General features: G+C 72.7%; 200 protein-coding genes, 3 tRNA genes and 2 pseudogenes (2 of these 205 only partly in view). 84 read left to right on the forward strand and 121 right to left on the reverse strand.

Features of this window, described 5'->3' with window-relative positions:
* Together recG and ACSNN8_RS06720 are read right to left on the reverse strand one after the other, a co-directional pair.
* Window positions 1-698 carry the 5' portion of an ATP-dependent DNA helicase RecG gene (gene recG, locus ACSNN8_RS06715; RefSeq protein ID WP_436647615.1) on the reverse strand. The gene continues 1492 nt to the left of window position 1, outside the view, so only the first 698 of its 2190 coding nucleotides appear in the window; its start codon is at window positions 696-698; its stop codon lies beyond the left edge, outside the window.
* Window positions 695-2581 (reverse strand): DAK2 domain-containing protein, encoded by a 1887-nt coding sequence (locus ACSNN8_RS06720; RefSeq protein ID WP_436647616.1) that lies wholly within the window; start codon window positions 2579-2581, stop codon window positions 695-697. Before ACSNN8_RS06720 ends, recG begins: the two co-directional genes overlap by 4 nt.
* A gap of 482 nt (window positions 2582-3063) precedes the next feature.
* Between ACSNN8_RS06720 and rpmB the strand changes: the two genes are divergently transcribed.
* Window positions 3064-3255, forward strand: a complete 192-nt coding sequence (gene rpmB, locus ACSNN8_RS06725) for a 50S ribosomal protein L28 (protein WP_026207002.1) — start codon at window positions 3064-3066, stop codon at window positions 3253-3255.
* A 64-nt stretch (window positions 3256-3319) separates the two neighbouring features.
* On the opposite strand, the gene ACSNN8_RS06730 is transcribed toward rpmB, so the two are convergent.
* On the reverse strand, window positions 3320-3778 hold the full coding sequence (locus ACSNN8_RS06730) for a GNAT family N-acetyltransferase (protein ID WP_436647617.1): 459 nt from the start codon (window positions 3776-3778) through the stop codon (window positions 3320-3322).
* 14 nt (window positions 3779-3792) lie between these two features.
* Window positions 3793-4731 carry a thiamine-phosphate kinase gene (locus ACSNN8_RS06735; protein WP_436647618.1) on the reverse strand — a complete coding sequence of 313 codons (939 nt, stop codon included), beginning with the start codon at window positions 4729-4731 and terminating at the stop codon, window positions 3793-3795.
* A gap of 87 nt (window positions 4732-4818) precedes the next feature.
* On the opposite strand from ACSNN8_RS06735, the gene ACSNN8_RS06740 reads away from it, so the two are divergent.
* Together ACSNN8_RS06740 and ACSNN8_RS06745 are read left to right on the forward strand one after the other, a co-directional pair.
* A complete protein-coding gene (locus ACSNN8_RS06740) occupies window positions 4819-5052 on the forward strand; it encodes an Lrp/AsnC ligand binding domain-containing protein (RefSeq protein WP_436647620.1) in 234 nt (77 codons plus the stop codon).
* A gap of 2 nt (window positions 5053-5054) precedes the next feature.
* Window positions 5055-5699 carry a DUF3515 family protein gene (locus tag ACSNN8_RS06745; RefSeq protein WP_436647621.1) on the forward strand — a complete coding sequence of 215 codons (645 nt, stop codon included), beginning with the start codon at window positions 5055-5057 and terminating at the stop codon, window positions 5697-5699.
* Here the strand turns inward: ACSNN8_RS06745 and ACSNN8_RS06750 are convergent.
* On the reverse strand, window positions 5696-6790 hold the full coding sequence (locus ACSNN8_RS06750; RefSeq protein ID WP_436647622.1) for a D-alanine--D-alanine ligase family protein: 1095 nt from the start codon (window positions 6788-6790) through the stop codon (window positions 5696-5698). The two genes, ACSNN8_RS06745 and ACSNN8_RS06750, sit on opposite strands and share 4 nt — an antisense overlap.
* A 108-nt stretch (window positions 6791-6898) precedes the next feature.
* Here ACSNN8_RS06750 and ACSNN8_RS06755 point away from each other — a divergent pair, with 108 nt between their 5' ends.
* The 4 genes from ACSNN8_RS06755 to ACSNN8_RS06770 all read left to right on the forward strand — a co-directional run bounded on the left by ACSNN8_RS06755 (window position 6899) and on the right by ACSNN8_RS06770 (window position 9389).
* Complete coding sequence (locus ACSNN8_RS06755; protein WP_436647623.1) at window positions 6899-7402, forward strand: protein-tyrosine phosphatase family protein; 504 nt, start codon at window positions 6899-6901, stop codon at window positions 7400-7402.
* A gap of 81 nt (window positions 7403-7483) precedes the next feature.
* Window positions 7484-7837, forward strand: a complete 354-nt coding sequence (locus ACSNN8_RS06760; protein ID WP_436647624.1) for a GntR family transcriptional regulator — start codon at window positions 7484-7486, stop codon at window positions 7835-7837.
* Window positions 7834-8709, forward strand: a complete 876-nt coding sequence (locus tag ACSNN8_RS06765; protein ID WP_436647625.1) for an ABC transporter ATP-binding protein — start codon at window positions 7834-7836, stop codon at window positions 8707-8709. Before ACSNN8_RS06760 ends, ACSNN8_RS06765 begins: the two co-directional genes overlap by 4 nt.
* The gene (locus ACSNN8_RS06770; protein WP_436647627.1) at window positions 8706-9389 is read left to right on the forward strand and encodes a hypothetical protein; all 684 of its coding nucleotides are present in this window, start codon (window positions 8706-8708) and stop codon (window positions 9387-9389) included. Before ACSNN8_RS06765 ends, ACSNN8_RS06770 begins: the two co-directional genes overlap by 4 nt.
* Window positions 9390-9392: 3 nt before the next feature.
* On the opposite strand, the gene ACSNN8_RS06775 is transcribed toward ACSNN8_RS06770, so the two are convergent.
* The 4 genes from ACSNN8_RS06775 to ACSNN8_RS06790 are packed head-to-tail and all read right to left on the reverse strand — an operon-like array spanning window position 9393 to window position 12594.
* The gene (locus ACSNN8_RS06775) at window positions 9393-9749 is read right to left on the reverse strand and encodes a hypothetical protein (protein WP_436647629.1); all 357 of its coding nucleotides are present in this window, start codon (window positions 9747-9749) and stop codon (window positions 9393-9395) included.
* Window positions 9750-9773: 24 nt separating this feature from the next.
* Entirely contained in the window at window positions 9774-10874 is a 1101-nt protein-coding gene (locus ACSNN8_RS06780) for a cystathionine gamma-lyase (RefSeq protein ID WP_436647630.1), read from the reverse strand.
* On the reverse strand, window positions 10871-11866 hold the full coding sequence (locus ACSNN8_RS06785; protein ID WP_436647631.1) for an NAD(P)H-dependent glycerol-3-phosphate dehydrogenase: 996 nt from the start codon (window positions 11864-11866) through the stop codon (window positions 10871-10873). The genes ACSNN8_RS06780 and ACSNN8_RS06785 overlap by 4 nt, the downstream gene beginning before the upstream one ends.
* Window positions 11863-12594, reverse strand: coding sequence for a lysophospholipid acyltransferase family protein (locus tag ACSNN8_RS06790; RefSeq protein ID WP_436647633.1), 732 nt, complete (start codon window positions 12592-12594; stop codon window positions 11863-11865). Before ACSNN8_RS06790 ends, ACSNN8_RS06785 begins: the two co-directional genes overlap by 4 nt.
* Before the next feature lie 132 nt (window positions 12595-12726).
* Between ACSNN8_RS06790 and cofC the strand changes: the two genes are divergently transcribed.
* Genes cofC through ACSNN8_RS06810 form a run of 4 tightly spaced genes read left to right on the forward strand, consistent with a single transcriptional unit; the run spans window position 12727 to window position 16784 of the window.
* Window positions 12727-13386, forward strand: coding sequence for a 2-phospho-L-lactate guanylyltransferase (cofC, locus tag ACSNN8_RS06795; protein ID WP_436647634.1), 660 nt, complete (start codon window positions 12727-12729; stop codon window positions 13384-13386).
* 17 nt (window positions 13387-13403) lie between these two features.
* Complete coding sequence (locus ACSNN8_RS06800; protein ID WP_436647636.1) at window positions 13404-13601, forward strand: cold-shock protein; 198 nt, start codon at window positions 13404-13406, stop codon at window positions 13599-13601.
* A gap of 55 nt (window positions 13602-13656) precedes the next feature.
* Window positions 13657-15918: an RNA degradosome polyphosphate kinase gene (locus ACSNN8_RS06805; protein ID WP_436647638.1), complete on the forward strand. Its 2262-nt coding sequence runs from the start codon at window positions 13657-13659 to the stop codon at window positions 15916-15918.
* A complete protein-coding gene (locus tag ACSNN8_RS06810; protein WP_436647640.1) occupies window positions 15915-16784 on the forward strand; it encodes an NUDIX hydrolase in 870 nt (289 codons plus the stop codon). Before ACSNN8_RS06805 ends, ACSNN8_RS06810 begins: the two co-directional genes overlap by 4 nt.
* On the opposite strand, the gene ACSNN8_RS06815 is transcribed toward ACSNN8_RS06810, so the two are convergent.
* The 4 genes from ACSNN8_RS06815 to leuC form a co-directional block, all read right to left on the reverse strand.
* Window positions 16741-17178 (reverse strand): hypothetical protein, encoded by a 438-nt coding sequence (locus ACSNN8_RS06815; RefSeq protein ID WP_436647641.1) that lies wholly within the window; start codon window positions 17176-17178, stop codon window positions 16741-16743. The two genes, ACSNN8_RS06810 and ACSNN8_RS06815, sit on opposite strands and share 44 nt — an antisense overlap.
* A gap of 106 nt (window positions 17179-17284) precedes the next feature.
* Window positions 17285-18085, reverse strand: a complete 801-nt coding sequence (locus ACSNN8_RS06820) for an HU family DNA-binding protein (RefSeq protein WP_436647642.1) — start codon at window positions 18083-18085, stop codon at window positions 17285-17287.
* 236 nt (window positions 18086-18321) lie between these two features.
* On the reverse strand, window positions 18322-18909 hold the full coding sequence (gene leuD / locus ACSNN8_RS06825) for a 3-isopropylmalate dehydratase small subunit (RefSeq protein WP_436647643.1): 588 nt from the start codon (window positions 18907-18909) through the stop codon (window positions 18322-18324).
* Between the two features lie 15 nt (window positions 18910-18924).
* On the reverse strand, window positions 18925-20364 hold the full coding sequence (leuC, locus tag ACSNN8_RS06830; RefSeq protein WP_436647645.1) for a 3-isopropylmalate dehydratase large subunit: 1440 nt from the start codon (window positions 20362-20364) through the stop codon (window positions 18925-18927).
* Window positions 20365-20413: 49 nt separating this feature from the next.
* Here leuC and ACSNN8_RS06835 point away from each other — a divergent pair, with 49 nt between their 5' ends.
* The 5 genes from ACSNN8_RS06835 to ACSNN8_RS06855 are packed head-to-tail and all read left to right on the forward strand — an operon-like array spanning window position 20414 to window position 25435.
* Window positions 20414-21100 carry an IclR family transcriptional regulator gene (locus ACSNN8_RS06835; protein WP_127497394.1) on the forward strand — a complete coding sequence of 229 codons (687 nt, stop codon included), beginning with the start codon at window positions 20414-20416 and terminating at the stop codon, window positions 21098-21100.
* 31 nt (window positions 21101-21131) lie between these two features.
* The gene (locus tag ACSNN8_RS06840) at window positions 21132-23852 is read left to right on the forward strand and encodes an AAA family ATPase (protein WP_436647646.1); all 2721 of its coding nucleotides are present in this window, start codon (window positions 21132-21134) and stop codon (window positions 23850-23852) included.
* A 52-nt stretch (window positions 23853-23904) separates the two neighbouring features.
* Complete coding sequence (locus ACSNN8_RS06845; protein ID WP_436647648.1) at window positions 23905-24318, forward strand: alpha/beta hydrolase; 414 nt, start codon at window positions 23905-23907, stop codon at window positions 24316-24318.
* Window positions 24309-24692 (forward strand): hypothetical protein, encoded by a 384-nt coding sequence (locus ACSNN8_RS06850; protein WP_436647649.1) that lies wholly within the window; start codon window positions 24309-24311, stop codon window positions 24690-24692. Before ACSNN8_RS06845 ends, ACSNN8_RS06850 begins: the two co-directional genes overlap by 10 nt.
* Window positions 24689-25435 (forward strand): MBL fold metallo-hydrolase, encoded by a 747-nt coding sequence (locus ACSNN8_RS06855; protein WP_436647651.1) that lies wholly within the window; start codon window positions 24689-24691, stop codon window positions 25433-25435. The genes ACSNN8_RS06850 and ACSNN8_RS06855 overlap by 4 nt, the downstream gene beginning before the upstream one ends.
* Here ACSNN8_RS06855 and ACSNN8_RS06860 read toward each other — a convergent pair.
* The 4 genes from ACSNN8_RS06860 to ACSNN8_RS06875 form a co-directional block, all read right to left on the reverse strand.
* Complete coding sequence (locus ACSNN8_RS06860; protein WP_436647653.1) at window positions 25384-26181, reverse strand: N-acyl homoserine lactonase family protein; 798 nt, start codon at window positions 26179-26181, stop codon at window positions 25384-25386. The genes ACSNN8_RS06855 and ACSNN8_RS06860 overlap by 52 nt on opposite strands.
* A gap of 772 nt (window positions 26182-26953) precedes the next feature.
* Window positions 26954-27026: transfer RNA gene (locus tag ACSNN8_RS06865), tRNA-Glu, on the reverse strand.
* 87 nt (window positions 27027-27113) lie between these two features.
* Window positions 27114-27185: transfer RNA gene (locus ACSNN8_RS06870), tRNA-Gln, on the reverse strand.
* Window positions 27186-27264: 79 nt separating this feature from the next.
* Window positions 27265-28068 (reverse strand): NAD(P)H-binding protein, encoded by an 804-nt coding sequence (locus ACSNN8_RS06875; RefSeq protein WP_436647654.1) that lies wholly within the window; start codon window positions 28066-28068, stop codon window positions 27265-27267.
* A 21-nt stretch (window positions 28069-28089) separates the two neighbouring features.
* Here ACSNN8_RS06875 and ACSNN8_RS06880 point away from each other — a divergent pair, with 21 nt between their 5' ends.
* A complete protein-coding gene (locus ACSNN8_RS06880; RefSeq protein ID WP_436647656.1) occupies window positions 28090-28848 on the forward strand; it encodes a TetR/AcrR family transcriptional regulator in 759 nt (252 codons plus the stop codon).
* Here the strand turns inward: ACSNN8_RS06880 and ACSNN8_RS06885 are convergent.
* From ACSNN8_RS06885 to ACSNN8_RS06900, 4 genes are read right to left on the reverse strand one after another with little or no spacing between them, the layout of a single operon-like run.
* Window positions 28819-29610, reverse strand: a complete 792-nt coding sequence (locus ACSNN8_RS06885) for a fumarylacetoacetate hydrolase family protein (RefSeq protein ID WP_436647658.1) — start codon at window positions 29608-29610, stop codon at window positions 28819-28821. The two genes, ACSNN8_RS06880 and ACSNN8_RS06885, sit on opposite strands and share 30 nt — an antisense overlap.
* Before the next feature lie 40 nt (window positions 29611-29650).
* On the reverse strand, window positions 29651-29866 hold the full coding sequence (locus tag ACSNN8_RS06890) for a helix-turn-helix transcriptional regulator (protein ID WP_436649443.1): 216 nt from the start codon (window positions 29864-29866) through the stop codon (window positions 29651-29653).
* Between the two features lie 50 nt (window positions 29867-29916).
* Window positions 29917-30759 carry an ABC transporter permease gene (locus ACSNN8_RS06895; RefSeq protein ID WP_436647660.1) on the reverse strand — a complete coding sequence of 281 codons (843 nt, stop codon included), beginning with the start codon at window positions 30757-30759 and terminating at the stop codon, window positions 29917-29919.
* Window positions 30756-31604: an ABC transporter ATP-binding protein gene (locus tag ACSNN8_RS06900; RefSeq protein WP_436649444.1), complete on the reverse strand. Its 849-nt coding sequence runs from the start codon at window positions 31602-31604 to the stop codon at window positions 30756-30758. Before ACSNN8_RS06900 ends, ACSNN8_RS06895 begins: the two co-directional genes overlap by 4 nt.
* Before the next feature lie 234 nt (window positions 31605-31838).
* Here ACSNN8_RS06900 and ACSNN8_RS06905 point away from each other — a divergent pair, with 234 nt between their 5' ends.
* Entirely contained in the window at window positions 31839-32780 is a 942-nt protein-coding gene (locus ACSNN8_RS06905) for a 3-methyladenine DNA glycosylase (RefSeq protein ID WP_436647661.1), read from the forward strand.
* A gap of 11 nt (window positions 32781-32791) precedes the next feature.
* On the opposite strand, the gene ACSNN8_RS06910 is transcribed toward ACSNN8_RS06905, so the two are convergent.
* Window positions 32792-33556, reverse strand: a complete 765-nt coding sequence (locus tag ACSNN8_RS06910) for an alpha/beta fold hydrolase (RefSeq protein WP_436647662.1) — start codon at window positions 33554-33556, stop codon at window positions 32792-32794.
* 29 nt (window positions 33557-33585) lie between these two features.
* Entirely contained in the window at window positions 33586-34026 is a 441-nt protein-coding gene (arfB, locus tag ACSNN8_RS06915) for an alternative ribosome rescue aminoacyl-tRNA hydrolase ArfB (RefSeq protein WP_436647664.1), read from the reverse strand.
* 27 nt (window positions 34027-34053) lie between these two features.
* Between arfB and ACSNN8_RS06920 the strand changes: the two genes are divergently transcribed.
* Genes ACSNN8_RS06920 through ACSNN8_RS06940 form a run of 5 tightly spaced genes read left to right on the forward strand, consistent with a single transcriptional unit; the run spans window position 34054 to window position 39339 of the window.
* Window positions 34054-35373 (forward strand): M16 family metallopeptidase, encoded by a 1320-nt coding sequence (locus ACSNN8_RS06920; protein WP_436647665.1) that lies wholly within the window; start codon window positions 34054-34056, stop codon window positions 35371-35373.
* Window positions 35370-36716 carry a M16 family metallopeptidase gene (locus ACSNN8_RS06925; RefSeq protein ID WP_436647666.1) on the forward strand — a complete coding sequence of 449 codons (1347 nt, stop codon included), beginning with the start codon at window positions 35370-35372 and terminating at the stop codon, window positions 36714-36716. Before ACSNN8_RS06920 ends, ACSNN8_RS06925 begins: the two co-directional genes overlap by 4 nt.
* 53 nt (window positions 36717-36769) lie before the next feature.
* The gene (locus tag ACSNN8_RS06930) at window positions 36770-37780 is read left to right on the forward strand and encodes an endonuclease/exonuclease/phosphatase family protein (protein ID WP_436647667.1); all 1011 of its coding nucleotides are present in this window, start codon (window positions 36770-36772) and stop codon (window positions 37778-37780) included.
* 33 nt (window positions 37781-37813) lie between these two features.
* On the forward strand, window positions 37814-38824 hold the full coding sequence (locus ACSNN8_RS06935; protein ID WP_436647669.1) for an endonuclease/exonuclease/phosphatase family protein: 1011 nt from the start codon (window positions 37814-37816) through the stop codon (window positions 38822-38824).
* On the forward strand, window positions 38821-39339 hold the full coding sequence (locus tag ACSNN8_RS06940; RefSeq protein ID WP_436647671.1) for a GNAT family N-acetyltransferase: 519 nt from the start codon (window positions 38821-38823) through the stop codon (window positions 39337-39339). The genes ACSNN8_RS06935 and ACSNN8_RS06940 overlap by 4 nt, the downstream gene beginning before the upstream one ends.
* Before the next feature lie 26 nt (window positions 39340-39365).
* On the opposite strand, the gene ACSNN8_RS06945 is transcribed toward ACSNN8_RS06940, so the two are convergent.
* Entirely contained in the window at window positions 39366-39824 is a 459-nt protein-coding gene (locus ACSNN8_RS06945; protein WP_436647672.1) for a MarR family winged helix-turn-helix transcriptional regulator, read from the reverse strand.
* A gap of 62 nt (window positions 39825-39886) precedes the next feature.
* Here ACSNN8_RS06945 and ACSNN8_RS06950 point away from each other — a divergent pair, with 62 nt between their 5' ends.
* Entirely contained in the window at window positions 39887-40255 is a 369-nt protein-coding gene (locus ACSNN8_RS06950) for a VOC family protein (RefSeq protein ID WP_436647673.1), read from the forward strand.
* 210 nt (window positions 40256-40465) lie between these two features.
* Entirely contained in the window at window positions 40466-41662 is a 1197-nt protein-coding gene (gene thrS, locus ACSNN8_RS06955) for a threonine--tRNA ligase (protein WP_436647675.1), read from the forward strand.
* On the opposite strand, the gene ACSNN8_RS06960 is transcribed toward thrS, so the two are convergent.
* The gene (locus tag ACSNN8_RS06960) at window positions 41640-42023 is read right to left on the reverse strand and encodes a RidA family protein (protein ID WP_436647677.1); all 384 of its coding nucleotides are present in this window, start codon (window positions 42021-42023) and stop codon (window positions 41640-41642) included. The two genes, thrS and ACSNN8_RS06960, sit on opposite strands and share 23 nt — an antisense overlap.
* Window positions 42020-43591 (reverse strand): citramalate synthase, encoded by a 1572-nt coding sequence (gene cimA, locus ACSNN8_RS06965; RefSeq protein WP_436647679.1) that lies wholly within the window; start codon window positions 43589-43591, stop codon window positions 42020-42022. The genes ACSNN8_RS06960 and cimA overlap by 4 nt, the downstream gene beginning before the upstream one ends.
* A gap of 218 nt (window positions 43592-43809) precedes the next feature.
* On the opposite strand from cimA, the gene ACSNN8_RS06970 reads away from it, so the two are divergent.
* Window positions 43810-44073, forward strand: a complete 264-nt coding sequence (locus ACSNN8_RS06970; RefSeq protein ID WP_436647681.1) for a hypothetical protein — start codon at window positions 43810-43812, stop codon at window positions 44071-44073.
* A gap of 8 nt (window positions 44074-44081) precedes the next feature.
* Window positions 44082-44825 carry a tyrosine-protein phosphatase gene (locus ACSNN8_RS06975; protein WP_436647683.1) on the forward strand — a complete coding sequence of 248 codons (744 nt, stop codon included), beginning with the start codon at window positions 44082-44084 and terminating at the stop codon, window positions 44823-44825.
* On the opposite strand, the gene ACSNN8_RS06980 is transcribed toward ACSNN8_RS06975, so the two are convergent.
* From ACSNN8_RS06980 to ACSNN8_RS07020, 9 genes are all read right to left on the reverse strand, one after another.
* Window positions 44822-46714 (reverse strand): caspase, EACC1-associated type, encoded by a 1893-nt coding sequence (locus tag ACSNN8_RS06980; protein ID WP_436647685.1) that lies wholly within the window; start codon window positions 46712-46714, stop codon window positions 44822-44824. The two genes, ACSNN8_RS06975 and ACSNN8_RS06980, sit on opposite strands and share 4 nt — an antisense overlap.
* A 164-nt stretch (window positions 46715-46878) precedes the next feature.
* The gene (locus tag ACSNN8_RS06985) at window positions 46879-47976 is read right to left on the reverse strand and encodes a branched-chain amino acid aminotransferase (protein WP_436647687.1); all 1098 of its coding nucleotides are present in this window, start codon (window positions 47974-47976) and stop codon (window positions 46879-46881) included.
* 130 nt (window positions 47977-48106) lie between these two features.
* On the reverse strand, window positions 48107-49138 hold the full coding sequence (locus ACSNN8_RS06990) for a 3-isopropylmalate dehydrogenase (protein WP_436647689.1): 1032 nt from the start codon (window positions 49136-49138) through the stop codon (window positions 48107-48109).
* Between the two features lie 100 nt (window positions 49139-49238).
* Complete coding sequence (locus ACSNN8_RS06995; RefSeq protein ID WP_436647691.1) at window positions 49239-49499, reverse strand: hypothetical protein; 261 nt, start codon at window positions 49497-49499, stop codon at window positions 49239-49241.
* A complete protein-coding gene (locus tag ACSNN8_RS07000) occupies window positions 49496-53629 on the reverse strand; it encodes a polymorphic toxin-type HINT domain-containing protein (RefSeq protein ID WP_436647693.1) in 4134 nt (1377 codons plus the stop codon). The genes ACSNN8_RS06995 and ACSNN8_RS07000 overlap by 4 nt, the downstream gene beginning before the upstream one ends.
* A gap of 423 nt (window positions 53630-54052) precedes the next feature.
* Window positions 54053-54448, reverse strand: coding sequence for an Imm50 family immunity protein (locus ACSNN8_RS07005; protein WP_436647695.1), 396 nt, complete (start codon window positions 54446-54448; stop codon window positions 54053-54055).
* Window positions 54449-54457: 9 nt separating this feature from the next.
* Entirely contained in the window at window positions 54458-58249 is a 3792-nt protein-coding gene (locus tag ACSNN8_RS07010; protein ID WP_436647697.1) for an HNH/endonuclease VII fold putative polymorphic toxin, read from the reverse strand.
* Between the two features lie 244 nt (window positions 58250-58493).
* The gene (locus ACSNN8_RS07015; protein ID WP_436647699.1) at window positions 58494-59315 is read right to left on the reverse strand and encodes a hypothetical protein; all 822 of its coding nucleotides are present in this window, start codon (window positions 59313-59315) and stop codon (window positions 58494-58496) included.
* Complete coding sequence (locus ACSNN8_RS07020; protein ID WP_436647701.1) at window positions 59312-63052, reverse strand: toxin C-terminal domain-containing protein; 3741 nt, start codon at window positions 63050-63052, stop codon at window positions 59312-59314. Before ACSNN8_RS07020 ends, ACSNN8_RS07015 begins: the two co-directional genes overlap by 4 nt.
* Window positions 63053-63609: 557 nt before the next feature.
* Here ACSNN8_RS07020 and ACSNN8_RS07025 point away from each other — a divergent pair.
* Window positions 63610-63972: a hypothetical protein gene (locus tag ACSNN8_RS07025; RefSeq protein WP_436647703.1), complete on the forward strand. Its 363-nt coding sequence runs from the start codon at window positions 63610-63612 to the stop codon at window positions 63970-63972.
* Here the strand turns inward: ACSNN8_RS07025 and serA are convergent.
* The 7 genes from serA to ACSNN8_RS07060 form a co-directional block, all read right to left on the reverse strand.
* The gene (serA, locus tag ACSNN8_RS07030; protein ID WP_436647705.1) at window positions 63956-65563 is read right to left on the reverse strand and encodes a phosphoglycerate dehydrogenase; all 1608 of its coding nucleotides are present in this window, start codon (window positions 65561-65563) and stop codon (window positions 63956-63958) included. The genes ACSNN8_RS07025 and serA overlap by 17 nt on opposite strands.
* A gap of 96 nt (window positions 65564-65659) precedes the next feature.
* A complete protein-coding gene (locus tag ACSNN8_RS07035) occupies window positions 65660-66034 on the reverse strand; it encodes a hypothetical protein (RefSeq protein ID WP_436647707.1) in 375 nt (124 codons plus the stop codon).
* The gene (locus tag ACSNN8_RS07040; protein WP_436647709.1) at window positions 66034-69651 is read right to left on the reverse strand and encodes a hypothetical protein; all 3618 of its coding nucleotides are present in this window, start codon (window positions 69649-69651) and stop codon (window positions 66034-66036) included. Before ACSNN8_RS07040 ends, ACSNN8_RS07035 begins: the two co-directional genes overlap by 1 nt.
* A gap of 227 nt (window positions 69652-69878) precedes the next feature.
* Window positions 69879-70892: a ketol-acid reductoisomerase gene (gene ilvC, locus ACSNN8_RS07045; RefSeq protein ID WP_436647711.1), complete on the reverse strand. Its 1014-nt coding sequence runs from the start codon at window positions 70890-70892 to the stop codon at window positions 69879-69881.
* A gap of 20 nt (window positions 70893-70912) precedes the next feature.
* Window positions 70913-71428 carry an acetolactate synthase small subunit gene (gene ilvN / locus ACSNN8_RS07050; RefSeq protein WP_097318253.1) on the reverse strand — a complete coding sequence of 172 codons (516 nt, stop codon included), beginning with the start codon at window positions 71426-71428 and terminating at the stop codon, window positions 70913-70915.
* A complete protein-coding gene (locus tag ACSNN8_RS07055; RefSeq protein WP_436647713.1) occupies window positions 71428-73257 on the reverse strand; it encodes an acetolactate synthase large subunit in 1830 nt (609 codons plus the stop codon). Before ACSNN8_RS07055 ends, ilvN begins: the two co-directional genes overlap by 1 nt.
* Window positions 73258-73470: 213 nt before the next feature.
* Complete coding sequence (locus ACSNN8_RS07060; RefSeq protein ID WP_436647715.1) at window positions 73471-75801, reverse strand: putative bifunctional diguanylate cyclase/phosphodiesterase; 2331 nt, start codon at window positions 75799-75801, stop codon at window positions 73471-73473.
* 101 nt (window positions 75802-75902) lie between these two features.
* Between ACSNN8_RS07060 and ilvD the strand changes: the two genes are divergently transcribed.
* Together ilvD and ACSNN8_RS07070 are read left to right on the forward strand one after the other, a co-directional pair.
* The gene (gene ilvD, locus ACSNN8_RS07065; RefSeq protein WP_436647717.1) at window positions 75903-77750 is read left to right on the forward strand and encodes a dihydroxy-acid dehydratase; all 1848 of its coding nucleotides are present in this window, start codon (window positions 75903-75905) and stop codon (window positions 77748-77750) included.
* Window positions 77751-77955: 205 nt separating this feature from the next.
* Window positions 77956-78774: an MSCRAMM family protein gene (locus tag ACSNN8_RS07070; RefSeq protein WP_436647719.1), complete on the forward strand. Its 819-nt coding sequence runs from the start codon at window positions 77956-77958 to the stop codon at window positions 78772-78774.
* Between the two features lie 215 nt (window positions 78775-78989).
* Here ACSNN8_RS07070 and ACSNN8_RS07075 read toward each other — a convergent pair whose 3' ends face one another.
* A complete protein-coding gene (locus ACSNN8_RS07075) occupies window positions 78990-79451 on the reverse strand; it encodes a hypothetical protein (RefSeq protein WP_436647721.1) in 462 nt (153 codons plus the stop codon).
* Between the two features lie 188 nt (window positions 79452-79639).
* Here ACSNN8_RS07075 and ACSNN8_RS07080 point away from each other — a divergent pair, with 188 nt between their 5' ends.
* Complete coding sequence (locus tag ACSNN8_RS07080; RefSeq protein ID WP_436647723.1) at window positions 79640-79939, forward strand: MerR family transcriptional regulator; 300 nt, start codon at window positions 79640-79642, stop codon at window positions 79937-79939.
* Window positions 79940-79993: 54 nt separating this feature from the next.
* Here the strand turns inward: ACSNN8_RS07080 and ACSNN8_RS07085 are convergent, their stop codons facing one another.
* From ACSNN8_RS07085 to ACSNN8_RS07100, 4 genes are read right to left on the reverse strand one after another with little or no spacing between them, the layout of a single operon-like run.
* Window positions 79994-82495: a glycosyl hydrolase 2 galactose-binding domain-containing protein gene (locus ACSNN8_RS07085; RefSeq protein WP_436647724.1), complete on the reverse strand. Its 2502-nt coding sequence runs from the start codon at window positions 82493-82495 to the stop codon at window positions 79994-79996.
* A gap of 58 nt (window positions 82496-82553) precedes the next feature.
* Window positions 82554-83411: a carbohydrate ABC transporter permease gene (locus tag ACSNN8_RS07090; RefSeq protein WP_436647726.1), complete on the reverse strand. Its 858-nt coding sequence runs from the start codon at window positions 83409-83411 to the stop codon at window positions 82554-82556.
* Window positions 83408-84391, reverse strand: a complete 984-nt coding sequence (locus ACSNN8_RS07095; RefSeq protein ID WP_436647728.1) for a carbohydrate ABC transporter permease — start codon at window positions 84389-84391, stop codon at window positions 83408-83410. The genes ACSNN8_RS07090 and ACSNN8_RS07095 overlap by 4 nt, the downstream gene beginning before the upstream one ends.
* A 60-nt stretch (window positions 84392-84451) precedes the next feature.
* Window positions 84452-85747, reverse strand: coding sequence for an ABC transporter substrate-binding protein (locus ACSNN8_RS07100; protein ID WP_436647729.1), 1296 nt, complete (start codon window positions 85745-85747; stop codon window positions 84452-84454).
* 309 nt (window positions 85748-86056) lie between these two features.
* On the opposite strand from ACSNN8_RS07100, the gene ACSNN8_RS07105 reads away from it, so the two are divergent.
* Window positions 86057-87070, forward strand: coding sequence for a LacI family DNA-binding transcriptional regulator (locus ACSNN8_RS07105; RefSeq protein WP_436647731.1), 1014 nt, complete (start codon window positions 86057-86059; stop codon window positions 87068-87070).
* On the opposite strand, the gene ACSNN8_RS07110 is transcribed toward ACSNN8_RS07105, so the two are convergent.
* The gene (locus ACSNN8_RS07110) at window positions 87067-89682 is read right to left on the reverse strand and encodes a putative bifunctional diguanylate cyclase/phosphodiesterase (RefSeq protein ID WP_436649446.1); all 2616 of its coding nucleotides are present in this window, start codon (window positions 89680-89682) and stop codon (window positions 87067-87069) included. The genes ACSNN8_RS07105 and ACSNN8_RS07110 overlap by 4 nt on opposite strands.
* A gap of 248 nt (window positions 89683-89930) precedes the next feature.
* On the opposite strand from ACSNN8_RS07110, the gene ACSNN8_RS07115 reads away from it, so the two are divergent.
* The 3 genes from ACSNN8_RS07115 to ACSNN8_RS07125 all read left to right on the forward strand — a co-directional run bounded on the left by ACSNN8_RS07115 (window position 89931) and on the right by ACSNN8_RS07125 (window position 93150).
* Entirely contained in the window at window positions 89931-90260 is a 330-nt protein-coding gene (locus tag ACSNN8_RS07115; protein WP_436649448.1) for a PH domain-containing protein, read from the forward strand.
* Window positions 90261-90323: 63 nt separating this feature from the next.
* Window positions 90324-91499, forward strand: a complete 1176-nt coding sequence (locus ACSNN8_RS07120; RefSeq protein ID WP_436647732.1) for a PQQ-dependent sugar dehydrogenase — start codon at window positions 90324-90326, stop codon at window positions 91497-91499.
* A gap of 64 nt (window positions 91500-91563) precedes the next feature.
* Window positions 91564-93150, forward strand: coding sequence for a metallophosphoesterase family protein (locus tag ACSNN8_RS07125; RefSeq protein ID WP_436647733.1), 1587 nt, complete (start codon window positions 91564-91566; stop codon window positions 93148-93150).
* Window positions 93151-93419: 269 nt separating this feature from the next.
* Here ACSNN8_RS07125 and gatB read toward each other — a convergent pair whose 3' ends face one another.
* Complete coding sequence (gene gatB / locus ACSNN8_RS07130) at window positions 93420-94919, reverse strand: Asp-tRNA(Asn)/Glu-tRNA(Gln) amidotransferase subunit GatB (protein WP_436647734.1); 1500 nt, start codon at window positions 94917-94919, stop codon at window positions 93420-93422.
* 108 nt (window positions 94920-95027) lie between these two features.
* On the opposite strand from gatB, the gene ACSNN8_RS07135 reads away from it, so the two are divergent.
* Entirely contained in the window at window positions 95028-96470 is a 1443-nt protein-coding gene (locus tag ACSNN8_RS07135) for a M1 family metallopeptidase (RefSeq protein ID WP_436647736.1), read from the forward strand.
* 1 nt (window position 96471) lies between these two features.
* Here the strand turns inward: ACSNN8_RS07135 and gatA are convergent, their stop codons facing one another.
* The 9 genes and pseudogenes from gatA to ACSNN8_RS07180 all read right to left on the reverse strand — a co-directional run bounded on the left by gatA (window position 96472) and on the right by ACSNN8_RS07180 (window position 108961).
* Window positions 96472-97935: an Asp-tRNA(Asn)/Glu-tRNA(Gln) amidotransferase subunit GatA gene (gene gatA / locus ACSNN8_RS07140; RefSeq protein WP_436647737.1), complete on the reverse strand. Its 1464-nt coding sequence runs from the start codon at window positions 97933-97935 to the stop codon at window positions 96472-96474.
* Between the two features lie 4 nt (window positions 97936-97939).
* Entirely contained in the window at window positions 97940-98239 is a 300-nt protein-coding gene (gene gatC, locus ACSNN8_RS07145; protein WP_436647738.1) for an Asp-tRNA(Asn)/Glu-tRNA(Gln) amidotransferase subunit GatC, read from the reverse strand.
* A gap of 81 nt (window positions 98240-98320) precedes the next feature.
* Window positions 98321-100345 carry a putative bifunctional diguanylate cyclase/phosphodiesterase gene (locus ACSNN8_RS07150; RefSeq protein WP_436647739.1) on the reverse strand — a complete coding sequence of 675 codons (2025 nt, stop codon included), beginning with the start codon at window positions 100343-100345 and terminating at the stop codon, window positions 98321-98323.
* Window positions 100346-101221: 876 nt separating this feature from the next.
* A pseudogene (gene ligA / locus ACSNN8_RS07155) lies at window positions 101222-103537 on the reverse strand (NAD-dependent DNA ligase LigA); the annotation flags it as partial.
* 271 nt (window positions 103538-103808) lie between these two features.
* Entirely contained in the window at window positions 103809-104885 is a 1077-nt protein-coding gene (locus tag ACSNN8_RS07160) for a methionine synthase (protein ID WP_436647740.1), read from the reverse strand.
* Entirely contained in the window at window positions 104878-105969 is a 1092-nt protein-coding gene (gene mnmA / locus ACSNN8_RS07165) for a tRNA 2-thiouridine(34) synthase MnmA (protein WP_436647742.1), read from the reverse strand. Before mnmA ends, ACSNN8_RS07160 begins: the two co-directional genes overlap by 8 nt.
* 10 nt (window positions 105970-105979) lie before the next feature.
* Complete coding sequence (locus ACSNN8_RS07170; protein ID WP_436647744.1) at window positions 105980-107155, reverse strand: cysteine desulfurase family protein; 1176 nt, start codon at window positions 107153-107155, stop codon at window positions 105980-105982.
* Between the two features lie 82 nt (window positions 107156-107237).
* On the reverse strand, window positions 107238-108170 hold the full coding sequence (locus ACSNN8_RS07175) for an electron transfer flavoprotein subunit alpha/FixB family protein (protein WP_436647745.1): 933 nt from the start codon (window positions 108168-108170) through the stop codon (window positions 107238-107240).
* A gap of 11 nt (window positions 108171-108181) precedes the next feature.
* Window positions 108182-108961 carry an electron transfer flavoprotein subunit beta/FixA family protein gene (locus ACSNN8_RS07180; RefSeq protein ID WP_436647747.1) on the reverse strand — a complete coding sequence of 260 codons (780 nt, stop codon included), beginning with the start codon at window positions 108959-108961 and terminating at the stop codon, window positions 108182-108184.
* A gap of 375 nt (window positions 108962-109336) precedes the next feature.
* Here ACSNN8_RS07180 and ACSNN8_RS07185 point away from each other — a divergent pair, with 375 nt between their 5' ends.
* Genes ACSNN8_RS07185 through ACSNN8_RS07195 form a run of 3 tightly spaced genes read left to right on the forward strand, consistent with a single transcriptional unit; the run spans window position 109337 to window position 110426 of the window.
* Window positions 109337-109723, forward strand: coding sequence for a YidH family protein (locus ACSNN8_RS07185; RefSeq protein ID WP_436647748.1), 387 nt, complete (start codon window positions 109337-109339; stop codon window positions 109721-109723).
* Complete coding sequence (locus ACSNN8_RS07190; protein WP_436647749.1) at window positions 109720-110040, forward strand: DUF202 domain-containing protein; 321 nt, start codon at window positions 109720-109722, stop codon at window positions 110038-110040. The genes ACSNN8_RS07185 and ACSNN8_RS07190 overlap by 4 nt, the downstream gene beginning before the upstream one ends.
* A 38-nt stretch (window positions 110041-110078) precedes the next feature.
* Window positions 110079-110426 (forward strand): PLD nuclease N-terminal domain-containing protein, encoded by a 348-nt coding sequence (locus ACSNN8_RS07195; RefSeq protein WP_436647750.1) that lies wholly within the window; start codon window positions 110079-110081, stop codon window positions 110424-110426.
* On the opposite strand, the gene ACSNN8_RS07200 is transcribed toward ACSNN8_RS07195, so the two are convergent.
* The 4 genes from ACSNN8_RS07200 to ACSNN8_RS07215 are packed head-to-tail and all read right to left on the reverse strand — an operon-like array spanning window position 110427 to window position 115246.
* Window positions 110427-112049 (reverse strand): acetolactate synthase, encoded by a 1623-nt coding sequence (locus ACSNN8_RS07200; protein ID WP_436647751.1) that lies wholly within the window; start codon window positions 112047-112049, stop codon window positions 110427-110429.
* 47 nt (window positions 112050-112096) lie between these two features.
* Window positions 112097-113731, reverse strand: coding sequence for an Hsp70 family protein (locus ACSNN8_RS07205; RefSeq protein ID WP_436647753.1), 1635 nt, complete (start codon window positions 113729-113731; stop codon window positions 112097-112099).
* Window positions 113732-113757: 26 nt separating this feature from the next.
* Entirely contained in the window at window positions 113758-114432 is a 675-nt protein-coding gene (locus tag ACSNN8_RS07210) for a hypothetical protein (RefSeq protein WP_436647755.1), read from the reverse strand.
* Between the two features lie 40 nt (window positions 114433-114472).
* Window positions 114473-115246, reverse strand: coding sequence for an enoyl-CoA hydratase/isomerase family protein (locus ACSNN8_RS07215; protein ID WP_436647757.1), 774 nt, complete (start codon window positions 115244-115246; stop codon window positions 114473-114475).
* 55 nt (window positions 115247-115301) lie between these two features.
* Here ACSNN8_RS07215 and ACSNN8_RS07220 point away from each other — a divergent pair, with 55 nt between their 5' ends.
* From ACSNN8_RS07220 to ACSNN8_RS07235, 4 genes are read left to right on the forward strand one after another with little or no spacing between them, the layout of a single operon-like run.
* Entirely contained in the window at window positions 115302-115763 is a 462-nt protein-coding gene (locus ACSNN8_RS07220; RefSeq protein WP_436647759.1) for a DUF6232 family protein, read from the forward strand.
* A 10-nt stretch (window positions 115764-115773) separates the two neighbouring features.
* The gene (locus ACSNN8_RS07225) at window positions 115774-116136 is read left to right on the forward strand and encodes a DoxX family protein (protein ID WP_436647760.1); all 363 of its coding nucleotides are present in this window, start codon (window positions 115774-115776) and stop codon (window positions 116134-116136) included.
* A gap of 60 nt (window positions 116137-116196) precedes the next feature.
* A complete protein-coding gene (locus ACSNN8_RS07230; protein ID WP_436647762.1) occupies window positions 116197-116730 on the forward strand; it encodes a PAS domain-containing protein in 534 nt (177 codons plus the stop codon).
* Complete coding sequence (locus ACSNN8_RS07235) at window positions 116730-117617, forward strand: methyl-accepting chemotaxis protein (protein WP_436647764.1); 888 nt, start codon at window positions 116730-116732, stop codon at window positions 117615-117617. The genes ACSNN8_RS07230 and ACSNN8_RS07235 overlap by 1 nt, the downstream gene beginning before the upstream one ends.
* A 100-nt stretch (window positions 117618-117717) precedes the next feature.
* Here the strand turns inward: ACSNN8_RS07235 and ACSNN8_RS07240 are convergent, their stop codons facing one another.
* Genes ACSNN8_RS07240 through ACSNN8_RS07250 form a run of 3 tightly spaced genes read right to left on the reverse strand, consistent with a single transcriptional unit; the run spans window position 117718 to window position 120657 of the window.
* Window positions 117718-118611 (reverse strand): ribokinase, encoded by an 894-nt coding sequence (locus ACSNN8_RS07240; RefSeq protein ID WP_436647766.1) that lies wholly within the window; start codon window positions 118609-118611, stop codon window positions 117718-117720.
* 5 nt (window positions 118612-118616) lie between these two features.
* A complete protein-coding gene (locus ACSNN8_RS07245) occupies window positions 118617-119495 on the reverse strand; it encodes an ABC transporter ATP-binding protein (protein ID WP_436647768.1) in 879 nt (292 codons plus the stop codon).
* Window positions 119467-120657, reverse strand: coding sequence for an ROK family transcriptional regulator (locus ACSNN8_RS07250; protein WP_436647770.1), 1191 nt, complete (start codon window positions 120655-120657; stop codon window positions 119467-119469). Before ACSNN8_RS07250 ends, ACSNN8_RS07245 begins: the two co-directional genes overlap by 29 nt.
* Before the next feature lie 127 nt (window positions 120658-120784).
* Here ACSNN8_RS07250 and ACSNN8_RS07255 point away from each other — a divergent pair, with 127 nt between their 5' ends.
* From ACSNN8_RS07255 to ACSNN8_RS07270, 4 genes are all read left to right on the forward strand, one after another.
* Complete coding sequence (locus ACSNN8_RS07255; RefSeq protein ID WP_436647772.1) at window positions 120785-122236, forward strand: glycoside hydrolase family 3 N-terminal domain-containing protein; 1452 nt, start codon at window positions 120785-120787, stop codon at window positions 122234-122236.
* A gap of 81 nt (window positions 122237-122317) precedes the next feature.
* Complete coding sequence (locus ACSNN8_RS07260) at window positions 122318-122740, forward strand: hypothetical protein (RefSeq protein WP_436647773.1); 423 nt, start codon at window positions 122318-122320, stop codon at window positions 122738-122740.
* Between the two features lie 59 nt (window positions 122741-122799).
* Window positions 122800-123174 carry a thiol-disulfide oxidoreductase DCC family protein gene (locus tag ACSNN8_RS07265; RefSeq protein ID WP_436647775.1) on the forward strand — a complete coding sequence of 125 codons (375 nt, stop codon included), beginning with the start codon at window positions 122800-122802 and terminating at the stop codon, window positions 123172-123174.
* The gene (locus tag ACSNN8_RS07270) at window positions 123155-123889 is read left to right on the forward strand and encodes a TetR/AcrR family transcriptional regulator (RefSeq protein ID WP_436647777.1); all 735 of its coding nucleotides are present in this window, start codon (window positions 123155-123157) and stop codon (window positions 123887-123889) included. The genes ACSNN8_RS07265 and ACSNN8_RS07270 overlap by 20 nt, the downstream gene beginning before the upstream one ends.
* Window positions 123890-124180: 291 nt before the next feature.
* On the opposite strand, the gene ACSNN8_RS07275 is transcribed toward ACSNN8_RS07270, so the two are convergent.
* Together ACSNN8_RS07275 and ACSNN8_RS07280 are read right to left on the reverse strand one after the other, a co-directional pair.
* Window positions 124181-126337 (reverse strand): heavy metal translocating P-type ATPase, encoded by a 2157-nt coding sequence (locus tag ACSNN8_RS07275; protein WP_436647778.1) that lies wholly within the window; start codon window positions 126335-126337, stop codon window positions 124181-124183.
* A gap of 87 nt (window positions 126338-126424) precedes the next feature.
* Complete coding sequence (locus ACSNN8_RS07280; RefSeq protein ID WP_436647780.1) at window positions 126425-131356, reverse strand: NAD-glutamate dehydrogenase; 4932 nt, start codon at window positions 131354-131356, stop codon at window positions 126425-126427.
* A 210-nt stretch (window positions 131357-131566) separates the two neighbouring features.
* On the opposite strand from ACSNN8_RS07280, the gene ACSNN8_RS07285 reads away from it, so the two are divergent.
* Window positions 131567-133495 (forward strand): penicillin-binding transpeptidase domain-containing protein, encoded by a 1929-nt coding sequence (locus ACSNN8_RS07285; RefSeq protein ID WP_436647781.1) that lies wholly within the window; start codon window positions 131567-131569, stop codon window positions 133493-133495.
* Here ACSNN8_RS07285 and ACSNN8_RS07290 read toward each other — a convergent pair.
* The 5 genes from ACSNN8_RS07290 to ACSNN8_RS07310 form a co-directional block, all read right to left on the reverse strand.
* Window positions 133492-135486: an arginase family protein gene (locus tag ACSNN8_RS07290; protein ID WP_436647783.1), complete on the reverse strand. Its 1995-nt coding sequence runs from the start codon at window positions 135484-135486 to the stop codon at window positions 133492-133494. The two genes, ACSNN8_RS07285 and ACSNN8_RS07290, sit on opposite strands and share 4 nt — an antisense overlap.
* A 15-nt stretch (window positions 135487-135501) precedes the next feature.
* Entirely contained in the window at window positions 135502-136449 is a 948-nt protein-coding gene (locus tag ACSNN8_RS07295; protein ID WP_436647785.1) for a tetratricopeptide repeat protein, read from the reverse strand.
* Between the two features lie 95 nt (window positions 136450-136544).
* A complete protein-coding gene (locus tag ACSNN8_RS07300) occupies window positions 136545-138218 on the reverse strand; it encodes an acyl-CoA mutase large subunit family protein (RefSeq protein ID WP_436647787.1) in 1674 nt (557 codons plus the stop codon).
* A 101-nt stretch (window positions 138219-138319) separates the two neighbouring features.
* Complete coding sequence (locus tag ACSNN8_RS07305; protein WP_436647789.1) at window positions 138320-138808, reverse strand: hypothetical protein; 489 nt, start codon at window positions 138806-138808, stop codon at window positions 138320-138322.
* 141 nt (window positions 138809-138949) lie between these two features.
* Complete coding sequence (locus ACSNN8_RS07310) at window positions 138950-140149, reverse strand: FAD-dependent oxidoreductase (protein ID WP_436647790.1); 1200 nt, start codon at window positions 140147-140149, stop codon at window positions 138950-138952.
* Between the two features lie 54 nt (window positions 140150-140203).
* Here ACSNN8_RS07310 and ACSNN8_RS07315 point away from each other — a divergent pair, with 54 nt between their 5' ends.
* Window positions 140204-140803: a PadR family transcriptional regulator gene (locus tag ACSNN8_RS07315; protein ID WP_436647792.1), complete on the forward strand. Its 600-nt coding sequence runs from the start codon at window positions 140204-140206 to the stop codon at window positions 140801-140803.
* Between the two features lie 39 nt (window positions 140804-140842).
* Here ACSNN8_RS07315 and meaB read toward each other — a convergent pair whose 3' ends face one another.
* Entirely contained in the window at window positions 140843-141796 is a 954-nt protein-coding gene (meaB, locus tag ACSNN8_RS07320) for a methylmalonyl Co-A mutase-associated GTPase MeaB (RefSeq protein ID WP_436647794.1), read from the reverse strand.
* On the reverse strand, window positions 141793-142977 hold the full coding sequence (locus tag ACSNN8_RS07325; protein ID WP_436647796.1) for an acetyl-CoA C-acetyltransferase: 1185 nt from the start codon (window positions 142975-142977) through the stop codon (window positions 141793-141795). Before ACSNN8_RS07325 ends, meaB begins: the two co-directional genes overlap by 4 nt.
* Before the next feature lie 78 nt (window positions 142978-143055).
* On the opposite strand from ACSNN8_RS07325, the gene mce reads away from it, so the two are divergent.
* The 4 genes from mce (at window position 143056) to ACSNN8_RS07345 (ending at window position 148113) form a co-directional block, all read left to right on the forward strand.
* The gene (mce, locus tag ACSNN8_RS07330; RefSeq protein WP_436647797.1) at window positions 143056-143523 is read left to right on the forward strand and encodes a methylmalonyl-CoA epimerase; all 468 of its coding nucleotides are present in this window, start codon (window positions 143056-143058) and stop codon (window positions 143521-143523) included.
* A 282-nt stretch (window positions 143524-143805) separates the two neighbouring features.
* Complete coding sequence (locus ACSNN8_RS07335; protein ID WP_436647799.1) at window positions 143806-145116, forward strand: DivIVA domain-containing protein; 1311 nt, start codon at window positions 143806-143808, stop codon at window positions 145114-145116.
* A 245-nt stretch (window positions 145117-145361) separates the two neighbouring features.
* Complete coding sequence (locus tag ACSNN8_RS07340) at window positions 145362-146834, forward strand: Laminin subunit beta-1 (RefSeq protein ID WP_436647800.1); 1473 nt, start codon at window positions 145362-145364, stop codon at window positions 146832-146834.
* Between the two features lie 166 nt (window positions 146835-147000).
* On the forward strand, window positions 147001-148113 hold the full coding sequence (locus tag ACSNN8_RS07345) for an AI-2E family transporter (protein ID WP_436649450.1): 1113 nt from the start codon (window positions 147001-147003) through the stop codon (window positions 148111-148113).
* 2 nt (window positions 148114-148115) lie between these two features.
* Here ACSNN8_RS07345 and ACSNN8_RS07350 read toward each other — a convergent pair whose 3' ends face one another.
* Window positions 148116-148865 (reverse strand): alpha/beta hydrolase, encoded by a 750-nt coding sequence (locus ACSNN8_RS07350; RefSeq protein WP_436647801.1) that lies wholly within the window; start codon window positions 148863-148865, stop codon window positions 148116-148118.
* 13 nt (window positions 148866-148878) lie between these two features.
* Window positions 148879-149220: a hypothetical protein gene (locus ACSNN8_RS07355; RefSeq protein WP_436647803.1), complete on the reverse strand. Its 342-nt coding sequence runs from the start codon at window positions 149218-149220 to the stop codon at window positions 148879-148881.
* Window positions 149221-149322: 102 nt separating this feature from the next.
* Between ACSNN8_RS07355 and ACSNN8_RS07360 the strand changes: the two genes are divergently transcribed.
* The 3 genes from ACSNN8_RS07360 (at window position 149323) to ACSNN8_RS07370 (ending at window position 152988) form a co-directional block, all read left to right on the forward strand.
* The gene (locus ACSNN8_RS07360; protein ID WP_436647805.1) at window positions 149323-150813 is read left to right on the forward strand and encodes an aldehyde dehydrogenase family protein; all 1491 of its coding nucleotides are present in this window, start codon (window positions 149323-149325) and stop codon (window positions 150811-150813) included.
* Between the two features lie 85 nt (window positions 150814-150898).
* Window positions 150899-151492, forward strand: a complete 594-nt coding sequence (locus ACSNN8_RS07365; RefSeq protein WP_436649452.1) for an ABC transporter ATP-binding protein — start codon at window positions 150899-150901, stop codon at window positions 151490-151492.
* A complete protein-coding gene (locus ACSNN8_RS07370) occupies window positions 151489-152988 on the forward strand; it encodes a DUF6297 family protein (protein ID WP_436647807.1) in 1500 nt (499 codons plus the stop codon). Before ACSNN8_RS07365 ends, ACSNN8_RS07370 begins: the two co-directional genes overlap by 4 nt.
* A gap of 424 nt (window positions 152989-153412) precedes the next feature.
* Here ACSNN8_RS07370 and nucS read toward each other — a convergent pair whose 3' ends face one another.
* Window positions 153413-154072 (reverse strand): endonuclease NucS, encoded by a 660-nt coding sequence (nucS, locus tag ACSNN8_RS07375; protein WP_436647809.1) that lies wholly within the window; start codon window positions 154070-154072, stop codon window positions 153413-153415.
* 70 nt (window positions 154073-154142) lie between these two features.
* On the opposite strand from nucS, the gene ACSNN8_RS07380 reads away from it, so the two are divergent.
* From ACSNN8_RS07380 to ACSNN8_RS07400, 5 genes are all read left to right on the forward strand, one after another.
* On the forward strand, window positions 154143-154733 hold the full coding sequence (locus ACSNN8_RS07380) for a DUF4126 domain-containing protein (RefSeq protein WP_436647811.1): 591 nt from the start codon (window positions 154143-154145) through the stop codon (window positions 154731-154733).
* Complete coding sequence (locus tag ACSNN8_RS07385; protein ID WP_436647812.1) at window positions 154730-156052, forward strand: hypothetical protein; 1323 nt, start codon at window positions 154730-154732, stop codon at window positions 156050-156052. Before ACSNN8_RS07380 ends, ACSNN8_RS07385 begins: the two co-directional genes overlap by 4 nt.
* Before the next feature lie 57 nt (window positions 156053-156109).
* Complete coding sequence (locus tag ACSNN8_RS07390) at window positions 156110-158713, forward strand: FtsK/SpoIIIE domain-containing protein (RefSeq protein WP_436647814.1); 2604 nt, start codon at window positions 156110-156112, stop codon at window positions 158711-158713.
* Window positions 158700-159449, forward strand: a complete 750-nt coding sequence (locus ACSNN8_RS07395) for a hypothetical protein (protein ID WP_436647816.1) — start codon at window positions 158700-158702, stop codon at window positions 159447-159449. The genes ACSNN8_RS07390 and ACSNN8_RS07395 overlap by 14 nt, the downstream gene beginning before the upstream one ends.
* A 77-nt stretch (window positions 159450-159526) precedes the next feature.
* The gene (locus ACSNN8_RS07400) at window positions 159527-160816 is read left to right on the forward strand and encodes a hemolysin family protein (RefSeq protein WP_436647818.1); all 1290 of its coding nucleotides are present in this window, start codon (window positions 159527-159529) and stop codon (window positions 160814-160816) included.
* Here ACSNN8_RS07400 and ACSNN8_RS07405 read toward each other — a convergent pair.
* Together ACSNN8_RS07405 and ACSNN8_RS07410 are read right to left on the reverse strand one after the other, a co-directional pair.
* Window positions 160813-161133 carry a hypothetical protein gene (locus ACSNN8_RS07405; RefSeq protein WP_436647820.1) on the reverse strand — a complete coding sequence of 107 codons (321 nt, stop codon included), beginning with the start codon at window positions 161131-161133 and terminating at the stop codon, window positions 160813-160815. The genes ACSNN8_RS07400 and ACSNN8_RS07405 overlap by 4 nt on opposite strands.
* Window positions 161134-161181: 48 nt before the next feature.
* On the reverse strand, window positions 161182-162030 hold the full coding sequence (locus ACSNN8_RS07410; protein ID WP_436647822.1) for a 3-hydroxyacyl-CoA dehydrogenase family protein: 849 nt from the start codon (window positions 162028-162030) through the stop codon (window positions 161182-161184).
* A gap of 139 nt (window positions 162031-162169) precedes the next feature.
* Here ACSNN8_RS07410 and ACSNN8_RS07415 point away from each other — a divergent pair, with 139 nt between their 5' ends.
* A complete protein-coding gene (locus ACSNN8_RS07415) occupies window positions 162170-162532 on the forward strand; it encodes a hypothetical protein (protein ID WP_436647824.1) in 363 nt (120 codons plus the stop codon).
* Here the strand turns inward: ACSNN8_RS07415 and murA are convergent.
* Window positions 162529-163815, reverse strand: coding sequence for a UDP-N-acetylglucosamine 1-carboxyvinyltransferase (gene murA / locus ACSNN8_RS07420; protein ID WP_436649454.1), 1287 nt, complete (start codon window positions 163813-163815; stop codon window positions 162529-162531). The genes ACSNN8_RS07415 and murA overlap by 4 nt on opposite strands.
* Window positions 163816-163857: 42 nt before the next feature.
* Between murA and ACSNN8_RS07425 the strand changes: the two genes are divergently transcribed.
* The 3 genes from ACSNN8_RS07425 (at window position 163858) to ACSNN8_RS07435 (ending at window position 166724) form a co-directional block, all read left to right on the forward strand.
* Entirely contained in the window at window positions 163858-164433 is a 576-nt protein-coding gene (locus tag ACSNN8_RS07425; RefSeq protein ID WP_436647825.1) for a cob(I)yrinic acid a,c-diamide adenosyltransferase, read from the forward strand.
* Window positions 164433-164822, forward strand: a complete 390-nt coding sequence (locus ACSNN8_RS07430; protein WP_436647827.1) for a VOC family protein — start codon at window positions 164433-164435, stop codon at window positions 164820-164822. Before ACSNN8_RS07425 ends, ACSNN8_RS07430 begins: the two co-directional genes overlap by 1 nt.
* Window positions 164823-164990: 168 nt before the next feature.
* On the forward strand, window positions 164991-166724 hold the full coding sequence (locus ACSNN8_RS07435; RefSeq protein WP_436647828.1) for a hypothetical protein: 1734 nt from the start codon (window positions 164991-164993) through the stop codon (window positions 166722-166724).
* A gap of 380 nt (window positions 166725-167104) precedes the next feature.
* On the opposite strand, the gene ACSNN8_RS07440 is transcribed toward ACSNN8_RS07435, so the two are convergent.
* From ACSNN8_RS07440 to glyA, 14 genes are all read right to left on the reverse strand, one after another.
* The gene (locus ACSNN8_RS07440; protein WP_436647829.1) at window positions 167105-167911 is read right to left on the reverse strand and encodes a PhzF family phenazine biosynthesis protein; all 807 of its coding nucleotides are present in this window, start codon (window positions 167909-167911) and stop codon (window positions 167105-167107) included.
* Window positions 167912-168422: 511 nt separating this feature from the next.
* A complete protein-coding gene (locus ACSNN8_RS07445; RefSeq protein WP_436647831.1) occupies window positions 168423-168890 on the reverse strand; it encodes a DUF2550 domain-containing protein in 468 nt (155 codons plus the stop codon).
* 8 nt (window positions 168891-168898) lie between these two features.
* The gene (locus tag ACSNN8_RS07450; RefSeq protein WP_436647833.1) at window positions 168899-169180 is read right to left on the reverse strand and encodes a F0F1 ATP synthase subunit epsilon; all 282 of its coding nucleotides are present in this window, start codon (window positions 169178-169180) and stop codon (window positions 168899-168901) included.
* 91 nt (window positions 169181-169271) lie between these two features.
* Window positions 169272-170426 carry an LCP family protein gene (locus tag ACSNN8_RS07455; RefSeq protein WP_436647835.1) on the reverse strand — a complete coding sequence of 385 codons (1155 nt, stop codon included), beginning with the start codon at window positions 170424-170426 and terminating at the stop codon, window positions 169272-169274.
* 143 nt (window positions 170427-170569) lie between these two features.
* On the reverse strand, window positions 170570-172012 hold the full coding sequence (gene atpD, locus ACSNN8_RS07460) for a F0F1 ATP synthase subunit beta (RefSeq protein WP_436647837.1): 1443 nt from the start codon (window positions 172010-172012) through the stop codon (window positions 170570-170572).
* The gene (locus ACSNN8_RS07465) at window positions 172012-172941 is read right to left on the reverse strand and encodes a F0F1 ATP synthase subunit gamma (protein ID WP_436647838.1); all 930 of its coding nucleotides are present in this window, start codon (window positions 172939-172941) and stop codon (window positions 172012-172014) included. Before ACSNN8_RS07465 ends, atpD begins: the two co-directional genes overlap by 1 nt.
* 2 nt (window positions 172942-172943) lie before the next feature.
* Window positions 172944-174593 (reverse strand): F0F1 ATP synthase subunit alpha, encoded by a 1650-nt coding sequence (gene atpA, locus ACSNN8_RS07470; RefSeq protein WP_436647839.1) that lies wholly within the window; start codon window positions 174591-174593, stop codon window positions 172944-172946.
* An 86-nt stretch (window positions 174594-174679) separates the two neighbouring features.
* The gene (locus tag ACSNN8_RS07475) at window positions 174680-175501 is read right to left on the reverse strand and encodes a F0F1 ATP synthase subunit delta (RefSeq protein ID WP_436647841.1); all 822 of its coding nucleotides are present in this window, start codon (window positions 175499-175501) and stop codon (window positions 174680-174682) included.
* Window positions 175501-176064, reverse strand: a complete 564-nt coding sequence (locus ACSNN8_RS07480) for a F0F1 ATP synthase subunit B (RefSeq protein WP_436647842.1) — start codon at window positions 176062-176064, stop codon at window positions 175501-175503. The genes ACSNN8_RS07475 and ACSNN8_RS07480 overlap by 1 nt, the downstream gene beginning before the upstream one ends.
* 25 nt (window positions 176065-176089) lie before the next feature.
* Window positions 176090-176320, reverse strand: coding sequence for a F0F1 ATP synthase subunit C (locus ACSNN8_RS07485; protein ID WP_436647843.1), 231 nt, complete (start codon window positions 176318-176320; stop codon window positions 176090-176092).
* Between the two features lie 80 nt (window positions 176321-176400).
* On the reverse strand, window positions 176401-177195 hold the full coding sequence (gene atpB / locus ACSNN8_RS07490; protein ID WP_436647844.1) for a F0F1 ATP synthase subunit A: 795 nt from the start codon (window positions 177193-177195) through the stop codon (window positions 176401-176403).
* 16 nt (window positions 177196-177211) lie between these two features.
* Window positions 177212-177445 (reverse strand): AtpZ/AtpI family protein, encoded by a 234-nt coding sequence (locus tag ACSNN8_RS07495; RefSeq protein ID WP_436647845.1) that lies wholly within the window; start codon window positions 177443-177445, stop codon window positions 177212-177214.
* A gap of 209 nt (window positions 177446-177654) precedes the next feature.
* Window positions 177655-178161 (reverse strand): hypothetical protein, encoded by a 507-nt coding sequence (locus ACSNN8_RS07500; RefSeq protein WP_436647846.1) that lies wholly within the window; start codon window positions 178159-178161, stop codon window positions 177655-177657.
* Window positions 178158-179447, reverse strand: a complete 1290-nt coding sequence (gene glyA, locus ACSNN8_RS07505) for a serine hydroxymethyltransferase (protein WP_436647847.1) — start codon at window positions 179445-179447, stop codon at window positions 178158-178160. The genes ACSNN8_RS07500 and glyA overlap by 4 nt, the downstream gene beginning before the upstream one ends.
* Before the next feature lie 81 nt (window positions 179448-179528).
* On the opposite strand from glyA, the gene ACSNN8_RS07510 reads away from it, so the two are divergent.
* Window positions 179529-180995 (forward strand): SDR family oxidoreductase, encoded by a 1467-nt coding sequence (locus ACSNN8_RS07510; protein WP_436647849.1) that lies wholly within the window; start codon window positions 179529-179531, stop codon window positions 180993-180995.
* On the opposite strand, the gene ACSNN8_RS07515 is transcribed toward ACSNN8_RS07510, so the two are convergent.
* The 4 genes from ACSNN8_RS07515 to prmC are packed head-to-tail and all read right to left on the reverse strand — an operon-like array spanning window position 180973 to window position 184100.
* Complete coding sequence (locus ACSNN8_RS07515) at window positions 180973-181917, reverse strand: L-threonylcarbamoyladenylate synthase (RefSeq protein ID WP_436647851.1); 945 nt, start codon at window positions 181915-181917, stop codon at window positions 180973-180975. The two genes, ACSNN8_RS07510 and ACSNN8_RS07515, sit on opposite strands and share 23 nt — an antisense overlap.
* The gene (locus tag ACSNN8_RS07520) at window positions 181914-182507 is read right to left on the reverse strand and encodes a phosphotyrosine protein phosphatase (RefSeq protein WP_436647853.1); all 594 of its coding nucleotides are present in this window, start codon (window positions 182505-182507) and stop codon (window positions 181914-181916) included. The genes ACSNN8_RS07515 and ACSNN8_RS07520 overlap by 4 nt, the downstream gene beginning before the upstream one ends.
* Entirely contained in the window at window positions 182507-183199 is a 693-nt protein-coding gene (locus tag ACSNN8_RS07525) for an L-threonylcarbamoyladenylate synthase (RefSeq protein WP_436649456.1), read from the reverse strand. The genes ACSNN8_RS07520 and ACSNN8_RS07525 overlap by 1 nt, the downstream gene beginning before the upstream one ends.
* 37 nt (window positions 183200-183236) lie before the next feature.
* Entirely contained in the window at window positions 183237-184100 is an 864-nt protein-coding gene (prmC, locus tag ACSNN8_RS07530) for a peptide chain release factor N(5)-glutamine methyltransferase (RefSeq protein ID WP_436647855.1), read from the reverse strand.
* Window positions 184101-184180: 80 nt separating this feature from the next.
* On the opposite strand from prmC, the gene ACSNN8_RS07535 reads away from it, so the two are divergent.
* Window positions 184181-185704, forward strand: a complete 1524-nt coding sequence (locus tag ACSNN8_RS07535) for a diguanylate cyclase domain-containing protein (protein ID WP_436647857.1) — start codon at window positions 184181-184183, stop codon at window positions 185702-185704.
* 8 nt (window positions 185705-185712) lie between these two features.
* Window positions 185713-187053: an outer membrane protein assembly factor BamB family protein gene (locus tag ACSNN8_RS07540; protein ID WP_436647859.1), complete on the forward strand. Its 1341-nt coding sequence runs from the start codon at window positions 185713-185715 to the stop codon at window positions 187051-187053.
* Window position 187054: 1 nt separating this feature from the next.
* Here the strand turns inward: ACSNN8_RS07540 and prfA are convergent, their stop codons facing one another.
* Together prfA and rpmE are read right to left on the reverse strand one after the other, a co-directional pair.
* The gene (gene prfA, locus ACSNN8_RS07545; protein WP_436647861.1) at window positions 187055-188146 is read right to left on the reverse strand and encodes a peptide chain release factor 1; all 1092 of its coding nucleotides are present in this window, start codon (window positions 188144-188146) and stop codon (window positions 187055-187057) included.
* 79 nt (window positions 188147-188225) lie between these two features.
* Window positions 188226-188447, reverse strand: a complete 222-nt coding sequence (gene rpmE, locus ACSNN8_RS07550) for a 50S ribosomal protein L31 (protein WP_436647863.1) — start codon at window positions 188445-188447, stop codon at window positions 188226-188228.
* Between the two features lie 189 nt (window positions 188448-188636).
* Between rpmE and ACSNN8_RS07555 the strand changes: the two genes are divergently transcribed.
* Window positions 188637-189533 carry an AAA family ATPase gene (locus tag ACSNN8_RS07555; RefSeq protein ID WP_436647865.1) on the forward strand — a complete coding sequence of 299 codons (897 nt, stop codon included), beginning with the start codon at window positions 188637-188639 and terminating at the stop codon, window positions 189531-189533.
* Between the two features lie 3 nt (window positions 189534-189536).
* A complete protein-coding gene (locus ACSNN8_RS07560) occupies window positions 189537-190154 on the forward strand; it encodes an RNA ligase family protein (protein WP_436647867.1) in 618 nt (205 codons plus the stop codon).
* Here ACSNN8_RS07560 and ACSNN8_RS07565 read toward each other — a convergent pair.
* The 5 genes and pseudogenes from ACSNN8_RS07565 to ACSNN8_RS07585 form a co-directional block, all read right to left on the reverse strand.
* Entirely contained in the window at window positions 190138-191304 is a 1167-nt protein-coding gene (locus ACSNN8_RS07565) for a nitric oxide synthase oxygenase (protein WP_436647869.1), read from the reverse strand. The genes ACSNN8_RS07560 and ACSNN8_RS07565 overlap by 17 nt on opposite strands.
* 144 nt (window positions 191305-191448) lie before the next feature.
* Window positions 191449-193581: a transcription termination factor Rho gene (gene rho, locus ACSNN8_RS07570; RefSeq protein WP_436647871.1), complete on the reverse strand. Its 2133-nt coding sequence runs from the start codon at window positions 193579-193581 to the stop codon at window positions 191449-191451.
* A gap of 331 nt (window positions 193582-193912) precedes the next feature.
* Window positions 193913-194824, reverse strand: a complete 912-nt coding sequence (gene thrB / locus ACSNN8_RS07575; protein ID WP_436647872.1) for a homoserine kinase — start codon at window positions 194822-194824, stop codon at window positions 193913-193915.
* Window positions 194825-194950: 126 nt separating this feature from the next.
* Window positions 194951-196196 (reverse strand): annotated as a pseudogene (locus tag ACSNN8_RS07580) (MFS transporter).
* A gap of 358 nt (window positions 196197-196554) precedes the next feature.
* Window positions 196555-199764 (reverse strand): efflux RND transporter permease subunit, encoded by a 3210-nt coding sequence (locus ACSNN8_RS07585; protein ID WP_436647874.1) that lies wholly within the window; start codon window positions 199762-199764, stop codon window positions 196555-196557.
* A gap of 154 nt (window positions 199765-199918) precedes the next feature.
* On the opposite strand from ACSNN8_RS07585, the gene ACSNN8_RS07590 reads away from it, so the two are divergent.
* Window positions 199919-200362: a MarR family winged helix-turn-helix transcriptional regulator gene (locus ACSNN8_RS07590; RefSeq protein WP_436647875.1), complete on the forward strand. Its 444-nt coding sequence runs from the start codon at window positions 199919-199921 to the stop codon at window positions 200360-200362.
* On the opposite strand, the gene thrC is transcribed toward ACSNN8_RS07590, so the two are convergent.
* The 4 genes from thrC to argS all read right to left on the reverse strand — a co-directional run bounded on the left by thrC (window position 200348) and on the right by argS (window position 205843).
* Window positions 200348-201397, reverse strand: coding sequence for a threonine synthase (thrC, locus tag ACSNN8_RS07595; RefSeq protein WP_436647876.1), 1050 nt, complete (start codon window positions 201395-201397; stop codon window positions 200348-200350). The two genes, ACSNN8_RS07590 and thrC, sit on opposite strands and share 15 nt — an antisense overlap.
* 86 nt (window positions 201398-201483) lie before the next feature.
* The gene (locus tag ACSNN8_RS07600; protein WP_436649458.1) at window positions 201484-202776 is read right to left on the reverse strand and encodes a homoserine dehydrogenase; all 1293 of its coding nucleotides are present in this window, start codon (window positions 202774-202776) and stop codon (window positions 201484-201486) included.
* Between the two features lie 11 nt (window positions 202777-202787).
* Window positions 202788-204173 carry a diaminopimelate decarboxylase gene (lysA, locus tag ACSNN8_RS07605; protein ID WP_436647877.1) on the reverse strand — a complete coding sequence of 462 codons (1386 nt, stop codon included), beginning with the start codon at window positions 204171-204173 and terminating at the stop codon, window positions 202788-202790.
* A gap of 2 nt (window positions 204174-204175) precedes the next feature.
* On the reverse strand, window positions 204176-205843 hold the full coding sequence (argS, locus tag ACSNN8_RS07610; RefSeq protein WP_436647879.1) for an arginine--tRNA ligase: 1668 nt from the start codon (window positions 205841-205843) through the stop codon (window positions 204176-204178).
* A gap of 85 nt (window positions 205844-205928) precedes the next feature.
* Between argS and ACSNN8_RS07615 the strand changes: the two genes are divergently transcribed.
* The 3 genes from ACSNN8_RS07615 to ACSNN8_RS07625 all read left to right on the forward strand — a co-directional run bounded on the left by ACSNN8_RS07615 (window position 205929) and on the right by ACSNN8_RS07625 (window position 207537).
* Window positions 205929-206738 carry a DUF3105 domain-containing protein gene (locus ACSNN8_RS07615; protein ID WP_436647881.1) on the forward strand — a complete coding sequence of 270 codons (810 nt, stop codon included), beginning with the start codon at window positions 205929-205931 and terminating at the stop codon, window positions 206736-206738.
* A 3-nt stretch (window positions 206739-206741) separates the two neighbouring features.
* Window positions 206742-207410: a DUF305 domain-containing protein gene (locus ACSNN8_RS07620; protein WP_436647882.1), complete on the forward strand. Its 669-nt coding sequence runs from the start codon at window positions 206742-206744 to the stop codon at window positions 207408-207410.
* Between the two features lie 55 nt (window positions 207411-207465).
* A tRNA-Arg gene (locus tag ACSNN8_RS07625) sits at window positions 207466-207537 on the forward strand.
* A 991-nt stretch (window positions 207538-208528) separates the two neighbouring features.
* Here ACSNN8_RS07625 and ACSNN8_RS07630 read toward each other — a convergent pair.
* Both ACSNN8_RS07630 and ACSNN8_RS07635 read right to left on the reverse strand, forming a co-directional pair.
* Window positions 208529-208939 (reverse strand): SDR family NAD(P)-dependent oxidoreductase, encoded by a 411-nt coding sequence (locus ACSNN8_RS07630; protein WP_436647883.1) that lies wholly within the window; start codon window positions 208937-208939, stop codon window positions 208529-208531.
* Entirely contained in the window at window positions 208873-209259 is a 387-nt protein-coding gene (locus ACSNN8_RS07635; RefSeq protein ID WP_436647884.1) for an SDR family NAD(P)-dependent oxidoreductase, read from the reverse strand. The genes ACSNN8_RS07630 and ACSNN8_RS07635 overlap by 67 nt, the downstream gene beginning before the upstream one ends.
* 101 nt (window positions 209260-209360) lie before the next feature.
* On the opposite strand from ACSNN8_RS07635, the gene ACSNN8_RS07640 reads away from it, so the two are divergent.
* Window positions 209361-210200, forward strand: a complete 840-nt coding sequence (locus ACSNN8_RS07640; RefSeq protein ID WP_436647886.1) for a helix-turn-helix domain-containing protein — start codon at window positions 209361-209363, stop codon at window positions 210198-210200.
* Between the two features lie 24 nt (window positions 210201-210224).
* Here ACSNN8_RS07640 and ACSNN8_RS07645 read toward each other — a convergent pair whose 3' ends face one another.
* Window positions 210225-210794 carry a dienelactone hydrolase family protein gene (locus ACSNN8_RS07645; protein WP_436647888.1) on the reverse strand — a complete coding sequence of 190 codons (570 nt, stop codon included), beginning with the start codon at window positions 210792-210794 and terminating at the stop codon, window positions 210225-210227.
* 20 nt (window positions 210795-210814) lie between these two features.
* Entirely contained in the window at window positions 210815-211618 is an 804-nt protein-coding gene (locus ACSNN8_RS07650) for an alpha/beta hydrolase (RefSeq protein ID WP_436647889.1), read from the reverse strand.
* Between the two features lie 73 nt (window positions 211619-211691).
* Here ACSNN8_RS07650 and ACSNN8_RS07655 point away from each other — a divergent pair, with 73 nt between their 5' ends.
* Entirely contained in the window at window positions 211692-212051 is a 360-nt protein-coding gene (locus ACSNN8_RS07655) for a winged helix-turn-helix transcriptional regulator (protein ID WP_436647890.1), read from the forward strand.
* Here ACSNN8_RS07655 and ACSNN8_RS07660 read toward each other — a convergent pair.
* Together ACSNN8_RS07660 and ACSNN8_RS07665 are read right to left on the reverse strand one after the other, a co-directional pair.
* Complete coding sequence (locus tag ACSNN8_RS07660) at window positions 212023-212397, reverse strand: VOC family protein (RefSeq protein ID WP_436647891.1); 375 nt, start codon at window positions 212395-212397, stop codon at window positions 212023-212025. The genes ACSNN8_RS07655 and ACSNN8_RS07660 overlap by 29 nt on opposite strands.
* A gap of 57 nt (window positions 212398-212454) precedes the next feature.
* A complete protein-coding gene (locus ACSNN8_RS07665) occupies window positions 212455-212925 on the reverse strand; it encodes a hypothetical protein (protein ID WP_436647892.1) in 471 nt (156 codons plus the stop codon).
* 49 nt (window positions 212926-212974) lie between these two features.
* Here ACSNN8_RS07665 and ACSNN8_RS07670 point away from each other — a divergent pair, with 49 nt between their 5' ends.
* From ACSNN8_RS07670 to ACSNN8_RS07680, 3 genes are all read left to right on the forward strand, one after another.
* Window positions 212975-214162, forward strand: coding sequence for a serine hydrolase domain-containing protein (locus ACSNN8_RS07670; RefSeq protein ID WP_436647894.1), 1188 nt, complete (start codon window positions 212975-212977; stop codon window positions 214160-214162).
* Entirely contained in the window at window positions 214159-214518 is a 360-nt protein-coding gene (locus ACSNN8_RS07675) for a nuclear transport factor 2 family protein (protein ID WP_436647895.1), read from the forward strand. The genes ACSNN8_RS07670 and ACSNN8_RS07675 overlap by 4 nt, the downstream gene beginning before the upstream one ends.
* Window positions 214519-214600: 82 nt before the next feature.
* Window positions 214601-216103 (forward strand): protein kinase domain-containing protein, encoded by a 1503-nt coding sequence (locus tag ACSNN8_RS07680; RefSeq protein ID WP_436647897.1) that lies wholly within the window; start codon window positions 214601-214603, stop codon window positions 216101-216103.
* Between the two features lies 1 nt (window position 216104).
* Here the strand turns inward: ACSNN8_RS07680 and ACSNN8_RS07685 are convergent, their stop codons facing one another.
* Entirely contained in the window at window positions 216105-217076 is a 972-nt protein-coding gene (locus tag ACSNN8_RS07685) for an AraC family transcriptional regulator (protein ID WP_436647899.1), read from the reverse strand.
* Window positions 217077-217212: 136 nt separating this feature from the next.
* On the opposite strand from ACSNN8_RS07685, the gene ACSNN8_RS07690 reads away from it, so the two are divergent.
* The 3 genes from ACSNN8_RS07690 (at window position 217213) to ACSNN8_RS07700 (ending at window position 219913) form a co-directional block, all read left to right on the forward strand.
* Complete coding sequence (locus tag ACSNN8_RS07690) at window positions 217213-217524, forward strand: hypothetical protein (protein ID WP_436647900.1); 312 nt, start codon at window positions 217213-217215, stop codon at window positions 217522-217524.
* Window positions 217525-217610: 86 nt separating this feature from the next.
* Window positions 217611-218252, forward strand: a complete 642-nt coding sequence (locus ACSNN8_RS07695; RefSeq protein WP_436647902.1) for a TetR family transcriptional regulator — start codon at window positions 217611-217613, stop codon at window positions 218250-218252.
* A 125-nt stretch (window positions 218253-218377) separates the two neighbouring features.
* Entirely contained in the window at window positions 218378-219913 is a 1536-nt protein-coding gene (locus ACSNN8_RS07700) for an MFS transporter (RefSeq protein WP_436649459.1), read from the forward strand.
* 835 nt (window positions 219914-220748) lie between these two features.
* On the opposite strand, the gene ACSNN8_RS07705 is transcribed toward ACSNN8_RS07700, so the two are convergent.
* Window positions 220749-221084, reverse strand: coding sequence for a YnfA family protein (locus tag ACSNN8_RS07705; RefSeq protein WP_436647904.1), 336 nt, complete (start codon window positions 221082-221084; stop codon window positions 220749-220751).
* A gap of 44 nt (window positions 221085-221128) precedes the next feature.
* Window positions 221129-221485 (reverse strand): STAS domain-containing protein, encoded by a 357-nt coding sequence (locus ACSNN8_RS07710; protein ID WP_436647905.1) that lies wholly within the window; start codon window positions 221483-221485, stop codon window positions 221129-221131.
* A 298-nt stretch (window positions 221486-221783) separates the two neighbouring features.
* On the opposite strand from ACSNN8_RS07710, the gene ACSNN8_RS07715 reads away from it, so the two are divergent.
* A complete protein-coding gene (locus ACSNN8_RS07715; RefSeq protein ID WP_436647907.1) occupies window positions 221784-222788 on the forward strand; it encodes an AraC family transcriptional regulator in 1005 nt (334 codons plus the stop codon).
* A 418-nt stretch (window positions 222789-223206) separates the two neighbouring features.
* Here ACSNN8_RS07715 and ACSNN8_RS07720 read toward each other — a convergent pair whose 3' ends face one another.
* On the reverse strand, window positions 223207-223572 hold the full coding sequence (locus ACSNN8_RS07720) for a hypothetical protein (RefSeq protein WP_436647909.1): 366 nt from the start codon (window positions 223570-223572) through the stop codon (window positions 223207-223209).
* Between the two features lie 259 nt (window positions 223573-223831).
* Between ACSNN8_RS07720 and ACSNN8_RS07725 the strand changes: the two genes are divergently transcribed.
* Window positions 223832-224146 carry a hypothetical protein gene (locus tag ACSNN8_RS07725; protein WP_436647910.1) on the forward strand — a complete coding sequence of 105 codons (315 nt, stop codon included), beginning with the start codon at window positions 223832-223834 and terminating at the stop codon, window positions 224144-224146.
* Here ACSNN8_RS07725 and ACSNN8_RS07730 read toward each other — a convergent pair.
* Entirely contained in the window at window positions 224143-225618 is a 1476-nt protein-coding gene (locus ACSNN8_RS07730) for a molybdopterin-dependent oxidoreductase (protein ID WP_436647912.1), read from the reverse strand. The two genes, ACSNN8_RS07725 and ACSNN8_RS07730, sit on opposite strands and share 4 nt — an antisense overlap.
* A protein-coding gene (locus ACSNN8_RS07735) for a fasciclin domain-containing protein (protein WP_436647913.1) crosses the window boundary here: on the reverse strand, window positions 225618-225646 show its 3' end. 613 nt of this gene lie beyond the right edge of the window; 29 of the gene's 642 nt are visible here — the last part of the coding sequence; its start codon lies beyond the right edge, outside the window — the gene reads right to left on this strand; its stop codon occupies window positions 225618-225620. The genes ACSNN8_RS07730 and ACSNN8_RS07735 overlap by 1 nt, the downstream gene beginning before the upstream one ends.

Genomic DNA, 225646 nt, shown 5'->3' on the forward strand with positions numbered 1-225646 from the left:
GCGAAGGCCTCGTCCCACTTGAGGCGGTACTTCGCGGCGTACAGCGCCTCCTTGGAGCTCGGCCGGTGGATCTCGCGCAGCGCGGTGCCGATGCCCACCAGGTTGCGGTTGGCGCGCACGGCGGCGGGCAGCGGATCCTCGGGCGGCTGGAAGTTCTCGAGCACCGTACGCACGTGCCGGGCGATCACCCAGGTGGGCACGGCCTGCGTCGCGGGATAGACCGGGATCAGCGCGCCGGCGAACTCCTCGATCTCCTCGGCGGCCTCGTCCTTGGTGGCGTCGACGCTGAGCAACTGGTAGGCCGGGCTGTTGAGCTGGCGCCGGCCGCGGAAGTCGGTGACCTTGCCGGCGAACAGCCCCCAGCGGCCGCGCTTGAGCTCGCGCTCGCGCCACGCCTGGTTGAAGAACGTGCACGACAGCGTGGCGCCCGAGCCGTCCCCGATGGTGATCTCGAGCATCGAGCCGCGGCGCTGCCGCATCGGCTTCACGGTCACCGACTGCACCTGGGCCAGCACGGTGACCTGCTCGTCGATCCGCAGGCCCTGCATGTCGGTCTGCTCGCCGCGCTCGTCGTGGCGGCGCGGGAAGTGGTAGATCAGGTCGCGTACGGTGTGCAGCTCGAGGTGGGTGGCGAGGGCCTTGGCGGCGGCCGGTTTCAGCACCTCGCCCAGCGGCGTGTCGACGGTGAACGCGCTCATTCCACTCCTATCAGCAAGTGGTAGCGAGGCTGCCCACCCGCGTAGCACTGCAGCTCGGCGAACGGCCAGACCCGGCCGACGTGCCCGCGCAACGCCTCCTCGAGCGCGGCCGGGGCGTCGGCGCCGAGCACGAGCGTGACCAGCTCGCCCCCGCCGCCCAGCATGCGGTCGAGCAGCCGCGCGCTGACCTCGGCCAGGTCGGCGCCGATCACGTGCACCTCGCCGTCGACGAGCCCCAGCAAATCACCGGCGCGGCACTGTCCCGCCACCGTCAGCGAGTCGCGCTGAGCCGTGCACACCTCGCCGTAGCGGCAGGCGCCCGCGGCCTCGGCCATGGCGATGACGTCGTCGGCGAAGGGACGCTGCGGATCCCGTACGGCCAGGGCGGCGAGCGCCTGCACCGGCGATCGCGTGGGGACGACGCTGACCCGTACGCCCGCCGCCTCCGCCTCCCGCGCCGCCGACACGGCAACCGCGTGCGTGTTGGCGTCGTTGGGCAGCAGCACCACGCGGCGCGCCCGCGAGTCGTGGATCGCCTCGAGCATCTCCTTGGTGGACGGGTTGCGGCCGACCACGGTGGCGCCCTCCGCCTCGAACAGCGACGTGAGCCCGTCGCCGGCCGCCACGACCACCGCCCCGCGGTCGGGCCGCTGCTCCCCGTCGGGGTCTGCGTCGTCCCGCTCGGGGTGTGCCTGCCAGTCGTGGTCCTGGTTGTGCTCGGGCGGTGGGGCTTGGTGCTCCCGCTGGGCCGTCGTGTCGTGGCGGTGCCCGTTGTCGCGCTCCCTGCCCACCAACCTGCCGCCGCGGGGTTCGTACTCGTGCTCCCGGCCCGGATCAGCGCGGGTTCCCTGGCCGTGGTGCTCGTGGTCGCCGTGGGTTGCGGGACCGTGGTGGTGCTCGTGGCTGTCGAGCGGCGTGACCGTGATGCGATGGGGCCGGCCCGCTCCGATGCCCGCCTCGACCGCCGGGCCGATGGCCGCCACCGCGACGTGAACATGGACGTTCCACGTGGCGACGCCCGGATCGCCGCTGCCCACCACGACCAGCGAGTCGCCGAGCGCGGCCAGCTCCCCCCGGAGCCTCTCGACCGCGCCGGCCTCGGCGTCGAGCAGGTATTGCACCTCGTAGCCGTACACGCCCTCGCCCGTGGGATGCGGGGCCTCGCGCTGCTCCACCTGGTCGTCGACGCCGAGCTCGGCGCTGCCGGGGTCGGATGGAGTCAGCGCCTCGACCAGGGCCTCGAGCAGCACCACCAAGCCGCGGCCCCCGGCGTCGACCACGCCGGCGCGCGCGAGCGCGGGAAGCTGCTGCGGCGTGCGGGCCAGGGCCTCGGCGGCAGCTTTGGCGGCGGCCCGGGCCACGGCCACCAGGTCGTCGGACTTGATGCGGCCCGCAGCCTCGGCCGCGGCCCGCGCCACCGTGAGCACGGTGCCCTCGACCGGCCGGGCGACAGCGGCGTACGCAGCCTCGGAAGCCGACCGCAGCGCCCGCGCCAGATCAGCCCCGCGCACCGCCGCCGAGGCCGCCAGGCTGTCAGCCATGCCACGCAGGATCTGCGACACGATCACGCCCGAGTTGCCGCGGGCGCCGAGCAGCGCTCCCCTGGCCATGCGGCGCAGCGCACTCGCCGGCGCCGCGGCCGGTATGGCGTCGGCCACCTCTGCGCTGGTCAGGACCTCGCCGTCCAGCGGCGGGTCGAGCTCCTCGAGCGCCTCGAGCGCTTCCTGCGCCGACGCCAGCGTCAGCACGAGGTTGGTGCCGGTGTCCCCGTCGGGCACGGGATAGACGTTCAGCTCGTCGATCTCGCGCTGATGTGCCCGCAGCGCCCGCAGACCGCCGCCGCACCAGCGGCGGACAGCAGCGGCGTCCAACGTCTCGAGCACGCGAAAAGCGTACTAACGACCACCGACAGTTTCTCGCCAGCGCACCAGCGTACGAGTGACAGCTTTGCCACCGCCTGTGGACAACTCCGCCCGCGCCCAGGCACCGCAAGTAGGGTGGTGGCCCCCAGGTCGGGCGGGTTCTGGCTGGTGGCGACCGGCGAGCCGCCTCCGGGCGACGGCCGGCAGGCCGCTCCCGGGCTGCCGGCGTGCCGGATGGGCACTCGGATCGCGAGATGCGGCCGCTGCGGCGGAGTCGCCTGCGCCGCGTCCCACGGAGCATCGGCGCGGCATGGCCGAAGCCGCCGACACGGGCCGAATGCAGACCGCGGCCGCCCCGGGGACCAGTCCGGGAGGCGGGCCGCGGAGCGCGGCGCGGGGGCGATTGGCTGATCGGGGCGGCCATCGGGTAACCTTGCCGGGTTGCCTGCGCGGCCGTGTTCGCTGGGCGCCTTTTAGTTTCGTTTCGACCCAGGAGTTATCCCGTGGCTAGCGTGTGCGACGTCTGTGGCAAGGGACCGGGCTTCGGCCACAACGTGTCCCACTCGCACCGGCGGACCAACCGCCGCTGGAACCCGAACATCCAGTCGGTGCGCACCCCGGCCGGTGGCGGCACGACCAAGAAGCTCAAGGTCTGCACCTCGTGCATCAAGGCCGGCAAGGTCGTCCGCGCCTGATTCAGGCTTACCTTCCAGCCCCCCGGCCTCAGGCCGAGGGGCTGGTTGTGTCTGCAGCACAGTTCTACAGCACCTTGCCGTACGACAGCACGCCGCTGTGGCCCCGGTAGTAGCCGAAGTCCGGGATGCGGGTGTACCCGGCCGACTCGTACAGGCCCACCGCCTCGGGCTGCTTGTCGCCGGTCTCGAGGATCACGCGGCGGCAGCCGGACTCGCGGGCTGACCGCTCGACCGTGGCGAGCAGGCGGCGGCCCACCCCCTGACCGCGTACGGCCTTGGCCGTGAACATGCGCTTGAGCTCGGCGTCGTCGCCGTGGCGGCGCCAACCGGCGCAGCCGACCAGACGCTCGCCGTCGTCGGCCACGAAGAACGCGCCGCCGGGCGGGGTGAAGTCGGTGTCGCCGATGGGGGTGTCGTCGCCGGTGCCGCCGTAACGCTCGGACAGCTCGCCGAGCACGTCGACGAGCAGGGCCCGTACGGCCGGCTCGGTGGGATCCGCCTGCCTGATCTTTGGTTCTTGCACACCGGGAAGCGTAGTTACCGGAAGTGGTCCCAGCCCACCGGTCCGCTCCACGGCTTGCGGTCGACGGTCACGCCGCGGGTCTCGTGGACGCGGCCGATCGGGCGCCAGCCGTCCGGCAGCGCGACCTCGGGCGGGAACGTGGCGACCAGCGCGTGGTCGTCGCCGCCGGCGAGGATCCACTGCAGCGGATCGACGCCGAGCGCGGTGGCGGCGTCGCGCATCTGGTCGGAGACCTCGAACGCGTCGGTGTGCACGTCGACGCCGACGATGCTGGCGGTGGCGATGTGCCCGAGGTCCTGCAGCAGGCCGTCGGAGACGTCGATCATCGCGGTGGCGCCGGCCGTCGCGGCGGCGGGCCCGGCCTCGTACGGGACGACCGGGCGGCGGTACGCCTCGACGAGCGCCTTGGGCGTGCGGAAGCCGCGCGACAGCACGGTGTAGCCGGCGGCGGCGTACCCGATGCGGCCGGCCAGCGCGATCACGTCGCCCGGCTGGGCACCGCTGCGCAGCACCGGCTTGCGGCCGCCCAGGTCGCCGAGCGCGGTCACCGCTATGGTCAGCGTGGGGCTGGCCGACGTGTCACCGCCCACGACCGCGGCGCCCACCAGCGCGGCCTCCGCGGCCAGGCCGTCCGCCAGGTCCTCGGCCCAGGCGAGCTCGAGGTCGGTCGGCGCGCACAGGCCGACCAGCAGGGCGGTCGGGACGGCGCCCATGGCGGCGATGTCGGCGAGGTTGGCGGCGGCCGCGCGGTGGCCGACGTCGGCTCCGCCCGACCAGTCGCGGCGGAAGTGGCGGCCCTCGACGAGGACGTCGGTCGAGGCGACGATCCGGCCGTCGGGCGCGGCGACGATCGCGGCGTCGTCGCCGGGGCCCAGCAGGGTCGTCGGACCGTTCTCGAGCCGGGCGACCACCCGGGCGATGAGCCCGAACTCCCCGGCCTCGGCGATGCTCACGTGTTGGGCCTTTCGTTCCTGGTGTTGTCCTGCTGTCAGCAGATTGCGGTAGTTTCACGTACGGCGGCGGCGGAATGGAGTCGGAGCGTGGTCCAGGCATACATCCTGATCCAGACCGAGGTCGGAAAGGCCCATGACGTGGCCGCGGCGATCGGCAAAATCCCCGGTGTGGTGCGTGTCGACGCCGTCACCGGGCCCTACGACGTGGTCGTGCTGGCCGAGTCGCACACCGTCGACGACCTCGGCGGGCTGATTGTGAGCAAGGTCCAGTACGTACCCGGCATCATGCGGACCCTCACCTGTTCCGTGGTAAACCTCTGAACATGGTCGACGTGCAGACTCCCCCGGCGGACGCGAAGAAACCGGATCCGGCGACGCGCACCGCGGCGCTGTGGGCCACCGTGATCGCCGTGCCGATCGCCGTGATCGTGGGTCTCGTCGCCTTCTCGCAGATCAAGCCGCAGGAGGAGGGGACCGCGGCCGCCGCGCCCTCCGCTTCGGCGCCGGCCGCGGTGCCCAGCACGCCGGTGCAGATGGCCGCGCCGAAACTGGACGCGCGCACGACCCAGGTCTGTCTCGCGGTGACCTCGCAGCTGCCGACCGATCTGCGGGGCCTGCCGGGCCGCAAGGTCAGCGCCGGCCCCGAGCAGAACGCGGCGTACGGGGAACCGCCGGTCACCGTCGCGTGTGGCGTGACGCAGCCGACGATGTGCGAGCGGATCGACGGCGGGCACGCGGGCTGCGTGCCGCTCGACGCGACGATGCTGGCGATGGACGGGGTCTGCTGGTGGGCGAAGGACGGCCCGGCCACCGACGTGTTCACCACGATGGACCGTGAGGTCGCCGTGCAGGTGACCGTGCCGTCGAGCTACGACCAGACCGGGCAGTGGGCCAACGAGTTCTCCCAGCCCGTGGTCAAGACGGTGAAGTCGAGGAGCGAGGGCGTGCCCAGCGGCTGCCGGGGCTAGTGCAGGCCGGTCCCGCGGCGCAGCGCGGTGCGGATCAGCCGGTCGACCACCTTGGGGTATTCCAGCCCGGTGGCCGCCCACATCAGCGGGAACATCGAGGTCGGCGTCATGCCGGGCATCGTGTTGATCTCGTTGAGGTAGACCTGGTGGTCGGCGGTGACGAAGAAGTCGACCCGGGCCAGCCCCGCGCAGTCGAGCGCGGTGAACGTGCGCCTCGCGTACTCCTGCACCTGGCGGGTGACCTCGGCGGGCAGGTCGGCCGGGATGTCGTAGCGGCCGCCCGCGAGGTACTTGGTCTCGAAGTCGTACCAGTCGCTGTCGCCCACGTGGATCTCGGCGAGCAGCGACGACTCGGGCGTGCCGCCGGCCTCGCCCTCGAGCACGCCGCACTCGATCTCGCGGCCCACGATCGCGGCCTCGACGAGCACCTTGGGGTCGATCTGCCGGGCGGTCGCCACGGCGGCGTCGAGGCCGGCCCAGTCGGTGACCTTCGTGATGCCGTGCGACGAGCCGGCCCGCGACGGCTTGACGAAGACGGGCAGGCCCAGCCGCTGCTTGTCGTCCTCGCTGAGCGAGACGCCGGCGCGCAGCACGGCGTACGGCCCCACGGGGATCCCCTCGGCGGCGGCGAGCTTCTTGGTGAACTCCTTGTCCATGGCCGCGGCCGAGGCGAACACGTTGGCGCCCACGTAGGGCAGCCCGGCCATCTCGAGCATGCCCTGGATGGTGCCGTCCTCGCCGTACGCGCCGTGCAGCACGGGGAAGACCACGTCCACCCCGGCCAGCGAGGAGACGCCCTCGGCGGGGTCGCGCACGATGAGGTCGGTGGCGGTGGGGTCGGCCGCGAGCACCACCGCGTTGCCGCTGGCCGCCGTGATCTCGGGAAGCTGCCGGCCGGTGATGGCCAGCGCGGCCGGGTCGCCCGCGGCCAGCACCCAGCGGCCCTCGCGGGTGATGCCGACGGGGACCACTTCGTACTCGTCCGGGTCGAGCGCGCCCAGGATGCTGCCGGCGCTCACACAGGAGATCGCGTGCTCGCTGCTGCGACCGCCGAAGACGATCGCGACGCGGGTTTTCCGGGGGGTCGACACTTTCTTTGGGCCTCTCGCTAGCGGGCATGCCGGGGGTGACCCTACTCTGCGTTAGCCACTCGCGGGATCACCCGGCCTCGCGGTCCGGGACAGGGAAACGGGCAGTCCATGAGAGCAGCACTCCACGTGATCGCCGGGCCGGGGCCCGGACAGCTGGCGACGATCGCGCACCCGCGCACCGACGCCTGGGCGCCTCAGCAGCTCGGCGCGCTCGCCCGCGCCGGGGTCGACGTCCTCGTGTCGGCGCTGACCACGACCGAGCAGCATCGGCTCGGCTTCGGCGACACGGCGGCGGCCGCCGAGGCGTGCGGCCTGCAGTTCGTCTCCTTCCCGGTGCCCGAGGGCGGCGTCCCGCGCGACGAGGCGCTGCAGGTCGTGGATCTCGCCGGCAAGCTGGCCGGGCAGGTGCGCGCGGGCCGGTTCGTGGTGACCCAGTGCTTCGGCGGAATCGGCCGCTCGACCCTGCTCGCCTGCACCACGCTCGTGCTGCTCGGCATCGCGCCCGGCGAGGCGCTCAGCCGGGTGACCGGCGGCACTGAGATGCCCGTCACTCAGGACTGGCTGTACGACTTCGCCGCCTCGCACCCCTCGCGCCTCGCCGGCACGGCCTGAGACCCGTACGTCTTGCCGTCGATCTTTCGGGGTTCTAAGGTTCGTTGCATGAGTAATGAACCAGCGAACTGAGGAGGCGCGGTGTTCCACGACCGCAGCCCGATCTACCTCCAGATCGCCGACGGCATCAAGAACGACGTCCTGAGCGGGGCCCTCAAGGAGGACGAACAGGTCATGTCCACCAACCAGTACGCGGCCTTCTACCGAATCAATCCCGCCACCGCCGCCAAAGGGTTCGCCCAGCTCGTCGACGAGGGCGTGCTCTACAAGCGACGCGGGATCGGCATGTTCGTCAGCCCGGACGCGCGCGACAAGCTGCGCGCCGTGCGCCGGGAGCGGTTCTTCGCCGAGGTGGCCGAGCCGATGCTCGACGAGGCCAGGCGGGTCGGGATCGGCATCGACGAGATCATCGACTACCTGGGGAGCCGGCGATGATCGAGCTGCGCCGGGTCACCGTCCGGTACGGCAGCACGCTCGCGGTCGACGACGTCTCGCTCGAGCTGCCGGCCGGCAAGATCTACGGCCTGCTGGGGCGCAACGGCTCCGGCAAGACCAGCCTGCTGAGCGTGCTCGCCTCGTACCGCAAGCCCTCCTCCGGCACCGTGCTCGTCGACGGCGAGCCGGCCTTTGAGAACCCCCGGACCATGCGCCGTACGTGCTTCATCCGCGACACCCTCGACCTCAACGACTCCGACCGCGTCGCCACCGTGCTCGACGTCGCCGACCGGCTGCGCCCGACCTGGGACGCCGCCTACGCCGCCAAGCTGCTCGGCCTGTTCGAGCTGGACACCCGCAAGCGCGTCTCGGCGCTCTCCCGCGGGCAGCGCTCGATGCTCGGCGTGACGCTCGGGCTGGCGTCCCGCGCGCCGTTGACGATCCTCGACGAGTCCTATCTGGGCATGGACGCGGTGGCGCGCACGCTCTTCTACCGCGAGCTGCTCGCCGACTACCTGGCCCACCCGCGCACGATCATCCTCTCGACGCACCTCATCGAGGAGGTCGCCGAGCTGTTCGAGCGGGTCGTCATCATGGACCGCGGCCGGATCCTGCTGCACGACGAGACCGACGCGCTGCGCGGGCGCGGCGTCACCGTGACCGGGCCGGTGTCACTGGTCACCGAGTTCGCCGCCGGCCACACCGTGCTCGGGGAGCAGACCCTGGGAGGCGTACGGGCCCTGACCCTCGACGGTCCCCTCGACCCCGACGAGATCGCCCGCGGGGAGCGCGACGGCCTCGCCTTCGGCCCGCTCGGCATCCAGGACCTCTTCGTCCACCTCACCTCGCAGCCCCTGGAGGCGTCGCGATGAGAGTCAGCGCCATCCTGCTCCGGCTCTTCCGGCTCGTCGTGCTGTGGGTGTTCGCGGCCGTGATCGCGGCCGAGGTCATCGCCGTCGGCATCGTCACCTCCGTGTCGGGGCCGATGCGCTTCAGCTTCTGGCTGGTCGTCTTCGGGGCCGCGGCGAAGTACTGGCCGCTGGTCACCGGCATCCTGCTGATCTCGATGCACTTCCGGCTGTTCGTCTCGAACGGGGTCACCCGCCACGAGTTCCTCCGCGGGCTGGGCGTCTTCGCCCTCGGCATCACGCTGGTGGCCCCCGCGCTGGTGGTCGTCGGGCACGGCCTCGAGAGCGCCGTGCTGGGCCTTCTCGACCTGCGGGCCGCGGACTACCCGGTGTTCCGCCTCGGCGACGCGGGCGGTGAGTTCCTGCACGTGCTGCCGGCCACCGCGGCGTACCTCACGTCGGCCTTCCTGATCGCCGCCGGCTACTACCGGTTCCGGCCGCGGACGGGCACGTTGCTGATCGTGCCCGGCGCCGTGCCGGTAGCGGTCGCCGACGGCCTGATCAAGCTCGACGAGTTCGGCACCTACGTCGAGCGCATCCCGTTCGCGGTGGCGCTCGTGCTCTCGACGGTCACCGTCGGGCTGGGCTGCGCCGCGGCGTACCGGCTGATGCGCGACGTCGCCGTCCGGCGGACGGCGGGATAGGACCTACGCCGCGAACGTCTGGGGCAGCACGCCGTCGTCCCAGAGGCGGTCCAGGTGCTCGAGGAAGCCGACCAGGCTGCGCTCCAGCTCGCGACGCTCCCCGGCCGGCAGGGCGGCCAGGGGGTCGCTGAACACCAGACCCTCGGGGTGCTTGGCGCGGGTGCCGACGAAGCGGTGGCACGAGGTGCACCAGACGTAGCTCACCAGCGTCCGGCGGCGGGCGTTCTCGGGTGCGTTGACGTAGGCGCGCAGCGACCGCTCGCCGCAGGCCGGGCACTCCCGCTCCCCCGGCGCGGCGAAGAAGCTCTCGCCCTGCGTCATCGCGGCCACCTGGTCACCCGAGAAGCTGTCCCACGTCATCCCGGCACCGTATCCCGCCGGGGATCAGGCCTGGTCGAGGGCCGCGGTCAGGTCAGCCAGCAGGTCGACGGTGTCCTCGATGCCGCAGGAGAGCCGGACGAAACCGGGCGCCGTGTCGTCGCCCCACTGCGCGCGGCGGTCGGCCGTGGTGTGGACGCCGCCGAACGACGTGGCGGCGAAGACCAGCGCGGCGGCGGTGAGGAACCGGGCGACCCGGCCGGCGTCGCCGAGGTCGAAGGAGACGACGCCGGGGATGCGGCGCATCTGCTCCGAGGCGACGGCGTACGACGGGTCGGAGTGCAGCCCCGGCCAGCGGACGCCGGTCACGTCGTCGCGGCCGCTCAGCAGGGCGGCCACGGCGGCGGCGTTCTGGCTCTGGCGGGCCAGGCGCAGGTCGAGGGTCGCGATCGAGCGGTGCGCGAGCCACGTGTCGAAGGCGCCCGGCACCGCGCCGGTCTGCTTCCGCCACGTCTCGACCTTGGCGAACAGCGCGTCGTCGCCGGTGGCCACGTAGCCGAGCAGCACGTCGGAGTGCCCGGTGAGCGCCTTGGTGCCGGAGGCCACCACCAGGTCGGCGCCGAGCGCGAGCGGGTTCTGGCCCAGCGGGGTGGCGGTGGTGTTGTCGACCGCGACGAGCGCGCCGGCCGCGTGCGCTGCGGCGGACACCTGGCGGATGTCGCACACGTCGAGGCCGGGGTTGGCCGGGGTCTCGAGCAGGACCAGGCGTACGCCCGAGAAGTCCGGGTAGGGACCCGCGGTCGGCGCCAGCACGGTCTTCACCCCGAGGTCGCGCAGCGTGCCCTCGGCGAAGGCGCGGACCGTGAAGTAGCCGTCGGAGGGCAGCACCACGGTGTCGCCGGTGCGCAGCACGGCCAGCAGCAGCGCCGTGATCGCCGCCTGGCCGCTGGAGAAGACCAGCGCCGGACCGCCCTCGAGCTCGCCGATCGCGGCCTCGAGCCGGCGGCGGGTCGGGTGCTCGGTGCGGGCGTAGCCGTTCTCGCCGGGGCCGTCCGCGGGGTCGAGGTGGTAGGGCGCGGCGAACACCGGGCCGGGCAGGAACGGCTCCCCCACCTCGGCCTCGGGCAGGCCCGCGTGCACCACACGAGTGCCATCGGAGTACGTCATTCCGGCTTCATCTCCCGACCCATCAGCAGTTTCACTGCCACCCTAGGGTCGACCCCCTCGTGACACACGCGCTCGACCTGTTCCGTGATCGGCATCTCGACCCCGTGCGCGCGGGCCAGGTCGCGGATCGCCAGGCAGCTCTTCACGCCCTCGGCCGTCTGCCGGGCGGCGGCCTGCGCCTGCTCCAGCGACTTGCCCAGGCCGAGCTGCTCGCCGAACGTGCGGTTGCGCGACAGCGGCGACGAGCAGGTCGCCACCAGGTCGCCCAGCCCGGCGAGCCCGGCGAAGGTGAGCGGGTCGGCGCCCAGCGCCACCCCCAGCCGGGCGGTCTCGGCCAGCCCGCGGGTGATGAGCGACGCCTTCGTGTTGTCGCCCAGGCCCATCGCGGCGGCCATCCCGTACGCGAGGGCGATGACGTTCTTGACCGCGCCGCCCAGCTCGCAGCCGATCACGTCGTCGCTCGTGTAGGGGCGCATGTACGGCAGCGCGAGCGCGTGCTGCACCGCCACGCAGCGGTCGGCGTCGGTGCCGGCGACCACCGTGGCGGCGGGCTGCTCGGCGGCGATCTCGGGCGCCAGGTTGGGGCCGCTGACGACCACCACGCGGTCCGCGTCGACGCGCGCGGTCTCGACGATGACCTGGCTCATCCGCTTGGTGGTGCCCAGCTCGATGCCCTTCATCAGCGACACCAGCGTGGAGCCGGGCTCGAACGCGCCGGCCCACTCGGCGAGGTTGCCGCGCAGCGTCTGCGAGGGCACCGCGATCGCCACCAGCTCGGCGCCGCCGACGGCCTCGGCGACGTCGCTGGTCGCGGTGATCCGCTCGGGCAGTTTGAGGCCGGGCAGCGCCCCCTCGTTGATGTGGTTGTCGCGGATCGAGGCCGCCACGCTCTCGCGCCGGGCCCAGATGGTGACGTCGGCGCCGGCCTCGGCCAGCATCTTGGCGAACGCCGTGCCCCACGCGCCGGCGCCGATGACCGCGGCGCGGCTCATCCGGCGTCCTCGGAGTTGGTGATCTGCCGGCGCGGCCGGTCGTAGAGGACGGCGGGCGGCTGCTGGCCGCGCAGCTCGCCGACGAGCGCGCTGATGTCGTGCATGATCGCCTCGGTCATCTCCTCGAGCACCGCCCGGGTCGGGGTGGCGCCCCGCCACCGGCTCAGGTCGACCGGCCGCCCGGCGGTGACGGTCACCGGCGTACGCGGCCGGAAGCGCAGCCTGCTCGTGCGGGGGTCGAAGATCTCCTGCGGGCCCCAGTTGGCCAGGGGCACCACCGGCGCGCCGGTGACCAGCGCGAGCCGCGCCGCGCCGGTCTTGCCGCGCATCGGCCACAGGTCGGGCTCGCGGGTGGTCGTGCCCTCGGGATAGATCACCACCGCGCCGCCGGAGTGCAGCGCCTCGATCAGCGCGTCGAGCGACTTCACCGCCTCGACGCTGCCCCGCTCCACCGGGATCTGCTGCACCTTGCGCAGGAAGCCGCCGAGCACCGGCACCTTCCACAGGCTGGCCTTGCCCAGGAAGCGCGGCCACCGCCCGGCGCCGTAGATGTAGTGCGCGACGACGAGTGGATCGAAGTGCGACACGTGGTTCGGGACGATGATCACACCGCCGGACCGCGGGATGTTCTCCATGCTGAGCCAGGTGCGGCTGGTCCACACCTTCAGCACCGGGATCACCAGAAACGCCGCGAGACGCCGCCAGAATCCGAGCCTGCGCTGCGCCACGGCTCCTCCTGCCCTGCTCCTGCGGCGTGTCCGCGCCGCCCCCGTCGTAGTTCCTGCGACGAAATCATGCCTGCTCGGACGCTCCGGTACCAGGCAGGGGTCGTCGCCGGGGCCGCTGGCACACTTACTCCAATGGCTGACTTGGCGATGGTGGCGTGGACCGCGGTGATGCCGGTCAAGCGGCTGGGCGCCGCGAAGAGCCGGCTGCGGGGCGCGGTGCCGCCCGCCCGGCACGCCGACCTCGCGCTGGCGATGGTGCGCGACACGGTGTCGGCGGTGCTCGCCGCGTCGTCGGTGGCGGGCCTGCTGGTGGTTACCGACGACCCGGAGGCGGCCGCCGCCGTGGCCGCGCTGGGCGCCCGCGTGGTGCCCGACCGGCCGGCCGCGGGGCTGAACGACGCGCTGCGCTACGGCGCCGACGAGGTGGCCGGGCTCGGCGGCCACCGCGTGGTGCTGGCCGGCGACCTGCCGGCGCTGCGGCCCGGGCAGCTCGACGCGGCGCTGCACGCGGCCCGGCCCGGCCGCGCGTTCGTGGCCGACGCCGCCGGCACCGGCACCGTGCTGCTCGCCGTGGCGCCCGGCGAGCCGCTGGACCCGCGCTTCGGCATCGGGTCGGCGGCGGCGCACGAGGCCTCCGGCGCGCGCCCGCTGGCCGGGGACTGGCCGGGGCTGCGCCATGACGTCGACACCCCCGCCGACCTGGCCACCGTGCTGCGGCTGGGCGCCGGCGAGCACACCTGCGCGCTGCTGCGTGATCTGGGACTCCAGGTGGCCTGCGTCTCGGCCGCGTGACCGGTAGCGTTCCAGGCATGCAGGGCACCATCGCAACCTTCGACCTCGCCAGTCGCAGCGGCACGCTGCTGCTCGACGACGGCACTGAGCTGGCGTTCGATGCAGGAGCGTTCGACTCCTCCGGGCTGCGCAAGCTCCGGCTGGGCCAACGGGTCGCCGTCGACCCCGGCCAGGACGGCCGGGTCCGCCAGGTGAGAATTCCCGGGGTCGCCTGAGAGCGCCGGGGATCCGCACGTTTCACGTTTCGCAGAAACCGGCAATGATGGAGCGATGCACACCTCGCCCCGGACTCCCCACCCGCGCCGGCGTGGCCCGAACGGCCGCTTTCTCCCCCGCACGACAGTGACCGACCCGGCGCCCGTGGACGAGACCGTGGGGACCGCGCCGGACGAGACCGGACCGACGGAGCAAGTGGTGACCACCAGCATCGAGACGACCGACCCGACCGAGCCCGAGCGCCCGGAGCTGCCCGAGGACCGCTTCCTCAACCGCGAGCTCTCCTGGCTGGACTTCAACGCCCGGGTGCTGACGCTCGCCGAGGACCCGGAGATCCCGCTCCTGGAGCGCGCGAAGTTCCTGGCCATCTTCGCCAGCAACCTCGACGAGTTCTACATGGTGCGGGTGGCGGGCCTGAAGCGGCGCCTGAACGCGGGCCTGCCGATGCGCGGCGGCGACCGCTCCTCGCTGCGCAACCAGCTCGAGATGATCTCGCAGCGCACCGCCGACCTGGTGACCCGGCACTCGGCGTGCTTCTCCGACGAGGTGCGGCCCAAACTGCAGGGCGAGGGCATCGAGATCGTGCCGTGGGCCGACCTGGACGCCCCCGAGCGCGAGCGGCTGCGCACCTACTTCCGCGAGCAGGTCTTCCCCGTGCTGACCCCGCTGGCCGTCGACCCCGCGCACCCGTTCCCGTACATCTCGAACCGGTCCCTGAACCTCGCGGTGGTGCTGCGTGACCCGGACGAGGCCGGCAGCGAGTTCTTCGCGCGCATCAAGGTTCCGAACAACGTGCCGCGGTTCGTGACCGTGCAGAACGACAGCCGGGGAGTGCGGTTCCTGCCCGTCGAGGAGCTCATTGCGGTCCACCTGCTGCAGCTCTTCCCGGGCATGCAGCTGCAGGAGTGGCACCCGTTCCGGGTCACCCGCAACGCCGAGCTCGAGGTCGACGAGGACCGCGACGAGGACCTGCTGCAGGCGCTCGAGCGCGAGCTGGCGCAGCGCCGGTTCGGCCCGCCCGTACGCCTGGAGGTCTCCGCCTCGATCAGCGACCACGTGCTCGACCTGCTCGTGCGCGAGCTCGACGTGGCCGACTCGGACGTGCAGCGGGTGCCCGGCCTGCTCGACCTGTCGTCGCTGTGGCAGGTGTTCGGCGAGTGCGACCGCGACGACCTCAAGGACCGCCCGTTCGTGCCGGCGACCCATCCGCACCTGGCGGACGGCGAGGTGCCGCGCAGCGTCTTCAACCGGCTGCGCGAGAGCGACATCATGGTCCACCACCCCTACCACTCGTTCTCCACGAGCGTGCAGCGGTTCATCGAGCAGGCCGCGGCCGACCCCAACGTGCTGGCCATCAAGCAGACGCTGTACCGCACCTCGGGCGACTCGCCGATCGTCGACGCGCTGGTCGACGCGGCCGCCGCCGGCAAGCAGGTGGTCGTGCTGGTCGAGGTGAAGGCGCGCTTCGACGAGGTGGCCAACATCGCCTGGGCGCGGACGCTGGAGCGGGCCGGCTGCCACGTCGTCTACGGCCTCGTGGGGCTCAAGACGCACTGCAAGACGGCGCTGGTCGTGCGGCAGGAGGGCAACCAGATCCGCCGCTACTGCCACATCGGCACGGGCAACTACCACCCCAAGACCGCCCGGCTCTACGAGGACTTCGGCATGCTCACCGCCGACCCCGAGGTGGGCGCGGACGTGACCGACCTGTTCAACGTGCTCACCGGCTACAGCCGCCAGAAGTCGTACCGCCGGCTGCTCGTGGCGCCGCACGGCGTGCGCGCCGGGCTGATCGAGCGCATCGAGGAGCAGGCCCGGATCGCCCGCGAGGGCGGCGAGGCGCTGGTGCAGATCAAGGTGAACTCGCTCGTCGACGAGGAGACCATCGACGCGCTCTACCGCGCCTCGCAGGACGGCGTGAAGGTCGACCTCATCATCCGCGGCATGTGCGCGCTGCGGCCCGGGGTGCCGGGCCTGTCGGACAACATCCGGGTCCGCTCGATCGTCGGCCGGTTCCTGGAGCACTCGCGGGTCTTCCGGTTCGGCGCGGGCGACGACGCCGAGTACTGGATCGGCTCGGCCGACATGATGCACCGCAACCTCGACCGCCGCGTCGAGGCGCTGGTCCGGGTCACGCTGCCGACCGCGCGCGAGGAGCTGCGGTACGTGCTCGAGCTGTCGATGGCCGACGGCACCGAGGGCTTCGACCTGGCCGGCGACGGCACCTGGCACCGGCATCCGGAGAACCCCACCGACCCGCACGTGCACCTGCAGGAGGCGCTGCTGCGCCGCGTCATCGGCAAGGCGGCCAAGTGAGCGGCACGGTGCGCGCCGCGGGCGGCGTGCTGGTCCGCGACGGCCTGGTGTGCCTGGTGCACCGCCCGCGCTACGACGACTGGGCGCTGCCCAAGGGCAAGCTGGAGGACGGCGAGCACCCGCTGCCGGCCGCCGCGCGCGAGGTGCTCGAGGAGACGGGCTGGCAGGGCCGCGTACGGCTCGAGCTGCCCGAGATCGCCTACACGTTGCCCGACGGGCGGCCCAAGACGGTCGGCTTCTGGCTCATGGACGCGGTCGGCGAGGGCGGCCCGGTGCAGGACACCGACGAGGTCGACGAGGTCGCCTGGCTGACGTTCGACGAGGCGGCCGAGCGGCTCAGCTACGACGACGAGCGGGCGGTGCTGCGGCACGCCGCCGCGGTGCCACCGATCACGGCCGTGGTGGTGCTGGTGCGGCACGCGCACGCGGGTGAGCGCAAGAAGTGGTCCGGCAACGACGCGCTGCGCCCGATCGACGCGGTGGGACAGGCCGAGGCCGAGCGGTTCGCCGAGCTGTGCGGCCCGATCCGGCCGGACCGGCTGGTGACCGCGACGCCGTTGCGCTGCAAGCAGACCCTCGAGCCGCTGGCGGCCACGCTGGGCAACATGCCTATCGTGGTCGACGGCGCCTTCGCCGAGCCGGCCGACGCCGACGAGGCGCCCGCCAAGGCCAAGCTCGCCGCGCAGCGCCTGCTCGACCTGCGCTCGGGCGGCCTGCCGGCGATCTGCAGCCAGGGCAAGATAATTCCGCACCTGCTGGCGGCGCTGCGTGACGAGGCCGACGCCGAGCCCTACAAGACGCCCAAGGGGCAGGCGTGGCTGCTCACCTGGAGCGGCGACCAGCTGCTGGAGCCGACGCGGCTCTGACCGCACGGGTGCCGGCCGGCAGCGGGTCGGCGCGCCAGTAGCCGATCAGGTCGCCGGTGAGCCACCGCGCGCGCCACAGCTCGTCGTCGCGCGGTTCCCAGTCGCGCAGCGGCAGCAGCGACACCCGCCAGGAGAGCACGCAGACCAGATACCAGTTGTAGAGCGGGATCAGGCCCAGCCAGGCGTCCCGCGGCCGGTACGACGCCCACGGCGCCAGCACCCGCAGGGCCAGCGCGGCCCACGCGCAGGTGACGAGCCAGTCGAGCAGCGCCGAGCCGGTGTACCGCTCGGCCAGGGTGCCCAGCGTCCAGCCCGGCACCACGGCGGCGGCGAACACCAGCGCGGCGATCAGCGATCGGCTGACCAGGCCCCGCGGCGACGTCCTGCGCTCCATGCCCCGGACGGTAGGGCCCCGCACGGGTTCCGCGCCCGCACACGCGAAAGGCGTCCACCGTTAGGGTGGACGCCTCATGCGCCGGACATGACTTCGTCCAGGTCGGTCAGCGGGACTTGCGCGCCGTGCTGGTCGCGCGAGCCCGGGCCGGGGTGGCAGCCGCGGCCGCCGTGGTGGTCTTGCGGGCGGTCGTCTTCTTGGCGGCCGCCGTCTTGGTGGCAGCGGTGGTGGTGCTCTTGGCCGGAGCAGCCTTGGTCGCGGCCGTCTTCTTGGCAGCCGTCGCCTTGGTGGCGGTGCTCTTGGCCGGAGCGGCCTTCGTGGCGGCCGTCTTCTTGGCGGCCGTCGCCTTGGTCGCAGCGGTGGTGGTGCTCTTGGCCGGAGCAGCCTTGGTCGCGGCCGTCTTCTTGGCAGCCGTCGCCTTGGTGGCCGTGGTCGCCTTGGTCGCGGCGGTCTTCTTCGCGGCCGTGGCCTTGGTGGCGGTGGTCGCCTTGGTCGCCGTGCTCTTGGCGGGAGCGGCGGCCTTGGTCGTGGCGGCCTTGCGGGCCGTGGCCGGCTTGGCGTCGGCGGCGGGGGCGGACGCGGCGGCCTTGGTGGCCGCGGCCTTCTTCGCCGGGGCGGCGGCCTTGGCGACCTTGCCGGCCGCGACCATCTCGCGGAAGGCGGTGCCCGGCTTGAACGCCGGCACGTTGGTCTTCTTCACCTTCACCGGCTCGCCGGTGCGCGGGTTGCGGGCGGTCCGCGCGTTGCGGGCCCGCTTCTCGAACACGCCGAAGCCGGTGAGGGCGACCCGGTCGCCCTTGGTGACGGCGTTCTGGACCTCGCTGAGGACCGCGTCAAGAGCCGCGGTCGCGGTCTTGCGGTCCCCCAGCCGGGCTGCGAGCGCCTCGATGAGCTCGGCCTTGTTCACTGTTTTCCTCCCGAACTTAGAAGTGATGCTCGCCCACGACCTGCCTGGAGCGGCAGCTTTCGCTGCCGTGAAGAAGCATCATTGGCCCAATGCGAGCCATTCTGCGCGCACCGTATGCCCTCTGACCAGCAGACACAAACATTAGTGTCAAAAAAACCCTTGTGTTGCAACGAAATCGCCCCCGCCGGGGATACGGCGGGGGCGAAAAACGTTGTGCTGCCAGGGATTCCGCGACCTCAGGCGACGACCGGCTTGAAGGACGGACGACCCTTCTCGTACGCCGTGATGGTGTCCGCGTGGCGTAGCGTCAGTCCGATGTCGTCGAGGCCCTCCATGAGCCGCCAACGACTGAAGTCGTCGATCGGGAACGACCAGGAGGCATCGTCCACGACGACCCGCCGGCCCTCGAGGTCCACGGTGATCTGCTTCTCGGGCTCGCTCTCGGCCAGGTCCCAGAGCGCCTCGACGGCCTTCTGGTCGAGTTGGACGGGCAGCAGCCCCTCCTTGAGCGCGTTGCCGCGGAAGATGTCGCCGAAGCGGGCGGCGATGACCACCTTGAAGCCCCAGTCGCGCAGCGCCCAGACGGCGTGCTGGCGGGACGACCCGGTGCCGAAGTTGGGTCCCGCGACCAGGATCGTGGCGCCGGCGTGCGCCGGGTTGTTGAGCACGAATCCGGGATCGTCGCGCCAGGCGCTGAACAGGCCGTCCTCGAACCCGGTGCGGGTCACCCGCTTCAGGTACACGGCGGGGATGATCTGGTCGGTGTCCACATCAGAGCGGCGCAGCGGCATGACCTTGCCGCTGTGGGTGACGAACTTGTCCATCTCTCGTCCCTGTTCTCAGAGGTCGGCCGGGGCGGCGAGCTTGCCCACCACGGCGGTGGCGGCGGCAACCTGCGGCGAGACCAGGTGGGTGCGGCCACCCTTGCCCTGCCGGCCCTCGAAGTTGCGGTTGGAGGTCGAGGCGGCGCGCTGGCCCGGGCTGAGCGTGTCGGGGTTCATGCCCAGGCACATCGAGCAGCCCGCGAACCGCCACTCGGCGCCCGCGTCGATGAAGATCTTGTCGAGCCCCTCGGCCTCGGCGGCCTCGCGCACCTTGTAGGAGCCCGGAACGATCATCATGCGGACGCCGTCGTGCACCTTGTGCCCGCGGATGACGTCCGCGGCGGCGCGCAGGTCCTCGATGCGGCCGTTGGTGCAGGAGCCCACGAACACCACGTCGACGGGCACGTCCCGGAACGGCGTGCCGGGCTGCAGGTCCATGTACTCCAGGGCCCGCCGGGCGGCGTTGCGGTCGGTCTCCTCGATGAACTCGTCGGGGTCGGGCACCACGCTGTCGAGCGGCGCGCCCTGGCCGGGGTTGGTGCCCCAGGTGATGAACGGGCTGATCGCCGACGCGTCCAGGATGATCTCGGTGTCGTACTCGGCGCCCTCGTCGGTCACGAGCGTCCGCCAGTACGCGACCGCGGCCTCCCAGTCCTCGCCCTGGGGCGCGTGCTCGCGGCCCTTCAGATACTCGAACGTGGTGTCGTCCGGCGCGATCATGCCGGCCTTGGCGCCCCACTCGATGCTCATGTTGCAGATGGTCATCCGGCCCTCCATGGAGAGCTTGCGGATGGCCTCGCCGCGGTACTCCACGATGTGGCCGTTGCCGCCGCCGGTGCCGGTCTGCGTGATCAGCGCGAGGATCAGGTCCTTGGCGCTGACGCCGGGGCGCAGCTCGCCCACGACGGTGACCGCCATCGTCTTCGGCTTCGCCTGCGGCAGCGTCTGGGTCGCCAGCACGTGCTCGACCTCACTGGTGCCGATGCCGAACGCGAGCGCGCCGAACGCGCCGTGGGTGGCGGTGTGCGAGTCGCCGCAGACGATGGTCATGCCCGGCTGGGTGAGCCCCAGCTGCGGGCCGATCACGTGCACGATGCCCTGGTTGACGTCGCCGAGCGGGCGGATCTGCACACCGAACTCGGCACAGTTCTTGCGCAACGTCTCGATCTGCGTACGCGAGGTCGTGTCGGCGATCGTGAACAGCTCGCCGCGCTTGGTGTTGAACGCCGGGTCGGCATAGCCGGTGGGCGTGTTGTGGTCCTCGGTCGCGAGCGTGAGATCGGTGCGGCGCACCGGACGACCGGCCATGCGCAGGCCGTCGAAGGCCTGCGGGCTGGTCACCTCGTGCAGCAGGTGCAGGTCGATGTAGAGCAGATCAGGCTCACCCTCGGCAGCACGCACGACGTGGTCGTCCCAGACCTTTTCGGCCAGGGTCCTCGGAGTGACTCCCACCATCTGGACATCCTAAATTCTGGGAGGTATGTTTCGGCTTGTGGGACACAGTATGAGCGGTGTCGGCGTTCTCGACAAGGCGGTCGTCATTCTCGCGGCGTGTGTCGACGGCGCCAGCCTGGCCGAACTCGTCGACCGCACGAAGCTGCCGCGGGCGACCGCACATCGCCTGGCCCAGGCCCTGGAGATCCACCGGATGCTGGTCCGCGACACCCAGGGCCGCTGGCGTCCCGGCCCGCGCCTGGGCGAGCTGGCCAACGCCGCGCCCGACGTGCTGCTGACCGCGGCCGAGCCCCTCCTTTCCGCATTGCGGGACGCGACGGGAGAGAGCGCGCAGCTCTACCTGCGCCGTGCCGACGAGCGCATCTGTGTTGCCGCCGCGGAACGCGCGAGTGGCCTTCGTGACACCGTGCCGGTCGGCTCGGTGCTGCCGATGGTGGCCGGCTCCGCCGCCCAGATCCTGCTCGCGTGGGAGCCGCCCGAGGCCGTCATGCCGCTGCTGCCCCGGTGCAAGTTCACCGGCCGCACGCTGGCCGAGGTGCGCCGGCGCGGCTGGGCCCAGAGCGTCGCCGAGCGCGAGCCGGGTGTGGCGAGTGTCTCCGCGCCGATCCGCGACCGTACGGGCCGGGTCATCGCCGCCATCTCGATAAGCGGTCCGATAGAGCGTCTCGGCCGCCGCCCCGGCGAGCGCCACGCGATGGCCGTCGTGCGGGCCGGACAGAGACTTTCGGGTCTGTAAAACCGTTGGTATGGCTCGATAGGGTTCGCGCATGCGGCTCTTCGGGCGCGCGGCGGAGTGCGCCATCCTGGACTCGCTGCTGTCCCAGGCGCGATCCGGGCGCAGCGCGAGCCTGGTGCTGCGCGGCGAGGCGGGCGTCGGCAAGACCGCCCTTCTGAGGTACGCCGAGGGCCGCACCACCGGCGCACTGTGGATCAGCGGGGTCGAGCCCGAGGCCGACTTCCCGTACGCGGCCCTGCACCGGCTGCTGATCCCGCTCCTGGACGGCCGGAGCAGGCTGCCCGCCGGTCAGGCGGCCGCGCTCGAGGTGGCCTGCGGGCTCACCGACGGCCCGCCGCCCGACCTCTACCTCGTGAGCCTGGCCGCGCTCACCCTGCTGGCGCAGGCGCCGCGGCTGTGCGTCGTGGACGACGCGCAGTGGCTCGACCAGGAGTCGTTGCGGGCGCTCGCCTTCGTGGCCCGCCGGCTGCACGCCGAGGGCGTGGTGCTGTTGTTCGGTCTGCGCGCCGAGGGCGACGACCCGGGCCTGCTGGCCGGCGTCGAGTCCCGCGCGATCGGCGGCCTCGCGCCGGACGCGGCGGTGGAGCTGCTCACCGACGTGGTCGACACGGCGGTCGACCGGGCGCTTGCCGAACACATCGCCCGCGCCACCGGCGGCAACCCGCTCGCGCTGACCGACCTGGGCCACGAGCTCACCGCCGCGCAGCTCGGCGGCAGCACCGCGCTGCCCGAGCCGGCGCCGATCGGCAGCCGCCTCGAGGCGCACTACGCGGCCCGGATCGCCGCCTATCCCCCGGCCACCCGCACGTGGCTGCTGCTGGCCGCGGCGGACGCGGGCGGCAGCGGCAGCCGGCTCGGCGCGGCGGCGCGGCTGCTCGGGGCCACCTCGGCGGACGCCGCGCCGGCCGAGGCCGATCGGCTGATCACCGGCGAGCCGGCGATGACGTTCCGGCATCCGCTGGTGCGCTCGGCGGTCTACGGCGGCGCTCCCCCGGCCGAGCGGCGGGCCGCGCACCGCGCGCTCGCGACGGTGATCACCGGCGAGGCGGAGGCGGACCGCCGCGCCTGGCACCTCGCGGCAGCCGCGGACGGGCCGGACGAGGCTATCGCGGCCGAGCTGGAGCTGCGCGCGGGCCGCGCCGCGGCCCGCGGCGGGCACACTGCACGCGCCACCTTCCTGACCCGGTCGGCCGAGCTGACCCCGGATCCGGGGCTCCGGGCCGTCCGACAGGTGCGGGCCGCCGAGGCGGCGCTGGCGGCCGGCGCCTACGCCCGCGCGCTGCTGCTGCTCGACGCCGTCGACGAGAACGGGTTGCCCGGCCCCGCACGCGGCGCCGCGCTGATGACCCGGTCGCTGGCCGAGGTCAACACGGGCGTGCCGCGCGGGCAGCGGCTCGGGGCGGCCCGGTGCCTGGCGGCGGCCGAGGCGTTCGGCGACGACCGGCATCAGGCCCGGCGCGCGGTGGTCCAGGCGATCGAGCTGGCCCGCAGCGCCGAGCACCTGTCCACGGTGAGCGAGCCGGACATCGCCGCCGAGGCCGCCCGGCTGGTCGACGGCGAGCCGGGCGGCCTCGACGAGCTCATCCTCGCCGGCTATGCGGCCTTCACCGACGGCGGCTACGAGCGCGGCGTGCCGGCCGTCCGCCGAGCGGTCGCTGCCATCACCGACCCCGGTCTGAGCGACGACGCCCTGCTCGCCCGGCTCGTGGTCGGCGTGAACTTCAGCACGCTGCTGTGGGACGACGCCGTCAAGGCCGCGCTGCTACGCCGGGCCGAGGCGGTCGCCCGCCGCAGCGGCGCGCTGCACTTCCTCGACCTGGTGCACTATCTCGGCGCGATGACCTGGTCGCTGTACGGCCGGCTGGACGAGGCGGACCGGCACGACGCGGCCGGTCAGCGCCTGCGCGCGGCGCTCGGCATGACCGCCGACCAGGAACAGGTGTGGCGGCATACGGAGCTGGCCACCTGGCGCGCCGGGCCGGGCATCCGCGAGTCGGTGCGGCGCGCGCTCGGCGTCTTCGAGATGCTCGGGCTCGGCGGCGCGCACGGGTGGACGCGGCTGAGCCTGGCGGTGCTGGACAACGCCGAGGGCCGGTACGGGTCGGCCCGCGACACCCTGTGCGAGCTGGTCGAGCTGGGCCGGCCGCACCGCTACTCCGACGCGCTGCCCGACCTCGTCGAGGCCGCGGTGCGATCCGGCGACCGGAGGACCGCCACACGCGCCGCGGCCGATCTCGACCTGGTCGCCGGCGCCTGCGGCACGCCCCGCGCGCTCGGTGTGCTCGAGCGGTCGCGCGCCCTGCTGGCGGGCCCGAACGAGGCCGAGGAGCACCACGTGCGCGCGATCGGGCACCTCACCGGCGGGCTGAGCCACGGCGACCTGGCCCGGGCCCATCTGCTGTACGGCGAGTGGCTGCGCCGGCAACGCCGCCGGCGCGACGCGCGCGAGCAGCTCACCGTCGCGCTCGCCATGTTCGAGGAGGTGCGCGCCGTGGGCTTCGCCGAACGGACGCGCGGCGAGCTGCGGGCGCTGGGCGGGACGCCGCTCTCCGCCGTACGGACCGCGAACGAAACGGCCCTGACCCCCCAGGAGGCCGCCGTCGCCCGCCTGGCCCGAGACGGCGGGACCAACGCCGAGATCGCGGCGCACCTGTATCTGAGCGCCAGCACCGTCGACTACCACCTGCGCAAGGTGTACCGGAAGCTCGGCGTGCGGTCGCGGCGGCAGCTGCGCGAGCGGCTGCACGACTGACTACGCGCCGCACGGGATTCGCGGGTGGACGCGCTCCCACGAAGATCGGCGCATGAAGCCCATCGTTCTGGTCCACGGTTTCTGGGTCACCCCGCGCAGCTGGGAGAACTGGATCGCCCACTACGAAGCCAAGGGACACCACGTCGTCGCGCCCGCCTACCCCGGGTTCGAGGTCGAGGTGGAAGCGCTCAACGCCGACCCGACCCCCGTCGTGAACGTCACCGTGCCGCAGATCATCGCCCGCTACGAGGAGGCGATCCGGGCGCTGCCGGAGCCGCCGATCATCATCGGGCACTCGGCCGGCGGCGCGTTCACGCAGATCCTGCTCGACCACGGGCACGGCTGCGCGGGCGTCGCCCTCAACTCCGCGCCCACCGAAGGCGTGCGGGTCGTGCCTCTCTCGCAGTTGAAGTCGACGTTCCCGGTGCTCAAGACCCGGCGAACCGGCACAAGGCCGTGCCGCTGAGCTTCGAGGAATGGAAGTACGCCTTCACCAACACGTTCACCGACGACGAGGCCAGGGCCCTGTACGAGCGGTACGCGATCCCGGCCAGCGGCGCCATCCTGTGGGGCGGCGTGCTCGCCAACTTCCAGCCCGGGCACCAGGACACGTGGGTCGACTACCACAACGACGACCGGGCGCCGCTGCTGTTCGTCTCGGCCTCCGAGGACCACATCATGCCCCCGGCGATCCAGGAGTCGAACGCCAAGCACTACAAGTCGAACACCGTGACCGAACGGCGGGAGTACGAGGGGTACGCCCACCTGCTGCCCGCGCAGAAAGGCTGGGAACAGATCGCCGACGACGTGCTCGACTGGGCCCTGCGGCACGCGAAGTGAGCGACCTTTCCATCACCCACATCGGCGGTCCCACCACGCTGCTCGAGATCGGCGGGGTGCGGCTGCTGGTCGATCCCACGTTCGACGCCCCCGGCCGGCGCTACTCGTTCGGCTGGGGCACGTCGTCGCGCAAGACCGCCGGCCCGGCCCTGCCGGTCGAGGCCGTGGGCCGGATCGACGGCGTGCTGCTCACCCACGACCAGCACGCCGACAACCTCGACGACGCGGGGCGGGCGCTGCTGCCGTCGGCGCCCGTGGTGGTGACCACGCCGGCGGGCGCCCGCCGGCTCGGCGCCACCGGCCTCGCGCCGTGGCAGACCACGACGATCGGGGACGTGGAGATCACCGCCACGCCGTCGCGGCACGGACCGGCGTGGAGCGTGCCGATCGTGGGCCCCACCACCGGGTTCGCGCTGCGCCCGCCCGGCTCGGCGTCGGTGGTGTGGATCTCGGGCGACACGGTCGTGTTCCCCGGCGTGCTCGAGGTGGCCGACCGGTTCACCGTCGACACCGCGATCCTGCACCTGGGCAAGGTCCAGTTCGGCCTCACCGGCCCGGCCCGCTTCACGATGACCGGCCGCGACGCGGCGGCCCTCTGCGCCCGCCTCCGCCCGCGGCGGGTCGTGCCGGTGCACTACGAGGGCTGGTCGCACTTCCACGAGGGACGGCGCCAGATCGAGGCGGCCTTTCCTCAGGGCACGCTGACGTGGCTGGTGCCCGGGGTCCAGACCGCGTTGTCGTGAGCGAACAGGACCTGCCCGGGATCGAAGGCGAGCAGCCGGTCCAGCCACGCCGGCTGCGCCCCGACGCCGGCGTGGCGCCCCAGCACGTCGCTCGTGAACAGGCTCGCGTTGTCGTGGCTCTGCCCCGCCACGATCAGCGTGCCGTCGCCGCGGGTCACCACCAGGGACTGGTGACCCGCGGTGTGCCCCGGCGTCGGCACCACGAACACCCCCGGCGCGATCTCCGCCTCGCCGTCGAGCTCCTCGATGCGCGAACCCGGATGATCCACCAGCTCCGGCAGCGTGTGGCTCTCGGCCGCCCGGGCCAGCCCCAGCTCGGCCCGCTGCGCGAACACCGGCCGCCCCACCAGTTCCCGATTGCCGCCACAGTGGTCGAAGTGCAGGTGACAGTTCACGACGGCGCTGATGTCTTCCACCCGCGCGCCCGCCTTCTGCAGCGCCGCAGCCAACGCAACCCGTCTGGGCCGATACCAGGCGTCGACCTCCGCGTCCCCACCCATGCCGGTGTCGACGAGGATGCGGCCCGCTTCGGGGTGCTCGATCAGATACCCGAAGACCGGCTCAACCCTCGCCTCGCCCGTCCCCGTCTCCTCCGCCGGCCGAACCAGATACCCGAAGTCGACCCGCCGCACGTCGATATCCATCACCCCGCCGAGTATCCGCCGCACCTCCACCCCCAGCTGCCCCTCCCGTCCCGCCGCCACCTTCGCCGCCGTTGCCGCCACCCTCTCGCCGGCGAAGGGCAATCAGTGACCCGGCGGAGGGTGGCGGACGTCCGGCAGCCGGCGGCGCCCGGCGGAGGGCAGAAGCTTCGGCGGACGCCCGACGGCGGGTGGGGCGGAGGATTCGGCGGAAGACGGACGGCGGTGGGGCGAAAGGCTCGGCGGACGCCCAGCCGCCGGCGGAAGGCTGCCGGAGGGTCAGCAGTAGGCCTGGATTTTCGACGGCGGAAGACCGAAAGGAACCTGTCGGAGGCCCGACCAGCGGTGGAGGTCGGCGCAGGACGGCGAAGGCCGGTGGGGTCCGGCAGTCGGCGAAGGACCGGCCATCGACGGAGGCCCGGCGGTCGGTGAAGAACCGACGGCCGGCGGAGGGACCGCTCAACGGAGGGCCAAGGCCCGGCCGTTGGAGGCAGTCCGGCCGTGGGAGGAGGTCCGACGGCCGCCAACGGCCCGGGGGTCGCGGTCCGTGGGACGGCCGCGGTCCACCGAAGGCCGCGGTTCGGGAAGGCCGGGCAGACGCTCAGGCAACGGCTCGGCGAAGCCGGCCGTGGCGGCCGCGAGGGGACATGACCACGGCGGCGACGCTTGATCTGTCGCAGTCCCGGTGAGGGGTGTGATCGACGCCCCATGGACCATCAAAAGTGATCGTCGACGAAGGGAGACGCGGGCCGCCCACCCGCCGCGACCGCTCTCCCCCACCGTCACCACCGCACCGTGGGGTCTGGGGGCTCGGCCCCCAGGCAGAAATGCGAAATGACCCTGTCTGCGCTTTCCGCAGACAGGGTCACCCTGAATGTAGCCCCGAAGGGATTCGAACCCTCGCTACCGCCTTGAGAGGGCGGCGTCCTAGGCCGCTAGACGACGGGGCCAGGACTTTCTTCGCTTCCGCTTCCGCGTATGCGACGGGCCGAACTCTATCAGAAGTCCAGCGCCGCCCCTCCGTGGGAGTGGTAGCGCTGGGGTACCAGGACTCGAACCTAGACTAACTGAACCAGAATCAGTCGGGCTGCCAATTACCCCATACCCCATTGGCCCGGCTTGTTGCTTTGTTGCCGTGCCGAGAGAGAACTCTACCCGACGCCCCGGGGCCCACCAAATCGGGTTCCGTCATCGGAAGAGGGCGGCGTGCTTGCGGGCCCACTGTTCGTAGGTCATGGCGGGCCTGCCGAGCAGCTCGGACACGGTGGGAACCGCCGGCTGGGGGTGGGCGGCGAGCTGGGCCTCGCCCTCGACGTACCACTCGGCGTACTCGCCCATGTCGGCTCTGAGCTGCTCGATCGCCTCCTCGTGGGGCAGCTCGACGTAGCGCAGCGGGCGGCCGAGGGCGCGGCCGATGGCCTCGACCTTTTCGCGCCGGGTCAGCGACTCGGGGCCGGTGAGCTCGTACGACCTGCCTTCGTGGCCGTCCTCGAGGAGCACCCGGGCGGCGACGGCGGCGATGTCCTCCTGCGCGATGGCGGCGTTGGCGGAGTCGGCGTACCCGTCGCGCACCTCGTCGCCGGCTCGGATCTGGCTCGCCCAGATGGTGGCGTTGAGCATGAACTCGCCCGGCTCCAGGTGGGTGAACGGCACGCCGGACGCCTCGACCGCGTCCTCGATCGCCTGCCAGTGATCGCCCTTGGGGCCGGACAGGTCGACGATGCGGCCCACGCCCGCCTCGGCGGCCAGGCGACAGGTTTCATGGGCGGTGGGGATGTGCGGGGCGAGATACATCACGTCGACGCCCTCGAGCGCGGGCGGCAGCGACGAGGGGCGGCCCACGAAGCCGCGCGCGACGTCGACGCCGGATGGCAGCGCGGCCTTCGCGGGGTCGACGGTCAGGGCGCGTACGTCGTTGGCGCCCCGGGCCAGCAGCTCGTCTACGACCATCCGACCCACGTTGCCGGTGGCGCCGGTCACCAGGATCCTCATTCCCGTAGGGTATACGGAATCATGGACGAGTTCAGCCCCCGGATCCTGCCGCTGCTGTGGCGGCGCTCGATTCCGGCACGCAAGGCGGTGGGCCGGCCGCCGCGTCTGACGGTCGACGCCGTGGTGTCCGCGGCCGTCCGGATCGCCGACGCCGAGGGGCTGGAGGCGGCCTCGATGGCGCGCGTGGCGGCCGAGCTGTCGGTGGCCACGATGAGCCTTTACACGTACGTCCCCTCGCGCCCGGAGCTGGTCGATCTGATGGTGGACGAGGTGCTGTGGACGCGGGGGCTCGCGGGCGGGGGCGGCTTCCGCGAGCGGGTGCTGCGCTACGCCGAGCGGACCTTCGCGATGTACCGGGCGCATCCCTGGCTGGCCGAGGTGTCCCGCGTACGGCCGCCGGTCGGCCCGGGAACGCTCGCCGAGACCGAGTACGTGCTCGCGGCGGTCGCCACGCTCGGCCTGCCGGTGCGCAGGCTGAACCCGGCCGCCACGGCCATCACCGCGTGGGTCACCGCGGCCGCCCGCGCCGAGGCGGAGAGCACGCTGCTGCGCCGCGACACCGGGCTGAGCACCGACCAGTGGTGGGCGCAGCGCGGCGAGCTCTGGGAGGACTGGTTCGACGTCGGGGCGCACCCGACGATGACCCGGATCTGGAACGCCGGCGCGTTCGACCGGGGCGCCGACGAGCAGGCCCAGGACGCGTACGAGTACGGCCTGGGCCTGCTGCTGGACGGGATCGAGCGGTCGGCCTCAGTCGAGGGAGACGACCGGGTTCCGTAGCTCGCCGATGCCCTGGATGCTCACCGACACCGTGTCGCCCGCGGTGATCTCGCTGACGCCGGCGGGCGTGCCGGTCAGGATGATGTCGCCCGGCAGCAGCGTCATGACGTGCGACACGTACGAGACCAGGGTCGGGATGTCGAAGACCATGTCCTTCGTCCGGCCGATCTGGCGCACCTCCATCGCCTCGGGGTCGCGGCCGACCTCGCAGCGGATCTCGAGGTCGCTGACGTCGAGGCCGGTGACGATCCACGGGCCGATCGGGCAGAACGAGTCGAAGCCCTTGGCCCGGGTCCACTGCGGGTCCTTGCGCTGCAGGTCGCGCGCGGTCACGTCGTTGCCGATCGTGTAGCCGAAGATGGCCCGCTCGGCGCCGGCCCGGTCGACGCGGCGTGCGCCGGTGGCGCCGATCACCACGGCCAGCTCGGCCTCCTCCTCGACGCGCTGCGACTGCGGGGGCAGCCGGATCGCGTCGTTGGGCCCGATCACCGAGGTGGAGGGCTTGATGAAGATCAGCGGCTCCTTCGGCACCTCGTTGCCGAGCTCGGCGGCGTGGTCGGCGTAGTTGCGGCCGACGCCGATGACCTTGCTGGAGAAGATCGGGGCGAGCAGGCGCACGTCGGCGAGCGCCCAGCGCTGCCCGGTGAACCGGACCTCCTCGAACGGCAGCGAGCCGATCTCGGCAACCGTCAGCCCCGACGCGTCCCCCTCGACGACGCCGAACGACACCCCTCCGGCATGAACAAAACGGGCGAATCGCACGGTGGATCCCCTCTTCGCGGCTTGCTTGTGCCTCCCGAACCTACGCCGGGCGCTCGGCCGCCGCGGCACCCAGCCGCGGGAACGGGTCGAGCGCGAAGACGACCTCGACCGGCACCTCGAAGTAGCGGCTGATCCGCAGCGCCAGGTGCAGGCTCGGGCTGAATTCGCCCCGCTCGAGGTAGCCGACCGTCTGGTAGTGCACGCCCAGCGCGTCGGCGAGCTGCCGCCGCGAGATGCCGCGCTCCGCACGAAGCATGGCGATCCGGTTGTACGTGACCTCGTTGCTCGTACCCACGGGAGCCTTTCTCAGCGACCGATGGTGGTCAGGGCCCGCTCGCGCCGCGCGGCGACCGCGGAGCCGGACTCGCGGCGCGCCATGCGCCGCAGCAACGCGGGCGCCAGCGTCAGACCGAGCACCGCCCACACGGCGAGCACCCCGAACGTCTCCAGGTGACGCCAGGAGTCGCCCAGCTCGACCGCGGCGAACGCGTCGGGCAGGAACACCGACCGCATGCCCAACCCTAGCCAGTAGATCGGGAAGAGCTGCGCGACGCCCTGCACCCACCCCGGCATGCCGGTGATCGGATAGAAGATGCCGGAGATCGCGACGAGCCCGAAGACCGGCAGCATGACCAGCCCGAAGCTGCGCGGGTTGTCGAAGGCGGAGCCGATCGCCGCGCCGATCGGCATGGTGGCCACCAGCGACAGCGGCAGCAGCCACAGCAGCGTCAGGAAGCCGCCGAGGTCCACCCGCAGACCGCTGACCAGGAAGGCGCCCGGGACCAGCACGATCAGGACGGAGGCGAGCGTCATGCCGCCCACCGCGACCACCTTGCCGATCAGGTACGCCGACATGCCGTTCGGCGTCGCCTTGGCCCGCAGCAGCGTGCCGTCCTCGCGCTCGACGATCAGGTACTGCCCGATGGACATCAGGCCGCCGAACGCCAGCAGCATGCCGATCGAGCTGGGCAGCGAGGCGGCGCCCAGCGAGAAGGCCGTGCCCGGGACCTTGGCGTCCTCCAGGAAGAAGAGCGCGACGAGCAGGCCCGCCGACGGGAAGAAGTAGCCCCACAGGTCCTGCGCGTTGGTCAGCGTCTGGCGGAACTCGATGAGCCCGCGCGCGACGCCGGCCCGCAGCGTCTCGATCATTGCCGGCCCCCTTCGAAGTCGTGGACGAGCCGCATGTACGTGTCCTCGAGGTTGTTGCGCCGCACCTCGAGATCGGCGATCGCGTCGCCGTGCTGCGTCAACAGCTCCCGGACGTACGGAGTCGGGTTCTCGGCGGAGTGCACGAACCGCTGCCCGTTCAGCGTCCAGCGGATCTCGCTCGCGCCCGCCACCCGGCGCGACAGCTCGTCGGCCGACCCGTCGGCGATGATCCGGCCGCCGGCCAGGATGAGGATGCGGTCCGCCAGTTTCTCGGCCTCGTCGAGGTCGTGGGTGGTGAGCAGGATCGTGGTGTCGTCCACATCGGTCAGCCGGTGCACCAGGTCGTGGAACTCGCGCCGGGCCTCGGGGTCGAAGCCGACCGTGGGCTCGTCGAGGAAGAGCAGCTCGGGGCGGCCCACGATGCCGATCGCCACGTCGAGCCGGCGCCGCTGCCCGCCGGAGAGCTTGGTGAGCCGCGTGTCCGCCGCGGCGGTGAGGCCGACCACCTCGAGCAGGTCGTCGACCGGCCAGGGACGTTGCTTGCCGGGTGAGGGATAGCGCCGGTAGTAGCCGCCGAGGTGGCCGAGCAGCTCCCGCACCCGCCACTTGCCGTGGTCACGCCAGGACTGCAGCACCACGCCGACGCGGGCCCGCCACGCCTCGTCCGCCTTCGCCGGGTCGGTCCCGAGCACGGCGACCTCGCCCGAGGACCGCATGCGGAAGCCCTCGAGGATCTCGACGATCGTCGTCTTGCCCGCGCCGTTGGGCCCGAGGAGCACGAGCACCTCCCCGCTGCGGGCGGCGAAGCTCACACCGGTCAGGACGTCCTTCGTCCCGTACCGCATCCGCAGATCGCGGACGTCGATGACCCGCTCGGCGGCCGGCACCTGCGTGCCGGCGTCGAGCACCCCCGTCACAGTCTTGCCATCCATGTCCATCACGCTATCAAGAATGTAGTAGATGTACTACAGGCGCGAGCAGGTATCTGACGAAGTCCGGATTGGACCTATATGCGACGACGCGCTCAATCGCGCCTGACGGTGATCGTGTTGATCGCCTCGGCTGGATACGCTGACAGGATGGGGATCAAGCAGGTGAGGGCGCTCACCACGACGCTGCCCTCGGTCACGTGGATTCCCCTCGCCCGGGCGCACGCCGACCGGGCCGACGAGATGACCGCGGGCCACCGGGCCCGGCGTGCCACCGGGGAGAAGCACGCGATAGAGGACTTCCTGTACGACTACTACGGCACCCGCCCCTCGGTGCTGCGGCGCTGGCATCCCGGCATCGGTACGGGCCTGTCCCCCGCCCCGGACGGGCTGGCCGAGCACGCGGCCTGGAAGTTCTACATGACCTATCCCGACGGGGTGGTCACGCTCGACCAGGACGCGTACATGCACGCCCGGGGCGAGAGCGTGCGATACATCCACGGGCTGCTCACCGCCACCGCGTCCCGGCCGGTGTTCTCGGGCTGCTTCGGCCTGCACGAGTGGGCCATGGTCTACCGCGACCCCGACCACCGCCACCCGCTGCCGCTGCGGCTGGGCCAGGCCGAGACCGACCGCGTCGTCGAGCAGCACCCCATCCGCTGCACGCACTACGACGCGTTCCGCTTCTTCACGCCCGAGGCGGTCGGGCTCAACCGCCTGCAGCCCACCCGGGCCACCCAGGTCGACCTCGACCAGCCCGGCTGCCTGCACGCCGCGATGGACGTGCACAAGTGGGCGCAGAAACTGGGCGCCGCCGTGCCCGGTGCGCTGGCCCTGGACTGCTTCGCGCTGGCCGCCGACATCCGCCTGCTGGACATGCAGGCGAGCCCGTACGACCTCTCCTCGTACGGGCATCCGCCGGTGAAGATCGAGACCCCCGAGGGCAAGGCCGAGTACGTGGCCCGGCAGCGCGAGTTCGCCCGCCGCGCGGCCGGTCTGCGCGCCCGCCTCATCCGCGTGTGCGAGGAACTGCTCGGCCCCGAGGACGCCGCCCGCAACCGCGAGGCCGTCGCCCCCTTCAACCACCGCTGACCGCTCGCTCCCTACCGGCTGCGGAGGAAGTCGAGGATCAGCCGCGCGGTCGCCTCGGGTGCGTCCAGGTGCACGTCGTGGCCGGCGCCCGCAACGACGACGTACGGGGCCCCCATCGCGGCGACCTCGTCCGGCGGGACCGTGCCGTGCTCGCCCAGGATCAGCAGCACCGGGACGGTCAGGCTGCGCCACTGCGTCCAGCGGGCGGTCGCCGCCACCTCCGCGATCGCCCGCTTCATCACGCCGGCGTCGAAGCGCGGCCACAACCCGTCCGCGCGGCGCTCGAAATCCGCGATCCACGCCTGCGTGATCGGGCGGTCGCCCAGGAACTCCCGCGCCGCCTGCGCGTCCGCGAACGGAACCGGCCACGAGGCGAAGTACGCCCGCAGCCGCTCCGGGTAGTCGTCGGTCGAGCCGCCTACGCCGCCCTCGATCATCACCAGGCCCCGTACGCGCTCCGGGCTCGCCGCGGCGGCGAGCATCGCCGTGTGCGCGCCCATCGACTGCCCCACCAGCCACGCCGGCTCGTCGAGCAGGGCCAGCACGTCACCGGCGTACGCCTCCCGGGACACGTCCGCCGGGAACCGCTCACTGTGCCCGTGCCCCCGCTGATCCGGCACGATCACCCGATGGCCCGCGCCCACCAGCGTCTCGGCCAGCGACGCCATCTCCACCGCGCTGCCCGCCAGCCCGTGCAGCAGCACGACCAGCTCCCCTTGCGCGGCGCCCTCGAGGCAGCTCAGCCCCGGCGGATCAGCCACCCGTCGGACGAGCATCCGGCCTCCTGCGGTCTCCGCCTGCATTGTCAGTCGCTGGGGTAGGAGCGGCGGTTGCGCTTGGTCTCGCCGCGGCGCTTCTTCTCGGCTATGCGGCGTTCGACGGAGCCCTTGGAAGGACGTGTGGCCCGGCGCGCCCGTGGGGGCGGGGCGATCGCGGAGGCGATGAGGGCGGCCAGACGGGCGGCAGCGGCCTCGCGGTTGCGCAGCTGGGAACGGTGCTCGGAGGCGGTGACGGTGAGCACGCCCTGGGTCAGGCGGTCGCCCAGGCGTTCGACGGCACGCTCCCGCAGGGCCGGGGGCAGCAGCGCGGAGCCGGCCAGGTCCCAGGAGAGCTCGACCCGGGAGTCGGTCGTGTTGACGCCCTGGCCGCCGGGGCCGCTGGAGCGCGAGAAGCGCCAGGCGAGCTCGGCCGCCGGGATGATCAGACGGTCGTTGACCCGCACATCGTCCACCACGCGCCCCAGCATGGCACGCGGGCAAGGCAGTATGGACGGGTGACGTCCCCAAGTGCGCCGGCCGTCGTGTCCGGCTACCCGTGGCCCATCGAAACCACGACACTCGCCAACGGCCTGCGGGTCGTGGTCAGCGAGGACAGGACCGCCCCGGTGGTCTGCGTCAATCTCTGGTACGACGTGGGCTCCCGGCACGAACCCGCCGGGCAGACCGGCTTCGCGCACCTGTTCGAGCACCTGATGTTCGAGGGCTCGCAGCATGTGGCCAAGACCGAGCACATGCGGCTGGTGCAGGGCAACGGCGGCTCGCTCAACGCGACCACCAACCCGGACCGCACCAACTACTTCGAGACGATGCCCTCGGAGCACCTGGAGCTCGCGCTCTGGCTCGAGGCCGACCGGATGGGCGGGCTGGTCCCGGCGCTCACCCAGGAGACGCTCGACAACCAGCGCGAGGTGGTCAAGAACGAGCGCCGCCAGCGCTACGAGAACGTGCCGTACGGCGACGCCTGGCTGCGCCTGCTGGACCTGCTCTATCCGCCGGGCCACCCCTACCACCACGCCACGATCGGCTCGATGGAGGACCTGAACGCGGCGAGCCTGGAGACGTTCAAGGCGTTCCACCAGCAGTACTACGCCCCGAACAACGCCGTGCTCACGGTCGCGGGCGACGCGTCGCCAGCCGAGGTGTTCGCGCTCGCCGAGAAGTACTTCGGGGCGCTGGAGCCGGTGGCGTCGATCCCGCCCGCGCCGAGCGGCCACCTGCCCGGCCCGGCCACCGAGCCGGTACGTCAGACGGTCACCGCGGCCGTCCCCGCGCCGCGCATCTATCTGTCGCACCGCACCCACCCGTTCGGCACGGCCGGGTACGACGCGGTCACCGTGCTGGCCGCGGTGCTCGGCAACGGCCGCGGCAGCCGGCTCTACCAGCGGCTCGCCGACGGCGCCCGGATCGCGCAGCCGGACTACATCGGCTCGTACGGCGTCGACCTGGCGCACGCCCCGGCGCCGCTCATCATCACCGCGACCGCCAAGGACGGCGTGCCGGTCGAGCAGCTCGAGCAGGGGCTGTCCGACGTGGTCGGCAGCCTGGGGACCGAGCCCGTCACCGAGGAGGAGCTGTCGCGCGCGAAGGCGCTGCTGACCACCTCGTGGTGGCGGCAGGTGTCCACGGTGGGCGGCCGTGCCGACACGCTGAGCCGCTACACGACCCAGTTCGGCGATCCGCGCTCGGCCGCGTACCGCCTGCCGCAGTGGCTCGCGGTCACCGCCGACGACGTCACCGAGGCCGCCCGGTACGCCCTGCAGCCCGGCTCCCGGGTCACGCTCACCTACCTGCCCGAGAACGGGGAAGCCGCATGACGCTCATCGCCACCCGGCCCGACGCCGGCGAGGCCCGGCCCTACACGTTCCCGGACCTGCAGCGGGTCACCGTCGCGGGCGGCACCGTGATCGCGGCGCACCTGCCCGGCCAGGTGCTCGCCAGCGCCATGCTGCTGCTCGACGCCGGCGCCGCGCGGGAGACCTCCGGCCGCGAGGGGACGGCCACGGTGCTGGCCAAGTCGCTCGAGGAGGGCACGGCGCAGCGCGACTCCGCCGCGTACGCCCTCGCCCTGGAGAGCCTCGGCGCGGAGCTGTCGCCCAGCATCGACTGGGACACCTTCCGGGTCGGCGTCTCGGCGCCCGTGCCGCAGCTGCTCGACGCGGTACGGCTGGCCGCCGAGGCGGTCCGCACGCCGCGGCTCGACCCGGCCGACGTCAACCGGGTCCGCGACGACGAGGTGACCGCGCTGCGCATGGACTGGGCCCAGCCCGGCCCGCGCGCCGACGCCGCCCTGCGTGCCGACCTGTTCGGCGCCGCGGAGCGCTTCGGCCGCCCGCTGCACGGCGATCCCGCGTCGGTGGCCGCCGTGACCGTCGACGACGTGGTCGCGTTCCACCAGGGCTGGCTGCGCCGCCCGGGCGTGCTGCTGGTCGCGGGCGACCTGAGCACGCTCGACCTGAGCGCGCTCGGCGAGGCGGCGTTTGCGGGCACCGCGGGCGACCCGCTCGAGGCCGAGCCGCCGCTGGGCGTCCCCGTGCGCGACGCGCGGCGGATCCTGCTCGTCGACCGGCCCGGCTCGGTGCAGTCGACGCTGCGCATCGGGCACCGTTCCCCCGAGCGCGCCACGCCCGACTACGTCGCGATGACGCTCGCCGCGACGATCCTGGGCGGCGCGTTCACGTCCCGGCTCAACCACCTGATCCGGGAGGTCAAGGGCTACACGTACGGCATCCGCGGCTCGTACGCGATGAGCCGGCGCTTCGGCCGCTTCGAGGTGGCGGCGGGCGTGCAGACGGCAGTGACCGTGCCCGCCCTCGTCGACACGATCGGCGAGATCACCCGTACCCAGGAGTCCGGGGTGACCGAGGAGGAGCTGGCGGTGGCCCGTTCGTGGCGCGCCGGGCAGCTGTCGGTCGAGATGCAGACGCCGGGCTCGATCGTGAGCGCGCTGAGCACGCTGGTCGTGCACGGCCTGCCCGACGACTACTACCCCACGCTGCGCCGGCAGTACCTCGAGACGCCGCTCGCCGAGGTGAGCGCGGCCGCCACGACCCACCTGCACCCGCACGGGCTGACGCTGGTCGTCGAGGGCGACGCCGCGGTGATCCGCGACGAGCTGGTGGCCGCGGGGATCGGCGACGTGGCCGACGCGGAGATCTGAATCACCCGCGGCTTCAAGGGAACGGCCAGGTGCGGCCGATACCCTTTGCCGCCATGACGATCACCACAGCACCGCCCGAGGTCCGGCCGGGCCGGCGGGTGCGGCGCACCGCGCTGCTCCTCCTGCTGACCCTGCCGGGCCTGGTGTGGGCCGTGATCCGGCTGTTCGGCTGGGAGCGCGGCCCGCTGGTGCAGGTGGTCGCCTTCACGCCGTACGCGGCCGCGTGGTCGCTGATCCCGCTGGTGGTAGCCCTGCTGGCGCGCAAGTGGCTGATCGCGGCCGTGGCGGCGCTGACCGCGGCGCTGCTGGCCGGGGCCGTGCTGCCCCGCGCGATCCCCGACTCCGACCGGGGCCCGGCCGGCGGTGTCCCGATGTCGGTCATGACGGTCAACATGTTCATCGGCGCGGCCGACCCGGCGGACGTGGTGCGGCTGGTGCGCGAGCACGACGTCGCGGTGCTAGCGGTGCAGGAGTTCACTCCGCAGGCGGCGGCCGGGCTTGAGGCGGCCGGGATCGACGCGCTGCTGCCGCATCACGCGCTGGCCGACGAGATCGGCACGACCGGCTCGGGGCTCTACTCCCGGTTCCCGATGACCGATCAGGGCTCGCGCCGGGGCGACGGCGGCGGGCTGCAGGACGGCAACCTGCAGGTGTACGCGACGATCCAGCCGCCCGGCGCGGGCCCGGTCCTGGTCGAGTCGGCGCACCCGCTCGCGCCGTACGCCCTGGCCGCCGAGGACGCGTGGCGCGCCGACCTCGAGGCGCTGCCGCGGGCCGACCAGGGGGGCACGCCCCGGCTGGTGCTCGGCGACTTCAACTCGACGCTCGACCACGCGCCGCTGCGCGAGCTGATCTCGCACGGCTACCGCGACGCGGCGTCGGCCACCGGCGACGGGCTGATCGGCACCTGGGGCCCGTACGACGGCGTCCCGATCCCGCCGGTGACGCTCGACCACATCCTGGTGGACAAGCGCCTCGGCGTACGGGAGACCCAGGTCCACGGCGTGGCCGGCAGTGACCACCGCGCAGTGACGGCCGTCGTTACCCTTCCGCCCGCGTCATAGTTGGTCTGGCGTGGGGTCGTTAGCCTCGCGGCCATGACGATCATCAGCGCGCCCCGCGCCGGTCGCGAGGCCGGCCCCCGAAGACGACGAAAGGCCGCGCTGACCGTGCTGTTCTGGCTGTTGATCCTCCCCTTCCTGGCGTGGGCCGTGATCCGCCTCGGGGGCTGGGAACGGGGCCCGGTGGTCCAGTTGTTCGCGTTCACCCCCTATGTCGCGGCGGCCGCCTGGGTCCCGGCGATCCTGGCGCTGGCGACCCGGCGGTGGACCGTGGGCGCGGTGGCCGTCATCGTCGCGATCATGCTGGCCGCCGCCGTGCTGCCGCGCGCGATCGGGAACCGCGACAAGGGTCCGGCGGCGGGCGTGCGGCTGAACGTGATGACGTCGAACATGCTGTTCGGCGGCGCCGACGCGGCCACGATCGTCAAGCTGGTCAGCGAGCACGACGTCGCGGTGCTGGCCGTGCAGGAGTTCACCACCGAGGGCAAGGAGGCGCTGGCCGCCGCGGGGCTGGGCGCGCTGCTGCCGTACTCGTCGCTCGCGGACCGGCCCCAGGCGGACGGCTCGGGGCTGTACTCGCGCTATCCGCTCACCGAACCGGGCGCGCAGCAGAACGGCGGCGGCTTCATGCAGGCGTACGCGACGGTGCAGGTGCCGGGAGCGGGGCCGGTCGTCGTGGAGTCGGCGCACCCGCTGGCCCCGTACGCCCGCTCGGTTCTCGGCCAGTGGCGCAAGGATCTGCTGGCCGAGCCGCGCGCGGACGACAGCGCGACGCCGCGGATCCTGCTCGGCGACTTCAACGCGACGCTCGACCACGCCCCGCTGCGGGAGCTGATCTCGCACGGCTACCGGGACGCCGCGGACGCCGCGGGCAAGGGGCTGATCGGCACCTGGGGACCGTACGACGGCGACCCGATCCCGCCGGTGACGATCGACCACGTGCTGGTGGACGAGCGGATCGGCGTACGCGAGGTCAGCGTGCACGGCATCCCGAGCAGCGACCACCGCGCGATCGTCGCCGGGCTGACCGTTCCGGCCGCTCGATGACGGTCACCACGCGCCTCGCCACCGTCGCGGACGCCGCCGAGATGGCCGCGCTGCTGCGGGCGAACCGCGACTTCCTGGCGCCGTGGGAGCCCGACCGCAGCGACGAGTACTTCACCGAAGAGGGTCAGCGCCTCGTGCTCGCCGACATGCTGCGCCAGCACGAGGCCGGCCTGACGCTGCCGCACATGATCGTCGAGGACGACCGGATCCTGGGCCGGATCGCGCTCAGCACCATCGCCCGCGGCCCGTTCCTGTCGGCTACGCTCGGCTACTGGGTGGCCGCCGACGCCAACGGCCGGGGCGTGGCCACGGCGGCGGTCGGCCGGGTCGTGCGCCTGGCCTTCGACGACCTCGGCCTGCACCGCGTCGAGGCCGGCACGCTGGTGCACAACCGGGCATCGCAACGGGTGTTGCAGGCCAACGGCTTCCGGCAGTACGGGCTGGCCCCGCGCTACCTGTGGATCGCCGGCGCGTGGCGCGACCACCTGCTGTTCCAGCGCCTCGCCGACGACTGACCGGCGCACCGGCCCGCCGCGGCCGGCTATCCCTCGTCGTTGCCGTCGCGCAGCGAGCGCACCATGCTGCGCAGGAGCCGCAACGCGTCCGCCCGGTCCGCCTCGCTCAGGCCGGCCAGCATCCGCAGCTCGACCGATCGCACCGCCACCGTCGCCTTCTCGAGGCTTCGCCGGCCGCGGGGCGTGAGCCGCGTGGGCAGCACCTTCCCGACCGGGGCCTCCGCGGGCCTGGTCACGTAGCCCTCCCGTTCCAGGGCCTGCAGCAGCACGTTCATCGACTGCCGGGTGACGAACGCGCCCCGCGCGAGCTCGGAGTTCGACAATCCCGGCCGCTGGGCCAGCAGCTCGAGGCACGAGTAGCGCGTCACGTTCATGCCCAGCGGCCGCAGCACCTCCTCCATGGCCACGCGCAGGGCGCTCGACGCCTCCTTCAGCAGGTAGCCCAGGGACGTCTCCAGGTCGATGCCGGCACCGTCTTGACTCATGTCAGCATTCTGACATAGCGTGGTGCATGTCAGGAAGCTGACACGACCAGAAGGAGCATGCCATGCCCGCCACCGGCCCCGACTTCATCTCGCTGCAAGCGCGCGACCTCGACGCGTCGCAGGCGTTCTACGAGCGCTACCTCGGACTCGTCCGCTCGCCGGCCGGGCCGCCGCACGCCGTCGTCTTCGAGACCAAGCCGATCGCGTTCGCCCTGCGCGAGGTCGTCCCCGGCACCGACCTCGCCTCCGTGGCGCAGCCGGGCATCGGGGTCGGCATCTGGCTGCACGCCACGGACGTCCAGGCCGTGCACGACGCTCTGGTCGCCGACGGGCACCCGATCGTCTCCGCGCCGATCGACGGCCCCTTCGGCCGGACGTTCACCTTCGCCGACCCCGACGGCTACCAGGTCACCCTGCACGACCGCGCCTGAGCGGCCGCCGATAACTCGGATGCGAGCGACGGTGCCGCGGCCCTAGCATCGGCGGCATGAGCTTCAGGAAGCAGCAGACGACGACGCCGGGACGTCCCGGTGTTCGTCCACGCTGACCTGATCGCAGCGCTGACACGGCCCCGGGCGGGATCGCCCGGGGCCGTGTCGTGTGCCCGGAGGTCCCGCCCCCTTCGAAGAAGGAGACCTCCGATGCACGCCGACCACCGCAAGCTCGGGCGCGAGCTCGACCTGTTCGACTCCGACCCGCTGATCGGCGCGGGCCTGCCGTTCTGGCTGCCCGCCGGGGCCGCGGCCCGCCACGCGGTCGAGTCCTATCTGTACGACCTCGAGCGCCGCAACGGCTACCAGCACGTGTACTCGCCGGCGCTGGGCAAACGTCAGCTCTTCGAGAAGTCGGGGCACTGGCGCAACTTCGCCGAGGACATGTTCCCGCCGATGCCGATGGGCGGCGACGAGCTCGTGCTGCGGCCCAGCATCTGCCCCCACCACGCGCTGATCTTCCAGTCCCGCGGGCGCTCGTACCGCGACCTGCCGTTGCGGATCGCCGAGCTGGGGCCGATGTACCGCGCCGAACGCTCCGGCGTGCTGGGCGGCCTGTCCCGGGTGCGGGCGATCCAGCTCAACGACGCGCACATCTTCAGCCCCGCAGACCGGGCCGGCGCGGAGGTGGCCGACGCGCTGCGGCTGATGCGGCAGGCGCACGCGGCGCTCGGCCTGTCCCCGTCGTCGATCCAGCTCTCGCTTCGCGGCGAGGGCAAGAAGTACGGCGGCGACGAGGCAGGCTGGATCGCGGCCGAGCGGCTGCTGCGGGACGCGCTGCACGCGGCCGGCATCGACTTCGTGGAGGCGCCCGGCGAGGCCGCGTTCTACGGACCGAAGATCGATGTGCAGGTCGCGGACGCCGCCGGGCGCGAGTGGAGCATCGCGACCGTGCAGATCGACTATCACCAGCCGGAGGCGTTCGGCCTCGAGTACGCGGACGCGTCGGGCGGCCGGTCCCGCCCCGTGATGGTGCACCGCAGCCTGGCCGGGTCGATGGAGCGGCTGTTCGCGCATCTGATCGAGGTGCACGACGGGGCTTTCCCGTTCTGGTACGCCCCGGTGCAGCTCGCCGTGCTGCCCGTCTCGGCGGAGCAGGACGAGGCGGCGGACGCGCTGGTGCGCGCGGCGGTGGCGGCCGGCCTGCGGGTGGAGGTGCTGCGCGAGGGCTCGATCGGCGCGCGCATCCGCTCGGTGGCCGAGCGCCGGGTCCCGTACGCGGGAATCGTCGGAAAACGCGAGGCGCCCGAGGGCCTGGTCGCGTTGCGCCACCGCGACGGCCGTCAGGTGCCCGCGATGCCGGTCGCCCGCGCCGTGGAGGTGCTCAGCGCGGAGGCGCAACCCTAGCGTCGGCCTCGATCTCGATGCGCATCCGCGGGTCCGCCAGGCCGCACACCATCATGGTGGCGGCCGGGCGGACCTCGCCGAACGCCCGGCGCAGCACGGGCCAGCACGGCTCGAAGTCGTCGCGCTCGGGCAGCAGGTAGCGGACCCGCACGACGTCGGCGAGCGTGCAGCCCGCCTGGGCCAGCGCCGCCTCGATGTTGCGGATCGCCTGCTCGGCCTGCTCGGCCACGCCCTCGGCGATCGTCATCGTGGCGTAGTCGAAGCCCGTGGTGCCCGAGACGTGCACGCGGTCCCCGTCGACCACGGCTCGGGCGTACCCGATCTGCTCCTCGAACGACGAGCCGCTGAAGATCCTCGTCACTGGGCCAGGCCGTAGGTGAGCGCGTCCACCAGCGCCACCCACGAGGCCTCGACGATGTTCTCGTGCACGCCGACGGTGGTCCACTCGCGCTCGCCGTCGCCGGTCTCGAGCAGCACCCGGGTGATCGCGTTGGTGCCGTGGCTGCCCTCGAGGATCCGTACCTTGAAGTCGGTCAGCTCGAAGTTCTTGAGCTGCGGGTAGTGCTGGCTCAGCCCGGCGCGCAGGGCCTCGTCCAACGCGTTCACCGGGCCGTTGCCCTCGGCGGTGGCGATGACGCGCTCCCCGCGTACGCGGACCTTGACCGTCGCCTCGGAGACCACCGCGCCGTCCTCCCGGTGCTCGACCTGCACCCGGTACGACTCCAGGTCGAACGGGCGCGCGTAGCTCTCGCCCGGCAGCTCGCCCCGCACCAGCAGCTCGAACGACGCGTCGGCGGCCTCGAACGACCAGCCGCCCGCCTCGAGGTCCTTCACCTTGCGGGTCACCGTCGACAGCGTGTCCGGGTGGCCGGCCAGGTCGATCCCGAGCTCGCGGCTCTTGAGCTCGATGCTGGCCCGGCCGGCCATCTCGGTCACCAGGATCCGCATGTCGTTGCCCACCACCGACGGGTCGACGTGGTTGTAGAGCAGCGGATCCACCTTGATCGCGCTCGCGTGCAACCCCGCCTTGTGGGCGAAGGCGGCGGCCCCGACGTAGGCCTGGTGGGTGTCGGGGGCGATATTGGCGATCTCGGCGAGCGCGGTGGACACCCGCGTCGCCTTCTCCAGGCAGCCGTCCGGTAGGACCTGCAGCCCGAGCTTGAGCTGGAGATTGCTGACGGTGGCGAACAGGTCGGCGTTGCCGGGGCGCTCGCCGTAGCCGTTCGCGGTGCACTGGAAGTGCTTGACCCCGGCCTCGACGGCGGCGACCGTGTTCGCGACCGCGCACGAGGTGTCGTTCTGGCAGTGGATGCCGAGCAGGTCAGGGGTGACACCGGTGCGCTCGACCACCTCGGCGATCGCCTTCGTGACCATCGAGGGGAGCATGCCCCCGTTGGTGTCGCACATGATGACCCGCTCCGCGCCGGCGTCGATCGCGGTCCGCACCACGCTTGCGGTGTACGCGGGGTCGTACCGGAAGCCGTCGAAGAAGTGCTCGCAGTCGACGAACGCGCGGCGGCCGTTGGCGACCAGGTGCCGTACGGTGTCGCGCACCATCGCCAGGTTCTCCTCGCCCGTCGTGCGCAGCGCCCGCTCGACGTGCCGGATGTCGCTCTTGGCCACCACGCAGACCACCGGGGTCTCCGCGTCGAGCAGCGCCTGCACCTGCGGGTCCTCCTCGGCGCGGGCGCCGGCCTTGCGGGTCGCGCCGAACGCCACCAGCACCGCGTGCTGCAGGTCCAGCTCGGTCCTGGCGCGCTGGAAGAACTCGGTGTCCTTGGGCATCGCGCCGGGCCAGCCGCCCTCGATGAAGCCCACGCCGAACTCGTCCAGCAGCTTCGCGACCGCCAGCTTGTCGGCGACCGAGTAGCTGATCCCCTCCCGCTGCCCGCCGTCGCGCAGCGTGGTGTCGAAGACCTGGTACTCCATGGCGCGTTCCCTTCGAGGATTTTGGGGGTGACCAACAAAAAGACCCCCCGCGGTCGCGGGAGGTCTGCGCGTCGGCGAACAGTCAGCCGGCGCGCTAGGTGCCAATAATGAGCACGAGGTGGGTCACGTTGCGAAGCATGCCACGCTGCGGCGCTGCTGGGACGAAAAATCCACTACCTGAGACGGTACGCCGTGGGGCGGCCGGGTAAATCCCCCGCATGAGCGACGGCTACGACCAGAACGACCCCGACCGGGCCGGCGGGCTGATCAGCGACGCGCAGGGCGAGTTCGTCCAGCAGGAGGGCGGCGGGGCGTTCGACCCGCACGCCTTCCGCGGATCCTCCCCCGGGCGGCCCGCCCCTTCCGCCGACGATGCCGAGGAGCGTCCGGACGCACCGGCCGCGAGCGACGACCGCGACGGCCCCTCCGTGAACGACCAGCACATGAGCTCGCCGGGTTCGGAGATCGACAAGGCGCGTTAGGTTGAAGCGTGGCTGTGGAACAGTACCCCCGCAATCTCGGCTTCTCCGCGACCTACAACTTCCGCGACGTCGGCGGCTATCCCGGCCTCGACGGGCGCACGGTGCGCTGGCGCCGGCTCTTCCGCTCCGACGCGCTGCACCGCCTCGGCTCGGACGACGCCGAGGCGTTCGCTGCGCTCGGCGTGCGGACCGTGATCGACCTGCGCCGCCCCTTCGAGATCGAGAGGTACGGCCGGATCGCCGAGTCGCACGGCCTCGACTACCACAACCTCGTGCTCGAGCACGTCGACTGGGAGGAGGTGGGCCACCCCGACGAGGCCGTCCACGAGCGGTGGCTGGCCGACCGCTACCTGAACTTCGCCGAGGACGGTCGCGCGGCGATCCTCGCCTCGCTGCGGCTGATCGCCGACCCCGCGCAGGCGCCCGTCATCGTGCATTGCATGGCCGGCAAGGACCGCACCGGCACGGTCTGCGCGCTGACGCTGGCCCTGCTCGGCGTGTCCGACGAGGACATCACCGCCGACTACGCGCTGACCACCGCGGCGGTGGCCCCGCTGACCGCGCACCTGCTCGAGAAGCACCCGTCGGCGGTCCTGGGCAAGGAACACATGTGGAACTCCCCACCGGCCGCGATGCAGATGTTCCTCGACGACCTGCGCACCCACCACGGCTCGATCGAGAGCTACGTGCGCGACATCGGCCTGACCGACGACGAGCTCACCTCGCTGCGCGCCCACCTGCTGGAGAGCTAGGGAAGTTTGCGAAGAACGTTGATTGCCGTGGAGTAGAGAGACGGGTAGTCGCCCGAGCCGCGGGTGACGAACGTCGCGGAGAGCAGTGATTCACCCACACCCCACTTCACCGAGTCCTTGGTGCAGACGATCTGGGCGGAGACACCCGGTTCCTTGAACGAGGACGCGACGGTTCGATCGCCGGTGGGCGCCGTTGCGCAGCTTCCTGTCACGCCGGCCGCGGCCGCGAGGTAGTCGTCCATGTCCGATCGCGTGTCCCACAACTGGAACAACGCGGCCGAGTACACCCCCGGCGAACAGGACACTGCGGCCTTGGCGCCATCGCCCGACGAGGCGGAGCAGGTGGCCGCGACGCTCGACGGCAGAAGGCTCAGCAAGCCGGAATTGCCCGTGCCGGCCCTCGCACCGTCATCGCCTCGGCCGCTGCGCGCAAGCGCGATGGCGATACCCACCCCGACCAGCACGAGCACGACGACGGCCGAGATCAGGACCCGGGCGTGCTCCTTCGAGATCGGCCGGTCGGTGGGTGGGCGCGCCGACACGGCCGGCGGCGCTGCCTCGCGCCGTTGCTGCGGCACGGCACTGGACGGAGCCGGCGGCAGAGCTCCGGCCGCCGACGTCGGCGGGCTGCCCAAAGCCGGCGCGACGGCGCGGCCGGTGACCTGGAGGACAGCTGTCCCGGCCGGCCCGTCCAGAGTGATCGTCTCGGCCAGCTCCCCGGCCACCCGCGGCGTCCAGACGACGTGCAGTGTGGCGTCGGTGAGGCTCGCCCGCAGCTGCTTGCCGCCCCTCACGGCGGACGACCCGGCCAGCGGGCTTCCGCCCACGGCCACGTCGAACTCGACCGGCTCACTGCCGACCTGCACCGCGCCGAGGTCGATGCTCTCCCGTGCCAGCCGGACCCGCGTGCGGTCGAGGACCGTGGTCGCCCCCGCGCTCACCATCCGGCTGTCGTCGTCGACGAGTTCCTCGAGCACGGGAAAAGCGGCCGCCGCGCGTTCGAGGTTCTCGCCGCCGGCGATCGGCGCGAGCTCGCGCACCGCGGTCATCCGCACTGCGGGCAGCGGGTGCTGCACCAGCTCCAGCAGCTCGGGCGGCAGCACGGCGGCCCGGATACGCCGGTGCGGGTTGCGCGCCACCATCAGGTCGCCGCGCATGCCGAACTCCCACTTGCTCGGCGTCTGCCGGGGCGACCGTGAGCGGACCCGGTCGTACACGAAGTCGTAGAGCTCGCCGAGGGAGACGACCCCGTCCTCGTCCCGGTCGGCTTCACCGCTGCGGATGCCCTCGACCAGCGCCCCGGTGAACACGGACGGCTTGGCCGCGGCGCCCTCGGCCAGGTCGGCGCCCTCGAACGCGTACTCCATCGCGGTCGATGCCGTGATCACCACCCGGCCCCGGCCCTCGTCGAGCCGCCCTTGGCGGAACTGGTCGCCGACGTCGATGTCGTCGCCCGAGCGACGGATCATCCCGCGCTCGAACGCCCCGCCGTAACAGCAGTCCAGCAGCAGGACCACACTTCGCGCCCGGCTCCGCTGCATGACGCGGTTGACCCAGGCCGCGTCGACGCCGGTCGAGCCGAGCAGATCGGGCTGGGTGTTGGTCGCCGCGAGATAGAGCTCGCCCGCGTCGTCCTTGAGGCCGTGGCCGGAGAAGTGCAGCAGCACCACGTCCGACGGGCTCCGCCTGCCGAGCGTCCGCTCGACCCGTTCGCCGAGCTGCCACGAGGTCGGGTTGTGCATGACCTCGACGTCGAACCCGCCGAGGTTCGCATCGCCGAGCACGTCGGCCAGCGCGTCCGCGTCGGCGGCAGGCGCCGCGAGCTGGTGCAGCGTGGGGTGCTCGTACCGATCGACGGCGACCACCAGGGCCAGCCGCTGATCACTCATCGCGTACGCCCTCTCGCCGTCGGTGCTATCAGACGAGCATGACGGCGGGTGGTGCGCCTGTCGTTCCTCCGGTCGGGCGGGGGCCGTGGACGGACAACCGACGTGATCCGACTACGAGAAGGGCCGGGCGCCCGTCAGCGACGGAGGCCCGGCCCTTTGATGGCTCAGAGGACGCGGTGGACCCAGCCGAACGGGTCCTCGGCGCGGCCGCGTTGGATGTCGACCAGCTGCTTGCGCAGCGCTGTGGTGACCTCGCCGGTGCCGCCGTCGGCGATGGTGAACTCGCCGGCGGCGCTCTTCACCTTGCCGATCGGGGTGATGACGGCGGCCGTGCCGCAGGCGAACGCCTCGCGGATTCGGCCGGACGCGGCGCCCTCGCGCCACTCGTCGAGGCTCACCGGGCGTTCCTCGACCTTGCGGCCGGCGCGCTCGGCGAGCTTGATGAGCGAGTCGCGGGTGATGCCGGGCAGGATCGTGCCGGTCAGCGGCGGCGTGACCAGGGTGCCGTCGTCGAGCACGAAGAACACGTTCATGCCGCCGAGCTCGTCGATGTACTTGCGCTCGACCGCGTCGAGGTAGACGACCTGGTCGCAGCCGTTCTCGATGGCCTCGGCCTGCGCGGACAGGCCGGCCGCGTAGTTGCCGCCGCACTTGGCCGCGCCGGTGCCGCCGGGAGCCGCGCGCGTGTAGTCGGGGGTCACCCAGAGCGACACGGGCTTGACGCCGCCGGAGAAGTACGGGCCGGCCGGCGAGGCGATCACCAGGTAGAGGTACTCCATCGCGGGTCGCACGCCGAGGAAGACCTCGCTGGCGTATGCGAAGGGCCGCAGGTAGAGGCTGCCCTCGTCGCCCGGCGGCAGCCACTGGCGGTCGATCTGGATGATCTCGCGCAGCGACTGGAGGAACGTCTCGACGGGCAGCTGCGGCATGGCCATGCGCTGCGCGGACTGGGCGAACCGGGCCGCGTTGGCGTCGGGGCGGAACATCGCGATGCCGCCGTCGGGCAGCGTGTACGCCTTCAGACCCTCGAAGATCTCCTGGGCGTAGTGCAGCACGGCGGACGCCGGGTCCATCGGGATCGGCGCGCGGGCCTCGACGCGAGGCTCGTACCAGCCTTTGCCCTCGGCGTACCGGATCGTGACCATGTGGTCGGTGAAGATGCGGCCGAAGCCGGGGTTGGCGAGCAGCGCAGCGCGCTCGGCGTCGCCCACGGGTGCCGGGTTCGGACGGATCTCGAAATCGAGGTTGTCACCACCGCTCATGACGAGTGGACCTGCTTTCTCACGGAGAAGATTTAGGCATGCGGAAGCACCCGTAGTGCTCCATGAATTTACCCCGAACGGTCGTTAACACAATGACCGGCGGGTGAAGAGGCCGCGCGCTCGGGAAGGGTCAGAGCGCGGCAGCGATGCGGTCGCCGACCTCGGCGGTGCGCAGCGGGGTGCCCGGGGTGCGGGCAGCGACGTCGGCTGCGACCGCCTCGGATACTCGGCGGGCCTCGTCGTGGTGGCCCAGGTGCTCGAGCAGCAGCGAAGCGGAGAGGATGGCGGCCGCCGGGTCGGCGATGCCCTGGCCGGCGATGTCCGGCGCGGAGCCGTGCACGGGCTCGAACGTCGACGGGTATTTGCGCTCCGGGTTGACGGAGCCGCTGGCCGCCATGCCGATGCCGCCGGTAACGGCAGCGGCGATGTCGGTGAGGATGTCACCGAAGAGGTTGTCGGTCACGATCACGTCGTACCGCTGCGGGTTGCTGACCATGAACATGCTGGCCGCGTCGATGTGCTGGTACTCCGTGGTGACCTCGGGGAACTCGGCCGCGACGGCCTCGAACGTGCGCGCCCAGAGGCTGCCGGCCTTGGTGAGCACGTTGGTCTTGTGCACGAGCGTCAGGTGGTGACGGTCGCGCCGCTGGGCCCGGGCGAACGCGTCGCGCACGACCCGCTCGACGCCGTGCCGGGTGTTCAGGCTCTCCTCGGTCGCGATCTCGGCGGGGGTGTCCTTGTGCAGGACGCCGCCGGCGCCGACGTAGAGGCCCTCGGTGCCCTCGCGCACCACGACCATGTCGATCTCGCCGGGCTTGACGCCCGCGAGCGGGCTGACGGTGCCGGGCCAGAGCTTGGAGGGGCGCAGGTTCACGTACTGGTCGAAGTCGAACCGCAGCTTGAGCAGCAGCCCGCGCTCGAGCACGCCCGGCGGCACGCTGGGGTCGCCGATGGCGCCGAGCAGGATGGCGTCGTGCAGGGCCAGCTCGTCCTCGATGGCTTGCGGCAGCACCTCGCCGGTGCGGTTGTAGAAGCGGGCGCCCAGGTCGTAGTCGTCGAACTCGGCGCCGGGCAGCACGGCCTCGATCACCTTGCGAGCCTGTGCGGTCACCTCGGTACCGATGCCGTCGCCGGCCACCACCGCGATCCGCGCCACGCTCACGTCTGCTCCTCAGGGTCGCCAATGCGTCGGGACCCAGGCTAGCGCCTGGGTCCCGATCTTCGGTACGCCGGTCCCACCTAGTGAGCGTTAAGGAGCGGCACTACTGCTCCGCCAGCCTTTCCGCCGCGTCGTGCAGGGGCGCGTTCGCCTCGAACTCCGCCGTCCACGACGGGCTGCCCGCGACCGTCTCCTTGGCCTCGCCCAGCGGGACGCCCCGGCCCTTGGCGACCACCATCGCCGACTGGATCAGGCTGAGGCCCCGGCTTCGCAGCGACCGTACGAGCTCCTCGTCGGTGCCGTCCAGCAGCCCGGCGGCCCGGGCGTCGGCGACCGCCCGCTCGGCGTCGAAACCCGAGGTCACGAGCTCACCGACTTCATCCGCCCGGTCGCCACGTCGATGACGTACTTGAAGTCCCGTCGCGGCACGCCCGGCGTGACCCGCTTGCCGGTGATGACGATCGTCTCGAGGCCGTCGGAACGCGCCCACTTGAGCATCTCCGCCTTGACCGCCATGACGCCCTGGGTGCCGAGCTTCTCCATCTGGTCGGCCGGCTTGCCCTTGACGAACATCATGAAGTCCTTCATGTGCAGCTCGTTGGCGGATCGGGTGATCTGGGCGCCGAGCTCGAGGTCGATGTCGTTGGACCGCAGCTCGCTGACCCAGAAGCCGTCCGGGTCGTCGGTGTGGAAGATGTTGCAGTTGTCGTTGTGGACCAGCACCGACGTACGGCCGGCCACCACATAGTAGGTGTGGGTCTCGGCGACGGTGAGGTTGTGCACCCGGGCCTTCGCGGCGTGGTGCCGCACCGCCGAGATCTTCACGTACGTGCCGCTGCTGGTGCGCAGCCACTGCCCCGGCACCAGCGAGCCGGCCTTGACCCATCGCGACAGCGACGCCACCCAGAACGGGTGCTTGGCGGTCGCGGTGATCAGGGCAGTCGCGTGACCCCGGGCGCCGTCGGTGTCGATGCTGATGTCGACGAGCTGCTTGACGCCGTTGCCGGTGATGAGCCGCGTGACCGGCCGGCCGGCGGTGACGCCGGTGACCGGGTCGGTGGCCAGCACCGCATCGCCGAGCCGCACCTGCTCGATCGGCCGGGTGGTGCCGTCGGCGAGCAGGACCGGCGTGCCCGGCAGGAAGCTGTTGCACGTCGGCGGCTTGGTGTCGGCGAGCTTCTTGGCCTTGGCGAGGTCGGCGAGCTCGTCGGCCTCCTTGCGGGCGCCCTTGATGCGGTCGAGGAACTTGAACAGCTTGGGCAGCAGTTTGCCGAGCTTGAAGACCGTGCCGAAGATCTTGTTCGCCGGCAGCAGGTTCGCCAGCGACCACAGGCACGCCTCGACGTTGCCCTCCATGATGCACTTCTTGACGTCGCCGACCCCGGAGAGCTCGAGGAACAGATCCCAGGCGTTCTCCTTGAAGAAGTCGAGCACGTTCTGCCCGGCGTCGTTCTGCGCCTGGCGCAGCTTCTCCTGCTCCTCGGGCGTGAGGTACTTCATCAGGTTCGGGTCGAGCGGCGCGGGCGAACCGTCGATCCCGGCCGCCAGCGCCTCCGCGGCCCGCTTGCGCTCGGCCTCCTCGGCCCGCTCGGCCGCCTGCTGCGCCTCCTTGGCGTGCTGCAGCGCCTGGCTCGCCGCCGTCGCGGCGCTGTCGGCGTACTTCTGCGCGTTGTCCGCAGCCGTCTGCGCGGCGGCCGCATCGGCCTCCGCCCGGCCGGCGGCGCCCCGCGCCGCGGCGGCGTCGCTCTCCGCGGCGCTGGCGGCGCTGTTCGCGGCGTCCGCGTCGGCCTGCGCGGCCTGGGCGCTGCGCCCCGCGATCGCCGCGTCGTTGGCCGCCTCGTTTGCCGCCTGGCGAGCCGCGAGCGCATCCGCGCGGGCCTGGGCGTCCGCGCGGCCGGCACTGGCCGCCGCCTCGCGTGCCGCGGCGCCGTCCACGGCCGCCTGCGCCGCGGCCTGCTTCGCCTCGGCCGCCGACTGCGCGGCTGCCGCTGCCGAGCGGGCCGCCTGGGCGGCCGCGGCGTACGCCGGCTTCACCTGCTCGTTGGCCTTGTCCGCGGCGGCCTGTGCCTTCTCCGCCGCGACGATCGCCTCGTCCGCCCGGGCCTTGGCCGCGGCGGCCTGCTCGGCGCCGATGCTCTTGGCCTGCTCGGCGACCAGCTTGACGAAGTCCGCGTCGATGTCGGCGCCCGCGAACGGGTTGACCATGGCGATGGCGGTGTTCGCCGGTTCGGCGATGCCCGCCGCCGAGTCCCGCGCCGCCGCGGCCGCGCGCACCGCGATGTCGGCCTGAGCCGCGGCGGCGACCGCTTCCCGGGTGGCCGCCTCGGCCTCGTCCTTGGTGCGGTTCGCCGCCCACAGCGCCTGCATGGCCTGGTCGGCGGCCTCGTTGCTCAGCCGCATCGCGGCGTCGGCGGCCCGCGCCGACTTCGTCTCCTCGGCGGTCGCGAGGGCCGCCTTGGCGTCCGCCCGCACCCGGGCGGCGTGCGTCGCCTTGGCGCTCGCCTCGGCTTTGTCCGCGGCGGCGTCGGCCGCCGCGGCAGCTGCCCGTGCCTTCTCGGCCGCCGCCCAGGCCCGGTCGGCCGCCTGCTGCGCCTGCGTGGCCGCGGCACGCGCGTTCGCCGCCGCGCCCGTGGCGGTGTTGGCCGCCGAACGCGCCGAGCGTGCCGCGCCACCGGCGATGCCGGCCTGCCGGTCCGCCTCGTCCGCCTCGCGCTGCGCCTCCTGCTTCTCGGCGTCGCTGCCCGCCGACGCGGCGGCGGAGCGCATCGCGGCCGCCTTGGCCTTGGCCGTCTGCTCCGCCCGCTCGGCCGCCATGGCCTCGTCGCGCGCCACCCGGGCGGCGTCCTCCTGATCCCAGGCCCGGTCGTCCGCCTTCGCCGCGGCGCCCTCGGCCGCCTCGGCCTTGCCGCGGGCGCCCGCGGCGACGGCCGCCTGCGCGTCGGCCTGGGCCCGGGCGTTGCGGGCGACGGCGGCCTGCTGCTCCGCCTCGGCGCGGTAGCGGGCGGCGTTGGCCCGCTCCGCCTCGGCGATCTGCCGCTGCCGCTTGGCCTCGGCGGCCTGCGCCTCGGCCTCCTGCCGGTGCTGGCGCGTCTTCTCGGCCTGCGCCCACGCCTTGGCCTCGGCGGCCTCGGCGTCCTGGCGGGCCTTCTTCGTCCGTGCTGCCGCGGTCTTGGCGGCCGCGGCCTGCTTCGCCGCGGCGGCGGCCAGCTTCGCCGCCGACTTCGCGTGCTCCTCGGCATGCTGCCGCCACTTGATCGCCTGCTGCGCGCGCGCCTCGGCCTGGGCCTGCGCGCCCTGCGCGCTGTTGGTGGCGACGGTCGCGTCGATCGCGTACTGCGCCGTCTGGGTCGCGCCGACCGCGGCGGTGGCGGCCTCGCTCATGCCCTGCGCGATCAGGGACCACTCCGCGCCGTACGTCAGGCCCGTCGCGATCAGGTCGTCCGCGGCCGTGGTGGCGGTCGCCGCGGCGACGTTCGCCTGCTGCGCGGCCTGCTGCGCATAACCCAGCTGCCGCTTGGCCTCGGTGTTGGCGGTCGTCAGCTCGGCGGCCTTCTGAGCGGTCGTGCCGCCGCCGGAGAGCACCCGCGCGGAGTACCGGGCGCCGTTCGCCGCGGCCGCCATCGCGTTGGCCGCCTGCTGCAATGCCCGTACGCCCTCGCCGTGCGCCACCAGCAGACGCTGCCGGGCCTCGTTGGCCCGCGCCGACCGCTGGGCCAGCTCGGACAGCTCCTCGGCGGCCTTGTTGCGGGCCTCGAGGTCCTTGAGGTACTGCTCCCGCTCGGCCGCGTCCGCCTTCGCCGCCGTCAGGTAACCGGTGGCGAGGAAAGCGGCGATCGCAGCGTCGTCGCCGGCCAGCGCGGCCTCGGCGGCGCGCCGGACGTTGGACTCCGCCGGCGCCGCGGCGGCCACCAGCCGGACCCGCTCGCGCAGCGTCGCTGCCCGCTCCTGCGCCGTACGGGTGACCTGCGCGTCCCGCTCGCGGGCGACGTCCGCGCCGTACGCCAGGAACGCCACCCGGTCGCTGTCGGTGCCGGCCAGGACGCGGTCGACCTCGGCGTTGAAGTAGGTGCCGCCGGTGCCCTTCATCGCCTTGACCTTGGCGAGGTTGTCGGCCGCCTCCTGCTTCTTGCGGGCGGCCACCTGCTTGTCGAGCGCGGGCTTGTCGACCGTGGCGAACTTCTGGATCGCCGCCGGATCCGCGGAGGCCAGCGCGGCGTACGCGGCGTCGCGGATCTCCGGCTCCGGGGTCAGCTCCGCCAGGTCGGTGACGGCCTTGCGCCACCGCTCGGCCACCACGTCGACCCCGGTGCTGCCGTTCCACGTCTCGGTCACCAACGGCGGGATCTGCACCGTGGGCGGGTCCTCCGCCAGAAATACCGCCGAGGGCTTGCCGGGCGGTGCCGCGAGGGCGGGCGGCGCATGCAGCACCGTGCCCACCAGAGCGGCGGACAGCGACAACAGTGCCGCCGCACGAATCCGCTGAGAAATGCTCACTACGTACGTCCCCGTTCAGGCAATCAGAGACCGGCGGCCGGTGAGCCGCCGGTTGCGGGGCAGCGTGAACAGGAGAGTCAGCGGGCGACCGGCGCGCGTGCGCCCGGCAGTCCTGTGCTCGAATGCTTGCCCCCGTGACGGCGCGCCCCGGAGATGAATCCCCGTCGATGGACGCGCGTCGACGGGGATTCAACCACATGGATCGCCGGGAAAGGGGCCCGCGGAGCGCGCGGCGCTGTGGCGAAGCGAACAGCCCCCGTGCCGCGGCAAACGGCAACGGGGGCTGATGCGACGAGTACGCGTGGCTCGGTCCCGCCGAAATGCTCACCACGCCGAGCGGACACCGTCACCCGAAGACGGGCCCACCCGGGACGGGCAGCACGGACAACGCTAGCGATGCGGACTTATGACGCGCAAGGCGCCTCACCGAGGGGCGCCCCGCCGATATGCCGAGAACCCGGCCACGTCGGCGAACGCCGCGACCACCCGCAGGGTCAGGTCGGGCGACGTGATCTCGAGGCGGACCGGGTCGCCCGCGGTGAGCTCGAGATCCGCCACCGGGTCGGTCGAGATGCCCCGCAGCTCGAGATCGGCGACGCCGAACAGGCGCAGCCGCACCTGCACCGTGTCGAAACCGGCGCGGGCCCACTTCGCCGGCGGGTTCGCCGGGCCCGGCAGATCGAACGTGACGGTCACCGACGGACCGTCACGCCCGATCGTCAGCTCGTGGACGGAGACGCCCGTCAGCTCGGGCGGAACACCCTCGTAGACGGCGAGCAGACCCTCCGGGTTGCCCAGCGCCTTCGTCCATCCGGTCATAGCGGTTCCCTACCACTCGTAGTGCTGCGCGGTGCCTTCGACCTTGCCGGTGCGGGTGTTCTCGATCGGCCGGACGTTCAGGTGGCGTCCCTGGTCGCCCACGCCGCCCTCGCCGAACTGATGCCCGGCCGAGTGGTCCTGGATGACGACCTTGCTGCCGTCGCTGCGGGTGAAGTGGTACTCGCGCGTCATGATGCGTTGCTTGTTCGCGTCGAGGACCGGGTTGCCGTACTTGTCGGTCATCGGGATCCGCTCCACCTTGTCGGGCACCTGGTTCATCGGGATCTTGAGGTCCCGCTTGGCCCGCCGGAACGAGGCGCTCCGGCTCGCCGAAGTGACCTTGTCCACGATCTCACAGGCCTCGCCCGCCGCCGCGGCCCTGATGCCTGCCGAAGCGGACGAGGTCCTGGCCGAGGCGCGCGTCACGCCCTTCTTCGCCGCCGCGCCGAGGCAGCCCGGCAGCTCGTCGGCCTGCTTGCGGGCCTTGGCCAGGTCGGTGAGCTCGTCGACCTCCTTGCGGGCGCCGCTGAGCGCCTTGACGAAGCGGGCGATCTTGGGAGCGAACTTGAGCAGGTCGGCGGTCAGGCTGAGCGCCTTGCTCCACGGGATGAAGTCGGCCAGCGCCCACAGACAGGCAGTGATGTTGCCGTCCATGAAGCAGCCCTTGATGTTGTCCAGGCCGAGAAGGCTGAGGACGAGATCGCCGGCGTTGGCCTTGATGAAGTCGAGGATGCCCTGGTCCGCCTGCGCCTTGGCCTGGCGGTACCGCTCCTGCTCCTCGGGGGTCATCGAGGCCAGGAGGTCCTTCTCCTCGTCGGGCGTCAGCCCGCCGCCGCCCTCGATGTCCTCGACGCGCTCCTGCTGTTCACGCTCGCGTTCGGCGGCCTCGGCGCGTTCGAAGGCCTTCTGCGCCTCGACCGCGTAGCCGAGCGCCTGATCGGCCGCGATCGACGCGCTGTCCGCGTGCTTCTGCGCACTGGCCGCGGCCGCCTCGGCGGCGGCGGCGTCCTTCTCGGCCGCGGAGGCCGAGCCCCGTGCCGCGGCGGCGTCGGACTCGGCACGCGAAGCAGCCGCGTTGGCCGCGTCGGCCTCGCTCTGCGCGGCGGCCGCGGCCTTGCCGGCGATGGCCGCGTCGTTGGCGGCCTCGTTGGCCGCGTTGCGGGCCGCCACGGCGTCGGCCCGGGCCTGCTCGTCGGCCTTGATCGCGCTGGCCGCGGCGGCACGGGCCGCCGCACCGTCAACCGCGGCCTGCACGGCCGCCTGCTTCGCCTCGGCGGCGGACGCCGCCGCCTGCGCGGCCGAGTCTGCCGCCTTGGCGGCCTGCTCGTAGGCCGGCTTGACCTGGTCGTTGGCGCCGCGGGCCGCCTCGGCTGCCGCTCGGGCGGCGGCGACGGCTTCGTCGGCCCGGCGCTTGGCCGCGGCGGCCTGCTCCGCTCCGATGGCCTTCGCCTGCTCGGCCACGAGCTCGACGAAGTCCGCGTCGATGTCGTCGCCGGTGAACGGCGAGACCATGTCGATCGCGCTGTTGGCCGGTTCGGCGATGCCCGCGGCCGAGACCCGGGCGGCGTTCGCGGCGCTCACCGCGATGTCGGCCTGAGCCGCCGCGGCCACCGCCTCGTTCGTCGCCGCCTGAGCCTCGTCCCGGGTGCGCTGTGCCGCCCACAGCGACCGCACCGCCTCCTCGGAGGCCTGCGAAGCGAGCTGCTGGGCCGCCCTGGCCGCCTCGGCAGCCTTGATCTCCTGCCGGGTGGCCTCGGCGGCCTTGGCCTCCGCCCGCAGCCGAGCCGAGTGAGCCGCCTTGGCGTCCGCCTCCGCGGCATCCGCGGCAGCATCGGCGCGTGCCGCTGCGGCCTGCGCCTTCTCGGAAGCAGCCCATGCGCGGGCCGCGGCCTGGTCGGCCTGCACGGCAGCGGACCGCGCGTTCGCCGCCGCGCCCGTCGCCGTGTTGGCCGACGCTCGCGCGCTGCGGGCCGCGGTTCCGGCGGTGCCGGCCTGGCGGCCGGCCTCGTCGGCCTGGCGCTGAGCTTCGGCGGCGTCGGCGCTGCCGGCAGCCTGGGCGGCCCACGCCCGCCGCGTGGCCGCCTCCGCCTTGGCCGTCTGTTCCGCCCGCTCCGCGGCCAGCGCGTCGTCGCGCGCCCGCATCGCGTTGTTCTCCTGGTCCCAGGCGCGCTTGTTCGCCTCGTCCGCGGCGGAGTCGGCCGCATCGGCCTGCCTGCGCGCGTTGGCGGCGATGCCGACCTGAGCGTCGGCGTTCGCGCGGGCGTTGGCGGCGATGGAGGCCTGCGCCTCGGCACGCTGGCGTGCGGCCGCCGCGTTGGCGCGCTCGGCCTCGGCGATCTGCCGCTGCCGCTTGGCCTCGGCGGCCTGCGCCTCGGCGACCTCGCGGTGGCGGCGAGCCTGCTCCGCCGCGGCCCACGCCTTCGCCTCGGCGGCTTCGGCCTGTTCCCGCGCGGCCTTGGTGCGCGCCGCTGCCGTCTTCGCCGCGGCGGCCTGCTTCGCCGCTGCCGCGGCCAGCTTGGCCGCCGCCTTCGCGTGCTCCTCGGCGTGCTTGCGCCACTTGATCGCCTGCTGCTCGTGCGCCTCGGCCTGGGCCTGCGCGCCCTGCGCGCTGTTGGTGGCGACGGTCGCGTCGATGGCGAACTGCGCCGTCTGGGTGGCGCCTACCGCGGCGGTGGCGGCCTCGCTCATGCCCATGGCGATCAGCGACCACTCCGCGCCGTAGTCCAGGCCGGTGTCGATCAGCTCGTCCGCAGCCGACGTGGCGATCCGCGCGGCGATGTCCGCCTGCCGGGCTGCCTCCTGCGCGTAGCCCAGCTGCCGCTTGGCCTCGTTGTCGGCGGTCGTGAGCTCGCCTGCCTTCTGCGCCGCCGTGCCGCCGCCGTCGAGGACCCGTACCGCGTGGCGTGCCGTGTTGGCGGCGCCCGCCATCGCGTTGGCCGCCTGTTGCAGCGCCCGTACCGCGTCGCCGTGCGCGGCCAGCAACCGCTTGCGGGCCTCGTTGGCCCGCGCCGACCGCTGGGCCAGCTCGGACAGCTCCTCGGCCGCCTTGTTGCGGGCCTCGAGGTCCTTGAGGTACTGCTCCCGCTCGGCCGCGTCCGCCTTCGCCGCCGTCAGATAGCCGGTGGCGAGGAAAGCGGCGATCGCGGCGTCATCACCGGCCAGCGCCGCCTCGGCCGCCCGTCTCACGTTCGACTCCGCGGGAGCGGTCGCACCCACGAGCCGGACCCGTTCCCGCAGCGTGGCGGCGCGTTCGGCGGCCGTCTTGGAGACCTGCGCGTCCCGCTCGCGGGCGACGTCCGCGCCGTACGCCAGGAACGCCGCCCGATCGCTGTCGGTGCCCGCCAGCACCCGCTGCACCTCGGCGTTGAAGTAGGCCCCGCCGGTGCCCACCATCGCCCGGATCGCGGCGAGGTTGTCGGCCGCCTCCTTCTTCTTGCGGGCGGCGACCTGCTTGTCGAGGGCCGGCTTGTCGACCGTGGCGAACTTCTGGATCGCCGCCGGGTCTCCGGTCGCCAGCGCCGCCAGCGCCGCGTCCCGGATCTCCGGCTCGGCGGTGAACTCCGCCACGTCGGCGACCGCCTTGCGCCACCGATCGTCCAGAGTCGACACACCGGTGGTGCCGTTCCACGTCTCGGTGACCAGCGGCGGAACCTCGACCGTGGGCGGATCCTCCGCCAGAAGTGCCGCCGGCGGCTTGCCGGGCGGTGCCGCGAGGGCGGGCGGCGCATGCAACACCGTGCCCACCAGAGCGGCGGACAGCGACAACAGTGCCGCCGCACGAATCCGCTGAGAAATGCTCACTACGTACGTCCCCGTTCAGGCAATCAGAGACCGGCGGCCGGTGAGCCACCGGTAAGAGGGCAGCGCAAAACAGGGAGATCAGCCGGTGACCGGCGCGCGTGCAGCCGGCAGCCCCGTGCTCGAGTGCTCGCCCCCGTGACGGCGCGCCCCGGAGATGAATCCCCGTCGATGGATGCGCGTCGACGGGGATTCAATCACATGGATCGCTCGGCCGGGGGGTGACGCGGCCTGCGGGCACGACGGCTCAGCACGACAGCGGCGCGCGCACCACGCCGTCGGCGTCGGGCACCACAGCGCTGGGGACCTCCTCCTCGGGGAAGAAGAAGAACGCCAGGTCCCCGTACGGCGGGAGGTCGTCGTCCGGCACGTCCTTGATGCCCGCGGTGTAGGTCCGCGACGGCAGGACCGCCGTGTCCGCGCCGGCGGGGAACACCACGACCGAGTCGAGCAGCCGGTCCATCGAGGCCACCGCCTCCCGCAGGCCTTCGCGGCCGGCCCGGTGGACCGGCACGCCGGGATAGGCCGCCACGGTCGAGCGGGGCCGCACGTGCGAACGGACCGCGTCCGACTCCGCCCTGATCCACCTCTGGCCGAGTACGCCACCCGCCCAGCACTCGAGGATCAGCGCGGGAAACGGGACGGCCGCCCAGAACGCGTCGTCGGCGCCGGGGCCGGGCTCCTCCGGCTCCTCGTCCGCGGGAGCCTCGGCGACCCGCAGCCCGAGCCGCCGCAACTCCCCCTCGAGATCGGCCCGGTCCGGCGGGACGGAGGCGTAGAAGACCCCGTCCCACGACGTCTCCAGGCGCAGCGACGGCTCGCCGGCGAGCACGCAGACCACTCCCCGGCCGGCGAGCATGTCGAGGAACAGCCGCCGGGCCGTGGCCACGTCGAGCCGGCGGCCGGGGTAGACCCGGCCCAGCCATGGCGGCTCGGGCTCGGTGACGATCGCGGCGTGCGTCTCGAACGCCCGCACGCCGAGCGCGCCGGTCAGCAGGTCGAAGGCGGCGCCCGCCGGCCCGGCGGCATCGCCGGGCTCGACGGGCGTCAGCCTGAGCTGTCGCGTCACTTGGCTACCCAGATGAGGCCCCACTCGCCGTTCGGCAGCTTGCCGATGTCGTAGCTCCCGCTGCGCAGGGTGCTGGCGGACGTCTGCAGCGACTCGGGCGTCGGACCGGCCTTGAACAGCGCGCCGACGTGTCCCTCGGTGTCCCAGGAAATGTAACGCACCGCCGCGGGCGCCTTCTTGTTCTCCCAGATGGCCGGGTTGCCGCGGCCCGCCGAGCGCAGCTTGGTCTGCTTGTAGCCCAGCCACTTGGCGAGGTCGTTGGACTGCGCCTTGGTCAGCACCGGGCCGCACGGTCGCGACGCGGCCGCTGCCGCCTTGGCGGAGGCGCCCTTGCGCAGCGCGGCGCCGCCTCCGGGCAGGTTCGGGCAGGACGGGCCGTCCACGTCGTGGCGACGCCGGGCCTGGTCCTTCATCTCGTCGAGCTTCTTGCGGGCGTCGTTCACGTCGTCGAGGAACTTCTTGATCTTCGGCGCGTGCTCGAGCAGCTTCTTGGCCATCTTGCCGGCCTTGAGCAGGCCGCCGCCCGGGGCGAACGTGAGCGCCAGCGACAGGCATGCCTGCCAGTTGCGCTCCATGAAGCAGCCCTTGATGTCACCCCACGGGGTGAGGTCGTCGATCAGGCCGGGGATCGCGTCCTTCAGATAGTCGAGCAGGTCCTTGTTCGCCAGGTCCTCGAGGCGCTTGTACTCCGCGTCGTCGCCCGGCTCGAGCAGCGCCAGCAGCTGATCCCGCTCGGCGCCGGTCGGCAACGTGGTCATCCCCTCGACCAGCGCCCGGCGCTGCTCGAGCTCGCGCTGCCGCTCGGCCTCCTCGGCACGGTCGGCGGCCTGCTGCGCCTCGATGGCGTGCTGCAGGGCGTTCCCGGCCGCCGTGGCCGCGCCGTCGGCGTGCTTCTGCGCGCTCTCGGCCGCCCGCTGGGCGGCGGCCGCGTCGGCCTCCGCCCGGTCGGCGGCGCCCCGCGCGGCCGCGGCGTCGTTCTCGGCCGCGGTGGCGGCGCTGGCGGCGGCGTCCGCGTCGGCCTGCGCTGCCTGCGCGTTCTGACCGGCGATGGCCGCGTCGTTGGCCGCCTCGTCGGCCGCCTGCCGTGCGGCCGCCGCGTCGGCCTTGGCCTGCGCGTCGGCACGGGCGGCACTGGCCGCGGCCGCACGGGCGGCAGCACCGTCGGCGGCCGCCTGGGCCGCGTACTTCTTGGCCTCGGCCGCCGAGCGGGCCGCGTCGGCGGCGGACCGGGCAGCCTGCGCGGCCGCCGCGAACGCCGGCTTCACCTGCTCGTTCGCGCGGTCGGCGGCCGCCTGCGCCTTGTCGGCCGCGAGCACGGCCTCGGCAGCGCGCGCGTCGGCCGCCGCGGCCTGCTCCGCGCCGATGCTCTTGGCCTGGTCGGCGACCAGCTTGACGAAATCGGCGTCGATGTCGGCGCCCGCGAACGGCGACACCATGGCGATCGCGGAGTTGGCCGGCTCGGCGATCCCGGCCGCCGACTGACCGGCGGCGACCGCCGCCCGCACCGCGATGTCCGCCTGCGCGGACGCGGCAACCGCCTCGCTCGTCGCCGCCTCGGCCTCGTCCTTGGTCCGGTTCGCCGCCCACAGCGAGCGCACCGACTCGTCGGCGGCCTGCTCGGCCAGCCGCATCGCCGCGTTGCCCGCCCGCGCGGCCTTGTTCTCCTCCGCGGTCGCGGTCGCCGCCTTGGCGTCGGCGCGCATCCGGGCGGCGTGCGTGGCCTTCGCGGTCGACTCGGCCTTGTTCGCCGCGGCGTTCGCGGCGGCCGCTGCCGCCTGCGCCTTGTCCGCGGCCGCCCACGCCCGGTTCGCCGCCTGCTCGGCCTGGTTGGCCGCCGCGCGGGCGTTCGCCGCCGCGCCGGTGGCGGTGTTGGCCGCCGATCGAGCCGACCGGGCCGCGTTGCTGGCCACACCGGACTGCCGCTCGGCCTCGTCGGCGTCCCGCTGCGCCGCCTGCTTCTCGCTGTCGCTCGCCGCGGCCGCGACCGCAGCGCGCTTGGCCTGCGCGTTCGCCTTCGCCGTCTGCTCATCCAGCTCGGCCGCGATCGCGGCATCCCGCGCCTGACGCGCCGTGTCCTCCTGGTCCCAGGCACGGTCCTCGGCAGCGGCCGCCGCCGAATCCGCGGCCTCCGCGCGGCTGCGCGCCCCTGCGGCAGCGGCGGCCTGGGCATCGGCCTGGGCGCGGGCGTTGCGGGCGATCGCCGCCTGCTGCTCCGCCTCCGCCCGGTACCGCGCCGCGTTGGCCCGCTCGGCCTCGGCGATCTGCCGCTGCCGCTTCGCCTCGGCCGCCTGCGCCTCGGCGGTCTCCCGGTGCTGCCGGGTCTTGGCGGCCTCGGCCCACGCCTTGGCCTCGGCAGCCTCCGCCTGCTCACGCGCCTTCTTGGCGCGCGCCGCCGCCGTCTTCGCCGCAGCCGCCTGCTTGGCCGCCGCGGTCGCGAGCTTGGCCGCGGCCTTCGCGTGCTCCTCGGCGTGCTGACGCCACTTGATCGCCTGCTGCGCGTGCGCCTCCGCCTGAGCCTGCGCGCCCTGCGCGCTGTTGGTCGCGATGGTCGCGTCGATCGCGTACTGCGCCGTCTGGGTGGCGCCGACCGCGGCGGTTGCCGCCTCGTTCATGCCCTGCGCGATCAGCGCCCACTCCGCGCCGTACTCCAGCCCGGTCTCGACCAGGTCGTCGGCCGCGGTCGAAGCCGTCGCCGCGGCGATGCCCGCCTGCCGCGCCGCCTCCTGCGCGTAACCCAGCTGCCGCTTCGCCTCGGTGTTCGCCGTCGCCAGCTCGGCCGCCTTCTGCGCCACCGTGCCACCACCGGACAGCACCCGCGAAGCATGCCGGGCGCCGTTGGCGGCCGCGGCCATCGCGTTGGCCGCCTGCTGCAACGCCCGCACGCCCTCGCCGTGCGCCACCAGCAACCGCTTGCGCGCCTCGTTGGCCCGCGCCGACCGCTGCGCCAGCTCCGTCAGCTCCTCGGCGGCCTTGTTCCGCGCCTCCAGATCCTTCAGGTACTGCTCCCGCTCCGCGGCGTCCGCCCGCGCGGCGGTCAGATAGCCGGTGGTCAGGAACGCCGAAATCGCCGCGTCGTCGCCGGCGAGCGCAGCCTCCGCCGCGCGCTTCACGTTCGACTCCGCGGGAGCCGCCGCGGCCACCAGCCGGACCCGTTCGCGCAGCGTCGCCGCCCGCTCGGCGGCCGTCTTCGCGGTCTGCCGGTCACGCTCGCGGGCGATGTCCGCGCCGTACGCCAGGAACGCCGCCCGGTCGCTGTCGGTGCCCTTGAGAACCCGCTCGACCTCGGCGTTGAAGTAGCCGCCCGGCGTGCCGGTGCCCTTCATCGCCGTCACCTTGGCGAGGTTGTCCGCCGCCTCCTGCTTCTTGCGCGCCGCGACCTGCTTGTCCAGGGCGGGCTTGTCGACCGTCGCGAACTTCTGGATCTTCACCGGGTCGCCGGTCGCCAGCGCCGCCAGCGCCGCGTCGCGGATCTCGGGCTCGGCGGTGAACTCGGCGACGTCGGCGACGGCCTTGCGCCACCGTTCGTCCATCGTGGACACGCCGGTCGAGCCGTTCCACGTCTCCGTGATCAGCGGCGGCATCTCCACGCCCGGCGGCAAGGGTGACGGCGGGTCCTCCGCGAGTGCCGCGGCCGGCCGCGGCGCCGCCAGGGCCGGCGGCGCGTGCAGATAGGACCCCACGATCGCGGCGGTCAGCGACACCAGTGCCGCCGCCCGCATCCGCGTGCGAATACTCACTACATATCCCCGTTTCACGTGCTCGGAACGCCGGCGCGGTCAGGACACCGCCCGGATGAAGGTCGCGAGGAGCTCAGGAATCGGCCCGGGAGCGGGCACTGCTACGGGACGCCGCGCGAAGTCCGAATTGGACGCACGGCGCGCTGTCAGATGACGTTCAGCCGATTACCGGCGGCATCCCGCCGCCGCGGAGCCGGCACGGACGGACCCTCGCTGTCGGCACCGATCCCACGCCGACGCGAGGAATGCTCAGGCACGCGGCGGCGCACACCTCCGGCGAGCGCCGCGGCCGAAATACGTACACGCATGTCAGGTCCCCCGTGAACCGTCATGGCTCGCCGGGGACTAGGCCAATCACCCCGGTCGATTGATTAGATCGCCGCGAAATTGAACCACATCATCGTCCGGCGTGGGGGCCGCCGACGGCGCCGAGCGAGCGCACGGACGTCACGGACGCGCCGGCACGACGGAGCGCCCGTGATCGCCGCCACCGTCCTCCCCGCGTGTCGCAGCCGGTTCTTCCGGTTTGCGGGGCTTGGTGATGGCACCATGCGCCGGTGAGTTTCGACCTCGTGGTGTGGGCGATGGACAAGCCGGACCTGCCGGACGCCGTACGGGCCGCCAACGCGCGATGCGCGAACGGCGAGCACCCGCAGCGTCCGGCCGACCCGCGCGTCGTCGCCTTTTACGACGCCCTGACCAGCGATTACCCCGATCGGGGGCCGCTCGCGTCGGCACCCGGGTCGCCCTGGGCGCACGCCCCGCTGCACGCCGCCGCCGACCACATCCAGATGCGGCTCGACGAGAACTGCCCGGACGAGGTGCTCGAGACGATCGAGCGGCTGGCCGGCGAGCTCAACCTGGACCTGCTCGACCTGCAGGACGGCACCGTGTATCCGCCGCCTATGAAAGTCCGTTGAGCCGCAGGTCGACGATGCTGCCCCGCTCCGCGCCGATCCCGGCGGCCACCGTGGAGAGCAGCTCCGCGTCGACCGGCGAGTCCACGGTCAGCGTCATCAGCGCCTCGCCGCCGGCCTCGCGCCGGGCCACCTGCATGGCAGCGATGTTGACCCCGGCCTCGCCCAGCATCGTGCCGATCGCGCCGACGACGCCGGGCCGGTCGCTGTAGCGGAAGAACAGCACGATGCCGTCGGCGTTCAGGTCGAGGTCGAAGTCGTCCACGCCGGTCAGCTTCGCGATCTCGCGGGTGCCGTGCACGGCGAGCATGCCGGCCACGCTCACCGACCGGCCGTCGGGCAGCGCGCCGCGCACGGTCACCACGTTGTGCGGGTCGGCCGGGTCGTCGTTGAGCACCAGCTCGACCTCCACACCGCGGTCCACGGCGAGCTGAGGAGCGTTCACGTACGTCACCCGCTCGTCCACCACTGCGGTGAAGAGCCCCTTCGTGGTCGCCAGCCGCAGCACCCCCACGTCGTGCGAGACGATCTCGCCCCGCACCTCCACGGTGACGCTCGCGGCCACCCCGCCGGCCACCGCCGTGAACACTTTGCCCAGCTTCTCGGCAAGCGCGAGCAGCGGCCGTACGTCCTCGTCGACCACGCCGCCCGCCTGCACGTTCACCGCGTCGGGCACGAACTCGCCGTCGAGCGCCAGCTTCACGCTGCGCGCCACCGCCAGGCCCGCCTTGTCCTGCGCCTCCGCCGTCGACGCGCCCAGGTGCGGGGTCGCCACCACGGTGTCGAAGGCGAACAGCGGCGAGGAGCTGCACGGCTCGGTGACGAACACGTCGAGCCCGGCGCCGGCCACCCGCCCCTCGCGCAGCGCCGCGGCCAGCGCCGTCTCGTCGACGAGCCCGCCGCGCGCCGCGTTCACGATGCGGACGCCCGGCTTGACCAGCGCGAGCTCCTTCTCGCCGATCAGGCCGACGGTCTCGGGCGTACGGGGCAGGTGCACGGAGATGAAGTCGCTCTCGCGCAGCAGCTCCTCGAGACCCACCAGGCGTACCCCCAGCTGCGCCGCACGCGCGGGCTGGACGTACGGGTCGTAGGCGATCAGCCTCGTGCCGAAGGCCGCCATGCGCTGGGCGAACAGCACGCCGATGCGGCCCAGCCCGACCACCCCGACGGTCTTGCCCTGCACCTCGACGCCCACGAACCGCGCCCGCTCCCAGGCGCCGCCCTTGAGCGAGGCCGACGCCGTCGCGGTGTGCCGGGCGACCGCGAGCAGCAGCGCGACGGCCTGTTCGGCGGCGGACACGATGTTGCTGGTCGGGGCGTTCACCACGAGCACGCCGCGGGCGGTGGCGGCCGGCACGTCGACGTTGTCGAGGCCGACCCCGGCGCGGGCCACCACGCGCAGGCCGACGCCGGCGGCGAGCACCTCCGCGTCGACCCGGGTGGCGCTGCGCACGATCAGCGCGTCGGCCGTCGCCACCTCGGCGAGCAGCGCGGCACGATCGGTGCCGTCGACGTGGCGGACGTCGTAGTCGTACGCGAGGACGTCGATGGCGGCGGGGGCGAGTTGCTCGGCGATCAGAACGACGGGCGTCACGCGGCCGATCGTAGACGGGCCGGGACCCGCGCGGTCAATGCTGATCGATATGAGCCGCCGGGCCCGGCTCCTGCGGAACCGGGCCCGGAAGCGTTGCTAAGCAGGCCGTTTGCCGTAGTACGGCTTGATCACCTTGCGGAGCTGCCGCTGCAGACCGCGGAGCAGGCGTACGGTGCCCTCGTCGCTCCAGCCGGTCGTGGTCGACCACTCGTAGCCCGAACCGGCGACGTCGCTGACGAAGACGACCTCGGTGGACAGCAGGATGCGCGCCCAGTCGGCCGGGGCGATCGGCTCGTCGGCCTTGATCGCCCGGCTGAGCCGCCGGGTCTCCTCGACCAGGCCGGCCGCGTCCGCGAACCCCATGGCGTACGCCATCTCGTCGCTGCACCGGGCCGGCCCCAGCCACTCACCGAGCGCCCGCACCAGCAACGCTGCCTCGTCGTCGTCGACAACCTCGCTCGGTCGCACCATCAGGCGATGCTCTCCCAGGATTGCTCGAGCGCGTCCCGGTCGGCCGGTCCCTGCAGGACGGTGCCGCCGTCGGCGCTCATCGGGTCGTGGACGACGATCGTCCGGCCGTCCCGGCCCAGGAACGCCTTGCGGCCGCCGCTCAGGTCCCTGGCGCGCGACGGGTCGCGCATCACGTCGCCCACCAGCTTGCCGAGCTGCTCGCGTGACATGCCGGGGAAGTCGGCGACGTGCCCCTCGGCGATGTCCTCGGCGTCCTCGGCGCGTTCCTCGTCCCGCAGGCACCAGGCGCCGTCCCTCGGGCACGGCTGAGGCGCGGGCGGGTCCTTACGCGTGCGGGCCTTCGCGCGCAGCTCCTCGAGCCGCTTCTTCGCCCCGGTGACGTCGTCGAGGAACTTCTGAATCGCGGGCGCCTGGCCGAGCAGCTTGCCGGCCGTCGTGCCGGCGGCGGACGTCAGGGCCAGCGACAGGCAGGCGGTCCAGTTCTGCACCGTGAAGCAGCCCTCGAGCTCGTCCCACGAGGTCAGACCCGGGACCGTCTCCTTGAGATGGTCGAGCAGAACCTTGCCGGCCAGCGCTTCCTGCTGCACGTACTCGTCCCGCTCGCCGCCGAGCAGCAGCTTCAGCACCTCGTCGCGCTCGGCACCGGTCGGCGCCGTGGACGTGCCCTCGACGAGCTCGCGGCGGCGGTCGAGTTCGCGCTGCCGCTCCGCCGCCTCCGCGCGCTCCGCGGCCTGCTGCGCCGCGACCGCGTTCGGCAGGGAGTTCGCGGCTCCTGCGGCGGCGCTGTCGGCGTACGACTGCGCCCGGTCGGCGGCTCGCTTGACGGCCGCGGCGCGCGCCTCGGCGCGTTCCGCCGTCTGCTGGGCCGCGGCCGCGACCGCCTCGGCCTCCGTGGCTGCCTGTTCGGCGATCTGGGTCTCGCTCCGCGCGTGCTGCACGTCGCGGCCGGCGACCTCGACGTCGCTCGCCGCCTCGTCGGCGGCCTGTCTCGCCGCCAGCGCGTCGGCCCGCGCCCGTCCGTCCGCCCGGTCGGCGCTCTCCGCCGCGGCCCGAGCCGTCGCACGGTCGGCCACCGCCTGGGCCGCGAACCCGATCGCCTCGGCGGCCGAGCCGGCCGTGTCCGCGGTGGACCGGGCGACCTGCGCGGCCGCGGTGAAGACCGGCTTGACCTGCGCGCCGGCCCGGTCCGCGGCGGCCTCGGCCCGGCTCGCCACGCCGAGCGCCTCCTCCGCGCGCGCCTGCGCGGCCGCAACCTGCCCGGCATCGATGCCCGACGCCCGGTCGGCCACCAGCCGCAGGAAGTCGGCGTCGACGTCCGCGTCGGTGAACGGCGACACCGGGGGGATCGTGGTGTTCGCCGGTTCGGCGATGCCCGCGGACGACACCCGCGCCGCGGTGGCCGCCCGGACGGCCGTCTCCGCCTCCACGAAGGCCGCGACGGCCTCGGTGGTGGCCGCCTCGGTCTCGGCCCTCGCGCGGTTCGCCGCCCACAGCGCCCGTACGGTCGCCTCGGCCGCCTGGTCGCTGAGCCGCACGTGGGACCGGGCGGCTCCCGCGGCGCCGATCTCCTGCACGAGCGCCCCCGTCGCCCGGGCGTCGGCCCGCAGCCGCGAGGCGTGCGCGGTCTTGGCGATCGCCTCGGCGCGATCCGCCGCGGCGGCCCCTGCGGCGGCGGCCTCACGGGCACGCCGCGCGGCCACCGCGGCCCGGTTCGCGGCCTGGTCCGCCCAGGTGGCCGCGGCGCGGGCGTTCGCCGCCACGCCGGTCGCCGTGTTCGCCGCCGAGCGGGCCGACCGCGCCGCGCTGCTCGCGGTCCCGGCCTGCCGGTCGGCCTCGTCGGCCTTCCGCTGCGCCGCCTCCTTCTCGGCAGCGCTGCCGGCCGCGGCGACCGCCGCGCGCATCGCCTGGGCGTACGCCTTGGCGGTCTGCTCGTCGAGTTCGGCCCGCGCCGCAGCGTCACGTGCCCGGCGAGCCTCGCTCTCCCGCTGCCCGGCGCTGGTCGCGGCTCCGGCGGCCGCGTCCTGGGTGGAGTCCGCCGTCCGCCGCGCCGACGCCGCCGCCGAAGCCTTCGCGTCGGCCTGGGCCCGGGCGCCGCGGGCGACGGCGGCTCGCCGTTCCGCCTCGGCGCGGTAGCCGGCCGAGGCGGCACGCTCCCCCTCCGCGACCTGCCGCTGCCGCCGGGCGTCGTTCGCGAACGCCTCGATCTTCTGCCGGTGCTGACGGGTCTGGTCCGCCTGCTCCAGCGCGGTCGCCTCGGCCGCCTGCACGTCCTCGCGCGCCTTCTTCGCCCGGGCGGCGGCCGTCCTCGCGGCGGCTGTCTGCTTCGACGCGACGGCCGCGAGCTTCGCCGCCGCCTTCGCGTGCTCCTCGGCGTGCCGGCGCCACCTGACCTCCAGCTGCGCCCGCGCCTCCGCCTGCGCGGGGGCGCCCTGCGCGTCGTTCGCCACGATCATCGCGTCGATCGCGGTGCGCGCCGCCTGGGCCGCGCCGACCGCCGCGGTCGCCGCCTCGCTCATGCCCTGGGCGATCAGCGACCACTCCGCGCCGTACGCCCGTCCGGCCGCGACGAGGTCGTCCGCGGCGCTCGCGGCGGCCTGCGCGGCGGCCGCCGCCTGCCGGGCCGCCTCCTGCGCCAGGCTCAGCTGCCGGTTCGCCTCGACGCCGGCCCTCGCGAGCTCGGCGGCCTTCTGCGCCGCCGTCCCGGAGCCGTCCAGCACCCGGGTCGCCTCCCGCGCAGTGTTCGCGGCCGCGGCCATAGCGTTCGCCGCCCGCTGCAACGCGCGCACGCCGTCGCCGTGCGCCACCAGCAGCCGCTGCCGCGCCTGGGCGGCCCGCGCCGAGAGCTGCGCCGACTCCGTCAGTTCCTCGGCCGCGCGGTTGCGCGCCTCGAGGTCCTGAAGGCGCTGCTCACGCTCGGCCGCGTCCGCCCGCACCGCCGTCAGGTAGCCGTTCCTGAGAAATGCCGTGATCGCGGCGTCGTCGCCGGCCAGCGCCGCCTCGGCCGCCCGCCGCACGTTCGACTCGGCGGGCGCCGCCTGGGCCACGGCCCGGACCCGCGCGCGGCGGATCTCGGCCTGCTCGGCCGCCGACTTCGCAGCCTGGGCGTCCACGTCACGGGCGATCTCCGCGCCGTACGCCAGGAACGCGGCGCGGTCGCTGTCGGTGCCGGCCAGCGCCCGGTCGACCTCGGCGTTGAAGGACGTGCCGCCGGTGCCCCGCAACGCGCTCACCTTGGCGAGGTTGTCCGCCGCCTCCTGCTTCTTCCGCGCGGCCACCTGCTTGTCCAACGCCGGCTTGTCCACCGTCGCGAACTTCTGGATCACCGCCGGGTCACCGGTCGCCAGCACCGCCAGCGCGGCGTCCCGGATCTCGGGCTCGACCGTGAACTGCGCCAGGTCGGCGACCGCCTTGCGCCACCGCTCGTCCGCCACGACGACGCCAGTGGTGCCGTTCCAGGTCTCGGTGACCAGCGGCGGCAGATTCGGTATCGAGGGCGGGTCCTCCGCGCGGAGGGCGAATCGCGGCGCGGGCGGCGCCGCGGAGGCGGGCGGAGCGTGCAGGCACGGTCCTACGATCGCGGCGGCCAGTGAGGCCAGCACCGCGGCACGAATCTTCACTTGTGACATCCCCGTTTTCGAGCTTCGGCGGTACGTCCGTCAGCCACGGGGAAGCCCGGTGCGGACACGACAGTGCCCCACCGCGAAAATCAGCCCCGTGAGGCGCGCTCATCGAAGGTGATGACTGCGCGCCGCGGGCATTCAACCACATCGCCGGGCGCCGGGGGTGCCCGCGCAAAGCAGGAAGCCCGGCCCCGCAACGGGACCGGGCTTCGCGGCGTGAGACGTCAGGCGGTCTCGGTGATCGGGCGGTCGACCCAGCTCATCATGTCGCGCAGCTTCTTGCCGGTGACCTCGATGGGGTGCTGGGCGCCCTGCTCGCGGTACTTCTTGAGCAGCGGGCCGCCGTTCTCGTCGTCCTCGATCAGCTGCCGGGTGAACTCGCCGGACTGGATGTCGGCGAGGATCCGCTTCATCTCCGCCTTGGTCTCGGCGTTGATGACCCGCGAGCCGCTGACGTAGTCGCCGAACTCGGCGGTGTCCGACACGCTGTAGCGCATGCGGGAGATGCCGCCCTCGTACATCAGGTCGACGATCAGCTTGAGTTCGTGGAGGCACTCGAAGTACGCGATCTCGGGCGCGTAGCCGGCCTCGGTGAGCACCTCGAAACCGGTCTGCACCAGCGCCGCCGTGCCACCGCAGAGCACCGCCTGCTCGCCGAACAGGTCGGTCTCGGTCTCTTCCTTGAACGTCGTCTTGATGACGCCGGCGCGGGCGCCGCCGATCGCCTTCGCGTACGACAGGGCGAGCGCGAGGCCCTCGCCCGTCGGGTCCTGCTCGACGGCGACCAGCGCGGGCACGCCCTTGCCATCGACGTACTGGCGGCGCACGAGGTGGCCCGGGCCCTTGGGGGCGACCATCGCGACGGTCACGTCGGCCGGCGGCTTGATGAGCTCGAACCGGATGTTGAGGCCGTGGCCGAAGAACAGCGCCTTGCCCGCGGAGAGGTTCGGGGCGATCGACTCGGCGTAGATCTTGCGCTGCGCGGTGTCCGGCGCGAGCACCATGATCACGTCGGCCCAGGCCGACGCCTCGGCCGGCGTCTTGACCTCGAGGCCCTGCTCCTCGGCCTTGGCCCGGCTCTTGGAGCCCTCCTTGAGGCCGACCACCACCTCGACGCCCGAGTCACGCAGCGACAGCGAGTGGGCGTGGCCCTGGCTGCCGTAGCCGATCACGGCGACCTTCTTGCCCTGGATGATGCTCAGGTCGGCGTCGTCGTCGTAGAAAACTTCCGCGGTCATTGCTTACCTTTCTGGGTCGGCTACGCGGCGCGCAGCGCCGGGCCGGTGGTGATGGAGCGGGAGCCGCGGCCGATGGCCACGAGCCCGGACTGGACCATTTCCTTGATGCCGTACGGCTCGAGGTCGCGCAGCAACGCGTCCAGCTTGTCGGGGTTACCCGTGGCCTCGATCGTGAGGGTGTCCGGTGCGACGTCGATCACCCTCGCCCGGAACAGCTCGACCGTCTCGAGCACCTGGCTGCGCTGCGCACGGTCGGCGCGCACCTTGACCAGCAGGAGCTCGCGCTGGACCGACTGCTGCGGGTCCAGCTCGACGATCTTCAGGACGTTCACCAGCTTGTTGAGCTGCTTGGTCACCTGCTCCAGGGGTGAGGAGTCGGCGTTGACCACGATCGTGATGCGGGAGACGTCCGGGTTCTCCGTCTCGCCCACCGCCAGCGAATCGATGTTGAAGCCGCGCCGGGAGAACAGTCCGCTGACCCGCGCGAGCACGCTCGGCTTGTTCTCGACCAGCACGGACAGGGTGTGCCTGTTCATCAGAGCTCGTCCTCTTCGAAGGTGGGGCGCACGTCCCGGGCGAACATGATCTCGTCGTTGCTGGTGCCGGCCGCGACCATGGGCCACACCATCGCGTCCTTGCCGACCGTGAAGTCGATGACCACCGGCGCGTCGTTGATCTCCATCGCCTGCTTGATGATCCGGTCGACGTCGTCCTTGGACTCGCAGCGCAGCCCGATGCAGCCCAGCGCCTCGGCCAGCTTCACGAAGTCGGGGATGCGGTGCTTGTGCGTGCCCAGCTCGGTGTTGGAGTAGCGGCCCTCGTAGAACAGGGTCTGCCACTGCCGCACCATGCCGAGGTTGCCGTTGTTGATGACCGCGATCTTGACCGGGATGCCCTCCAGCGCGCAGGTGGCCAGCTCCTGGTTGGTCATCTGGAAGCAGCCGTCGCCGTCGATCGCCCACACCGGGGTGCCCGGCTTGCCGACCTTGGCGCCCATCGCGGCCGGCACGGCGTACCCCATGGTCCCGGCGCCGCCCGAGTTGAGCCACGTGCCCGGCTTCTCGTACTTGATGAACTGCGACGCCCACATCTGGTGCTGGCCCACGCCGGCGACGTAGATGGCGTCGGGGCCGACGATCTCGCCGATCCGCTCGATCACGTACTGCGGGGCGAGCGTGCCGTCGGTCGGCTCCTCGTAGCCCAGCGGGTAGCGCTCGCGCAGCTCGTTCAGCGTGGCCCACCACGGCTGGTACTGCGCGGGGCCCTCGGCGGTGCCGGTGACCGCGGCGATCAGCTCGTCGATCACGTGCCGCGCGTCGCCCACGATCGGGACGTCGGCGTGCCGGTTCTTGCCGATCTCGGCGGGGTCGATGTCGGCGTGCACGATCTTGGCGTCCGGCGCGAACGAGTCGAGCTTGCCGGTCACCCGGTCGTCGAAGCGCGCGCCGAGCGTGACCAGCAGGTCGGCCTTCTGCAGCGCGTAGACCGCGGGAACCGTGCCGTGCATGCCCGGCATGCCCAGGTGCTGCGGGTGCGAGTCGGGGAACGCGCCCAGCGCCATCAGCGTGGTGACGACCGGGATGCCGGTCAGCTCGGCCAGCTTGCGCAGCCCGTCGGTGGCGCCGGCCTTGAGCACGCCGCCGCCGACGTAGAGCACCGGGCGCTTGGCCGCGGCGATCAGGCGGGCCGCCTCGCGGATCTGCTTGCCGTGCGGGTGCAGCGTCGGGCGGTAGCCGGGCAGGTCGAGCACCGGCGGCCAGGAGAACGTGGTCTGCGCCTGCAGCACGTCCTTCGGGATGTCGACGAGCACCGGGCCGGGCCGGCCGGTGGAGGCCAGGTTGAACGCCTCGGCCAGGATCCGCGGGATCTCCTCGGCGGTCTGCACCAGGAAGTTGTGCTTGGTGATCGGCAGCGTGATGCCCTGGATGTCCGCCTCCTGGAAGGCGTCCGTGCCGATCGCGGGCCGGGCCACCTGGCCGGTGATCGCGACGATCGGCACCGAGTCCATGTACGCGTCGGCGATCGGGGTGACCAGGTTGGTCGCGCCCGGGCCGCTGGTCGCGATGCAGACGCCGACCTTGCCGGTCGCCTGGGCGTAACCGGTCGCGGCGTGCCCCGCGCCCTGCTCGTGGCGCACCAGGATGTGGCGGACCTTCGAGTCGTAGAGCGGGTCGTACGCGGGCAGGATCGCGCCGCCGGGAATGCCGAACGCCACCTCGACGCCGAGCGCCTCGAGCGACCGCACGAGCGAGCCGGCGCCCGACGTGGGAACCGGGGAGGCTACGGCCGGGGCCGGGTGGGCGGCCGCCGCGACAGTGGCCGGGTTGGCTCGGTGGGCGAGGGTCTCGGGCGTGGGTCTCGTCATGGCACTTACTACCTTTGCGAGTGAGGCGGGTCCGGGCCGGGTACCTGTATGCGAGCAACAAAAAAGGCCCTCGTGCGGGAAGCACGGGACCTAGCGCACTCTCGCGGCCTTGTGGCCGGCAGGAGTGCGCCTACATAAGTACTCGGGACGCGAAGCACATGTCAGCAACCATGCCGCATCTCATGCGGTGAGTCAACTGATCCCACATTTTGATCAGTCGGTTGCGTCACCCGTGGGAGCGACGAACCCCGGATCGCTCGGCAGCAGCGCCCTGAGCTGGCGCATTCCGGGCCCGAGCACGACGACCTGGCTGCGCGGGGCGCCGTCCGCGGGCGGGGCCGAGCGGGGCGCGGGAACGGGACGGACACCCTGGCGCAACGTCTGCAGTTGCGCCTCGAGATGCTCGGCCGGCACCCCCCATCCGAACAGCGAGCCCTGGCCCAGCCGGCAGCCCGCCTCCTCGACCACGGCCCGCTGCGCCGGGGTGCCGATGCCCTCGGCGAGCACCTCGAGGCCCAGCCGGTGACCCATCCGCACGACCACGTCGACCAGGGGCGCGGCCATGCCCGTACGGGACTCGGGCTCGGCGACCAGGGCATGGTCGATCTTGAGGATGTCCACCGGGAGCGTGCGCAGCTGGCCCAGCGACGAGTAGCCCGCGCCGAAGTCGTCGAGCGCGATCCGCACGCCGGTGGCGCGCAGCTCGGCGAGCCGGCTGATCAGCTCCTCGAGGTCGGTGGCCACGGCGTGCTCGGTCACCTCGAGCACCAGCCGCTGCGGCGGCACGCCGTGCTGCTCGAGCACGTCGGCGACCTGGCCCGCGTAGTCGGCGGCGTGCAGCTCCTTGGGCGAGAGGTTCACCGACACCCAGACGTCGTGCCCGCGCGCCAGCCACTCGGCGAGCTGCATGCAGGCCTGCTCGAGCACCCACGAGCCGATCCGGTTGATCAGCCCGGACTCCTCGGCCACCGGGATGAACTCGTCGGGGCGGACGGCTCCGAGCGTCGGGTGGGTCCAGCGCAGCAGCGCCTCGGCGCCGACCGGCCGCATCGAGGGCAGCGCCACCACCGGCTGGAAGACGAGTCGGAGCTGGTCGCGGTCGATGGCGTGGCGCAGCTCGTTCTCCAGCGTGCCGCGGCGGCGCAGCAGCTCGTCGTAGCGCGCCTGATAGCGCTCGACCCGATTCTTGCCGCGCTGCTTGGCGTAGCGCAGGGCCAGGTCGGCGTCGCGGATCAGCTCACCGGTGTCGGCCGGGCTCAGCGTGGTGGAGTCGGCCACGCCGATGCTCGCGGAGAGGAAGACCGCCAGGCCGTCCACCTCGTACGGCTCACCCAGCACGGCCAGCAGCCGGTGCGCGGTGAGCAGCGCCTCGTCGGCGTTGCCCCGCATGAGCACGGCGAACTCGTCGCCGCCCAGCCGGGCCGCCACGTCGCCGTCGAGCAGGTTGCGCCGCAGCCGCTCGCCCACCTCGGTGAGCACCGCGTCGCCCACGTCGTGCCCGCGCATGTCGTTGACCGTCTTGAAGCCGTCGAGGTCGATGCCGACCAGCACCCGCGACTCGCCGCTCTCGCGCAGCGCGCGCTGCAGCCCGCGGCGGTTGGCCAGCCCGGTCAGCGGGTCGGTGTGCGCGAGCTCGCGGAAGTGCGCCTCCCGCGACCGCAGCTCGAGCGTGTAGCGGCGTACGTCCCGCAGGGCGAGGAACTGCCGCCCGACCAGCGCGAAGCCCTCGAGGCTCGCGCCGGCCAGCCCGTACGCGTCGAAGTCGCCGTTGCGCGCGAGGTGGTAGACGGCCGCGGCCACCATGGCGACCATCGGGATCACCGCGTAGCCCGTGCTGCGGTCGGTGACGTCGCCCACCACCTCGACCGGGCGGTCGGCCACCTTGACCGCGCGCGCGACGACGAACAGCCCCGCCGACAGCAGGACCGCGCCGGCCAGCACGGCGCCGTCCCAGTCCTGGCAGATGCCGCTGGCGATGGCGACCGCCGCCGCGGCGACCAGCGTCACACCGCCGGCCACCCGCACGGTGATCAGACGAGGGCGGTGGGCGTGCAGGGCCAGCACGATGGTGAGGCCGAGCGAGAAGACCGCCAGCCCGGCCGGGACGACCACCGACGGGCAGGCCATCGGCGTCGCGTCGCCGAGGATGCGGGTGGGCGGGACGACGAGCACCCAGCCGACGAACCAGATCGCGGCGGCGACCACCAGGCCGTCGAGCAGATGCCGTACGGCGGCTCCGGTGCTCTCGGCGGCGCCGGGCAACACGGCGGTGCCGACCAGAAGCGTCAGCACCCCGATCGCCGTGCCGGCGGCCACGGCGGTGCCCAGCCCCATGCGGGGCACGGGCGGCTCGGTGAGCAGCTCGGTGAGCGCGCCGGCCAGCGCGGCCGCGGCGGCGATCGCCGCGCCGGCGGCCACCAGCAGGTGCGCGCGGCGGGCGGGGCCGGTGTGCCGGCGCCCGGAGTTGCCCAGGAAGGCGACGGCCGGGATCGCGATCAGCAGACCGGCGAGCCCCGCCAGCTCCACGCCGGACGGTGATTGCACGCGAACACTCTGCCCTATCGCGATCTATTCAGGTAAGGCCCTAATCCCGGCCTGTGGACGACCGGGGGCTCCCGGCGCGCCGACGGTGGCACACTGAGGGGATGCCTGACCTGCGATCCCGGACCTCGACCCACGGTCGGACCATGGCCGGCGCGCGTGCCCTCTGGCGCGCCACCGGGATGACCGACGACGACTTCGGCAAGCCCATCGTGGCGATTGCCAACAGCTACACCCAGTTCGTACCGGGTCATGTGCACCTCAAGGACCTCGGCGGCCTCGTCGCCGACTCCATCGCCAAGGCCGGCGGCGTCGGGCGCGAGTTCAACACGATCGCGGTCGACGACGGCATCGCGATGGGCCACGGCGGCATGCTCTACTCGCTGCCCAGCCGCGAGCTGATCGCCGACGCGGTGGAGTACATGGTGAACGCGCACTGCGCCGACGCCCTGGTCTGCATCTCGAACTGCGACAAGATCACGCCGGGCATGCTGATCGCCGCGCTGCGGCTCAACATCCCGACGGTCTTCGTCTCCGGCGGCCCCATGGAGGCCGGCAAGACGGTCGCGATCGAGGGCATCGTGCACGAGAAGCTCGACCTGGTCGACGCGATGAGCGCGAGCGCCAACGAGAAGGTGACCGACGCCCAGCTCGACACCATCGAGCGCTCGGCCTGCCCGACCTGCGGCTCCTGCTCCGGCATGTTCACCGCCAACTCGATGAACTGCCTGACCGAGGCGATCGGCCTGGCGCTGCCGGGCAACGGCTCGACGCTGGCCACGCACGCCTCGCGCAAGGCCCTGTTCGAGAAGGCCGGCGAGCTGATCGTCCAGATCGCCCGCGACTACTACGAGAAGGAGGACGAGTCGGTGCTGCCGCGCAGCATCGCCTCGCGGTCCGCCTTCGAAAATGCGGTCGCCCTGGATGTGGCGATGGGTGGCTCGACCAACACGGTGCTGCACCTGCTGGCCGCGGCCCGCGAGGCCGGGCTCGACTTCAGCGTGGCCGACATCGACGCGATCTCGCGCCGGGTGCCGTGTCTGTCCAAGGTCGCGCCGAACAGCCCGAAATACCACATGGAGGACGTGCACCGCGCCGGCGGCATCCCCGCGCTGCTCGGCGAGCTGCACCGCGGCGGCTCGCTCAAGACCGACGTGCGCTCGGTCCACTCCCCCGACCTCGACAGCTGGCTCGGCGAGTGGGACATCCGCGGCGGATCGCCCTCCGAGGCCGCGCTCGAGCTGTTCCACGCGGCTCCGGGTGGCGTGCGCACGACCCAGCCGTTCAGCACGGAGAACCGGTGGGCGACGCTCGACACCGACAGCGTGAACGGCTGCATCCGCTCGGTCGACCACGCGTACACGGTCGACGGCGGCCTGGCCATCCTGTTCGGCAACCTCGCGCCGGACGGCTGCGTCGTCAAGACCGCGGGCGTCGACGAGTCGATCTGGAAGTTCACCGGCCCCGCCCGCGTCTTCGAGTCGCAGGACGCGGCGGTCGACGGCATCCTCGGCAAGCAGGTCGTCGAGGGCGACGTCGTGGTGATCCGCTACGAGGGTCCCAAGGGCGGCCCCGGCATGCAGGAGATGCTCTACCCGACGAGCTTCCTCAAGGGTCGCGGCCTCGGCAAGGCCTGCGCGCTGATCACCGACGGCCGCTTCTCCGGCGGCACCAGCGGGCTGTCGATCGGCCACGTCTCCCCCGAGGCGGCGGCGGGCGGCCTGATCGCTCTGGTCGAGACCGGCGACGAGATCACCATCGACATCCCCGGCCGCAGCATCAGCCTCAACGTCGACGACGAGACGCTGGCCCAGCGCCGTCACCAGCAGGAGCGGCGCCCCAAGCCGTACACGCCGGTCGACCGCCAGCGCCCCGTCTCGGCCGCCCTGCGCGCGTACGCCTCGATGGCCACCAGCGCCAGCGACGGCGCCTACCGCCGCGTCCCGGAGTAGGCACGCACTGCCCGATCGAGGCCACGCACCGCACGGTGCGTGGCCTCGACCCGTTCTCGCGGGCCGGCAGGCAACCTCCCGGTGAGATGCCTCGTTGCGAACAGCGTGCGCAGGCAGAGGCTCGAGCTCTGCCACCGGCGTACGGCGCGAACGCCCTCCCGCCCGGTTGCGCGCCCCCGGGCCCTGCCTCGAACGGACGCCCGCCATGGACCCTGCCCAGCCGACCGACGACACCGCCACCGAGCCGCAGCCGGGCGACGCCGTGGTGCGCGGCCGCATCGACGGCCCCGGCGGTCTGCCGCTGCCCGGTGCGACGCTGACGATCACCGACTTCGGCGGCGGGCAGCTCGCGCGGGCCGTGACCGGCGCGGACGGCACCTACAAGATGGTGCTGCACACCGGCGGCTCGTTCCTGCTGATCTGCGCCGCCGACCGCCACCAGCCGGCCGCGGCCGTCATCAACGTGGCCGCGGGCGAGATCCGCCGGGTGCTGTCGCTGGCCGGCGCCGGCCAGATCACCGGGCGCGTCACCGACCGGGCCGGTCGCGGGCTGCCCGGCGCGACGCTGACGCTGACCGACCCGCGCGGCCAGGTGGTCGCCACGACCACCACCGGCGCCGACGGCCGCTACCAACTGCCCGGGCTCGACGGCCCGGAGTACACGCTGACCGCCACCGCGGCCCACGCCCGCCCGTCGTCACGCACGGTCTCGCCCAACGAGCCCGGCCCCGTCGACCTTGCCCTCGCGGTCGGCGGCACGCTGGCCGGCAACGTCCGCGCCGCCGGATCCGGCCATCCGATCCCCGAGGCCTCGGTCGTCGCGGTCGACCGGACCGGCCGCGTGGCCGGGGCGGCGACGACCGACCACGACGGCCGCTACGAGCTGCGCGACCTGCCGCCGGGCGTCTACACGATCGCGGCGAGCGGCCACGCCCCGGTCGCCACCCGCGTCGAGCTGACCGGCGACCACGCCGACCACGACATCACGCTGGGCACCCCGTCCCCGGCCGGCACCCTGCGCTGAGGCGCCACCTCTGCCCAAGCCGGCGTCGCCGGCGCGGCACCGCTGCAGGAGCCGTGAAGCTCGGACGGCCGGCGAAAAAATCTGTGTGCGATGGACTAGATTTTCTCGGTGGCTCCGGCTAATGTTTCTGGAGTCAGAGAGAGAGTCCAAGGAAAACGCGGACGAACGAGACCGAGCGTCAAGCAGGGCCCGGATCACTTCGTGGCTCGCTCGGCTCAGCGGCGGAAGCACGAATCGCCGCAGGCAGTAGAGCAGTACAGCACTTGGCAAGACAGCAGTTGGTAGTGCAGCAGTACAGCAGTTGAGCAGTACAGCAGTTGGTAGTGCAGCAAGACAGCAGTTGAGCAGTACAGCAGTTGGTAGTGCAGCAAGACAGCAGTTGAGCAGTACAGCAGTTGGTAGTGCAGCAAGACAGCAGTTGGCAGTACAGCAGTTGGTAGTGCAGCAAGACAGCAGTTGGCAGTACAGCAGTTGGCAAGCAAGACCTTGGCGTAGTTCCAGGCCAGGGCACCAGCTCGTCGCACGTGTTCGGGGCCATGAAGTCTGCGTGGGGCTCTGACACCGGCGGGCAAGCACCACCGCAATGCAGAAGCAGAGGAAAGGGAGGGTTCCGACACCGTTGGATCGCCCGCTACCGGCGCGAAGTTCGGCTCCGGTGCGGACACCGCAGTTTCCATCGAACGAAAGGTGGTCCTCGGTCACGCTTATGCGATCCTCGCGCCCCACGCCGACGGCGGCGGGCGCGGACAAGACAAACCGGCGAACCTGCCGGTAGATGGTGTTCTCAACCCGTAAACCCCGGGCCCCGGCGTTCCGCGCCGGGGCCCTCGTCATGAAAGCGATGTGTATGGCCCCATCCGACGACATGTTCGGAGACGACGACTATCCCGCCTACACGATGGGCCGCGCCGCGGAGATCACCGGTGCCTCGCAGGACTTCCTGCGCCGGCTCGGCGAGGCTAAACTGATCACCCCGTTCCGCTCGGCCGGCGGCCACCGCCGTTACTCCCGATACCAGCTGCGCCTCGCCGCACGGGCCCGGGAGATGGTCGAGCAGGGCACTCCCCTCGAAGCCGCCGTACGGATCATCATCCTCGAGGACCAGCTCGAGGAGGCCCTCCGGCAGAACGAGCAGTACCAGCGCCGCCAGAAAGAGGGCGCCTGACCGATCGCCTCACGGTCCTTCTCCCACCCCCCAGAGAAGGACCGTTTGTCGTCTCTAGAGAACCAGGTCGTTGACGCAGCGCAGCACCGGGCGGCTGGTGAGGGCCGCCGGGTCCAGCGGCTGCTGGGAGCGGATCGTGAAGGTGACCGACTCGCCCGGCAGCACGGTCACGGCCGCCAGGTCCGGCTCGGCCGAGGGGTCGAGACGGTCCGGGAAGATCGTCAGCGAGCGCAGGATCGACGACGCGTGGACCGTGACGCTGGTGGTGTCACCGTCGCGGGAGACGTCGGCGGTGTAGGCGGCGGCCGGCCACGCGATGTCCTTGTCCGGGGCGAAGAAGTACGTCACGCCGGTGCCCGCGACCAGGAACTCGGTGCGCGGGTCGCCCGGGGTGGCCACGTCGGCGGGCAGGGTCAGGGTGGCGGCGCCGCCAGGGTCGACCGTCGCCTGCACGGTGGCGGAGGCCAGCACGTCGCCGTCGAGGGTGCGGCGGGTCACGGTGGTGGTGAGCTCCCAGGGCGTACGGCCGTCGTTGACCGCGACCAGGGCCGGCGGGCCCGCGGGCGGGACCACCGTGCCGGGCTCGATCGGCTCCGCGGGGCCGCCGGCCGCGAGATGCGGCGGGGCCGGGTCGGGCGCGGTGAAGTCGCCGGCCGCGGGCGCGGCGGGGCGGGGCTGGAAGGTGAGCAGACGGTCGGCGTAGGCGGCGCGCAGCGCGTACCAGAGGGGCTTCTTGCGGCCGTCGCCGTCGACCGCGGCCCACGACGTCACGGGCCAGCAGTCGTTGAGCTGCCACATGATCGTGCCGGTGCAGAGCGGGCGCAGCGAGCGGAAGTGCTCGATGCCGAACGCGAGCGCGCGGGCCTGGTTGAGCTGGGTCAGGTAGTGCCAGTCGTCGAAGCCGGCGGGCTCGGGCAGGTGGTTGGCGAGACCGCGGGCCAGCTTCCGGTCGCCGCCGACGGCCTTCTGGTGGTGGGCCATGCCGGGCGAGTCGGCAGCCAGCACCTCGTCGCTGATCGCGCGGCGCAGCGTGGCGAAGGTGGGCGGCGCCTGGAAGCCGAACTCGGCCACGAAGCGCGGGCGGTAGGCGGCGTACTTGGTGTAGTCGTCGGTGTTCCAGACGTCCCAGATGTGCGTGGTGCCGTAGGCCGGGTCGTTGGGGTGACGGTCGGGCGAGCCGGAGTACGGGCTGCCGGGCCAGTACGGCCGGGACGGGTCGAGCTCGCCGACGATGCGCGGCAGCAGCTCGTAGTAGAACCCGGCGCCCCAGGTGCGGCCGTTCAGGGCGGGCTTCCAGTCCCAGTCCTCGTGGCCCCACAGGTTCTCGTTGTTGCCGGTCCACACGACCAGGCTGGGGTGCGAGGCGAGCCGCACGACGTTCTCCCGCGCCTCGGCCTCGACCTCGGAGCGGAACGGCTCCTCCTCGGGGTACGCCGCGCAGGCGAACAGGAAGTCCTGGCCGACCAGGAAGCCCATCTCGTCGGCGAGGTCGTAGAAGTCGTCGGACTCGTACCGGCCGCCGCCCCAGACCCGCAGGTAGTTGACGTTCGCGTCGGCGGCCTGCCGGAAGCGGGCGGCCAGCCGCGGGCGCGTGATCCGGTCGGCGAAGACGTCGTCGGGGATCCAGTTGATGCCGCGGACGAACACCGGCACGTCGTTGACCACCACGGTGAAGCCGTCGTCCGCGGTGTCGATGCGCGCCGAGCGGAAGCCGATCCGGCGCGACCAGGTGTCGAGCACCGCACCGTCGGTGGAGGTCAGGGCCACCTCGAGGTCGTACCGGTGCTGGGACCCGTAGCCGCGCGGCCACCACAGCTCGGGGTCGTCGACGGTGAGGATCAGCAGCGCCTCGATGCCGTCGACCGTGGCCTGGGCGCGGCGGCCGTCCACCGAGGCGGTGATGATCACGGGCTCGGCCGCGGAGGCGTCGCGGTCGAGGCGCACGCGCAGCTCCACGCGGCCGACGCCGCCCGCGACGGTGACCTGCGGGCGCACCTCGGCGAGCCGGGCGACCGACCACGTCTCGAGGCCGATCGGCTGCCAGATGCCGGCGGTGACGAGCGTCGGGCCCCAGTCCCACCCGAAGTTGCACGCCTGCTTGCGGATGAAGTTGAACGGCTCGTCGTACGCGTTGGGACGCCCGCCGAGCCGGTCGCGGTGCCCCTCGGCGTACGCGTAAGCGCTTTTGAACTTGACCTTGATTTCGTTGGCGCCGTCGCGGAGCAGGGCGCCGACGTCGAAGCGGTAGCCGCGGTGCATGTTGGCCGTCTCGCCGACCACGGAGCCGTTCAGCTCGATCTGCGCGACGGTGTCGAGGCCGGCGCAGACCAGGTCGGTGCGGGCCGAGCCGGGCTCGAAGGAGAAGCGGGACACGTACTCCCACTCGGTGCGCCCGATCCAGGCGAGCTTGGTCTCGTTCGCGTCCAGGTACGGATCCTCGATCCGCCCGGCCCGGAGCAGGTCGGTGTGCACGCAGCCGGGCACGGTGGCCGGGATGCCGGTGAGGTCACCGCCCGAGAGGGTCCAGCCTTCGTGCAAGGGTCGGTACGAGGTCACGGTTCTCCTTAACGGGTCCTGCCCGCGGCGCCGGGGCCGCGGGCAGGGTCCGGGGTTCTCAGGACTTGACGGCGCCTTCCATGATTCCCCGCACGATCTGCCGCCCGCCGATCAACAGCAGGACGATCAGCGGAACCGTGGCGATGAACGCTCCGGCCAGCACCCGCCGGTAGATCACGTAGTTGCCGCTCGCCAGGTCGGAGAGCGCCACCATCGAGGTCGGGAAGTCCGTGCCGTTGAGCTGGATCAGCGGCCACTGGAAGTCGTTCCAGGCCATGACGAAAGTGAGCAGGCCCAGCACGGCGAGCGCCGGCCGGATCGCCGGCAGCACGATGCTCCAGTACACGCGCAGGTTGAGCGCGCCGTCGATGCGGGCCGACTCGACCAGCTCGTCGGGCACCGCGTGCGCGATGAACTGCCGCATGTAGAAGACGCCGAACGCGCTGACCAGCCCCGGCGCGATGACCGCGAGCAGGGTCTGGTTCCAGCCGATCTTGTCCATCACGATGTAGAGCGCGACGACGCCCAGCTGGCTGGGCACGGTCAGGGTCAGGACGACCACGACCATCAGCGCGTTGCGGCCCTTGAACCGCAGCTTCGCGAAGGCGAACCCGGCCAGCGAGCAGAAGAACAGCGTCGACACGGTGATCACGCTCGACACGACGACGCTGTTGATCAGCGAGGCCGTGAAGAAGACGTCGTTGAGCGTGAAGACCTCGGTCGCGTTGACCAGGAACTGGCTGCCGGGCAGCAGCGCCGGCGGGGACGCGGAGACCGCCTCGTCCGTGCTGGTCGAGATGACGAACATCCAGTAGACCGGAAAGGCCGAGAACAGCAGGACGACGCCCAGCGCGAGGTAGGTGCGCCAGTTGCCGGGGGTGTCCTGCGGCGCCCGGTTCACGTACGTCGTGCTCACCGGTCTCCTCCTCCAAGGCGTCGGGTGGCCCAGGCGTTGATGCCGGCCACGACCAGGATGATCAGGAACAGCGCCCAGGACATCGCGGCCGCGTAGCCGAGGTCGAGGTCCTTCCAGCCGACCTTGTAGATCAGCTGGGCGATGGTCTGGAACTGGTGGGCCGTGCCGCCGTCGGCCGACTGCGGGTTGTCGTCGAACATCATCGGCTCGTTGAACAGTTGCAGCCCCCCGATGGTCGACAGGATCACGGTGAACACCACGACCGGTTGGATCATGGGCACGGTGATCCGCCACAACTGCCGCCACGGCGAGGCCCCGTCGACCGCCGCGGCCTCGTACACGTCCTTGGAGATCGACTGCATCGCGGACAGGTAGAGCAGGGCGTTGTAGCCGATCCACTTCCAGTTGACCATCGTGGCGATGGCGATCCAGCCGCTCCACTTCTGCGCCCGCCAGTCGAGCGGCGTCTCCTGCCCGAAGCCGACCAGCGACAGGAACCAGTTGGCCAGGCCGTTGTCGCGGGAGAAGAAGACGGCGAACACCAGCGTCGAGGCGACGACCGGCGTGAGGTACGGCAGCAGGATGCCGATCCGCCAGAACGTCGCACCGCGCAGCTTGCGGTTCAGCAGGTTGGCGATGATCAGCGCGGCCAGCAGCTGCGGCACCGTGGACAGGATGAAGATGCCGAAGGTGTTGCCCAACGCGTTCCAGAAGTCCTCGTCGCTGAGCAGACGCTCGAAGTTGCCGAACCCGGCCCAGCCGGTCAGCGTCGGGTCGTCGAGCCGCCAGTTCCGCAGCGCGACCACGCCGTTGAAGATCAGCGGGAAGACCCCGAAGATCGCGAAGAGAATGAAGAACGGCGAGATGAAGATGTACGGCATCGACTTGGTGTCGAACCGGTAGAGCCAGTGCCGGGCCTTACGGGGGGCCGGCGGCGGATCGGCGCGATGAGACGCCGGCCGGAGCTCGGTGAGGGACACGGCCACTCCTAGGGGAGAGCGGGGCGGCGTACGCGCCGCCCCGCTTTCGGATCTGTCGGGTCAGGCCTTGCCGGTCTTCGCGACCTTCTCGGCCTGCTTGACCGCCTCCGCCCAGGCGGCGTCGGACTTCAGTCCGCCCTGCTGCACCCGGCGGATGACGTTCTCCACGGCGACCCGGGTCGGGCCGTTCTTCTTGCCCAGGTACTGCGGCTTCAGCTGCGCCGCGGTGGCCGCGAAGATCTGGCCGGTGGGCGCGTTGCTCATGAACTCGTGCTTGAAGGCCAGCACCTTCGGGTCCTTGTAGAGGTCGGGCTGCGAGGGCAGGTTGCCGACCGTCTCGAAGACCTGGATCTGCTGCTCGGGCTGGACCATCCACTTGACGAAGTCCACCGCGGCGTCCACGTTCTTGCCCTGCTTGGGCACGGTCCACCACGAGCCGCCCCAGTTGCCGCCGCCGCCGGGGATCGCGGCGATGTCCCACTTGCCCTTCTGGTCGGGCGCGGTCTCCTGGATGTGGCCGAGCATCCACGCCGGGCAGGCGAGCGCGGCGAACTGGTCCTTCTTGAAGCCCTGGTCCCAGTTGGCCTGGAAGCTCACGAGGTTGGCGGAGATGCCGGCGTCGAGGGTCTTCATGCTCACGTCGAACGCGACCTTGGGGCCGCCGTTCATCTGCAGCTGCTCCTGCTCGTCGTAGAAGCCGACCGGCTGCTGCGCGAGCACGGGGTTGAACATGTTGGTGGCCGAGTCGACGAACTTCTTGCCGGTCGCCTGGGTGTACTTCTTGCCGACCTCGATGAACTGGTCCCAGTTGGGCCACAGCTTCGAGACGGCCTCGCGGTCGGTGGGCAGGCCGGCCTTCTTGAACAGGTCGCTGCGGTAGCACATGGCCAGGCCGCCGACGTCGGTGCCGAGGCCGATCTGCTTGCCGTCGGACGACATGGAAGCCTTCCACTTCCAGTCCAGGTACTTCGACTCGTATTCGCCGGCGCCCTTGTCGAGCAGGTTGACGAACTTGTCGGCCTGGTTGCGGAACTGGACGATGAAGCCCTCGTCGACCGCGGAGATGTCCGGGGCGCCGCTGCCGGCCACCAGCTTCTTCTGCAGGTCCTCGTGCTGGGCGTTGAACTCGCCGCTGTTCAGCACGATCTTGACGTTGGGGTGGTCCTTCTCGTACGCGGCCTTGAGCTTGTCGAGGCCCATGTCGCCCCAGAAGTTGACCTTGAGCGTGATCTGGTCGTTGCTCGCCTTGTCGTCGCTGTTGCCCTCGAGGCTCTGCCCGCTGCAGCCGGCGACCGCCAGGGTCGCCGCCACCCCCGCCGCGACCGCTCGCACGACGCGCTTGCCCAACCGTTCCATGACGCCTCCATGACGGAGAGAATTTACTGAACCGGATAAGTTGACGAGACGCTAAAACGGCGGGTCGACGGGTGTCAATAGCGTGTTACAACCGTGATCTGGCAACGTTGTCAGTACTCGTTAAGCGGCCTAAGTCGGACTTTCCGGTCCACGATGGTTTACAAAGTGCGGTGTGGTACCCAACACTTAACCGATCAAGACACGCCCCCGCCGATCGTTCATCCGGGCGGGCTTACGCGTGAGAGCGCTCTACCGATTCCTGCACCGGTAAACTCCGTCGGTAGGCTCGGCGGGACCAGAGGAGACCGAGTGAAGCGGCCGACGATCGCCGACATCGCGCAGCGGGCGGGCGTGTCCAAAGGCGCGGTGTCGTACGCGCTGAACGGCCAGCCCGGCGTCTCCGAGGCGACGCGTCAGCGCATCGTCGCCATCGCGCAGGAGATCGGCTTCAACCCCAACAGCGCCGCCCGGGCACTGTCCGGGGCGACCGCCCGGGCCGTGGGGCTCACGCTCAGCCGGCCCGCGCGCATGCTCAGCATCGAGCCGTTCTTCATGGGTCTGATCAGCGGCTTCGAGGCCGAGCTCGCGGCCCGCTCCTACGCGTTGACCCTGCAGGTCGTGGCCACGCCCGAGCAGGAGGTCGAGGTCTATCGCCGCTGGTGGGGCGAGCGCCGCATCGACGGCGTGATCGTCACCGACCTGCGCGAGCACGACGTGCGCATCCCGGTCCTGCAACAGCTGCAGCTGCCCGCCGTGGTGATCGGCGGGCCGGGCGACACGGGCCGCATCGCCCAGATCTGGTCGGACGACGCCGGCGCGATCACCGAGACGGTGCGCTACCTGGTGGCGCTCGGGCACCGCCGGATCGCCCGGGTCAGCGGTCTGCCCGGGCTGCTGCACACGCAGACCCGCACCCGGGCCTTCAACGACATCTGCGCCTCGCTGGGCCTCACCGAGGCGGCGACCGTGCCGTCGGACTACACCGGCGAGGAGGGCGGCCGGGCGACCCGGCGGCTGCTCATCGGCGCCGACCGGCCCACCGCGATCATCTATGACAACGACGTGATGGCCGTCGCCGGGCTGGCCGTGGCGCAGGAGATGGGCCTGGCCGTCCCCGGCGATCTGTCGATCGTGGCCTGGGACGACTCGCCGCTGTGCAGCCTGGTGCACCCGCCGCTGACCGCCCTGTCGCGCGACATCGCCGAGTACGGCGCCTACGCCGCCCGCGAGCTGCTGGCCGCGATCGACGGCAAACAGGTCGGCAACGTCGAGGCCGGCACCGCACACCTGACCCCGCGCGGAAGCACGGCGCCTCCGCGTTAGGCCCGGTGGCTCTCCAGGTACGCCTCGATGCGCTCGGCGGGCGCGGGCCGGCCCAGCGCGAAGCCCTGCCCGTAGACGCAGCCCGCCTCGGCGGCCCGCTCGATCTGCTCGTCGGTCTCCAGGCCCTTCGCCACGATCTCGAGGCCGAGACGGCGGCCCAGGCTCACCACGACGTCGATCACCGCGGGGCCGTGCCCCGCCGTGGCCTCCGAGGTCGCGCCGACCAGCGAGGTGTGCAGCTTGAGCATGTCGACGGGCAGCCGCCGCAGGTGCGACAGCGAGGCCTGACCGGCGCCGAAGTCGTCGAGCGCGGCCCGCACGCCGAGCTTGCGCAGCCCCGCCAGCGAGGCCACTATCGCGGGCACGTCCTCCGCGATCCACTCCTCGGCCACCTCGACCACGAGGCGTTCGGGCGCGATCCCGTACCGCTTGAGGGTCGCCGCCACCCGGTCGGGGAAGCGGGCCGTCAGCAGCTCCCGCGGCGAGACGTTGACCGACAGCCAGAAAGCGTGGTCGCCGCCCGTCCACGCGGACAGATGCTTGCAGGCCGCATCGAGCACCCACTCGTCGAGCTCGGCCGAGATGCCCACGTCACGCGCGATCGGCAGCAGCTCGCGCGGCGGGATCGTGCCCAGCTGCGGGTGCCGCCAGCGCAGCAGCGCCTCGACCCCCACCGGCTGCTGGTCGCGCAGGTCGACCACCGGCTGGAACACCAGGTCGAGCTCGCCCCGGTCGGCCGCGCCGAGCAGCTCACGCTCGAGGTCCATGCGCCGGTTCAGTTTCATCTCGACGTCGGGGTCGTACCACTCGACGCGGTCGAGCCCGAGCTGGCGGGCGCGCTTGCGGGCCAGATCGGCGTGGCGCAGCACCTGGTCGGAGTCGATCGCGCCGGACAGCTCGGCGAGCCCGATGCTGGTGTGCAGCTCGACGGTCGTGCCGGGCAGCTGGTACGGCTCGGCCAGCGCGGTGGCGATGCGGGTGGCCAGGGCGTACGCCAGAACGGCCCCGTCGGCCGTGAGCACCGCGAACTCGTCGCCGCCCAGCCGTGCCGGCAGGTCCTCGGCGCGCAGCAGCGTGCGCAGCCGCCGGCCCACCTCGATGAGCACGGCGTCGCCCGTCTCGCGGCCCCGGCTGTCGTTGATCTCGGCGAGGCCGTGCAGGTCGATGACGAGCAGCGTGCCCTGCTGGCCGGCGCGGCGGCGGTACGCCAGCAGGTCGCGCATCAGCGCCCGCCGGTTCGCCAGCCCGGTGAGCTGGTCGGTGTAGGAGAGCTTGTGCAGCGTGCGCTCGAGGTGGCGGCGCTCGCCGATGTCGCGTACGTGCACCACCAGCGCCGCGACCTCGGGGACCGCGCGCTGGTCGGCGATCGTCGACTCGGTGTCGCGCCACAGCTCGGCGCCGTCGCGCATCCGGGCGGTGACCAGCGCGGGCGGGCCGTCGGCGTGGGCGCCGGCGAGGACCGAGTCGATCACCTCCTGGGCCGCCTCGACGTCGTCGGGGTGGATCAGGTCGCGGAAGGCCCGGCCGACCACCTCGTCGTCGGCCAGCCCGAAGAGCCGGGACGCGGCCGGCGACTGCCACTTGACCCGCAGCTGCTCGTCGAGCACCAGCGTGAGGTCGGTGGCGCCGGCGACCAGCGAGCGGAAGTGCGCCTCGGCGGTCTGCAGCTGGCCCGCGTACCGCCGGATGTCGTGCACGACCAGCAGCTCGCGCATGGCCAGCACGGCCACCATCGCGATGCCCAGGATGATGCTGGTGGGGTCGAACGTCCGCGAGACCACGAGGTGCCAGACGGCTGCCACCACGCCGACCGCGGCGGGCACGGCGAGCAGCGGATAGCTGGCCAGGTATTGATCGGGACCGCGCGCCTCGCGGGTGGCGCTCCCGTCACGCCGGGAGCCGCCCTCGACCGTCAGCGCCAGGCCGGCCACGACGGGCAGGCCGCACAGGGCGACCACGGACCCGCTCGCACCGCCGCCGAGCACGGTCGCCAGCGCGCCCAGGCCGCCGATCACCAGGATCGCGCCGAGCCCGCAGCGGACCGCGGGCCAGCGGGGCGGCCGCCCGCGGAGGATGGCGACCAGCACGATTGCGATGCCGGTGGCGCCGATCAGCGTCACGGGCAGGCCGAGCGGGTGCCCCGCCTTCTCGGGCGGGATCAGGTAGCCCGCGAAGGCCAGGCTCACACCCAGCCCGAGGCCGTCGAAGGCGCGCCGGGAGTGCAGCACCCAGCCCCGCCCGGAGCCGGGCAGCAGCAGCGTGCCGACGGCGTAACCGGCCGCGGCCAGGCCCAGCACGACGGTCACCCACGTGCCCGCCGACGGCGGCGACAACAGCGTGACCAGCGTGGCGAGGGTCGCCGCGAGCGCGCCCAGGCCGATGAAGCCGGCGCCGCGGCAGGCCACGACCGTACGGTCGGCGTGGTGGATCGACAGTGCGGCGCGGACGAGGTGAATGGTGGCCCACAAGCCGCAGCCGCCCGCGCCCACGGCCAGCGCCGGCCCGGGCGGGACGACCCCCGCGACGCCGAGCAGCACGATCACGGCCGCCGCCACGGGCACGCCGAACCACACCCGGCCGCGGGGCCGGGTGGCGTGCGTGGGGGGAGGCACTGCCAACGTCGACGGATCCTCTGCGATGCTCGCCGGACAGGGGTGGGGGCTCGAGGGTCGCTGCATCGGACAACGAGCCCTACCCGAACAGGTTACGGCCGGGTATTACGCCTGCGCATACCCAGAACCGTCTGCTATGGAACCAGGCCGATCGGACGACCCACCCGCGACGGACCGGCACTTCGGCCGGGTGGGAAGATGAAAGCGTGTCCAAGCCCCTGCTTCGCGTCCGCAAAACCGGCGCTCTCATGGTCGCCGCCGGGATCGCGTTCGTCGGCGCCATCCCGTTCGCGGGCGCCCGGTGGGAGCTCACCCCGATCCTGCTGATCCCCGCCGCGTTCTTCGTCTGGGCCTGGCGCGCCGGCACCGACGTCTACCCCGACGAGCTGCGGGTCCGCGCGCTCGTCGGCAGCACCCGGGTGCCGTGGGCGCGGATCAGCGAGCTGGCCCCCGACCCGCGCGGGCAGGTCTCCGCGCTGCTCGACAACGGCAACGTCATCCGGCTGACCGGCGTGACCCGCGACAACCTGCCCCGGGTGCTCGCGGCCGGCGGGCAGGAGATCGGCCACGCCGACTGATCCACCCGGGTCTTCTCAGCTGACCTCGCTACCCTGGGGTGCGTCGAGTCTCGAGGAGGTCGAGTGATCGTGCGTACCCGCCGGGCCCGGGCCGTCGCCGTGACGCTCGCCGCCGTGCTCGGGCTCGCCTCGGCGTGCAGCTTCGGCCCGCCCGATCCCGACCAGCAGGGCGCCCCGCCCAACCTGCCGACGCCCTCGGCCGAGCTCTCCGAGGACGCCGAGGAGCCGGGCGCCGGCAGCCAGGAGGTCGTGGTCACCGAGCTGGCGCGCGACCTGGCCGTGCCGTGGGGCATGGCGTTCCTGCCGGACGGGGCGGCGCTCGTCACCGAGCGGGACACCGGTCGCATCCTGCGGGTCGGCCCCGAGACCGAGAACGGCAGCCTGACCGTCACCGAGGCGCAGAAGGTGACCGAGGCGCAGCCGTCCGGCGACGGCGGCCTGCTCGGCATCGCCGTCTCCCCGAAATACCAGACCGACAAGACGGTGTACGTCTACTACTCCACCGCCAAGGACAACCGCGTCGGCAAGCTGACGCTCGGCGGGCGGCTCCAGCCGATCCTCACCGGCATCCCGCGCTCGCCCGACGCCAACGGCGGAGCGCTCGCCTTCGGCCCCGACGGCCAGCTCTACGCCGGCACGGGCGACGGCACGTCCGACGGCGCCCAGGCGCAGAACCCCAAGAGCCTCGGCGGCAAGATCCTGCGGATGACCACGGCCGGCAAGCCCGCCCCCGGCAACCCGGCGAAAGACAGCCTGGTCTGGAGCTCGGGGCACCACAACGTGCAGGGCCTCGCCTGGGACAAGACCAAGCGCCTGTACGCCAGTGAGAGCGGGCAGAGGAAGTCCGGCGAGCTCAACGTGATCGTCAAGGGCCGCAACTACGGCTGGCCCCGGGCCGACGGCGCGGGCGGCGACGCCAAGCTGGCCAACCCGATGTTCAGCTGGCCGGCCGGCGACTCGGGCTGCTCCGGGGTCGCCGCGCTCGAGCAGACCGTCGCCACCGCGTGCCTGCTCGGCGAGCGGATCTACCTGCTCAACGTGACCGGCAACGGCACCGTGCTCGGCACCCCGCAGGAGGTGCTCACCAAGGAGTACGGCCGGCTGCGCAGCCTGATCGCCGCGCCCGACGGCTCGCTCTGGGTCGGCACGTCCAACCGTGAGGACGGCGGCGAACCGCGCCCCGACGACGACAAGATCATTCGACTGGTCTTCTCCGACGGCGGCGCCGGCCGCAGCTGACCGTGCCACGGTGGGAGGGACAGCACGGTTTGACGGGCGACAGGGCGGGGCAGGTGAGCCGGCGATGACCTCGACGACGATCCGGCAACGCCTGGTGACCGCCCTGCGAGCCGTCCGCGGCAGCCGCTGGAGCAGACGGGCCGGCATCGGCGCGATGATCGGGCTGATCAGCATCGCCGGCGTGATCGTCGGGACGATGATGTTCGCGCACGCGACCGTCAACGTCGGGCCGTTCCGCGCGGAGATGTCGATCAGCCCGTCGGTGCTGGGCGGCACCGAGGTCGACCTGCCGCCGCTCGGGTCGCTGCACCTGGACAGCCACGACGGCCCCATCCACCTCAAGGTCAACCTGGGCTCGCTCGACCAGAGCCGCACCGAGGCGCTGATCGACGACCCGGCGGCGCTCAGCTCCGCGGGCGAGAACGCCGTGACCGACGTGCGCAACGGCGTCATCCGGCTCGGCGTACGCACGCTGGGCATCGCGGTGCTGAGCACGCTGGTGCTCAGCACGCTGATCTTCCGCAACGTCCGCCGGATCGCCGCCTCGGGCATGACCGCGCTGGTGGTGACCGGCGCGAGCCTGGGGCTGGCGGCCGGCACGCTGCGGCCCGACTCGATCGCCGAGCCGCGCTACGAGGGGCTGCTGGTCAACGCGCCCGCCGTGGTCGGCGACGCGCGCCGGATCGCCGACAACTACGGCCGGTACTCCGAGCAGCTCCAGCAGATCGTCAGCAACGTGAGCCGGCTCTACACGACGGTGTCGTCGCTGCCGGTGTACGAGCCCGCCGGCAACACGACCCGCATCCTGCACGTCTCCGACCTGCATCTGAACCCGTCCGCGTACGGGCTGATCCGCACGGTCGTGCAGACCTTCGAGATCGACGCCGTCATCGACACCGGCGACCTGGTCGACTGGGGCAGCAGCGCCGAGACCGGCTACGCGTCGTCGATCCCGTCGGTCGGCGTCCCGTACATCTGGGTGCGCGGCAACCACGACTCCGCCTCGATCCAGGCCGCGGTGGCCCGCCAGCGCAACGCCATCGTGCTCGACAACAAAACCACCACGGTCGACGGGCTGACCATCGCCGGCATCGGCGACCCCGAGTTCACCCCCGACAAGAGCGAGACCCCCGCCGCCGGCGACGCGGACGCCGACCCGGCGCAGACACCGCTGCTGCGGGCCGGCAACCAGCTGGCCGACACCATCCGCGCCTCGGACAAGCCGGTCGACATCGCGCTGGTGCACGACCCGGCGATGGCGCCGCCGCTGTCCGGCGTCGTGCCGCTGGTCCTGTCCGGCCACCGCCACCAGCGCGAGGTTTCGCTGCTGCCGGCCCCCGCACCGGACGCCGACGCGTCGGCGTCCCCGGCTCCGTCCGCCGGCGCCGCCACTCCCGCCGCGGCCACGCGGCTGATGGTCGAGGGCTCCACCGGCGGGGCCGGGTTGCGCGGGCTCGAAAAGGAGGAGCCGACCCCGCTGAGCCTGTCGGTCCTCTACTTCGACGAGAACCGCCAGCTCAAGGCGTACGACGACATCCAGCTCGGCGGCACGGGCCAGTCCAACATCGAGATGCAGCGCAACGTGGTCGGCGCCGAGCCGGAGGAGACGCCCTCACCCTCCGGCTCCCCCGAGTCCAACCCGAGCCGCTAGCTCTGCCCGGCCGTTCATCCCGACCGGTCCCGGTTCAGCCGCCACCGATGCCGTTCATCAGCGCCGCTCACTCCGACCGCCGGCCACTGCCATCGACGCCGCTCCAGCCGCGACTCGCTCCGCCGCTTACCGTCCCGGCCGCTGGCCGCGGCTGCCGGCACCCGCTCAGCCGCTGGCGGCTCCCGGCCAGCGGCTCCCGGCCAGCGGCTCCCGGCCGGCGGCTCCCGGCCGGCGGGCTCCCGGCCGGCGGGCTTGCGGCCGCCGCCCTGTCAGGCGGCGCCGAGGCGCTGGAGGATCAGCTCGCGCACGGTCTTGGCGTCGGCCTGGCCGCGCGTGGTCTTCATGACGGCGCCGACCAGGGCGCCCGCCGCGGCCACCTTGCCGTCGCGCACCTTGGCGGCGATGTCGGGGTTGGCGGCGATCGCCTCGTCGACGGCGGCGGTCAGCGCGCCCGTGTCGGAGACGACCTCGAGACCGCGCGCGGCCATGACGGCGGCCGGGTCGCCCTCGCCGGCCACGACGCCCTCGAGCACCTGACGGGCCAGCTTGTCGTTGATCTTGCCGTCGTCGACCAGCTTCTGCAGCTCGGCGACCTGCGCCGGGGTGGCGCCGACCGCGGCCAGGTCGACCCCGGTCTCGTTGGCGCGGCGGGCCAGCTCGCCCATCCACCACTTGCGCGCGCCCGCGGGCGACGCGCCGGCGGCGATGGTCTGCTCGATCAGCTCGACCGCGCCGGCGTTGGCCACCGACTCCATGTCGAGCTCGCTGATCCCCCACTCCTCGCGCAGCCGGGCCCGCTTGGCGCTCGGCTTCTCGGGCAGGGCGGCCTTGAGCTCGGCGACCCACGCCGGGTCGGGCGCGATCGGCACCAGGTCGGGCTCGGGGAAGTAGCGGTAGTCGGTCGCCGTCTCCTTGGACCGGCCGGGCCGCGTGTCGCCCGTGGTCTCCTGGAAGTGGCGCGTCTCCTGGAAGATACGGGTGCCCTCGTCGAGCAGGCCGGCCTGCCGGATGATCTCGGAGCGGACCGCGCGCTCGACCGAGCGCAGCGAGTTCACGTTCTTGGTCTCGGTGCGGGTGCCCCACTCCTCGCCGGGCTTGTTGAGCGAGGTGTTGACGTCGCAGCGCAGCGAGCCCTGCTCCATCCGGACGTCGGAGACGCCCAGCGAGCGGATGATGTCGCGCAGCTCGGCGACGTACGCCTTGGCGACCTCGGGAGCGAGCGCGCCGAGGCCGGGCACCGGCTTGGTGACGATCTCGACCAGCGGGATGCCGGCGCGGTTGTAGTCGACCAGCGACTCGGTGGCGCCGTGGATGCGCCCGGTGGCGCCGCCGACGTGCAGCGTCTTGCCGGTGTCCTCCTCGAGGTGCACCCGCTCGATGCCGATCCGGTAGGACGTGCCGTTGACGTCGACGTCGACGTAGCCGTCGGTGCACAGCGGCTCGTCGTACTGCGAGGTCTGGAAGTTCTTCGGCATGTCGGGGTAGAAGTAGTTCTTCCGCGCCATGCGGCACCACTCCGCGATGTCGCAGTTGAGCGCGAGGCCGATGCGGATGGTCGCCTCGATGCCGGCGCGGTTGGCCACCGGCAGCGCGCCCGGCAGGCCCAGGCAGACGGGACACACCTGCGTGTTCGGCTCGGCGCCGAACTCGGTGCGGCAGCCGCAGAACATCTTGGTGGCCGTGCCCAGCTCCACGTGGGTCTCGAGGCCGATGACCGGCTCGTAGCGAGACACGGCATCCTCGTATGCGGGCAGCGCGGTGGTGGTCATGCCTCTAGATTAGTGGGCCCCACCGACGGAATTTCGCTGACCCACAGCCGTGCCAGGGTTGTCCACAGGGCTCCCCCGGTCGACGAGCATTTCGGTACGGTCCCCGCCATGCACCGCGCACCCGCCGTCGTCGCTCTCACCGCGATCATCCTCGTCGCCGCGTGCGACGACGCTGCGCCCGCGTCGCCTCCGTCGCCCGCGTCCGCCGGGCCGTCCCCCACGGCCACCGTCGACTATGCGGCCTGGCAGACGGGCGCCTCCACACCGGTCGCCGACAGGCTCTATCCCCGGCACGGCAACCCGGCCCTCGACGTTCTGCACTACGACCTCCGGCTGAACTGGCAGGCGCAGCAGAAGATCCTGGAGGGCACGGCGACGCTGCGGATCCGCCCCACCACCGACGCCGGCCGGATCGACCTCGACTTCAAGCCGTACGCCCTGAGCAGGGTCACCCTCGACGGCCGGCCCGTCCCGGGCGCCCGCGTCGCCGGCGAGAAACTGATCGTCCCGGCCCCCGTGGCCAGGGATCGACCGGTCACGCTGGTGGTCGCCTATCGAGGGCGGCCGGCTACCACCCCGATGCCGTCGCACCGCAACGACGTCGAGCCGCTGGGCCTGACGATCACCGAGGAGGGCGGCCTGTGGACCATGCAGGAGCCGTACGGGGCCTACACGTGGTATCCGGCGAACGACCACCCGTCCGACAAGGCGCTGTACGACATCGCGGTGACCGTGCCGACCGGCTGGTCCGCGATCGCCGCCGGCACCCCCGCGGGGCAGACCGGCAGCACGTTCCGCTACCGCAGCACCGACCCGATGGCCAGCTATCTGCAGACGCTCGCCGTCGGCCGATACACCAAGCTCACCGCCCGGGGGCCGCGCGGCGTCCCGCTCACCTACTGGTATCGCCCCGGCGACGACAAGTTCGTGCCGTCGCTGCGGAAGTCGCCCGCGTTCCTGACCTTCCTCGAGAAACGCTTCGGGCCCTACCCGTTCCCCAGCGGCGGCGCCGTCATGGTCGACTCCGAGTCCGCCATGGAGACCCAGCAGATGGTCACGATGGGCGGCGCACGCCGGACCTTCGAGCGGCAGGGGTTCGAGGAGGACCTGCTGCACGAGTACGCGCACCACTGGTTCGGCGACTCGGTCACGCCCACGAGCTGGGACGACCTGTGGCTCAGTGAGGGCTGGGCGACGTACGCGCAGTTGCTCTACTCGCAGTCGGTGCTCGGGTTCGGCGACCGCGAGCTCGAGGACTACCTGCGCCGCTCCGACGCCGAGCTGCGTACGAGGCTGGGCCCGCCCGCGCGCCCCAAGGCCGCGAACTTCGCCGAGAGCAACGTCTACCTCTGCCCCGCGGCGATGCTCAAGGAGCTGCACGACGCGCTCGGCGACGCCGGATTCTTCGCGCTCGGCCGGGCCTGGGTGCAGACGCATCGGAACAGCCAGCAGACGCGGGCGTCGTTCACCGCGTTCGTGAACAAGCAGACGGGCCGCGACTTCACCGAGCTGATCGACAGCTGGCTCGACGCGGCCCGTACGCCTGCTTGACCTAGAGGGCCGGCGGCGTGAAGGTTCCGACCGCGGACTCGAGCGCCGCCGCCACCCGGTACATCCGGTCGTCGGCCATCGTGGGCGCCATCACCTGAAAGCCGACCGGCAGCCCCTCCGACAGCCCGCACGGCACCGAGATCGCCGGGCCGCCGTACAGGTTGGTCGGGATGGTGAACAGGTCGGCCAGATACATCTGGTACGGGTCGGAGGTGCGCGAGCCGAACGGGAACGCGACGAACGGCGTGGTCGGCGACACCAGCACGTCGACCCGCTCGAAGGCCGCCTCGAAGTCCCGCGTGATAAGCGTGCGGACCTTCTGCGCCTGGCCGTAATAGGCGTCGTAGTAGCCGCTGGACAGCGCGTACGTGCCCAGGATGATGCGCCGCTTGACCTCGGGGCCGAAGCCGGCCTCGCGGGTCAGCGACATGACCTCCTCGAGCGAGCGGCTGCCGTCGTCGCCGGTGCGCAGGCCGTAGCGCACGCCGTCGAAGCGCGCCAGGTTCGACGACGCCTCGCTGGGGGCGATCAGGTAGTAGGCCGGCAGCGCGTACTGGAAGTGGGGGCAGGAGACCTCGACGATCTCGGCGCCCAGCTTGACCAGCGCCTCGAGCGACTCGTGGAACGAGCTCAGCACGCCCGGCTCGGAGCCGTCGCCGGCGAACTCCTTGACGACGCCCAGCTTGACGCCGGTCAGGTCGCCGGTCGAGCCGAGGCGGGCGGCGCCGACCACGTCGGGCACGGGCCGGTCGATCGAGGTGGAGTCGCGCGGGTCGTGGCCGGCGATCACCGCGTGCAGCAGGGCCGCGTCCTCCACCGTGCGGGCGCAGGGGCCCGGGGTGTCGAGCGAGCTCGAGAACGCGATCAGGCCGTAGCGGGAGGTGCCGCCGTACGTCGGCTTGGCCCCGACCGTGCCGGTGACCGCGCCCGGCTGCCGGATCGAGCCGCCGGTGTCGGTGCCGATGGCGAGCGGAGCCTCGTACGCGGCCAGGGACGCGGCACTGCCACCGCCGGAGCCGCCCGGGATGCGCCCGAGGTCCCACGGGTTGTTCGTCGGGCCGTACGCCGAGTATTCGGTGGAGGAGCCCATCGCGAACTCGTCCATGTTGGTCTTGCCGAGCATCGGCATGCCGGCCGCCCGGAGCCGCTCGACGAGCGTCGCGTCGTACGGCGGCCGCCAGCCCTCAAGGATCTTGGAGGCGGCGGTCGTGGGCACGCCCTTGGTGGCGATCACGTCCTTGACCGCGATCGGCACGCCGGCCAGCGGACCGGTGATCTCGCCCCGGTCGACCCGCTCGGCGGCGGCGAGCGCGCCCTCGCGGTCGACGTGCAGGAACGCGTGCACCCGCTCGTCGACGGCGTCGATCCGGTCGAGGTGCGCGGTGGTGACCTCGACGGCCGAGGCCTGCTTGTCCGCGATCGCCTTGGCGAGCTGCGCCGCCGACATGGTGGTCAGGTCAGACACGGCGTCAGTCCTCCTCGTCCAGGATGCGCGGCACGCGGAACCGGCCCTCGAACGCGTCGGGGGCGCCCGAGAGCGCCTCGTCCTGCGTAAGGCTCGGCCGCGGCACGTCGTCGCGGTACACGTTGGTCAGCGGCACCGAGTGCGACGTCGGCGGGATGTCCTCGGCGGCCACCTCGCCGACCCGGGCCACGGACTGCAGGATCACGTCCAGCTGCCCCGCGAACCGGTCCAGTTCCTCCTCGGTCACGGCGAGCCGCGACAGGCGCGCGAGATGCGCGACCTCTTCGCGGGAGATGGCGGCCATCCTGCCCCCTGCTTTCGTCGAATGCGTCGCTGACCGGTGAAGTCTATTTCGCCCGCCGCCCCCGGCTGTCGCCGGGCTTGCTCAGAGTCCCCGGCCGGGCAGCGCCACCGAAGGCCGCAACGGCCGGTACCGGGCCAGCCAGCCCGCCAGTTCCTCCGCCGGCATCGGGCGGGCGTGGAACCAGCCCTGCGCCGCGTGACACCCCGCCTCGGCCAGCAGCCGCCACGTCCGTTCGTCCTCGACGCCCTCCGCCACGGCCCGCAGACCCAGCGCCTCCGCGAGGTCGATCACCGACCGGACGATCGCCGCGTCACCGCGATCCGAACCCATTCCCAGGACGAACGATCGGTCGATCTTCACCTCGGCCAGCGGCAGCCGTCGCAGGTGCTGCAGCGACGAGTAACCCGTGCCGAAGTCGTCGAGCGAGATCGCGATCCCCATCCGGTCGAGCCGGGTGATCGTGCTGAGCACCCGGTGCGGGTCCGCCATCAGCGCGCTCTCGGTGATCTCGAGCTGCAGCAGGTCGGCCGGCACGTCGTGCTGCCGCAGCAGGTCGCCCACCCGGTCGGCGATGTCCCCGGCGTGCAGGTCGCGCACGCTGACGTTCACCGCCGCCCGCAGCGGACGGCCCGCGTCACGCCACTCGGCGAGCTGCGCCACCACCTCATGCAGTACGCGCTCCGTGAGCAGCCGCATCACCGGCGTGGGCTCGGCGACCCGGATCAGCTCCTCGGGCCCGACCAGCCCGCGGTCGGGATGCCGCCACCGCAGCAGCGCCTCCACGCCCACCACCTCGCCGGTCGCGATGGCGATCTGCGGCTGGTAGAACAGCGTGATTCCGTCGTCGGGTGTGTCGCCGCGCAGCGCGTGCCGCAGGTCGGCGAGCAGCGACAGCCGCTCGGGCGCGTGGTGCGAGGCGTCGGGGCCGTAGACCGCCACCTGGTCGCCGCGCTGCTTGGCCTCGTACATCGCCGCCTCGGCCTCCCGCAGCAGCGTCGCGCCGTCGCCGCCCGGTTCCCGCTGCAGCGCGATGCCGATCGAGGCGGTGACGTCCACGGGCAGGCCGTCGAGTGTGAACGGCCGGTTGAGCGCCTCGGCCAGGTGGTCCGCGAGCCGCCGCGCCGCCGACGGCCCGTCGACCCGCGTGGCGAGCACCGCGAACTCGTCGCCGCCCAGCCGTACCACCAGATCGTGCGCGGGCACCACCTCGGACAGCCGGCGCGCCACCTCCACCAGCAGCCGGTCCCCCACGCCGTGGCCGAGGGCGTCGTTGACCGTACGGAACCGGTCGAGGTCGAGCAGCACCAGCGCCAGCCGCCGCCCGCGGGCCTGGGAGAGCACCGCCGCGTGCAGGGCACGCCGGTTCGGCAGCCCCGTCAGGGCGTCCACGCGGGCCGCGCGCTCGAACTCGCCGGACGAGCGCACCATCCGGTGCACGGCGTGCAGCGCCAGCAGCACCAGCGGCACGAACGCGAGCCCCACCTGAGCCGTCGCCAGCACGACCGGTCCGAGCAGCAGCAGCGCCGCCGTGGCGAGCAGCTCGACACCCAACCGCTGAAGCCTGCGCAACCTCTGGAGACGCTGCAGCCGGGGCCCCGGCCGGTCCGCCATCGACCGAGCCACGATCGCCGCGAGCCCGTAGCGCGCCACGATCCACGCCCCGGCGGCGGCCACCGTGAGCAGGGCGTCGCCCCAGTCCGGTCCCGGGCCGATCCGCAGCGACACCAGCTCGACCACCAGACCGGCCGCACCCAGCGCGGCCGCGTGCTGCACGGCCAGGTGCAGCGTGCGCCGGGCCGGGTGCCGCATCCGCACCCCCGCGACCGTGACCGCCACCAGCTGGACCGCCAGCGCCGGCAGATAGCCCCACGCCAGCACGATCGCGAACGTGAAGCAGATCGACGGCAGGATCACCGAGCTGGCCCGCCGGTTGGCCACCAGGTAGGGCCGCGCGTCCACCGCCACGGCGAGAACTGCCATCAGCCAGTACGCCCCCGGCAGCGCCCCGAACGCCGCCCGGTCCACCGCCCAGAGCAGCCCGTCCGCCGCCACCACCAGCACGCCCGTGAACACCAGCGCCCGCCGCCGCCGAACCCTCGCGGTCACGTCCTCCGGGTCACCGCCACGATCCCTCGCCGCGGCAGTGCGGGGGCGTGCGGCGTCCATGCGACCTCCACGAGAGCCTCGATCAACCGATCGTTCTCACGATAGATCCACATGGGCGATTAACCGCAAAACGGCATCCCTGTTATCAAATCGGCATGCATCACGAGGCGCGATATAAACCAGATTTACTCCCTCCGAGTGACCGCCGCGGCCTTGCACAACCACGCACCAAGCCACGCCTGCCGGAGCAGCGCTGCCGGGGCAAGCAGACGCCGAGCGCCGGCGCGAGCCGGAGCCGTGGTAGGGGCGGCAAGAGCCAGCGGCGCGAGCAGCGGGAAGCGAGAGCCAGCGAGGCGGGCAGCGGCCGACGGGAGCCAGCGCGGCGGGCGGCGAACGCCGACAAGCCCAAGCCCGTCGCAGCGAATGCCGACAAGCCTCAGTCCGTCGCCGGCAACCCTCACCTCGCCGCAGCGAATGTCGGCAAGCCCGAGATCGTCATCGGGAACTCCAGCGAGCCCCGACCCGCCGCCGCCAACACCGGCAAGCGCTAACCCGCCGCCGGGAACGCCAGCGAGCCCCAACGCGCCGCCGCCAACACCGGCAAGCGCTAACCCGGCGCCGCGAACGCCAGCGAGCCCAACCCGGCGCCGGGAACGCCAGCGAGCCCCAACCCGGCGCCGCGAACACCGGCAAGCGCAACCCGCCGTCGCGGGCGCCAAGGAGCCGCGCTGAGGCTACGGACGCGAGGGACCGCGCTGGCGTGGCACCGCTATGCGAGCCCTCCACGCGGCGCCGGCTTCGCTGCGGTCGGCTCGTTGCTCGGGTGGCGGAATCGAGGGCGCCGGCGAGCCGGGTGGGCGACTGTCATTCCGTTGCGTCGGAGCCGATCTCGGCCACCTCCCGGGCTGCGTCGGGGCCGTCGGCCAGGAGAACGGCGAAGCCGTCTTCGTCGAGGACCGGGACCTTCAGGGACAGCGCCTTGTCGTACTTGCTGCCGGGGTTGTCGCCGACCACTACGAAGGCTGTCTTCTTGGAGACCGAGCCGCTCACCTTGCCGCCGCGGGAGGTCACGGCCTCGGTCGCCTGGTCGCGGGAGTAGTTGGCCAGCGTGCCGGTGACGACCAGGGTCATGCCCTCGAGCGGGCGCGGGCCCTCGTCGACGCGTTCGTCGGCCATGCGGACGCCGGCCTCGCGCCACTTGCGGACGATGTCGCGATGCCAGTCGACCGCGAACCACTCCCGCAGGCTCTCGGCGATGGTGGGTCCGACGCCCTCCACAGTTGCCAACACGTCGGGCGCGGCCTTGGGCTTCTTCGCCTTGCCGTCCTCCGACCCGCCGGCGTCGGCCCCATCGGAGGCGGCGGAGTCGCCGTCGGAGGAAGCAGATCCGTCGGAAGGAGCGGAGGCGGCGAGCACGTTGGCGGCTGCGGAGGTCACGGCGTCGTCCAGGGCGGCGGCCTCGACGGCGGCGGCCTCCTCGGGGCTGCCGGGTGGGGCGGCGACGATGGCCTCGATGGCGTCGAGCGAGCCGAACTGGCGGGCCAGCGCCTGCGCGGCGGTGGGGCCGACGTGACGGATGGACAGGGCCACCAGCACGCGCCACAGGGGGCGGTCCTTGGCGCGGTCGAGGTTTTCCAGGAGCTTGACGGCGTTGGTGCCGAGGCTGCCGTCCTGGTTGACGAAGAACGGGGACTGGCGAAGCTGGTCCTCGGTCAGCGAGAACAGGTCGCCCTCGTCGCTGATCACGCCGGAGTCGAGCAGCGCCTGGGCGGCCTTGTAGCCCAGCACCTCGATGTCGAAAGCCCCGCGCCCGGCCAGGTGGAACACCCGCTCGCGCAGCTGCGCGGGGCAGGAGCGCGTGTTGGGGCAGCGGATGTCGATGTCGCTCTCTTTGGCCGGCGCCAGCTTGGTGCCGCAGGCGGGGCAGTGCGTCGGCATCACGAACTGGCGCGCGTCGTCGGGCCGCAGGTCGATTACCGGGCCGAGCACCTCGGGGATCACGTCGCCGGCCTTGCGCAGCACGATGGTGTCGCCGATCCACACGCCCTTGCGCTCGACCTCGCGCGCGTTGTGCAGCGTGGCCAGCGCGACCGTCGACCCGGCGACCTTGACCGGCTCGAGCACCGCGAACGGCGTGACACGGCCCGTGCGTCCCACGTTCACGTCGATGTCGAGGAGCTTGGTCGTGACCTCCTCGGGCGGGTATTTGAACGCGATCGCCCAGCGCGGCGCCCGCGAGGTCGAGCCCAGCCGGCCCTGGATGGCGACCGAGTCGACCTTGACGACCACGCCGTCGATCTCGTGCTCCACGTCGTGGCGGTGCTCGCCGTAGTAGGCGATGTAGTCGCGCACGCCGGCGATGTCCTCGACCAGCTTCCAGCGCTCGCTGGTGGGAAGCCCCCAAGCCTTCAGAGCCTCGTACGCGTGCGACTGTGACGTCGGCGTGAAACCGGCCCGCGCCCCGATGCCGTGCACGACCATGCGCAGCCCGCGCGAGGCGGTGATGCGCGGATCCTTCTGCCGCAGGCTGCCGGCCGCGGCGTTGCGCGGGTTGGCGAACGGCGACTTGCCCTGCTCGACGAGCGACGCGTTGAGGTCGGCGAACGCGGACACCGGGAAGTAGATCTCGCCACGCACCTCGAGCAGGTCGGGCGGGTTGTCGCCGGCGAGCCGCTCGGGGATCTCGCGGATCGTGCGCACGTTGGGGGTCACGTCCTCGCCCGTGCGCCCGTCGCCGCGGGTGGCGCCGCGCACGAGCCGGCCCTTCTCGTACGTCAGGTTGATCGCCAGGCCGTCGACCTTGAGCTCGCAGATGAACTCGACCGGCCCGCCCGCGTCGCGCAGCGTGCGCTCGACCCAGGCGCCCAGCTCGTCGTCGTCGAAGACGTTGTCGAGCGAGAGCATGCGCTCGGCGTGCTCGACCGGGGTGAACTGGGTGGAGAACGTGCCGCCCACATTCTGCGTCGGGGACTCGGGGGTGCGCAGCGCGGGGAACTCCGCCTCGAGCGCCTCGAGCTCGCGCAGCAGCTTGTCGAACTCGGCGTCGGAGATCGTCGGCGAGTCGAGCACGTAGTAGCGGTATTGGTGCCCACGCAGCTCGTCGCTCAGCTCGGCGTGCCGGGCGCTCGCCTCGGGCGTCGGGTCCTTGCCGGCGGCGGCCTCCTGCTCAGCGGTGGGCTGAGCGTCGACGATCTCGTCGGCTTGCTGGGACTCCGCCTTCTTGGACACCGGGACCTCCGTGTTCGAGAACTAGGAGGAACGGTAGTCGCCACCCCTGACATTTTCGGCCCGGCGCGGTGGGAAAGCGGGGACGGGCCAAAGGCGACGGGGGAAGAGACGGCGGGGCGGGAAAACGGTGGGGTGGGAAGGTGGTGCAGCCGAAGACGCCGGGGAGGCAGAGCCGCGCGGCAGATGACGGCACGGCCAGGAGACGGTACGGCGAGAGGCCGCGCGCCGGAGGGGCTCAGACCTCGGACAAGCGGCGAGCCGCCTCGCGGCAGGCCGTCAGCGCGGCACGTGCGTAGGCCGGCGAGGCGCCCGCCAGCCCGCACGCCGGGGTGATCACCACCTGCTGCGGCAAGCGGGCCGCCGGGAAGGCGAGCCGCTTCCACAGCGTCGACACCCGCTCGGCCACCCACTTGCCGTCGATGCCGCGCGCCGAAGGAGTGGCCGACGCACCGCCGGACGAGGCCGACGCACGACCGGAGGCCGACGCACGACCGGAAGAGGGAGAGGCCGGAAGAGCCGGCGACGTCGGCGCGGCGCCGGCGAACAGCCCGAGCCCCGCCTCGAGGGCCTCCCCCAGCGGGTCGAGATCCTTGAGCAGCGACAGGTCGAGCGCGACAGCGGCGGCCCGGGCGTCGCAGAAGACCTGCAGCGGCACCCCGGGAGCGCAGCAGTGTGCGATCACCGGCACGCCCACCGCCTCGACGACTGTGCGCAAGGCGGACGCCGCGTCGGGGCCGGGCACGGCGCGATAGGCGCCCAGCCCGCTCTCGGTCGGCACGTGCCCGGCCAGCACCGCGGGCAGCGACGGCTCGTCGAGCTGGAGCAGCACCTCGGCGCGCGGCAGCCGCTTGCGGACGTCGTCGACGTGGCGCCGCAGCCCCTCGGCCAGCGAAGCGGTCAGGTCGCGCACCGCGCCCTGGTCGCGCAGCATCCGTCCGCCGATCTGCCGGTCGATGCCGGCCGCCAGCGTCCACGGCCCGGCCGACTGCACCTTGAGCGGTCCCGCGTACGTCTCGCCCTGCTCGGTGAGCTGGTCGAGGTCGCGTTCGAGCAGGTCGGCCGTGCGCCGCATGTCCTTGCCGGGCCGCGGCGCCACCTGCCACCGGCCGGCGTAGAGCTGCACCGGCAGCTCCACCAGGAACCCCGCGCTGCGGCCGATGATGTCGGCGCCCGGACCGCGCGCGGGCAGCTCGGCCAGGTGCGGCAGGTCGGGCAGCTCGCCGAGGACGATCCGCTGCGCCTCGGCGATGTCGGTGCCGGGCAGCGACCCGATGCCGGTGGCCGAGCCGGGAGACCAGGGGAAGTCAGGCACGCGAGACCGCCAGGGGCGCCGCGGCGGTGATCGTCGCCGAGCCGAGCACGACGTCGCCCTCCGCCGAGCGCTGATAGGCCACGATCGCCTGCCCGGCCGCGACACCGCGGGCGGGCGCGTCGAGGCGGGCGGTCAGCGTGTCGCCCTCGACGGTCACCGTCGCGGGGTGGACCTCGCCGTGGGCGCGCAGCTGCACGTCGCACTGCACCGGGGTGGGGGCGCCGTGCCAGATCACCTTGGCCGCGCTGACGACGCCCACCTCGAGGTCCTCGCGCGGGCCGACGGTGACCGTGTTCGTCACGGGGGTGATCGACAGCACGTAGCGCGGGCGGCCGTCGGCGGCGGGCACCCGCAGGTCGAGGCCCTTGCGCTGGCCGATCGTGTAGCCGTACGCCCCGTTGTGGCTGCCGAGGCGCTCGCCGGTGCGCCCGTCGACGATGTCGCCCGGCGCGTCGCCGAGCCGCCGCTGCAGGAAGCCCTTGGTGTCGCCGTCCGCGATGAAGCAGATGTCGTGCGAGTCGGGCTTGTCGGCCACCGCGAGCCCGCGGGCCGCCGCCTCCTCGCGCACCTGCGCCTTGGTGGAGTCGCCGAGCGGGAAGACGGCGCGGTCGAGCTGGGCGCGGGTGAGCACGGCCAGCACGTACGACTGGTCCTTGCCCTCGTCGACGCTGCGGCGCAGCAGCCGGTCGGCGCCGAGCCGGGCGTGGTGGCCGGTGACGACGGCGTCGAAGCCCAGCGCGACGGCCCGGTCGAGCACCGCCTCGAACTTGATCTTCTCGTTGCAGCGCAGGCAGGGGTTGGGCGTGCGGCCGGCCGCGTACTCCGCGACGAAGTCGTCGACGACGTTCGCGTGGAACTGCTCGGCCATGTCCCACACGTAGAACGGGATGCCGATGACGTCGGCGGCGCGGCGGGCGTCGCGGGAGTCTTCCAGCGTGCAGCAGCCGCGGGCGCCGGTGCGGTAGGTCTGGGGGTTGCGCGCCAGCGCCAGGTGCACCCCGGTGACGTCGTGGCCGGCGTCGTGGGCACGCGCGGCGGCGACGGCGGAGTCGACCCCGCCCGACATGGCCGCTAGAACTCGCATGGGCACAAGCCTATCGGGGCGTCTTCCAGGCGGTGGCCCGGCGGGCGCGCTCGACGGCGCCCGGCAGGGCCGCCAGCAGCGCGTCCACATCCGCCTGCGTGCTGCTGTGCCCGAGGGTGAAGCGCAGCGAGGACCGGGCCCGGTCGTCGTCGGCGCCCATGGCGAGCAGCACGTGGCTGGGCTGGGCCACGCCGGCCGAGCAGGCGGAGCCGGTGGAGCAGCAGACGCCCTGCGCGTCGAGCAGGAGCAGCAGCGCGTCGCCCTCGCAGCCGGGGAAGCTGAAGTGCGCGTTGCCGGGCTGCCGGTCGACCGGGTCGCCGTTCAGGATCGCGTCCGGCACGGCGGCGCGGACCCGCGCCACGAGGTCGTCCCGCAGGGCGCCAACCCTTTCCGCGTACGCCGCCTGGCTCTTGACGGTGATCTCGACGGCTGTGGCGAAGGCCACCACGGCGGCGGTGTCGACGGTGCCGGAACGGACGTCGCGTTCCTGGCCGCCACCGTGCAGCAACGGGGTGCAGCCGACCTCGCGGCCGAGCAGCAGAGCTCCCACGCCGACGGGACCGCCGACCTTGTGCCCGGTGACGGTCATGGCCGCGGCGCCGCTGGCGGTGAAGTCGACGGGAACCTGGCCGACGGCCTGCACGGCGTCGGTGTGCAACGGGATGCCGGCCTGCGCGGCGAGCCGGGCCAGCTCGGCGACCGGCTGGATCGTGCCGACCTCGTTGTTGGCCCACTGCACGCTGACCACGGCGATCTCATCGGCGTACGCCTGCAGGAGCTCGGCCAGCGAGGCGGGGGCGACCCGTCCGGCGCCGTCGACCGGCAGCCAGCTGACCTGCGCGCCCTCGTGCGAGCCCAGCCACTCGACGCTGTCCACGACGGCGTGGTGCTCGACGCTCGAGGCGACGACGCGGCTGCGGCTCAGCGAGGCCGCCCGGCGCGCCCAGAAGATGCCCTTGACGGCGAGGTTGTCGGCCTCGGTGCCGCCGCTGGTGAAGATCACCTCGGAGGGACGGGCGCCGAGGGCCGCGGCGATGCGCTCGCGCGACTCCTCGACCAGGCGCCGGGCACGCCGCCCGGACGCGTGCAGGGACGACGGGTTACCGGCCTCGCGGGCCGCCGCAACATATGCCGCCAGGGCCTCGTCGAGCATCGGCGTGGTCGCAGCGTGATCCAAGTAGGCCATCAGTGCTCCAGCTTATGCCTCGCTGCCGCGGGCGCCGGACGGCCCGGCGCTGAGCACCGGGCCGTCCGAGAGCCGAAACGGACTACTTGCGCTTACGGATCTCCTCCGCCGCCTGCGGGACGATCTTGAACAGGTCGCCCACCACGCCGTAGTCGGCGAGCTCGAAGATGGGCGCCTCGGGGTCCTTGTTGACCGCGACGATCGTCTTCGAGGTCTGCATGCCGGCCCGGTGCTGGATGGCGCCCGAGATGCCCAGGGCCAGGTAGAGCTGCGGGGAGACGGTCTTGCCGGTCTGACCCACCTGGAACTGGTGCGGGTAGTAGCCGGAGTCGACCGCCGCACGGGACGCGCCGACCGCGCCGCCGAGCAGGTCGGCGAGCTCCTCGACCAGCTGGAAGTTGTCGGCGTTGCCGACGCCGCGGCCGCCGGAGACGACGATCGAGGCCTCGGTGAGCTCGGGGCGCGAGCCCTTCTGCTCGGCCACCCGCTCGACGACCCTGGTCAGCTTGTCGGCCTCGGACACGACCACCGTGACCTGCTCCACGGCCGGGGTGGCCGGGGCGGGCTCGGGCGTGGTGGAGTTCGGGCGGATCGTCACGATCGGCAGGCCGCGCGTGACCTTGGACTTGACGATGCCCGAGCCGGCGAAGACGACCTGCGTGGCGGTGCCGTCGGCCTCGACGGAGACGGCGTCGGTGAGCAGCCCGTTGTCGAGCTTGACCGCGAGCCGGCCGGCGATCTCCTTACCCTCCTGGGTGGAGGCGAGCAGGACGGCAGCGGGCTGCTTCTCCCGTACGAGGGAGGCCACCACGCTCGCCTTGGGCGCGACCAGGAAGCCGTCCACGTCGTCACCCGAGGCGACGTAGACCTTGGACGCGCCGTACTCGCCGAGCTTGGCCGTGTCGGCCTCGCCGAAGACGACCGCGGAGACCTCGCCCAGCCCGCGGGCGATGGTGAGCATCTCGAGAGTGACCTTCTTGACGCCGGCCTCGACGACAACCAGAACCTCAGCCATGACCGCCCCTCTCAGACGAACTTCTCGGAGACCAGGTACGAGACCAGCTGCGCGCCGCCCTCACCCTCGTCGGTGATCTTGGTGCCGGCCGAGCGCGGCGGGCGCTTGGAGTACTCCAGCACCTGGCTGGTCGCCCCGGCCAGGCCCACCTCGTCGGCGGCGACCCCGAGCTCGCCCAGCGACAGCGCCTGCACCGGCTTCTTCTTGGCCGCCATGATGCCCTTGAACGAGGGGTAGCGCGGCTCGTTGATCGTGTCCCAGACGCTGACCACCGCGGGGGTGGACGCGGTGACGACCTCGTAGCCCTCGTCGGTCTGCCGCTCGGCGGTCAACTGCGAGCCGTCCACGGTGAGCTTGCGCGCGCCGGTGAGCGCGGCGATGCCCAGACGCTCGGCGAGCATGTGCGGCATGACCTGCACGCGGCCGTCGGTCGACTCGGCGCCGCAGATGATCAGGTCGGCGTTCAGCGTGCCGAGGGCGGCGGCGAGCACCTTGGAGGTGGCGACGGCGCACGAGCCGTGCAGGGCGCCGTCGGAGATGTGGACCGCCTTGTCGGGGCCCATGGACAGCGCCTTACGGATGGACTCGGTGGCGCCTGCGGGACCCATGGTCAGGACGGTGACCTCACCGCCGTGCGCTTCCTTGATCTTGAGGGCCTCCTCGATGGCGTACTCGTCCATCTCGTTGATGACGTTGTTAGCCGACGCCCGTTCCACCGTGTTGTCCTGCGAGCTCAGGGTGCGCTCGGCACCGGAGTCGGGCACCTGCTTGACCAGTACGACGATGTTCATCGCGCTCCTACGACCTCCTGTTGTGAACGCACCGTTGCGCACGGACGCCTCCCCGCCACGTTACCCGTCGGTAGCTTAGGCGTCGTCGGCCACCGAGAGTGACTCACCTCACCCGCGCCGACCGCTCGATCGCTACAGTCGGTGCTGGGAGGTGTCTGATATGTCCGGACTAACCGCTCCGCCGGCCGACGGATTGCTGCCGTCCGCCTCACATCGTCCACCACGACGCCCGCCGGCGGCACCACAGACCCATGGCCGCTCGGACCCGGAGTCGCCGTGGTGCCTGTGCGGGCGCCCGCGTGAGGCGTGCGTGAGTGACGAAGTGCGCAGCCTCTGGGCCGATCCTTCTTGACCTCGCCGGTCGATAATCAGCGGGTGCTAGGTCCCCTGCGTCAATGGGTCGATCCGGAGAAGACGCCCACCGTCGGCCGCACGCCGGACTACCGGTTCTCGCTGGCCAACGAGCGCACCTTCCTGGCCTGGATCCGCACGGGGCTGGCGCTGATCGCGGGCGGGCTCGGCTGCGCCCAGTTCCTGCCGCCGCTGCGGGTGGCCTATCTGCGCGAGGCCATCGCCGTCGCGCTGCTCGTGCTCGGCGGCGCCGTGGCGCTGCGCGCGGTCGACCACTGGGCGCGCACCGAGCGGGCCATGCGGCTGGGCCAGGAGCTGCCCGGCTCGCGGTTCCCCGCCTTCCTGGCCGTGGTGGTCGCGGTCGGCGCCCTGGTGCTGATCGCCGCGGTCGTGTTCCAGTCGCCGCGATGAGCGCGGAGCCCGCGTGCACCCCCGACCCCGGGGCCTCGGCGGAGCGCACCCGGCTCGCCTGGCGCCGTACGGTCCTGTCCGCGACCGCCGTGGGCCTGCTCGCCGTCCGCCCCGCGTTCCACCCCGACGCCCGCCCCGGTCAGTGGGTCGCAGCGGCCCTCGGCGGGCTCGGCTGGTCGGTGCTGGTGGCGCTCGCCTATCGCCGCGCCCGCGCCCTCGGCAAGCGCCCGCCGCACCCCGGCCGCCGCGCCGTCCTCGCGTACGCGCTGACCACCGTCGCCCTCGCGGTCGTCGCCGGTCTGGTTGTCATGCTCTGATCGTCGCCGGATCGCCCGGCGCGCGTCATCATTGCTCCATGGTCCGGTTGTTCATCTTCCTGGCTGCCGTGCAGCTGATCCTCTTCCTGCTGGCCCTGATCAGCTGTTTGTCGGCCGACCGCGTGCGCAACGCGCCCCGCCCCGTGTGGATCCTGGTGATCCTGCTCGTGCCCCTCGTGGGCCCACTGTCCTATTTCCTCTGGGGCCGCCCGGTGCCCGCGCCGGTGGAGGGCGGCGTCGTGCGCCGCCGCCGCCCCGCACCGGTCTCGCCCGACGACGACCCGGACTTCCTCCGCTCGGTCGACACCGAGCAGTCCCGCCGCGACCGCGAGACCCTCGCCCAGTGGGAGAAGGACCTGAACGACCGCGAGGAGGACAAGCCCTGATCAGGCCAGGTTGGACGATCGCGGATAGGCGTCGCCGGGGTCGGTCAGCACGTTGACCAGATAGGGCACCCCGGCCGCGAAGGCGCGCTCGAGAGCCGGACCGATCTCGGACGCCTTCTCGACGGTCTCCCCCGCGCCGCCCAGCGCCCGGACCACCTCGTCGTAGCGCAGCCCCGGCTGCAGGTCGGCTGCCACGTCGTAGCCGTACATGGCCTGCATGGGGTGTTTCTCGAGCCCCCAGATGCCGTTGTTGCCGACCACCATGACGACCGGGAGCCCCTGCCGGACCAGCGACTCCGCGTCCATCAGCGAGAAGCCCGCGGCCCCGTCGCCGAGCAGCACGCAGATCTGCCGGCCGGGATAGGTCACGCGGGCGCCCATCGCATAGCCCATGCCGGTGCCGAGGCAGCCGTACGGACCCGGGTCGAGCCAGGTGCCGGGCTGTGCGGGCTCCAGGAACCTTCCCGCGTACGAGACGAAGTCCCCGCCGTCCCCGATGGTCACCGCGTCGGGCGCCAGCACCTTGCGCAGCTCGCCGTAGACGCGCGCCGGCTTGATCAGGTCGGTCTCGGCCGCCATCGCCTCGGCGTCGCGCGCCCGCCCCGCGTCCTCGGCGCTGCGCAGCCCGGCGATCCAGTCCGCGTGGTCCGTACGGTCCCCCGGGTGGTCGGCGATCGCCGCGAGCACCCGCCGCAGGTCGCCCGCGGGCGACACGGCCGGCTCGACGTGCGTGGCCCGCTGGCTGGGCGCGTCGACGATGTGCACGACCTGCGCCGCCGGGAACTCACCGAAGCCGAGCCGGAAGTCGAGCGGGGTGCCGATCACGCACACCACGTCGGCCTCGTTGAGCGCGGGACGGCGGGCCTTGGCGAAGGCCAGCGGGTGCGACGGCGGCAGCGCGCCGCGGCCCATGCCGTTGGTGAAGACCGGCACCTGGAGCGCCTCGGCGGCGGCGCGCAGCTCGGTGATCGCGTCGCCGCCCCACACGTCGGAGCCCGCGATGATCACCGGGCGCTGCGCCGACGCCAGCAGCGCAGCGGCGCGGGCCACGTCGTCGGGGTCGGCCTCGATCACCGGGACGGCCGGCTCACCGGGCGCGGCCGCCTCGCCGGTCGAGAAGACCACCTCGAGCGGGATGTCGAGGAACGCGGGACCGCGGTGCGCGGTGAGCGCGGCGGTCAGCGCGGCCGTGACCTCGCCGGGGATCGCGTCGGTGGCGCCGATCGTGCCCGCGTGCTTGGTGATCGGGGCGATGAGCGGCACGTGGTCGAACTCCTGCAGGCTGCCCGAGCCCCAGCGGAACGCGGGCGCGCGGCCGCCCAGCACGAGCACCGGCGAGGCGTTGAAGAAGGCGCTGGTCAGCGCGGAGATGCCGTTGGTGACGCCGGGACCGGCGGTGAGCACCGCCAGCCCGGGGCGGCGCTGCAGCTTGGCGACCGCTTCGGCCGCGAAGACCGCGGTCTGCTCGTGGCGTACGTCGTAGATCGGGAAGTCCGTGCGGTGGGCGGCGTCGTAGAGCGGGAACACGTGCCCGCCCGACAGCGTGAACATCTCGGTCACCCCGAAGGCCCGCAGCGCGGCCAGCGCCAGCTCGCCGCCGTGCCCCTCGATCACCTCGGTCATGCGCACCCCATCCGTCGTCCGCCGTTGCCGGTAACGTACCCGGCCGCTCAGATCCCGAGCAGGCTCCGGATGTCGTCGACCAGATTCGCCGCGTCGGTCGGCAGCGACTTGCCGTTGCCGTAGCCGTACGCCACCACGAGCGCGACCAGCGGAACCGCGATCATCATGACGATGCTGAACAGGATCTGCAGCGCGCGCAGGAAACTCCCGGTGCGCCTCTTGCCGCGGCGGACGGCCTGGTCGACGCGCGCGGGCGGACGCGACACCGGCGGGCGCGAGGCCGGCGGGCGAGCCGCGGCGACCGGCGGACGCGGCGCGATCGGCTTGGTCGGGCCCGCCGGAATGCCGTGCGGGGGCGAGAGCGGCATGGCCGACACCGGCGGGGTCGAGATCGGACGCTCGAACGCCGGCTTCGGCGTGGGCACGGTGGCGTGCGGGTCGGGGACCCAGCCGTGGTCGGCGTCGGGCCACGGGTCGACCGGCGGCTGCAACCCCGTCGTGCCGGGCACCCGCACGTGGGCGGCGGCGACGCGTACGGTCGCCGACTCGGCCCGTCCCGTGGACACCAGCCGCAGCTCGGAGGTCGGGCCCGGGGTGGCCGCCCCGGTGGCCAGCAGCGCCGCGTCGGCCAGGATGCTGCCCTCGGCCACCACGAGCTCGGGCTGCTCGATCACCACCGGCGCCTCGCCGAGCTCGCGGTGCAGCAGCGTGGCGACCAGCGGGATCCGGCTCGCCCCGCCGACCAGGAAGACGCCCGCCAGCCGGCCCTCGGGCAGGTCGGCCCAGTCGAGCAGGCCCTTGGTGACGCGCACCGTCTGCTCCAGCACCGGCCGCGCCAGCTTCTCCAGCTCGTCGCGGGTCAGGTGCACCTCGGTGTCGAGCAGCGGCACCACGAAGTCGGCGGACTGGGTGCGCGACAGACGCTCCTTGGCGATCCGCACCTCCTCCCACAGCTGACGCTGGGCGCGCCGCTCCTGCGCGGTCGCCGGCTCGAGCAGCCGCTGCCACTCGTCGGTGCGCAGGTGCTCGACGATCGCCGCGTCCACGTCGAGGCCGCCGATGTCGTCGCGGCCGTCCACGGCCATCACTTCGAAGCCCGACGCCGTACGGGCGACGACGCTCGCGTCGAACGTGCCGGCGCCGAAGTCGTGCACCACCACGACCGAGCCGATCGGCACGTCCCGGCCCAGCACCTCGGCGAAGTACGTGGCCGCGGCGACCGGCTCAGCGACCAGCCGCGCGCCGGCCAGCCCGGCCCGCGCGGCGGCGTCGGCGAGCAGCGTGCGGCGGGTCGCTCCCCAGGTGGCGGGGCAGGTCAGGGTGACGTCGGGCGTCACCGGGCCGACCGCGCGGCGCCACTCCTCGGCGACCCGGGCAAGCACCGCGGCGATCAGCTCGACGACGTCGAACTCCTGCTCGCCCAGCAGCACCAGCCCGTCGTCGATGCGGCGCTTGGGGTTGGGCTCGAAGCGCACCGGGTCGAGCCGGGCGCTGTGCACGGCGTCGCGGCCGACCAGCAGCGTGCCGTCGGGCTCGGCGTACGCGGCGGACGGGAGCAACGGGGAACCGTCGACCAGGATCGGGCGGGCGCGGCCGTCCGGCCAGCGCGCCACCGCGACGGTGTTCGAGGTGCCGAAGTCGATGCCCAGCGCATGCCTCGGCTCACCTTGGTCGATGGCCATCCCCCGAGTCTAGGGGGTGGCCGCCGCTACACGATCTTCCAACGCGGCTCGTGCCGCCGGTCACGCTCGCACCGCACGAGCTGCCCGCTCGCGGTACGTCCGTAAGCGCCCAGGGGGCGGCATTCGTCCCCGATACGGACCGGTTCCTGCACCCGCTCGACCGGCCTGCTGGGCGCTGGTGTGGCGGCCGGCGCGGTGGTGGCGGGCGTGGTGGCGGGCGCCGACGTCGCGGCCGGTGAGGTCGGGTCCGCGGTGGCCGGATCCGTGGTGGCGGGGGCCGGTGGGACCGGGGCCGGCGCAGAGGTCGTGGTGGCCGGCGGCGGCGCGGGAGCAACGGTGCCGGGCTCGTCGCCGGGCGGCGCGCTGATCGGCTCCGGAAGCGAGACAGGCGAAGTGGCGGGCGCGGGCACGGGCGTACGGGCGCCCTTGCGGACGGCACGGCGCGAGGCGGGCGAGACGAGCTCGCGCGCCTGGCCGGTCGGGACCGCCGTGCCGTGAACAGCGGGAGGCACGGACGGCACGACCGGCGGCGCGGCGAGCTGGTCGACCACCGACGATCCGGGCGGGCCGGCCGGCTCGGAGCGCGACCGGCCGAACGTCAGCCAGCCGATCAGCGCGCAGAGCATCGCCTGCCCGACGACAAGGGCGACGGCCATGCGGACGGTGCGTCGCACCCTGCGCGTGACCGGAACCGGTTCCACACTGACGGACTGTATGGCAAGCGATCGATGAGGTCGAGGGCTAACGCCCCGTAAATGTAGGTTTACGCTTTTCGATGAACGCCGTGGTGCCCTCGACCCGGTCGTCGGTCGCGAACAGACCGGCGAACAGCTGCGACTCCAGGGCCAGCCCCGAGGCCAGGTCGGTGTTGAGGCCGCCGTCGACCGCCAGCTTGGCGGCCCGCAGGGCCAGTGAGGGACCCGTGACGTACGGCCGGACCAGCGCAACGGCCGTCGAGTAGACCTCGGCCGCGGGCGCGACCCGATCGGCCAGCCCGATCCGCAGCGCCTCGTCGGCGTCGACCATGCGACCGGAAAAGATCAGATCTTTGGCGCGGGCCGGGCCGATCAGCCGGGCGAGCCGCTGGGTGCCGCCGGCGCCCGGGATGATGCCCAGCTTGATCTCCGGCTGGCCCAGCTTGGCGTCGTCGGCGACAACCCGCCAGTCGCAGGCCAGCGCCAGCTCGCAGCCGCCGCCCAGCGCGTACCCGGTGATCGCGGCAACGACCGGCTTGGGGATCCGCGCCACGGAGTCGAACGCGCCGGACAGCGCCGCCGCCCGCACGGCCATCTCGGCGTACCCGGTCTCGGTGAACTCGGCGATGTCGGCGCCCGCCGCGAACACCTTGTCGCCGCCGAACACGACGACGGCCTTGACCTGCTCGTCCTCCGCCGCGGCGTGCGCGGCCGCGCGCAGCTCCTCCTGCAGCCGGGTGTTGAGGGCGTTCATCGGGGGCCGGTCCAGCCGGATCGTGCCGATGCCGTCGGTGGTCTCCAGCGTCACGAACTCGCCCACGCACGCCTCCCTGAGTGTCGGTTCAGGTCAGCCTACGACGGGTACGTTGGAAACGATGACCACGTACTACCGGGATCCGGACGTGTGGATCAGCTCCGCCGGCGTCCGGATGCACGGCCGCGAACTGCGCCTGGACGAGCTGCGCCAGGTGTGGCACACGCGCGGGCGCCGCTCGTGGGGCACGATCGCCGGCCGCGGAGCGGTGGGCCTGGCCATCCTCGTGCCGCTCGTCGTGGGCCTGCTCGGCATCGCCGTGGCCCTGGTCATCGACGCATCCACGGCCACCACCATCGCGCTGGTCGGCGGCGGCGTGCTGGTCGGGCTGGCCACCGCCCCGCTGGCCGACGTGCTGCTCGAGCGGGTCGACCGCTCCTACGACCGCGGCAGCCGGGTGCGGGAGATCTGGGCCCGTACGCCGCACGGGGACCTGCTGCTGCTGAGCACTCCCGACGCGGCACGGTTCGGCCGGATCTACCGCGCCCTGCAGCGTGCGCTCGAACCGGCTACCCGCCGGTAGCATTCGCGGGATGAACAAGGACGCCGCCGGGCTGACCGCGCTGCTCGCCACCGCCGGGGTGCTGCACTTCGCCACGCCGGGCCCGTTCGACGCGATCGTCCCGCGCTCGCTGCCGGGACGCCCCCGCACGTGGACCTACCTGAGCGGCGCCGCCGAGCTCGCCGTCGCAGCGGCGATCGCCCACCCGCGGACGCGCCGGGCCGGCGCCCTGGCCGCGGCGGCCCTGTTCGCGGGCGTCTTCCCCGCCAACGTCAAGATGGCCGTGGACTGGCGGAACGCCTCCCCGGCCCGGCGGGCGATCGCCTACGGACGGCTGCCGCTGCAGGTGCCGCTGGTGCTGTGGGCCCGCCGCGTGGCCCGCGTCGCACCCTGAGGGCGGACTTCCGGCAAATCTGCCCGGAAACAGCGGGTCGTCGGTGACGATCTCCCTACCATGCGAGCCACCCAGCAGCGTCCCACCGGGGTCGAGCGCACCTTCGGCCCCGACGAGATCATCGTGACGAAGACCGATCCCCGGGGCATCCTCACCTACGCCAACGAGGTGTTCCTGCGGACCTCCGCGCTCACCGAGGCCGAGGCGATCGGGCAGCCGCACAACATCATCCGGCATCCCGACATGCCGCGGGCCGTCTTCAAGCTGCTCTGGGACACCCTCGGACAGCGCGAGGAGATCTTCGCGTACGTCGTGAACCTCGCCGCCGACGGCGCGCACTACTGGGTGTTCGCGCACGTGACCCCGTCGTTCTCGGCCGACGGGCGGCTGGTCGGCTACCACTCCAACCGGCGGCTGCCGGAGCCCTCGGCGGTGTCCGAGATCCGGCGGCTCTACGAGCGCATCCGGGCGGCCGAGCAGCGGCAGACGTCCAAGCCGGCCGCGGTCGAGGCCGGGTGGCGGACGCTGCAGGCCGAGCTCGGCGAGCGCACGTACGACGAGTTCGTCTGGACCCTGACCAACGGGGCGCGCTGATGGCCGACGACGCCCTCGCCGCGATCACCGCCGTCTGCCGCCGGGCCACCGCCGGCGACCTCGAGGCCCGGCTGCCCTCGATCGGCGACTCCCCCGAGGCGGTGGCCGCGCGCACCGCGCTGAACAACCTGCTCGACATGAGCGACGCCTTCGTCCGCGAGGCCGGCGCCGCCTCGGCCGCGGCCGCCACGGGACGCTTCCACCGCCGCATCCTCACCCGCGGGCTGTCCGGCACGTTCCGGTTGGCGGCCGAGCAGATCTCCGCGTCGGTCGCCGCGATGAGCCGCACCGCCGACCGGGTCGCCGAGGCCGCCCGCGCCCGTGTCGCGCTCGCCGACGAGCTCGAGTCCGCCGTGCTCACCGTCTCCGAGCAGGTGGCCACCGCCGCGACCGAGATGGGCGCGTCGACCAGCAGCCTGGCCGGCTTCGCCCGCGAGGCCGTCTCCGAGGCGGAACGCGGGCTGGCCACCGTCACCTCGCTGCGGAGCGCCTCCGAGCAGATCCGTACGGCGGTGGACCTGATCAACCAGGTGGCCAAGCAGACCCGGCTGCTCGCGCTGAACGCCACCATCGAGGCCGCGCGGGCCGGCGAGTCCGGGCGCGGCTTCAGCGTGGTGGCCGGCGAGGTGAAGACGCTGGCCGCCGAGACCAGCGCGTCCAGCGACGAGATCATGGGCCAGGTCAACACCGTCCAGGAGGTCGCGGCCGACGCGGTGGCCGTGCTCGAGACGGTGACCACCAGCATCCGCGAGATGAGCGGCCTGGTGAACGGCATCGCCGTCGCCGTCGACGGCGGCTCCGCGGACGGCACGGCCGGGTTGTCGCAGCTCGCCGAGGTGCTGCGCTCCGAGGTGAGCCGCTTCGTCAGCACCGCCCGCCAGAGCTGATTTCCCACTCTGCCCACCCCGCCCACCCAGGGGGCTGGCCGGAAACTACGCCGCGGGGTGGGAACAAATCAGGCTGTCCACAGGTGAGATAAGCAACAGCTCAGCGCGTGTGGAAAACCTCGTCGATCTCGGCTCGGGTGGGGAGTGCGTTCGAGGCGCCCACGCGGCGGACGCAGGCGGCGCCGGCGGCGTTGGCCCAGTGCACGGCCTCGACCAGGTCGCGGCCCTCGCCCCAGGCGACAGCCAGCGCGCCGGTGAAGGCGTCGCCGGCCGCGGTGGTGTCGGTGACCTCGACGCGGAACGCGGGCACGGTCTCGTCGCGGCCTTCGCGGTCGGCGTAGCGGGAGCCGCTGCCGCCCAGCGTCAGCACCACCCGGGGCACCAGCTCGAGCAGCCGCGGCACGTCGATGGTGTCGCCGCCGGTGACGGCCAGCGCCTCGACCTCGTTGACCACGAGCAGGTCGACGTTCGCCAGCAGCTCGGGCGGCAGCTCGCGGGCGGGCGCCGCGTTGAGGACCACGCGGGTGCCGCCGTCGCGGGCCGCGCGGGCCGCCGCGACGACCGTGTCGACCGGGATCTCCTGCTGGCAGAGCAGCACGTCGCCGGCGGCGATCGCGGCCTGCTCGGCCGGGGTCAGCCCCACGAAGGTGTTGTTGGCGCCGGGCGCGACGAGGATTGAGTTCTCCCCCGCGCGGTCGACCATGATGACCGCGACGCCCGAGGCGCCGTACGTGGTGCGGACGAGCAGCGTGTCGACGCCGGCGCCGGTGAGCCGGGCGTTCAGGTTGACCCCGAACGCGTCCGAGCCGATCGAGCCGAGGAACACGGTCCGGCCGCCGGCGCGGGCCGCGGCGATCGCCTGGTTGGCGCCCTTGCCGCCGGGCATCATCACGAAGTCGTCGCCGAGCACCGTCTCGCCCGGCCGGGGCAGGCGTTCGGCCAGCCCGACCAGGTCCATGTTGGCGCTGCCGGCGACCACGATCCGCGGGGCCATGCCGGTCACGCCGCCCGGGCCGCGTAGCGGTCGCCGAACCGGTCGACGACCAGCGGCAGCCCGAACGTCTTGGTCAGGTTGTCGGCGGTCATCACCTCGCCGAGCAGGCCCGCCGCCACGATCGTGCCCTCGCGCAGCAGCAGACCGTGGGTGAAGCCGGGCGGGATCTCCTCGACGTGGTGGGTGACCAGCACCATGGCGGGCGAGTCGGGGTCGAGGGCCAGCTCGGTGAGCCGGGCGATGAGGTCCTCGCGGCCGCCCAGGTCGAGCCCCGCGCCGGGCTCGTCGAGCAGCATGAGCTCGGGGTCGGTCATCAGCGCCCGGGCGATCAGCGTGCGCTTGCGCTCGCCCTCGGACAGCGTGCCGAACTCGCGCTCGGCCAGCGGGCCCATGCCGAGCTGCTGGAGCAGCTGCCGCGCGCGGGCCTCGTCCTGCGGGTCGTACTGCTCGCGCCAGCGGCCCACGACCGACCAGGCCGCGGTCACCACCACGTCGAGCACGCGCTCGCCGGGCGGCACCCGCTCGCCGAACTGGCCGGTGGCCAGCCCGATGCGGGTGCGCAGCTCGTTGACGTCGGTGCGGCCGAGGCGCTCACCGAGCACCCACGCCGTGCCGCGCGACGGGTGCAGGCGGCCGGACGCCAGGTTGAGCAGCGTGGTCTTGCCGGCGCCGTTGGGGCCCAGGATCACCCAGCGCTCGTCGAGCTCGACCTGCCACGACAGGCCGCGGACCAGGAAGCTCCCGGAGCGGATCACGCTGACCCGGTCGAACGCGATCACGGTGTCTTCGTCGGGCGGGGACGTCACCACGGCAGGCTCTTGCACCCGTCCATCCAACCACGCAGCGGTGCGCTTCTCAGGCGGTGGTCGACCCGAACACCTCATCGCGTACGGCCGCCAGCGCGGTGTGCAGCGCGCCGTGCAGCACCGGCTCGGACTCCACACCGGTGATGACCACCTTGGGATTGACCAGCGTGATCGCGGCCACCTCCTGCTCGACGCGTGCCGCCAGCCGTGGCCCGCCCGCCTGCGACACCTCGCCGGCCAGCACGACCAGCGGCGGGTCGAGCACCACGCAGGTGGCGGCCACGCCCAGCGCCAGCCGGCCGGCCAGCTCGTCGAGCACGGGCTCGCCGGCCGGGCCCGCCGCGACGGCGTCGTGCACCACGTCGGCCGCCTCGGCGCCGCGGAAGCCGTACTTCTTGCCGATCGCCTTGACCGCGTCCGCGCCCGCGACGCTCTGGAAGGCGCCGCGCACGCCGCCCTTGGTCGCCTTGCGTCCCGAGTGCCGCGGCACGTCGGCGCCGGCCACCGGCAGGTAGCCGATCTCGCCCGCCGCGCCCGTGCTGCCCTGGTGCAGGCGGCCGTCGATGACGCTGGCCAGGCCGACGCCGCGGCCGATCCAGATGAGCACGAAGTCGCGGACGCCGGTGGCGGCGCCGGCGCTCATCTCGGCGATCGCGGCCATGTTGACGTCGTTGCCGAACACGACCGGGGTGTGCAGGTCGCGGCGCAGGTCGTCGAGCAGGCCGCGGTGCCAGCGGGGCAGGTCCCAGGCGAACGAGATCTCGCCGCTCTCCGGATCGACCAGGCCGGGGGTGCCGAGCACGACACGCCGTACGGAGGACATGTCGGCGCCCGCCTCGGTGGCGGCCTGCACCACGGCGTTGTGCACCACGCCGACCGGGTCGTCGGTGTCCTTGGTGGACTGCTCCACCCGGCCGATGATCTCGCCGGTGATGTCGGCGCACGCGGCGACCACCCGATCGGGGCCGACCTCGACACCGATCACGTGGGCGCTGCTCGGCGTCACCGCGTACAACTGGGCATTGGGACCCCGGCCGCCGGCCTGCTCGCCGACCCGGCGTACGAGACCCCGCTGCTCGAGGCGCTCCACCAGCTGCGACGCGGTGACCTTGCTCAGCCCGGTCATCTCGCCGAGCTGAGCCCGGGTGAGCGGACCGCGGTTGAGCAGCAGTTCCAGCGCCGCGCGGTCGTTGAGCGCGCGCAGCAGCCGAGGCGTGCCCGGAAGGCGGGTGGAGGCCATGACAGGATCCCCTAGTATTTAGGATTGTTTCCTATTGGATGTGCGGCACCCGACGGGTGCCCGACACCGAGCGATCATGGCAGCTCGCGGGGTGTGCAGACCAGACTTGCGTCACCGGAAGGACACCATGACGATCGACTCCGGACTCCGCCGGCTCGCGCTCGGCACCCTGCTGGCGGCCTTTCCCGGCGGGACCGCGCCGGACTGGGCCGTCACCCTCCTGGGGGAGGGGCTGGCCGGCCACACCCTGTTCGGCACCAACGTCGCCGATCCCGCGCAGGTCGCCGCGCTGAGCGCACGCCTGCGCGAGGGCCGCCCGGACGCGCTGATCGCGATCGACGAGGAGGGCGGGGACGTCACCCGGCTCGACCACCTCACCGGCAGCCCGTACCCCGGCAACGCGGCCCTCGGCGTGGCCGACGACGTGCAGCTCACCCGCTCGGTGTACGCCGCGATCGGCGCCGATCTGGTCGCGGCCGGCGTGAACCTCGACCTGGCGCCCACCGTGGACGTCAACACCGCCGACGACAACCCGATCATCGGCACCCGGTCGTTCGGCGCCGACCCGCAGCTGGTCGCGCGGCACGCCCGGGCCGCGGTCGACGGGCTGCAGTCGGTGGGCGTGGCGGCCTGCGCCAAGCACTTCCCCGGCCACGGCGCGACGATCGCCGACTCGCACCTGTCGCTGCCGACCGTCGACGCCCCCGCCGGCCTGCTGGAGACGCGCGACCTGCCGCCGTTCGCCGCGGTGGCCGGTTCGGCGCAGGCAGTCATGTCGGCGCACATCCGCGTGCCGTTCCTGACCGGCGACGACCCCGCCACCTTCAGCTCCGCCGCGCTGCGGGGCCTGCTGCGGGAGACGTACGGCTTCGAGGGCGTCATCGTCACCGACGCGCTCGAGATGGCCGGCGCCGCGGCCCACGCCGGCAGCATCTCGCTGGCGGCCGTGCGCGCCCTGGCCGCCGGCGCGGACCTGCTGTGCATCGGCGCCCGGGTCGACGCGGAGCTGGTCGAGGCGGTCGTGGCCGAGATCGTGGCGGCGGTCGGCGACGGGCGGCTGTCGTCCGACCGGCTGCTCGAGGCGGTCACGCGCAACACGGCCCTGGCCTCGTGGACCCGCAAGCCCCGTACGCTGCCCGTCCGCGACGCCGGCCTGGCCGTCACCGCGGCCCGGCGAGCCGTGCGGGTCGAGGGCTCGCTGGACGGCCTGACCACGCCGCTGGTGGTGCAGCTCGTGTCGGGCTACTCCATCGCCGAGGGCCGCGTGCCGTGGGGCCTGGGGCCGCACCTCGACGGCGTCGAGCAGGTGGAGGTCGTCGCCGACCCAGCCGCGGCCGCCGAGCTGTCCGCCCGCGCCGGCTCCCGCCCGATCGTGGTGGTGGGACGCCACGTCCACCGCACCGCTGCCGCCCGCGAGCTGATCGAGCGGCTCGCCGCGACCCACGCGGTCGGCGTGGTCGAGATGGGGTGGCCGTCGTCGTGGCGCCCGGCGGGGGCGCGCGCGTTCATGACCACCCAGGGCGCCAGCCTGGCCAACGGGCGCGCCGCCGCCGAGGCGCTGAGCCTGACCGAACACTGACCCTCCCGACTTGAACACGTTCAACGAGTTGCCCTACAGTGAGGGCAGCTCAGTTGAACGTGTTCAAGGAAGGTGGTCCCGATGGACCCCAAGGTGTGGATGTACCTGGTCTATCTGCTCGTCAGCGTCGGGCTGACCGTCTGGGTGGCGACGACGCTGTCGCGCAACGGGCTGGTGTTCCTCGCCGACGTGTTCGCCGACGAGCGGCTCGCCAAGGCGGTCAACCAGCTGCTCGTGATGGGCTTCTACCTGCTCAACCTCGGCTACGTGACGGTCACCATGCGGTCGGGGCAGACCATCGCCGACACCAGCGAGGCCCTGGAGACGCTGTCGGGCAAGGTCGGCCTCGTGCTGCTCGTGCTCGGCGTCCTGCACTTCCTCAACGTGTTCTTCCTCGGCCGCTACCGCCGCGGACGCCTCCGCCAGCAGCAGGTGGCGCCGCCGCTGCCGCCGGTCGGGCGCCTGCCGATCCACCCGCAGACGCCGCCGCCCGCGCGGGCGTGACCGGCGAGGTGGGCCCGGCCGGGCGAGGGGGCGGCCGGGCCCTTCCGGGGGGATTCACGGTGCTGTACGACGCGGGGTGCTCGATCTGCCGGGCGGCGCGCCGGTGGCTCGAGGGGCGGGCCCAGCTGGTCCGGCTGGAGTTCGTGCCCGCCGGGTCCGAACAGGCGCGGCAGCGGTTCCCCGGGCTCGACCACGCGGCGACGCTGCGGGACGTGACCGTGATCGGCGACGACGGGGCGATCTATGCCGGCGACGGCGCGTGGGTGGCGTGCCTCTGGGCGCTCGCCGACTATCGCGGGATGGCGGAGCGGGTCAGCTCGCCGGCGTTGCTGCCGGTGGCGCGGCGGTTCATCGCGGCGGCGTCGGCGGCCCGGGAGCGTACGCGCGGGGTGGGGGCGGACTACGGTGACGGGTGTGACGACCGCTGCCGCTGAACCGGATCCCGCCGAGGACGCCGTCGCCGGCCCGGCCGCGGACCGGCCCCGCCGGGCGCGCGGCGAGCAGACGCGGCAACTGATCCTCGAGACGGCGCTGCGGCTGTTCCGCGAGCGGGGGTACGCCGAGACGACCATGCGGGCGATCGCCAAGGAGGCGGGCGTCGCGGTCGGGAACGCGTACTACTACTTCGACTCCAAGGAACACCTGATCCAGGGGTTCTACGACCGCAACCAGGCCGCCCACCGCGCTGCCGCCGAGCAGGTGCTGGCGCGGGAGAAGGACCTCGCCCCGCGGCTGCGCGGTGTGCTGCACGCGGGCATCGACGTCAACGCGCCCTACCACTCGTTCGCCGCGACGTTCTTCAAGTCCGCGGCCGAGCCCAGCTCGCCGCTGAGCCCGTTCTCCCGCGAGTCGTCGCCGGCGCGCGAGGCGGCCATCGCGATCTTCCGCGAGGTGGTGGACGGCTCGACCGCGAAGCTCGACCCCGAGCTGCGCAAGGAGCTGCCCGAGCTGCTCTGGCTCGGCTGGATGGGCGTGATCCTCTTCTGGGTGTACGACAACTCGCCCGACCAGCGGCGCACCCGGCGGCTGATCGACGGGGCCGTGCCGCTGATCGACCGGCTGGTCTCGCTGTCCCGGCTACGTGTGCTGCGGCCCGCGTTGCGCCAGGTGCTGGCCCTGATCGAGACGGTGCGGCGGGACGACGACTGATGACTTTGCGTATCGCATGGTCAACTTCACCGTACGTAATCGGTCGTGGAGGTTTGTGCCCGCCCGACTGTCGATAGCCGGATCTGTCGCCCGATCCGCGGTGCCCGAACGGCTATTTCCCGCACGCAGTGCTTCCGGCGTCCCCGTGCCGGCACGTAGCGTCATGTCCGCAGGTGGGTCTGGGGACGTCGCGGACCGGCTCGGGCTTCGGGACCAGTCCGAGTCCTCCGCGGCGCAGACGGTGAGCCGGGCGCGGCAGTGGATTTCGGGAGCAATCCGCCGCGACCCGGCTCACGCTGTCCCGGCCGGCCGGAAGCGGCGCAGGCGCAGGCTGTTCGCGACGACGAACACCGAACTGAACGCCATGGCCGCGCCCGCGATCATGGGGTTGAGCAGGCCGGCGGCCGCCAGCGGCAGACCCGCGACGTTGTAGGCGAAGGCCCAGAACAGGTTCCCGCGGATGATCCCGAGCGTGCGCCGCGACAGCCGGACGGCGTCCACGGCGGCGGTCAGATCTCCCCGTACGAGCGTGAGGTCCGACGCCTGGATCGCCACGTCGGTGCCCGCGCCCATGGCCAGCCCGAGGTCGGCCTGGGCCAGCGCGGCCGCGTCGTTCACCCCGTCGCCGACCATCGCCACCGACCGCCCCACGGCCTGCAGCTGTTTGACGACGTCGACCTTGCCCGCCGGCAGCACCCCCGCCGCCACCTCGGTGATCCCCACCTCGGCCGCGACCGCGGAGGCCACCTCCGGCGCGTCCCCGGTGACCAGCATCGGCGTGAGACCGAGCCGCCGCAGCGCCCGCACCGCCGCAGCGCTGGTCGGCCGCACCGTGTCGGCCAGCGCGATCCAGCCCGCCGCCTCGCCGTCGACCGTGACCTCCACCCAGGTGGCCGCCGCCGCGGGCGCCCGCGGCGGCGCGCCGGCCGCCACGGCGACTTCAGCGCCCTCCAACCGGCCCCGCACGCCGACCCCGGCCGTGGCGCGGAAGTCCGCGACCGGCGGCAGCGCTCCCCGCTCCCGGGCCGCGTCGGCGATCGCCCGGCCGATCGGGTGCTCCGAGGCCGCCTCGACCGCGCCCGCCCATCGCAGCAGCTGCGCGTCGGACAGCCCGGGACCACCGGGGACGACCTCCGTCACGGCCATCCGCCCGGTCGTCACCGTGCCGGTCTTGTCCAGGACGATCGTGTCGACCCGGCGGGTGGACTCGAGCGCCTCCACCCCGCGGATGAGGATGCCCAGCTGCGCCCCGCGCCCGGTTCCCACCAGCAGCGCGGTGGGCGTGGCCAGCCCCAGCGCGCACGGGCAGGCGATGATCAGCACGGCCACCGCCGCGGTGAAGGCTGCGGCGGGCCCGCGCCCGGTCCCGAGCCAGAAGCCGAGCGTCCCGACGGCCAGCGCGATCACGACGGGCACGAACACGCCCGAGATGCGGTCGGCGAGCCGCTGGACGGCGGCCTTGCCCGTCTGCGCCTCCTCGACCAGGCGCGCCATCTGCGCCAGCTGGGTGTCCGCGCCGACCCGGGTGGCCCGCACGACGAGCCGGCCGCCCGCGTTGATCGTCGCTCCGGTCACCGGGTCGCCCGGCCGCACCTCCACCGGCACGGACTCGCCGGTGAGCAGGCTGACGTCCAGCGCCGAGGAACCCTCCACCACCTCGCCGTCGGTCGCCACCTTCTCCCCCGGCCGCACGAGGAACAGCGCGCCCGGCGTGAGGTCGGCGGCGGCGATGACCCGTTCGGCGCCGTCCTCGAGGACCGTGACGTTCTTCGCGCCCAGCGAGAGCAGCGCGCGCAGCGCGTCACCGGCGTGCCGCTTGGCGCGCGCCTCCAGATAGCGGCCGGCCAGCAGGAACGTCGTCACTCCCGCGGCCGCCTCGAGGTAGATCGCGTCGCCCTCGCGGGCCGTGAGCGAGAACGGGTGCGTCATGCCGGGCATCCCCGCGTCGCCGAGGAACAGCGCCCACAGCGACCAGCCGAAGGCCGCGAGCGTGCCCATCGAGACGAGCGTGTCCATGGTGGCGGCGCCGTGGCGCAGGTTGACGTACGCCGACCGGTGGAACGGCCACCCGCCGTAGACCACGACCGGCGCCGCGAGCGTCAGCGACAGCCACTGCCAGTAGTCGAACTGCCAGGCCGGCACCATCGCGAGCACGACCACCGGAACGCTGAGCACGATCGAGATCAGCAGCCGGTCGCGCAGCGCGTCGCGGGCGGGCTCGGCCGGGGGCGGCTCGGGCGCCGGCTCTGCGGCGGTGTACCCCGTCTTCTCCACCACGGCGATGAGGTCGGCGGCGCTGAGCGCGGCGGGCACGGTGGCGCGCGCCTTCTCGGTCGCGTAGTTCACGGTCGCGGTGACGCCGTCCATCCGGTTCAGCTTCTTCTCGATGCGGTTCGCGCACGCCGCGCACGTCATCCCGCCGATCTCAAGCTCGATCACCCGCTCCATGCCCCTACCCTATACCCCTTGGGGGTACCCGCCACCTCGGGCATGAAGAAGCCGGGCCGCCTGGAGGGCGACCCGGCTCCGTCGTCGTCAGGCCGCCGAGGTCTTGACCAGGGTGCGGATCTGGCGGAGCAGCACCGACAGCGCGGCCAGCTCGGCCGGGGTGTCGGCCACGTCGCCCATGGCGTTGGAGGCCCGGGCGATCGACGCGGCGTTCACCCGTTCCCACTCCGAGACCCGCTCGTCGGCCGTCGCGCCCGCCGGGGTCGACTGGAGCACCTCGGCGGTCAGCGCCGCCAGCGCGGCGTACAGGTCGTAGCGCAGCGCCATGCGGGCCAGCGTCTGCCACCTGTCCCCGCGCGGCAGGCGGGAGATGTGCGACAGCAGCTGGTCGATGTGGAAGCGCTCGGACAGCGCGAAGTAGACCGGCGCCACCTCGTCGGTGGGCTTGCCGGTGGCCGCGCCGGTCTCGAGGATGTCGAGCAGGCCGAAGCCGTAGTTGCACCACGTCACCCGCTCGGCCAGGTCCATCGGCACGCCCTTGTCGACCAGCGTGGCGATGTGCTCGTCCATCGACCGGCGCTCGAGGCCGCGCAGCACCGACGGCATCTGCGGCAGCAGCGCCTGCACTCCGGTGCCCAGCTTGGCGATCTCGCCGGCCACGTCGATCGGCGAGCGGCGGGTGCTCACCAGCCACCGCACCGCCCGGTCGAGCAGCCGCCGCGATTCCAGGAACACCAGCGTCTGCGCCTCGGTCGGCACCCGGTTGTCCAGGGCCTCGGCGTCGGCCCAGATGGCGGACAGCCCGTAGGCGTCACGGATCACCGTGTACGCCCGGATGACGTCGGCCGCCGAGGCGCCGCTCTCCTCCATGGCGCGGAACACGAACGACGTGCCGCCGCGGTTGACCACCTCGTTGACCAGCGCCGTCGTGATGATCTCGCGGCGCAGCCGGTGGCCGGACATGCGGCCCGCGCACCGGTCGCGCAGCGGGGTCGGGAAGTAGCGCGCCAGCACCTGGTGGGTCCACGCCTCGTCCACGATCTCGTCGGCGAGCACCTCGCGCTCAAGGCTGATCTTGACGTACGCCAGCAGGACGGCGAACTCAGGAGCGGTGAGCCCCTGCCCGGCGTCGTACCGCGCGGCCAGCTCCGCATCCGTGGGCAGCGCCTCGAGCTCGCGGTTGAGCTGCCCGCTCGCCTCGAGCTCGTTGAGCATCCGCCGGTGCACCGGCAGCAGCGAGTGCGCCTGCGCCCGGGCGTGGCCCAGCGCCGTGGCCTGCTCGTAGTTGTCGCGCAGCACGAGCGCCGCGACCTCGTCGGTCATCGCGGCGAGCAGCTCGTCGCGCTCGGGCAGCGTCATCTCCCCGTCGGTGACCGCCCCGCCCAGCAGGATCTTGATGTTGACCTCGTGGTCGGAGCAGTCGACGCCCGCGGAGTTGTCGATGAAGTCGGTGAACACCCGCCCGCCGGCCAGCGCGAACTCGATGCGCCCGCGCTGGGTGAGCCCGAGGTTGCCGCCCTCGCCCACCACCCGCACGCGCAGGTCCGCCCCGTTGATGCGGATCGCGTCGTTGGTCTTGTCGCCCACGTCGGCGTGCGTCTCGGTGGCGGCCTTCACGTACGTGCCGATGCCGCCGTTGAACAGCAGGTCGACCGGCGCGCGCAGGATCGCCCGCATCAGCTCCACCGGGCTGACCGCGGTCGCGTCCCCGAGGTCCAGGGCCGCGCGCACCTCCTCCGACACCGGGATCGACTTCGCCGTACGCGGGAAGATCCCGCCACCGGGCGAGATCAGCGACCGGTCGTAGTCGTCCCACGAGGACCGCGGCAGCTCGAACAGCCGCTTGCGCTCCTGGAACGACCGGGCGGCGTCCGGCGTGGGGTCGAGGAAGATGTGCCGGTGGTCGAAGGCGGCCACCAGCCGGATGTGCTCGCTGAGCAGCATGCCGTTGCCGAACACGTCGCCCGACATGTCGCCGACTCCGACCACGGTGAAGTCCTGCGCCTGGGTGTCGACGCCCAGGTCGCGGAAGTGCTTCTTGACCGACTCCCACGCGCCGCGCGCGGTGATGCCCATCCGCTTGTGGTCGTAGCCCGCGGAGCCACCGCTGGCGAACGCGTCGCCCAGCCAGAAGTCCTTCGCCACCGAGATCTCGTTGGCGAGGTCGCTGAACGTCGCCGTGCCCTTGTCGGCCGCGACCACCAGGTAGGGGTCGTCGCCGTCGTGGCGCACCACGTCGCTGGGCGGCACGATCTTGCCGCTGAGGATGTTGTCGGTGACGTCGAGCAGCGCGGTGATGAAGCGCTTGTAGCACTCCACCGCCTCGTCGCGGTCGCCCGGCTTCTGCTTGAGCACGAAGCCGCCCTTGGCGCCCACCGGCACGATCACCGCGTTCTTGACCATCTGCGCCTTGACCAGGCCCAGCACCTCGGTGCGGAAGTCCTCGCGCCGGTCCGACCAGCGCAGACCGCCGCGCGCGACGGCGCCGAACCGCAGGTGCACGCCCTCGAACCGCGGCGAGTACACGAAGATCTCGAACTTGGGCCGCGGCTGCGGCAGGTCGGGGATCGCCTGCGGGTCGAGCTTGAAGGCGACGTACGACTTGGGCCGCCCGTCGGGTCCGCGCTGGAAGAAGCTCGTCCGCAGGGTGGCCTGGATCAGCGTCAGGTAGGACCGCAGGATCCTGTCCTGGTCGAGGCTGTCCACGTCGTCGAGCAGCGCGGTGATCTGCTCGACCAGTTCCCCGGCGAGCCGCGCACGCTGGGCCTCGCCCGCCTCGAGCCGGGGCGAGAAGCGCGTCTCGAACAGCCGCACGAGCAGCCGCGCGATCTCCGGGTACGCGATGAACGTCGATTCGAGGTACCGCTGCGAGAACACGCTGCCGGCCTGCCGCTGATATTTCGCGTACGCCCGGAGGACCACCACCTGGCGCCAGGTGAGCCCGGCACGCAGCACGAGCTCGTTGAACCCGTCCACCTCGGCCTCGCCGCGCCAGGCCGCCGCGAACGCGTTCTCCACCTGCGGGCGCACCTCGGCGAGCTCGCGGTGGCCCTCCGGCGGCCGCAGCCCGAAGTCGTAGAGGTAGACCGTGCCGTCGGTGCGCCGGATCTCGTACGGCCGCTCGTCGACCACCTGGACGCCGAGCGAGTGCAGCACCGGCAGCACCGCCGACAGCAGCATCGGCTCGCCGTACCGGTAGACCTTGAACCGCACGTCGTGGTCGTCGGGCTCCACCTCTCCGGTGCGCCCGAGCCGCCGCTTGCGGTAGAGGTGCATCTCGAGCTGCCCGGCCTCCTCGAGCAGCTCCAGCTTCGCCAGGTCCTGCATGCCCTCGTACGGGGTGTGGCCGTCCTTGTAGCTCTCCGGGTACGCGGTGGCGTAGCGCGCGAACAGGTCGCGGGCCGCCTCCTCGCCCAGCTTGCGCTCCAGCACGAGCGAGAAGTCGTCGTCCCACATGCGGGTGGCGTCGGCGAGCATCTCGGCCAGCGCGTTCGGCTCGATGCGGCCCGGCGGGTCGGCCGGGTCGGTGCGCACGATGAAGTGCACGCGCGCCAGCATCCGCTCGGTCACCCGGGTCGTGTAGTCGACGCCCACGCCGTTCAGCTCGCGCAGCAGGATCTCCTGCATGCGCAGCCGGTTGCCGGTCGTGAACCGGTCGCGCGGCAGATAGATCAGGCACGAGATGAACCGGCCGTAGCCGTCGCGGCGCAGGAACAGCCGCAGCTGCCGGCGGCCCGCCATGCGCAGCACACCGATGACCGCCTCGTACAGGTCGTCGGTCTTGATCTGGAACAGCTCGTCGCGGGGGTACGTCTCGAGGATCTGCAGCAGGTCCTTGCCGGAGTGCCCGCGCGGCGACAGCCCGGAGCGGTCGAGCACCTCGCGGACCTTGCGCCGGACCACCGGCAGCTCGCGCACGCTGGTGCGGTAGGCCGACGAGCTGAACAGGCCCAGGAAGCGGCGCTCGCCCACCACCTCGCCGCTCTCGTTGAACACCTTGACGCCGATGTAGTCCAGATAGGCCGACCGGTGCACGGTGGCCCGCGAGTTGGCCTTGGTGATCACGAGCAGGCGCTTCTCGAGCGCGCGCTGGAAGGCCTCGTCCGCCATCGACGACAGCTTGCGCGGCTTGCTGTCGCCGCGCAGGATGCCCAGCCCCGAGCCGGGCACGGCGGTCAGCACGTCGCCGTCGAGCTGGTACTCGCGGTAGCCCAGGAACGTGAAGTGGTCGTCGGCGAGCCACTTGAGCAGCTCGATCGAGTCGGTGACGTCCTTGTCGGGCACGGGCAGCTTGCGCTCCGAGCCGCGCGCGGTGGCGAGCTCGTCGGCGATGACCACCGCCCGCTGGCGCATCCGCGGCCAGTCCTCCACGGCGTCCCGCACGTCGGTCAGCACCCGGCTGACCTCGTTGAGCAGCTGCTCACGCGCGTCGGCGCCGCGGATCGGGTCGATCTCGATGCGGATCCAGCTCTCGACCAGGTCGCCCTCGATCGCGTCGTCGGGCTCGACGTCGGCGGCGAGCTCGGCCAGCGCGCCCAGCGGCTCGCGGCGCACCACGATCAGCGGGTGCACCAGCAGGTGGATCTGCTGCTGGTGCGCGGAGAGCAGCGCGATCACCGAGTCGACCAGGAACGGCATGTCGTCGGTGACGATCTGCAGCACGGTGTGGCACTGCGAGCCGCCCGGCGGCGTGATCGCCAGCTTGAGCTCGCCCGGCAGGCGCGTCGCGGCCAGCTCGCGGTGGCTGATCGCGGCGTCGTACATCTCCTGCGGGGTGAGCCCCACGAGCTCCTCGTCCGGCGCGAACCGCCAGTAACGCCCCACCAGGGAGGCGGTGGCGTGGTCGTCGCCGGCCACCTCCACGGCCTGGGCGATCAGCCGCTCCCCGTTCGGGAGCGTCTCGTCGATCTCGCCCTCCTCGGCGCTGGCGCCGAGCCGGCCGGTCAGGGCCAGCCCCGGTCCGGCGATGAGGTCGTTGTCAGCATCGGTATCGGTCGCTGCCTCGTCGGCGACAGCCATGGCCTGGCGCTCCCCTCACCCACGACACTGTGGGTTCGAACGTGTCGAGCACAGCCTAGAACCCCGCACGGGGCGCTAGGACAGGCGCGGTGCGAACCGTCCACGGTCTGCGCGGTTTGACCTTTCTCACCGGGAGAGGGCCAGCGGGGCGTGCATGCGTTCACTACCGTCGCCTACGCTCGTTGCCGATACCCGCCGAAAGGGGTTCCCATGCACCGCGGTCCTGACCGGTCCGTGCGCCGCGCGTTCGCGGCCGCTGCCACGTTGACGCTGGTGGCGGGCGTCCTCGCGGGGTGCTCCGGCGACGGGCCCGACGGCACGCTCGACGACTTCCTCGCGGGCTGGCGCGGCGGCGACCTGAGCAAGGTCGGATTCGTCGGCGCCGATGGTGGCAAGATCGCGTCGGCCGAGGTGCTGAACCAGATCAAGGCGGTGTCCGGCGACCTCGCCAAGCAGCCGCTCACGGTCACCGCTGAGGGTGAACCCAAGACCACGGGCGACAACGCGAGCAGCGCGGTCAAGCTGGACTGGACCCTGCCCGGCGACGTCAAGTGGTCGTACACCAGCACCGTTCGGCTGACCAAGCAGAACAGCGACGGCTGGCAGGTGGTGTGGGAGCCGGCCATCGTGCAGAGCGAGCTGACCGGCGGCGACAAGCTGCAGCTCAAGCGGGTGCGCGCCGAGCGGGCCAGCATCCTCGACGGGGCCGGCCGGCCGATCGTCACGCCGCGCAAGGTGTTCAACATCGGGGTCGAGCCGCAGAAGGTCACCGACCTCGCGAAGCTGCGCACCGGCCTGGCCGCCGCGTTCCAGAAGGTCGGCGTCACGGTCGACACGTCCAACCTGGCCGACCGCGTCAAGAACGCCGAGCCGGTCGCGTTCCTCCAGCTGATCACCCTGCGCGAGCCCGACTTCCAAAAGGTCCGCGCCGATCTCGAGGCCCTCGACGGCGCCGTCTTCCTGTCCGAGGAGCGCCCGCTCGCGCCCACCCGCGTCTTCGCCCGCGCGCTGCTCGGCACCGTCGACGAGGCGACCGCCGAGGACATCGAGAAGCTGCAGGGAGTGGTCCAAGGCGACCGCGTCGGCCACGGCGGGCTCCAGCAGCGGTACGACACCGCGCTGCGCGGCACGCCCGGCGTCTCGGTCGTGCTCGCCCGCTCCACCGAGGACCCGGACGCCGAGGGCACCGAGGTGTTCAACGCCAAGCCCGCGCCCGGCAAGCCCGTCAAGACCACCCTGGACGTACGGACCCAGACCGCGGCGGACGCTGCGCTGGCGCCGCAGAAACAGCCCAGCTCGCTCGTCGCGATCAAGGTCAGCGACGGCTCGGTGCTCGCCGTGGCGAACGGACCCGACGGCGGCACGGTCGACACCGCCCTCACCGGTCAGGTCGCGCCCGGCTCGACGTTCAAGGCGATCTCGGCGTACGGGCTGCTGCAGAAGAAGGCCGTGACCGCCGACACCACGGTGGCGTGCCCCAAGGTCGCCGTCGTGGCCGGACGCCAGTTCAAGAACGCGCACGGCGAGGCGTTCGGGTCGGTGCCGTTCCACGTCGACTTCGCCAAGTCGTGCAACACCGCGTTCGTCGGCCTGGCCCCCAAGCTCGGCGCGGACGGCCTGCGCTCGGCCGGCGAGGCGCTCGGCCTGGGCGGCAAGTGGGACCTCGGCGTCGAGACGTTCAGCGGCAAGCTCTCCCCCGCCGACACCCCCACCGAGCTGGCCGCCGCCGCGTTCGGCCAGGGCGCCACCGCGGTCAGCCCGCTCGCCATGGCCAGCGCGACGGCCGCCATCGCCCGCGGCCAGTTCAAGCAGCCCCGCCTGGTGCTCGACCCCGCGCCCGCCGCCCCCGCCGCGGACGGCGCCCAGCTCGACCAGGCCGCCGTGACCGCGCTGCGCAAGATGATGCGCGAGGTCGTCACGGCCGGCACCGGCACCGCGCTCAAGGACGTCCCCGGCGGCCCGGTGTTCGGCAAGACGGGCACCGCCGAGTTCAGCGAGGCCACCGAGGACACCCACTCGTGGTTCATCGGATACCAGGGCGACGTGGCCTTCGCCGCCATGGTGGAGAAGGGCGGCGCCGGCTCGGAGGCCGCGGTGCCCGTGGTCGAGCGCTTCCTGCGGGGGCTCGCGAAGGGCTAGTTGACGTCGGCCGCCGTCTCGGAGTCCAGCTCGAACGCCGGACGCTGCACCGGCAGCGAGAACGGCTCCGGCTCCTCGGCGGCCGTCCGCGGCCGCAGCATCCCGGGCCGGGTCGCGGGCAGCGGCTCCGAGTCGAGCAGGGGCGCCGACCCGAGCGGCCGGGGCACCATCCGCGCCGACCGCTCCTCGTCGTCCCCCTCGGTCGCCGGCTCGGCCGTGCCCTCACCCCAGTGATCCATCGGCTCCGCCGCGCCGCCGTCCTCGTCGGCCCACTCGTCACCGCGCGCGGCATCGCCGTCCACCTGCTCGTCGCCCGCGTCGCCGCCCTGCACGGCCGGGACCTCGTCGGCTTCCTCCACCCCGAGCAGGGTCGAGGCCGGAACAGCCACCTCCCCCGACGAGCCCGCCGGACCCTCCGACATGCCCGCCGCCGCGAGCGCCACGCTGTCGGCCGCCGCCGCAGCCCGCCGCTGCTGCCGCTCCCGCTCCTCGTCATACGAGTCGCCTGCGGAGGAAGACGCCTCCGCGGCAGAGGGCGCCTCCGGGCTTTCCCGGTCAGCAGGCAACTCGCCCCGGTTCAGCCCACCGGCAGGCCTCAGACCACCGCCGGCGTCGGGCCAGCCCAAGCCGGCGCGCGCTCCGAGCCGATCCCGGCCGCTGCTCGCCTCCGGCCGCAAGCCACCGCTCACCTCGGGCCGGCCCAAGCCACCACTCACATCGGGCCAACCCAAGCCGGCGCGCACCCCGGGCCGATTCGAGTCGTCGCTTGCCTCGGGCCTCTGGCCGGAGGCCGGTGCCTGCGGGTCGTCCGCACCGGTCGCAAGATCGGAACGATTCGACCCGGACAGCCGGGCGCGGTTCAGGCCCGCGGGACGCTCCGGGCGACCGAAGCCCGCCGTGAGGTCGGAGCGGTCGAAGCCGCCCAGCCGGGGACGCTCCTCGGCAACGACCGGCTCGGCAAGGCGAGCGTCGGCCTCCTCCGCCGGGGCGGCGCGGTGGGCTGCGGCTGCGGCCGCGGGGGTCACGCGGTCGGGGCGGTTGAGGTCGGCGCGGGCGGCGATCAGGTCGGGCCGCGGGGTCACGGTGTGGGCGGCGGCCAGGCCGGCCGTGACCGCGGTGACGATCTCGGCGGCGTAGGAGCCGTCGGTGTCGTAGTCGGGGTCGAAGACGGTGATCTCGACGCCCAGGCAGTGCGGCGACTCGACCAGCCCGGCGAGCAGCAGCTCCAGCTCCGGGAACGCGATCCCGCCCGGCGACGGCGCGTCGACGGCCGGCATCACCGCGGGGTCGAGCACGTCGACGTCCATGTGCACCCAGTAGCCGGCGCAGTCCACCAGCTGCTCGCGGGCCCACTGGGCGCTACGCGCGGCGCCCTCGGCGCGCAGCGCGGGCACCGGGCGGGTCACGATGCCGGCGGCCTGCAGGTCGAGGCGGTACTCGTCCTGGGCGCGGATGCCCATCACGACGACGTCGACGTCGCGGAAGTACGGGCGGCGGCCCTCGATCGCCGCCAGGTCGGCCTGGCCGCGGCCGGTGACCAGCGCCAGGTCCTCGCCCGCGGCGGCGCCCACATAGGAGGCGTTGCCGGGGTGCCGGAAGTCGGAGTGACCGTCCACGAAGATCAGGCCGATGCGCCCGCCGACCGCGTCGCCGAGGCGGTGCATGGCCAGGCCCGAGCCGAGCAGGATCGAGCAGTCGCCGCCGAGCACGACCGGGAACTCGCCGGCGTCGAGGATCGCGCCGATCCGGTCGGCGAGCGCCCGCGAGTAGGCCGCGATCTGCGCCGCGTGCGCCACCCCGTCGCCGGGCCGCCAGTCCCCGGCGTCGTAACGCGGCGGGGTCAGGCAGCCGGCGTCGCGGGCGTTCAGCTTGGTGATCAGCCCGTGGTCGCGCAGCGCTCCGGGCGCCTTGGCACAGCCCGGCACCGACGTCGCGGTCGGCGGCCGCAGACCGAGGTTGGACGGTGCGTCGAGGACGGCGATGCGGCGCACGGAGCGGCTCCCTGACTAGAAGAGGGCGCTGGCGAGGGCCCGTCGGGCGCCCGCCACGGCGGGGTCGTCGGGGCCGGCGACGCTGAACAGCGAGAGCAGGTGCTTGCGGACGGCGTCGCGGTCGTCGCCCGAGGTGCGCTTGATGACCGCGACGAGCCGAGCGTATGCCTTCTCCGCCTCGCCGCTGAGCACCTCGACGTCGGCGGCGAGCCGCTGCGCGTCGATGTCGTCGGGCGAGGCGTCGGCCTTGGCGACCGCGGTGGTGGGGTCGGCGCCGCCGATGCGGCGGTAGAGCTCCACCTGCGCCAGCCCGGACTCGGCGGCGGCGTCGGCGGGGTGCTCCGCGAGGATCTTGCGGTACGCCGCCTCGGCCTCGTCGAGGTCGCCGACCATCAGCGCGTCGTCGGCCGCGTCCAGCCGCGGGTCGGCGGGCGCGTCCACGGACACGCCGCCGGCCTTGAGCACCGCATCGACGTACTGCTTGACCTGGGACTCCGGAAGCACGCCGGTGAAGCCCTCGACGAGCTGACCGTTGACGACCGCGACCACCATCGGGATGCCCTGCACCCGCAGCGCCTGGGCCAGACGCGGGTTGGCGTCCACATCGACCTTGCCGAGCACCCAGGAGCCGCCGCCCGCCTGCGCCAGCCGCTCGAGCACCGGCGACAGCTGCTTGCACGGCTCGCACCAGTCGGCCCAGAAGTCCAGGATGACCGGCGTGGTCAGCGACCGCTCCAGCACGGTCGTCTGGAAGTTGGCCTCGGTGACGTCGATGATCGTCTCGGGCCCGGCGCCGCCCGGCAGGCCGCCCGGGATGGGGGCGGACGGGCCGTCGTCGGCCTTGCTGGGGGCGCCGGCGGCGGCAGCGGGACGGTTCGCCGGCGACGAGGCCGGGGCGCGCAGCGCGCTGAGATCGACCGCGCCGCGGGTGAAGATCGACGGAGTGGTCCGTGGGTCGCTCATGGTTATCTAGTCTCGCACGCTGACGAGGCGCTCCGCCGCGCCGCGGCGCACCTGATATCGGACGTCACAGGAGCGCCGCGCGGCCATGCGGACCGTCAGAACCGGGCGGGCTCCCGGTAGATGCCCCACTCGTCCTTGAGCACCCCGCAGATCTCCCCCAGCGTGGCCTCGGCGCGCGCCGCCTCGAGCATGGCGGGGATCATGTTCTCGCCCGTGCGCGACACCTCCACCATGCGGTCGAGCGCCGCCTTGACCCGTACGGGATCACGCCCGGAACGCCGTGCGCCCAGGGCCCGCCGCTGCTCCACCTCGACCTCGTGCGACACCCGCAGGATCTCCAGCTCCTTGGCGACCGTGCCGGTGTGGGCGTTCACCCCGACCGTCCGCTTCTCGCCCTTCTCCACCGCCTGCTGATAGGCGAACGCGGCCTCGGCGATGTTGGCGGTGAACCAGCCGTCCTCGATGCCGCGCAGGATGCCCGCGGTGATGCTGCCGTCCTCGCCCAGCTCCCGGATGCGCGCGAAGATCTCCTCCGCCTCGGCCTCGATGCGGTCGGTGAGCTCCTCCAGGTACCAGGAACCGCCGAGCGGGTCGGCCACGTTGACCACACCCGTCTCCTCCATCAGCACCTGCTGCGTGCGCAGCGCGATCTCCGCGGACTCGTCGGTGGGCAGCGCCAGCGTCTCGTCGAGCGCGTTGGTGTGCAGCGAGTTCGTGCCACCGAGCACCGCGGCGAGCGCTTCCACCGCCGTACGGACGACGTTGTTGACCGGCTGCTGCGCGGTGAGCGACACCCCGGCCGTCTGCGTGTGGAACTTGAGCCACAACGCCTTCTCGCTGGTGGCGCCGTAGTCGTCGCGCAGGTGCCGCGCCCAGATGCGGCGGGCCGCGCGGAACTTGGCGATCTCCTCGAAGAAGTCGATGTGCGCGTCGAAGAAGAAGCTCAGCCCGGGGGCGAACTGGTTGACGTCCAGCCCCCGGCTGAGCCCGAGCTCCACGTACCCGAAGCCGTCGGCCAGCGTGTACGCCAGCTCCTGCGCGGCGGTCGAGCCGGCCTCGCGGATGTGGTAGCCGCTGACCGACAGCGGCTTGTACTTGGGGATCTCGCGCGCGCAGTACTCCATCAGGTCGCCGATCAGCCGCAGGTGCGGCTCGGGCTGGAACAGCCACTCCTTCTGCGCGATGTACTCCTTGAAGATGTCGGTCTGCAGCGTGCCGTCGAGCCGGTGCAGGTCGGCGCCCTGCCGCTCGGCCGCCACCAGGTACATGCAGAAGACCGGAACAGCCGGCCCCGAGATCGTCATGCTGGTCGTCGTCCGCTCGAGGTCGATGCCGTCGAACAACACGTCCATGTCGGCGGCCGAGTCGATCGCGACCCCGCAGTGCCCGACCTCCCCGACCGACTGCGGCTCGTCGGAGTCCCGCCCCATCAGCGTCGGCATGTCGAACGCGACGCTCAGTCCGCCCCCGCCCGCGGCGAGGATCATCTTGTAGCGCTCGTTGGTCTGCCGCGCGTTGCCGAACCCCGCGAACTGGCGGATGGTCCAGGTGCGCCCGCGGTAGCCGGTCGGATAGAGACCCCTGGTGTACGGGAACTCGCCCGGCCAGCCGATCCGCTCGAAACCCGGGTACGCGACGCCGGCCGGCGGCCCGTAGACCGGGTCGACCGTCGCCCCCGAGAGCGTGGTGAAGTCGGCGTCGCGCTTGCGCGCCGCGTCATAGCGCCGCTGCCAGCGCTCCCGTCCCGCGGCGATGTCGGCTGCGTCCATGCCGACATCCTAGAGCCAACACCTGAACGATCGCTAAGGTCAATTCGCCCGCGCCATCGACGACAGCCGACCCGGATCACCCCCCCGGCGCGCAAGTGGCGTCAGCCGAGGACGTCCAGGGCGTGGTAGAGCCGCGACGTGGTCGTGTCGAGCTGGGCCAGCCGCGCGGCCGGCAGCCCGGACGTGACGGCGACGCGGCGTTCGGCGGCGGCGCGGGTCAGCAGCATGCCGACCTGGGACGAGGCGCGGTCGAGCACGGCCTGGCGGGCGATCTCGTCGAACGGGTCCGCGGTCGGGACCTCGCCGTCCTTGCGTACGGTCTTGGCAGTCACGGCGGCCGCCCGCACCACGGTGGCGGCGTCGCGCGCGAGGCTCTCGGCGTAGGCGGCGGTCGGCTGCACGGCGGTGACCGCGGGCACGGCCGGCTCGCGCACGGCCGCGGCGGCCCGCGCGGCGGCGGACCCGGACGCGGCCGACTGCATCGCGGTCGCCTGCAAGGCATTCGACTGCAGCACCGCCGACTGCAACAGAGGGTGAAGATAGGTGGCCGTGGTGCCGGTCGCCCTGGGGAACGTGACTGGGTTGACCATGACGCGTCCCTCCCTTCCTGCCGATGACGTATTCCCAGCTTATGGTGTTGCGGACCGGTTGCCGATCGGGTCAACGGACGGTGCGGGAGGCACCCGGACGGCCGTCGTCCGGACGTCTACGGAAAGTGACCGAAAAATCCTTCAGTCCACGCCGTGGTCGAAGATCCAGGCCTGCGGGTCGCCCTTGCGGTACGCGAGCCGCAGCACCACGGGCAGCATCGCGTCGCGCACGGCCGCGCCGATCGGACCGGCCGCCTTGCCGCTGCCGTTGCGCCGCCCGACGGCCACCACCCGCTCCACCCGCCGCCGACGGCGACGCTCGTACTCGCCAAGCCCCTCAGCGATGGGAGCAGCCGAGGACGCCGCCGGGGAGGGGAGGCAACGGCCCAGGGTCACGGCGTCTTCGATGGCCATCGAGGCGCCCTGGCCGGAGGAGGGCGCCACGGCGTGGGCCGCGTCGCCGATCAGGACCGTGCGGGCCGAGCGCCACACCGGCACGCGGCGCAGGTCGTCGGTGTTCCACGGGCCGAGCGCCTCGGGGGTGGCCCGGATGATCGCCGCGGCCGGGGAGTCGTCGGCGGCGAACAGGTCGATCAGGTGGGAGCGCCACGACGACGGGGTGAACTCGCCGCGCCGGGCGGGCTGCTTGCGGGGCGGGTTGGCGAACCACCACACCGAGCCGTCGGGGGCCGGCGCCCAGCCGAAGAAGGCCCGTCGCCCGAAGACCATGTGCATGAGGCCCGGCGTGCGGTCGAGGTCGGCGCCGACCGGCCCGGTGGTGAAGCCGCCCGCGTTGAGCAGCCCCAGGTAGCGGGGCGACGGGCCGCGGGGGTCGAGCACCTCACGGGTGCGCGAGCGGATGCCGTCGGCGCCGACGAGCAGGTCGCCCTCGGCGGTGCTGCCGTCGGCGAAGGTGACGGTCACGCCGCCGGGCCGCTCGGCGAAGTCGCGCAGGCTCCGCCCGTACGTGATGGGAATGCCCCTCTCGACGGCGGCCGCGCGCAACGCCGCGTAGAGGTCGGCCCGCCGGACGGTCGTGGTGGTGGTGCCGTCGGCGGTGGGGCCGCCGAGCGGCGTGACGGCGAGCCGGCGCCCGGCGCCGTTGGTGAGCGAGACGGCGGGCGTCGCGAAGCCCGCGGCCAGCACCCGCGCCGGGTCGAGCCCGAGCGCACGCAGCGCGTTGATGCCGTTGACGGCGACGGTGAGCCAGGCGCCATGCCCGGCGGAGCCCTCGGGCTGAGCCTCGAAGACGTGTGCATGCCAGCCGGAGCGCTCGAGAGCGAGCGCGGCGACCGTGCCGGCGATACCTCCACCGGCGATCAACGCGATGGGTTTAGTCATTCCATGACTATCCATCTCATGACTATGGCTCGTCAACCCCTTAGGCTTGATCGCGTGGCACCGACGACCGAACCGCGCCGCTCGACGCTGGGCATGCTGCTGCTGGCGCTGCTCATGGAGGCGCCCATGCACCCCTACCGGATGCAGCAGACGATCAAGGAGAGGGGCCAGGACCAGCTGGTCAACGTGGCGCAGCGCAACAGCGTCTACCAGGCGCTCGACCGGCTCGTCCGCGACGGGCTGGCCCGGGTGTCGAGCACGGCCCGCGAGCCCGGCCGGCCCGAGCGGACCGTCTACGAGATCACCGACGAGGGCGCGGCCACCATGCGGCGCTGGCTCACGGCGGCGCTGCCCACGCCGGCCCGCGAGTTCCCGGAGTTCCCGGCGGCGCTGGCCTTCCTGGCGATCCTGCCGCCGCGAGAGGTCCACGACCTGCTCGCCGCCCGCGCCGAGGCGCTCACGCAGAAGCTGGAGCAGATCCGCGAGCAGGCGCCGCCCGGCATGCCGCGGTTGTTCCTCATCGAGGACGAGTACCGCGCCGCCGTGCTCACCGCCGAGATCGGCTGGCTGCGCGGCGTGGTGGCCGACCTCGACGAGGGCCGGCTGAGCTGGGACCTCGAGCTGGTCCAGCGGACGCTCGAGCAGTTCGGCTAGCGGCACTCACCTCGCCCACCCCGCCGGGCGGCAGTTCGGCTAGAGGCCCTTGATCAGCTCGTCGGCGGCGGCGTACGGGTCGAGCTCGCCCGCGGCCACGGCGGCGGCCAGCGTGCTCAGGGCCGTCCCGGAGCGCAGGTCGCCGATGCGCGCCCGCAGCACGCCGAGCGCGATCGCCTCGACCTCGACGGCGGCCCGGCGCTCGCGACGCGCCTGCAGGTTGCCGCTGCTCTCGAGCCAGCCGCGGTGCTTGGCGATCGCGGCGGCCACCTCGTCGATGCCCTCGCTCTTGACGGCCGTGGCGCGCACGACCAGCGGACGCCAGTCGCCCGGCGCCCGCTCGCCCAGCCCGAGCATGCCCTGGATGTCGCGGTAGGTGGCGTCGGCGCCCGGCCGGTCCGCCTTGTTGATCACGAAGACGTCGGCGACCTCGAGCACGCCGGCCTTGACCGCCTGGATCGCGTCGCCCATGCCGGGCGCGAGCAGCACCAGCGTGGTGTCGGCGAGCGAGGCGATCTCGACCTCGGCCTGCCCGACGCCGACGGTCTCGACCAGGATCACCTCGCAGCCGGCGCCCTCGAGCACGCGGACGGCCTGGGGCGTCGCGGCCGAGAGCCCGCCCAGCTGCCCGCGGCTGGACATCGAGCGGATGTAGACGCCCGGGTCGGTGGTGTGGTCCTGCATGCGGATGCGGTCGCCCAGGATCGCGCCGCCGCTGAACGGGCTGGACGGGTCGACGGCGAGCACGCCGACCCGTACGCCCGTGGTGCGCAGCTCCCGCACCAGTTCGTTGGTGGTGGTCGACTTGCCCACGCCGGGCGAGCCGGTGAGGCCGACGATCTGGGCACGACCCGCGTACGGCGCGAGGGCGGCGGCCACCTCGGGCAGGGCCGGGTCGCCGTTCTCGACCAGGCTGATCAGCCGGGCGACCGACCGCGCATCGCCCTCGCGCGCCTTCGCGACCAGCGCCGCGACGTCGTGCCCCCGCCTCACGCCTGGGGTGCCTTGATGATCAGAGCGTCGCCCTGGCCGCCACCGCCGCACAGGCCCGCCGCGCCGTAGCCGCCGCCCCGCCGGCGCAGCTCGAGCGCCAGCGTGAGCACGATCCGTGCGCCGGACATGCCGATCGGGTGGCCGAGCGCGATCGCCCCGCCGTTGACGTTGACGATCTCCTCGTCGACCTTGAGCTCGCGCATCGACTGCAGCACCACCTGGGCGAACGCCTCGTTCATCTCGATCAGCTCGAGATCGTCCACAGTGAGGCCGGCCTTGTCGAGCGCGTGCTTGATGGCGTTGGCCGGCTGCGACTGCAGCGAGTTGTCGGGCCCGGCCACGTTGCCGTGCGAGGTGATCTCGGCGAGCCAGGTGAGCCCGAGCGCCTCGGCGCGCTCCTTGCTCATCACCACGACGGCGGCCGCGCCGTCCGAGATCGGCGAGCTGCTGCCCGCGGTGATCGTGCCGCCGGGGGTGAACGCCGGTCGCAGCTTCGCCAGCGACTCGGTGCTCGCGTCGGGGCGTACGCCCTCGTCGGTGTCCACGACCGGATCGTCGGCGCGCTGGCCGGACTTGACCGGAACGATCTCCTCCGCGAAGCGGCCCTCGCGCTGGGCGGCGGCCGCCCGCTGGTGGCTGAGCGCGGCGAACGCGTCCTGCTCGGCGCGGGTGATGCCCAGAGCCGCGCCGCTGCGCTCGGTGGACTCGCCCATCGAGATGCCGTCCCACGGGTCGATCAGGCCGTCGTACGCCGTGTGGTCGCGCACCAGCACGTCGCCGAACTTGGTGCCCTGCCGCTGGGTCATGAGCAGGTGCGGAGCGTTGGTCATCGACTCCATGCCGCCGGCCACGACCACGTCGAACTCGCCGGCCCGGATGAGCTGGTCGGCGAGCGCGATGGCGTCGAGCCCGGAAAGGCACACCTTGTTGATGGTCAGAGCCGGGGTGCTCATCGGGATGCCGGCGGCGACCGCGGCCTGCCGGGCCGTGATCTGACCGCAGCCGGCCTGGAGAACCTGACCCATGATCACGTACTGCACCTCGTCGGGCCGTACGCCGCCGCGCTGGAGGGCGGCCTCGATCGCGTAGCCGCCGAGGGTCGTGGCCTGCACGTTCTTGAGGTTGCCGAGCAGGCGTCCCATCGGGGTCCGGGCGCCGCTCACAATCACCGAGCTGGTCACGTTCGCTTCCGATCTGCCGGGCGGACGAAGGGGGGAACCCCTCGTGGCCTTAACGGCCGTTTAGGTAAGACTAATAGGATGACGCAGCCTCCACCTAGTGCCACTGCATCCGAGAATCTCACATTCGGTGAGGTATCGCTCCTGCGCGTAGATCACGTCGGTATCGCCGTGCCCGACCTGGACGCGGCGCTGCGCTTCTATGCCGACACCTTCGGTTTGCGCTGCGTGCACGAAGAGACGAACGAGGAGCAGGGCGTACGGGAAGCGATGCTCGCGGTCGGCGACGGCTCCGGCCCGCGCATCCAGTTGCTCGCTCCCGCCCGCCCCGACTCCGCGATCGCCAAGTTCCTCGACCGCAGCGGCCCGGGGCTGCAGCAGCTGGCCTACACAGTGGCCGATGTGGAGGCCGCCTCCGCCGCGCTGCGCGCCAAGGGGCTGCGGCTGCTCTACGACACCCCGCGCCGCGGCACCGCCGGCTCGCGCATCAACTTCGTGCACCCCAAGGACGCCGGCGGCGTTCTGGTTGAGTTGGTGGAGCCTGCCTGATTTCGTACGCCTAACGGATGAATCGTCCTGACGTGGACGGCTGGGCCTGGCAGGATTCCGGGGCAGGGCGGGCCGCACCCGCGACCCGCGCCGGACGATCATCGCCCGAACCCCGGATACACCAGGTGACAGCGCGGCGGGAACGGGCCACCGCACGGCTCGACGTGCGGTGGCCGAACGGCGGACGGCCTCCGCTTCCGGGCAGGTCACAGCTGATCTACGTGTCTCTTCCGTTGCCGCTCCGCTCTTGCGTGGCACGTGCGCTTTCGCCAGGATGGCCCAATGCCCCAGCAGCAGGATCAGAACTTGGCATTCTTCGACACCGCGAACTCCCAGCACGACTTCACGGTCGTGCTGCGTGGATACGACCGCGGACAGGTGGACGCGCACCTCGGCCGCCTGGTCGCCGCGCTGAACCAGTCCGAACAGGCCCGTGGTGAGGCCGAGCAGCGGATGAACGACGCGCAGCGCCGGCTGCGCCAGGCCGAGCAGCGGCTCAACGCGGTGGAGCAGAAACTCGCCGACAGCAACAAGCTGCTGGAGGAGAACAACCGGCCGACGCTCTCCGGGCTGGGCACCCGGGTCGAGCAGATTCTGCGGCTGGCCGAGGAGCAGGCGAACGACCACCGGAGCGAGGCGAAGCGAGAGTCCGAGGGCATCCTCTCCGCCGCCCGCCTGGAGGCCCGCGAGATCACCGACAAGGCGCGCGCCGAGGCCGCCGCGATGAAGGCCACCGCCGAGCGCGAGGCCGGCCAGGTGCGCACCCACGCCGAGCGCGAGGCCGCCGAGGCCCGGGTGCAGGCCCGCCGCGAGGCCGACACGCTGCGTTCCGACGCCGACCGCGAGACCAAGCAGCTGCGCACGGTCACCGCGCACGAGGTCGCCGAGCTCAAGAGCACGGTCGAGCGCGAGGTGGCGTCGCTGCGCGCCACGGCCGAGCGCGAGATCACCCAGCAGCGCGCCAAGGCCTCGCGCGAGGCCGAGGAGAAGCGCGCCGAGGCGACCAAGCTGCTCACCGACGCCCGCGACAAGCGCGACAAGGACCTGCAGGCCCTAGCGCTCGAGATCGCCGAGCGCCGCGAGAAGGCCGAGCGCGAGGAGTCGCAGCGGCACGCCGCCCAGGTCAGCGCCACGCAGAAGATGGTGGCCGAGGCCGAGGAGCGCGCCCGCGCCGCGGAGGACCGCTCCAAGGAGATCTCGCAGCGCGCCGAGCAGCGCCGCATCGAGTCCGAGCGCCACGCCGCCGAGACCACCGACAAGGCCCGCGCCCTGGCGGAGAAGACGATCGGCGAGGCCCGTGCCGAGGCGCAGCGCCTGCTCAGCGAGGCCCGCACCGAGGCCGAGCTCACCACGCAGGCCGCCAAGCGCGAGGTGGAGGACCTGACCCGGCAGAAGGACGCGGTCACCAACCAGCTCGGCCAGATGCTCTCGGGCCTCTCCGGCCTGGTGCCGGGGGTCGGCGCGGCCAAGACCGCCGAGACGGTGGCCAAGGCCGCCGAGGCGCCCGCCCAGCGCGGCGCCGAGGCGCAGGCGAAGCCCGAGGCGCCCAAGCCCGCGGCCGACAAGCCGGAGCCGGCCAAGACCAATTCCTGACGCTCGCGGGCGCCGCCTCAGCGGTTGCGCGCACCTGCGGGGTGCGCGACCGTGGTGGCGCCCGGACCGTCATCAGACAGTCGACGCGGGCCGCATCGGAGTTTCTCCGGTGCGGCCTCACTCGTTCTCGCGCTTGGCCGCGCTTTCGCAAGCCGGGTCAGACATATCACAACTAGACGCATACTCCGGCTCGGACGGTGTGTATCCACCCGAGGCGGATCGGTGCGTATGTGAGGATGGGAAGCATGTCGCACGGCGGTGAAATCCTTGGTCTCGGCGGAGACGCGGCCACCGAACCCAGCTTCGACATCGCCCTGCGGGGCTACGAGAAGAAGCAGGTCGAGCGGTACGTCGCCCGCGCCGAGAACGAGATCGCCGCGCTGGCGGCCGAGCGCGAGCAGGCCTATGCGCAGATGCAGGCCATGACGGCGCAGATCGAGCGGCTGCAGCAGGAGGCCGCCCAGGCCCGCCGGCAGAACGGCCTGGGCGCCGAGGTGTCGTTCCGGCACCTGGGGCCGCGGGTCGAGCAGATCCTCGCGCTCGCCGAGGAGCAGGCCGAGGCGATCAAGGCGTCCGCCACCGACGACATCGCCGCCCGCCTGGCCGAGGCCGAGCGGGTGCGCGCCGAGGCCGAGGCCCACGCGCACAACGGCATCCGCGACTTCGAGATCGCGCTGGCCGCCCGCCGCGCCGAGGAGGAGCGGGCCGACGCCGCCAAGCGCGCCGCCTCCGAGAAGGCGCTGGTCGCGGCCCGGCAGTCCGCCGAGCAGATGCGCGCCGAGGCGGAGAGCGTGCTGACCCGCGCCCGCGCCGAGGCCCAGCAGCTCACCGAGCAGGCCGCGCAGCAGGCCCACCGCGCCCGCGCCGAGGCGGACGGCTACGTGCAGTCCACCCGCATCCAGGCCGAGCAGGAGATCAAGGCGCTGCGCGCCAAGACCCAGCAGGAGCTCGCCGCGCAGCGGGCCGCGGTCGAGCGTGAGCACGACGAGCAGCGGTCGGCCCTGCAGCAGGAGCTCGCGCAGAAGCGCCAGGCGGTCTCGCAGGAGCTCACCCAGATGCGCGCCGGCGTCGAGAAGCAGTGCGCCGACCTGCGCAGCGAGGCCGACAAGTACGCCGAGGAGGTGCTGCGCCGCTCCGACGACCAGGCCACCGCGGTGCGCAACGAGATCGCCTCCCACCAGGAGAAGATCGCCGAGGCCGGGCGCGAGCTCGAGGCGGCCCGCGCCAAGGTCGCCGAGGCCCAGCGCGAGCTGGCCGCCGCCGAGGAGCGGGCCCGCACCGGCGCGGCCGAGGCAGAGCGCGTGCAGAAGCAGCTCGTCGAGGCGAGCCGGCAGCTCGAGGCCGAGCAGGCCAGGGTCGCCGAGGCACAGCGGGCGGGCGCGGCCGCCGAGCGGCACGCCGCCGAGGTGCGCCGCCAGGTGCAGAAGGAGGCCAAGCGGGTCGCCGAGCTGGCCGCCGCCGCGGTGCTCGCCGCCGCCGGGCAGTCCGACGACCCCGAGGACGCCGACGACGACGCCGTTACGACCGGGCCGGTCGGCGCGCACGCGGCGGACAAGCAGGCGGGCCAGCACGCCGCCGACCAGCCCACGGGTCAGCACGCGGCGGACAAGCCCGCCGGTCAGCACGCCGCCGACAAGCCCGCCGGCCCCGCCAAGGTGACGGCCTCGGCCAAGGTCACCGTGCCGCCCGCCTCGCGCGTGGGCGCCGACGCCGACTGACGACGCCGCGGACTGCGGCGCCCACGTGACGACGCCGCGGGCCGCCGGACTGGCGGCGCTTGTCCCGCAGCGCTAACGTCGCCGCCGAGATGTGGCCGGCGCCCGAGACCCGGCTCACCCACCGATGTGGAGGACCCGGGTGGCCGGCGACGACGACGAGCTCGCGATGGACGAGGCGCAGGGCGACGACACCGATGCCCTCGACCGGCCCGCCGAGGATCACCTGGCGGGCCGCTTCGGGCGTCCGGGCGAGCCGCTGGACCGCCGCAGCCCGTTCCTGATCGGCCTGCTCGGCGGGCTCGGGCTCATCCTGGCCTACGCGATCTTCTTGGGGCTGCGCAACGCCGCCTCGATCCTCGTGCTGATCTTCATCGCGCTGTTCCTGGCGATCGGGCTCAACCCCGCGGTCGTGCGGCTGCGCAGCTGGGGCGTCCCGCGCGGGCTCGCCGTCGCGATCGTCTCGCTGACCGTGGTGGCGCTGCTCGCGGGCGGGGTCGTCGCGCTGATCCCGCCCCTGGTCAGCCAGACCACCGAGCTGATCCAGAACGTGCCGGACTACATCCAGAGCCTGCAGCGCAACGAGACGATCAACGAGCTGGTCCAGCGCTACGACATCGTCAACCGGGTGAGCAGCGCGCTGAACGCGGGCACGGTCGGCAACGCGGTGGGCGGCGTGGTGGGCGTGGGCCGCATGGTCGCCGGCACGCTGTTCAACCTGCTCACCGTGCTGGTGCTGACGATCTACTTCATGGCCTCGTTCGACCGCATCCGCGAGACCGGCTACTCGCTGGTGCCGGCCTCGCGCCGGGTGCGGGTGCGGCTGCTCACCGACGAGATCCTGACCAAGGTCGGCGCGTACATGGTCGGCGCCCTGTCGATCGCGGTGCTGGCCGGGGCGAGCACCTGGCTGCTGGCCGTGATCCTCGGGCTCGCGTACCCCTTCGCCCTGGCCGTCGTCGTGGCGGTGACCGACCTGATCCCGCAGATCGGCGCGACGCTGGGCGCCATCGTCGTGACGCTGGTGGGCTTCGCCTCGTCGCTGACCAAGGGCATCGTCTGCCTGGTGTTCTTCCTGCTCTACCAGCAGATCGAGAATTACCTGATCTATCCGAACGTGATGCGGCGCTCGGTGAAGGTCAGCGACGTGGCGGCCGTGGTCGCCGCGCTGCTGGGGGTGGCGCTGTTCGGCGTGGTGGGCGCGCTGGTGGCGATCCCGATGGTGGCCGCGATCCAGCTGATCGTGCGCGAGGTCGTGATCCCCAGCCAGGAGGCGCGTTAGGGCTACCCGGCGTACGCCTGCGTGTCGCCCGTCTCCATCGGGCCGTCCCAGGTGCGCGGCAGCGGCACGGCCACGCCGGGCGCCACCCGCCGGACGATCTCGTCGAGCACCCGGTCCGCATCGCCGACCCAGAGGTGCTTGGCCCCCTCCATCGGCACGACCTCGCAGTGCGGCACCGCGGCGAAGCGCTCGGCGGCCTCGGCCGGGCGCAGGTAGTCGTCGAACTCGGGGATCAGCGCGGTCAGCGGCTTGCCCCCGCCGGCCCACGCCTCGAGGTGTTCCGGGCTCGAGTAGCGCAGCGGCGGCGAGAGCAGGATCGCGCCGCTCACCGCCGGGTCGAGCCCGTGCATGAGCGTGAGGTCGGTGCCGAACGACCAGCCGAGCAGCCAGATGGCCGGCAGGTCGGCGAACTCCGCGTACTCGATCGCGGCGGCCACGTCGTACTTCTCGCCGACGCCGGCCGAGAACTCGCCCTCGCTCGTGCCGCGCACGCTGGACGTGCCCCGGCTGTTGAACCGCAGCACGGCGATCCCGGCGAGGGCCGGCAGCCGCCACGCCGCCTTGCGGAGGACGTGGCTGTCCATCATGCCGCCGTGCGTGGGCAGCGGGTGCAGGCAGACCAGCGTGGCGACCGGCTCGCGGTCGAGCGGGCGGGCCAGCTCGCCGACCAGCGTGAGGCCGTCGGCGGTCTGCAGCTCGATGTCCTCGCGGCGGGCGGGCAGGATCGAGTTGGCGCGAATGGTGTTGCTCATGCTCGAGGGTTCCTCATCCATAGCGGGGCGCGTTGCGCGAGCGCTCCACGCCGGGGCCGCGCCGGTCACGGGCCTTCCAGCAGCCGGTGTGCCAGTGCCGGCGGTCGCTCTCGTCGCCGCGCCCGTCGATCGGCCACGCCACGATGTGCGCCACGCCCGGCCGGATCTCCTGCATGCAGCCGGGGCAGCGGTACGTCTTCTGAGCCGCTCCGCCGAAGATCGAGCGCACCATCCACTCGCCGTCCTGCCACTGCTGGCGGCCCTCGATGCCCTTGCGGACCCGCTCGTCGGTCAGGTCACGCGGCGTCGCGGACGGCGCGCCCCGGCGACGGGCGTGGTTGCGGCGAGGGCTCACGTCTCCAAGCGTACGGGTGACGCCGATCTCCGTCGGCGGCGAGGAGATCACCCCCGGCGCACCTCGTGACTCACGGGTAACAAGCGAATTAGACTCGCGTTCATGACCGCTACCCGCGTGCCCGGCTCCCCGGTCGTCGAAGACGGCGTGCTGATCTCCACGAATCCCGCCTCCGGCGCGGAAGCCGGCCGGGTCCCGGTCTCCGACGCAGCCGCGGTCGGCGAGACCGTACACCGCGCCCACGAGGCGGCGCTGTGGTGGCAGGCGCTCGGGTACGACGGCCGACGCGACCGGCTGCTGCGCTGGCGCTCGCTGATCGTGCGCCGCATCGAGGAGCTCGCCCGGCTGACCTCGCTCGAGACCGGCAAGCCCGACGCCGACGCGGTCGTCGAGGCCACCGCCGCGGTCGAGCACCTGGACTGGGCGGCCCGCAACGCCAAGCGGGTGCTGGGCCCGCGCAAGGTGCGCACCCGGCTGCTGCTGGCCGAGCACGCCGGCCACCTCGAGTACCAGCCGTTCGGCGTGGTCGGCGTGATCGGCCCGTGGAACTACCCGATCGTCACGCCGGTCGGCCCGATCAGCGGCGCGCTCGCCGCGGGCAACGCCGTGGTGTTCAAGCCCAGCGAGTACACGCCGGCGGTCGGCCAGTGGCTGGTCGACACGTTCGGCGAGGTCGTGCCCGAGCAGCCGGTGCTGCAGGCGGTGCACGGGCTGGGCGACACCGGCGCCGCGCTGTGCCGCGCGGGCGTCGGGAAGATCGCGTTCACCGGCTCGCCCGCGACGGCGAAGAAGGTGCTGGCCGCCTGCGCGGAGAACCTGGTGCCCACGGTGATCGAGGCGGGCGGCAAGGACGCGCTGATCGTCGACGCAGACGCGGACATCCCGGCGGCGGCCGAGGCAGCGGTCTGGGGCGCGATGACCAACGCCGGTCAGACGTGCATCGGCATCGAGCGGGCGTACGTGGTCGCGCCCGTCTACGACGCCTTCGTGGACGCCGTGGTCGACAAGGCGGGCAAGCTGCGCACGGGCGAACAGATCGGGCCGATCACGATGCCGCGCCAGCTCGACATCATCCGCGAGCACATCGACGACGCGCTCGCCAGGGGCGGCCGGGCGGTGCTCGGCGGGGCCGGCGCGGTGCAACCCCCGTACGTCTCCCCCACCGTCCTGGTCGACGTGCCGGCCGAGTCCAGCGAGATCACCGACGAGACGTTCGGCCCGACGCTCACGATCACGAAGGTGGCCGACGCCGACGAGGCCGTCGCCAAGGCCAACGACACGGCGTACGGGCTGGGCGGCGCGGTCTTCGGCAAGCGCAACGCGCTGCGCATCGCCCGCCGGCTGCGCTCCGGCATGGTCGCGGTCAACTCGACGCTCACCTTCGTGGGCATGGGCAACCTGCCGTTCGGCGGCGTGGGCGAGTCCGGCTTCGGGCGCATCCACGGCGAGGACGGGCTGCGCGAGTTCACCCGGGCGAAGGCCATCACCGTACGGCGTGGGCCCTCGGTTCTTCCGGCGATGACCTTCGAGCGCACCCCCGCGCAGGTCGCGGCCATCGTCCGGACCCTGCGGATTTTGTACGGCCGCAAGTAGCCCGTGGAGCGCTGCTGCTAGCGTCCGTGAAGTGGTGGATCATCCCGCTGTCGAGGTCGACAACCTTTCCGCCGGCTACGGCGCCATGCCAGTGCTGATGGGCGTCTCGCTGACCGTGCCGGCGGGCACGGGTGTCTGCGTCACCGGCGAGAACGGCATCGGCAAGTCCACGCTGCTGCGCTGCGTGAGCGGCCTGCAGCAGCCCGACGACGGCACGATCCGGGTCTTCGGCGGCGACCCCGGCGCCACCCCCGAGTTCTGGCGGGCCGTGGTGACCACGGTCGAGCCGCCCACCTGGTATCCCGGGCTGACCGCCCGCGAGCACGCCGAGCTGGTCTGCCGCGCGCACGGCCAGGACCCCGACGAGGCGGGCGTCGCCGAGGCGCTCGAACGGTTCGGCCTGGCCGGGCACGCCGACGCCATCCCGCCCTCGCTCTCCTCGGGCCAGAAGCAGCGGCTGGTGCTCGCCATCGCGCTGCTGCGGCCCAGCTCGCTGCTGATCCTCGACGAGCCCGAGCAGCGCCTCGACCGCGAGGGCCGGGCCGACGTGGCGAGCCTGCTGGCCGACTACGTGGCCGGCGGCGGCTCGCTGCTGATGGCCAGCCACGACGACACGTTCGCGGTGGCCTCCGGCGCGGCGATCACCACGATGGAGTCGATCAGCGCGGTCGCGCCATGACCGTCGTCCCGCTGGCCCCCGTACGGCGCTGGATCGGCCGCACCCAGTCCTCGCACCGCGAGCGCGGCGCCACCCTGAGCAGCCTCTACATCGGCGTCCTCTCCGTCGCGATCATCGGCGGGATGCTGCACCGGCAGCTCGCCGACATCTTCTGGCCGGACGCGCCGAACCTCTCCGGCCTGGCGGGCGGGTCGCTGGCCGCCCTGCTGTACGCGCTGCTCCACCTGGCGCTGCGCCGCTTCGGCCCGCTAGCGCTGAGCCGCCCCGCCGCGTCGTGGCTGCTGCCCGCGCCGGTGAGCCGCCGCGCGCTGCTGCTGCCCTCACTGCGGCTCACCGGGATCGCCGCCGCCGTGCTCGGCGCCCTGGCCGGCCTCGCCGTCGCCGGGCACACCGCGCCGCGCCCACTCACCGGCGAACAGGTCGCGCTGCTGACCGCCGGCGGCGCGCTGACCGGCCTGGCTCTGCTGCTGGTCGCCGCGGCCGCGCAGGCAGGCGGCCGGTGGGGCGACGCCGTCGACGCGCCGGCCGGTTTGATCCTCGCGGCCGGGTTCGCGGGCCTGGTCGCCGACACCACCCTCGACCAGCCCGTGGCCGTGACACCCTGGCCCTCCGGTGCCACCCTGCTGCCCGTCGTGGGCGGCGCCGCCGTCGTCGTCCTCGCCGTGCTCGCCCTGATCATCCGCGGCCTCGCTGCCACCCCCAGCGACCGCATCCTCGACGCGTCCCGCACCGCCGGCACGTTGTTCGACACCGCGTTCGGCATCGAGCCGTCGTTCCTCACCGACATGATCGAGCGCCGCTACTGGGCCCGGCGCCGCCTGCACTCCACCCGCCTCGGCTCCCGGCTGCCGTTCCTGGTCGCCCAGGACCTGCTGCTCACCCTGCGCCGCCGGCGCCGCCTGCTGATGCTCGCCTTCGCCACCGCCCTGCCCCTGCTGCTCGGCGCCGCACCCGCCTGGGTGCTCGGGGCGGTCGTGCTGCTCGGCTGCCTGGTCGCCGGGATGACCGCCACCGGGAACGTCCGCACCGACGCCGGCAACCCCGTGCTGCTGCGGCTGCTGGGCCTGTCGTCGCGGCAGACCGTCCTCCAGCGGCTGTGGGTGCCCGGCGTGCTGGCCGCCCTGTGGGCCGCGGTGAGCCTGACCCTCCTGGACGTGCTGGGCGACCTGCCGAGCGGCCCGTGGTGGGCGCTCGGGCTGACGCTGGGCCCGGTCGGGGCGGCGGCCGCCGTACACCGGGCCCGGGTCGGGTTCGTCCGCAACGAACTGCTGCCGCTGGACACGCCGATGGGCACGCTGTCGACGGGGCCGCTGGTCAACGTCGTGATGGGGCCGGACATGCTGCTGCTGGGGGTGCCGGCGTGGATCGCCGTGGGGCAGGGGTCGTTGTCCTGGACGACCGTGCTGCTCCAAGGGGTGCTGGCCTTTGGTGGGGCCCGGTTCTATCTCTCGGGGTCCACCAGTGAGGATCGGACCGAGTTCACGCAGAGGGGGTAGTCCTGGGGCGCTGCCCCAGACCCCGGCCATCGCTGCGGAGATCTCCCTGGCGATGGTTGCGGTGGGGGGCTTGGGGATCTGCTTGCGGCGGCGGCCACAGCGAATCGCAAAAGGTGGGGAGACGCAACCAAACCCCGGTTGCGTCTCCCCACCTTTCACGATGGGCGGAGACTGCCGTCGCAAGGAGATCCCCAAGCCGGGGCCGGGTTTTGCATTGAGCGCAAGCGGCACGGTTCGCTCGCGCAACCCACCACTCAGGTCCGCCCGGGTGAGTTCGATCCCCTGGCTTTACCACAGCGCGGCAGCCAGACCACTCACCGTGAGGGGACCGCCGCCTCAACCCGGCACCCAGCGGCGAGTGACCCACCACCTGGCCGCCACGTGACCCCATGCAAGGTCGGGGGCCGCAAGAAACCCAGGAAACCTAGAACAGCGTGAGCTCGTCGCGCTCCATGCCGCGCAGCTTGTCGTAGTCGACGACCACGCAGCGGATGCCGCGGTCGGCGGCGAGCACCTTGGCCTGGGGCTTGATCTCCTGGGCGGCGAAGACGCCGGCGACCGGGGCCAGCAACGGGTCGCGGTTCATCAGCTCGAGGTAGCGGGTCAGCTGTTCGACGCCGTCGATTTCGCCTCGGCGTTTGACCTCGATGGCCACCGACTTGCCGTTGGCGTCCTTGCAGAGCAGGTCCACCGGGCCGATGGCGGTCATGAACTCGCGGCGCACCAGGGTCCAGCCCTCGCCGAAGGTGTCGGGGTGGGCGGCCAGCAGCTCCTGCAGGTGGGCCTCGACGCCGTCCTTGACCAGGCCGGGGTCGACCCCCAGGTCGTACGAGGTGTCCTGGAAGATCTCCTCGAGGGTGATCCGCAGCTCCTCGCCCGCCTTGTTGACGACCTTCCACACGCCGGGCGCCTCCTGCAGCTTGCACGGGGGGCTCATCCAGTTCAGCGGCTTGTAGGCGCGGTCGTCGGCGTGGATGGAGACCGAGCCGTCGGCCTTGACCATCACCAGGCGCACGGCGGTGGGCAGGTGGGCGGACAACCGTCCGACGTAGTCGACGGAACACTTCGCGATGACCAGACGCACCGCACGACAGTACCGTTCCGGCTCGGGCCCGAGCCAAGCGGCGTTCGCGGGGGTTTGTCATTCTGGATCTGTGCTCGAAGCGCTCACCGGCACCGGCCTGGCGGCCTCCGCCGGCCTCAATGCCTACATCCCCCTGGTCACCATGGGCCTGCTGGCCCGCTACACCGACGTCATCGACCTGCCCACGGGCTGGTCGTGGCTGTCCAACGGCTGGACGCTGCTGATCCTCGCGGTGCTGCTGGCCATCGAGGTGGTCGCCGACAAGGTGCCGGTCGTCGACCACGTCAACGACGTCGTGCAGACGGTCGTGCGGCCGACCGCGGGCGGGCTCGCGTTCGGGGCGGGGTCGTCCTCCGAGACCGTGACGGTGAGCGACCCGGGGTCGTTCTTCGGCTCGCACCAGTGGGTGCCGATCGCGGCGGGCGTGGTGATCGCGCTGGTCGTGCATGGCGTGAAGGCGGCCTCGCGACCGGTGGTGAATGCCACCACGGCGGGGGTGGGCGCGCCCGTGGCGAGCACGGCGGAGGACATCGGCAGCGTCGTGATGTCGGTGCTGGCCATCGTGCTGCCGGTGCTGGTCCTGGTCGGACTCGTGGCGATGGTGCTCGCCGGCGTCTGGGTGGTGCGCCGGCGGAGGCAGCGCAAGGCGCTGGTCGGTTGATCGCCGTACCCGCGTTCGCGCTCGCCTGGTGGGCGGCCTGCTACCTGGCCGGTCGCGATCCGGCGGGGGCGGCGGCGCTGCGGGCGGCGGGCGGCCTGATCGCGTACGCCCTCGGGGTGGCACTGTGGACCGTCGAGCCGGGCGGCGCGGCGACCCAGGTGCTGCTCTGCGTGCCGGCGCTGCTCTGGGCGGGCGCGGCGATCGCGTTGCTGCCGTCGTCGGTGCCGGAGCGGCGTCAGCTCGACCTGGGCTGGATGGCGGCGGCCGTGGTGTTCCTGGCGATGGCGGTGGTGCTGCCGCCGGCCGGGCGGCTGGTCGTGGTGGCGCCGCTGGCCGGCGGGCTGGTGCTGCTGTGGCGGTTCCGCGACCAGGTGCGCCCGCCGATGCTGACCGCGGCGCTCGCGGTCGCCGCCGGGCTGTACGCGGCCGCGCTGACCGCGCTGCTGCTGCCGGTCGACCTGGGCTCGCCCGGGCTCGTGCTCGCCGCGATGGGGCTCGACCTGCTGGTGCTCGGGTTCCTCGTCGCGGTCGCCGGGGCGCTCGACGCCGGGGAGCGGCTGCGGCCCGACCTGGTGCGCTCGGGCGCCGCGGCGCTGATCGCCACCGTGCTGGTGGGCGGGCCGGTGGCCGTGACCCTGCTGGCCACCGAGGGCGACGACGTGGTGGCGGCCCTGCAGTTCACCCTGCTCGCGGTCGTGATGAGCGCCGCCGGGCTGGCCGGGCCGGTGCGGCGCGGGCTCGACACGCTGGCGTTCCGCGGCGACGAACGGCTGCGCCGCAACCGGTCGGCGCTGCTGCGGGTCGCCGACGCGCTGCCCCGGCAGCGACGCCGGCGCCGCCTGCTGGCCACCGACCGCGACGAGTTCCTGCGGTTCGCCCGGCAGGCCCTGGACAACTACACCGACCTGGGGCGGCTGGCGCGCAGCCCGCTCACCGACCTGCCCGCGGTCGACCGGCGGCTGAGCGGGCGCCCGCCGGACCAGCCGCTGGAGCGCGCGGTGGAGCTGCGCGCGCTGCTCAGGGAGGGCGTCGACCGGCTGCGCCCGGCGGGGTCGTTCGAGACGACCGACGAGTGGCGGCACTACAACGCGCTGACCATCCGCGCGGTGGCGGGCCTCGACCCGTACGCCCGCTCGCACCCCGACGGGCTGGACCCCGAGATCCGGCGGGCGCTCGACTGGATGCGCCGCTACGTGCCCCGCACCACGCTGCGGCGCTGGCACACCGAGGGCGTCGAGCTGGTGGCCACCCGGTTGTGGGACGACCTGACCGGGGACCGGGCGCGGCCGCGCGGCACCGCGCCGACACGCAGCACATAATCCGTCCTTACGGGCTGAAATCGGTAAAATCCCCCACCGTGGATCTCGGGGGGTCGTGTGGGTAGCCAGCGCAACGCGCTCGTCTCCGCCGTCCGGCAGGAACTGGCCGAGGCGCGCGGGGCGGCGCGGGCCGTGCTGGCCGAGGCCGAATCGGCCCGGGGCGAGGCACAGAACCGCCGGCAGCTGGTCCGGGACGCGTACGCGACCTGCCTCAACCAGCTCGCCGAGGCGCGCGACTCCGCCCGCCGCGACATCCAGCGCCGGTTCCAGTTCGAGTCGTCCCGGCTGGCCGGCAACGTGCGGCGGCTCGCGGCCCTGAGCGCCGGCGGCGCCGCGGGGCTGCCCTGGCGGCTGTGGACGCCCAGCGAGCCCGAGCCCGGCGCCCGCCCCGGCCTGCTGCGCATCGGCACGCTCAACGTGGACGACACCGCCTCGCTGCCCGCACTGCTGCCGTTCCTGGACGCCGCCCACATCAACCTCGCGGGCCCGCCCGCGGCGGCGGACGACGTGATCACCGGCCTGCTGCTGCGGGCGCTGGGCACGACCCGGCCGGGCGACGTGCAGCTGACCGTCTACGACCCCGAGCACCTGGGCGGCACGCTCGCGTCGTTCGCCCCGCTCGGCATCTCGTTCGTCGGCCCGGGCGCGCTCGGCCCCGCCCTCGACGACCTGGTCGAGCACATCTGCCGGGTCAACGAGACCGTGCTGGCCGGCGAGCACCGGACGCTGGCCGATCTGACCGCGGCTACCGCAGGCCCGCGCGCCGAGCCGTGGCGGGTGGTCGTGCTGCTCGCCGACGCGGCCACCACCGAGGAGCTGACCAACGCCCAGCGCGCCCAGCTCGACCGGATCGTGCGCACCGGCGTCGCGTGCGGCGTGCACCTGGTGGTGCGCGGGCTCGAGCTGGCGGAGCACCCGACCGTACGGCGTCTGCAGGTCCGCGACCAGACCGCGACCTGCGACCTCACCGGCGACCTGGAGATCCGGCTCGACCCGCCGCCGCCCGCCGACCGGGTGACCGCATTCTGCCGGGCCACCGCCGAGCGCCTGCGCGCCGGGCCGCCCCCGGCACGCCTGTCCGACCTGGAGCCGCGCGAGCTGTGGGCCGAGTCGTCGGCGCACGGCCTGGTCGCGCCGATCGGCGACAGCACCGACGGCTCGCTGATCGACGTGCCGCTGGGCGACGACCCGCCGCACGCGCTGATCGGCGGGCCGTCCGGGTCGGGCAAGACCAACCTGATCTACGCCTGGCTGGCCGCGCTCGCCACCCGGTACGGGCCCGAGGAGCTCGCGCTCTACCTGCTCGACTTCAAGGAGGGCGTGTCGTTCGCGCGGTTCGTGCCCGGGCCGCGCGACCCGGCCTGGCTGCCCCAGGTGCGGCTGGCCGGCATCAACGTCAACGGCGACCGCGAGTTCGGGCTGGCCATGCTGCGGCACCTGAGCGAGGAGCTGCGCACGCGGGCGCAGGCGGCCAAGCGGGTCGACGCGTCCAAGCTGGCCGAGCTGCGCGCCGAGGACCCGACCGGACACTGGCCCCGGATCGTCGCGGTGATCGACGAGTTCCAGGTGCTGCTGGCCGGCCGCGACGCGGTCGCCGACGAGGCCGTCACCCTGCTCGAGGACCTGGCCCGCCGCGGCCGCTCGCAGGGCATCCACCTGATCTTGGCCAGCCAGGACGTCAGCGGCATCGAGGCGCTGTGGGGCCGCTCGGGGCTGATCGGTCAGTTCACGCTGCGGATCGCGCTGCCCAAGGCGCGCCGCATCCTGGCCGACGACAACCTGGCCGCCGCGGTGATCCCCCGCTTCCACGCGGTGGTCAACACGCAGTCCGGCGCCTCCGGGGCCAACCAGATCGTGCGGCTGCCGGACGCGGGCGACCGGCTGGTGTGGCGCAGCCTGCAGCGCCGGCTGTGGCGCGACCGCCCGGACGGCTGCGAGGAGCCGCGCCTGTTCGACGGCGACGCCGTGCCGGTGCTGCCGGACAGCTGCCGCCCCTCGGGCCGGGTGCCGGACGCCGCCTCGCCGGTGGGCTCGTCGCCGGGCGCCGTGCTGGGCGAGCGGATCGACGTGGCCGCGCGCCCCGCGCGGCTGCGCCTGGGCCGCATGCCGGGCCGCAACCTGGCGGTGCTCGGGACCCGTACGGACGAGGCCTGTGACGTCCTCGCCGCCGCCGCGCTGTCGCTGGCCGCGCAGGGGCCCGCGCACTTCAGCCTGGTCTGCCTCGACCCGGACGCGGCCCGGCCCGCCGCGCGGCTGATGGCGGAGCTGCCGTCGGCCGACTGGTGCACCGCGCTGCCGGACGACGAGCCGTACGGGCAGGTGCCGCACTACGTCATCGGCTACGCCCTGGACGCGGGCGCCGATCACTCCGTGCTGCGCCGGTTGCTGACCGAGGGCCCCGAGCAGCGCACCCACGTGCTCGGCTGGTGGCGGTCGGTCAACCGCCTGCGCGACTCGCTGGGCGGCCCCGGCGCCCGGCTCGACCCGATCGGCGCGTGGGTGGCGCTGGACGTGCAGGGCGCCGACCTGGCCCCGCTGTATCCGCAGCCCGGCGGCCCGGCGTGGTATCCGCGGACCCGCCGCGCCCTGTTCTTCGACCGGTCGGTGCACCGCACCCCGGAAGTCATCGTCCCGTACGAGGTGAACAGTGACCACACATGACCGGCAACCCATCGGCCGCGACTACCAGCTGATGGTCAGCGCGCTGGCCGAGGCCACCCGCCGCCGCGACGCCGAGCTGGGCCACGCCGACCAGGCCTACCAGGAGAGCGCCGCCCAGGCCGCCGGCGAGCTGGCCCGCGCCGAGGGCGACGCGCTGTCGGCCGACCGCTGGGCGGGCGCGGCCGCGGCCCAGGTGCTCGACGTCGACCGCGAGGCGGCACGGCTGTGGGACGAGCTGCGCCGCGCCCGCGGGCTGCGGGTGCGCACGCTGGGCGAGATGCCCGAGCCCACGCCGGTCGAGTCGCTGCCGCGCGCGCTGCCCCGCCCCGGCTCGGCATCGACCGGCGCCCCGGCGCCCCGCCAGTCACCGCGGGCGCTGCTCGCCCGGGCCGCCGAGCGCATCGACCACACCGTCCGGCCCGCCGGCCGGCGGGCCCTGCCGCGCTGGGCCCTGCCGTTGCTACCGCTGCTGGGCGCCCTGATCGCCGCGATGGCCGGGCTGGTCGGCTCGGGGCTGGTCACCTTCGGCAGCACCGGCGTCTGGGGCGGCGCGGGGATCCGGCTGATGGGCTGGCTGGCGTTCCTGGTGGCGCCCTCGGCCGGTGTGCCGGTGGCCGCGCTCGTCGCCCATCACCGCCTGCAGTCCCGGCTGGACATCGGCGGCATCGGGCTCACCCTTCTGGGCGGCATGGTCGCCGCTACCCTGATGTCACTGGCCTTCGCCTCCACGCACTGAGCGCCGGGGAGGCTTGGCCCCGGCCCTCGGCGGGTACACCAGCCGGAATCGTCGTTGCGAAGGAGTTGGTCGCCGCCATGGGCGGATATGGCTGGCAGCTCGTCCTGGTCGTCGTCCTCGTGCTGCTCAACGCGGCCTTCTCCGGCAGCGAGATGGCGCTGATCTCGCTGCGCGACAGCCAGCTGCAGCGGCTCGAGCGGCAGTCGCGCACCGGCCGTACGCTGGCGAAGCTCGCCCGGGACCCGAACCGCTTCCTGGCGACGATCCAGATCGGCATCACGCTCGCCGGCTTCCTGGCCTCGGCCTCGGCGGCGGTGTCGCTGGCGAAACCGCTGACCGGCCCGCTGGGGTTCCTGGGCTCGGCCGCCAACCCGGTGGCCATCGTGCTGGTCACCATCGTGCTGACCTTCTTCACGCTGGTCGTCGGGGAGCTGGCACCCAAGCGCATCGCCATGCAGCGCACCGAGGGCTGGGCGATGGCGGTCGCCCGCCCGCTCGACATGCTCGCGACGCTGTCGCGCCCGGCGGTCTGGCTGCTCGGCAAGTCGACCGACCTGATCGTGCGGATCACCGGCAACGACCCCGAGGGCGGGCGCGAGGAGGTCACCACCGAGGAGATCCGCGACCTGGTCACCCAGCAGCAGGAGTTCACGCCCGAGCAGCGCACGATCATCAGCGGCGCGTTCGAGATCGCCGACCGGATCCTGCGCGAGATCCTCGTGCCCCGCCGCGACGTGCTGGTCGTGGCCGGCGACGCGCCCGCGCACCAGGCGCTGTCCGAGCTGATCGCCGGCGGGCACTCCCGGGCGCCGGTGACCGGGCCGATGGGCCTGGACGACGTGCTCGGCATCGTGCACCTGCGCGACCTCGTGGACGCGCGGGGCCCGGTGCGCGACCACATGTTCGCGCCGCTGTTCCTGCCCGAGACGCTCAAGGTGTCCGACGCGATGCGCCAGATGCGCGTGCAGCGCCAGCAGCTGGCCCTGGTGGTGGACGAGCGCGGCGCGATCGACGGCATCATCACCATGGAGGACCTGGTCGAGGAGGTCGTCGGCGAGATCTACGACGAGACCGACCGCGACGTGCAGTCGGTAGTGCGCGAGCCGGACGGCGCGATGCTGCTGCCCGGCACTTTCCCGATCCACGACCTGCCCGACATCGACGTCGACGTCGAGAACCTGGACGAGGGCGACTTCACCACGGTGGCCGGCCTGGTGCTGGCCCGGCTCGGGCACATCCCCACCGAGCCCGGCGAGGTCGTGGAGATCGACGGGCACACCGCCGAGGTCGTCGAGGTCACCGGCCGGGCGATCACCAAGATCCGGCTGCGCGTGGCCCCCCGCGAGCGCGAGGAGCAGGCCAGCTAGGGGTTTTCCTTGTAGGCCACCGACAGCACCGCGTGCGCGACCAGGATGGCCTGGTCCTTCGAGTCGTACGGGCCGAGGTGCAGCTCGACGTGCTGGGTGCCGAACATCGCCCGCACCGTCCAGCTGTTGGGGTGCCGGTCGTCCTCACGGCTGTGGTTGACGATCACCTGCGACGCGCCGCGGACGTTCACGGCCGACCACTTCTCGTCCGCGAACGGCCACGCGCGGAACCAGCCCGGAGCGACGGCCAGGGCCTGCTTGCTCGCCTCGGCGAGCGCCCACTGCAGGTCCTCCGGCGCTGGTTCCACCCGTGTCATACCGACCCCCATGCCCGTTTTGCACTAAAGGCATGGTAAGTCGCATTTCTAGTACGTGTAGAAGCCTTTGCCAGTCTTACGGCCCAGGTCGCCCGCCTGCACCATCCGCTGCAGCAGCTCCGGCGGGAAGAACTTCTCGTCGGCGGTGTCGCGGTAGATGTTGCTGGCCGCGTTGAGCATGACGTCGAGGCCGGTGAGGTCGACCGTGGCCAGCGGGCCCATCGAGTGCCCGAAGCCCAGCTTCATCACCGTGTCGAGGTCGGCGGCGGAGACCACGCCCGACTCGACCAGCTTGATGGCCTCGACCAGGATCGCGGAGAACAGCCGGTTCGAGACGAAGCCGGCCACGTCACGCCGCACCTCGACGCAGGTCTTGCCGACCTCCTCGGCGTACGCCCGGGCACTGGCCAGCGTCTCGTCGGAGGTCTGGTAGCCGCGGACGAGCTCGACCAGCTTCATCATCGGCACCGGCGAGAAGAAGTGGATGCCGACCACGGACTCCGGCCGCTGCGTCGCCGTGGCGATCTGGGTGATCGGGATGGCCGAGGTGTTGGTGCCGAGCACCGCGTCGGCCTTGCAGATCTTGTCGAGCGTCCGGAAGACCTCGTGCTTGGCCTCGATCTTCTCGAAGATGGCCTCGACGACCACGTCGGCCTCGGCGGCGGCATCCAGGTCGGTGGTGGGGGTGATCCGGGCGAGGGTCGCCTCGGCGTCCTCCTCGGTGATCCTCCCCTTGGACGCGAACCGGCCCAGCGAGTCGCGGATCGCCGCCATCCCGCGGCCGGTCGCCGCGTCGTCCACGTCCCGCATGGTGACCTGCCAGCCGGCCTGCGCCGACACCTGCGCGATGCCCGACCCCATCAGGCCGGAGCCGATGACCGCCAGTCGACCAGCCATGGTGAGCCTCCCCTTCGAAGCTGTGTTGGATGCGCCCTCACCCTAGCTTTGCTACTGAACGGAAACTCAGCGCAGGGTGCCCCGCCCGATCGGGGCAATTCCGGGGAAAAAGACCTCGGACCGATGCCAGACTGTGGTCATGGCTCCGGGCAACGGCTGGTACCTCATCGGTCCGCTGATCGCCGTCGCTCTGGTCGGCTTCCTCGGCGTGATCTTCTGGCGCATGGGCCTGCAGTGGACGATCGCTCGCGAACCCGAGCCGGTTCCCGACCCGTACGCGGGCAGCCTGTCGATCTTCGGCGAGCCCGACGACTACGGGCTGCTGTGCCCGGCCGCCGTCACCGCCGACGACGAGGTCGCCGACGACATCCGCCGGCTGCTGGGCGACGCCGGCATCCGCGCCACCCGCACGTACGACCGGGACGGCCGCACGGTCGTGCTGGTCTTCGCCGAGCATGTCGAGGCGGCCCGCCGCCTGGTCGGCGACAGCCCGCCCCTCTAGAAGTCGAACGTCGGCTCGGGCACGTCGGCCCGCTCCACCTCGACGCCGAGCTTGGCCAGGTCGGCCACGAAGTCGGGGTAGCCGCGGTCGATGTGGTGCACCTCGCCGACCTCGGTGACGCCATCGGCGCACAGGCCCGCGATCACCAGCCCGGCCCCGGCGCGGATGTCGGTGGCCCGCACGGGCGCCCCGGAGAGCCGGTCCCGCCCGTTCACCACGGCGTGGTGGCCGTCGGTGCGGATGTCGGCGCCGAGCCGCACCATCTCGTTCACGAACATGAACCGGCCGTCGAAGATGTTCTCGGTGATCAGCGACGAGCCCTCGGCTACCGACGCGAGGCCGATCGCCATCGGCAGCAGGTCGGTCGCGAACCCGGGGTAGGGCAGCGTGACGATGTCGACGGCCCTCGGGCGGTCGTCCATCCGTACGCGGAACTGGTTGTCGCCCGGCTCGACGGTGGCGCCCGCGGTGACCAGCTTGTCCAGCGCGAGGTCGAGGTACTCCGGGCGTACGCCCTGCACCGTCACGTCGCCGCGGGTCATCGCCGAGGCGAACGCCCAGGTGCCGCCCACGATGCGGTCGCCGATGGTGGTGTGCCGCACCGGGTGCAGCCCCTCGACGCCCTCGATGGTCAGCGTCGACGTGCCGGCGCCGTCGATCCGGGCGCCCATCGCGGTGAGCATCTCGCAGATGTCGACGATCTCGGGCTCGCGGGCGGCGTTGTCGATCTCGGTGACGCCCTTGGCCAGAACGGCGGCCATCAGCAGGTTCTCGGTGGCGCCGACGCTCGGGAAGTCCAGCCAGATCTTGCCGCCGCGCAGGCCGCCCGGCGCCGAGGCGATCACGAAGCCGTGCTCGCCGGAGATCTGGGCGCCCATCCGGGCCAGCCCCGACACGTGCATGTCGAGGCCCCGCGAGCCGATCATGTCGCCGCCGGGCAGAGCCACCCGTACGTATCCCGTGCGGGCCAGCAGCGGGCCCAGCACGCAGATCGAGGCGCGCAGCCGGCGGACCAGGTCGTAGTCGGCCTCGCTGCCCGGCTCGGCGGGCACGTCGATGGTCGCGTGACCGCCCTCGAGGCTCACCTGGCAGCCCAGCCGGCGCAGCACCTCGGCCATGATGGCGATGTCGGTGATCCGCGGAACGTTCTCGACGACGCTGCGGCCCGGCGCGAGCAGCGCGACCGCCATCAGCTTGAGCGCCGAGTTCTTCGCGCCACCCACGGAGACCGCACCGGTCAGCGAGGTGCCGCCCTTCACCCTGATCACATCCACGCGGGCAATCGTATGAGCCGCGGCCGCACGGCACCTCCGTAGGGTGGGGGCATGGCCGTTCACCTCACCCGCATCTACACCCGCGCCGGCGACGGCGGGCAGACCCGACTCGGCAACAACGAGGTCGCCGACAAGACCGATCCGCGCATCGTCGCGTACGCCGACGCCGACGAGTGCAACGCCGCGCTCGGGGTGGCGCTCGCCCTCGGTGACCTGCCCGCGGACGTCCGGAAGGTGCTCACCGCCATCCAGAACGATCTGTTCGACGTCGGGGCGGACCTGTGCAACCCCGAGTCGGAGAACCCGCCGTACCCGCCGCTGCGCGTCACCGAGGCGTACGTGATCCGGCTCGAGAACTGGTGTGACGAGTTCAACGAGCGGCTGCCCACGCTCGACAGCTTCGTCCTCCCGGGTGGCACGCCCGGCGCTGCGCTGCTGCACGTCGCCCGCACGGTCGCCCGGCGCGCGGAGCGCTCCACGTGGGAGCTGCTCAAGGCAGACCCCGGCCGTACGGGCGAGTTGCCCGCGAAGTACCTCAACCGCCTGTCGGACCTGCTGTTCATCCTGTCCCGGGTCGCCAACCCCGGCGGCGACGTGAAGTGGGTCCCCGGCGGCGGCGCGGCCTGATGCTGCACCACGTCGAACTGTGGGTGCCCGACCTGGCCGACGCGCTCGGCCCGTGGGGCTGGCTGCTCGGCGAACTGGGCTGGAAGCAGTACCAGGACTGGCCCGCCGGCCGCTCCTGGCGCTGCGGCGACGTCTACCTGGTGCTGGAACAGTCCCCCGCCCTCTCCGGCGACGTGCACGACCGTCTCGCGCCCGGGCTCAACCACCTGGCCTTCGACGCCGGCAGCCCCGCCGAGGTCGACCGCCTCACCGCCGAGTCGCCCGCGCACGGCTGGTCGCTGCTGTTCGGCGACCGGCACCCGCGCGCCGGCGGCCCCGCTTCGTACGCCGCCTATCTCGAGGACGCGTGGGGCTTCGAGGTCGAGCTGCAGTCCGGAAAACCGGGATGACAGCCACGCCTTCTCCGCCGCACCCTGGAGGCATGACCACCACCGTCTTCACCCGGCCCGCTCCGGCGGCCGGCTGACCCTGCTCACCCATCACGGCCGCCCCCAGGGGCGGCCGTTCGCGGCTTCCCCCTGCGCGTCGGTCGTCGTCTGACCTCCAAGGAGAAGCCCATGTCCACCCTGACCCCCGAAGCCCTGGCCGCCGACCTGGCCGTCCGCGACCTCACCGATCCCGCGCAGGGCCCCCACGCCGTCCAGGCGATCCTCGCCGCCGTGCTGGCCGCCGTCACCGCCGCCCGCCCCACCGCCGAGCTGGTAGTCCACCGCGGCGCCCGCATCGTCGACGTCGCCGACAACTACGACCGGCTCGGCTACAGTCCCGAGGCCACCACCCGTGACAGCCGCTACACCCGCTACGTCGACGACCGGCGGATGCTGCGCTCCCAGACGTCCGCCCTCATCCCCGGCGCCCTCCGCTCCCTTCCCCCTCCTTCTCCCGGCTCCGCCCCCGCCTCCAGCGCGCTCCACTCCCCCGGCCCCGCTGCCACCCGCGACGCGCGCCGCTCCCCCGGCGCCGATCCCACTCCCGGCGCCGCCTGTTCCCCCGCCCTCGCCCCTCCTTCCGGCGCGCCCCACTCCCCCGGCCCCGCTGCCACCCGCGACGCGCGCCGCTCCCCCAGCGCCGATTCCGCTCTCGACCCCGGCTCCGCTCCTGCCTCCGAGGCCCCTTGCTCCGAGGGCGGCCTGCGCGCTTCGGACGTCCTGATCGCCTGCCCCGGCATCGTCTACCGCCGCGACTCCATCGATCGCTTGCACACCGGCACCCCGCACCAGCTCGACCTGTGGCACCTCACGCCCGAGCCCGCCCCACTCCTCGATCTGGTAGCCACCGCCGTAGCCGCCGCCCTGCCCGGCACCCCGTGGCGCACCCGCCCGGCCACCCACGCCTACACCACCGACGGCCTCGAGATCGAAGCGTGGTCGGGCGACGCCTGGGTGGAGATCGGCGAGTGCGGAGTGGCGGCCCCGCACGTGATCGGCACCGAGCGCAACGGCCTGGCGCTCGGCCTCGGGCTGGACCGCCTCGTGATGCTGCGCAAGGGCATCGACGACATCCGCCTGCTCCGCTCGACCGACCCCCGGGTGCAGGCCCAGATGACCGACCTGCTGCCCTACCGCCCCGTCTCCACGCAGCCGGCCGCCCGCCGCGACCTGTCGGTGGCCCTCCCCGCCGACGTCACCGCCGAGGACCTGGGCGACCGCGTCCGCGAGCTGCTCGGCCCCGACGCCCACCTGGTCGAGGAGGTCAGCATCGTGTCGAGCACGCCGCCCTCCCAGCTGCCCGCCGCATCCCGCACCCGCCTGGACCTGCGCGACGACGAGGTGAACGTCCTGCTGCGGGTGGTGCTGCGCGACCTCCACGCCGCACTGTCGAAGCAGAGGGCCAACGAGCTTCGCGACCGCCTGTGGTCCGGTCTCATGGGCAGCCGCCCGCCCGCCGACCCCGCCGTCCCCCTCAGCCCAGCCCGCCCACCGAGCAACGTCGGCTCCTCCAGCCTCTCCCGCCCGCCGACCGTGTCCGCCCCTGCCAGCCCACCCGGCCCGGAGCAACGACGGCCCCTCCAGCCCACCGCGCCCACCGACCCGTACGCCCTCTCCAGCCCACCCCACCCGGAGCAACGACCGCCCCTCCAGCCCACCGCGCCCACCGACCCGTACGCCCTCTCCAGCCCACCCCACCCGGAGCAACGACCGCCCCTCCAGCCCACCGCGCCCACCGACCCGTACGCCCTCTCCAGCCCACCCCACCCGGAGCAACGACCGCCCCTCCAGCCCACCGCGCCCACCGACCCGTACGCCCTCTCCAGCCCACCCCGCCCGACCAGGGGGCGGGCCCGATCCTAGGGCTCGCTGCGGCGCGGCAGGCCGTTGTCCACAGCGGGCCGTTGTCCACAGCGGGACGCGGTCCACAGACGGGCGGCATCCACAGACGGGAAGTTATCCATAGACAGGCCTTGGTCCGAAGAAGGGGGCGTCGCCCACAGATGGACGTCGTCCACAGGCAGGGCGTCGCCCACAGACGGGACGCCATCCACAGACAAGGCGTCACCCACAGACGGGACGCCATCCACAGACAAGGCGTCACCCACAGACGGGACGCCATCCACAGACAAGGCGTCACCCACAGACGGGACGCCATCCACAGACAAGGCGTCACCCACAGACGGGACGCCATCCACAGAGGGGACGTCGTCCACAGGGAGGCGGCCGAAGGATGGGCGGGGTCAGGCGAGCAGGGCACCGTCGATGACGGTCACGGCCTTGCCGGTGAGGAGCGTGCGGTCGTCGCGCAGGGCGACCCGCACGAATCCGCCGCGCGCCGAGGCCTGGTAGCCGACCAGGTCGGTGCGCCCGCCGAGCTTGGCCGACCAGAAGGGAGTCAGGGCGGTGTGGGCGCTGCCGGTGACCGGGTCCTCAGCCACGCCGGCGGCGGCGCCGAAGAAGCGGGAGACGAAGTCGTAGCCGGCCGCCGGGTCGTCGGCGCGGGCTGTGACCACCACGCCGCGGTGCTCATATGCGGCCAGGGCGGTCAGGTCGGGGGTCAGGGACCGCACGGCGTCCTCGTCGGCCAGCTCCAGCAGCAGGTCGTCGGTCTGCGGGCCGGTGTGGTGCACGGACAGCGGCGCGGCGCCCAGCACGTCGAGCAGCGCGGGATCGGGCGCCACGGGGCTCAGCGGGGCGGTCGGGAAGTCGAGCGTGATCCAGCCGTCGTCGTCGCGGGTGGCGGTGAGGACGCCGCTGCGGGTGGCGAACCGTACGGTGCCTTCGCGGTCCAGCACGTGCGCGGTGGCCAGCGTGGCATGGCCGCAGAGCGCCACCTCGACGGCGGGAGTGAACCAGCGCAGCGCGTAGTCGGCCTCGGCGTCGCCGTCGAGGGGGTGGACGAAGGCGGTCTCCGACAGGTTAACCTCCGCGGCGACCTTGGCCATCCAGTCGTCGGCGGGGAAGCCCGGGCGGTCGAGCACGACCACTCCGGCGGGGTTGCCCGCGAAGGGCCGGTCGGTGAAGGCGTCGACGATCCGAATGCGCATGATCCGAAGCTAGGCCGCGACGACGCCGAGACGCGAGAGCCAATCAGCAGGCCGCGGCCGCACCGGCCGCAGACCAAAGCGGGGCAGCGGCCGCAAAGACAGCCGGCCGAGGCAGGGGCGGGTGCGAGGCAGGGTGGGCACAGGGCGCGGTCGGCGCCAGGCGGGGCCGGCGGGAGGCGGGGGCGGGGGCAGGCGAGGGGCCAGCGCCGGCGCGGGACCGGCGCGGGCGCGGGGCCGGCGCGGGCGCGGGGCCGGCACGAGGCTGGGGCCAGGGCGGACGCGGGACCGGCGCGAGCGGGGGGCCAGCACGAGGCTGGGGCCAGGGCGGACGCGGGACCGGCGCGAGCGGGGGGGGCCAGCACGAGGCTGGGGCCAGAGGGGGGCGCGGGACCGGCGCGAGCGGGGGGCCAGCACGAGGCTGGGGCCAGGGCGGGCGCGGGACCGGCGCGAGCGAGGGCGGGCGCGAGGCGAGGCAGGGCGGGCGAGGCGGACCGCGGATGAGGCAGGGCGGCTACGGCTCGAGGGGATGCGGGCGGATCACCGGCCGCGGGGCGACGCTGCCGGGCTGGCCGGGTGGGGCGGCCTCGAGCCAGGAGAGGAAGCCGGTGACCGTGGACTCGGCCATGGCAATCTCGAACTCGTCGAGCGTCGTGGCCAGCCGCAGGATGACCCAGTGGGCCGGCATCGTGAGGCGTTCGGGACCCTCGGGACGGCGGCGGTCCTCGACCACGGTCGCGCCGCGGTCGAGGGTGCGCTTGGGGCGGACCGCGAAGCTGAACAGGCGATGGATCCGCAGGTGCCCGCCGGCGAACTGGCCGATGGCGGGTGACCAGCCGCGGCCGGGCACGAGCGTGCTGACGCGGATCTGGAGGCGGATCGTGCCGCCGCCCACCATGAGCAGGCGGCCGCGGAAGAAGAGGAGGAAGACGAGCGCGAACAGCGCACCGACGCAGATTCCGAGAACTTCCAGAACCCGCATCGGCGGCGTCAGTGGCTCTCGGGCGTGGCGGGGGTGGCGCTCTCGGCCAGGACGGTCACGCCGTCCGCGTCGATCGAGAGGAACCCACCGGACACGTCGTAGGTCAGTTGCTCGCCGCCGGCCAGCTTGACCCGCACCTGCGACGGCTCCTTGAGCAGGCCGAGCAGCGGCGAGTGGCCGGGCAGCACACCGATCTCACCCTCGGTGGTCCGCGCGACGAGCATCTCGGCCTCACCGGACCAGACGCTCTCCTCGACGGCGACGACCTTGACGGGCAGCTGGTTGGCCACGCTGTCTCCCTGTTGAGCCTGCTCTACCTGATGGGTGAAGTGTAAAGGGCCGCCTCGCCGCCCGTGGTGGCGGGGCGGCCAACTCGGCCGGTCACCCGGCGTTGTTGTTGATGTATTCCGGGTGGCGGAAGATGAAGTCCTGCACGCGGTCCTGCCGGACGGCGGAGAAGAACTCCTTCGCGCTGGGCTCGAGCTCCTCGCCGCGGTAGTCGCCGTTGTTGATGATCGAGTTGCCGGGCAGCTTGACCAGCGTCATGTCGTCGGAGCGGATGTTCTTCATCGAGAAGGCCCAGTCGACCACGCTGTGGCCGCCGCCGTCGAAGATCAGCGCCTTGCCGGCCGCCTTGAGCACCTTGTCAAGCTTGGCCGGGTTGGTGACGACGTCCTTGCCGAGCGCCTGCTTGGCCATGGCCTTGATGAACTGCTGCTGGTGCCGCTGGCGGTCGTAGTCGCTGCGGGGCAGGCCATAGCGCTGCCGCACGTAGTCCAACGCCTGCCAGGCCTGCAGGTGGTAGGTGCCGACCTTGTACTCGGCCTGGGGACCGTAGTAGGGGTGGGCGCAGGAGTTGTCGGCGCAGCGGGCCAGCCGCGGGCGCGGCTTGCCGTTGGGCTGCAGGTGCTCGGACTTCACGTTCTGGTCGATCGTCATGGTGACGCCGCCCATGGCCTCGACGATCGCCTTGAAGCCGTTGAAGTTGATGATCGCGCCGGCGTCGAATTCCTGGATGCCGGTGAGCTGCCCGACGGTCTTGGCGAGCAGGTCGAAGCCCTGGACGACGTCGTGCTTGCCGTTGCCCACCGAGCTGCCGTAGCCCATCGCGGCATTGATCTTGGATCGGCCGCCCTTGAAGCCGGTCTTCTCGAACGGCGGGATGTCGACGACCAGGTCGCGCGGGATCGAGAACAGGTAGGCCTGGCGCATGTCCGCCGGGATGTGCGCCACGATGATCGAGTCGGACAGCGGGGTCTGCTCGTCGGTGCGCGGGTCGATGCCGACCAGCAGGATGTTGAGCGGCCCCTTGATGTCGGACTTCTCCTCCTTCGCGGCGGCGCCGGCGGGCGCCCCGAAGAGGTTGCCGGTCTCGACGGCGCCCGCGTAGCGCGACACCAGCACCTGCTGGGCGACGAGCGCTCCACCGCTGAGCACCATGAGCACGCACCCGAAGATCGCACTCAGACGAGCCCAGAGGGGCGTACGCCGCTTACCCGACTTCGCCACTCGCTCCCCCAGATCACGTCGCTCCATCGAACGACAAGAGTAACCAGAAAGCCCTCATCGGGCCGGGCACAACCGGCACAAATCGGACACGACTTTTCCTGGGAAACGACGAAGCCGCGCCACCATTACGGTCGGCGCGGCTCCGTTGACGCTGAGTCGGAGAAGGGAGATCAGCCCTTCATCAGCTCGTGGGCGTTCTTCTCAAGATCCTCGAGGCCACCGCACATGAAGAAGGCCTGCTCGGGGAAGTTGTCGTACTCACCCTCGCTGATCTTCTTGAACGCCTCGATGGTCTCCTTGAGCGGGACCGTCGAGCCGGGCACGCCGGTGAACTGCTCGGCGGCGTACGTGTTCTGCGAGAGGAAGCGCTCGATGCGGCGGGCCCGCTGCACCGTGACCTTGTCCTCCTCGGAGAGCTCGTCCATGCCGAGGATGGCGATGATGTCCTGCAGGTCCTTGTACTTCTGCAGGATGCGCTGCACCTCACGGGCGACCGCGTAGTGCTCGGCGCCGACGAACTCCGGCGCCAGGATCCGCGAGCTGGAGGCCAGCGGGTCCACGGCGGGGTAGATGCCCTTGTCGGAGATCGACCGCTCGAGGTTGGTGGTCGCGTCGAGGTGGGCGAACGTGGTGGCCGGCGCCGGGTCGGTGTAGTCGTCGGCGGGCACGTAGATCGCCTGCAGCGAGGTGATGGCCTTGCCGCGGACCGAGGTGATCCGCTCCTGCAGCTCGCCCATCTCGTCGGCCAGGGTGGGCTGGTAACCCACCGCGGACGGCATGCGGCCGAGCAGCGTGGAGACCTCGGAACCGGCCTGGGTGAACCGGAAGATGTTGTCGATGAAGAGCAGCACCTCCTGGTTCTGGACGTCCCGGAAGTACTCCGCCATCGTCAGCGCGGTCAGCGCGACGCGCAGCCGGGTGCCCGGCGGCTCGTCCATCTGGCCGAAGACGAGGGCGGTCTTGTCGAGAACGCCACCCTCCTCCATCTCGAGGATGAGGTCGTTGCCCTCGCGGGTACGCTCGCCGACGCCCGCGAACACCGACGTGCCACCGAAGTTGCGGGCAACGCGGATGATCATCTCCTGGATGAGCACCGTCTTGCCCACGCCGGCACCGCCGAACAGGCCGATCTTGCCACCGCGCACGTACGGCGCGAGCAGGTCGAGCACCTTGATGCCGGTCTCCAGCATCTCGGTCTTGGGCTCGAGGTCGGCGAACGCCGGGGGCTTGCGGTGGATCGTCCAGCGCTCCTGGATGTCCAGGGTGGCCGGGTCGGCGTTGAGCACGTCGCCGAGGGCGTTGAACACGTGGCCCTTGGTCACGTCGCCGACGGGCACCGAGATCGCCGCGCCGGTGTCGGTGACCTCGGCGCCACGGATCAGGCCGTCGGTCGGCTGCATGGAGATCGCGCGGACCAGGTTGTCGCCCAGGTGCTGGGCGACCTCCAGGGTCAGCTTCTTGGTGCCCTCGGAGAGGGTCACCTCCACGTGCAGCGCGTTGAAGATGTCCGGCATGGCGTCACGCGGGAACTCGGCGTCGACGACCGGGCCGATGACCCGGACGACGCGGCCGACGCCGGTCTCCGCCTTGGTGGGCTCAGCTACAGCAGTCATCACACATCACTTCCCGCCGCGGCCAGCGCGTTGGCGCCGCCGACGATCTCACTGATTTCCTGGGTGATCGCAGCCTGCCGCGCGGAGTTCATCTCGCGCGTGTACCGCTTGAGCAGGTCGTCCGCGTTGTCCGACGCGCTCTTCATCGCCCGCCGCCGAGACGCCGACTCGCTCGCCGCCGAGTCCAGCAACGCCGCGTAGATCCGCGTGTTGAGGTACTTGGGCAGCAGCGCGTCGAGCAGCTCGTCGGCGTCCGGCTCGAACTCGTACGCCGGGCGCAGACCGGGCTCGGCCTCGCGCTCCTCGACCTGCATCGGCGCCAGGAAGTGCGCCTCGGCGCTCTGCGTCATCAGCGACTTGAACTGCGTGCTGACGATGTGCAGCTCGTCGACGCCCTGGATGCCGTCGGGGCCGTAGTGCGCGTCGGTGTCGTCCGCGCCGGCCACGAAGGCCTCCAGCAGGGCGTCACCGATCGTCTTGGCGTCCGAGAACGAGGGCCGCTCGGAGAAACCCGTCCAGCTGGTCTCGATCGGCCGGTTGCGGAACCGGTAGTAGCCGACGCCCTTGCGGCCGACGACGTACAGCACCGCCTCCTTGCCGTCCGCCTTGAGCCGCGAGATGAGCTGCTCCGCGGTGCGGATGGCGTTGGCGTTGTAGGCGCCCGCGAGACCGCGGTCGCTGGTGATGAGCAGGACGCCCGCCCGCCGGACCCGCTCGCGCGGGACCAGCAGGGGGTTGTCGATCGTCGCGTTGGACGCCAGGGCGGTCAGGACCTGGGTGATCGCCTCCGCGTACGGCTTGGAGGCAGCCACCCGCTCCTGGGCCTTGGCGATGCGGCTGGTCGCGACCAGTTCCTGCGCCTTGGCGATCTTCTTGGTCGACCGGACGGTGCGGATGCGCCGCCGGAGAGCCTGTACCTGACCGGCCATGACTACTGCTCGTTATCCGAGCGGCGGACCTCGCGGGTCACCGTCTCACGCGTCTCGCGACCGTCCGCCAGCGCCTCGGCCGGGGCCTCGTTGACCGAGGAACCGGTCTCGCCGCGCTTGAAGAGCTCCTTGAACTCCGCCACGCCGCTCTTGAGGTTCTCGATGTCGTCGTCGGACAGCAGGCCGGTCGACTCGATCGAGGTGACGGTGTCGCTGCGGTGCCGCTTGACCCACTGCAGGAAGTCCTGCTCGAAGCGGCGCACGTCGCCGACCTCGATGTCGTCGAGCTGGCCGGTGGTGCCGGCCCAGATCACGATGACCTCGTCGACGACCGAGTACGGCGAGTACTGCGGCTGCTTGAGCAGCTCGACCAGGCGTACGCCCTTCTCGAGCTGGGCCCGCGACGCCCTGTCCAGGTCGGAGGCGAAGGCGGAGAACGCCTCCAGCTCGCGGTACTGGGCCAGGTCGAGGCGCAGGCGGCCGGAGACCGAGCGCATGGCCTTGACCTGCGCCGAGCCGCCGACCCGGGACACCGAGGTGCCGACGTTGATCGCCGGGCGGACACCCGAGGCGAACAGGTCGGTCTCGAGGAAGATCTGGCCGTCGGTGATCGAGATGACGTTGGTCGGGATGTAGGCCGAGATGTCGTTGGCCTTGGTCTCGATCAGCGGCAGACCGGTCATCGAACCGCCACCCAGCTCGTCAGAGAGCTTGGCGCAGCGCTCCAGCAGGCGGGAGTGCAGGTAGAAGACGTCGCCCGGGTAGGCCTCGCGGCCCGGCGGGCGGCGCAGCAGCAGCGACACGGCGCGGTAGGCCTCGGCCTGCTTGGTCAGGTCGTCGAAGACGATCAGGACGTGCTTGCCGTTGTACATCCAGTGCTGCCCGATGGACGAGCCGGTGTACGGGGCGATGTACTTGAAGCCGGCCGGGTCGGAGGCCGGGGCGGCGACGATCGTCGTGTACTCGAGCGCGCCCTGCTCCTCGAGCGTGCCGCGGATCGAGGCGATGGTGGTCGCCTTCTGGCCGATCGCGACGTAGATGCAGCGGACCTGCTTGTCCGGGTCGCCGGACTCCCAGTTCGCGCGCTGGTTGATGATCGTGTCGATCGCGACCGTGGTCTTGCCGGTCTTACGGTCGCCGATGATCAGCTGGCGCTGGCCGCGGCCGATCGGCGTCATGGCGTCGATCGCCTTGATGCCGGTCTGCAGCGGCTGCTTCACCGGCTGCCGCGCCATCACGTTCGGGGCCTGGAGCTCGAGCTCGCGGAAGCCCTCGTTGGCGATCTCGCCGCGGTCGTCGATGGGCCGGCCCAGCGGGTCGACCACGCGACCGAGGAAGGCGTCGCCGACCGGGACCGAGAGGACGCGCCCGGTGCGCTTGACCGGCTGGCCCTCCTCGATGCCGGTGTAGTCGCCCAGGACCACGACGCCGATCTCGCGGACGTCGAGGTTCAGGGCGACGCCCAGCGTGCCGTCCTGGAACTCGAGCAGTTCGTTCGCCATCACCGAGGGCAGGCCCTCGACGTGTGCGATGCCGTCGCCCGCATCGGAGACGATGCCGACCTCCTCGCGGGAGACCTCGGGCGTGTAGGACGAGACGTAGCGCTCTAGCGCCCCCCGGATCTCGTCCGAGGAGATGGTCAGCTCGGCCATCCTCTGCCTTCTCTGTCTAGCTCGGGACGTTCCCGCCACCGAGGGGCCTGCTCGGTCCGGCTTCGCAGCAGGACCGAGGGAAAAAACTACTTCGCGAAGGCCTGCTTGGCCGCGTTCAGCCGCCGCAGGATCGTGCCGTCGTAGAGGTCGGAGCCGACCCGGACGCTGACGCCGCCGATGATCGAGGGATCGACGTCGACCTTCAGCGAGACCTGCCGGCCGTACATGGTGGCCAGCTTGTCGGCAAGGGCCTGCTCCTCCGCCTCGGTGAGCGGCTTGGCAACCGTCACGTACGCCACCTCACGGTCGCGCTTGGCTGCGGTCGCCTCCACCAGGCGGGTCAGCGAGGCCTCGAAGCCCCGGCCGCCGAGGCCCGTGAGGGCCACCTCGATGAGCCGCCCGCTGGCGAGCTGGACCTTGCCTTTCAGCAGGTCGTGAACCAGCTTAACGCGGCGTTCGATCGGCGCACCTGGATCACTGAGCGTGACCGCCAGCTCGGGGTTGCCCGAGACGATCTGCCCGAAGCGGAACAGCTCGTCCTCGACGTCGCCCAGCTTGGCGTCCCGGTCGGCCGAGTCCAGCAGGGCCTCGACGCCCAGGCGCTCCGTCGCGTCCAGCAGTTCGGACGGCCGGGAGAACCGGCCCGACACCAGGTCGGCCAGCACGTCCGCGGTGATCGCGCTGACCTTGCCCGAGAGCAGGGAGCGGATCAGCCCGCCCCGGTCCGCGCCGTCGCGCGAGGGATCGGTCAGCGCCCGGCGCAGCCGGGGCTGGGCCCGCAGCAGCGCGGCCACCGACAGGATCTCGTCGGCGACCGCGGCGACCTGCTCGGCCGTGGCCGTGCGGGTCGCCCCGTCGAGCTTCTCGGCGGCCGAGGCCAGCGCCTGCTGGCTGACGCTCGACGCCATCAGCGCCGCCCGCCCGCCGTGCCGGTCGCGCCGAGCTCGTCGATGAACCGCTCGACGGTGCCGCGGCTGCGTGCCTCGTCGGCGAGCGACTCGCCGACGATCTTGCTGGCCAGGTCGACCGCGAGCGTGCCGACCTCGGAACGCAGGTCACGCACGATGCTCTCGCGCTGCGCGGCGAGCTGCTCCCGGCCGGCCCCGATGATGCGGTCCGACTCCTCGCGGGCCTTGGCCAGGACGTCCTGGCGGATGCCCTCGGCGTCGGCCCGGGCCTCGTCGCGGATGCGCGCGGCCTCGGTGCGAGCCTCGGCCAGCTGGGCCCTGTACTGCTCGAGCAGCTGGTTGGCCTCGGCCTGAGCGGCCTCGGCCCGCTTGATGCCGCCCTCGATCGCGTCGACGCGCGCAGCGAACGTCTTCTCCATCATCGGGAAGACGAAGCGCATCAGCACGAAGCAGAGGATGCCGAACGCGATGATGCCGAGCACGACCTCCTGCCACAGCGGGACGATCGGGTTGTGCTCCGTGGCGCCCTCTTCGACGGCAACGGTCAGAACTTGGGTGATCATGGACACCTCCTAACGAGGCAGCACGTCAGGCGGGGTTGGCCCAGATGAAGCCGAAGGCGATGCCGAGCAGGGCGAGCGCCTCGATGACGGCAAAGCCGATCCAGACGTAGGGCAGGGTCAGGCGGGACGACTCCGGCTGACGGGCCGTCGACTGGATGTAGGCCGAGAAGACCAGACCCACACCGATGCCGGGGCCGATAGCGGCGAGGCCGTAACCGATGGCGGCGGTGCTACCGACAACTTCGGAGAGAAGCATTTGAAGGATCCTCCTGGAATCTCGCGTGACGTTCACGCGGGACGACAAACGGGGTGATGCGAGGTGGTGCGATCAACAGCTCAGTGCTCGTCGGCGAGTGCGCCCTGGACGTAGCTCGCGGTCAGCACCGTGAAGACGTAGGCCTGCAGACAGATCACCAGGAACTCGAGGAAGGTCAGGGCGATGGTCATCACCCAGGACACCAGCGAGAACGGCGCGAACCACGCGTTGGCGTTCAGCATCGCGAAGCCGCCCAGCGTGAACACCAGCAGCAGCATGTGGCCGGCGAACATGTTGGCGAACAGACGGACGGCGAGCGAGAACGGCCGCACGAGGAACGTCGAGAAGAACTCGATCGGGATCAGCAGCGGCAGGATGAACCACGGCGCCGGCGGGATCAGGGCGTGCTTGAAGTACTTCAAGCCGCCGTGGTGCTTCATGCCGACATAGATGAACATCACATAGCTGATGACCGCGAGAACGGCCGGGAAGGCGATGTGCGAGTTCGGCGAGATCTGCGCGAACGGCACGATGGCCCAGAAGTTCATCAGCAGGATGAACACGAACAGCGTCGTGAGGTAGGGCGCGAAGTTGACGCCCCGCTTGCCGAGCATGTCGACCGCGATGTTGTTGCGCACGAAGCCGTAGATGCTCTCGGCGATCCACTGCTTCTTGGTCGGCACCAGCTTCGGCTTCCGGTACGTGACCAGGAAGAAGATGATGAGCGCCGCGACCGACACCCACATCAGCGCCGTGATCTTCGTGAACCAGTACGAGTTGTGCTCGCCCCACGGCAGGATGGCGGGCAGGTAGAAGTCCTCGACACTCGGCGGGAACGGAACATCCGCTGCGAGGACGATCGACTGACCGGTCACCGTAGCCCTTTCCTTCTCAGGCGCCGAGACGGCGCACAATGAGGTAGACACCGCCGCCGATCCCCAGGACCGCGCCGATTCCGGCGAAGATGCCCGTGGTGCCGACCCAGTGATCAACCAGCCAACCGATCGCTCCCCACACCAACATGCCCGAAAGCAGGTAGGCGACCGCCGTCATGCCCATGCCCGTGTCGGGCGGAGGCGGATCGTCGTCGCTGTTGGAATTCCTGGGAGGTTCTTGACCGGTCATGACGGCCCGAACGATATCAGCAGGAAACACGAGGCTAAGCGCGACCCCCCGCACAACCGCAGTTGTCCAGGCGTCAGGGGTCTCGCAACTGGAAGGACACGGTACTCCCCCTTCGCCATAACCTGACACGCCACGACCGTTCACGTCACCGTTTCGTGGTCAACAAACCACGAATCGGACGCTAACGCTGCAAAACGGCCGCCAGACGATCAGTTCGGGCGACTGACCTTGTGGAACCACCAGGCCTGCACCGCCGTCCAGACGACCACGCCGGCGACGATTCCCCAGCCGAGCGCGTTCTTACCGGCCCAGTCGACAGAGACGCCGAAAGCGAGCACGACGCCCAGCGCGCCGTACTTCAGCACGTACGTGAACAGGGCCAGCGGCATCAGCATGGCGGGCCGCACCGTGTCGGCCCAGGCGATGACGAGCGTCGACATCGTGAAGCTGACGGTCACGATCAGCACGCCCGCCGCGGCGCCCAGCGCCGAGGGCGCCCCACCGGCGAAGAAACCCGCGGACGACGCGCAGAGCAGCAGCGCGAACGACACCGCGCTCAGGAACGGCAGGTGCGCGACCCGCCACCGCGGATCGGCGGGCAGCGGCGGCAGGTCGGGCAGCGGCCCGTCCTCCTCGTCCCTTTCCGCCGCGAGCTGCCGCTGGAACTCCAGCGCGCGTTGCCGCTCCTGCTCGTACTCGTCGACCTCGGTGTTCAAGCCATCACCTCCTGCCGCCCGTACGCCGGGAACCGTCGCACCAGAGCAGCCACCTCGTCCGCGGCGTCGGCCAGCCGGGACGCCCCGCCCGCGGTGTCCGGATCGCTGCCTACGGCGACGCCGATCAGGCCGGCGATCTGCCGCATCTCGCCCTCGCGCATGCCCTGGGTGGTCACGCTCGGCGCGCCCACCCGGATGCCCGAGGCCACCGCGGGTCGCTCCGGATCGTACGGGATGGCATTTTTGTTGAGCGTGATGCGGGCCAGCTCGCAGCGCGCCTCGGCCTCGCGTCCCGACACGCCGAGCCCGCGCAGGTCGACCAGCGCAAGGTGGGTGTCGGTGCCGCCGGCGACCGGTCGCATGCCCTCGGCGGCCAGGCCCGCGGCCAGCGCCTGCGCGTTCCTGACGACCTGCCGGGCGTACGAGCGGAAGCCCGGCAGCGACGCCTCCCGCAGCGCCACGGCCTTGGCCGCGATGACGTGCATCATGGGTCCGCCCTGGGTGAACGGGAACACGGCCTTGTCGATGCGCTGGGCCAGCTCCGCGCGGCACAGGATCATGCCGCCCCGCGGGCCGCGCAGCACCTTGTGCGTGGTGCAGGTGACCACGTCGGCGTACGGCACCGGCGACGGGATCGCCCGCCCGGCCACCAGCCCGATGAAGTGCGCGGCGTCGACCACCAGATACGCGCCCACCTCGTCGGCGATCTCGCGGAACCGGGCGAAGTCGATGAGCCGCGGGTACGCGGTGGCGCCGCAAATGATGATCTTCGGCTGGTGCGCGAGCGCGAGGTCGCGTACCTCGTCGTAGTCGATCTGCTCGGTGTCGCGGGTGACGCGGTAGCCGATCGGGTGGAACCACTTGCCGCTGAAGTTGACCCGGCTGCCGTGCGTCAGGTGCCCGCCGTGCGGCAGCTCCATCGCCAGCACCGGGTCGCCGGGCTCGGCCAGCGCCGCGTACGCCGCCAGGTTGGCCGCGGCCCCGGAGTGCGGCTGCACGTTGGCGTGCTCGGCGCCGAACAGGTCCTTGGCGCGCTCGACGGCCAGCCGCTCGGCCCGGTCGGCCTCGAGGCAGCCGCCGTAGTAGCGCTCGCCCGGGTAGCCCTCGGCGTACTTGTTGGCCAGCGTCGACCCGAGCGCGGCCAGCACGGCCGTGGACGTGAAGTTCTCGCTGGCGATCAGCTGCAGCCCCTGGCGCTGGCGGTCGACCTCGGCGAGCAGCACATCGGCGATCTCCGGATCGGCACGCTCCAGCGCGGCGAAGTCCGGCCCCCAGAACGTGTCCACGTGCCCTCCGTCGAGTAGGCAGCGGTGCCGGTTTCGAGCATATGGCTTAACCAGGGCCCTTCGAGGGCACTGTCTCTGTTTGTGCGGTGTTTGGTGACCGGTGCGACCGGATACATCGGCGGTCGGCTCGCGCCCCGCCTGCTCGACGCCGGCCACGAGGTGCGCTGCCTGACGCGCAGCGCCGAACGGCTGCGCGACGTGCCGTGGGCCGCGCGGACCGAGGTGGTCGAGGGCGATCTCAACAAGGCCGAGACGCTGACGGCGGCCATGGCGGGCGTCGACGTGGCGTACTTCCTGGTCCACTCGCTGGGCCGCAAGGACTTCGAGGCGCTGGACCGCGAGGCGGCGGACAACTTCGCGCTCGCGGCCAAGGCGGCCGGCGTCTCGCGCATCGTCTACCTCGGCGGTCCCGAGCCACCGGCCGAGGAGAAGCCCTCACCGCACCTGCGCTCCCGCGCCGAGGTGGCCCGCATCCTGCTCGCGAGCGGGGTGCCGACCGCGGTGCTGCGCGCCCCGGTGATCATCGGCTCCGGCTCGGCGTCGTTCGAGATGCTGCGCTACCTGACCGAGCGGCTGCCGGTCATGGTCACCCCGCGGTGGGTCAGCAACCGGATCCAGCCGGTCGCGGTCCGCGACGTGCTGCGCTACCTGATCGCCGCGGCGACCCTGCCGCCCGAGGTCAACCGCGGCTTCGACGTGGGCGGCCGGGACGTGCTGACGTACGCCCAGATGATGCAGGGCTACGCCCGGGTCGCCGGGCTGCGCCGCCGCGTGATCCTCCCGCTGCGGCCGCTGAGCCCGTGGCTGTCGGCCCACTGGGTCGGGGTGGTCACCCCGGTGCCCAACGCGATCGCCCGCCCGCTGGTGGCCAGCCTGATCCACGAGGCCGTGGCGCACGAGAACGACATCGCCGAGTACGTGCCCGGCGAGCCGCTCGGCTTCGAGGAGGCCGTCGGGCTGGCGCTCGGCAAGATCCGCGACGCGAACGTGGAGACCCGCTGGTCGGATCCGGCCGGCCGGGACTGGGCCGCCGAACCGCTGCCCAGCGACCCGAAGTGGTCGGGCGGCAGCATCTACGTCGACGAGCGCTCCCGCGAGGTGCGGGCGCCGGTCGAGGCGCTCTGGCGGGTCATCGAGGGCGTGGGCGGCGAGAACGGCTGGTACTCGTTCCCGCTGGCCTGGTCGGTGCGCGGCTGGCTGGACCGGCTGGTGGGCGGCGTCGGGCTGCGCCGGGGCCGCCGCGACCGCGACCACCTGCGGGTGGGTGAGGCGCTGGACTGGTGGCGGGTCGAGGAGCTCGAGCCGGGCAGGCTGCTGCGGCTGCGCGCCGAGATGCGGGTGCCGGGCCGGGCGTGGCTCGAGATGAGCGCCTCCCCGGACGGCAACGGCGGCAGCGTCTACCGCCAGCGCGCGATCTTCCTGCCCCGCGGGCTGGCGGGCCACGCGTACTGGGCCTCGGTCGTGCCGTTCCACGGCGTGATCTTCGCCGGGATGGTCCGCAACATCGCCCGCGGCGCCGAGAGGGCTACTGAGCAGCGGCCCGGCTGAGGCGGTCGCGGACGGCGAGCCAGTCCTCCGTCTGCGGCGGCTCCTGCACCACGATCTTGGCCACCCCGGCGTCGTCGAGGCGGTGCAGGGCCGCGTAGAGGTCGGCCGCGTACTCGCGGGGGTCGGCCGAGAGGATCTCCGCGCCCTCCACGTCGGCGGTCTCGTAGGTGAGCACCCCGACCGAGGGGTCGCGCTCGACGTCCCGTACGTCCTTGACCAGCACCAGCGTGGCGCGCGGCGCGTAGTGGCGTCGGCTCATGCCGGGCGACGAGCGGACCGCGCCGTCGGAGGGCCCCTCGTCGGGAAGGTCGATCGAGCCGGCCACGTCGCGCAGCGCGCGCAACGGCAGGGCGCCCGGCCGCAGCAGCCGCGGGATCGCTCCGGTCAGGTCCAGCACGGTCGACTCGATGCCCCACGACGCCGGGCCGCCGTCGAGCACCAGCGGCACGTCGGGCAGGCTGCGCAGCACGTGCTCGGCGGTGGTCGGCGAGATGCTCTCGGAGCGGTTGGCGCTGGGCGCGGCGAGCGCGAGCCCGGACGCCTCGAGCAGCCGCAGCGCCACCTCGTGCGCCGGGATCCGGATCGCGATGGTGTCGTTGCCCGCGCCCACCCCGGTCAGGTGCCGGGCGCGCGGCACCACCAGCGTCAGCGGTCCCGGCCAGAACTGCGCGGCCAGCTCGTTGGCGGTGTCGGGCCACGTCTCGGCGAGGTCCCGGGCGGCCGCCACGTTCGCCACGTGCACGATGAGCGGGTTCCAGGACGGCCGGTTCTTGAGCCGGTAGATCTCGCCGACGGCCTTGGCGGAGAACGCGTTCGCGCCCAGGCCGTAGACGGTCTCGGTGGGGAACGCGACGACCGACTCGGCGCGCAGCACCTCGACCGCGCGGCGCAGCCCCTCGGCGTCCGGCTTGACGATCCTCACGGCAGCAGGAGGACGGCGAACGGGACGGTGGTGTCCTCGATCTCGTCGCCGATGCGCTGGAACGTCTGGTCGCCGCGGCCCCACGGGTCGTCGAGGTCGTCGCCGGGCAGCGGGCCGTCGGCGCCGCGCAACCGGTTCACGGCCGCGACGATGGCCGCCCCGCGGGCGTGCACCGCGTCGGGCTTGGGCTCGGCCGGGGGCAGCGCGCCCGCGTCGACCGCGCCGAGCAGCCGGCCGAACTCGCCGGTGACGAACGTGCGCTCGGCGGCGTCGGGGCGCAGCGCGACGACGTAGTCGTACTGGTCGGCGGTCGCGGTGAGGATCAGGTCGGCCTCGTCGATGAAGTCGCCGCGCAGCTTGCGCGCCTCGAAGCCGGCGTCGGAGCCGCCGCGGGCCAGCACCTGACGGGCGGCGGGCGGGTTCATCTCCTCGCCCTCGTGCCAGCCGCCGGTGCCGGCGCTCACGCTGCGCACCAGCTGGTCGCCGTGCTCGCCGACGCGGTCGCGGACGGCACGGGCCAGCAGCCGCTCGGCCATCGGCGACCGGCAGATGTTGCCCATGCAGACGTGCAGCACGGTGAACGGCGCCATCAGGCCTCCGCTGAGCCGCTGCCGGCGCCTGTCGGCGCGGAGAACCCGACCCCGTCGATGGGCACGATGTCCGGCACCACGTCCCTGAGTTTGCCGAACGGGATGGCGCCCGCGCGCAGCACCTGCGGGACCTCGCCGGTCACGTCGACGATCGTGCTGGGCGCGGGGTCGTGCGCCTCGCCGGCCTCCAGGTAGACGCGGACCGCGTACTCGAGCTGGTCGCGGGCCGCCTCGGCGGTCGCCGGCGCGGGCCGGCCCACCTTGTTGGCGGTGGTGACGGCCATGGGGCCCACGGCCCGCAGCACCTCGAGCGCCACCGGGTGCAGCGGCATGCGGACGGCGATCCGGCCGCCGGTCTCGCCGAGGTCCCACTGCAGGCTCGGCGAGTGCTCGACGTAGAGGGTCAGCGCGCCCGGCCAGAACGCGTCGGCCAGCTCGCGCGCGGCCCGGGGCAGCGAGTAGACCAGGCCGTCGAGCGTGTGCCGCGAGCCGACGAGCACCGGCGGCGGCACCCGGTCGGTGACGCTGCGCGCGTGGTGCAACGAGGTGATCGCGTGCGGGGTGAACGCGTCCGCGCCGACGCCGTAGACCGTGTCGGTCGGCATGACGACCAGCTCACCGCTCTTGACCGCCTCGACGGCGGCGGCGATGCCGCGATCCCGGTCCGCGGTCGTACGGCAGTCGTAGAGCATCACATCGTGCAGTGTGCCATGCGCAGCGCGACATCGATCAGGTGCGCCGGGCGGTGGCGTACCGTGGCCGCCCGGTGAGGTCGGCATGGGCGGCCACCTCGGCGAACCTGCCGTCGGCGCGCAGCAGCGCCGGGACCGCCTCGCCGTGCACGTCGTCGTGCTCGATGCCCACCACGCCGCCGGGGCGCAGCAGCACGGCGGCCAGCTCGATCACGGGCCGGATCACGGTGAGCCCGTCGGCGCCGCCGAAGACCGCCTCGGCCGGGTCGTGCTCGGCGACCTCGGGCGGCACGGCGGTGCCCTCCGGGACGTACGGCGGGTTGCAGAGCAGCACGTCGACCTCGCCGCGCAGGTCGGGCAGCAGGCCCGGATCGGTCACGTCGCCCTCCACCACCTCCACCGCGGGAGACCCGGCGGCGTTGCGGCGCAGGAAGGCCAGCGCCGCCGACGACCGCTCCACCGCGACCACGCGGCCCGGCTTCGCCTCGTCGGCCACGGCGAGCGCGATCGCGCCGGTGCCGCTGCACAGATCGACCACGGTCGCGCCCGGCGCGGTGTGCTCGATCCCCCACCCGGCCAGCAGCTCCGTCTCGGGTCGTGGGACGAAGACGCCGTCGCCGACCTCCAGCTCGAGGTGCCGGAAGGCGGCCGTGCCGAGCAGATGCTGCAACGGAATCCGCCGCGCCCGCCGAGCCACCAGCCCGGTGAACCGAGCGAGCTCCTCGGGCCGCAGGGTGTCCACCAGCAGCAGCCGCCCGCGCGGGATGCCCAGCACGAACGCGGCGAGCAGCTCGGCATCGACCCGCGGCGATTCGACTCCCGCGGCCGACAGATCGACGACCGCCGTGGCGAGCGCGCGGCTCAGCGGCGTCCTGGAGGTGTCTTCCGAGTCCGTGTCCACGGCATAATCTTCAAACGTCACGTGCGACGCCGACCGGCCGGGTCGGCGGGCGGACGCGCGGCACCGGTGGGAGGCGCCTGGTGAGTTGGTTGGACCAGCTCGCGGAGAACGTCGAGGAGCTGCGCCGCGCCGGGCGTCTGCAGCAGAACGGGCGCTCGGCCGAGGCCCTGCCGATCCTCGACGACGTGCTGGCCGTCGCCACCGACCCGACCACCAGGGCCTACGCGCTGGTGCAGCGGTTCGGGGCGCTGATCAACCTGGGCCGCATCGCCGAGCTCGCCACCGCGATGTCCGCCGCCGAGAACGCGACGCGCGAGATCCCCGATCCCTATCTGCGCGGCCAGATGCACGCGTTCGCGGCGCTCGGCGCCCACCTCGAGCGCAACCTGGACCGCGGAGTGACCCACCTGGTGCAGGCCTCCCGCGCGCTGGCCGCGGTGCGCGAGAACGACTCGGAGACCGCGTGGGGCTGGCACGACCTCGCGATGGCGTACTCCTACCTGGGCTTTCACGGCCACGCGCTGACCGCGATCGAGCAGGCCCGCCAGGTCGGCGCGGCGGTCGGCCTGGCGCCCGAGATCTTCGCGGCGCCCGGCATCCGGCTGCGCAACGCCGTCTCGCTCGACCACCAGGGCGACACCGACGGCTGCCTGCGGGTGCTGCGCGACATCGACGCCGAGCTGACCCGCTACATCGCGATCGGCGCCGACCAGATGCGCCCCGGCAGCCGCGCGGCGTACGGCTACTCGCTGGCCCGCCGGGCGGCGCTCGGCGAGGAGACCGAGCAGCACGCGGCCGAGTGGCTCACCGGCGGCGGCGACAGCGTCCGCACCCGCGACCTGCGCCACCTCGGCAACGTCTGCCTCACGATGGCCGGCGGCCGCCCGGCGCTGGCTCTGTCCATGCTGGATTCGGTGCCGGTCTCGGCCGAGATCCTGGGCGCTGCCGAGCCGGCCCGGCTGCGCAGCATCTGCCACGCCGCCGCGGGCGATCACGCCGCCGCGCACTCCGCCGACCGGTACGCGTTCCGGCTCGCGGCCCAGCGCATCGACCGGCTCCGCGACGGCTACCTCGACGGCGTCGCGGCCCGGCTGGACGCCCAGGAGACGCAGCGCGACCCGGGCCGCTACGGCGACGAGACGCTCACCGACCCGCTGACCGGGCTGCCCAACCGCCGCCAGCTCGAGCGCTACGTCGCCACGATGCTGGCCCGCGGCGAGCGCGCGGCGATCGGCGTCTGCGACCTGATCGGCTTCACCGAGGTCAACGCGCGGCACGGGCGCCACTGCGGCGACCTGGTGCTGCAGCGGATCGCCGGCGTGCTCAGCCGGGTGATGCGCCGCGGCGACTTCGTGGCCCGGTTCGCCGGCGACGAGTTCGTGGTGGTGCTGCCCGGCGCGGGCACGGCGCAGGCGGCCGAGGTGTCGCGCCGGATCACCGCGGCCACCAACGCCGAGAACTGGCAGATCCTGGTGCCGGGCACGCCGATCAGCCTGGCGGCGGGCTGGTCCGAGGTGGGCGTGCAGGGGCGTACGCTCAGCGCCGCGCTCGCCGCCGCCGCGGCGAACCGGTTGCCGACCCGGCCGCTGTCCGAGATGACGTAGCCGGCGCCATGGGCACGATCGAGCTCGGCGAGATTCCCGCGGCGGCCGACGGCCGGGCGGAACCGACGGGCTCGCCCCGCCTCGACCCGCGGTTCGTGCGCCGGGCCGCGATCGGCGTGCTCGCCGGCCTCTGCGCGGTCACCCTCGCCGGCTCCGCCGTGCCCCGCACCCACGGCGTCCGTCCGGTGTGGAGCATGTCGGTCGCGCAGGCGCAGAGCACCACCCTGAGCAGCGACAGCGTCTTCGTGCACCGCTTGGCGAACGGGTCCGCGTCGGTCACCGCCTACGACCTCGCCACCGGCGCGGTCCGCTGGCAGCGCGGCTTCGACTCCACGATCGGCTATCTGCAGGCTGCCGAGGCCGCCGGGCTGCTGCTGATCCCGTCGGAGGGCCAGGTCGTCTCGGTGCCGTCGGCCGACGACGGGACGGCCTTCCACGCCGAGTTCCACCGGCAGACGATCGCGGTGTCGATGGCGACCGGCGCCGAGGTGTGGCGCACGGCCGGCGAGCCGTACGTCGTCGACGGCGGCACCGCGCTGTTCACCGAGTACACCGAGCGTGCCGACCTGGCCCGGATGCGGCTGGTCCGGCTCCGCGACCGCGGCACGGTCTGGAGCCGGGACACTCCGGGCGTCACCAACCACGCCGTGCTCCCCATCGAGCATCCCGACAAGGTCGTCACGGCCACCGACTCCGGGCAGATCAAGATCTTCGCGTACGCGACGGGAGCGCTGGTCAGCTCGGCGCGGATCCGGTGGTCGCGGACGCGCCCCGACGAGGGCTACTTCAACGACCTCAGCGGCACCGCCGACGTGCTCGTGGTGAACCGGTCGCGCCGGGAGGCCTTCGACATGAGCGTCTACCGCACCGACACGATGGCCGAGCTGTGGAAGGCGCCCGACACCAACGGGTACGCGTTCACGTGCGGCTCGTCGCTCTGCCTCAACGACGGCTCGGGCCTGGTGGCCTACGACCCCCGCACGGGCGCCCACCGGTGGCGGCTCGACGGCGCCGCCAACGCCTTCCAGGTGAGCCCCGACCGGCTGCTGCTGGGCGAGGGGCTGGACGACGGCCGCAACGTGCTCGTGGACGCGGAGAGCGGCCGCCCCGTGGGTGAGCCGGTCACCGGCACGCTCGCGTGGAACGACACGCGGGAGCGGTCGGTCGTGATGCTGCGCTCGACCGTGTCGCCACCCGGCCGTACGGCGGTGGTCCGCTGGGATCTCGCGACCGGCCGGCAGCACCTGCTCGGCACGATCGCCCCCATGTCGGGCCGGCCCTGCTCGACCGCGCCTGGCTACCTGGTCTGCACCCGCGACGACCAGTACGAGGTCACCGCGGTGATGTGAGTCAGGGCCGGCGGCCGATCTCAGACCCGCCGGCCAGCCGCGCCTGCCGGTCGGCCTCGCCCAGCGCGTCCAGCACCGCGTCGAGCTCGCCGCCGAGCACCAGGTCGAGGTTGTAGGCGGTGTAGCCGATCCGGTGGTCGGTGATCCGGTTCTGCGGGAAGTTGTACGTGCGGATCCGCTCGGAGCGGTCCACCGTGCGCACCTGGGCCTTGCGCGAGTCCGACGCCGCCGCGTCCGCCTCCTCCTGGGCGATCGCCAGCAGGCGGGACCGCAGGATGCGCAGCGCCGACTCCTTGTTCTGCAGCTGGCTCTTCTCGTTCTGGCAGCTCACCACCGTGCCGGTGGGGATGTGCGTGATGCGCACGGCGGAGTCGGTGGTGTTGACCGACTGGCCGCCCGGCCCGGACGAGCGGAACACGTCGATGCGCAGGTCGTTCGGCGCGATCTCGACGTCGACCTCTTCGGCCTCGGGCAGCACCAGCACGCCCGCCGCCGAGGTGTGGATGCGGCCCTGCGACTCGGTGACGGGCACGCGCTGCACCCGGTGCACGCCGCCCTCCCACTTCATCCGCGACCAGACGCCGTGGCCGCCCTCGGGCACGCCCTTGGTCTTGACCGCGACCGAGATGTCCTTGACGCCGCCCAGGTCCGACTCCTGCGAGTCGATCACCTCGACGACCCAGCCGCGGCGCTCGGCGTACCGGGTGTACATGCGCAGCAGATCGCCGGCGAACAGCGCGGACTCCTGGCCGCCCTCGCCCGCCTTGATCTCGATGATCACGTCCTTGGCGTCGCTGGGATCGCGCGGGATGAGCATCTCGCCCAGCTTCTCCTCCAGCGGGGGCAGCGCGGCGGCGACCGCCTCGACCTCGGAGGCGAAGGCCGGGTCCTCGGCGGCGAGCTCCTTGGCGGCGGCCAGGTCGGCGCGGGCCGCCTCGAGCTCCGCGTTCGCGGCATAGATCGGGGCCAGCTCGGCGAAACGCCGGCCGACCCGGCGCACGAGGGCCTGGTCCGCGTGGATGGACGGGTCCTCCATCCGCTTCTCGAGCTGCGCGTACTCCTCGAGAAGGCTGCTCAGCCGGTCGTTGCTCACGGTGTCTCCCCCTAGGAAATGCCCCGACATGCGAACGGCGCCCGCCCCGGAGAACCGGGAACGGGCGCCGTTGAAGCAGTTACTTCTTCTTCGCCGCGTTGACCTTGGCGTACTTGGCCTGGAACTTCGCGACCCGGCCCGCGGTGTCGAGGACGCGCTGCTTGCCGGTGTAGAACGGGTGGCAGGCGCTGCAGGTCTCGACACGGATGTCGCCCTTGGCGGTGCTGCGGGTGGTGAAGGTGCTGCCGCAGGAGCAGATGACCTCGGTGGTCGTGTACTCCGGGTGGATACCGCTCTTCATCTTTACTCGGTCCCTCTCGATGGACTGGTCGCCGGGTCGCCGTCGCGGTGAGCTGGGGCGTGAACCGGAACCTTGTGGCCGATGTACTAGTCTGCCATGCCGTCGCTTCCCGGCGAAATCGGCGTGACCTGGGCTTCAACACGGGTAGCCACCCGGACATTCCCGCCGTTCGACCATCGGGGTCAGAGGATGACGAGACTGCTGATCACTCGTGGGCTGCCGGCGTCCGGCAAGACCACCTTCGCCCGCAAGCTCCAGCCCCGCGTGGTCCGGGTCAACCGCGACGACCTGCGCCGCATGATGCACGGCAGCCGGCTCTACACCGACTGGGCCGAGGCTCAGGTCACCCGGGTGCAGCAGGGCGCGGTCGAGGCGCTGCTGCGCCGGGGCGTCAGCGTGATCGTCGACGACACGAACCTGCGAGCCGAGACCGTACGCCGGTGGGCGGAAACGGCCGCCCGGCACTCCGCGGGCTTCGAGGTGCACGACTTCACCCACGTTCCGCTCGAGGAGTGCATCCGGCGCGACGCCGTACGGGATGCGGCCGACCGGGTCGGCGAGGACGGGATCCGGCGGATGTACGACCGGTACCTGGCCGGGCGGAACCTGCCGCTGCCCGTCCCGTACGTCGATCCGGGCGGCCCGGGTGTGACCTACGACCCACCCGGGGAGCTGCCGCCGGCGCTGCTCGTCGACATCGACGGCACGGTCGCCCTGATGAACGGCCGCAGCCCGTACGACTGGCACCGGGTCGGCGAGGACGCGCCCAACCACGCCGTAATCGCGGCGGTCCGGGCCATGCACGGGGCCGGCAACGCCATCGTCTTCTGCTCGGGACGGGACGCGAGCGCCCGCGCCGAGACCGAGGCATGGCTGGACCTTTACGTGGGCGTGCCGTACGAAGCACTATTCATGCGGCCCGAGGGCGACAACCGCAAGGACGCGGTCGTCAAGCGCGAGATCTTCGAGGCGGAGATCAGCGGCCGCTGGCGCATCGTCGGCGTCTTCGACGACCGGCAGCAGGTGGTGCGGATGTGGCGAGAGCTGGGCCTGACCGTGTTCCAGGTGGCGGAGGGAGACTTCTGACCGGTGAAGTACCCGCGCACCTACCACCTGCCCGACTCGCCCGGCGCCACGGGCGACGACAAGGTGCAGCGTGACCTGTCCTGGTTGGACGGCGAACTGGTGGTGACCGAGAAGCTCGACGGCGGCAACCTCACCTTCACCCGGGACGCGATGTACGGCCGCTCGCCGGACTCGGGCACGCAGCCGTGGGACCGCCCGGCCAAGGCGCTGTGGGCCATGACGGCGTACCGGATCCCGGACGACTGGCGGGTCTGCGGCGAGTCGATGTGGGCGCGGCGCAGCATCGCGTACTGCGACCTGCCCGGCGTCTTCATCGTCTTCGGCATCTGGGACGAGACCGACACGCTGCTGGGCTGGGACGACACGGTCGACTGGGCGCAGCGGCTGGAGTTGCCCGTGGTGCCGGTGCTCTACCGCGGCGGCAGCCTCTCGGAGGCCCGGGCGGCCTGGGCCGCCCAGCGCGATCCCGCGTCGTCGGAGGGCTACGTCGTCCGGGCCGCCGGGCGCATCCCGGCCGCCGAGTTCGCGCTCAAGGTGCTCAAGTGGGTGCGGGCCGACCACGTGCGCACCCCCGACAGCTGGCGCCACCGCGACGACTTCCCGGTCAACGAGTTCGCCTGACCGGGCACCCGTCGCGGGCCAGCGCCGCGGCCTCCTCGTCGAGGTAGAACGCCGGCCGCAGGTCCATCTCGTCGTAGTAGCGGTGGAACACCGGGGTGAGCCCGCCCGACATGGGCGGCACGATCCAGGTCCAGTCGGCGGGCACCCGACGGCCGGCGCGCTCCTCGTTCTCGATGTGCTTGAGGAAGCGCTGCGACTCGGTGTGGTGGTCGGACATCTTGACGCCGGCCCGTTCGAACGAGTGCAGCACGGCCCGGTTGAGCTCGACCAGCGCGCGGTCGCGCCACAGCGTCGACTCGCGGGAGGTGTCCAGCCCCAGCCGGTCCGCGATCACCGGGAGCATGTCGTAGCGGTCGGCGTCGGCCAGGTTGCGCGCGCCGATCTCGGTGCCGAGGTACCAACCGTTGAACGGCGCCAGCGGGTAGTGCACGCCGCCGATGGTGAGCCGCATGTTCGAAATGGCCGGCACCGCGTGCCACCGCAGGCCGAGCTCGGCGAACCAGCCGTACTCGGGATGGGTCAGCGGAACCTCGCGCAGGGCCCGCTCGGGCAGCTCGTAGAGGCGTACGCCCTCGTCCGGGGTCTCGATGGCCAGCGGGAGCACGTCGAACTGCTCGCCCTTGCCGCGCCACCCGTAGCCGTGCATCGCGGCGGTGAACTGCTCCTGGCGGGGGTCACCGACCGGGCAGCCGTCGGCGCCGCGGTATCCCGCGTACCGGATCAGCTGCTCGTTCCAGACCCGGGCGTACGGGCGGCCCGGCTGCGCGGGGGCGAAGACGCTGATGACCGGGCGGAGCTGGCCGTTTCCGGCCGTCTGCAGGTGGCTGACCAGCAGCGAGTAGATCTCGTCGGCGGTCCGCGCGCGGCGACGGTCCAGCACGACCAGGCTGCGCCAGTAGAGGCGGCCGATGCACCGGCTCGCGTTGCGCCAGGCCACTTTCGCGCCGTGGGTCAGCTCGTCGGGGGTGTGCACGTAGGTGCCCGTCGCGGCGATCTGGGCCCGGACAATCGCCAGCCGCGGCTCGACCGGCCCGAGCCGGGGGTTCTCGGTGTAGCACTGCCGCAGAAAATCCTCGGCCTCGCCGGGGTCCGCCGGCGCGGCCGGATCCCAGGGCTCGACCGGCACGTCCCGGTAGCCGGGCACGTTCATCGGCACCTCCCACCGTTTTGACAATCGACTCGCTCGTCGCGGCATTGGAGGTTCGCACGTCGCTGACCAATATCGGACACACAGGCTGTGCGACAAAAGGAAGCGGCCCCTCCGTTTCCGGAGAGGCCGCCGTCTTTTGCAGGTTTATTCGCCCGGGGTGGACTTCGCGATCTGCATCAGGAACTCCACGTTCGTCCGGGTCTGCTTGAGCCGGTCGAGCAGCAGGTCGAGCGCGGCGCCCGAGTCCAGCGAGTGCAGCACCTTGCGCAGCTTGTGGATGATCGCCAGCTCTTCCTTGCCGAGCAGGATCTCCTCCTTGCGCGTGCCGGACGGGTCGATGTCGATGGCCGGGAAGACCCGCTTGTCGGCGATCTTGCGGTCGAGCTTGAGCTCGGCGTTACCCGTGCCCTTGAACTCCTCGAAGATCACCGTGTCCATCATCGAGCCGGTCTCGACCAGCGCGGTCGCGAGGATGGTGAGCGAGCCACCGTTCTCGATGTTGCGCGCCGCGCCCAGGAACCGCTTCGGCGGGTAGAGCGCCGTCGAATCGATACCACCCGACATGATGCGGCCGGAGGCCGGCGCCGCCAGGTTGTACGACCGGCCGAGCCGCGTCACCGAGTCGAGCAGCACGACCACGTCGTGGCCCAGCTCGACCAGGCGCTTGGCCCGCTCGATCGCCAGCTCGGCGACCGTGGTGTGGTCCTGCGGCGGCCGGTCGAACGTGGCCGCGATGACCTCGCCCTTGACCGAGCGCTGCATGTCGGTGACCTCTTCGGGCCGCTCGTCGACCAGCACGACCATCAGGTGGCACTCGGGGTTGTTGTGGGTGATCGCGTTGGCGATCGCCTGCAGCACCATCGTCTTGCCGGCCTTGGGCGGCGACACGATCAGCGCCCGCTGGCCCTTGCCGATCGGCATGACCAGGTCGATGACGCGGGTGGTCAGGATGTGCGGCTCGGTCTCGAGACGCAGCCGCTCCTGCGGGTACAGCGGGGTGAGCTTGTAGAACTCCGGCCGGCGCCGGGCCTCCTCGGGCTCCATCCCGTTGATCGTGTCGAGCCGCACCAGCGGGTTGTACTTGTCGCGCCGCTGGTCGCCGCTGCCGCCCTCGCGGGGGGTGGCCCGCACGGCGCCGGTGACCGCGTCGCCGCGGCGCAGCCCGTGCTTCTTGACCTGCGACATCGACACGTACACGTCGTTGGACCCGGAGAGGTAACCGGTGGTCCGCACGAACGCGTAGTTGTCGAGCACGTCGAGGATGCCCGCCACGGGGACGAGCACGTCGTCCTCGCTGACGTGCGGCTCGCGGCCGCCGTCGCGCTGGCCGGCCTCGTTGCCGTCACGGTCGCGGCCGCGGCGACGGTCACGGAACCGGCTCCGGCGGCTGCGACGCCCGCCCTCGCCGTCGTTGTCGTCGTCGTCGTCGCGGATCTGGTCGTTGCGGCCCTGGTCGTTACGGCCCTGGTCGCGGTTGTCGTTGCGGTTGTCGTTACGGCCGTCGTTGCGCTGCCGGTCCTCCCGGGGACGGTCCTCGCGCTGCCGGTCGTCCCGCTGCCCGTCGCGGTTGCGGTTGCGATCGCGGTTGCGCTCGCCCCGCTCCGGGCGCTCGGTGCGCTCACCCGTCTCCTGCTCGGTGGCCGGCGCCTCCCGGGTGTCGCGGCTGTCCCGCGCGTCGCGGTTGTCCCGCGTGTCCCGGTTGTCGCGCTGGTTGCGGTCGCGGTTGCGACGGCTGCCACCCTCGGTGGCCGGAGCCGCCTCCGGCTGCGCGGCAGCGGTCTGCGGGGCCTCGGCCGTGGCGGCCGGCGCGGCCGTCGTCTCGAACGGGGCGGCGTTGCGCGCATCGGTCGGCGTCCGCGCCTCGGCGGGGGCGGCGGCCCGGGTCTCGGCCGGCGCGGTGGCGCGGCTCTCGACCGGGGTGGCCGGGGTCTCGACCGGGGCGGTCGCGGCAACCGGAGCGGTCGCGGCAACCGGGGCGGTCGCCACGACGGGCTCGGCCGCCGGGGCTGCGGCTGCCGCGCGGGTGCGCGGGCGCGGCGCGCTCTCGGCGGGCGCTCCGCCGCTCTGCCGCTCGGTGATCGCGGTGATCAGTTCGCCCTTGCGCATCCGGGCGGTGCCGGAGATGCCGAGGGACGCGGCGAGGCTCTGCAGCTCGGGCAGCAGCATCGCGGACAGCCCCGTGCCGCCCCGGCGGCGCTTCGTGGCAGTCGCGGTGGTGCCGGCGCCGGCATCAGCGACGTCAGAAACACCCGACGTCACGTCGGTGGTGTCGCTCAATGGATTCCTTCCGTCGGAAAAAGCCCGTGACCCCCGGTTTCTGCAGCCTGGTGGCCGGGTGTCGCGGTACCCGCCTCGCACGAGCGGCGCGGGAGTTTGTGCAGCACGGCAGCTCGACGGTGTCCCTGCTCGTCAGACATTGGCGAGTAGGTCTCGGCGAGTGCAGCGATCGCTGGGATTGCTGCCCGGCGTGTGCCTTGAGAGAGGTGAGACAGCCTGGTCGGCCAAGAAGTCTCGGGGGTGCGCGCCGAACCGCAGAGATCGCTTGCTTCGCGGCTGTGCCTGGTCTTGAGCGTAGTCAACTCGTGCGACCTGCGGCAACAGGGCCCCGCTAGGCGAGTTCCACCATACTCCCTCTGACAAGAGCACCGTCGCCATCCACGCCCAACGGCTCGGCGCGCCATTCTGTTCCCGGGTGGAAATCGCCCGGCACCTGGGTCAACGCCAGCACCGAAGGTCCTGCGCCGCTCACCACGGCCGCCACGCCGACCGAGCGCAGCCCCGCCACGAGCGACGCGGTGCCCGGCATGCCCTCGGCCCGGTAGCCCTGGTGCAGCCGGTCCTCGGTCGCCGCGAGCAGCAGGCCGGGATCGGCGGTCAGGGCGTGGGTGAGCAGCGCCGCCCGGCCCGCGTTGAACGATGCATCGGCGTGCGGCACCTCGGAGGGCAGTGCCGCCCGCGCCGAGGAGGTGTAGCCGCGCTCGGACGGGATGAAGACAGTCGGATGCACGCTCGCCGAGGGCGACAGCCGTACGGCCCGGGCGCCCGACCCCTCGGTCCAGGCGATGGTGAACCCGCCGAGCAGGCACGGCGCCACGTTGTCCGGATGGCCCTCGAGCCGGGCGGCGATGCGCAGCGCCGCCTCGTCGTCCAGCCGGGCACGGCCGTCGGCCACCAGGCCGCGGGCCAGCTGCACGCCGCCGACGATGGCCGCCGACGACGACCCGAGCCCGCGCGCCTGCGGGATGCGGTTGACGCACTCCACTGCCACGCCGGGCGGCCGCTCGCCGAGCTCGTCGAAGGTCGCCAGCATCGCGCGCACCACCAGGTGCGTCTCGTCGCCGGGCAGCTCGCCGGCGCCCTCGCCGGTCACCGAGGCCGTGAAGCCGCCGCCGGTGACCCGGGCGGTGAGGTCGTCGTGGAGGGTGAGCGCGAGCCCGAGGGCGTCGAAGCCGGGGCCCAGGTTGGCGCTGGTGGCAGGCACGCGCACGGACACCGCGTCGGTGGCGAAGGTCAGGCCCATCGCCACAGAGTAGGCCTTGATCACCCGTACGCGGTCGTCAGGTTCTCCCTCCTACCGCGCCTCGCCCACCGACGGCTCGGCGGCAGTCAGCCGGAGGGCGCCTCGGCCGCCGAGGCTCGGTCGCGATCAGCCGGCGGGCGCTTCGGCCGCCGAGGGCTCGGCCGCGGTCAGCCGGCGGGTCGCGAGGCGCCAGCCGATCGCATAGACCAGCGTGACCAGCCCGCAGCCGGCCAGGATGACCCGCTCGTCGACGAGGTCGACCACGGCCGCCGCGCCGAGCTGGCTGAGCGCGATGGCCAGCGTCGCCAGCATCAGGTCCGTGGAGAACACGCGCCCGCGCAGCCGATCCGGCACCGTCGCCTGCAACGCGTAGTTCGACAGCGTCCAGTTCGCCCCGCCGGCCAGGTGCGCCACGAAGACCAGCCCCAGCACCAGCGGGAACCACGGCGTCACGGCGACCCCCAGATACCCGATGCCGTACAGCGCCATCGACAGCGCCAGCCCCGGGAACAGCCACGAGCGGCGGCGGATCACCGGTCCGAGCACGAACGGCCCCACCAGCGCGCCCGCCCCCCCGTACGGCAAAAAGCAGCCCCGCCCCCAGCACCCCGGCCCCATGCAGCGCCGCGATGAGCGGGAACACGGTCAGCACCCCGTTGCCCAGCCCCGCCGCCATCTTCACCGTCACCAGCGCCCGGATCCTCGGGTTCCGCCGCAGATAGCCGAACGACTCCCGCAGCGCCTGCCGCGTCGGCACCCGCGGCGCGCTGTCCTCCCGGCGCGCCTGCATCGGCCGCCGGATCATCGCCGTCAGCCCCGCCGCCAGCAACAGCAGGGCCGCCGTGACCCCGAAGCTGGCGTACGGCCCGAACGCCGCACCCACCACGCCGCCCAGCGAGCTGCCGACGATCGTCATCGTGCCCCACGCCGAGCCCGAGACCGTGTTGGCCGCCGACAGGTCGTCCGGGTCCACCACGTTCGGCAGCGCCGCCGAGGCCGCCGGCGAGTAGAACGCCTTGGCCACCGCCACCGCGCCGATCGCCACCAGCGCCAGCGGGGCCGTGGCCGCCGACCGCACGGTGAACAGCAACAGCACCGCCGCGAACGCCGCCACGTTCGCGATCATCATGATCTTCCGCCGGTCGAACCGGTCCGCGATCGTTCCCGTGTACGGCAGCAGCAGCGCGTTGATCCCCGTGTCCGCGGCCAGCACGAGGCCGCCCCAGACGCCGCTGCCGGTGAGCTCGGGCAGCAGCACCAGCAGCGGAATCATCACAAACCAGTCGGCCCCGAAGACCACCAGCTCAGCCGCGAAGAGGCGGCGGAAGTCGCGGTTGCGGGTAACGACCGAGAACGCTGTTGCCACGTACATTGACGTTACCGCTCGGGGTGGCCTCGGTCGCCTCTGCCCACAGCCCTGTGGACAACCCGCCCTCGCCCTCTTGACATCGCGTACCGTCTGCCCCATCTCCCCGGGTGGGTGGGGGTTAGGGATGGCCACACCGGATGATCATTTTCGGGCGGAGCCGCGGCGTGGTCGATGATCATGGCGGGATGCGTGACGGCGGAGCACCGCTGGCTGCCGATGAGGAACGACGCCCCGGCGAGGCCGGCAGAACAGCACGCTGGCGGCGCCTTGGCAGACAGTGCATCGACAGCCGAACCAAGCACCGCCGACGACAAGAAGGGGCGGCCGACCGCAACCGGCCGACCGCCCCGAATAACACTGCCTACTTGGCGCCCTCCGGCCCCTTGGGCATCTTCAGCACCTCGAACTGGTCGGTGTATCCGCGCAGAGCCGGCTTGCCATCCGGCTCGCCCGAACCACCCACACCAGCGGGCACGGGAGCAACGACAGGCGCCGTCGCCTTGTCACGCTTGGCGAGCCGCTTCCGGCGCCGCTTCTCCTTGCTGTTCTCGACCATGGTGTAGAGCGTCGGCACCAGCACCAGCGTCAGCAGCGTCGAGCTCACCAGGCCGCCGATGACCACAATGGCCAGTGGCTGCGAGATGAAGCCGCCCTCGCCGGTGAGGCCGAGCGCCATCGGGATCAGCGCGAAGATGGTGGCGATCGCGGTCATCAGGATGGGCCGCAGACGGTGCCGACCGCCCTCGATCACCGCCTCCTGCACGCCCATGCCCGCCGCGCGGTAGTGGTTGATCAGGTCCATCAGCACGATGGCGTTGGTCACCACGATGCCGACCAGCATCAGCACACCGATCAGCGCGGGCACGCCCAGCGGGGTGCCGGTGATCAGCAGCAGGCCGATCGCGCCGGTCGCCGCGAACGGGATCGACACCAGCAGGATCACCGGCTGGATGAGGCTGCGGAACGTGGCCACCATGATGATGAACACGATCGCGATGGCCGCCAGCACGGCGAGGCCGAGCTGCTGGAACGCCTCGGCCTGGTCGGCGCTGGCGCCGCCGATGGTGGCCGTGGCGCCGGCGGGGAGGGTGAGCCCGTCGAGCCGCTTCTGCAGGTCGCGGGTGGCGGCGCCGAGGTCGGAGCCGGTCGCCGTGCCGGTCACTGTGACCGTGCGGTCGCCGTCGACCCGGGTGACCTCCTCGGGACCGTTGACCTCCTTGACGTCGGCGACCCGGCTCAGCGGCACGGCGCCGCGGGCGGTGGTGAGCGGCAGGTTGCGCAGCGCCGCCGGGCCGGCCGGCGGGGAGCCGAACGAGATGACGACGTCCTGCGTGTTGCCGTCGACCGTCATCTGACCGGCGGGGGCCGGCCGGAACGCGCCCGCAACGCTCTGCACGATCGACGCCTCGGTCAGGCCGTACTGGGCGGCGACCTCGCGCTTCACGGTCACGTCGAGCCGCGGCACGCTGGCGGCCAGCGAGCTGGTCACGTCTATGACCCCGCCGACGCCGGACATCGCCTGCTGCACCTGCTCGGTCGCGGTGCCGAGCGCCTCGGCGTCCGCCGACTTCACCTGGACCGACAGCTCGCTGCCGCCGCCCAGGCCGGAGTCGTCGGCGCCGACGGTGACCTCGCCGATGCCGTTCATCGTGGCGAACTTGTCGCGCAGCTCGTCGGTGAGCTTCTCGGCGTCGGCGTCCTCGTCGAGGCCCACGTTGAACGAGGCGGTGCTGGCGCCGCCGCCGCCGGCGAACGGGTTGAAGTCCCCGCCGCTGCCGAGCGACACCTGGTACGTCTTGACGCCTTCGGTGTCGGCGAGCACGCCCTCGATCTGCTTGGCGGCGGCGTCGGTGGCCGCCAGGTTGGTGCCGACCGGCATCTCCTGCGAGATGCTCAGCGAGTCCTGGCCGGACTGGTCGAGGAAGTTGGTCTGCAGCCGGGTGGACAGGCCGAGGGTGCCGATGAGCACGACCAGGCCGATCGCCAGCGTGGTCCAGCGCCGCTTGGTGGCGAACCGGATCACCGGCAGGTAGCCGCGCTGCAGCGGGTTGCGCCGCTCCTTCTCCTCGGCGGCCTGGCGGATCGCCTCGGTGTCGGCGCCCTCGGGCGGGGGCTTGAGGAACCAGTACGCCAGCACGGGCACCACGGTCAGCGCCACGAACAGCGAGGCGAGCAGCGCCACGGTGACGGTGATGGCGAACGACGAGAAGATCTGCCCGACGAAGCCGCCGACCAGCGCGATCGGGGCGAAGACGGCCACCGTGGTGAGCGTGGAGGCGGTCACCGCGCCGGACACCTCGCGCACGGCCGAGATGATCGCGTGGACCTTCGGTTCGCCGTACTCGAGATGTCTCTTGATGTTCTCGAGGACCACGATCGAGTCGTCGACCACGCGGCCGACCGCGATGGTGAGCGCGCCGAGCGTGAGCAGGTTGAGCGTGAAGTCGCCGACCCAGAGCGCGATCAGCGCGATGAGCACGGACAGCGGGATCGACACGGCCGTGACCAGCGTCGAGCGCACCGACAGCAGGAAGACCAGGATGACGATCACGGCCATGACCAGGCCGAGCAGGCCCTCGGTGGTGAGGCTCTCGATCGAGCGCTCGACGAAGGGCGCCTGGTCGACGACGACGGTCAGCGTGGCGCCCGACGACGCCTGCAGGTCGGCGAGCTTGTCGCGGACCTCGTGCGAGATGTCGACCGGGTTGCCGTCGGGCCGGGCGGTGACCGCGATGCCCAGGCTTTCGACGCCGTCGGTCCGGGTGTACGAGGTGGGCGCCGGCAGCTTGCTCTCGACGGACGCGACCGAGCCGAGCCGGACGGGGCCGCGCGAGCCGGTGAGGTAGATCTGCTCGAGCTGGTCGACCGAGGTGAGCGGGCTGCCCACCTGCACGGTCAGCGACCGGCTGCCCTCGGTCACGGCGCCGGCGGGCACCGAGACGCCGTTCTGCTGCAGCACCGTGGTGAGCGACTGCGGGTTGACGCCCGCGGCGGTGAGCTTGGCCAGGTCGGGGGTGATCACCACCTGGGCCGAGCGGGCGCCGGTGATCTGCGTGTCCCGTACGCCCTCGATCGCGTTCAGCTCCGGGACGACCGTGTCGTTGAGCCGGTCGAGCAGCTGGCTCTCGCCCCCGCTGCCCGAGGCGGCGAGCACGATCGCCGGGATGTCGTCGGTGCCGCCCGCGAACACCGTCGGCGTGACGTTGTCGGGCAGGGTGGGCTGCACCCGGTTGACCGCGGTCGTGAGCTGGTTGACCGCGTTGTCGATGTCGGTGCCGAAGACGAACGCGACGGTGACGGTCGCGATGCCCTCACGGGTGGTCGAGGTGACGCTGTCGATCCCGTCGAGACCCTTCGCCGCGTCCTCGAGCGGCTCGGTGATCTGGTCCTGGATGATCTCCGGGCCGGCGCCCGGGAGCGTCGCGGTCACGAAGGCCGCGGGGAACTCGATCGACGGGAACAGCTGTTGTTTCAGCGACGGGATGGCGACCAGCCCGAAGCCGGTGATGACGATGGCGATCAGGGCGACGAGGCCTCTGTTGGCGAGGCTCAGCCGGGTCAGGATTGACATGTGCGCTCCCCCGGTAAAAGTTCGTCCAGCACTAATAGTTTGCCCGACACGAACAAATGGTTTTTCGCCGGGGCGCGCTGGTACTCTCCGTCATCAGATCCACGCGGTACGGCCATCACCGCGTCATCCGGGCGTCACAGCAGAGAGGGTTGCGTTGGCCGAGAAGCACCAGCTCATCGCGGACATTATGGGCGCGCAGCAGCGCCTGCAGGACCTGATCGCGGAGGACTGGGCGGATCCGATCTTCTCGTCGCATCTGACCGTCTCGCAGCTGAAGATCCTGTTTCTGCTGGCCCGCCACGGTTCGGTCTCGGGCGGTGAGCTGGCCGGCATGCTCGGCATCGGCGCCGCGGCGCTGACCGGCATGGTCGACCGGCTCGTGGTGCAGGACCTGGTGGCCCGCGCGGAGGATCCGCACGACCGGCGGGTACGCCGGATCGCGCTGACACGTGCGGGCCGCGATCTCATCGGCAGCATCTTCCACGCGGGCGAGGAGAGGATGCGTACGCTCCTCAGCCGGCTCTCAGCCGAGGAGCTCGATCTCGTCGCCCGCGCGACGGCGCTGCTGGTGAAGGCCGCCGACTCAGGCGAGGCCTAGCTCACGCGCCGCGATCAGCACGTCGTTCTGGATGGTCGTGGGCGACGGCGCGGTCGAGATGGCCCACTCCGGGTCCTTGAGGCCGTGCCCGGTGACCGTGCAGACCACGGTCGAGCCGGCCGGCACCTTGCCCGCGGCCGCCTGCTGCAACAGCCCGGCGACGCTCGCCGCGCTGCCCAGCTCGACGAAGACCCCGACCTCGCGGGCCAGCATCCGGTACGCCGAGAGGATCTCACGGTCGGTGACGGCCGCGATCAGCCCGCCCGAGGTGTCGCGGGCGTCGAGCGCCTTGGTCCAGCTCGCCGGGTTGCCGATGCGGATGGCGGTGGCGATCGTGGACGGCTCGTCGACCACCTTGCCGGTGACGATCGGCGCGGCGCCGGAGGCCTGGAAGCCGTACATCCGCGGCAGCCGGGTGCTGTTGCCGGCCTCGCGGTCCTCCTGATAACCCATCCAGTACGCCGAGATGTTGCCCGCGTTGCCGACCGGCAGGCAGTGGATGTCGGGGGCGTCGCCCAGCGCCTCGACGATCTCGAACGAGGCCGTCTTCTGGCCGTGCAGGCGGAAGATGTTCACCGAGTTGACCAGCGACACGGGGAAGTCCTGCGACAGCTTCGAGGCGAGCGCCAGGCAGTCGTCGAAGTTGCCGTTGACCTGCAGCAGCTTGGCGCCGTGCACGAGCGCCTGGGCCAGCTTGCCCAGCGCGATCTTGCCCTGCGGCACGAGCACGGCGCAGGTCACCCCGGCGCGGGCCGCGTACGCCGCGGCGGACGCGCTGGTGTTGCCGGTGGAGGCGCAGATGATCGCCTTGGCGCCCTCCTCGACCGCCTTGGACACGGCCATGGTCATGCCGCGGTCCTTGAAGGAGCCGGTCGGGTTGGCGCCCTCGACCTTGAGGTAGACGTCCGCCCCCGTACGCGAGGACAGCACCGGGGCCGGCACGAGCGGCGTGTTGCCCTCGTGCAGCGTGACCACCGGGGTCTTGTCGGTGACCGGGAGCCGGTCCCGATACGCCTCGATGAGTCCCCGATACATGGCTGTGCTCCTCACGTTCGTCGTCGCCGCCCAAGAGTGCCGCACAACGCCGAATCTTGGGACGGCCTGTCCACTGACCGGGACGCTCAGGCGCCGCCCTCGACCCGCAGCACGCTCGCGATCGAGCGCACGATGTCGAGCCGCGAGAGCGCCTCGACCGTCGCCGCCAGGTTCGCGTCCGGCGCGCCGTGGGTGACGATGACGAGCTTGGCGTCCTCCTCGCGGCCGGACTGCCGTACGGTCGCGATCGACACCTCGTGCTCCGCGAACACCCCCGCCACCGCGGCCAGCACACCCGGCCGCTCGGCCACGTCGAGGCTGATGTGGTAGCGGGTCACGGCCTCGCCGATCGGCCGGATCGGCAGGTCGGCGTAGTTGCTCTCGCTCGGCGCTCGGGTGCCGGCGAGCCGGTTGCGGGCCGCCGCGACGATGTCGCCCAGCACCGCGCTCGCGGTCGGCGTGCCGCCCGCGCCCCGGCCGTAGAACATGAGCTGCCCGGCCGCCTCGGCCTCCACGAACACCGCGTTGAAGGCGTCGCCCACGCCGGCCAGCGGGTGGCTGCGCGGGATCATCGCCGGGTGCACGCGAACGCTGATCGACTCCTGGCCGGCCGAGTCCAGCCCGCGCTCGGCGAGGCACAGCAGCTTGATCGTGCAGCCCATCTCCTTGGCGCTGGCCATGTCGCCCGCGGTCACCCCGGTCATGCCCTCGCGGAACACGTCGGCGGCGGTGACCCGGCTGTGGAACGCCAGCGAGGCGAGGATGGCCGCCTTGGCCGCGGCGTCGAAGCCCTCGACGTCGGCCGTGGGGTCGGCCTCGGCGTACCCGAGCTCGGTGGCCTCGTCGAGCGCCTCGCTGAAGCCGGCGCCCGAGGCGTCCATCGACGACAGGATGAAGTTCGTCGTGCCGTTAACGATGCCGGTGACGCGGGTGACCCGGTCGCCGTGCAGCGACTCGCGCAGCGGGCGCAGCAGCGGGATCGCGCCGGCCACCGACGCCTCGTAGTAGAGGTCGGCGTTGCCCTCGGCCGCCGCGTCGTGCAGCGTCGCGCCGTCCTCGGCGAGCAGCGCCTTGTTCGCCGTCACGACGCTCTTGCCGGCCCGCAGCGCCTCGACCAGCCAGGTGCGGGCCGGCTCGATGCCGCCCACCACCTCGACCACCACGTCGACGTCGTCGCGCTTGACCAGGCCCAGCGCGTCCGTAGTTAACAGCCCCTGGTCGACGGGCAGGTCACCGCGCTCGCGGCCGAGCCGGCGCACCGCGATCCCGGCGATCTCCAGCGGCGCGCCGATCCGGGCGGTCAGGTCCTGCGCCTGGTCGTGCAGCAGGCGTACGACTTCGGATCCGACGGTCCCGCAGCCCAGCAGGGCCAGGCGGATCTTGTTCGGGCTCATCCAACATCCAATGCGAGCAGGTCGTCCTCGGTCTCCCGCCGCACGATCACGCGCGAGGCGCCATCGCGCACGGCCACCACGGGCGGCCGAGGGACGTGGTTGTAGTTGCTGGCCATGCTCCGGCAGTAGGCGCCGGTGCCGGGCACGGCAAGAAGATCTCCGGGCTGCACGTCGGCGGGCAGGAATTCATCCTTCACGACGATGTCCCCGCTTTCACAATGCTTTCCCACCACGCGGGCCAGCAGCGGCTCGGCGGCGCTCGCCCGGCCGGCCACCGTCGCCGAGTACGACGCGTCGTAGAGCGCCGTACGGATGTTGTCGCTCATCCCGCCGTCGACGCTCACGTACGTCCGGATGCCGTCGACGTCCTTGACCGTGCCCACCTCGTAGAGCGTGAACACGGCCGGCCCGACGATCGCGCGGCCCGGCTCGACCGACAGCCGCGGCTTGCGCAGCTTCGCCAGGTCGCACTCCGACTCGACGATCTTGTTGATGCGCTTGGCCAGGTCGGCCGGGGTCGAGGGGTCGTCCTGGGTGGTGTACGCGATGCCGAAGCCGCCGCCGAGGTCCAGGTCCGGCAGTTCCACCCCGCGGGCGTCGCGGATCTGCGCCTGCAGCTCGAGCACCCGCCGGGCCGCCACCTCGAAGCCGCTGGTGTCGAAGATCTGCGACCCGATGTGCGAGTGCAGGCCCTTCAGGTTCAGCACGCCCTCGTCGAGGATCTTGACGGCCGCCGCGAACGCCGCACCGCCGGCCAGCGAGAAGCCGAACTTCTGGTCCTCGTGGGCGGTCGCGATGAACTCGTGGGTGTGCGCTTCGACACCCACCGTCACCCGGATGAGGACGTCCGGCCGCTTGCCGGTCCGGCGGCCCAGCTCGGTGAGCCGCTCGATCTCGTCGAACGAGTCGACGATGATCCGGCCGACGCCCGCCTCCAGCGCGCGGGTCAGTTCCGAGACCGACTTGTTGTTGCCGTGGAAGCCCATCCGCTCGGCGGGGAAGCCGGCCGCCAGCGCGACGGCGAGTTCGCCACCCGAGCACACGTCGAGGAACAGGCCCTCCTCGTCGATGATGCGGACGACCGCCTTGCACAGGAACGACTTGCCCGCGTAGAAGACGTCGGCGTCGGCGAACGCGGCGGCGAAGTCGCGGCAGCGGGCGCGCAGGTCGTCCTCGTCGAGCAGGTAGGCGGGCGTGCCGTGCTCGGCCGCGAGGGCCGTCACGCTGACGCCGCCGATCTCCAGGTGGCCGGCCTCGGCGCGGCTCACGGTCCGCGGCCACAGCTCGGGCACCAGCGCGTTCACGTCCTCGGGCGTCCGCAGCCAGGCCGGACCCCGCTGTCCGAGGTCGCCGTGCAGCGCCCCGGCCTCATGAGCTCGCATTTCTACATCCTCTCGGGCGCCGAGACGCCGAGCAGCGCCAAACCGTTCGCGATAACCGTACGGGTGGCGTCGTTGAGCCAGAGCCGTGCGACGTTGACGTCGGTGACCGGCTCGTCGCCGCTCCTCGGCGACACCGGGCACTTGTCGTAGAAGCGGTGGTACGCCCCGGCGACCTCTTCGAGATAGCGCGCCACGTGGTGCGGCTCGCGCAGAGCGGCCGAGCGGGCCACCACGTCGGGATACTCGCCGAGCGCCTTGAGCAGCTCGTTCTCCTTCTCGTGGCTGAGCAGCTCGGGCTTGAAGCCGGCCGCGTCGCCACGGTGGACGCCCTTGTCGCGCGCGTTGCGGGCCACGTTGGCCGCGCGGGCCGCCGAGTACTGCACGTAGTAGACCGGGTTGTCGTTGCTGGCCCGGGTCCACACCGCGATGTCCAGGTTGATCGGCGAGTCGGACGAGTAGCGGGCCAGCGCGTACCGCGTGGCGTCGACGCCCAGCGCCTCGACGAAGTCCTCCAGCGTGATCACCGTGCCGGCCCGCTTGCTCATCCGCACCGGCTCGCCGTCGCGGACCAGGTTGACCAGCTGGCCGATGAGGATCTCGAGGTTCTTCTGCGGGTCGTCGCCGAAGCAGGCCGCCATCGCCTTCATCCGGCCGATGTAGCCGTGGTGGTCGGCGCCCAGCATGATCACGACGCGCTCGAAGCCGCGCTTGCGCTTGTCGAGGTAGTAGGCGCAGTCGGCGGCGAAGTACGTCCAGTCGCCGTCGGACTTGCGGAGCACCCGGTCCTTGTCGTCGCCGAAGTCGGTCGTCCGCAGCCAGGTGGCGCCGTCGGCTTCGAAGATGTGCCCCTGCTCGCGCAGCCGGTCGAGCGCCTCCTGCAGCTCGCCGCGGTCGTGCAGGTCCTTCTCGTTGAAGTACGTGTCGAAGTGCACGCCGAAGTCGGACAGCGACTGCTTGATCTCGGCGAACATCAGGTCCACACCGATGCGGCGGAACGTCTCGAGCGCCTCGGGCTCGCCCAGGTTCAGCACATCGGGTGCCTCGGCGACCACCGCGGTGGCGATCTCGGCGATGTACGCGCCGCCGTAGCCGTCCTCGGGGGCGGGCTCACCCTTCGCGCTCGCGTAGAGCGACTTGGCGAACCGGTCGATCTGCGATCCGGCGTCGTTGAAGTAGTACTCCGTGCCGACCGTCGCGCCGGCGGCCCGCAGCAGCCGGGACAGCGCGTCGCCCACGGCCGCCCAACGCACGCCGCCGATGTGCACCGGACCGGTCGGGTTGGCCGAGACGAACTCCAGGTTGATGTGCTCGCCGGCCAGCGTGTCGGTGTGGCCGTACTCCGCCCCGGCCAGCACGATGTCGCGGGCCAGCACGCCCGCGGCGGCCGCGTCGAGCCGGATGTTCAGGAAGCCCGGACCGGCGATCTCCACCGACTTGACGCCCGGCTGCCGGCCCAGCTCCTCGGCCAGCGCGGCGGCAAGCTCGCGCGGCGCAACCCCTGCCTTCTTGCCCAGCTGCAGGGCTAGCGTGGAGGCGTAGTCGCCGTGCTCGGGGTTGCGGGGTCGCTCGACCGTCGTCGCCTCGGGCAGGGCCGAGGTGTCGAGGCCGCGGGTCTCGAACACGGCACGAGCAGCTGAGAGAACGGTGGCAGCAAGCTTGGCGGGAGTCACTCAGCCATGCTATCGGGGGTAGACTTCGTCGCTCGGCGGCCACCCGAGCCCCGCCCTCCTTCTTCCAAAGAATCGACGAGGCACGATGAGCATGAGCACGCCGGGTCCCGAACGGGTCCCGTCCTCCGTCAAGGTCGGCAAGACCTCCGGTCAGGGCAAGCCGCCCGCGGGCGGCGCCACGAAGAAGCCCGGCGCCAAGGGCCCCGCGGGCAAGGGCCCGGCGGGCAAGGGCGGCGGCAAGGGCCGCAAGCCGGTCACCCCGGTCAAGGCCGCCGGCGGCCGCAACTGGGGCCCCATCGCGGTGGCCGGCGTGGTCGTGCTGATCGCCGTGGGCATCATCGGCTACGGCGTGTTCGCCGCCGCGAAGGGCTCCCGCAGCTGGGAGGAGAAGGTCGCCGACATCAAGGGCGTCGTCAACTACCGCGCGCAGAAGAACGCCGCGATCGACGCCCGCGACCACAAGCAGGGCCCCCAGCAGTACGTGACGAGCCCGCCGGTCGGCGGCGCGCACAACGACCGCTGGCAGAACTGCATGGGCGACGTGTACGACCAGCCGATCGCCAACGAGCACGCGGTGCACAGCCTTGAGCACGGCGCGGTCTGGATCACGTACAAGCAAGGCCTCCCCGCCGACCAGGTCGCCGCGCTGGCGAAGAAGGTCCAGGGCCAGGACTACATGCTCATGTCGCCGTACGCGGGCCTCGACAAGAACGTGTCCGTGCAGGTGTGGGGCTACCAGCTCAAGACCGACGACGTGAACGACAGCCGGATCGACGAGTTCATCAAGGACACCCGCCTGGTCTCGACCCTCGAGCCCAACGCGGCCTGCTCCAGCGGCAACACCACCACCGGGCCGCTCGCCGCGACCCCCGGCGGCACCTCGATGGGCAAGTAACCCATGTCTCTGTCCACCGACCCGGACTCGGCGACCCCCGCCGCCGGCCAGGTCAACGGCTACGAGCCCGGCCGCCGCGGCGGCCGGGCCTGGCTGCTGGTCGGCGTCCTGCTGATCGGCCTGCTGCTCGGCGCCGGCATCGGCGTGCTGGTCCCCCGGCTCACCACCCCCGGCGACGACTCGCCCGAGGCCGGCTTCCTGCGCGACATGTCGACCCACCACGCCCAGGCCGTCGAGATGTCGATGATCGCCCACGCGAACTCCACGAACCCGCGCATCATCAGCCTTTCCAGTGACATCGCGCTGACCCAGCACGGCCAGATCGGCTACATGCAGGCCTGGCTGCGCGACTGGAACCTGAGCCCCACCGGCTCCCGGCCCGCGATGGCCTGGATGCCCGACTCCGCCGGCTCGGTGGTCGACGGCCTGATGCCCGGCATGGCCACGCCCGAGCAGATCGACCAGCTCCGCAAGGCCACCGGCACCGACCTGGACATCCAGTTCCTCACCCTGATGCGGGCCCACCACCTGGGCGGCATCCACATGGCCCAGGCGATCATCGACCAGTCCGACAACAAGGACGTGACCTGGCTGGCCCGGACGATGGTGGCCGGCCAGCAGGGCGAGATCAACCTGATCGACTCGCTGCTGCAGGAGCTCCGGGCTCCCTGAGGCGGAACCGATTGGCGGTGGCTTCTGGGGGCCTGCTAGGCTTCTGAACCACTGAGCCCCCGTAGCTCAGGGGATAGAGCGTCGCCCTCCGGAGGCGAAAGCGCAGGTTCGAATCCTGCCGGGGGCACGACCTTGGGACCTCTCTGCCGCGCTTCGCGCTGGCCGGGAGGTCGTGCTATTTCTGCCTGGGGCCCGAGCCCCAGACCCCACGCCGGGGAACCCCCGGACCCCCATGTCGCGAGTGCAGCCGGAACCAACGCGTGCACGGGCCAGGGGACGGCGCGGGCGAGCACAACCGGGCGGACCTGTGCTCGCGCTGGGTCAGCGGTGGGCCGGCACGACCGCGCCCGACACTGCATCGACGTCCTGACCTCACCTCTCGGCCTTCGGACCTCCCGGCCTCCGAGCTTTCCCAACCCCGGAGCTCCCGGCCTCCGGACCTCCCCACCCCCGAGCTTCCCCACCTCCGGACCTCCCGGCCTCCGGACCTCCTCACCTCCGAGCTTCCCCACCTCCGGACCCCCACCCTGTACTCCGACCCGGAACCCTCATGCCTGGGCCCTTCGCCCCCAAACCTCCAGACTCCTTGCCTGCCACCCCTCGCTCGAGTTGCGATGCATCCTGCATCTGACCTCCACGCTTGTCGCGGACGAACCCACCACACCGGCGGACGAACCCACCACACCGGCGGACTAACTCACCGCACCGGCGGAAGAAGCGCTGGATGGGGGTCCTGGCGGGGAGGCATGCCTACCGGGCAGGCGTGCGACCAGGCAGGCGTGCGACCGGGCCGACGTACAGCTCCGGTCCAGCGCGACGGCGCCCTCACCGTCGCGAAGACCCGCGATGCAGCATGCACCCCTCGCTCGCCCCGGCGACCCGCGCCCGAGCCGAGGCTGACGGACGAACAACTGGTGAGGCGGGGAGGCGGCTCCCGGGCGGCGAAGCAGACGGCGGCGAGCGGGCGGCAATGAGCGGGGCCGCTCGCCGCGGAGCGGAAGGTGCTAGGGGGACGCAAGGGTCGACCGGGTGTCCTGGCAGATCGGCGGCGCACGGATCGGCGATGGTCGTGTCCGAGGCGTCCAGGTAGCCGTTGCCGGCCACCCGTACGTCGCCGGTCAGCCGAGGCGGGTGGTGAGGATGCCGCCGTCTATGTCGAGGGTGGTTCCGTGGATCATCGTGGCTGCGTCGGAGGTCAGGAAGAGGACGCCGGCGGCTATGTGGTGGGGAAGGACCACCACGCCGGCGGGGGTGGTGGCTGTCTGGTGGTCGAGGGTGGGCTTGAAGGCCTCGTTGCCGGGGGTGAGGGTCACGCCGGGGGCAACGGTGTTGACGCGCACGCCGTGCGGGCCGAACTCGGCGGACCACGTACGGGTCATCTGCTCCAGGGCGGCCTTGGTGGCGGTGTACATGGCGGCGAAGGGGACGCCCACGCGGGACATCCAGGAACCGATGTTGACGATCACGCCGGAGCCGCGGGCGGCCATGGCGGGGGCGAGCGCGCCGACGAGCACGTGCGGGGCGCGCACGTTGACGGCCAGCATGGCGTCCAGGTGTCGGGAAGCGCGGCGGTCGCGGTCGCGGGGTAGATGCCGGCGTTGTTCACGAGGATGTCGACCCGGCCGCCCAGCAGGTCGGTCGCGGTCGCGGCGAAGTCGCGGATTCCGGCGTACGGGCCGGCCAGGTCGACGGGGACGAAGTGGGCGGCGCCGGCGGCGCGGGCGGCGTCGCGGCCGCTGACGACCACCTCGGCGCCGGCGTCGGTGAGGGCGGTGGCGATGGCGGCGCCGATGCCGCTGGTGGATCCGGTGACGATGGCCGTGCGGCCGGCGAGCGAGATGTTGTTCATGCCCACCAGTGCACGGGCCGGGCGGGAGCGGAACCAGATCACGGTCAGCCTGGGCATGCCAGGACCAGGCCGGGCGGCCGCGGCGTCCGTACGGTGAAGGAATGCCGCAGGACCGACAAGCTTTGGGCGCCTTCCTGCGCTCGCGCCGCGACCGTCTGACGCCCGCGCAGGCGGGCATCGCGCCGTTCCCGGGGCCGCGCCGAGTGCCGGGGCTGCGCCGCGAGGAGCTGGCGGTGCTGGCGGGGCTGAGCCCGGACTACTACAGCCGGGTGGAGCAGGGGCGGCAGGCGAACATCTCGGCCGAGGTGCTCGACGCGCTGGCCCGGGCGCTGCGCCTCGACGAGACCGAACGGACCCACCTGCACGACCTGGCCGCGCCGGGCCGGGCGCGCAAGGCGGCGGTCGCGGAGGCCCCGCAGCGACCGGACCCGGGGCTGCTGCGGCTGATGGGGACCCTCGACCACGTGCCGGTGTTGCTGCTCGGCGTACGTTCCGAGGTGCTCGCGGCCAACGCGCTGCTGCGGGCGGTGCTCGGGCACGCCATGGAGCCGGACACCTCGTTCGGCCGGTGGCTGCTGCTCGACCCCGCCGCCCGCGAGCGGATCGTCAACTGGGAGGTGTTCGCCCGCACCACGGTCGCCGGCCTGCGCCGGGAGGCCGGCCGGCGACCGCACGACCGCAAGCTGCTGGCCGCCATCGACGAGATCCTGCGCGCGGACCCGGAGATCGCCCGCTGGTGGGCGGACCACCTCGTCCGCGACCACGCGTCCGTCATCAAACAGATCCGGCATCCGGTCGCGGGTGATCTGACGTTCGGCGTCGAGGCCGTCGGCGCCCCGTACGAGGCCGATCAGATCCTCGTCGTCTACACGGTCGAGCCGGGCTCCGCCACGGCCCGCATGCTGCCGCTGCTGGCCGCCTGGGAGGTCCCGGTCGCCTGATCCCGGCGTCCTGAGCGGCCCCGGTCAGGACAGGCGCAGGAACTCCGCGCAGCGTTCCCACATCAGGTCGGCGGCCAGCCGGTCGTGGTCGGGCAGGTCCTCGTCGACCCAGAGGTGCCCGACGCCGGGATAGCGGTACACCTCGAAAGCGGCTTCCGCGGACGCCATGCCCGCGGTCCAGCGGTCGATCGCCGCGGGCGGGACGAACTCAGGGTCGGGGTCGGCCACGTGCAGCTGGGCGCGCAGGCCCGGCCGCACCCAGCCGAACTCCTCGGACGCGCCGGCGATCAGCACGACGCCCGCGGCCCGCGGACGCTCCGGCAGCAGGGCCTCGACCAGGCTCGTACCCATGGAGAAGCCGGCCAGGACCGCGGAGTCGGGCAGCTCGCGCAGCGCGGCCCGGGCACGCGCGAGCATCGGCGGGAAGCCGACCTTGCCGGCCAGCGCGAAGCCCTCCTCGAGCGAGTCCGTGGCGGGCAGGCGGTAGAGGTCGGGGGCGGCGACCGTGTGCCCGGCCGCGCGCAACCGGTCGGCCGCCCGCAGGACCGCGGGACGCAGGCCGTACACCGAGTGGAAGAGCGCGACCGAACCCATAGGGCAATGGTGCCGGACGGTCACCCGTGGCGGCGCAGGAACTCCGCGGTGGCGGTGACGGCCGGGGACACGTACGCCTCGGCGTCGTAGAAGTCCGTGTGCCGCTCGGAGTCGAGCCAGACCGTCTCGTCGGCGGCCATCAGCTCGGCCAGCTCGGGCGAGCAGTAGTCGTCGCGGCGGCCGTGCACGATCAGGCTCGGCGGCAGCAGCGGGCGCACGCCGAGCACGTCGAGGGTCATCAGGCTGTGCAGCGATCCCCGGGTGACGCGGTTGGTCCAGTTCGCGGTGTGCGCCGAGTAGTAGGCCCACGGCTCCTCGCCGGGCATCGCGGCCTCGCCGTCGCGGGCCACCGCGGGAAGGAAGGAGTCGTATCCCTCGATCATCGCGGTCAGCGCTTTGCGGTACGCGTCGGCGCCCATGCGCTCGGCGAACCACCGCGGGCTGTTGTACGCGCCGGCGATGCCCGCGACCGCGCGGACCCGCGGGTCGGTGGCCGCGGCGCGCATCGCGTAGCCGCCGCCCAGGCAGATGCCGACGAGCGCGACCCGGTAGCCGTCGAGCACGCTCACCGCCGCGCGCAGGTCGGCGAGCTTGCCCTGGCTGTCCTCGTGCTGCGGGCGGCCCTCGCTCTCGCCGAAGCCGCGGTGGTCGAAGGCGAGCGTGGTGAAGCCCTCGGCCGCGAGCCGCTCGGCGTACAGGCCGGTCACCTGCTCCTTGACGCCCGTGAACGGTCCGGTGAGGACGATCGCCTGCGGGCCGGCGGATCTGTGGATGACGCCGGAGAGGGCCAGGCCCTCGCTGTGGATGGTCACGCGTTCGGTCACGCGGCGACACTAGGCTGCCACCGGACGCCAACGACAGAAGGCACTTTCGCGTACCCATAGGCGGTGTTGCTTCGTGGATCTGGTCGTGCCCGACGTGCTCGAAGAGGGCTGCACCACCCGGCAGGCGCTGGAACGTCTCGCCGCCAAGTGGCGTGTGCTGCTGGTCTATTCGCTGTTGCCGGGGCCGCGACGCCCGGCCGAGCTGCGCCGGCGGGTGCCCGGCATCACGCAGAAGATGCTGACCGAGACGCTGCGCGGCATGGAGGCCGACGGGCTGGTCGAGCGGCGCGTGCTCAAGGAGTCGGCGCCCCAGCACGTCGAGTACGCGCTGACCGAGCTGGGGCGCACGCTCGAGGAACCGCTCGCCGCGATCTGCCGCTGGGCCGCGCTGCACCCGGGCACGGCTACTCCGGCTCCGGGCCCCGGATCTTGAGGAGCAGACCCTCGGGCGTACGCACGTGAAGCTGCTCGCCGAAGTCGCGATCGGCCCCGACCTCGGCGGCCGCGAAGCCCGCCCGGTGCAGCCGGCTCTCGAGGTCGGCCAGCGGCACCGCCGCGTCGAAGGTGAGCTCGACGGTGTCCTCGCCCAGGGCGCGGTCGGGCGGCCGGGCCACCAGTCCGATCTGGATGGTGCCCAGCTGCATGAGCACCCAGTCGCTGTCCGGGCCGCCGTGGACCACCTCGCCGCCCAGCTGCTCGTAGAAGGCGATCGAGGCGGCGAGGTCGGCCACGTGCAGCATCGGGCGTAGCAGCAGTCCGGGATCGGTCGGTGTCGCCATGGCTGCTCCCCTCGGTCGCTGTGCCGCTGTGCTCGGCGCGTCGACCGGCTCAACGACTCAGTCGTTCAGCTGGGTGTGCTCGATCTCGGTGAGGGCCGCGGTGAGCACCTTGTCCGGCGGGCGCGAGCCGAGCAGATCGGCCAGCAGCAGCGCGGCGTGCCGGGCCAGCACGCCGGGCTCGGGCGGCGGGGCGCCGTCCTCCTCGAGCACGCCGAGGGCGCCCGCCAGCAGGTAGAGCACCACGTGCGGGTCGACGTCGGGGTGCCAGGCGGCGGCCGAGCGCACGCACCGCTGGAGCACCGCGCGCACGTCGTCGCCGTCGAGGCCGTCGGGGTGGGCCTGCTCGAGCAGCAGCCGGGTGGCCGTGCCGAGCACGAGGCCGGTCTGGGCGGGGTCGAGCCGGGCCAGCTCGGTGGCCGCCGCGTCGAAGGCGTCGCCGTCGGGGGCCTGGGCCGCGAGCACCGCGGCGCGGGCCGCCGCCGCGATCGGCCGGGCCGGGGCGGGCAGGTGCCGCCAGTGGGAATCCATGGGCAACGACCCTAACCACCACCCCCGACAACCTGGCAGGCTGAGGCGCATGCCCAGTCAGCTGAGCCAAGCCCTGGCCGCGCGGGTCGAGCGCGGCGAGTTCCCCGGTCTCGTGGCGCTGGTGGCGCGCGGCGACGACGTACGGGTCGAGACGGTCGGCGTCACCCGGTTCGGCGGCGACGTGCCGATGCGCCGCGACACGCCGTTCCGGATCACCTCGATGACCAAGCCCGTGATGGCCGCCGCCACGCTGATGCTCGCCGAGGACGACGTGCTCGACCTCGAGCAGCCGGTCGCCCACTTCCTGCCCGAGCTCGCCGGTCAGCGGGTGCTGACCCGCCCCGACGCCCCGCTGGACGAGACCGTCGAGCCGGCCCGCCCGGTCACGGTGGAGGACCTGCTCACCTTCACGCTCGGCTTCGGCGACGTGATCGGGCCCGGCGGCGAGGTCGACCCGCCCTATCCGATCGTCCGGGCGTGGCGCGAGCTCGGCCTCGCGCTCGCCGAGCCGGAGCCGCGCACCCCGCACGACCCGGACGAGTGGATCAGGCGGTTCGGCTCGTTGCCGCTGATCCACCAGCCGGGTGAGAAGTGGATGTACAACACCGGCACGCTGGTCCTCGGCGTCCTGCTGGCGCGGGCCGCCGGCAAGCCGCTCGACGACCTGCTGCGCGAACGGATCTTCGAGCCGCTCGGCATGACCAGCACCGGCTTCTGGCTGCCCGCCGAGCGGGCCGAGCAGCTCCCCGCCCACTACATGACCGACGAGCAGACCGGGCGGTTGAGCGAGCAACCGGTGCTGCCGGCCGCCGAGTGGGCCCGCCCGCCGGTGTTCGCGTCCGGCTCGGCCGGGCTGCTCTCCACCGCCGACGACTACCTCGCGTTCGCCCGGCTGCTGCTCGACGGCGGCGTGCACGGCGGCACCCGGCTGCTGTCCGCGAAGTCGGTCGCGTCGATGACCACCAACCACCTGACGCCCGATCAGATCGCGTCCGGCGGCTTCTTCCTGGGCGGGTCGGGCTGGGGATACGGGCTGGCCGTCACGGTCGGGAGCGACGACGTGTCGGGTCCGGGGCGGTACGGCTGGTCCGGCGGCTACGGCACCGACTGGTTCACCGACCCCGCCGAGGGGCTGATCTTCATCGTGCTCAGCCAGGTCACCGATCTGCTGTTCGGCGGCGCGCTGCCGGAATTCAGCAAACTCGCGTACGCCGATCTGCCGGGAGACGCCCGATGACCAATCTGGACGCGGTGACGGCCTGGGTCACCAACTACCGCAAGGCCTGGGAGTCCAACGACCCGCGGCAGATCGCCGACCTGTTCGCCGAGGACGCGGCGTATTTCCCCGAGCCGTACGCGAAACCGTGGCTGGGCCGCGACCGCATCGTCGAACAATGGCTGAAGATCAAGGACGAGCCGGGCACCACGACGTTCGCGTGGCATCCGGTGATCGTCACCGAGGAACTGGCGATCGTCCAGGCCACGACGACGTATCCGGACGAGACCTACAGCAATTTGTGGGTGCTGCGGCTCGACGATCTCGGCCAGGCGCGGCAATTCACCGAGTGGTGGATGAAGCACCCCAGCGAATGATCTTCCGCCGGGCCGGAAAGCGAAGGGAATTCGAATCGGCTTCGGATGTGCGGATTCGCGGGCGGGTTGGCAAACTGCTCCGGTGGACGTTCGGCAAGCACTCGGTGGCCGCTACCAATTGCTGGACGAACTCGGCGCCGGCGGCATGGCCGTGGTGTGGCGCGCCCACGACGAGGTGCTCGCCCGGCCGGTAGCGGTCAAGGTGCTCGCCGGCCGGTTCGCGGGCGACCCGCAGTCGCGCGCCCGCATCCGCGACGAGGCCCGGGCGGCGGCCACGCTGTCGCATCCCAACATCGCGCAGGTCTACGACTACGGCGAGTCCGACGATCTCCCGTACGTCGTGATGGAGCTGGTCAACGGGCCGACCCTGCAGCAGAAGGCGTCGTCGGGGCCGCTGCCGCCGCGGACGATCTTCCGCATCTGCGGCGAGGTGGCGGCCGCGCTGGCCGCCGCGCACGAGGACGGCCTGGTCCACCGCGACATCAAGATGGCCAACATCATGCTCTCGCCGGGCGGGGTGAAGGTCGTCGACTTCGGCATCGCCGCCGCGGCCGGTCCCGGCGAACCCGAGGACATGCTGGTCGGCACCCCGGCCTACCTCGCGCCCGAACGTCTCACCGGCGATGCGGTCGAGCCGGCGTCCGATGTGTACGCGCTGGGTGTGCTGCTCTATCGGCTGCTGGCCCACGAGCCGCCGTGGAGCGTCGAGAGCACCACCCAGATGCTGCAGGCCCACGTGTACGTGGCCCCGGCCCCGCTGCCGCAGCTGCCGGGCGTGCCGGCCGCGGTCGCCCAGCTGATCGACCGCTGCCTGCTCAAGAACCCCGCCGACCGGCCGACCGCGGCGGAGGTGTCGGCCACACTGGCGGACGCGGCCGAGGCTGCGGCGGCCGATGCCGTACGCGAAGGGGACGAGACTGCGGCGATGCGCGTGCCGCACCACGCGATCGCCCCGCCGGCGCCCGTGACCCCGGACGCAACCCCGCGCGTACGCCGGAAGCACGTCCTCGCCGCGGCCGGGATCACGGTCGTGGTCGCCGCAGCGCTGGGGGCCTGGATCGCGGACGGCGAGCCGCAGGCGGGAGGACGGCAGCAGGTCGCCGAGGCGCCCACCTCGGCCGCGCCCTCCGCCGTGATCAGCGGGCGCGTCGTGCCGCCGGCCACCACCGCGGGCGGGAACGATCCGGCGCCCGCGACCGCCGGCGCGCCCGGGCCGGGCGGAGTGATCGCCGGCAGCGGCAGCCCGTTGCCGCTGCCCTCCGCCGTACCGTCCGGGTCGCCCCTCGTGTCGCCCAGCGTGAGCGCCCTGCCGCAGCCGAGCACCTCGAGTGAGCCCTCGCCGTCACCCACGGCGGATCCGCCGGAGGGCAGGCGGCTGTCGTCGCGCGGCGGAGTCGTCTATGCCGTGTGCGCCGGCGGCGAGGCCGAGCTGACCGGGTGGGAACCCGCCGAGGGCTACACCGTGCAGGTCCTGCAGCAGGGCCCGGCGCTCGCGGCGCGGATCCTGTTCTCCGACCGGATCAGGTATCGCATGACGGTGACGTGCGTGGGCGACACCCCGACCTCCGTCGTGCTGCCGCTGTGAGCTAGCCGCGCAGCGTCTGGCTGGGCGTCCGGCCGTACTCGGCGCGGTACTCGGCGGCGAAGCGGCCCAGGTTGACGAAGCCCCAGCGCCGGGCGGTCTCCTGCACGGTCACGCCGTCGGCGGGGTTGCCGGTCAGCAGCTCCCGGTGCACGCGGTCGAGCCGTACGCGCCGGAGGTAGCCCATCGGCGTGATGTCGAGATGGCGGCGGAACGCGGTCTGCAGCCCGCGCACACCCACCCCGGCGGCGGCCGCGATGAGGCCGACCGTCAGCGACTCCTCGGCGTGCTCCTCGATGAACGCCGTCGCGCGACGCAGCACCGCCGGGGCCACGTGACCGCCGTCGTTCGTGCGGGTCGCGGTCATGGTCGTGTTCGGGAACACCGAGATCAGCGTGGACGCGGTGAGGCGTACGAGCTGGTGCGAGACCAGCGGCGGAGGCTCGGCGCCTGGAGTGCTCAGCTGCCGCCACACGAAGTCGGCGGTCTGCACCCAGAGCCGGCGCGCCTCCTCGGACACCGGCGTCATGCCCGCGAACCGCAGCTCGTCGGCGGGCAGGCCGGTGACCGCCTCGGCCACCTCCGCGGCGACGCTCACGGGCAGCCGCAGCAGGACGAGCACGGAGTCGCCGTAGTGCCCGGAGGTGGGCACCCCGACGGGATAGAGAAAACCCTGCATGCGAGGCAGCGCGATGGTCTGGCCGCGCACCTCGACGCGGGCCCCGCCCTCGGCCACGAAGCCGGTCAGCAGGAACGGCCACGGTTCGCCGTGCGCGTGGTAGCGCACGCCGCCGAAGCGGATGAGCGCGGTGTCGACGTCGCCGTACCGGCTCTCCCGGACCCGCAGATCGACCGCGGCCGGGTCGTTGAACGTGATGCGGGACCGGTGAGCGGCGATGCGGTTGATCGCCTCGGCCGCCACGTCGCGATCACGGGTGCGCACGTCGATGCGTTCCGGTCGAACTGCAAGTGCCATCGGAATCCTCTCGGGAACTTCCCAGGATGCCAGACTCCCCACTGTGGAGTTTGTGATCATCGTGCGCCGACGTTATTCGTGCAGCTCAGCGGGTAGAACGGCCATCGCCGCGTAAGGCAGTGAAAGGGGATCAGACATGGCCAGGGACAACGTGACCTCCGAGGCCGCCGAGGGGCAGCGCGACCGCCGGTTCCACGGCGGCACCCCCGCCCACCTCGACGACGACGAGCTGGCTCGCCGCACCGAGCAGGAGCGCGCCGACGCCGGAGTGACCGATTACGACGCCGGGGACGTGCCGCCGGCCACCGACGACCCGGTCCCGTTCGACCCGGACGCCGACACCGACGGACAGGACATCCGCAGCGTCACCTCCCGCCAGGAGGCGGAGGGTGAGACCGCGCCGCTCAGTGCGGACAACCCGTTCCCACCCACCCGCTACGCCGAGTAGCCCTGCCGGTCGGCGCGTCCGTAACGCGCATCACTGCAGAGAATAAAAGTTTGCAGGGCCTGCAACATCGGCTCTAGCCTGCATCTGTGGGCAGCACAGCGACGACCGCCGCCACCGGGCGGCGAGACCGAAAGAAACAGCAGACCAGGGCGGCCCTGATAGCGGCCGCCCTGCGTCTGGTGGACGAGCGCGGCCTCGACCGGGTCACCGTCGAGGAGATCAGCGAGGCGGCCGACGTCTCCCCGCGTACGTTCTTCAACTACTTCGCCACCAAGGACGACGCGCTGATCGGCGCGATGCCCGACGGGCCCTCGATGCGCGAGCGGCTGCTCGCCGTGCCGGCCGGGGTGCCGCTGGTGCCCGCGCTCCTCGAGGCCATGCTGCCGGACATCGCCGGCATCCAGGCCGAGCGCGACGTGTGGCTGCTGCGCATGCGGGTCATCCGCGACAACCCGTCGCTGCTGCCGATCCTGGTCGCCCGCGGGGAGTGCGCCGAGCAGGAGACCGTCGCCGCGGTCGCCGCCCGGACGGGCCTGCCCGCCGACAGCATGTTCCCCCAGCTCGCCGCGACGCTGGTCGGCGCCGCGCTGCGCACCGCGATGATGCGCTGGGCCACCGACGGCCGCGACCTCGCCGAGCTCGTCCGCGAGGCCTTCGAGCTGCTCGCCTCCGGCCTGGCCGAACCACCCGCCGGGCCCCGCCCCTCTCACCAGGAAGACACGCGATGACACTCACCAGTCCGCCCGACCGGCCGGACCCTACCGTCGCCGAGGACGCCGTCGCGCTCGGCGGCGCGCCGGTCGCGGCCGAAGCGGTCGACCAGGCCGCCGCGCCCACCGCGGAGTCCGGCCGGATGGCTCGCCGCGAGGTCGTGCAGGCGCTCTCCGGGCTGATGCTCGGCATGTTCGTGGCGATCCTCGCCTCGACCGTCGTCTCCAACGCGCTGCCCCGCATCATCGCCGACCTCAACGGCAGCCAGTCCGTCTACACCTGGATCGTCACTACCGAGCTGCTGGCGATGACCGCCACCGTGCCGCTCTGGGGCAAGCTCGCCGACCTCTACAACAAGAAGCTGCTGATCCAGATCTCGCTGCTGCTGTTCGTTGCCGGCTCGCTGATCGCCGGCTTCACCCCCGACGTCGGCGTCCTGATCGTCAGCCGGGTGGTGCAGGGCGTCGGCGCGGGCGGCATGACCGCGCTCGCCACGATCGTGCTGGCGGCGATCATCCCGCCGCGCGAGATGGGCCGCTACTCCGGCATGTTCGGCGCGGTCTTCGGTGTCGCGACGATCGCGGGGCCGCTGATCGGCGGCGTCATGGTGGACACCTCCTGGCTGGGCTGGCGCTGGTGCTTCTTCATCGGCGTGCCGTTCTCGGTCGCGGCGATCGCGCTGCTGCAGAAGACGCTGCACCTGCCTTCCGTACGCCGTCCCGGCGTGAAGATCGACTGGCTGGGCGCGTTCCTCATCACCGCGGGCGTGAGCACGCTGCTGATCTGGTCGACGCTCGCCGGGCAGCACTTCGACTGGGCGTCGTGGCAGACGGCGGCGTTCGTGGCCGGCGGACTCGTGCTGCTGGCGCTCGCGGTGTGGGTGGAGTCCCGCGCCGAGGAGCCGATCATCCCGCTCGGCATCTTCCGCAACCGCACCGTCACCCTGTCGATCGTGGCGAGCGTGCTCGTCGGTGTGGCGATGTTCGGCGGCACGGTGTTCCTGTCGCAGTACTTCCAGGTTGCGCTCGGTAAGTCCCCGACGGTCGCCGGCCTCATGAGCCTGCCGATGATTTTCGGTCTGCTGGTGTCCTCGGTCGTTGCCGGAGCTCTCATCACGAAGACCGGCAGGTGGAAGAGGTACCTGGTCCTGGGCGCGATCGTGATGACCGGCGGCATGCTGCTGCTGAGCACCATCGGCGCGGACACCAGCGTCCTGGTCATCTCGGTGCACATGGCGGTGCTGGGCGTCGGCGTCGGCATGCTGATGCAGAACCTGGTGCTGGCCGCGCAGAACGACGTGCCCGCCGCCGAGCTGGGCGCCGCCACTTCGACGCTCACGTTCTTCCGCAGCATGGGCGGCGCGATCGGGGTGAGCGCGCTGGGCGCGGTGCTGGCCAACAAGGTGTCGTCGCTGTTCGCCGAGAGGTTCGGCGCCGCCGCGGCGGCCGGCGGTGGCGGGCAGGAGGTTCCCGACGTGAGCCAGCTGCCGCCGCAGGTGCTGGACGTCGTGAAGGACATCTACGGCACGGCCACCGCGGAGCTGTTCCTGATCGGCGCCCCGATCGCCTTCCTGGCCGTGATCGCCGTGCTGTTCATCAAGGAGAAGCCGCTCTCCGACCTCAGCGGCGACGAGCGCCGCGCCCAGGAGGCCGCCGCCACCGGCGTCCCCCTGCACTGAGCCCTTCCCGACCGGCGCCGGGCCGTCCCCCACCCGCGGGGCGGCCCGACGCCCGTGTCGCTCTTCCTTCCGCGCCACTCCTCCTTCGCACCCCCCTTCTTCCGCCTGTTGCTCCTTCCGCTCGGCCCTTCTCCCGCCCGGCCCTTCTCCCGCCCGCCCCTTCTCCCGCCCGCCCCTTCTCCCGCCCGACCCTTCTTCCGCCCGCCCCTCCTCCCGCCCGCCCCTCCTCCCGCCCGGCCCTCCTCCCGCCCGACCCTTCTTCCGCCCGCCCCTCCTCCCGCCCGCCCCTCCTCCCGCCCGGCCCTCCTCCCGCCCGACCCTTCTTCCGCCCGCCCCTCCTCCCGCCCGACCCTTCTTCCGCCCGCCCCTCCTCCCGCCCGGCCCTTCTTCCGCCCGCCCTTTCTTCCGCCCGCCCCCCTCCCGGGCGGGTGGGGCGAGGCGAGGCAAGGCGGGGCGAGGCAGGGCGGGGCGAGGCAGGGCGGGGCGAGGCAGCGCAGGGCAGGGCGAGGCAGCGCAGGACGAGGCAGCGCAGGGCAGGGCGAGGCAGCGCAGGACGAGGCAGCGCAGGACGAGGCAGCGCAGGACGAGGCAGCGCAGGACGAGGCAGCGCAGGACGAGGCAGCGCAGGACGAGGCAGCGCAGGACGAGGCAGCGCAGGACGAGGCAGCGCAGGACGAGGCAGCGCAGGACGAGGCAGCGCAGGACGAGGCAGCGCAGGACGAGGCAGCGCAGGACGAGGCAGCGCAGGACGAGGCAGCGCAGGACGAGGCAGCGCAGGACGAGGCAGGGCGGGGCAGGGCGGGGCGGATGCTGAGACGGCGGCGACCGGAAGTGGTCAGGTGCCCCGAGGGGCGTACATGATGACGGCGACCCCGGCCAGGCAGAGCGCGGCGCCCAGAATGTCAAGACGGTCGGGGCGGAAGCCGTCGACGACCATGCCCCAAGCCAGCGAGCCCGCGACGAACACCCCGCCGTACGCGGCGAGGATCCGGCCGAAGTGGGGGTCCGGCTGCAGGGTTGCCACGAAGCCGTACGCGCCCAGCGCGATCACCCCGGCGCCGGCGAACAGCGCGCCCCGGTGTTCCCGGACGCCCTGCCAGACGAGCCACGCGCCGCCGATCTCGGCGAGCGCGGCCAGCAGGAACAGGGCGATCGAGCGCAGAACGGTCATGCGCACCATTCAACCGTCCCGGGCCGTCCGCGCCCGGGAGCTGGTCAGGAGGGGCGCAGGCCGACCGACGTACGCGGGGAGGGCGGCTCGGCGCAGCCCAGCAACCCGACGAGGCCGGACACCCAGAGCTGGCGGTACACCGTCGGGCTGGGGTGGCTGACCACGAGCTTGACCCCGCTCGCGGCGGCGGTGTGGAAGCAGGCCACGAGGATGCCGATGCCGATGCTGTCGATCAGCATCACGCGTTGGAGATCGAGGCAGATCTTGCCCGGCGTGGAACCGGTCAGCACGTCGTTGACGGCGTCCCGCATCACGTGGGCATTGTCAAGATCAATCTCACCGCTGGGAGCGATCTCGACGGTGCCATCGGCCAACTGGCGCGTGGTGATCGGCAGATACACGGCTGCCCTCTTCCTGGCGTCGAGCGGGCCGACGCCGACGTCCGCGTGGAGGACACATGCCGACGACCACGAACGATCCCCATCGTGATCCCGGTGAGCATCGGGCGCCTCGCCCCTGCGCCGCTCTCCAACCGCGTTCCTACAATCCGCTGGTCTGCAAGTTACGCCACGTAGGCGCGGAACGCCAGAGTAGTTCATATGGCCTGAATGTGCTGGATCGGTCAGCGCGCGCGGGGAACGTTGACGTTCCACGTACCGGGGCCGAATACTCACGGTATGCGATGGGACTTGTCCAGGCATGGCTGAGGCCTCTGCCAGATCGACCCCCGCGTTCCCCGAGATTCCCGAGATAGTCCAGTTCAGCGGCGTGGATCTCGACAAGGCGCGGGCGGTGCTAAATCGGTTCTATTACCCCGTGGCGGTGGGATCGCCGGACGACACAGCCGACTTCCGGCTAGGGGTCGGAGTGATCCAACTCGGACCGCTTACGGTCGGACATTTGAGCTTCGCCACGCCCGTGACCCTGCAGGTCGCCGAGCTGGACGCCTACCACGTGAGCATGCCGACGCACGGCCGGCTGCACGCCCGGCACGCCGGTCGCGAAGTCGTCGCCGGCCCGTCGAGCGGGGTCGTGTTCGGCCCCGGCAGCCCCGTCTTCACCTCCCGCGGCGCGAACTCCGCGGAGGTCGCGGTCAAGGTCGAGCGCAAGGCGCTGGAAGACGAACTGTGCGGACTGCTGGGTCACCCGGTCGAGCGACCCCTCGGCCTCCCCCCGAAGGTGGACCTTTCCGCCGGCCCCGGGCACAGCTGGAGCCGCCTCGTCCGCCTGATGTGCGACGAGCTCGAGTACGACGCCAGCCTGTTCGCCGAGCCGCTCATGGCCGAGCGCGTCCGCTGCACCGTCGTCACCGGCCTGCTGATGAGCCTGCCCCACAACTATCGCGACGAACTGACCGGCGACGCCGCCGCAGCTCCGCCCCGCGCCATCCGCCGGGTGGTCGACGTGATCCAGAACGAGCCCGAGCGCCCGTTCACGGTGACCGATTTGGCCCGCATCGCCAACATGAGCGTGCGCTCCCTGCAGGAGGGTTTCCGCCGCCATCTGGGCACCGCGCCCATGACGTACCTGCAGCAGATCCGCCTGGTCCGCGCCCACGAGGCCCTGCGCCGAGCCGACCCCGCCCGCCTGACCGTCGCCGCCATCGCCCACCGCTGGGGGTTCGCCCACCTGGGCCGTTTCGCTTCGGCCTACCGGGCCCGCTTCAACGAGTCCCCGTTCGAAACCCTCCGCGCCACCCGCTGATCTCGCCTCCGCCGCACCCAGCCGACCGTGCGCCGCCGGCCGTCGCCTGGTCGCCGCCTGCTGCGCCGCTCACCGAGGCGACGTCAGGTCGAGCCAAGCGGAGTCGCTGGTCGCTGCCTGCAAAGCACCGACCGTGGCGACAACCGGTTCAGCCCACAAGCCCGGTTCGCCGCCTGCAGGAACGGCGACCGTGGCGACAACCGGTCCGCTGACCGTGAGTGAAGTCGGGCCGGAAAGCGGACCTCGCACCAGGTGACACAAACCGGACAGCACCGCCCACAGCGGCAGTCCACGAAACGCAGGGACGGCCACGCGGAACGGACAGGCTCGAAGGCAGGGCAGTCCACGAAGCGTACGGGCCCCGACGCGAACCGGACAGGACAGGACACCGGAAGGCGACGAAGCTCGACCCGGGCGGCTACTCCCCCGGGTCACTCCTTCGGGGCTGGGGTACCTCGTTCGGGGCAGGGCGCGCGGGCGCCAGCCCGAACAGATGGCCCCTCGGCGGGACCCACTCGCGCCACGGGCCGAGCCGTGCGGGCACGGCGGCCAGGTCGCCGTCGCCGGCGCCGCGCAGCTCACGGAGGTAGGCCAGCACCCGCCCAGCCGCCTCGCCACCGTCCTCGGCCAGGCCCAGCAGCAGGCGACGTACGTCGTCGGCCGCTGGATCGGCCGGGTCGAGGCCCGGCACGTCCGCGGCGGGACGGCGCAGCAGCGCGGCCAGCCCCGCCAGGGCCTGCATCGCGTCGCACGCGTCCCGTTCGGCATCGGACAGGCTGGTCACGACCGCCCTCCCCGGCTCTCGGCCATGCGTTCCCCCCTCAGCGCGCCCACGACCGCGGGAATCCGCCGGACCCCGTGTGCGGGCTCAAGGCGAAAATGTATTCGGCCCGCTACTAAGCGTCCATCCGTAACGCGCAAGTCCTGTCCAGTTAGCGCTCAGTTTGACCGGCGGACTGATTGATCGTCCCTTTCCGGCACATGGTGCGGACACGCGTCGATGGGGTACGTACCCATCCTGAGCCGAACCGATGGAGGACATCATGACCGACGAGATACATCAGCCGTTGGAGGAGACCCCGGAGGTGGCCGACGCCATCGAGGACGACGTCGCGGTCGACGCGTTCATGACCGGCGGCGGTCCCGACAGCGAGACGCCCGAGTTCCTGGCGCCCGGGGATGAGCCGGCCGAGCAGCCGGGCGGGGAGCCCACCTACCGCACTGGCGCGGAGCAGCCCTGGGATCCCGAGGACCTCGCCGTCGCCGAGGGCCGCGACCCCACCCCCGAGAACGTCGAGCGCGCCCGCGAGGAGCTGGAGCGCGACGGCGCCGCCGCCATCGAGCGCACGGTTCCCTAGGCGCCGACCGTCACGCTGATCGTGTGCCACCCCGTGGCCCCGCTGGGGAACGGGGTGGCGCGGTCCTGGGTCTGCACCGCGCCCGTACGGTCCGTCGCGCGCACGGCCAGCGAGTGCGGCCCGGCCCCGGCCTGCCACGCGTACCGCCACTGCACCCACGTGTCCGCCGACGGCGCCGGCAGCAGCTCGGCCTCGCGCCACGGGCCGTCGTCGACGCGCACCTCGACCGAGGCGATCCCCCGCCCCTGCGCCCACGCCACCCCGGCGACGGTCACCACACCGGCCTTCACCTGGGCGAACGGCCGGGGACGGTCGATCCGCGAACCGGTCTTCACCGGCGCCTGCACGGCCCACCCGCGCTCGACCCAGTACGCGTCGAAGCGGTCGAACGTGGTCAGCTCGAGCGAGGCCAGCCACTTGCACGAGCCGGCGTACCCGTACACGCCCGGGGTGATCATGCGCACCGGGAAGCCGTGCTCGAGCGGCAGCGGCTCGCCGTTCATGCCGACGGCGAGCATCGCGTCGCGCCCGTCGAGCAGCGTCGCCACCGGGGTGCCGATCGTCATGCCGTCCACCGAGCGCGCCACCAGCTGATCCGCGCCGGCCGACACGCCCAGCGAGCGCAGCAGCGGCGCCAGCGGCACCCCGAGCCACCGGGCGGTCCCCGCGTACGGTCCCCCGACCTCGTTGGACACGCAGGTCAGCGTCACCGGCCGTTCGATCAGCGGCATCGCGAGCAGGTCCTCGAACGAGAGCCGCGCCTCCCGCGACACCATTCCGTGCACGCGCAGTGACCAGCCGTCCAGGTCGACGCGGGGCACGGTGAGGGCGGTGTCCACCCGATAGAAGTCCGCGTTCGGCGTGAGCAGTTCCGGGCGTACGGGTGGCCCGGCGTCGGCCGCTGCGGGCAGCCGCACCGCTTCCCGGGCCCGGGCACGCGCCCCGCCCGCGGCCCGCCGCACCGCCACGGACGCACCCGAGGCGACCACCGCACCCCCGGCCACCAGCGCCGCCGCCCGCAGGAAGCCCCGGCGATCCAGCCGTACGCCGGGAGCCGCGCGGCGCAGCAGCCACCACAACGCCACGGCCGCCAGCGCCGCACCGACGATCGACGGCACCACGTCGTACGCCTGGGAAGCCGGCCGGGACAACGCCGCGCCGGCCCCCGCCACGCCCAGCACGGCGGGCCCCGCGACGATCATGATGCGCTTACGGACAGCGACCACGCCCGCCAGCGCGGCCAGCAGGGCCACCATGACACCGACGACCGTCAGCAGCACCGGCTTGTCGGAGGTCCCCAGCTCGCGCACGGCGAGCTCCTTCACGGCGGTCGGCGTCGCGTCGATGACCGCGCCGCCCACCGCGACCAGCGGCCCGGCCGCGGGCCGGGTGGCGGCCGCCAGCACCTCGGCGACGCCCACCCCCCAGCCCGCGGCCAGCAAACCGGCGACCGCTCCGGCCGGAGTCCGCATCAGCTCTTCGGCATCAGGACGGAGTCGA

It is taken from the genome of Actinoplanes sp. URMC 104 (genome assembly GCF_051386375.1).
Lineage (GTDB): Bacteria > Actinomycetota > Actinomycetes > Mycobacteriales > Micromonosporaceae > Actinoplanes.

What these genes read in the sequence shown, in the direction of transcription:
- ACSNN8_RS06745 (WP_436647621.1), top strand. Translation starts at nt 5,055, where the DNA reads ATGGTCGACGTGCAGACTCCCCCGGCGGACGCGAAGAAACCGGATCCG.
- ACSNN8_RS06755 (WP_436647623.1), top strand. Translation starts at nt 6,899, where the DNA reads ATGAGAGCAGCACTCCACGTGATCGCCGGGCCGGGGCCCGGACAGCTG.
- ACSNN8_RS06765 (WP_436647625.1), top strand. Translation starts at nt 7,834, where the DNA reads ATGATCGAGCTGCGCCGGGTCACCGTCCGGTACGGCAGCACGCTCGCG.
- ACSNN8_RS06770 (WP_436647627.1), top strand. Translation starts at nt 8,706, where the DNA reads ATGAGAGTCAGCGCCATCCTGCTCCGGCTCTTCCGGCTCGTCGTGCTG.
- ACSNN8_RS06775 (WP_436647629.1), bottom strand. Translation starts at nt 9,749, where the DNA reads ATGACGTGGGACAGCTTCTCGGGTGACCAGGTGGCCGCGATGACGCAG.
- ACSNN8_RS06780 (WP_436647630.1), bottom strand. Translation starts at nt 10,874, where the DNA reads ATGACGTACTCCGATGGCACTCGTGTGGTGCACGCGGGCCTGCCCGAG.
- ACSNN8_RS06785 (WP_436647631.1), bottom strand. Translation starts at nt 11,866, where the DNA reads ATGAGCCGCGCCGCGGTCATCGGCGCCGGCGCGTGGGGCACGGCGTTC.
- cofC (WP_436647634.1), top strand. Translation starts at nt 12,727, where the DNA reads ATGGCTGACTTGGCGATGGTGGCGTGGACCGCGGTGATGCCGGTCAAG.
- ACSNN8_RS06800 (WP_436647636.1), top strand. Translation starts at nt 13,404, where the DNA reads ATGCAGGGCACCATCGCAACCTTCGACCTCGCCAGTCGCAGCGGCACG.
- ACSNN8_RS06805 (WP_436647638.1), top strand. Translation starts at nt 13,657, where the DNA reads ATGCACACCTCGCCCCGGACTCCCCACCCGCGCCGGCGTGGCCCGAAC.
- ACSNN8_RS06815 (WP_436647641.1), bottom strand. Translation starts at nt 17,178, where the DNA reads ATGGAGCGCAGGACGTCGCCGCGGGGCCTGGTCAGCCGATCGCTGATC.
- leuD (WP_436647643.1), bottom strand. Translation starts at nt 18,909, where the DNA reads ATGGACAAGTTCGTCACCCACAGCGGCAAGGTCATGCCGCTGCGCCGC.
- leuC (WP_436647645.1), bottom strand. Translation starts at nt 20,364, where the DNA reads ATGGTGGGAGTCACTCCGAGGACCCTGGCCGAAAAGGTCTGGGACGAC.
- ACSNN8_RS06835 (WP_127497394.1), top strand. Translation starts at nt 20,414, where the DNA reads ATGAGCGGTGTCGGCGTTCTCGACAAGGCGGTCGTCATTCTCGCGGCG.
- ACSNN8_RS06840 (WP_436647646.1), top strand. Translation starts at nt 21,132, where the DNA reads ATGCGGCTCTTCGGGCGCGCGGCGGAGTGCGCCATCCTGGACTCGCTG.
- ACSNN8_RS06845 (WP_436647648.1), top strand. Translation starts at nt 23,905, where the DNA reads ATGAAGCCCATCGTTCTGGTCCACGGTTTCTGGGTCACCCCGCGCAGC.
- ACSNN8_RS06875 (WP_436647654.1), bottom strand. Translation starts at nt 28,068, where the DNA reads ATGAGGATCCTGGTGACCGGCGCCACCGGCAACGTGGGTCGGATGGTC.
- ACSNN8_RS06880 (WP_436647656.1), top strand. Translation starts at nt 28,090, where the DNA reads ATGGACGAGTTCAGCCCCCGGATCCTGCCGCTGCTGTGGCGGCGCTCG.
- ACSNN8_RS06890 (WP_436649443.1), bottom strand. Translation starts at nt 29,866, where the DNA reads ATGCTTCGTGCGGAGCGCGGCATCTCGCGGCGGCAGCTCGCCGACGCG.
- ACSNN8_RS06895 (WP_436647660.1), bottom strand. Translation starts at nt 30,759, where the DNA reads ATGATCGAGACGCTGCGGGCCGGCGTCGCGCGCGGGCTCATCGAGTTC.
- ACSNN8_RS06900 (WP_436649444.1), bottom strand. Translation starts at nt 31,604, where the DNA reads ATGCGGTACGGGACGAAGGACGTCCTGACCGGTGTGAGCTTCGCCGCC.
- ACSNN8_RS06905 (WP_436647661.1), top strand. Translation starts at nt 31,839, where the DNA reads ATGGGGATCAAGCAGGTGAGGGCGCTCACCACGACGCTGCCCTCGGTC.
- ACSNN8_RS06910 (WP_436647662.1), bottom strand. Translation starts at nt 33,556, where the DNA reads ATGCTCGTCCGACGGGTGGCTGATCCGCCGGGGCTGAGCTGCCTCGAG.
- arfB (WP_436647664.1), bottom strand. Translation starts at nt 34,026, where the DNA reads ATGCTGGGGCGCGTGGTGGACGATGTGCGGGTCAACGACCGTCTGATC.
- ACSNN8_RS06925 (WP_436647666.1), top strand. Translation starts at nt 35,370, where the DNA reads ATGACGCTCATCGCCACCCGGCCCGACGCCGGCGAGGCCCGGCCCTAC.
- ACSNN8_RS06930 (WP_436647667.1), top strand. Translation starts at nt 36,770, where the DNA reads ATGACGATCACCACAGCACCGCCCGAGGTCCGGCCGGGCCGGCGGGTG.
- ACSNN8_RS06935 (WP_436647669.1), top strand. Translation starts at nt 37,814, where the DNA reads ATGACGATCATCAGCGCGCCCCGCGCCGGTCGCGAGGCCGGCCCCCGA.
- ACSNN8_RS06940 (WP_436647671.1), top strand. Translation starts at nt 38,821, where the DNA reads ATGACGGTCACCACGCGCCTCGCCACCGTCGCGGACGCCGCCGAGATG.
- ACSNN8_RS06945 (WP_436647672.1), bottom strand. Translation starts at nt 39,824, where the DNA reads ATGAGTCAAGACGGTGCCGGCATCGACCTGGAGACGTCCCTGGGCTAC.
- ACSNN8_RS06950 (WP_436647673.1), top strand. Translation starts at nt 39,887, where the DNA reads ATGCCCGCCACCGGCCCCGACTTCATCTCGCTGCAAGCGCGCGACCTC.
- thrS (WP_436647675.1), top strand. Translation starts at nt 40,466, where the DNA reads ATGCACGCCGACCACCGCAAGCTCGGGCGCGAGCTCGACCTGTTCGAC.
- cimA (WP_436647679.1), bottom strand. Translation starts at nt 43,591, where the DNA reads ATGGAGTACCAGGTCTTCGACACCACGCTGCGCGACGGCGGGCAGCGG.
- ACSNN8_RS06970 (WP_436647681.1), top strand. Translation starts at nt 43,810, where the DNA reads ATGAGCGACGGCTACGACCAGAACGACCCCGACCGGGCCGGCGGGCTG.
- ACSNN8_RS06980 (WP_436647685.1), bottom strand. Translation starts at nt 46,714, where the DNA reads ATGAGTGATCAGCGGCTGGCCCTGGTGGTCGCCGTCGATCGGTACGAG.
- ACSNN8_RS06985 (WP_436647687.1), bottom strand. Translation starts at nt 47,976, where the DNA reads ATGAGCGGTGGTGACAACCTCGATTTCGAGATCCGTCCGAACCCGGCA.
- ACSNN8_RS07005 (WP_436647695.1), bottom strand. Translation starts at nt 54,448, where the DNA reads ATGACCGGATGGACGAAGGCGCTGGGCAACCCGGAGGGTCTGCTCGCC.
- ACSNN8_RS07035 (WP_436647707.1), bottom strand. Translation starts at nt 66,034, where the DNA reads ATGGTGCGACCGAGCGAGGTTGTCGACGACGACGAGGCAGCGTTGCTG.
- ilvC (WP_436647711.1), bottom strand. Translation starts at nt 70,892, where the DNA reads ATGACCGCGGAAGTTTTCTACGACGACGACGCCGACCTGAGCATCATC.
- ilvN (WP_097318253.1), bottom strand. Translation starts at nt 71,428, where the DNA reads ATGAACAGGCACACCCTGTCCGTGCTGGTCGAGAACAAGCCGAGCGTG.
- ACSNN8_RS07055 (WP_436647713.1), bottom strand. Translation starts at nt 73,257, where the DNA reads ATGACGAGACCCACGCCCGAGACCCTCGCCCACCGAGCCAACCCGGCC.
- ilvD (WP_436647717.1), top strand. Translation starts at nt 75,903, where the DNA reads ATGCCTGACCTGCGATCCCGGACCTCGACCCACGGTCGGACCATGGCC.
- ACSNN8_RS07070 (WP_436647719.1), top strand. Translation starts at nt 77,956, where the DNA reads ATGGACCCTGCCCAGCCGACCGACGACACCGCCACCGAGCCGCAGCCG.
- ACSNN8_RS07075 (WP_436647721.1), bottom strand. Translation starts at nt 79,451, where the DNA reads ATGGAAACTGCGGTGTCCGCACCGGAGCCGAACTTCGCGCCGGTAGCG.
- ACSNN8_RS07080 (WP_436647723.1), top strand. Translation starts at nt 79,640, where the DNA reads ATGTTCGGAGACGACGACTATCCCGCCTACACGATGGGCCGCGCCGCG.
- ACSNN8_RS07100 (WP_436647729.1), bottom strand. Translation starts at nt 85,747, where the DNA reads ATGGAACGGTTGGGCAAGCGCGTCGTGCGAGCGGTCGCGGCGGGGGTG.
- ACSNN8_RS07115 (WP_436649448.1), top strand. Translation starts at nt 89,931, where the DNA reads ATGGTCGCCGCCGGGATCGCGTTCGTCGGCGCCATCCCGTTCGCGGGC.
- ACSNN8_RS07125 (WP_436647733.1), top strand. Translation starts at nt 91,564, where the DNA reads ATGACCTCGACGACGATCCGGCAACGCCTGGTGACCGCCCTGCGAGCC.
- gatB (WP_436647734.1), bottom strand. Translation starts at nt 94,919, where the DNA reads ATGACCACCACCGCGCTGCCCGCATACGAGGATGCCGTGTCTCGCTAC.
- ACSNN8_RS07135 (WP_436647736.1), top strand. Translation starts at nt 95,028, where the DNA reads ATGCACCGCGCACCCGCCGTCGTCGCTCTCACCGCGATCATCCTCGTC.
- gatC (WP_436647738.1), bottom strand. Translation starts at nt 98,239, where the DNA reads ATGGCCGCCATCTCCCGCGAAGAGGTCGCGCATCTCGCGCGCCTGTCG.
- mnmA (WP_436647742.1), bottom strand. Translation starts at nt 105,969, where the DNA reads ATGCGAGTTCTAGCGGCCATGTCGGGCGGGGTCGACTCCGCCGTCGCC.
- ACSNN8_RS07170 (WP_436647744.1), bottom strand. Translation starts at nt 107,155, where the DNA reads ATGGCCTACTTGGATCACGCTGCGACCACGCCGATGCTCGACGAGGCC.
- ACSNN8_RS07175 (WP_436647745.1), bottom strand. Translation starts at nt 108,170, where the DNA reads ATGGCTGAGGTTCTGGTTGTCGTCGAGGCCGGCGTCAAGAAGGTCACT.
- ACSNN8_RS07180 (WP_436647747.1), bottom strand. Translation starts at nt 108,961, where the DNA reads ATGAACATCGTCGTACTGGTCAAGCAGGTGCCCGACTCCGGTGCCGAG.
- ACSNN8_RS07190 (WP_436647749.1), top strand. Translation starts at nt 109,720, where the DNA reads ATGAGCGCGGAGCCCGCGTGCACCCCCGACCCCGGGGCCTCGGCGGAG.
- ACSNN8_RS07195 (WP_436647750.1), top strand. Translation starts at nt 110,079, where the DNA reads ATGGTCCGGTTGTTCATCTTCCTGGCTGCCGTGCAGCTGATCCTCTTC.
- ACSNN8_RS07200 (WP_436647751.1), bottom strand. Translation starts at nt 112,049, where the DNA reads ATGACCGAGGTGATCGAGGGGCACGGCGGCGAGCTGGCGCTGGCCGCG.
- ACSNN8_RS07205 (WP_436647753.1), bottom strand. Translation starts at nt 113,731, where the DNA reads ATGGCCATCGACCAAGGTGAGCCGAGGCATGCGCTGGGCATCGACTTC.
- ACSNN8_RS07220 (WP_436647759.1), top strand. Translation starts at nt 115,302, where the DNA reads ATGACCACGTACTACCGGGATCCGGACGTGTGGATCAGCTCCGCCGGC.
- ACSNN8_RS07225 (WP_436647760.1), top strand. Translation starts at nt 115,774, where the DNA reads ATGAACAAGGACGCCGCCGGGCTGACCGCGCTGCTCGCCACCGCCGGG.
- ACSNN8_RS07230 (WP_436647762.1), top strand. Translation starts at nt 116,197, where the DNA reads ATGCGAGCCACCCAGCAGCGTCCCACCGGGGTCGAGCGCACCTTCGGC.
- ACSNN8_RS07235 (WP_436647764.1), top strand. Translation starts at nt 116,730, where the DNA reads ATGGCCGACGACGCCCTCGCCGCGATCACCGCCGTCTGCCGCCGGGCC.
- ACSNN8_RS07240 (WP_436647766.1), bottom strand. Translation starts at nt 118,611, where the DNA reads ATGGCCCCGCGGATCGTGGTCGCCGGCAGCGCCAACATGGACCTGGTC.
- ACSNN8_RS07245 (WP_436647768.1), bottom strand. Translation starts at nt 119,495, where the DNA reads ATGAGGTGTTCGGGTCGACCACCGCCTGAGAAGCGCACCGCTGCGTGG.
- ACSNN8_RS07250 (WP_436647770.1), bottom strand. Translation starts at nt 120,657, where the DNA reads ATGGCCTCCACCCGCCTTCCGGGCACGCCTCGGCTGCTGCGCGCGCTC.
- ACSNN8_RS07255 (WP_436647772.1), top strand. Translation starts at nt 120,785, where the DNA reads ATGACGATCGACTCCGGACTCCGCCGGCTCGCGCTCGGCACCCTGCTG.
- ACSNN8_RS07260 (WP_436647773.1), top strand. Translation starts at nt 122,318, where the DNA reads ATGGACCCCAAGGTGTGGATGTACCTGGTCTATCTGCTCGTCAGCGTC.
- ACSNN8_RS07275 (WP_436647778.1), bottom strand. Translation starts at nt 126,337, where the DNA reads ATGGAGCGGGTGATCGAGCTTGAGATCGGCGGGATGACGTGCGCGGCG.
- ACSNN8_RS07280 (WP_436647780.1), bottom strand. Translation starts at nt 131,356, where the DNA reads ATGGCTGTCGCCGACGAGGCAGCGACCGATACCGATGCTGACAACGAC.
- ACSNN8_RS07285 (WP_436647781.1), top strand. Translation starts at nt 131,567, where the DNA reads ATGCACCGCGGTCCTGACCGGTCCGTGCGCCGCGCGTTCGCGGCCGCT.
- ACSNN8_RS07295 (WP_436647785.1), bottom strand. Translation starts at nt 136,449, where the DNA reads ATGAGCGACCCACGGACCACTCCGTCGATCTTCACCCGCGGCGCGGTC.
- ACSNN8_RS07300 (WP_436647787.1), bottom strand. Translation starts at nt 138,218, where the DNA reads ATGGACGCAGCCGACATCGCCGCGGGACGGGAGCGCTGGCAGCGGCGC.
- ACSNN8_RS07305 (WP_436647789.1), bottom strand. Translation starts at nt 138,808, where the DNA reads ATGGTCAACCCAGTCACGTTCCCCAGGGCGACCGGCACCACGGCCACC.
- ACSNN8_RS07310 (WP_436647790.1), bottom strand. Translation starts at nt 140,149, where the DNA reads ATGACTAAACCCATCGCGTTGATCGCCGGTGGAGGTATCGCCGGCACG.
- mce (WP_436647797.1), top strand. Translation starts at nt 143,056, where the DNA reads ATGACGCAGCCTCCACCTAGTGCCACTGCATCCGAGAATCTCACATTC.
- ACSNN8_RS07335 (WP_436647799.1), top strand. Translation starts at nt 143,806, where the DNA reads ATGCCCCAGCAGCAGGATCAGAACTTGGCATTCTTCGACACCGCGAAC.
- ACSNN8_RS07340 (WP_436647800.1), top strand. Translation starts at nt 145,362, where the DNA reads ATGTCGCACGGCGGTGAAATCCTTGGTCTCGGCGGAGACGCGGCCACC.
- ACSNN8_RS07345 (WP_436649450.1), top strand. Translation starts at nt 147,001, where the DNA reads ATGGACGAGGCGCAGGGCGACGACACCGATGCCCTCGACCGGCCCGCC.
- ACSNN8_RS07350 (WP_436647801.1), bottom strand. Translation starts at nt 148,865, where the DNA reads ATGAGCAACACCATTCGCGCCAACTCGATCCTGCCCGCCCGCCGCGAG.
- ACSNN8_RS07360 (WP_436647805.1), top strand. Translation starts at nt 149,323, where the DNA reads ATGACCGCTACCCGCGTGCCCGGCTCCCCGGTCGTCGAAGACGGCGTG.
- ACSNN8_RS07365 (WP_436649452.1), top strand. Translation starts at nt 150,899, where the DNA reads ATGCCAGTGCTGATGGGCGTCTCGCTGACCGTGCCGGCGGGCACGGGT.
- ACSNN8_RS07370 (WP_436647807.1), top strand. Translation starts at nt 151,489, where the DNA reads ATGACCGTCGTCCCGCTGGCCCCCGTACGGCGCTGGATCGGCCGCACC.
- ACSNN8_RS07400 (WP_436647818.1), top strand. Translation starts at nt 159,527, where the DNA reads ATGGGCGGATATGGCTGGCAGCTCGTCCTGGTCGTCGTCCTCGTGCTG.
- ACSNN8_RS07405 (WP_436647820.1), bottom strand. Translation starts at nt 161,133, where the DNA reads ATGACACGGGTGGAACCAGCGCCGGAGGACCTGCAGTGGGCGCTCGCC.
- ACSNN8_RS07410 (WP_436647822.1), bottom strand. Translation starts at nt 162,030, where the DNA reads ATGGCTGGTCGACTGGCGGTCATCGGCTCCGGCCTGATGGGGTCGGGC.
- ACSNN8_RS07415 (WP_436647824.1), top strand. Translation starts at nt 162,170, where the DNA reads ATGGCTCCGGGCAACGGCTGGTACCTCATCGGTCCGCTGATCGCCGTC.
- ACSNN8_RS07425 (WP_436647825.1), top strand. Translation starts at nt 163,858, where the DNA reads ATGGCCGTTCACCTCACCCGCATCTACACCCGCGCCGGCGACGGCGGG.
- ACSNN8_RS07430 (WP_436647827.1), top strand. Translation starts at nt 164,433, where the DNA reads ATGCTGCACCACGTCGAACTGTGGGTGCCCGACCTGGCCGACGCGCTC.
- ACSNN8_RS07435 (WP_436647828.1), top strand. Translation starts at nt 164,991, where the DNA reads ATGTCCACCCTGACCCCCGAAGCCCTGGCCGCCGACCTGGCCGTCCGC.
- ACSNN8_RS07440 (WP_436647829.1), bottom strand. Translation starts at nt 167,911, where the DNA reads ATGCGCATTCGGATCGTCGACGCCTTCACCGACCGGCCCTTCGCGGGC.
- ACSNN8_RS07445 (WP_436647831.1), bottom strand. Translation starts at nt 168,890, where the DNA reads ATGCGGGTTCTGGAAGTTCTCGGAATCTGCGTCGGTGCGCTGTTCGCG.
- ACSNN8_RS07455 (WP_436647835.1), bottom strand. Translation starts at nt 170,426, where the DNA reads ATGGAGCGACGTGATCTGGGGGAGCGAGTGGCGAAGTCGGGTAAGCGG.
- atpD (WP_436647837.1), bottom strand. Translation starts at nt 172,012, where the DNA reads ATGACTGCTGTAGCTGAGCCCACCAAGGCGGAGACCGGCGTCGGCCGC.
- ACSNN8_RS07465 (WP_436647838.1), bottom strand. Translation starts at nt 172,941, where the DNA reads ATGGCCGGTCAGGTACAGGCTCTCCGGCGGCGCATCCGCACCGTCCGG.
- atpA (WP_436647839.1), bottom strand. Translation starts at nt 174,593, where the DNA reads ATGGCCGAGCTGACCATCTCCTCGGACGAGATCCGGGGGGCGCTAGAG.
- ACSNN8_RS07475 (WP_436647841.1), bottom strand. Translation starts at nt 175,501, where the DNA reads ATGGCGTCGAGCGTCAGCCAGCAGGCGCTGGCCTCGGCCGCCGAGAAG.
- ACSNN8_RS07480 (WP_436647842.1), bottom strand. Translation starts at nt 176,064, where the DNA reads ATGATCACCCAAGTTCTGACCGTTGCCGTCGAAGAGGGCGCCACGGAG.
- ACSNN8_RS07485 (WP_436647843.1), bottom strand. Translation starts at nt 176,320, where the DNA reads ATGCTTCTCTCCGAAGTTGTCGGTAGCACCGCCGCCATCGGTTACGGC.
- ACSNN8_RS07495 (WP_436647845.1), bottom strand. Translation starts at nt 177,445, where the DNA reads ATGACCGGTCAAGAACCTCCCAGGAATTCCAACAGCGACGACGATCCG.
- ACSNN8_RS07520 (WP_436647853.1), bottom strand. Translation starts at nt 182,507, where the DNA reads ATGGCGCCGTTCACCGTGCTGCACGTCTGCATGGGCAACATCTGCCGG.
- ACSNN8_RS07525 (WP_436649456.1), bottom strand. Translation starts at nt 183,199, where the DNA reads ATGCTCTACGACTGCCGTACGACCGCGGACCGGGATCGCGGCATCGCC.
- ACSNN8_RS07540 (WP_436647859.1), top strand. Translation starts at nt 185,713, where the DNA reads ATGGGCACGATCGAGCTCGGCGAGATTCCCGCGGCGGCCGACGGCCGG.
- rpmE (WP_436647863.1), bottom strand. Translation starts at nt 188,447, where the DNA reads ATGAAGAGCGGTATCCACCCGGAGTACACGACCACCGAGGTCATCTGC.
- ACSNN8_RS07555 (WP_436647865.1), top strand. Translation starts at nt 188,637, where the DNA reads ATGACGAGACTGCTGATCACTCGTGGGCTGCCGGCGTCCGGCAAGACC.
- ACSNN8_RS07565 (WP_436647869.1), bottom strand. Translation starts at nt 191,304, where the DNA reads ATGAACGTGCCCGGCTACCGGGACGTGCCGGTCGAGCCCTGGGATCCG.
- thrB (WP_436647872.1), bottom strand. Translation starts at nt 194,824, where the DNA reads ATGGGCCTGACCTTCGCCACCGACGCGGTGTCCGTGCGCGTGCCTGCC.
- ACSNN8_RS07585 (WP_436647874.1), bottom strand. Translation starts at nt 199,764, where the DNA reads ATGTCAATCCTGACCCGGCTGAGCCTCGCCAACAGAGGCCTCGTCGCC.
- thrC (WP_436647876.1), bottom strand. Translation starts at nt 201,397, where the DNA reads ATGTATCGGGGACTCATCGAGGCGTATCGGGACCGGCTCCCGGTCACC.
- lysA (WP_436647877.1), bottom strand. Translation starts at nt 204,173, where the DNA reads ATGCGAGCTCATGAGGCCGGGGCGCTGCACGGCGACCTCGGACAGCGG.
- ACSNN8_RS07615 (WP_436647881.1), top strand. Translation starts at nt 205,929, where the DNA reads ATGAGCATGAGCACGCCGGGTCCCGAACGGGTCCCGTCCTCCGTCAAG.
- ACSNN8_RS07620 (WP_436647882.1), top strand. Translation starts at nt 206,742, where the DNA reads ATGTCTCTGTCCACCGACCCGGACTCGGCGACCCCCGCCGCCGGCCAG.
- ACSNN8_RS07635 (WP_436647884.1), bottom strand. Translation starts at nt 209,259, where the DNA reads ATGAACAACATCTCGCTCGCCGGCCGCACGGCCATCGTCACCGGATCC.
- ACSNN8_RS07640 (WP_436647886.1), top strand. Translation starts at nt 209,361, where the DNA reads ATGCCGCAGGACCGACAAGCTTTGGGCGCCTTCCTGCGCTCGCGCCGC.
- ACSNN8_RS07645 (WP_436647888.1), bottom strand. Translation starts at nt 210,794, where the DNA reads ATGGGTTCGGTCGCGCTCTTCCACTCGGTGTACGGCCTGCGTCCCGCG.
- ACSNN8_RS07660 (WP_436647891.1), bottom strand. Translation starts at nt 212,397, where the DNA reads ATGGCGACACCGACCGATCCCGGACTGCTGCTACGCCCGATGCTGCAC.
- ACSNN8_RS07665 (WP_436647892.1), bottom strand. Translation starts at nt 212,925, where the DNA reads ATGGATTCCCACTGGCGGCACCTGCCCGCCCCGGCCCGGCCGATCGCG.
- ACSNN8_RS07670 (WP_436647894.1), top strand. Translation starts at nt 212,975, where the DNA reads ATGCCCAGTCAGCTGAGCCAAGCCCTGGCCGCGCGGGTCGAGCGCGGC.
- ACSNN8_RS07675 (WP_436647895.1), top strand. Translation starts at nt 214,159, where the DNA reads ATGACCAATCTGGACGCGGTGACGGCCTGGGTCACCAACTACCGCAAG.
- ACSNN8_RS07685 (WP_436647899.1), bottom strand. Translation starts at nt 217,076, where the DNA reads ATGGCACTTGCAGTTCGACCGGAACGCATCGACGTGCGCACCCGTGAT.
- ACSNN8_RS07690 (WP_436647900.1), top strand. Translation starts at nt 217,213, where the DNA reads ATGGCCAGGGACAACGTGACCTCCGAGGCCGCCGAGGGGCAGCGCGAC.
- ACSNN8_RS07700 (WP_436649459.1), top strand. Translation starts at nt 218,378, where the DNA reads ATGGCTCGCCGCGAGGTCGTGCAGGCGCTCTCCGGGCTGATGCTCGGC.
- ACSNN8_RS07705 (WP_436647904.1), bottom strand. Translation starts at nt 221,084, where the DNA reads ATGACCGTTCTGCGCTCGATCGCCCTGTTCCTGCTGGCCGCGCTCGCC.
- ACSNN8_RS07715 (WP_436647907.1), top strand. Translation starts at nt 221,784, where the DNA reads ATGGCTGAGGCCTCTGCCAGATCGACCCCCGCGTTCCCCGAGATTCCC.
- ACSNN8_RS07725 (WP_436647910.1), top strand. Translation starts at nt 223,832, where the DNA reads ATGACCGACGAGATACATCAGCCGTTGGAGGAGACCCCGGAGGTGGCC.
- ACSNN8_RS07730 (WP_436647912.1), bottom strand. Translation starts at nt 225,618, where the DNA reads ATGCGGACTCCGGCCGGAGCGGTCGCCGGTTTGCTGGCCGCGGGCTGG.